The 230,686-nt window shown below is 60.1% G+C and carries 201 protein-coding genes, 8 pseudogenes and 1 riboswitch (1 of these 210 cut by a window edge); of the genes and pseudogenes, 78 read left to right on the forward strand and 131 right to left on the reverse strand.

The features are described 5' to 3' along the window. The 3 genes in view from PSUM_RS02110 to PSUM_RS02120 are tightly spaced (each overlapping or abutting the next) and all read left to right on the forward strand, a layout consistent with a single transcriptional unit that may run on beyond the window. On the forward strand, positions 1-849 hold the 3' portion of the coding sequence (locus tag PSUM_RS02110) for an acyl-CoA dehydrogenase family protein (protein ID WP_083348882.1). 180 nt of this gene lie to the left of the window's left edge; the window shows 849 of its 1,029 coding nt (coding positions 181-1,029); the start codon falls outside the window, past its left edge; its stop codon occupies positions 847-849. Then, on the forward strand, positions 846-1,616 hold the full coding sequence (locus tag PSUM_RS02115; protein WP_020800984.1) for a PIG-L deacetylase family protein: 771 nt from the start codon (positions 846-848) through the stop codon (positions 1,614-1,616). Before PSUM_RS02110 ends, PSUM_RS02115 begins: the two co-directional genes overlap by 4 nt. Further along, positions 1,613-2,227 carry an SAM-dependent methyltransferase gene (locus PSUM_RS02120; RefSeq protein WP_083348883.1) on the forward strand — a complete coding sequence of 205 codons (615 nt, stop codon included), beginning with the start codon at positions 1,613-1,615 and terminating at the stop codon, positions 2,225-2,227. The genes PSUM_RS02115 and PSUM_RS02120 overlap by 4 nt, the downstream gene beginning before the upstream one ends. Here PSUM_RS02120 and PSUM_RS02125 read toward each other — a convergent pair. Beyond that, positions 2,213-2,863, reverse strand: coding sequence for a glycosyltransferase family 2 protein (locus PSUM_RS02125; RefSeq protein ID WP_020800982.1), 651 nt, complete (start codon positions 2,861-2,863; stop codon positions 2,213-2,215). The two genes, PSUM_RS02120 and PSUM_RS02125, sit on opposite strands and share 15 nt — an antisense overlap. 192 nt (positions 2,864-3,055) lie before the next feature. Here PSUM_RS02125 and PSUM_RS02130 point away from each other — a divergent pair, with 192 nt between their 5' ends. After that, complete coding sequence (locus tag PSUM_RS02130) at positions 3,056-3,793, forward strand: DUF72 domain-containing protein (protein ID WP_042955906.1); 738 nt, start codon at positions 3,056-3,058, stop codon at positions 3,791-3,793. On the opposite strand, the gene PSUM_RS02135 is transcribed toward PSUM_RS02130, so the two are convergent. Next, positions 3,790-5,007 (reverse strand): MFS transporter, encoded by a 1,218-nt coding sequence (locus PSUM_RS02135; RefSeq protein ID WP_042955904.1) that lies wholly within the window; start codon positions 5,005-5,007, stop codon positions 3,790-3,792. The two genes, PSUM_RS02130 and PSUM_RS02135, sit on opposite strands and share 4 nt — an antisense overlap. A 96-nt stretch (positions 5,008-5,103) precedes the next feature. On the opposite strand from PSUM_RS02135, the gene PSUM_RS02140 reads away from it, so the two are divergent. Beyond that, positions 5,104-5,925, forward strand: coding sequence for an AraC family transcriptional regulator (locus PSUM_RS02140; RefSeq protein WP_083350149.1), 822 nt, complete (start codon positions 5,104-5,106; stop codon positions 5,923-5,925). Between the two features lie 75 nt (positions 5,926-6,000). On the opposite strand, the gene PSUM_RS02145 is transcribed toward PSUM_RS02140, so the two are convergent. The 7 genes from PSUM_RS02145 to purU form a co-directional block, all read right to left on the reverse strand. Beyond that, positions 6,001-7,245: an NHL repeat-containing protein gene (locus PSUM_RS02145; protein ID WP_020800978.1), complete on the reverse strand. Its 1,245-nt coding sequence runs from the start codon at positions 7,243-7,245 to the stop codon at positions 6,001-6,003. 82 nt (positions 7,246-7,327) lie between these two features. Next, complete coding sequence (locus PSUM_RS02150) at positions 7,328-7,957, reverse strand: sarcosine oxidase subunit gamma (RefSeq protein ID WP_020800977.1); 630 nt, start codon at positions 7,955-7,957, stop codon at positions 7,328-7,330. A gap of 3 nt (positions 7,958-7,960) precedes the next feature. Next, positions 7,961-10,858, reverse strand: coding sequence for a 2Fe-2S iron-sulfur cluster-binding protein (locus tag PSUM_RS02155; protein ID WP_020800976.1), 2,898 nt, complete (start codon positions 10,856-10,858; stop codon positions 7,961-7,963). Beyond that, complete coding sequence (locus tag PSUM_RS02160) at positions 10,855-11,154, reverse strand: sarcosine oxidase subunit delta (protein WP_033042852.1); 300 nt, start codon at positions 11,152-11,154, stop codon at positions 10,855-10,857. Before PSUM_RS02160 ends, PSUM_RS02155 begins: the two co-directional genes overlap by 4 nt. 13 nt (positions 11,155-11,167) lie before the next feature. After that, positions 11,168-12,409, reverse strand: coding sequence for an FAD-dependent oxidoreductase (locus PSUM_RS02165; protein WP_083348884.1), 1,242 nt, complete (start codon positions 12,407-12,409; stop codon positions 11,168-11,170). After that, positions 12,391-13,287, reverse strand: coding sequence for a bifunctional methylenetetrahydrofolate dehydrogenase/methenyltetrahydrofolate cyclohydrolase FolD (gene folD, locus PSUM_RS02170; protein ID WP_020800973.1), 897 nt, complete (start codon positions 13,285-13,287; stop codon positions 12,391-12,393). Before folD ends, PSUM_RS02165 begins: the two co-directional genes overlap by 19 nt. Continuing rightward, on the reverse strand, positions 13,284-14,150 hold the full coding sequence (gene purU, locus PSUM_RS02175; RefSeq protein ID WP_020800972.1) for a formyltetrahydrofolate deformylase: 867 nt from the start codon (positions 14,148-14,150) through the stop codon (positions 13,284-13,286). The genes folD and purU overlap by 4 nt, the downstream gene beginning before the upstream one ends. A 353-nt stretch (positions 14,151-14,503) precedes the next feature. On the opposite strand from purU, the gene PSUM_RS02180 reads away from it, so the two are divergent. The 3 genes from PSUM_RS02180 to PSUM_RS02190 are packed head-to-tail and all read left to right on the forward strand — an operon-like array spanning position 14,504 to position 17,743. Then, positions 14,504-15,793, forward strand: coding sequence for an NAD(P)/FAD-dependent oxidoreductase (locus PSUM_RS02180; protein ID WP_020800971.1), 1,290 nt, complete (start codon positions 14,504-14,506; stop codon positions 15,791-15,793). A 25-nt stretch (positions 15,794-15,818) separates the two neighbouring features. Beyond that, positions 15,819-16,373: a helix-turn-helix domain-containing protein gene (locus PSUM_RS02185; protein ID WP_020800970.1), complete on the forward strand. Its 555-nt coding sequence runs from the start codon at positions 15,819-15,821 to the stop codon at positions 16,371-16,373. Positions 16,374-16,396: 23 nt separating this feature from the next. Next, the gene (locus PSUM_RS02190; protein WP_020800969.1) at positions 16,397-17,743 is read left to right on the forward strand and encodes a glutamine synthetase family protein; all 1,347 of its coding nucleotides are present in this window, start codon (positions 16,397-16,399) and stop codon (positions 17,741-17,743) included. Positions 17,744-18,100: 357 nt separating this feature from the next. On the opposite strand, the gene PSUM_RS02195 is transcribed toward PSUM_RS02190, so the two are convergent. From PSUM_RS02195 to PSUM_RS02205, 3 genes are all read right to left on the reverse strand, one after another. Next, entirely contained in the window at positions 18,101-18,502 is a 402-nt protein-coding gene (locus PSUM_RS02195) for a hypothetical protein (protein ID WP_083348885.1), read from the reverse strand. 110 nt (positions 18,503-18,612) lie between these two features. After that, on the reverse strand, positions 18,613-19,245 hold the full coding sequence (locus tag PSUM_RS02200) for a response regulator (protein WP_033042578.1): 633 nt from the start codon (positions 19,243-19,245) through the stop codon (positions 18,613-18,615). Between the two features lie 28 nt (positions 19,246-19,273). Then, positions 19,274-20,641, reverse strand: a complete 1,368-nt coding sequence (locus tag PSUM_RS02205; protein WP_020801266.1) for a cache domain-containing protein — start codon at positions 20,639-20,641, stop codon at positions 19,274-19,276. Positions 20,642-21,027: 386 nt separating this feature from the next. Between PSUM_RS02205 and PSUM_RS02215 the strand changes: the two genes are divergently transcribed. Both PSUM_RS02215 and PSUM_RS02220 read left to right on the forward strand, forming a co-directional pair. Then, positions 21,028-23,097 carry a carbon starvation CstA family protein gene (locus PSUM_RS02215; protein ID WP_020801268.1) on the forward strand — a complete coding sequence of 690 codons (2,070 nt, stop codon included), beginning with the start codon at positions 21,028-21,030 and terminating at the stop codon, positions 23,095-23,097. Then, positions 23,087-23,284 carry a YbdD/YjiX family protein gene (locus PSUM_RS02220; RefSeq protein WP_020801269.1) on the forward strand — a complete coding sequence of 66 codons (198 nt, stop codon included), beginning with the start codon at positions 23,087-23,089 and terminating at the stop codon, positions 23,282-23,284. Before PSUM_RS02215 ends, PSUM_RS02220 begins: the two co-directional genes overlap by 11 nt. 999 nt (positions 23,285-24,283) lie before the next feature. Here PSUM_RS02220 and PSUM_RS02230 read toward each other — a convergent pair. Beyond that, the gene (locus PSUM_RS02230; RefSeq protein ID WP_020801236.1) at positions 24,284-25,909 is read right to left on the reverse strand and encodes a methyl-accepting chemotaxis protein; all 1,626 of its coding nucleotides are present in this window, start codon (positions 25,907-25,909) and stop codon (positions 24,284-24,286) included. 349 nt (positions 25,910-26,258) lie between these two features. Here PSUM_RS02230 and PSUM_RS02235 point away from each other — a divergent pair, with 349 nt between their 5' ends. After that, positions 26,259-27,326: a GGDEF domain-containing protein gene (locus PSUM_RS02235; RefSeq protein WP_141195471.1), complete on the forward strand. Its 1,068-nt coding sequence runs from the start codon at positions 26,259-26,261 to the stop codon at positions 27,324-27,326. A gap of 7 nt (positions 27,327-27,333) precedes the next feature. Here the strand turns inward: PSUM_RS02235 and PSUM_RS02240 are convergent, their stop codons facing one another. Both PSUM_RS02240 and PSUM_RS02245 read right to left on the reverse strand, forming a co-directional pair. Then, positions 27,334-28,899 carry an aldehyde dehydrogenase (NADP(+)) gene (locus PSUM_RS02240; RefSeq protein ID WP_083348887.1) on the reverse strand — a complete coding sequence of 522 codons (1,566 nt, stop codon included), beginning with the start codon at positions 28,897-28,899 and terminating at the stop codon, positions 27,334-27,336. 8 nt (positions 28,900-28,907) lie between these two features. Beyond that, positions 28,908-29,531 carry a cysteine hydrolase family protein gene (locus PSUM_RS02245; protein ID WP_083348888.1) on the reverse strand — a complete coding sequence of 208 codons (624 nt, stop codon included), beginning with the start codon at positions 29,529-29,531 and terminating at the stop codon, positions 28,908-28,910. Between the two features lie 99 nt (positions 29,532-29,630). Here PSUM_RS02245 and PSUM_RS02250 point away from each other — a divergent pair, with 99 nt between their 5' ends. Then, complete coding sequence (locus PSUM_RS02250) at positions 29,631-30,149, forward strand: winged helix-turn-helix transcriptional regulator (protein WP_083348889.1); 519 nt, start codon at positions 29,631-29,633, stop codon at positions 30,147-30,149. Between the two features lie 116 nt (positions 30,150-30,265). Further along, the gene (locus PSUM_RS02255; RefSeq protein ID WP_033040588.1) at positions 30,266-30,604 is read left to right on the forward strand and encodes a hypothetical protein; all 339 of its coding nucleotides are present in this window, start codon (positions 30,266-30,268) and stop codon (positions 30,602-30,604) included. A 98-nt stretch (positions 30,605-30,702) separates the two neighbouring features. Here PSUM_RS02255 and PSUM_RS02260 read toward each other — a convergent pair whose 3' ends face one another. From PSUM_RS02260 to PSUM_RS02295, 8 genes are all read right to left on the reverse strand, one after another. Then, on the reverse strand, positions 30,703-31,203 hold the full coding sequence (locus PSUM_RS02260; RefSeq protein ID WP_083348890.1) for a porin family protein: 501 nt from the start codon (positions 31,201-31,203) through the stop codon (positions 30,703-30,705). 216 nt (positions 31,204-31,419) lie between these two features. Beyond that, a complete protein-coding gene (locus tag PSUM_RS02265) occupies positions 31,420-32,310 on the reverse strand; it encodes a helix-turn-helix domain-containing protein (protein ID WP_083348891.1) in 891 nt (296 codons plus the stop codon). Further along, positions 32,310-32,645 carry a hypothetical protein gene (locus PSUM_RS02270; RefSeq protein ID WP_020801227.1) on the reverse strand — a complete coding sequence of 112 codons (336 nt, stop codon included), beginning with the start codon at positions 32,643-32,645 and terminating at the stop codon, positions 32,310-32,312. Before PSUM_RS02270 ends, PSUM_RS02265 begins: the two co-directional genes overlap by 1 nt. Before the next feature lie 123 nt (positions 32,646-32,768). Then, positions 32,769-33,029 carry a hypothetical protein gene (locus PSUM_RS02275; protein WP_020801226.1) on the reverse strand — a complete coding sequence of 87 codons (261 nt, stop codon included), beginning with the start codon at positions 33,027-33,029 and terminating at the stop codon, positions 32,769-32,771. Positions 33,030-33,138: 109 nt separating this feature from the next. Beyond that, positions 33,139-33,621: a hypothetical protein gene (locus PSUM_RS02280; protein WP_083348892.1), complete on the reverse strand. Its 483-nt coding sequence runs from the start codon at positions 33,619-33,621 to the stop codon at positions 33,139-33,141. Further along, positions 33,618-34,433, reverse strand: coding sequence for a winged helix-turn-helix domain-containing protein (locus PSUM_RS02285; protein ID WP_083348893.1), 816 nt, complete (start codon positions 34,431-34,433; stop codon positions 33,618-33,620). Before PSUM_RS02285 ends, PSUM_RS02280 begins: the two co-directional genes overlap by 4 nt. A 322-nt stretch (positions 34,434-34,755) precedes the next feature. Then, complete coding sequence (locus PSUM_RS02290; RefSeq protein ID WP_083348894.1) at positions 34,756-35,436, reverse strand: DUF3313 domain-containing protein; 681 nt, start codon at positions 35,434-35,436, stop codon at positions 34,756-34,758. Positions 35,437-35,559: 123 nt separating this feature from the next. Continuing rightward, positions 35,560-36,096 (reverse strand): glyoxalase superfamily protein, encoded by a 537-nt coding sequence (locus tag PSUM_RS02295; protein ID WP_083348895.1) that lies wholly within the window; start codon positions 36,094-36,096, stop codon positions 35,560-35,562. 380 nt (positions 36,097-36,476) lie between these two features. On the opposite strand from PSUM_RS02295, the gene PSUM_RS02300 reads away from it, so the two are divergent. Beyond that, entirely contained in the window at positions 36,477-36,953 is a 477-nt protein-coding gene (locus PSUM_RS02300; protein ID WP_020801220.1) for an HvfA family oxazolone/thioamide-modified RiPP metallophore, read from the forward strand. A 1,722-nt stretch (positions 36,954-38,675) separates the two neighbouring features. On the opposite strand, the gene PSUM_RS02320 is transcribed toward PSUM_RS02300, so the two are convergent. Beyond that, entirely contained in the window at positions 38,676-39,704 is a 1,029-nt protein-coding gene (locus PSUM_RS02320; RefSeq protein ID WP_083348896.1) for a D-cysteine desulfhydrase family protein, read from the reverse strand. Between the two features lie 218 nt (positions 39,705-39,922). On the opposite strand from PSUM_RS02320, the gene PSUM_RS02325 reads away from it, so the two are divergent. The 5 genes from PSUM_RS02325 to PSUM_RS02345 all read left to right on the forward strand — a co-directional run bounded on the left by PSUM_RS02325 (position 39,923) and on the right by PSUM_RS02345 (position 44,919). After that, positions 39,923-41,173: an MFS transporter gene (locus PSUM_RS02325; protein WP_083348897.1), complete on the forward strand. Its 1,251-nt coding sequence runs from the start codon at positions 39,923-39,925 to the stop codon at positions 41,171-41,173. A gap of 129 nt (positions 41,174-41,302) precedes the next feature. Then, the gene (locus tag PSUM_RS02330; RefSeq protein ID WP_020800728.1) at positions 41,303-41,617 is read left to right on the forward strand and encodes a DUF485 domain-containing protein; all 315 of its coding nucleotides are present in this window, start codon (positions 41,303-41,305) and stop codon (positions 41,615-41,617) included. Continuing rightward, positions 41,614-43,287: a cation acetate symporter gene (locus PSUM_RS02335; RefSeq protein WP_083348898.1), complete on the forward strand. Its 1,674-nt coding sequence runs from the start codon at positions 41,614-41,616 to the stop codon at positions 43,285-43,287. The genes PSUM_RS02330 and PSUM_RS02335 overlap by 4 nt, the downstream gene beginning before the upstream one ends. 54 nt (positions 43,288-43,341) lie before the next feature. Beyond that, entirely contained in the window at positions 43,342-43,896 is a 555-nt protein-coding gene (locus tag PSUM_RS02340) for a cytochrome b (protein ID WP_020800730.1), read from the forward strand. A gap of 3 nt (positions 43,897-43,899) precedes the next feature. Next, the gene (locus PSUM_RS02345; RefSeq protein ID WP_033045139.1) at positions 43,900-44,919 is read left to right on the forward strand and encodes an NAD(P)H-dependent flavin oxidoreductase; all 1,020 of its coding nucleotides are present in this window, start codon (positions 43,900-43,902) and stop codon (positions 44,917-44,919) included. A 111-nt stretch (positions 44,920-45,030) separates the two neighbouring features. Here PSUM_RS02345 and PSUM_RS02350 read toward each other — a convergent pair whose 3' ends face one another. Beyond that, positions 45,031-45,918, reverse strand: a complete 888-nt coding sequence (locus PSUM_RS02350; RefSeq protein WP_033043782.1) for a LysR family transcriptional regulator — start codon at positions 45,916-45,918, stop codon at positions 45,031-45,033. A gap of 115 nt (positions 45,919-46,033) precedes the next feature. Between PSUM_RS02350 and PSUM_RS02355 the strand changes: the two genes are divergently transcribed. The 5 genes from PSUM_RS02355 to PSUM_RS02375 all read left to right on the forward strand — a co-directional run bounded on the left by PSUM_RS02355 (position 46,034) and on the right by PSUM_RS02375 (position 50,574). Next, the gene (locus PSUM_RS02355; protein ID WP_083348899.1) at positions 46,034-46,699 is read left to right on the forward strand and encodes an MOSC domain-containing protein; all 666 of its coding nucleotides are present in this window, start codon (positions 46,034-46,036) and stop codon (positions 46,697-46,699) included. A gap of 132 nt (positions 46,700-46,831) precedes the next feature. Further along, entirely contained in the window at positions 46,832-48,349 is a 1,518-nt protein-coding gene (locus PSUM_RS02360; RefSeq protein WP_083348900.1) for a CoA-acylating methylmalonate-semialdehyde dehydrogenase, read from the forward strand. 128 nt (positions 48,350-48,477) lie between these two features. Then, on the forward strand, positions 48,478-48,867 hold the full coding sequence (locus PSUM_RS02365) for a tautomerase family protein (RefSeq protein WP_083348901.1): 390 nt from the start codon (positions 48,478-48,480) through the stop codon (positions 48,865-48,867). Between the two features lie 34 nt (positions 48,868-48,901). Further along, positions 48,902-49,951 (forward strand): NAD(P)H-dependent flavin oxidoreductase, encoded by a 1,050-nt coding sequence (locus PSUM_RS02370; protein ID WP_083348902.1) that lies wholly within the window; start codon positions 48,902-48,904, stop codon positions 49,949-49,951. A 68-nt stretch (positions 49,952-50,019) separates the two neighbouring features. After that, positions 50,020-50,574, forward strand: a complete 555-nt coding sequence (locus PSUM_RS02375) for a nucleotidyltransferase family protein (RefSeq protein WP_083348903.1) — start codon at positions 50,020-50,022, stop codon at positions 50,572-50,574. Between the two features lie 437 nt (positions 50,575-51,011). On the opposite strand, the gene PSUM_RS02380 is transcribed toward PSUM_RS02375, so the two are convergent. Next, entirely contained in the window at positions 51,012-51,218 is a 207-nt protein-coding gene (locus PSUM_RS02380; RefSeq protein ID WP_033044665.1) for a hypothetical protein, read from the reverse strand. Positions 51,219-51,399: 181 nt separating this feature from the next. Next, positions 51,400-52,146 carry a hypothetical protein gene (locus PSUM_RS02385; RefSeq protein WP_020801091.1) on the reverse strand — a complete coding sequence of 249 codons (747 nt, stop codon included), beginning with the start codon at positions 52,144-52,146 and terminating at the stop codon, positions 51,400-51,402. Positions 52,147-52,416: 270 nt separating this feature from the next. On the opposite strand from PSUM_RS02385, the gene PSUM_RS02390 reads away from it, so the two are divergent. Both PSUM_RS02390 and PSUM_RS02395 read left to right on the forward strand, forming a co-directional pair. Further along, a complete protein-coding gene (locus PSUM_RS02390) occupies positions 52,417-53,514 on the forward strand; it encodes a carboxynorspermidine decarboxylase (protein WP_020801090.1) in 1,098 nt (365 codons plus the stop codon). 27 nt (positions 53,515-53,541) lie between these two features. Then, positions 53,542-54,786, forward strand: coding sequence for a saccharopine dehydrogenase family protein (locus PSUM_RS02395; RefSeq protein ID WP_083348904.1), 1,245 nt, complete (start codon positions 53,542-53,544; stop codon positions 54,784-54,786). 135 nt (positions 54,787-54,921) lie between these two features. On the opposite strand, the gene PSUM_RS02400 is transcribed toward PSUM_RS02395, so the two are convergent. Next, the gene (locus PSUM_RS02400) at positions 54,922-56,313 is read right to left on the reverse strand and encodes an aldehyde dehydrogenase family protein (protein WP_020801088.1); all 1,392 of its coding nucleotides are present in this window, start codon (positions 56,311-56,313) and stop codon (positions 54,922-54,924) included. A gap of 100 nt (positions 56,314-56,413) precedes the next feature. On the opposite strand from PSUM_RS02400, the gene ptrR reads away from it, so the two are divergent. From ptrR to PSUM_RS02440, 8 genes are all read left to right on the forward strand, one after another. Next, positions 56,414-57,286 carry a putrescine utilization regulator PtrR gene (ptrR, locus tag PSUM_RS02405; RefSeq protein ID WP_020801087.1) on the forward strand — a complete coding sequence of 291 codons (873 nt, stop codon included), beginning with the start codon at positions 56,414-56,416 and terminating at the stop codon, positions 57,284-57,286. A gap of 362 nt (positions 57,287-57,648) precedes the next feature. Next, complete coding sequence (locus tag PSUM_RS02410) at positions 57,649-58,326, forward strand: thermostable hemolysin (protein WP_020801086.1); 678 nt, start codon at positions 57,649-57,651, stop codon at positions 58,324-58,326. Next, entirely contained in the window at positions 58,316-59,797 is a 1,482-nt protein-coding gene (locus PSUM_RS02415) for an AMP-binding protein (protein WP_020801085.1), read from the forward strand. Before PSUM_RS02410 ends, PSUM_RS02415 begins: the two co-directional genes overlap by 11 nt. Then, positions 59,794-60,468, forward strand: coding sequence for an iron-containing redox enzyme family protein (locus PSUM_RS02420; protein WP_020801084.1), 675 nt, complete (start codon positions 59,794-59,796; stop codon positions 60,466-60,468). Before PSUM_RS02415 ends, PSUM_RS02420 begins: the two co-directional genes overlap by 4 nt. Further along, positions 60,455-61,264, forward strand: coding sequence for an SDR family oxidoreductase (locus PSUM_RS02425; RefSeq protein ID WP_083348905.1), 810 nt, complete (start codon positions 60,455-60,457; stop codon positions 61,262-61,264). The genes PSUM_RS02420 and PSUM_RS02425 overlap by 14 nt, the downstream gene beginning before the upstream one ends. Then, complete coding sequence (locus PSUM_RS02430) at positions 61,261-61,905, forward strand: tetratricopeptide repeat protein (protein WP_020801082.1); 645 nt, start codon at positions 61,261-61,263, stop codon at positions 61,903-61,905. The genes PSUM_RS02425 and PSUM_RS02430 overlap by 4 nt, the downstream gene beginning before the upstream one ends. Positions 61,906-61,916: 11 nt before the next feature. Then, positions 61,917-62,579 (forward strand): response regulator, encoded by a 663-nt coding sequence (locus tag PSUM_RS02435; protein ID WP_020801081.1) that lies wholly within the window; start codon positions 61,917-61,919, stop codon positions 62,577-62,579. Then, positions 62,576-63,943, forward strand: coding sequence for a sensor histidine kinase (locus PSUM_RS02440; RefSeq protein ID WP_020801080.1), 1,368 nt, complete (start codon positions 62,576-62,578; stop codon positions 63,941-63,943). Before PSUM_RS02435 ends, PSUM_RS02440 begins: the two co-directional genes overlap by 4 nt. A gap of 453 nt (positions 63,944-64,396) precedes the next feature. Here the strand turns inward: PSUM_RS02440 and PSUM_RS02445 are convergent, their stop codons facing one another. Both PSUM_RS02445 and PSUM_RS02450 read right to left on the reverse strand, forming a co-directional pair. Next, positions 64,397-65,860: a sensor histidine kinase gene (locus PSUM_RS02445; RefSeq protein ID WP_083348906.1), complete on the reverse strand. Its 1,464-nt coding sequence runs from the start codon at positions 65,858-65,860 to the stop codon at positions 64,397-64,399. A 223-nt stretch (positions 65,861-66,083) separates the two neighbouring features. Next, positions 66,084-68,444 (reverse strand): ELM1/GtrOC1 family putative glycosyltransferase, encoded by a 2,361-nt coding sequence (locus PSUM_RS02450; protein ID WP_020801077.1) that lies wholly within the window; start codon positions 68,442-68,444, stop codon positions 66,084-66,086. A gap of 211 nt (positions 68,445-68,655) precedes the next feature. Here PSUM_RS02450 and PSUM_RS02455 point away from each other — a divergent pair, with 211 nt between their 5' ends. Beyond that, the gene (locus PSUM_RS02455) at positions 68,656-69,453 is read left to right on the forward strand and encodes a phosphocholine cytidylyltransferase family protein (RefSeq protein ID WP_020801076.1); all 798 of its coding nucleotides are present in this window, start codon (positions 68,656-68,658) and stop codon (positions 69,451-69,453) included. 32 nt (positions 69,454-69,485) lie between these two features. Here the strand turns inward: PSUM_RS02455 and PSUM_RS02460 are convergent, their stop codons facing one another. From PSUM_RS02460 to PSUM_RS02505, 8 genes are all read right to left on the reverse strand, one after another. Further along, complete coding sequence (locus PSUM_RS02460) at positions 69,486-70,304, reverse strand: metallophosphoesterase family protein (protein WP_020801075.1); 819 nt, start codon at positions 70,302-70,304, stop codon at positions 69,486-69,488. A 128-nt stretch (positions 70,305-70,432) separates the two neighbouring features. Beyond that, entirely contained in the window at positions 70,433-71,326 is an 894-nt protein-coding gene (locus tag PSUM_RS02465) for a hypothetical protein (RefSeq protein ID WP_249030808.1), read from the reverse strand. 61 nt (positions 71,327-71,387) lie between these two features. Further along, entirely contained in the window at positions 71,388-72,644 is a 1,257-nt protein-coding gene (locus PSUM_RS02470) for a CDP-alcohol phosphatidyltransferase family protein (protein WP_020801073.1), read from the reverse strand. A gap of 7 nt (positions 72,645-72,651) precedes the next feature. Beyond that, complete coding sequence (gene lptG / locus PSUM_RS02475; protein WP_083348907.1) at positions 72,652-73,734, reverse strand: LPS export ABC transporter permease LptG; 1,083 nt, start codon at positions 73,732-73,734, stop codon at positions 72,652-72,654. Next, entirely contained in the window at positions 73,731-74,858 is a 1,128-nt protein-coding gene (gene lptF / locus PSUM_RS02480; protein ID WP_225441920.1) for an LPS export ABC transporter permease LptF, read from the reverse strand. Before lptF ends, lptG begins: the two co-directional genes overlap by 4 nt. An 18-nt stretch (positions 74,859-74,876) precedes the next feature. Continuing rightward, positions 74,877-75,707, reverse strand: a complete 831-nt coding sequence (locus tag PSUM_RS02485; RefSeq protein ID WP_083348908.1) for a nucleotidyltransferase family protein — start codon at positions 75,705-75,707, stop codon at positions 74,877-74,879. Next, positions 75,691-76,833: a hypothetical protein gene (locus tag PSUM_RS02490; protein ID WP_020801069.1), complete on the reverse strand. Its 1,143-nt coding sequence runs from the start codon at positions 76,831-76,833 to the stop codon at positions 75,691-75,693. Before PSUM_RS02490 ends, PSUM_RS02485 begins: the two co-directional genes overlap by 17 nt. Before the next feature lie 1,663 nt (positions 76,834-78,496). After that, on the reverse strand, positions 78,497-79,675 hold the full coding sequence (locus PSUM_RS02505) for an integrase core domain-containing protein (protein WP_020800720.1): 1,179 nt from the start codon (positions 79,673-79,675) through the stop codon (positions 78,497-78,499). Between the two features lie 976 nt (positions 79,676-80,651). On the opposite strand from PSUM_RS02505, the gene PSUM_RS02515 reads away from it, so the two are divergent. The 5 genes from PSUM_RS02515 (at position 80,652) to PSUM_RS02535 (ending at position 86,567) form a co-directional block, all read left to right on the forward strand. After that, the gene (locus PSUM_RS02515) at positions 80,652-82,382 is read left to right on the forward strand and encodes a fatty acyl-AMP ligase (protein ID WP_173667169.1); all 1,731 of its coding nucleotides are present in this window, start codon (positions 80,652-80,654) and stop codon (positions 82,380-82,382) included. Then, positions 82,379-83,296, forward strand: coding sequence for an NAD-dependent epimerase/dehydratase family protein (locus PSUM_RS02520; RefSeq protein WP_033044596.1), 918 nt, complete (start codon positions 82,379-82,381; stop codon positions 83,294-83,296). Before PSUM_RS02515 ends, PSUM_RS02520 begins: the two co-directional genes overlap by 4 nt. Positions 83,297-83,331: 35 nt before the next feature. Further along, the gene (locus PSUM_RS02525; protein WP_033044595.1) at positions 83,332-83,592 is read left to right on the forward strand and encodes an acyl carrier protein; all 261 of its coding nucleotides are present in this window, start codon (positions 83,332-83,334) and stop codon (positions 83,590-83,592) included. Next, entirely contained in the window at positions 83,579-84,781 is a 1,203-nt protein-coding gene (gene spt / locus PSUM_RS02530) for a serine palmitoyltransferase (RefSeq protein ID WP_083348912.1), read from the forward strand. Before PSUM_RS02525 ends, spt begins: the two co-directional genes overlap by 14 nt. A 109-nt stretch (positions 84,782-84,890) precedes the next feature. Beyond that, positions 84,891-86,567, forward strand: coding sequence for an ABC transporter ATP-binding protein (locus tag PSUM_RS02535; protein WP_231989922.1), 1,677 nt, complete (start codon positions 84,891-84,893; stop codon positions 86,565-86,567). A 175-nt stretch (positions 86,568-86,742) separates the two neighbouring features. Here the strand turns inward: PSUM_RS02535 and PSUM_RS02540 are convergent, their stop codons facing one another. The 3 genes from PSUM_RS02540 to PSUM_RS02550 form a co-directional block, all read right to left on the reverse strand. Further along, positions 86,743-87,519: an SDR family NAD(P)-dependent oxidoreductase gene (locus tag PSUM_RS02540; protein WP_083348914.1), complete on the reverse strand. Its 777-nt coding sequence runs from the start codon at positions 87,517-87,519 to the stop codon at positions 86,743-86,745. A 53-nt stretch (positions 87,520-87,572) separates the two neighbouring features. Then, positions 87,573-89,684 carry a 3-hydroxyacyl-CoA dehydrogenase NAD-binding domain-containing protein gene (locus PSUM_RS02545; protein WP_083348915.1) on the reverse strand — a complete coding sequence of 704 codons (2,112 nt, stop codon included), beginning with the start codon at positions 89,682-89,684 and terminating at the stop codon, positions 87,573-87,575. 175 nt (positions 89,685-89,859) lie between these two features. Continuing rightward, positions 89,860-91,662, reverse strand: coding sequence for an acyl-CoA dehydrogenase (locus PSUM_RS02550; RefSeq protein WP_083348916.1), 1,803 nt, complete (start codon positions 91,660-91,662; stop codon positions 89,860-89,862). 263 nt (positions 91,663-91,925) lie between these two features. Here PSUM_RS02550 and PSUM_RS02555 point away from each other — a divergent pair, with 263 nt between their 5' ends. Beyond that, positions 91,926-92,771, forward strand: a complete 846-nt coding sequence (locus tag PSUM_RS02555; RefSeq protein WP_083348917.1) for an AraC family transcriptional regulator — start codon at positions 91,926-91,928, stop codon at positions 92,769-92,771. Positions 92,772-92,816: 45 nt separating this feature from the next. On the opposite strand, the gene PSUM_RS02560 is transcribed toward PSUM_RS02555, so the two are convergent. Both PSUM_RS02560 and PSUM_RS02565 read right to left on the reverse strand, forming a co-directional pair. Continuing rightward, positions 92,817-93,323, reverse strand: coding sequence for a YkgB family protein (locus PSUM_RS02560; RefSeq protein WP_020797738.1), 507 nt, complete (start codon positions 93,321-93,323; stop codon positions 92,817-92,819). A 119-nt stretch (positions 93,324-93,442) separates the two neighbouring features. Continuing rightward, the gene (locus tag PSUM_RS02565; protein ID WP_020797740.1) at positions 93,443-94,699 is read right to left on the reverse strand and encodes an MFS transporter; all 1,257 of its coding nucleotides are present in this window, start codon (positions 94,697-94,699) and stop codon (positions 93,443-93,445) included. A gap of 98 nt (positions 94,700-94,797) precedes the next feature. Between PSUM_RS02565 and PSUM_RS02570 the strand changes: the two genes are divergently transcribed. After that, a complete protein-coding gene (locus tag PSUM_RS02570; RefSeq protein ID WP_020797741.1) occupies positions 94,798-95,256 on the forward strand; it encodes a winged helix-turn-helix transcriptional regulator in 459 nt (152 codons plus the stop codon). Between the two features lie 48 nt (positions 95,257-95,304). Here the strand turns inward: PSUM_RS02570 and PSUM_RS02575 are convergent, their stop codons facing one another. The 10 genes from PSUM_RS02575 to PSUM_RS02620 form a co-directional block, all read right to left on the reverse strand. Beyond that, entirely contained in the window at positions 95,305-95,700 is a 396-nt protein-coding gene (locus PSUM_RS02575) for a GFA family protein (RefSeq protein WP_033043439.1), read from the reverse strand. 31 nt (positions 95,701-95,731) lie between these two features. Beyond that, positions 95,732-96,127, reverse strand: coding sequence for an avidin-fold protein (locus PSUM_RS02580; RefSeq protein ID WP_020797743.1), 396 nt, complete (start codon positions 96,125-96,127; stop codon positions 95,732-95,734). Positions 96,128-96,179: 52 nt separating this feature from the next. Further along, positions 96,180-96,785: a hypothetical protein gene (locus tag PSUM_RS02585; protein WP_083348918.1), complete on the reverse strand. Its 606-nt coding sequence runs from the start codon at positions 96,783-96,785 to the stop codon at positions 96,180-96,182. Between the two features lie 40 nt (positions 96,786-96,825). Next, complete coding sequence (locus PSUM_RS02590; RefSeq protein ID WP_083348919.1) at positions 96,826-98,160, reverse strand: OprD family porin; 1,335 nt, start codon at positions 98,158-98,160, stop codon at positions 96,826-96,828. Positions 98,161-98,181: 21 nt separating this feature from the next. Continuing rightward, entirely contained in the window at positions 98,182-98,973 is a 792-nt protein-coding gene (locus tag PSUM_RS02595; RefSeq protein WP_083348920.1) for an ABC transporter ATP-binding protein, read from the reverse strand. Continuing rightward, entirely contained in the window at positions 98,970-99,986 is a 1,017-nt protein-coding gene (locus tag PSUM_RS02600) for a FecCD family ABC transporter permease (protein WP_033043433.1), read from the reverse strand. The genes PSUM_RS02595 and PSUM_RS02600 overlap by 4 nt, the downstream gene beginning before the upstream one ends. Next, positions 99,983-100,996, reverse strand: a complete 1,014-nt coding sequence (locus PSUM_RS02605) for an ABC transporter substrate-binding protein (RefSeq protein WP_033043432.1) — start codon at positions 100,994-100,996, stop codon at positions 99,983-99,985. Before PSUM_RS02605 ends, PSUM_RS02600 begins: the two co-directional genes overlap by 4 nt. Positions 100,997-101,142: 146 nt before the next feature. Next, a riboswitch (cobalamin riboswitch) is annotated at positions 101,143-101,337 on the reverse strand. Positions 101,338-101,383: 46 nt separating this feature from the next. Beyond that, positions 101,384-102,550: an acetyltransferase domain-containing protein gene (locus PSUM_RS02610; protein WP_083348921.1), complete on the reverse strand. Its 1,167-nt coding sequence runs from the start codon at positions 102,548-102,550 to the stop codon at positions 101,384-101,386. Positions 102,551-102,630: 80 nt separating this feature from the next. Next, positions 102,631-103,191: a lipocalin family protein gene (locus PSUM_RS02615; protein WP_020797750.1), complete on the reverse strand. Its 561-nt coding sequence runs from the start codon at positions 103,189-103,191 to the stop codon at positions 102,631-102,633. A gap of 340 nt (positions 103,192-103,531) precedes the next feature. Next, positions 103,532-105,376, reverse strand: coding sequence for a glycoside hydrolase family 15 protein (locus PSUM_RS02620; protein WP_083348922.1), 1,845 nt, complete (start codon positions 105,374-105,376; stop codon positions 103,532-103,534). A 705-nt stretch (positions 105,377-106,081) separates the two neighbouring features. Here PSUM_RS02620 and PSUM_RS02625 point away from each other — a divergent pair. Together PSUM_RS02625 and aspT are read left to right on the forward strand one after the other, a co-directional pair. After that, positions 106,082-107,695 (forward strand): mechanosensitive ion channel family protein, encoded by a 1,614-nt coding sequence (locus PSUM_RS02625; protein WP_083348923.1) that lies wholly within the window; start codon positions 106,082-106,084, stop codon positions 107,693-107,695. Positions 107,696-107,719: 24 nt separating this feature from the next. Beyond that, entirely contained in the window at positions 107,720-109,417 is a 1,698-nt protein-coding gene (aspT, locus tag PSUM_RS02630) for an aspartate-alanine antiporter (protein WP_083348924.1), read from the forward strand. Positions 109,418-110,112: 695 nt separating this feature from the next. On the opposite strand, the gene ppa is transcribed toward aspT, so the two are convergent. The 8 genes and pseudogenes from ppa to PSUM_RS02675 all read right to left on the reverse strand — a co-directional run. Next, positions 110,113-110,658 carry an inorganic diphosphatase gene (ppa, locus tag PSUM_RS02635; protein ID WP_083348925.1) on the reverse strand — a complete coding sequence of 182 codons (546 nt, stop codon included), beginning with the start codon at positions 110,656-110,658 and terminating at the stop codon, positions 110,113-110,115. Between the two features lie 16 nt (positions 110,659-110,674). Further along, entirely contained in the window at positions 110,675-110,980 is a 306-nt protein-coding gene (locus PSUM_RS02640) for a DUF6388 family protein (protein WP_020797755.1), read from the reverse strand. A gap of 66 nt (positions 110,981-111,046) precedes the next feature. Further along, a complete protein-coding gene (locus PSUM_RS02645; RefSeq protein ID WP_487247562.1) occupies positions 111,047-112,219 on the reverse strand; it encodes a D-alanyl-D-alanine carboxypeptidase family protein in 1,173 nt (390 codons plus the stop codon). 148 nt (positions 112,220-112,367) lie between these two features. After that, positions 112,368-113,753, reverse strand: a complete 1,386-nt coding sequence (locus tag PSUM_RS02650) for a sensor histidine kinase (protein ID WP_020797757.1) — start codon at positions 113,751-113,753, stop codon at positions 112,368-112,370. Further along, the gene (locus tag PSUM_RS02655; RefSeq protein ID WP_020797758.1) at positions 113,731-114,411 is read right to left on the reverse strand and encodes a response regulator transcription factor; all 681 of its coding nucleotides are present in this window, start codon (positions 114,409-114,411) and stop codon (positions 113,731-113,733) included. Before PSUM_RS02655 ends, PSUM_RS02650 begins: the two co-directional genes overlap by 23 nt. A gap of 655 nt (positions 114,412-115,066) precedes the next feature. Then, a complete protein-coding gene (locus tag PSUM_RS02665) occupies positions 115,067-115,435 on the reverse strand; it encodes a DUF1850 domain-containing protein (protein WP_081648159.1) in 369 nt (122 codons plus the stop codon). Next, positions 115,432-116,180: pseudogene (locus PSUM_RS02670) on the reverse strand (TRAP transporter large permease subunit); the annotation flags it as partial. The pseudogene PSUM_RS02670 and the gene PSUM_RS02665, both read right to left, overlap by 4 nt. Then, positions 116,090-116,323, reverse strand: a pseudogene (locus tag PSUM_RS02675) (TAXI family TRAP transporter solute-binding subunit); the annotation flags it as partial. The pseudogenes PSUM_RS02670 and PSUM_RS02675, both read right to left, overlap by 91 nt. Positions 116,324-116,328: 5 nt before the next feature. Between PSUM_RS02675 and PSUM_RS02680 the strand changes: the two are divergent. Beyond that, positions 116,329-117,423: pseudogene (locus tag PSUM_RS02680) on the forward strand (chloride channel protein); the annotation flags it as partial. Here the strand turns inward: PSUM_RS02680 and PSUM_RS02685 are convergent. Next, on the reverse strand, positions 117,412-118,707 hold the full coding sequence (locus PSUM_RS02685; RefSeq protein ID WP_020797764.1) for a DUF2254 domain-containing protein: 1,296 nt from the start codon (positions 118,705-118,707) through the stop codon (positions 117,412-117,414). The pseudogene PSUM_RS02680 and the gene PSUM_RS02685 sit on opposite strands and share 12 nt — an antisense overlap. 229 nt (positions 118,708-118,936) lie before the next feature. On the opposite strand from PSUM_RS02685, the gene nhaA reads away from it, so the two are divergent. The 6 genes and pseudogenes from nhaA to PSUM_RS32005 form a co-directional block, all read left to right on the forward strand. Further along, entirely contained in the window at positions 118,937-120,274 is a 1,338-nt protein-coding gene (nhaA, locus tag PSUM_RS02690) for a Na+/H+ antiporter NhaA (RefSeq protein ID WP_020797765.1), read from the forward strand. A 758-nt stretch (positions 120,275-121,032) separates the two neighbouring features. Next, positions 121,033-122,325 carry a group II intron reverse transcriptase/maturase gene (gene ltrA, locus PSUM_RS02700; protein WP_083348927.1) on the forward strand — a complete coding sequence of 431 codons (1,293 nt, stop codon included), beginning with the start codon at positions 121,033-121,035 and terminating at the stop codon, positions 122,323-122,325. Positions 122,326-122,460: 135 nt separating this feature from the next. Next, positions 122,461-123,111: pseudogene (locus PSUM_RS02705) on the forward strand (potassium transporter TrkG); the annotation flags it as partial. Positions 123,112-123,476: 365 nt separating this feature from the next. Beyond that, positions 123,477-123,686, forward strand: a pseudogene (locus PSUM_RS32000) (histidine ABC transporter substrate-binding protein); the annotation flags it as partial. 115 nt (positions 123,687-123,801) lie between these two features. After that, a pseudogene (locus PSUM_RS32540) lies at positions 123,802-123,904 on the forward strand (hypothetical protein); the annotation flags it as partial. 12 nt (positions 123,905-123,916) lie between these two features. Continuing rightward, positions 123,917-124,012 (forward strand): annotated as a pseudogene (locus tag PSUM_RS32005) (VOC family protein); the annotation flags it as partial. A gap of 278 nt (positions 124,013-124,290) precedes the next feature. On the opposite strand, the pseudogene PSUM_RS02720 reads toward PSUM_RS32005, so the two are convergent. Continuing rightward, positions 124,291-124,410 (reverse strand): annotated as a pseudogene (locus PSUM_RS02720) (AzlC family ABC transporter permease); the annotation flags it as partial. Between PSUM_RS02720 and PSUM_RS02725 the strand changes: the two are divergent. Beyond that, positions 124,388-124,801 (forward strand): type 2 periplasmic-binding domain-containing protein, encoded by a 414-nt coding sequence (locus PSUM_RS02725; RefSeq protein WP_020797770.1) that lies wholly within the window; start codon positions 124,388-124,390, stop codon positions 124,799-124,801. The pseudogene PSUM_RS02720 and the gene PSUM_RS02725 overlap by 23 nt on opposite strands. Positions 124,802-124,881: 80 nt before the next feature. Here PSUM_RS02725 and PSUM_RS02730 read toward each other — a convergent pair whose 3' ends face one another. The 3 genes from PSUM_RS02730 to PSUM_RS02740 form a co-directional block, all read right to left on the reverse strand. Next, complete coding sequence (locus PSUM_RS02730) at positions 124,882-125,367, reverse strand: adenosine-specific kinase (protein WP_020797771.1); 486 nt, start codon at positions 125,365-125,367, stop codon at positions 124,882-124,884. A 39-nt stretch (positions 125,368-125,406) separates the two neighbouring features. Further along, positions 125,407-126,618 carry a patatin-like phospholipase family protein gene (locus PSUM_RS02735; RefSeq protein ID WP_020797772.1) on the reverse strand — a complete coding sequence of 404 codons (1,212 nt, stop codon included), beginning with the start codon at positions 126,616-126,618 and terminating at the stop codon, positions 125,407-125,409. Between the two features lie 168 nt (positions 126,619-126,786). Beyond that, positions 126,787-127,347, reverse strand: coding sequence for a lipid-binding SYLF domain-containing protein (locus PSUM_RS02740; RefSeq protein WP_033043418.1), 561 nt, complete (start codon positions 127,345-127,347; stop codon positions 126,787-126,789). A gap of 427 nt (positions 127,348-127,774) precedes the next feature. Between PSUM_RS02740 and PSUM_RS02745 the strand changes: the two genes are divergently transcribed. After that, complete coding sequence (locus PSUM_RS02745) at positions 127,775-128,782, forward strand: Ldh family oxidoreductase (protein WP_042955412.1); 1,008 nt, start codon at positions 127,775-127,777, stop codon at positions 128,780-128,782. A gap of 33 nt (positions 128,783-128,815) precedes the next feature. Here PSUM_RS02745 and PSUM_RS02750 read toward each other — a convergent pair whose 3' ends face one another. The 16 genes from PSUM_RS02750 to PSUM_RS02825 all read right to left on the reverse strand — a co-directional run bounded on the left by PSUM_RS02750 (position 128,816) and on the right by PSUM_RS02825 (position 144,988). After that, positions 128,816-130,396 carry an aldehyde dehydrogenase (NADP(+)) gene (locus PSUM_RS02750; RefSeq protein ID WP_083348928.1) on the reverse strand — a complete coding sequence of 527 codons (1,581 nt, stop codon included), beginning with the start codon at positions 130,394-130,396 and terminating at the stop codon, positions 128,816-128,818. A 144-nt stretch (positions 130,397-130,540) separates the two neighbouring features. Continuing rightward, positions 130,541-131,935: a fosfomycin efflux MFS transporter AbaF gene (gene abaF, locus PSUM_RS02755; RefSeq protein WP_033043156.1), complete on the reverse strand. Its 1,395-nt coding sequence runs from the start codon at positions 131,933-131,935 to the stop codon at positions 130,541-130,543. A 71-nt stretch (positions 131,936-132,006) separates the two neighbouring features. Continuing rightward, entirely contained in the window at positions 132,007-132,924 is a 918-nt protein-coding gene (locus tag PSUM_RS02760) for a dihydrodipicolinate synthase family protein (RefSeq protein ID WP_020797778.1), read from the reverse strand. A gap of 125 nt (positions 132,925-133,049) precedes the next feature. Beyond that, on the reverse strand, positions 133,050-134,078 hold the full coding sequence (locus PSUM_RS02765) for a trans-3-hydroxy-L-proline dehydratase (protein WP_083348929.1): 1,029 nt from the start codon (positions 134,076-134,078) through the stop codon (positions 133,050-133,052). 134 nt (positions 134,079-134,212) lie between these two features. Beyond that, positions 134,213-134,935, reverse strand: coding sequence for an amino acid ABC transporter ATP-binding protein (locus PSUM_RS02770; RefSeq protein WP_020797781.1), 723 nt, complete (start codon positions 134,933-134,935; stop codon positions 134,213-134,215). Beyond that, on the reverse strand, positions 134,928-135,578 hold the full coding sequence (locus PSUM_RS02775; RefSeq protein ID WP_020797782.1) for an amino acid ABC transporter permease: 651 nt from the start codon (positions 135,576-135,578) through the stop codon (positions 134,928-134,930). The genes PSUM_RS02770 and PSUM_RS02775 overlap by 8 nt, the downstream gene beginning before the upstream one ends. A 10-nt stretch (positions 135,579-135,588) precedes the next feature. Then, positions 135,589-136,254 carry an amino acid ABC transporter permease gene (locus PSUM_RS02780; RefSeq protein WP_020797783.1) on the reverse strand — a complete coding sequence of 222 codons (666 nt, stop codon included), beginning with the start codon at positions 136,252-136,254 and terminating at the stop codon, positions 135,589-135,591. After that, positions 136,247-138,025, reverse strand: a complete 1,779-nt coding sequence (gene lhpI, locus PSUM_RS02785; protein ID WP_033043155.1) for a cis-3-hydroxy-L-proline dehydratase — start codon at positions 138,023-138,025, stop codon at positions 136,247-136,249. Before lhpI ends, PSUM_RS02780 begins: the two co-directional genes overlap by 8 nt. Positions 138,026-138,035: 10 nt before the next feature. Next, positions 138,036-138,854, reverse strand: coding sequence for an ABC transporter substrate-binding protein (locus tag PSUM_RS02790; protein WP_020797785.1), 819 nt, complete (start codon positions 138,852-138,854; stop codon positions 138,036-138,038). Between the two features lie 228 nt (positions 138,855-139,082). Beyond that, positions 139,083-139,832 carry an AraC family transcriptional regulator gene (locus PSUM_RS02795; protein WP_083348930.1) on the reverse strand — a complete coding sequence of 250 codons (750 nt, stop codon included), beginning with the start codon at positions 139,830-139,832 and terminating at the stop codon, positions 139,083-139,085. Between the two features lie 74 nt (positions 139,833-139,906). After that, entirely contained in the window at positions 139,907-141,163 is a 1,257-nt protein-coding gene (locus tag PSUM_RS02800) for an NAD(P)/FAD-dependent oxidoreductase (protein WP_033043153.1), read from the reverse strand. Next, positions 141,160-141,396, reverse strand: coding sequence for a 2Fe-2S iron-sulfur cluster-binding protein (locus PSUM_RS02805; RefSeq protein ID WP_083348931.1), 237 nt, complete (start codon positions 141,394-141,396; stop codon positions 141,160-141,162). Before PSUM_RS02805 ends, PSUM_RS02800 begins: the two co-directional genes overlap by 4 nt. Continuing rightward, positions 141,389-142,504 (reverse strand): NAD(P)/FAD-dependent oxidoreductase, encoded by a 1,116-nt coding sequence (locus tag PSUM_RS02810; protein ID WP_083348932.1) that lies wholly within the window; start codon positions 142,502-142,504, stop codon positions 141,389-141,391. Before PSUM_RS02810 ends, PSUM_RS02805 begins: the two co-directional genes overlap by 8 nt. After that, positions 142,501-143,433, reverse strand: a complete 933-nt coding sequence (locus PSUM_RS02815; protein WP_083348933.1) for a 4-hydroxyproline epimerase — start codon at positions 143,431-143,433, stop codon at positions 142,501-142,503. Before PSUM_RS02815 ends, PSUM_RS02810 begins: the two co-directional genes overlap by 4 nt. A 114-nt stretch (positions 143,434-143,547) precedes the next feature. Next, positions 143,548-144,219, reverse strand: coding sequence for a GntR family transcriptional regulator (locus tag PSUM_RS02820; protein ID WP_020797791.1), 672 nt, complete (start codon positions 144,217-144,219; stop codon positions 143,548-143,550). 310 nt (positions 144,220-144,529) lie between these two features. Beyond that, positions 144,530-144,988, reverse strand: a complete 459-nt coding sequence (locus tag PSUM_RS02825; protein WP_083348934.1) for an REP-associated tyrosine transposase — start codon at positions 144,986-144,988, stop codon at positions 144,530-144,532. 156 nt (positions 144,989-145,144) lie between these two features. Between PSUM_RS02825 and PSUM_RS31695 the strand changes: the two genes are divergently transcribed. Beyond that, entirely contained in the window at positions 145,145-145,378 is a 234-nt protein-coding gene (locus tag PSUM_RS31695; protein ID WP_156703876.1) for a hypothetical protein, read from the forward strand. 22 nt (positions 145,379-145,400) lie between these two features. On the opposite strand, the gene PSUM_RS02835 is transcribed toward PSUM_RS31695, so the two are convergent. Beyond that, a complete protein-coding gene (locus PSUM_RS02835) occupies positions 145,401-147,140 on the reverse strand; it encodes a dipeptidase (RefSeq protein WP_083348936.1) in 1,740 nt (579 codons plus the stop codon). A 188-nt stretch (positions 147,141-147,328) separates the two neighbouring features. Then, complete coding sequence (locus PSUM_RS02840) at positions 147,329-149,272, reverse strand: DNA topoisomerase III (protein WP_083350152.1); 1,944 nt, start codon at positions 149,270-149,272, stop codon at positions 147,329-147,331. 256 nt (positions 149,273-149,528) lie between these two features. Here PSUM_RS02840 and PSUM_RS02845 point away from each other — a divergent pair, with 256 nt between their 5' ends. Continuing rightward, positions 149,529-149,897 (forward strand): DUF427 domain-containing protein, encoded by a 369-nt coding sequence (locus PSUM_RS02845; RefSeq protein WP_020798535.1) that lies wholly within the window; start codon positions 149,529-149,531, stop codon positions 149,895-149,897. Positions 149,898-149,997: 100 nt separating this feature from the next. Here PSUM_RS02845 and PSUM_RS02850 read toward each other — a convergent pair whose 3' ends face one another. Together PSUM_RS02850 and PSUM_RS02855 are read right to left on the reverse strand one after the other, a co-directional pair. Beyond that, a complete protein-coding gene (locus PSUM_RS02850; protein WP_020798534.1) occupies positions 149,998-151,620 on the reverse strand; it encodes an MFS transporter in 1,623 nt (540 codons plus the stop codon). Positions 151,621-151,836: 216 nt separating this feature from the next. Then, on the reverse strand, positions 151,837-153,483 hold the full coding sequence (locus tag PSUM_RS02855; protein ID WP_083348937.1) for a GMC family oxidoreductase: 1,647 nt from the start codon (positions 153,481-153,483) through the stop codon (positions 151,837-151,839). 120 nt (positions 153,484-153,603) lie between these two features. Here PSUM_RS02855 and PSUM_RS02860 point away from each other — a divergent pair, with 120 nt between their 5' ends. Then, positions 153,604-154,506: a LysR family transcriptional regulator gene (locus PSUM_RS02860; RefSeq protein WP_083348938.1), complete on the forward strand. Its 903-nt coding sequence runs from the start codon at positions 153,604-153,606 to the stop codon at positions 154,504-154,506. A gap of 107 nt (positions 154,507-154,613) precedes the next feature. On the opposite strand, the gene PSUM_RS02865 is transcribed toward PSUM_RS02860, so the two are convergent. The 4 genes from PSUM_RS02865 to PSUM_RS02880 form a co-directional block, all read right to left on the reverse strand. Further along, positions 154,614-155,705 carry a DNA alkylation repair protein gene (locus PSUM_RS02865; RefSeq protein ID WP_020798531.1) on the reverse strand — a complete coding sequence of 364 codons (1,092 nt, stop codon included), beginning with the start codon at positions 155,703-155,705 and terminating at the stop codon, positions 154,614-154,616. Between the two features lie 57 nt (positions 155,706-155,762). Beyond that, a complete protein-coding gene (locus PSUM_RS02870; RefSeq protein WP_020798530.1) occupies positions 155,763-157,571 on the reverse strand; it encodes a monovalent cation:proton antiporter-2 (CPA2) family protein in 1,809 nt (602 codons plus the stop codon). A gap of 105 nt (positions 157,572-157,676) precedes the next feature. After that, on the reverse strand, positions 157,677-158,000 hold the full coding sequence (locus PSUM_RS02875; protein ID WP_020798529.1) for a protealysin inhibitor emfourin: 324 nt from the start codon (positions 157,998-158,000) through the stop codon (positions 157,677-157,679). Further along, on the reverse strand, positions 157,997-159,052 hold the full coding sequence (locus PSUM_RS02880) for a M4 family metallopeptidase (protein ID WP_083348939.1): 1,056 nt from the start codon (positions 159,050-159,052) through the stop codon (positions 157,997-157,999). The genes PSUM_RS02875 and PSUM_RS02880 overlap by 4 nt, the downstream gene beginning before the upstream one ends. Positions 159,053-159,196: 144 nt before the next feature. Between PSUM_RS02880 and PSUM_RS02885 the strand changes: the two genes are divergently transcribed. Then, positions 159,197-159,535, forward strand: a complete 339-nt coding sequence (locus PSUM_RS02885) for an FKBP-type peptidyl-prolyl cis-trans isomerase (protein WP_083348940.1) — start codon at positions 159,197-159,199, stop codon at positions 159,533-159,535. 126 nt (positions 159,536-159,661) lie between these two features. Here PSUM_RS02885 and PSUM_RS02890 read toward each other — a convergent pair whose 3' ends face one another. The 5 genes from PSUM_RS02890 to PSUM_RS02910 all read right to left on the reverse strand — a co-directional run bounded on the left by PSUM_RS02890 (position 159,662) and on the right by PSUM_RS02910 (position 165,798). Further along, positions 159,662-160,681 carry a branched-chain amino acid aminotransferase gene (locus tag PSUM_RS02890; protein WP_020798526.1) on the reverse strand — a complete coding sequence of 340 codons (1,020 nt, stop codon included), beginning with the start codon at positions 160,679-160,681 and terminating at the stop codon, positions 159,662-159,664. Positions 160,682-160,829: 148 nt separating this feature from the next. Continuing rightward, on the reverse strand, positions 160,830-162,212 hold the full coding sequence (lpdA, locus tag PSUM_RS02895; protein ID WP_083348941.1) for a dihydrolipoyl dehydrogenase: 1,383 nt from the start codon (positions 162,210-162,212) through the stop codon (positions 160,830-160,832). A gap of 18 nt (positions 162,213-162,230) precedes the next feature. After that, positions 162,231-163,502: a dihydrolipoamide acetyltransferase family protein gene (locus tag PSUM_RS02900; RefSeq protein WP_083348942.1), complete on the reverse strand. Its 1,272-nt coding sequence runs from the start codon at positions 163,500-163,502 to the stop codon at positions 162,231-162,233. Beyond that, positions 163,503-164,561, reverse strand: coding sequence for an alpha-ketoacid dehydrogenase subunit beta (locus PSUM_RS02905; protein ID WP_020798523.1), 1,059 nt, complete (start codon positions 164,559-164,561; stop codon positions 163,503-163,505). A gap of 1 nt (position 164,562) precedes the next feature. Beyond that, positions 164,563-165,798, reverse strand: a complete 1,236-nt coding sequence (locus tag PSUM_RS02910; protein ID WP_083348943.1) for a 3-methyl-2-oxobutanoate dehydrogenase (2-methylpropanoyl-transferring) subunit alpha — start codon at positions 165,796-165,798, stop codon at positions 164,563-164,565. 185 nt (positions 165,799-165,983) lie between these two features. Here PSUM_RS02910 and bkdR point away from each other — a divergent pair, with 185 nt between their 5' ends. Further along, the gene (bkdR, locus tag PSUM_RS02915) at positions 165,984-166,472 is read left to right on the forward strand and encodes a Bkd operon transcriptional regulator BkdR (protein WP_008059350.1); all 489 of its coding nucleotides are present in this window, start codon (positions 165,984-165,986) and stop codon (positions 166,470-166,472) included. A 61-nt stretch (positions 166,473-166,533) separates the two neighbouring features. Here bkdR and PSUM_RS02920 read toward each other — a convergent pair whose 3' ends face one another. Both PSUM_RS02920 and PSUM_RS02925 read right to left on the reverse strand, forming a co-directional pair. Next, positions 166,534-167,703, reverse strand: coding sequence for an IS4 family transposase (locus PSUM_RS02920; RefSeq protein ID WP_083348390.1), 1,170 nt, complete (start codon positions 167,701-167,703; stop codon positions 166,534-166,536). Between the two features lie 207 nt (positions 167,704-167,910). Further along, positions 167,911-168,774 (reverse strand): MBL fold metallo-hydrolase, encoded by an 864-nt coding sequence (locus PSUM_RS02925; RefSeq protein ID WP_020798309.1) that lies wholly within the window; start codon positions 168,772-168,774, stop codon positions 167,911-167,913. A 162-nt stretch (positions 168,775-168,936) separates the two neighbouring features. Here PSUM_RS02925 and PSUM_RS02930 point away from each other — a divergent pair, with 162 nt between their 5' ends. Beyond that, positions 168,937-169,743 carry a sulfite exporter TauE/SafE family protein gene (locus PSUM_RS02930; RefSeq protein WP_020798310.1) on the forward strand — a complete coding sequence of 269 codons (807 nt, stop codon included), beginning with the start codon at positions 168,937-168,939 and terminating at the stop codon, positions 169,741-169,743. Positions 169,744-169,857: 114 nt separating this feature from the next. On the opposite strand, the gene PSUM_RS02935 is transcribed toward PSUM_RS02930, so the two are convergent. From PSUM_RS02935 to PSUM_RS02965, 7 genes are all read right to left on the reverse strand, one after another. Then, complete coding sequence (locus PSUM_RS02935; RefSeq protein ID WP_020798311.1) at positions 169,858-170,727, reverse strand: aldose 1-epimerase; 870 nt, start codon at positions 170,725-170,727, stop codon at positions 169,858-169,860. A 128-nt stretch (positions 170,728-170,855) separates the two neighbouring features. Then, positions 170,856-172,136 (reverse strand): TRAP transporter large permease, encoded by a 1,281-nt coding sequence (locus PSUM_RS02940; protein ID WP_020799403.1) that lies wholly within the window; start codon positions 172,134-172,136, stop codon positions 170,856-170,858. Beyond that, complete coding sequence (locus PSUM_RS02945) at positions 172,137-172,664, reverse strand: TRAP transporter small permease (RefSeq protein WP_020799404.1); 528 nt, start codon at positions 172,662-172,664, stop codon at positions 172,137-172,139. Positions 172,665-172,741: 77 nt separating this feature from the next. Continuing rightward, positions 172,742-173,713, reverse strand: coding sequence for a TRAP transporter substrate-binding protein (locus tag PSUM_RS02950; protein ID WP_083348944.1), 972 nt, complete (start codon positions 173,711-173,713; stop codon positions 172,742-172,744). A 67-nt stretch (positions 173,714-173,780) separates the two neighbouring features. Continuing rightward, positions 173,781-174,668: an SMP-30/gluconolactonase/LRE family protein gene (locus tag PSUM_RS02955; protein ID WP_083348945.1), complete on the reverse strand. Its 888-nt coding sequence runs from the start codon at positions 174,666-174,668 to the stop codon at positions 173,781-173,783. A 49-nt stretch (positions 174,669-174,717) separates the two neighbouring features. Then, positions 174,718-175,542: an NAD-dependent epimerase/dehydratase family protein gene (locus PSUM_RS02960; protein ID WP_083348946.1), complete on the reverse strand. Its 825-nt coding sequence runs from the start codon at positions 175,540-175,542 to the stop codon at positions 174,718-174,720. 247 nt (positions 175,543-175,789) lie between these two features. After that, a complete protein-coding gene (locus PSUM_RS02965) occupies positions 175,790-177,088 on the reverse strand; it encodes an OprD family porin (RefSeq protein WP_020799408.1) in 1,299 nt (432 codons plus the stop codon). Between the two features lie 293 nt (positions 177,089-177,381). On the opposite strand from PSUM_RS02965, the gene PSUM_RS02970 reads away from it, so the two are divergent. Then, positions 177,382-178,002: a TetR/AcrR family transcriptional regulator gene (locus tag PSUM_RS02970; protein WP_020799409.1), complete on the forward strand. Its 621-nt coding sequence runs from the start codon at positions 177,382-177,384 to the stop codon at positions 178,000-178,002. A 152-nt stretch (positions 178,003-178,154) separates the two neighbouring features. Here the strand turns inward: PSUM_RS02970 and preA are convergent, their stop codons facing one another. From preA to hydA, 3 genes are all read right to left on the reverse strand, one after another. Next, positions 178,155-179,429, reverse strand: coding sequence for an NAD-dependent dihydropyrimidine dehydrogenase subunit PreA (gene preA, locus PSUM_RS02975; protein ID WP_020799410.1), 1,275 nt, complete (start codon positions 179,427-179,429; stop codon positions 178,155-178,157). Beyond that, entirely contained in the window at positions 179,430-180,797 is a 1,368-nt protein-coding gene (locus PSUM_RS02980; RefSeq protein WP_020799411.1) for an NAD(P)-dependent oxidoreductase, read from the reverse strand. It abuts the gene before it with no gap. A 193-nt stretch (positions 180,798-180,990) separates the two neighbouring features. Further along, the gene (gene hydA, locus PSUM_RS02985) at positions 180,991-182,430 is read right to left on the reverse strand and encodes a dihydropyrimidinase (RefSeq protein ID WP_020799412.1); all 1,440 of its coding nucleotides are present in this window, start codon (positions 182,428-182,430) and stop codon (positions 180,991-180,993) included. Between the two features lie 549 nt (positions 182,431-182,979). On the opposite strand from hydA, the gene PSUM_RS02990 reads away from it, so the two are divergent. Both PSUM_RS02990 and PSUM_RS02995 read left to right on the forward strand, forming a co-directional pair. Then, a complete protein-coding gene (locus PSUM_RS02990) occupies positions 182,980-184,464 on the forward strand; it encodes an NCS1 family nucleobase:cation symporter-1 (RefSeq protein WP_020799413.1) in 1,485 nt (494 codons plus the stop codon). A gap of 135 nt (positions 184,465-184,599) precedes the next feature. Next, entirely contained in the window at positions 184,600-185,883 is a 1,284-nt protein-coding gene (locus PSUM_RS02995) for a Zn-dependent hydrolase (RefSeq protein WP_033043535.1), read from the forward strand. Positions 185,884-185,937: 54 nt separating this feature from the next. Here PSUM_RS02995 and PSUM_RS03000 read toward each other — a convergent pair whose 3' ends face one another. From PSUM_RS03000 to PSUM_RS03040, 9 genes are all read right to left on the reverse strand, one after another. Next, on the reverse strand, positions 185,938-187,083 hold the full coding sequence (locus tag PSUM_RS03000; protein WP_033043534.1) for an XdhC family protein: 1,146 nt from the start codon (positions 187,081-187,083) through the stop codon (positions 185,938-185,940). Positions 187,084-187,214: 131 nt separating this feature from the next. Further along, positions 187,215-188,603 (reverse strand): amidohydrolase family protein, encoded by a 1,389-nt coding sequence (locus PSUM_RS03005; RefSeq protein ID WP_033045655.1) that lies wholly within the window; start codon positions 188,601-188,603, stop codon positions 187,215-187,217. Positions 188,604-188,615: 12 nt separating this feature from the next. Next, positions 188,616-189,977: a nucleobase:cation symporter-2 family protein gene (locus tag PSUM_RS03010; RefSeq protein WP_020800994.1), complete on the reverse strand. Its 1,362-nt coding sequence runs from the start codon at positions 189,975-189,977 to the stop codon at positions 188,616-188,618. Positions 189,978-190,224: 247 nt separating this feature from the next. Next, on the reverse strand, positions 190,225-191,271 hold the full coding sequence (locus PSUM_RS03015; RefSeq protein ID WP_020800995.1) for a CobW family GTP-binding protein: 1,047 nt from the start codon (positions 191,269-191,271) through the stop codon (positions 190,225-190,227). A gap of 75 nt (positions 191,272-191,346) precedes the next feature. Then, positions 191,347-191,976, reverse strand: coding sequence for a UbiX family flavin prenyltransferase (locus PSUM_RS03020; RefSeq protein WP_083348947.1), 630 nt, complete (start codon positions 191,974-191,976; stop codon positions 191,347-191,349). Then, positions 191,973-193,358: a UbiD family decarboxylase gene (locus PSUM_RS03025; RefSeq protein ID WP_083348948.1), complete on the reverse strand. Its 1,386-nt coding sequence runs from the start codon at positions 193,356-193,358 to the stop codon at positions 191,973-191,975. The genes PSUM_RS03020 and PSUM_RS03025 overlap by 4 nt, the downstream gene beginning before the upstream one ends. 132 nt (positions 193,359-193,490) lie before the next feature. Then, positions 193,491-194,396 carry an amidohydrolase family protein gene (locus PSUM_RS03030; RefSeq protein ID WP_020800998.1) on the reverse strand — a complete coding sequence of 302 codons (906 nt, stop codon included), beginning with the start codon at positions 194,394-194,396 and terminating at the stop codon, positions 193,491-193,493. A gap of 4 nt (positions 194,397-194,400) precedes the next feature. Then, entirely contained in the window at positions 194,401-195,330 is a 930-nt protein-coding gene (locus PSUM_RS03035; RefSeq protein WP_083348949.1) for an amidohydrolase family protein, read from the reverse strand. A gap of 256 nt (positions 195,331-195,586) precedes the next feature. Further along, the gene (locus PSUM_RS03040; RefSeq protein ID WP_033045400.1) at positions 195,587-196,477 is read right to left on the reverse strand and encodes a LysR substrate-binding domain-containing protein; all 891 of its coding nucleotides are present in this window, start codon (positions 196,475-196,477) and stop codon (positions 195,587-195,589) included. A gap of 118 nt (positions 196,478-196,595) precedes the next feature. Between PSUM_RS03040 and PSUM_RS03045 the strand changes: the two genes are divergently transcribed. From PSUM_RS03045 to PSUM_RS03065, 5 genes are all read left to right on the forward strand, one after another. Further along, the gene (locus PSUM_RS03045; RefSeq protein WP_020801001.1) at positions 196,596-197,060 is read left to right on the forward strand and encodes a (2Fe-2S)-binding protein; all 465 of its coding nucleotides are present in this window, start codon (positions 196,596-196,598) and stop codon (positions 197,058-197,060) included. Further along, positions 197,060-199,264 carry a xanthine dehydrogenase family protein molybdopterin-binding subunit gene (locus tag PSUM_RS03050; protein WP_083348950.1) on the forward strand — a complete coding sequence of 735 codons (2,205 nt, stop codon included), beginning with the start codon at positions 197,060-197,062 and terminating at the stop codon, positions 199,262-199,264. Before PSUM_RS03045 ends, PSUM_RS03050 begins: the two co-directional genes overlap by 1 nt. Positions 199,265-199,269: 5 nt before the next feature. Beyond that, positions 199,270-200,163: a LysR family transcriptional regulator gene (locus PSUM_RS03055; protein ID WP_020801003.1), complete on the forward strand. Its 894-nt coding sequence runs from the start codon at positions 199,270-199,272 to the stop codon at positions 200,161-200,163. 168 nt (positions 200,164-200,331) lie between these two features. After that, positions 200,332-201,828: a helix-turn-helix transcriptional regulator gene (locus PSUM_RS03060; protein WP_083348951.1), complete on the forward strand. Its 1,497-nt coding sequence runs from the start codon at positions 200,332-200,334 to the stop codon at positions 201,826-201,828. Positions 201,829-202,009: 181 nt separating this feature from the next. Next, positions 202,010-202,261 (forward strand): DUF1652 domain-containing protein, encoded by a 252-nt coding sequence (locus PSUM_RS03065; protein WP_033045404.1) that lies wholly within the window; start codon positions 202,010-202,012, stop codon positions 202,259-202,261. A 487-nt stretch (positions 202,262-202,748) separates the two neighbouring features. Here the strand turns inward: PSUM_RS03065 and PSUM_RS03070 are convergent, their stop codons facing one another. The 5 genes from PSUM_RS03070 to PSUM_RS03090 form a co-directional block, all read right to left on the reverse strand. After that, positions 202,749-203,516 (reverse strand): SDR family oxidoreductase, encoded by a 768-nt coding sequence (locus PSUM_RS03070; protein ID WP_007976320.1) that lies wholly within the window; start codon positions 203,514-203,516, stop codon positions 202,749-202,751. Positions 203,517-203,631: 115 nt separating this feature from the next. Beyond that, positions 203,632-204,699: a phosphotransferase family protein gene (locus tag PSUM_RS03075; protein WP_020801249.1), complete on the reverse strand. Its 1,068-nt coding sequence runs from the start codon at positions 204,697-204,699 to the stop codon at positions 203,632-203,634. 143 nt (positions 204,700-204,842) lie between these two features. Next, a complete protein-coding gene (locus PSUM_RS03080; protein WP_083348952.1) occupies positions 204,843-205,811 on the reverse strand; it encodes a 2-hydroxyacid dehydrogenase in 969 nt (322 codons plus the stop codon). Between the two features lie 161 nt (positions 205,812-205,972). Continuing rightward, the gene (locus tag PSUM_RS03085) at positions 205,973-206,569 is read right to left on the reverse strand and encodes a TetR/AcrR family transcriptional regulator (protein ID WP_020801251.1); all 597 of its coding nucleotides are present in this window, start codon (positions 206,567-206,569) and stop codon (positions 205,973-205,975) included. Positions 206,570-206,598: 29 nt separating this feature from the next. After that, entirely contained in the window at positions 206,599-206,982 is a 384-nt protein-coding gene (locus tag PSUM_RS03090) for a tautomerase family protein (protein WP_042955961.1), read from the reverse strand. 264 nt (positions 206,983-207,246) lie between these two features. On the opposite strand from PSUM_RS03090, the gene PSUM_RS03095 reads away from it, so the two are divergent. After that, complete coding sequence (locus tag PSUM_RS03095; RefSeq protein WP_020801253.1) at positions 207,247-208,527, forward strand: serine/threonine transporter; 1,281 nt, start codon at positions 207,247-207,249, stop codon at positions 208,525-208,527. Between the two features lie 189 nt (positions 208,528-208,716). Here the strand turns inward: PSUM_RS03095 and acnB are convergent, their stop codons facing one another. Then, a complete protein-coding gene (acnB, locus tag PSUM_RS03105) occupies positions 208,717-211,317 on the reverse strand; it encodes a bifunctional aconitate hydratase 2/2-methylisocitrate dehydratase (protein WP_020796321.1) in 2,601 nt (866 codons plus the stop codon). A 408-nt stretch (positions 211,318-211,725) separates the two neighbouring features. Between acnB and PSUM_RS03110 the strand changes: the two genes are divergently transcribed. Then, positions 211,726-212,196 (forward strand): DUF1289 domain-containing protein, encoded by a 471-nt coding sequence (locus PSUM_RS03110; protein ID WP_033042326.1) that lies wholly within the window; start codon positions 211,726-211,728, stop codon positions 212,194-212,196. A 119-nt stretch (positions 212,197-212,315) separates the two neighbouring features. On the opposite strand, the gene PSUM_RS03115 is transcribed toward PSUM_RS03110, so the two are convergent. Beyond that, entirely contained in the window at positions 212,316-213,179 is an 864-nt protein-coding gene (locus PSUM_RS03115) for a universal stress protein (protein ID WP_020796319.1), read from the reverse strand. 168 nt (positions 213,180-213,347) lie between these two features. Between PSUM_RS03115 and PSUM_RS03120 the strand changes: the two genes are divergently transcribed. Continuing rightward, positions 213,348-213,956 (forward strand): MiaE family protein, encoded by a 609-nt coding sequence (locus PSUM_RS03120; RefSeq protein ID WP_008063957.1) that lies wholly within the window; start codon positions 213,348-213,350, stop codon positions 213,954-213,956. 19 nt (positions 213,957-213,975) lie between these two features. On the opposite strand, the gene PSUM_RS03125 is transcribed toward PSUM_RS03120, so the two are convergent. Next, complete coding sequence (locus PSUM_RS03125) at positions 213,976-214,464, reverse strand: GFA family protein (RefSeq protein ID WP_033042330.1); 489 nt, start codon at positions 214,462-214,464, stop codon at positions 213,976-213,978. Positions 214,465-214,681: 217 nt separating this feature from the next. On the opposite strand from PSUM_RS03125, the gene PSUM_RS03130 reads away from it, so the two are divergent. From PSUM_RS03130 to PSUM_RS03140, 3 genes are all read left to right on the forward strand, one after another. Further along, positions 214,682-215,566, forward strand: coding sequence for a LysR substrate-binding domain-containing protein (locus PSUM_RS03130; protein WP_042955253.1), 885 nt, complete (start codon positions 214,682-214,684; stop codon positions 215,564-215,566). A gap of 100 nt (positions 215,567-215,666) precedes the next feature. Further along, positions 215,667-216,791 (forward strand): agmatine deiminase, encoded by a 1,125-nt coding sequence (gene aguA / locus PSUM_RS03135; protein ID WP_083348953.1) that lies wholly within the window; start codon positions 215,667-215,669, stop codon positions 216,789-216,791. Positions 216,792-216,793: 2 nt separating this feature from the next. Next, positions 216,794-217,891, forward strand: coding sequence for an extracellular solute-binding protein (locus tag PSUM_RS03140; RefSeq protein WP_083348954.1), 1,098 nt, complete (start codon positions 216,794-216,796; stop codon positions 217,889-217,891). 116 nt (positions 217,892-218,007) lie between these two features. Here the strand turns inward: PSUM_RS03140 and PSUM_RS03145 are convergent, their stop codons facing one another. The 5 genes from PSUM_RS03145 to PSUM_RS03165 form a co-directional block, all read right to left on the reverse strand. Next, positions 218,008-218,625, reverse strand: coding sequence for a DNA-3-methyladenine glycosylase family protein (locus PSUM_RS03145; protein ID WP_083348955.1), 618 nt, complete (start codon positions 218,623-218,625; stop codon positions 218,008-218,010). A 38-nt stretch (positions 218,626-218,663) separates the two neighbouring features. Next, positions 218,664-219,746, reverse strand: a complete 1,083-nt coding sequence (locus tag PSUM_RS03150) for a bifunctional transcriptional activator/DNA repair enzyme AdaA (protein ID WP_083348956.1) — start codon at positions 219,744-219,746, stop codon at positions 218,664-218,666. Between the two features lie 64 nt (positions 219,747-219,810). Continuing rightward, entirely contained in the window at positions 219,811-220,773 is a 963-nt protein-coding gene (locus tag PSUM_RS03155; RefSeq protein WP_414896142.1) for a Dyp-type peroxidase, read from the reverse strand. A 30-nt stretch (positions 220,774-220,803) separates the two neighbouring features. Further along, positions 220,804-221,424 carry a LysE family translocator gene (locus PSUM_RS03160; protein ID WP_033045614.1) on the reverse strand — a complete coding sequence of 207 codons (621 nt, stop codon included), beginning with the start codon at positions 221,422-221,424 and terminating at the stop codon, positions 220,804-220,806. 90 nt (positions 221,425-221,514) lie between these two features. Then, on the reverse strand, positions 221,515-222,411 hold the full coding sequence (locus PSUM_RS03165) for a DMT family transporter (RefSeq protein ID WP_083348958.1): 897 nt from the start codon (positions 222,409-222,411) through the stop codon (positions 221,515-221,517). An 88-nt stretch (positions 222,412-222,499) separates the two neighbouring features. Between PSUM_RS03165 and PSUM_RS03170 the strand changes: the two genes are divergently transcribed. The 3 genes from PSUM_RS03170 to PSUM_RS03180 all read left to right on the forward strand — a co-directional run bounded on the left by PSUM_RS03170 (position 222,500) and on the right by PSUM_RS03180 (position 226,125). After that, positions 222,500-223,831 carry an aminotransferase-like domain-containing protein gene (locus tag PSUM_RS03170; protein ID WP_083348959.1) on the forward strand — a complete coding sequence of 444 codons (1,332 nt, stop codon included), beginning with the start codon at positions 222,500-222,502 and terminating at the stop codon, positions 223,829-223,831. 89 nt (positions 223,832-223,920) lie between these two features. Next, positions 223,921-224,517: a LysE family translocator gene (locus PSUM_RS03175; protein ID WP_020796307.1), complete on the forward strand. Its 597-nt coding sequence runs from the start codon at positions 223,921-223,923 to the stop codon at positions 224,515-224,517. Positions 224,518-224,811: 294 nt separating this feature from the next. Next, entirely contained in the window at positions 224,812-226,125 is a 1,314-nt protein-coding gene (locus PSUM_RS03180) for a gamma-glutamyl-gamma-aminobutyrate hydrolase family protein (protein ID WP_083348960.1), read from the forward strand. 90 nt (positions 226,126-226,215) lie between these two features. On the opposite strand, the gene PSUM_RS03185 is transcribed toward PSUM_RS03180, so the two are convergent. Together PSUM_RS03185 and PSUM_RS03190 are read right to left on the reverse strand one after the other, a co-directional pair. Beyond that, a complete protein-coding gene (locus PSUM_RS03185) occupies positions 226,216-227,049 on the reverse strand; it encodes an AraC family transcriptional regulator (protein WP_020796305.1) in 834 nt (277 codons plus the stop codon). A gap of 33 nt (positions 227,050-227,082) precedes the next feature. Then, the gene (locus tag PSUM_RS03190) at positions 227,083-227,586 is read right to left on the reverse strand and encodes a VOC family protein (protein WP_020796304.1); all 504 of its coding nucleotides are present in this window, start codon (positions 227,584-227,586) and stop codon (positions 227,083-227,085) included. Between the two features lie 264 nt (positions 227,587-227,850). On the opposite strand from PSUM_RS03190, the gene PSUM_RS03195 reads away from it, so the two are divergent. Then, entirely contained in the window at positions 227,851-228,099 is a 249-nt protein-coding gene (locus PSUM_RS03195) for a hypothetical protein (protein ID WP_020796303.1), read from the forward strand. Continuing rightward, the gene (locus tag PSUM_RS03200) at positions 228,099-229,253 is read left to right on the forward strand and encodes an NnrS family protein (RefSeq protein WP_083348961.1); all 1,155 of its coding nucleotides are present in this window, start codon (positions 228,099-228,101) and stop codon (positions 229,251-229,253) included. The genes PSUM_RS03195 and PSUM_RS03200 overlap by 1 nt, the downstream gene beginning before the upstream one ends. Positions 229,254-230,686: the final 1,433 nt, after the last annotated feature.

Below are 230,686 nucleotides of genomic sequence, written 5' to 3' on the forward strand. Positions count from 1 at the left end.
TCGGCCAGCGATCTGGCACTGGCCAAGCTGTTCGAAGGTCATACCGATGCGCTGGCAATCATGGCCGAGCTCGAACCCGACGCGCCGCCGGCCGCGGGCACTTGGGGCACTTGGGCGGCCGAGCCGGCCTTTGCCCGGCTTAATATTGTCGACCATCAGGCCGGGACCGTGTACTTGCAGGGCCGCAAGGCCTGGTGTTCCGGCGCGGCGATACTCGATCGGGCGCTGGTGACAGCGTGGGATGAGCAGATGCAACCGCAGTTGGTGGCGGTCACGTTGCAGCAGCCGGCGATCACGCTACTCGACGATGGCTGGCAAGCGGTTGGCATGGGCCGTACGGCCAGCGTCGACGTGCTGTTCGAGGGTGCGCTGGGCCGTTGTGTCGGTTTGCCCGGGCAATATGTCGACAGACCCGGCTTCTGGCACGGTGGGGCCGGGATTGCCGCGTGTTGGTACGGCGCCGCTCGTGCGCTTGCCGATTACCTTCGCCAACATTGTACGCAACCGTACTGCGACGCCCATGCCCAGGCGCATCTGGGAGCCGTCGATGCGGCGTTGTGCTGCGCTCGGGCAGCGCTTCGGGAAACCGCCCTCTGGATCGATGAAAACCCCCGGCGCTCGGCGCAACTTCCTGTCCGCCGACTGCGTGCCCAAGTAGAAGCGGCCGTCGACAGCGTGCTTGCACATGTCGCACGCGGGCTGGGTGCCACGCCATTGTGTCGTGACAGTCACTTCGCCAGGCTCGCCGCCGACTTGCCGGTATTCCTGCGACAGAGCCATGCCGAAAAGGACCTGGCGCAGCTTGGGCAGCAGGTCGCCGCGCAGCCGCTCGATGGGTGGGCGCTGTGATCGCCGGGCCGGCTTCTCAAGAAAACCTGATTCAGGGGAAGGGGACAACACTGGCCGAATGGCAGGCCAGTGACGGGTTGGCGCAGGTGCCAACCATCACTCATCGACAACTGGTGCCTGCGGGGCGGCGCCTGGTCGTCGTCGCCCCGCATCCTGACGATGAAGTCCTCGGGTGCGCCGGCATCCTCGCGGGAATGCAGGGCAACGAGGCCGACGTCCTGATGATTGCGGTCACTGATGGCGAAGCCAGCCACCCGCAATCGCGGCACTGGACGCCGACACGCCTGCGACGGCAGCGCCCGATGGAAAGTACCCTCGCGCTCGCCCGCATGGGGCTCGATGTCGATTTGCTGGACTGGCAACGCCTGGCGTTGCCCGACAGCGCTGTAGAAACGCAGGAGGCGTGGTTGGTCGAGCGGCTGGCGGCATTGATTCGCCCGGGCGATCGTGTGATCACCACCTGGCGCCGGGACGGACATTGCGATCACGAGGCGACCGGCCGCGCGACCGCCTGCGCGGTAGCCCGCCACCAGGCTTGCCTGATTGAAGTGCCGGTCTGGGCATGGCATTGGGCGCGCCCCAACGATGCCCGAGTCCCTTGGGCGCGAGCGCACAAATACCTGCTGGCCCCACACGTGTTGGCGCGCAAGCGCCAGGCCATCGCGGCCCATGCGTCGCAGGTCAGCCGCGACGGTCAGACACCCGCGGTGTTGAGCGGTGAAACCCTCGAACGATTGCTGCAGCCTTTTGAACTGGTGTTTTTATGAGCGTATCCCCCGACTACTTCGAACAACTGTTCGGGGCCAGCGATGACCCCTGGTCCTTCCGGACCCGCTGGTACGAAAAGCGCAAGCGCGAGCTGACGCTGGCCAGCCTGCCGCGCCAGCGCTATCAACGTGTGTTCGAGCCAGCCTGTGCCAACGGTGAACTCAGCGTACAGTTGGCCGGGCGCTGCGCCGCGTTGCTGTGCCAGGACCTGAACGCGAAGGCGGTCGACCTGGCGCGCCAGCGCTTGAGTGGACTGCATCATGTCCACGTCGAGCAGGCGGGTATTCCCCGGCAATGGCCGGACGGTGACTTTGACCTCATCGTGCTCAGCGAAGTGGGGTACTTCCTCGATGTGGACGAGTGGCACCAGGTCATCGAAAACACCTTGCGCAGCCTCGGCCCGGCGGGCGGCGTGCTGGCCTGTCACTGGTTGCATCCGATCGAAGGTTGTTCGCAGGACGGTCGCGATGTTCATGCGGCGCTTGGCGAACGCCTGCACCTGCATCGTCTGGTGCGCCATGAGGACGCGGATTTCCTGCTCGAATACTGGAGCCGAACAGCAACCTCGATCGACCTTGCCGAAACCTGCCAGTCGTTACCCGGCCAGTGACTTCAGGTAGTCGCCAAAGCCTTCCCGGCACCGGCAATGCTGGCGAGCGCTGGTGGTGACCGGGTTGCCGGCCGTCCACATGATGCGCGCGCCGCTGCGTTCCAAGTCGGCGACCAGTTGCACATCTTCGTGGGCGGGCAAGGCCTGGAATCCGCCCGCCTTGCGATACGCCGCAGAAGAGACGCCGAGGTTGGCCCCATGGATATGCCGATGGCCCTCAACGGGGCGGTAATTGGCGTGATAGCGCTCGCGCACTCGCTCCGAATGTTCGGACCAGTCGTTGACTTCGACCAGGCCACAGACCGCATCGGCGTTGAACCTGATCTGCTCAACCAGCCAAGAGTCGGGCACGACGCTGTCGGCATCGGTGAAGGCCAGCCAGCGAGCATCCGCCGCCAGCAAGTGTTCGGCGCCTTGCGCGCGGGTTTTTCCAACGTTGCGGTGGGTGCAGCTCAACGTCCACACGCCGTAGGCCTGGGCAATGTCCAGGGAAGTGTCCGTGCAGTCATCCAGGACGATCAGGATCCTGACTTCTTCACGGTCCAGGTCCTGGTGAAAAGCCGCCGCCAGCAGCGACTCGATGCATTCCTCAAGACGCTGTTCCTCGTTATGCACCGGGACAATCACTCCTATCATCTGCAGCTCTCCATGGGAGGTTCACCGTAACCTGGCTTTTCGATGTCGACCGGGATCAATGGCCATTGGTTGCAACTGTTTGTGCACAAAGGTAATCACCGATGGCGGGCAACCATCGATCAGGTGCCGTCGATGAAAAAATGAACCGCCGCATCTGCGCTGCGCCCTTAGTCATAAGCACTGGTAGAGGCAATGGGCGTGAACGAACGGACGATTTTCACCGGGTGTGCCGGCTGGAGCCTGGGCAGGGAACATTCAGCCGCCTTTACAGCTGAAGGCACCCACTTGCAGCGCTATGCGGCGCGACTGAACTGCGCCGAGATCAACAGCTCGTTCTATCGCCCGCATCGCCAGCAAACCTACCAGCGCTGGGCGGCCAGCGTGCCGGCCGGCTTTCGTTTCAGTGTCAAGGTGCCCAAGCTGATCAGCCATGTGCAGCGCCTGCAGGCCTGTGATCAGGCGCTCGATGAGTTCGTGCTGCAATGCTCCGGCCTGGGCGATCGCCTGGGCTGCCTGCTGGTGCAGCTACCGCCATCGCTGGTGTTTGACGAGTCGGTCGCCGAAGCGTTTTTCATCAGCATCAGGCGGTGTTTTCCAGGGCCTGTGGTGCTCGAGCCCCGGCACGAGTCCTGGGTCGGTGCCGAGGCACTGTTGGTGCACTATCACATCGCGCAGGTTGCGGTGGACCCTTCGCGTATCAGCACTGACTCGACACCACGGGGATGGCCGGGGCTCAAATACTGGCGCCTGCATGGGTCGCCGCGCATCTACTACAGCCCTTATGAATTGCCACGCCTGGAACGCCTGGCGGTCGAGCTGCAAACAGCCACTGCCGAAGGACAGTCAGCCTGGTGCATCTTCGACAACACCGCCAGCGGCGCGGCACTGGGCAATGCCTTGACGTTGGCGCAATACCTGGCCGCGCACTAAACCCCTTTGGTGGACGGCAACAGGATCGTCAGGATGCCCAGCAGCGGCAGGAACGAACACAGCGTGTACACGTACTCGATGCCGTGGATATCCGCCAGGTGCCCGAGCAGCGCGGCGCCGATGCCGCCAAAACCGAACATCAGGCCGAAGAAAACCCCGGCGATCATGCCGACGTTGCCGGGCACCAGTTCCTGGGCGAAGACCACGATGGCCGAGAAGGCCGAGGCGAGGATGAAGCCGATGACCATGCTCAGCACGCCCGTCCAGAACAGGTCGACATGGGGCAGGGCGAGGGTGAAGGGCGCCGCTCCGAGAATCGAGAACCAGATCACTTGCTTGCGCCCGATCCGGTCACCGATCGGCCCACCGAAGAAGGTGCCGGCTGCCACGGCGCCGAGAAACAGGAACAGGTACAGTTGCGAGCTGGCCACCGACAGGTCGAACTTCTCGATCAGGTAGAACGTGAAGTAGCTGGTGAAGCTGGCCATGTAGAAGTACTTGGAGAACACCAGCAATGCCAGGACCACCAGGGCAAAACTCACCCGTTGTCTCGACAAGCCATGGGTTGCCTTGGTGCCCTGCTTGAGCTTGAACAGGTTCAGATGGTTGCGGTACCAGCGGCTCAGGCCGTATTGCACGAGGATGGCGAATACTGCGAACAGCCCGAACCAGGCGACGTTGCCCTGGCCATAAGGGATGACGATGGCCGCTGCCAGCAGTGGACCAAAAGCACTGCCGGCATTACCCCCGACCTGGAAGGTCGACTGGGCCAGACCGTAGCGACCACCCGAGGCCAGGCGCGCAACCCGGGAAGTCTCCGGGTGGAAGGTCGACGAGCCAATGCCCACCAGCGCCGAGGCCATGAGAATCGCCCCGAAGCTGCCGACCATTGCCAGCATCAGGATGCCGACCAGGGTACAGACCATACCGGCCGGCAACAGCCACGGCTTGGGGTGGCGGTCGGTGTAGTAACCAACCCAGGGTTGCAGCAGCGAGGCGGTCAATTGAAAGGTCAGGGTGATCAGGCCGACCTGGGTGAAGGTCAGGCCGTACGTGGCCTTGAGCATCGGGTAGATCGACGGCAGCACGGCCTGGATCAGGTCATTGATCAGATGCGCCAGGGCACAGGCACCGATGACGCGCATCACCAGCGGGCTGGCTTGGCTGGCCACTGAAGCTGTCGCCGTGGGGGAAGTAGTGGTACTGATGGACATGGGATCCTTCCAGAAAAAACGTAAGACGGGGGCTCGGTGCCAGGCACAAAAGCGCTGCCCATTTCAGGGTTCGGCGTTATCCTAGGGACCGCCCGACTGCCTGTCTCACGCAATTCGGGAGTCGACTATCGCAAAAAGGGCATCATGATCAAGTCGCTGAAAGAATTCCTCAGAGAGATCGACGACCGATCCTGCGATGTGAGCAGCAGCGCTACCGACTACCCGGAAAACTGGGTGATCGAAGCGCATTCCCATCAGGCTCACCAATTGATCTACGCCATCGAAGGCGTGATGGTGGTGCACTCGGGATTGAGCCAGTGGACGGTACCGCCCAGCCGCGGGATATGGATGCCGAGCAGGCACATTCACTCGATTCGCTGCGTCGGCCCGTTGAAGATGCGCAGCCTGTTCGTGCGTCCCGAAGCGTTTGCGGACATGCCGACTGAACCCAGGGCGGTGAGTATTTCGGCGTTGCTCAGTGAGTTGATCAAGGTCTCGGTGGCTATCACCTCACCTTACGACGCGGATTCGCGCGAAGGCCGGGTCATGCGCCTGATCCTCGATGAACTGAGGATATTGCCCAGCTTGCCGCTGCATCTGCCTCAGCCCTCGGACCCACGGATCAAGGTGGTGTGTTCAGCGTTGCAACGCGATCCCGGCGATTGTTCGACCCTGGCGCACTGGAGCGCACGCCTGGACCTCGATGAGAAAACCATCCAGCGCCTGTTCCGCAAGGACACCGGGATGACCTTCGGCCAATGGCGCCAGCAGGCGCGGTTGCTACTGGCCCTGGAGCGCATCGCCGTGGGCGAGAAGATCATCGACATTGCCGGGGAACTGGGCTACGACAGCCCCAGTGCGTTCACCAGCATGTTCAAGAAACAGTTCGGCAAGACCCCCAGTCATTTCTTCAGGTGAGGTCTTGCCGGTTTTTTCAGCCGCCAATGCACTCAGATGCTTTTGGCGCCAACGTGCAGAATGAATGGCAAGACGTCAGCCGTGGTAACGACATACCGCGGCCATCGGGTTTTTGCTGCCGGCCACAACAATCCCGCCCGCTTCTTGAATGGCCATGCTGTTGGTGTAATTGAGGATGCCGTCGATGCCGGTATCGGAGAGTCCATCAATACCGAATGTGCGGTCCATTAAACCCTGGGGCGTTAACCTTCCCACCAGGCCCAGTGCGCGGGTGTTCAGTTCACCGGCCACGACGATGGCCTGTTCGGCGTCCAGTCGGGCGCTTTTGAGGTGCAGACTCTGGAACGGGCGTTCAATGGTCACGGGTAGGGCATTGTTGAACGTGTTGTCCGGCTTGCCGTCGGCCAAGGTGCGTGTGACATAGCCCTTGCGGGTAGACGCCACCGAGAACCAGCCGACCGCAACCGGCTTGTCGTCCGGTTGCAGGAGCAGTTGCGTGAGTGTCACCGGCCCGGCAGCTTGTGCAAGCACGGCAAAACCGTCGGTTCCAAACGACGAATCGATTTGCCCGGTCGGGGTGAACGCGGCGAGAAAGGCACGATTGGGGGCAGTGCCGACAACAATGAAATTTCCGTTTTGCCGGACGGCGAGCCCGATGGATGCGGTGTTTTGCGCATCGAACTGGAAGAACACATAGCCCTGTTCGTTGAAGCGTGTGTCCAACTGGCCGGCAGGCGTCAGTTGAATCAACAAGCCTTGATTGGCGTAGGGGCGAAATGTCCCGCTGTTGAAGGCAAAGAGAATTCGGTCGTCGTTGGCGTCGACGACATAGACGCTAGCCCCATCGCTGGTTTGCTGTGGGGTGATATCCGATGATGGTTGCGCGGTGGGCAGTGGTTCCTTGAAAACATATACCCCGTCATTGCCGAAAAGAAGATCAATGGAGCCGCCAGCGTTGAAGCGAGCTACCGCAGGGTAGTAGAGGGTTGCCGGGCTTCCTTCTTGAACGTAGCCCGTCACCAGCAATTTATCGCCGCTCAGCTCAGTGATGCCGGTAGGGGTGGACCGGACTGGGCTGCCTGCGAACCCCCAACGCAGATATCCGCCTGTACCGAATGAGGTGTCGAGCAGGCCGTTTTTTTCCAATCGGAACAGTTTGAAGTCGTTGCCGTCCGCCAACACGCCAATGATTTTCCCTTGGTGAGGGCCGGGGGCTTTCAGGACGGCGATGGCTTTTACGTCGGATCCTTCCAGGATTGTCGTGCCGTCAGTGCCGAAGCTGCGATCCAGATGACCGGCAGGGGAGGTAAGAGTCGACATGATGCTTCTCCAATAGTGAGGCTCAAGCACCCCCGATGGGTACTCAAGCCCCAGCCATTTAATCGGAGATGAATCGGAGGGCCTACTGACACAAATGACAGGTTTGCGATGTTTCGCAGCCTATTTCGCCAGCGCCAGGCGACCCTGAAAACTCCTCCATGGCATCCAGCAACGCCGCGTGGAAGTATGCCTTCGATGCCCGGTCGCAGAGTATGAACAAGCGCGGCTGTTGCGCCGACGTGGCATTGACCACGATCACGTTGATGCGCGCCGCCGAGGTTTGCGCCACGGCACCGGGGCCGAAGGCCTGGGCGCTCATGTCGACGCCGCAGAGTTTGGCCATGACTTCGGGCAATTGTTCACCGCTCAGCTGGAACCAGGCATGGCTGTCCTGGCGTGGCAGCAGGTAGTTGGCTTGATGGTCCAACTCCCAGCGGGCCTCTTCGTCGGCGATGCGTTGGCCCTGGTCTTGCGCACTGCCCAGCAGCAGGTATTCGGTCTGGGACAAACGCACGGCGTAGCTGCCGTCAACCTGGGTGACGGCGTGGTTGGGCGCGTCTGGCAGCACGAAGTCCCGACTCTTCAGATAGCGCGCACTGTCGGCGCCGCGAAATCCGACCCGGGGCAGGTCGGTCAGATCCGTCAGCGCACAGGTGGGCAGGAGGGCGAGGGCCGGCTGCCCGGCGCTGTGTTGTTGTCTCAGGCTGGTCATGGCTCAAAGCTCCTGGCGCAGGTTGGAAGGGTCGAAAAAGGGCAACGGCACCACATCGGCATGGACCACACGCCCACCTTCGACACGGATCGCAATCCGTTGCCCAGGTGTGCTTTGGTCGATGCCGGCGTACGCCAGGCCAATGATCTTGCCCAGGCTCGCCGAGTACTCGCAGGACGTGACGTTGCCGCTGATGTCCGGGCCGTTGAGCACCAGATGACCTTCCAGCGGTTGCGCGCTGCCCTTGGGCAAGGTGAAACCCACCAATTTGCGTGTTTGCGGCTGGGCTTCGAGGATGTCCACCGAGCGCCGCCCGACGAAGAACGGCTTGTTGCGATTGACGGCCCAGCCCATGTCGATTTCCATGGGATGGGTCATGCCATCGGTGTCCTGGCTGATGATCACATGGCCTTTTTCCAGGCGCAGCAAACGCTGGGTCTCCACGCCGAAAGGGCGAATGTCATGGGCCTTGCCGGCTTCCATCAGCGCGTCCCACAGCGCCAGGCCATGGCGCGCCGGCACGTGGATTTCATAACCCAGTTCGCCGACAAAACCGACTCGCAACAGCCGCGCCTTGATCCCGGCCACGGTGCCTTGACGCACGCCCAGGTAGGGAAACGCTTGAGCGCTAAGTTTGAGGTCGGTGCAGACCTTCTCCAGCACTTTGCGCGAGTCGGGACCGGCGACATTGACCGCGCAGATCGCCGCCGTGACGTTGGCGACATCCACGTCCAGGCGCCATTGCGCGTTCCACTTGAGCATCTGCTGGTAGATGCGATCCACGCCGCTGGTGGTGGCGGTGACGTAGAAGTGATTGTCGGCGAAACGTGCGCAGACGCCATCGTCGATCACCACTCCGTGTTCATTGGTCATCAGCGCATAGCGGGAGCGACCGATCGGCTGCTTGAGGAAGGCGAAGGTGTACATCCGGTTGAGCAGTTCGGCGGCGTCCGGGCCACGCACATCAAGCCCGCCCAAGGTCGAGACGTCGATGATCCCGACCTTGTTGCGCACATGCAGCGCTTCGGCCTGCATGCATGCCTCGCGGTCCCGGGCATTGCCGTAGTAGGCCGGACGCTGCCAGATGCCGGCCGGCATCATCTTCGCGCCGGCTTGCAGGTGCCGGGCATGCATGGGGGTTTGTCGATACGGATCGAACGCGCGACCGGCCACATGGGCCAGTTTTTCCGCGACAAAGGGCGGGCGCGCGGTGGTCACGCCGGTTTCGCTGATGTTGCGCTGGGTCGCCCAGGCCACCAGGCGCGCGGTCGGCAGGGCCGAGTGACGCCCTTGCGAGGGGCCCATGCCCACGGTGGAATAACGCTTGACCAGCTGCACGTCGCGATAACCGATGCGCGTGGCATTGACGATGTCCGCCACTTGCAGGTCCTCGTCGAAATCGACGAAGTCCTTGCCCTTGGGGTGGGGGAAGATCGGCCAGTTGAAGTTGACCCGTACCTCGCTGCCCAAGGGCGCCCGGTGCACACCGACTGCCAGCCCCAGCGCAGCGGCGGCGTCGGCACCGGCGTTGACGCCGTCGGCGATCACGTTGTCGAGGCGGTGACGGCCATTCACCGAGCCTGCGACCGCAAGGTTCTGCGGCAGTCCGCTGAGGGTGAACTCGGCGCGCTGATCGTCGTAGGCCAGCTTGCCGCCGGCCTGGCACAGCAGTTGATAGACCGGCATGTAGCCGGCGGACATGCACAACAGGTCGCAATCCAGGCGTTGCCCGCTCTCGGCGACCTGGCCCTGGGCGGTGATCTTGCGCACGTCGACGCCATTGACATGGCGCAGGCCTTTTTCGTGCAGCGCTTCATACACGGTACTGTTGAGCTGGCAGGCAATCTTGCGTTGCGCCAGCGCGCCCAGTAGGGCCACGTCGCCCGGGCCTTGGCGCATGTCCACCACCGCGGCGACTTCGACGCCCTGGTCAAACAAGTCCAGCGCGGCGAGGTAACCGTCATCGTTGCCGGTCAGCACCACCGCGCGTTTGCCCGGCTTGACCGCGTACAGCTTCATCAGGCGCTGCGCGGCGCTGGTCAGCATTACGCCGGGCAAGTCGTTGTTGCGAAACACCACCGGCTGGTCGAACGCCCCGCTGCACACCAGGCACTGTCGGGCGCGCACCTTGTACATGCGTTTTCCTTGAATCACCGGCAGGTAATTGTCGGTGAACCAGGCGTTGCAGGTCGCCTCGGTGAGGATGCGAATATTGGCGTGCTGTTGCACCGCCGCGAGCAATTCGCGGCGCAAGGCGTCGGCGCGAATGCCGGCGATGTCGAAGCGGGCATAGGTTAGCGAACCGCCGAGGACCGGCTGTTGCTCGATGAGCAATACCTTGGCCCCGGCATTGGCCGCGGTCAGGGCCGCGTGCAGTCCGGCGGGACCGGCGCCGATCACGGCCAGGTCGGTGAACAGGTAGGCCTTGTCGTAATATTCGGGCTTGAACATCAGGTCGAGTACGCCCAGGCCGGCCTTCTTGCGAATGATCGGTTCCCAGACTTTCCACATGCCCCTGGGCTTGTAGAACGAGCGGTAATAGAAGCCCACCGGCATGAATCTGGAGAACTTGCCCAGATAAGCATCCCGGTCGTTGTCCAGTGAGCCGTTGACGTTCTGCGCCGTCACCTGCAAGCCGGCAACCAGCGCATGGGCATCGGCCAGTACGTTGGGTTCCTGGGGCAATTGCACCAGGCTGTTGGCGTCCTGCCCGGCCATGGTCAACGGGCCACGTGGGCGGTGGTACTTGAACGAGCGGGAAATCAGGAAGCGTCCGTTGGCGAGCAGGGCGCTGGCGATGCTGTCGCCCTGCAAGCCCTGATAGGGTTGGCCGTCGAAACTGAAATCGAGCGGCTGGTTACGGTCGATCAGCAGGCCCATCGGGGCGGGTAGGCGGTTCATCCGGCGATCTCCTTGGCGGCGTTGAAGTCGACGCGGGCAGTGAAAAATTCTTTAGGGTCGAAAGTGCGCAGGATTTCGTCGGTGACGGTGTGGCGTTCGGCGAGAAACCAGTAGCTCGACGGCGTGTGCATCCACCATTCGCGCACCACGCCGGCGAGGTTGTCGGTGTTGAACACGTAGTCGGCCCACTCGGCATCGCTGCAGCGCAGTGCATCGGGCATCGGCTTGAATTCGCCGCCATAAGTGAATTCGCTGATATTGCGTGGCCCGTTGAGCGGGCAATTGATAATTTTCATGGTCCGCTCTGCCTCAGTGACTGGCCGCCGTGGCGCCCATTTCGTTGACTTGCCGGAAGGTCGAGAAGCGCTCCAGGCCGAAGGGCTTGATCAACTCCGGTACCTTGCCGCCGCTGGCCACCAGTTCAGCCATGGTCTTGCCGCAGACAGGCGTCGCCTTGAAGCCCCAGGTGCCCCAACCGGCGTCCAGGTAGTAATTCTTCACCGGCGACAGGCCCATGATCGGGCTGTAGTCCGGGGTCATGTCGGTGATCCCGGCCCACTGGCGCATCAGCTTGGCGTTGGCCAGGAACGGGAACATTTCGATGGCGTGGGCCAGCAGGCTTTCCTTCAGGTCCAGGGTCGATCGGGTGTTGAACAGCGGGTACGGATCGGAGCCACCGCCGAACACCACTTCGCCGCGGCTGGTCTGTTGCACGTAGCAGTGCAGCGCCGACGAGCTCACCAGCGGATCGAGGAAGGGTTTGAAGGGCTGGGTGACCATGGCTTGCAGCGGGAAGGTCTGGATCGGCGAGCGAATCCCGGCCTTGGCCATCAGCAGTGAGCTGTGCCCGGCAATCGCCTGCACTGCACAGCCACACTTGATGGTGCCGCGGTTGGTCTTCACGGCGGTGATGGCGTCGTTCTCGATGATCAGGTCCTGCACCTCGGTGAGCTGATGGATTTCCACCCCGCGCTTCGCCGCTTGCTTGGCGTAGCCCCAGGCCACCGCGTCGTGGCGCGCGGTGGCGCCGTCGATGTGCCAGAGACCGGCGATCACGGGCAGGTGGCCGGGGTCGAGGTTGAGGCTGGGCACCAGTTCGCGGATCTGCTGGCGGTCGATCATTTCGCTGCGACCGCCGAAGTGCTTGTTGACCTCGGCCCGCTGGCGGAACGAACGCACGGTGGCATCGGTGTGGGCCAGGGTCAGTTGGCCGCGTTCGGAGTACATGATGTTGAAGTCGAATTCGTTGGACAGGCCCTGGAACATTCGCACCGATTCGGCATAGAAACGCACGCCTTCGCTGGTCAGGTAGTTGGAGCGGATCACTGCGGTATTGCGCGCGGTGTTGCCACCGCCCAGGTAGGACTTTTCCAGCACGGCGATGTTGGTGATGCCGTGATACCTGGCGAGGTAATAAGCGGTGGCCAGGCCATGGCCACCGGCACCGATGATCACCACGTCATAGCTTGATTTCAATTCACGCGGCGGCGGCAAATCCACTTCCACCGGGTACTCGGAACTCAGCCCGTACTTCAAGAGATTGAATGGCATACGGCCTCCGATAGGCTGTGCTGTTGCATAAGGGCTGCGGTCACGGTGTTTTTCATCAGGAAGGCAATGGTCATCGGCCCGACACCACCGGGTACCGGGGTGATCGCCGCGACCTGGGGCAGGGCGCTGTCGAAGTCGACATCGCCGACCAGGCGGCTGCGACCGGCGTCGTCGATACGATTGATGCCGACATCGATCACCACTGCACCGGGCTTGAGCCAACTGGCATCGATCAATCGCGGACGACCCACGGCGGCAATCACGATGTCTGCCTGACGGCAGAGCGCCTGCGGATCGGGGCTGCGCGAATGCAAGACCGTCACCGAGCAGTCGGCCTTGAGCAATAGCGCCGCCATGGGTTTGCCGACGATGTTCGATCGGCCGATCACCACTGCATGCTTGCCGCGCAGATCGCCGCAGGTCTGCTCCAGCAGGTACAGGCAGCCACTGGGTGTGCAGGGCGCGAGCACGGTGCGTCCCTGGCTGAGGCCACCCACGTTTTCACTGTGGAAGCCATCGACGTCCTTGCCTGGGACGATCGCCTGCAGCGCCCGCAGTTCATCGACCTGGGCCGGTAGCGGCAATTGCAGGAGAATGCCGTGGATCGAGCCATCGGCATTCAGCCTGGCGATCAGGTCAAGCAGCTGTTCGGTGCTGGTGTCTGTGCCCAGCCGATGTTCCAGGGAGCGGATGCCGACCTCTTCTGCGCGCAGAATCTTGTTGCGCACATACACCTGGCTGGCCGGGTCGCTGCCGACCAGGATCACCGCCAGGGCCGGCTGGATGTCTTGCGCGCGCAGGCGCTCGACGTCCTTGCGAACCTCGATCAACACCCGCGCGGCGGCGGCTTTGCCGTCAATCAGTCGGGGTGTGTTCACCGGAAAATCACCGTTCTGTCCTGATTGAGGAAAACCCGGTGCTCCAGGTGGTACTTGACCGCCTTGGACAGGGCCACGGTCTCGGTGTCACGCCCGGTGGCCACGAGGTCATCCGGCAGGTAGACGTGATCGACGCGCTGCACCTCCTGTTCGATGATCGGCCCCTCATCGAGATCACTGGTGACATAGTGGGCGGTGGCGCCGATCAGCTTCACGCCGCGCTGGTACGCCTGGTGATACGGCTTGGCGCCCTTGAAACCGGGCAGGAACGAATGGTGGATGTTGATTGCCCGACCGGACAGTTGCCGGCACAGGTCGTCGGAGAGGATCTGCATGTAGCGCGCCAGTACCACCAGCTCGGTGCCAGTGTCGTCGACCACCTTCATCAGCTCGGCTTCCTGGCGGGTCTTGGTGTCCTTGGTGACTGGCAAGTAGATGAAGCGAATGCCCTCGCGCTCGGCCATGGGCCGCAGGTCGAGGTGGTTGGAGACGATGGCGGTGATGGTCATGTCCATCTCGCCCTTGTGGTAGCGGTAGAGCAGGTCGGTCAGGCAGTGGTCGAACTTGCTCACCATCAGCAGCACGCGCATCGGTTCGCGAGTGTCATGCAGTTCCCAGCGCATGTCGAAGGCCTGGGCGACATCGCTGAAACCGTCCTTGATCTGCTGGATATCCCCTGCGTGGCCATCGTTGAAACGGAACACCGCACGCATGAAAAAGCGCCCGCTGAAATCGTCGTCGAATTGCGCCATCTCCCCGATGTAGCAACTGTTGTCCGCCAGGTAGGTGGTGACGGCAGCGACAATGCCGGACACCGCGGGACAGGTGATCTTGATGATGAAATGGTTTTTTTCGTGTTGCATGACACGTCCTCGGGATGATGGCGGCAGCTCATCGCATAGCGAAAAAATGTCAGCGGACAGCGAGGCTCATTCCATGAGCGCGGTTTCTTGTCAGGAATAATATATTCCTGTTAGTGGCTTTATAGGGGAAATGCAGGGGGCACGTCCAGAGGTTTTGTGAAAGTTTTTTAACTGCTGGGAATTTTATTGGGCAACCCGACGTGCCCTGTAGGAGCGAGCATGCTCGCGAAAAACCCGAGAACACCGCGGGGCGTCAGGCTCCTCACAACCACCCTGGCCACACCGCTTGCGCGCATGAAATTAAACCTGTATTTTTTCATGAAATTAAAACTATAAAATTTCATGGAGCCGGTATGTTTCAGCAATCCACCCAGCATGTCGCCAGCTATTACGCCCATACGTGCGCCGATCGCCTGGTCAATCGAGCGGCGTTGGAGGGCGAGCAGGACACCGACGTGCTGATCATCGGTGCCGGCTTCAGCGGTTTGCACACGGCGTTGCGCCTGGCCCTGGCCGGCAAGCGCGTGACACTGCTGGAGGCCAGCCGGGTCGCCTGGGCCGCGTCGGGACGTAATGGCGGCCAGGCCATACTCGGTTGGTCCTGCGACATGCCGCCGCTGGAAGCCGCACTGGGCCATGAGCGCGCGCGGCGGTTGTGGGACGGCATGCGCTGGGCGGCAAAAGAGGTGCGCGAATTGCCCAGGCGCCATGGTTTCGATTGCGACTACCGGCCCGGGCACCTCTGGACTTCGGTGATGCCACGGCGGGTGGGGTTGTTGACCGAGTGGCAGCACGAGGCCAGCCACAAATGGGGGCATGACGGTTTGCGCTTCATCGAGCGCGCCCAGTTGCCCGAATGGGTGGCCAGCGAGCGTTACCAGGCCGGTTTGTACGACCCCGAAGGCGGGCATTTGAACCCGCTGAAACTGGCACTGGGACTGGCCGCCGCGATCGAGCAGGCCGGTGGTGTGATTCATGAACAAAGCATGGCGTTGAATTATCGGGAGGACTCGAACGGCTACGTGGTGACGACTGAACGCGGACACATTCGCGCCGATGTCCTGGTATTGGCCTGCAATGCCTATCTTGACCGGCTCGACCCACAGCTATCGAGTTGCGTACTACCCGTTGGTACCTATCAGGTGGCCACGGCGCCGATGTCCGAGGCCCAGGCAGCCGCTCTGCTACCCAGCAATGTCTGCGTCACCGACAACCAGTTCGTGCTCGACTATTTCCGCCGCACGCCAGACAACCGGCTGCTGTTCGGCGGCGGTTGCACCTATCTGGGGGGCATGCCCAAGGACATCGCCGGTGCCACACGGCCGTGCCTGGAAAGGGTGTTCCCCCAATTGAAAGGCATTGAATTGGAGTTTGCCTGGGGCGGTCACATCGACCTGACGCTCAAACGCACGCCCGACATCGGTCGGCGCGGTGACTTGTATTGGTTGCAGGGCTATTCCGGGCACGGCGTGCTGCCGACCCTGGCCGGGGCACGGGCGGTGTCTGACGCTATTCTCGGCCAGCCGGATGAGCTGGGGCTGTACCAGGGTTTGACCAACCCCAGTTTTCCCGGCGGCAAATACATGGCAGCACCGCTGGAAGCCATCGGCAAAGCCTGGTACAGGCTGCGCGACAGCATTTGAATCGGCCACTTCTGGAAGCCTTTAGATGGACATGCAAGAAGAGATTTCGGCGCTGGCGATCCTGATCCAGGACCTGCGCAAGCACAAGAAGTACACCTTGAAGGATCTGGCCGACAAGATCGGCCGCTCCGTGGGTTTTCTTTCCCAGGTCGAACGCGGCTTGTCCCGCCCGACGGTGGCGGACCTGACCGCCATCAGCGAGACCCTCGGCGTGCCGACCACCTATTTCTATAGCCTGCCCAAACCCATGGCCCTGCCGTGGGTGACCCGGCCGGATGAGCGCCGCACGTTGTATTACGCCGATGGCATCACCGACATCATGGTCTCGCCAAAGATGCGTGCGTCCTTTTCCATGCTCGAAAGCCAGCTGGAGCCCGGTGCCAGCAGCGGCGACCGGCACATGAAGGACAGCTCGGAGCAGGGCGGCTATGTGCTGGAAGGGGAACTGACCCTGTGGCTCGACCAGAACGAACCGGTGACCCTGCACGCTGGCGACAGTTTTCAACTGGCCAGTCATGCCCACTGCCGCTACGGCAACCTCTCAGACCAAATGACCCGCGTACTTTGGGTCTACACCTGATAAAAACAACAAGGAACAAAACGATGGATGCTGTGTGCTCTGATTTGTTGGCCGAAGTGCGTGGGTTTCGTCAGCGCTACCCCGATGTGCGCTTCGTCGACCTGATATCCCTGGACATTCCGGGGCATTTCTACGGCAAGCGCTACCCGATCGAAATGCTTGAAAAAGTCGCCGCCGGCAGCGCCCTCAAGTTGCCGCAAAACTGCGTGTTGCTCGGCACCCAGGGCGGGCTGTTCAAGATTGGCGACTACTGCTTCAACGATGGCGATCCGGACGCGCTGCGTCGCCTGGTACCGGGCACGCTCAAGTTGGTGAGTTGGGAGAAGCAACCGCTGGGGCAGATGTTGATTACTTCCGATGGCACGGAAAAACCGATCGTCTTCGAACCCCGTGAAGTCCTGGCGCAGGTGTTGGCGCGGCTTGGAAGCAAAGGCATTTTTCCGGTGGTGGCGTTCGAACTTGAGTTCTACCTGTTCGACAGTCAGTTGCGCGATGGCTTGCCGCAGTTTGCCCGCGACCCGCTGACCGGCGATGCGGACGATCAGCCGAACATGCACATTGAACGCCTCTCGCGATTTGCCCCGGTGCTCGACGAAATGGTCGAGACCGCGCGTGCGCAAGGCATCGATGCGACGGTGATCACCGCCGAATTGGGCCCCGGTCAGTTCGAGATCAATTTCGGTCATCTGGACGATGGTCTGCGCGCTGCCGACTGGGCTGCGTTGTTCTGCCGCAGCACGCGAGGCGTGGCACTCAAGCACAACTACCGCGCCAGTTTCATGGCCAAGCCTTACCTGCAGCACCCCGGCAGCGGCATGCATGTGCACGTGAGTCTTTACGACAAGGCCGGCAACAACCTGCTGGCGGCGAACGGGCAACGCGCGTTGCGCCATGCGGTGGCCGGTTGCCTGGATGTGTTGCCGCACTGCATGCCGATTTTCGCGCCAAACCACAACGCGTTGCGCCGCTTGAGCGCCACGGTCAACGTCGCCTCGCGCGCCAGTTGGGGTTTCGAGGATCGAGACGCATGCCTGCGGGTGCCGGAGTCTGACGCCAGGAACCTGCGGGTCGAACATCGCCTCGCTGGCGCCGATGCCAACCCGTATCTGGTGCTCGCCGCGATCCTGGTGGGCCTGGAACAAGGCCTTGAACAGGAGCGCGAGCCGATCGCCCCACTCAACGATGACCGCAACAGCGGCATCGACTTTCCGCTGGAAATGCTCGACGCCGTGCGAGCCATGCAAGGCCATCAAAAACTGCGTGAAGGTTTGGGCGCGGAATTCGTCGATGTGTATTGCGAGAACAAGCGGCAGGACCACTTGGCGTTCCTGAACGACATCAGTGCACGGGAATATCGCTGGTTCCTGTAGTTAAGGTTATTTCGAGGTTAACCGTAAAAAATATCTGGTTATTTAACAGGTTACAGATTTTAGTAACTGAACGGTTAATCAAAATATCTTGTTACAGGGCGAAACATTGCGTAATATCCGCCCCGCGTTCACCACCACGGTTTATGCATTTTTAAGTCCCGGGCGTCCATCAGCTGCCCGGGATTTTTTTTGCCTGAAATTCGGTGTCATTCAGTTGGTTTCTCTGTAGGAGCGAGCATGCTCCGGGCGGCGTTCCGACGATGGACGTCAACGATGACGCGGGATACCTGCGGCGCAGACGTAAAAAAGCCCGGCTGATCAGGCCGGGCTTTTTGTGGGTGCGGTGAAGCGATGGGTTCAGGCGACGGTGTTGCCTTGCAGGCGGTCCGAGCCATCGGCAGCGACGGTGTTGCCTTGCAGGCGGTCAGAGCCATCGGCGGCGACGGTGTTGCCTTGCAGGCGATCCGAGCCATCGGCGGCGACGGTGTTGCCTTGCAGGCGGTCAGAGCCATCGGCGGCGACAGTGTTGCCTTGCAGGCGATCCGAACCATCGGCAGCGACGCGATTCTCGATCAGGCGATCCGAACCGCCTTCAGCTACACGATTCTCGATCAAACGATCCGAACCACCTTCAGCCACTCGGCTTTCAATCAGACGATCCGAGCCACCTTCCGCCACGACAGGCTGAACAGAGGTTGCGGCAAAAGCGTTAATTGCGAAAACCGAGAAAGCGATGCTGAGGAGGGTTTGGCGTTTCATGATCGTGTGCTCCGGGGTGTTGTTGGTTGGTATGGAGCTGATGTTACGCCGTGGAATTTTTAAGAGAACTTCATTGAGTTAATGGTGACTATTGACGCAGTCAATGATCGCTAGCGCGAAATGAGCCCGTGATCGATCGCGTATTTGACCAGCGCTGCCGGCTTGTCGATGTTGAGCTTGCGCCGAATGCTCAAGCGGTGTGTCTCCACCGTGCGCACGCTGATATCCAGTTCCCGTGCCATTTCCTTGTTGTTCAGCCCTTGCGCCATCTTCGACAAAACCTGGCTTTCACGGGGGGTCAGTTCGTTGTCGGTGTTTTTGTCGGCGATCAGCCGCTGGGCGATGTCGGCGCTGTAGAAGGTCCCGCCGCTGGAGATGGCTTCGATGGCCGCGATGATTTCCCGTGAAGGGGCATTCTTCAACACGTAGCCACTGGCGCCCGAGCGCAGTGATTCACTCACGTACTCATAGTTATCGTACATGCTCAGCACCAATACCTTTAGCGACGGGTACTGGCTGCGCAGCACGCGGGTCAGTTCCAGGCCGTTGATGTCCGGCAGGCTGATGTCGACCAGCAGCAGGTCGGGCTGGCAGCGTCCGACCATCTCCATGGCTTCGGCGCCACTTTCGGCTTCGCCAACCACTTCCAGGGGGGCCATGACGGACAGCAGCGCCTTTATTCCGTCACGGACCAGGGCGTGATCGTCGACCAAGGCGACGCGGATCGGGGAGGGCAGGTTCATTGCAGGCTTCACTCTTGTTTTTGGGGCATCAGCGTTTGCTGGCAGGCAGCTTCATCGGTAGCAGAACATCCAGCTCACTGCGTCCGGGCGTCGAGATCAGTTCGAAGCGGCCACCAAAATGTTCGACGCGTTCACGAATATTACGCAAGCCAATGCCGACGTGGCGACGTTCGACCTGGGCGACGTTGAAACCGACTCCGTCGTCGACCACCGTCAGCCGCACCGATTGTTCGCAGCCGCGCAGCGTAATGGATACGTGCCTGGCCCGGGCGTGGCGCTCGATATTGGTCAGGCCTTCCTGGACGATGCGAAACAACGAGACCGCTGCGCCGTCGACCAGTTGGCAGTCGAACTCATTGTCGTCATAGGTCACGGTAAGGCCGCTGCGCTGTTCGAACTCAGCGGCCAGTTGACCGATTGCCGCCGACAGGCCGAGGGTATCGAGCAACGATGAGCGCAAGTCGTGGGAGAGGCTGCGCACTTCGCCAATCGCATCACCCAGGCGCGCGGTGGCATCCCTCAACGCGCCCAGGCCCTTGTCGTGGTTTTGCCCGCTTTCCAGCAAGTGGCTGGCGAGTTCGAACTGAAACTTGATCGAGACCAGCACCTGGCTGATGCCGTCGTGCAGCTCGCGGGACACCCTCGAGCGCTCTTCCTCCTGCAGGCTGACAATCCGCTGGGTCAGGCGCTGCAGTTTCTTGTCCGCCAGGCGATGTTCGCTGACATTGAGGGTCATGCCGGTGGCGAAGACAAACAGCACCGCCACCAGCGCCACCACGGCAATCGCCACCATGGTCTTGCGGATGCCCTGGGCCACTTCGGCTCGTGCTTGCTGGGTGGCGCGCTCGACATCTTCAAGGTAAATGCCGGTACCGAGCATCCAGCCCCAGCGATCGAGCATGACCACATAGGCCAGTTTGTCGGTCACCTGGCCGGAGGAGGGTTTGTTCCAGGCGTAGCGTTGGAAACCTTCGCCCGATTGCGCACTCTTGAGCAGCGCCTGGATCACCGGCAGGCCGTGCGGGTCTTTCATGTCCCACAGGTATTTGCCCACCAGCTCCGACTGGCGCGCGTGCATCAGGCTGCGGCCTTCATGGTCGTAGACGAAGAAATAGCCATTGATGCCAAAGCTGAGCTTGCGCAGTTCCTCGAGCACCTGTTGCTGGGCGCGCGCGTCACCCTGGCCGTTGTCGTACAGCGGCTCGATCAGGCTTTTCGCCATTTCGACGTAGTTTTTCAGCTCCGCGCGCTTGCTCATCAGGATGCTGTCTTCGATCAGCTGCGCCTGTTGATCACCCAGTTGGCGATTGAGGGAAATCACCAGGGCACAGATGACGGCAATGGCCAACACCAGCGGCAAAATGCCGAGGGCGACGATCTTGTGTTTGAGCTGCATGGTTGCTCCTGCCCGCGCGAGGGGCCGGCATCATATGCCAAAGATACGCCAGACCTGTAGCGTTGCTGGACGGAATGACTGATGGCGGGGATGCCCGCCCATTGAAACGCAATCCCCTGTGGGAGCGAGCCTGCTCGCGAAAACAATCGGTCATTCAACATCCATGTCGTCTGACGGATCGCTTTCGCGAGCAGGCTCGCTCCCACAAGGGGCCGAATTTTCAATAGCAGATCAGTGTGTTCTACGTAGAACTACGTAGATGCCGCGTACGTAGTAACGCGGATTTATTTGTGGACGACATGCGCGGATATTGGCCCAGCTCCGCACAGCGGACACAATTATAAAAATTACCGCCGCAGTCACGAGCTGTCGGCAGGAGACCCTCTATGCCCCGTCTGGCTAAACACCTCGCCTGGTTTGCCGTGGCTGTCCTGGGAGCGGTTGCGCTGAGTGTCGTGGCCCTGCGCCGCGGCGAAGCGATCAACGCCCTGTGGATCGTCGTCGCAGCCGTCGCCATCTACCTCGTTGCGTACCGCTACTACAGCCTGTTCATCGCCAACAAAGTGATGCAACTGGACCCCAATCGCGCCACGCCCGCTGTGCTCAACAACGATGGTCTGGACTTCGTGCCGACCAACAAGCACGTGCTCTTCGGTCACCACTTCGCGGCCATCGCCGGCGCGGGGCCGCTGGTCGGTCCGGTACTGGCGGCGCAGATGGGCTACCTGCCCGGCACGCTGTGGCTGATTGCCGGCGTGGTGCTGGCCGGTGCCGTGCAGGACTTCATGGTCCTGTTCATGTCCACCCGCCGTAATGGTCGTTCGCTGGGCGACATGGTCCGCGAAGAAATGGGCCGCATCCCCGGCACCATCGCGCTGTTCGGCTGCTTCCTGATCATGATCATCATCCTCGCGGTGCTGGCGCTGATCGTGGTCAAGGCCCTGGCCGAGAGTCCGTGGGGCATGTTCACGGTGATGGCGACCATCCCGATCGCGATGTTCATGGGCATCTACATGCGCTACATCCGTCCGGGCCGCATCGGTGAAATCTCGATCATCGGCGTGTTCCTGCTGCTGGGTTCGATCTGGCTGGGCGGGCAGATTGCCGCTGACCCGGTGTGGGCCAAGGCCTTTACCTTCACCGGCGTGCAGATTACCTGGATGCTGATCGGTTACGGTTTCGTGGCTGCCGTTCTGCCGGTCTGGCTGATCCTGGCACCCCGTGATTACCTCTCCACGTTCCTGAAAATCGGCACCATCGTCGCCTTGGCCATTGGTATCCTGGTGACCATGCCCGAGCTGAGAATGCCGGCACTGACCCAATTCGTCGATGGCACGGGACCGGTGTGGAAGGGCGGTATGTTCCCGTTCCTGTTCATCACCATCGCCTGTGGCGCGGTATCGGGGTTCCACTCGCTGATCGCTTCTGGCACTACGCCAAAATTGCTCGCCAGCGAAGGTCATGCCCGGTACATCGGTTACGGCGGCATGCTGATGGAATCGTTCGTGGCGATCATGGCCATGGTGGCTGCCTCGGTGATCGATCCGGGCGTGTACTTCGCCATGAACAGTCCTGCGGCCATTGTGGGTTCCGATGCTGTTTCGGTTGCTCAGACCGTCAGCAGCTGGGGCTTTGCGATTACTCCGGAGGCGCTGCAAGCAGTGGCCAAGGACATCGGTGAAACCACCATCCTGGCCCGTGCCGGCGGTGCGCCGACCCTGGCCGTGGGTATCGCGCAGATCCTGCACCACGTGCTGCCGGGTGAGAACACCATGGCGTTCTGGTACCACTTCGCGATCCTGTTCGAAGCACTGTTCATCCTGACCGCTGTGGACGCCGGTACTCGTGCCGGGCGTTTCATGCTCCAGGATTTGCTCGGCTCCTTCGTGCCGGCGCTCAAGCGCACCGAGTCCTGGACCGCCAACCTGATCGCCACCGCCGGCTGCGTGGCCATGTGGGGTTACCTGCTGTATCAGGGCGTGATCGATCCGCTGGGGGGTATCAACACCCTGTGGCCATTGTTCGGCATCTCCAACCAGATGCTGGCGGGTATTGCCCTGATGCTTGGCACCGTGGTGCTGATCAAAATGAAGCGTCAGCAGTATGTGTGGGTGACTCTGCTGCCAGCGGTATGGCTGCTGATCTGCACCACCACCGCCGGTTTCATCAAGCTGTTCGATGCCAACCCGGCCATTGGCTTCCTGGCCTTGGCGAAAAAATACAGCGATGCCCTGGCCAACGGTCAGGTGCTGGCGCCGGCCAAGAGCATTGACCAGATGCAGCACGTGATCTTCAACGCCTACACCAACGCCACGCTGACCGCGTTGTTCCTGTTCGTGGTGTTCAGCATCCTGTTCTTCGCACTCAAGGTCGGTATCGCCGCCTGGGGCACCAAGGAACGTACGGACAAGGAAGCACCGTTCCACGCGCTGCCGATGCCTGATCATGTTCAATGACCTGAGTCGCCTGGGCAAATACCTCGGTCAGGCCGCGCGCCTGATGGTGGGTATGCCCGATTACGACAACTACGTCGAGCATATGCAAAACAAGCACCCGGACAAGCCGGTGATGGATTACGAGGCGTTCTTTCGGGAACGCCAGGAAGCCCGTTACGGCAGCAAGTCCGGACCGAAGTGTTGTTGAATGAATGAATCAAGAAACCCGGCCGAAAAAGCCGGGTTTTTTGCTTGGGATTTCGCGTGTTCAGTTCAGATGTGGGTGCTTGCTCGCGAAGGTGGCCTGACAGCCGGACCTGTTATTTGAACTGTAGGAGCCAGGCTTGCCGGCGAAGGCGTCCTGGCAGGCGATAATTGTCTTTCAGGTGTACATATCCGTTGCTGCGGTAACGGCCACTTAGGGTTTCGCCCTTACGGCGAGTCACTTGGAAAAACGGAACGCCGCCCGGCCCCAAGTAACCAAGGGCTCTTGCCCCTGGCGTTCGGTGCCTCGCTAAGGCTCGGCATGCCCTCGCTCCGGTCCTGCTCCGTGGGTCGCCGCGATGGGCCATCCCTGGCCCAGCGCGGCTAAACCGGCATCCTTGCCGGTTTACCCACTGCGCAGAACCTCCACTCGGCCTCTCGAGGGGGCAAGAACATCAAAAGCCAGATCACAATCAAAAGCGAGGCGGCCGACCGGTCGGCCTGATTGGAAGCCATACGCGTACCTTCTGTAGGAGCGAGCATGCTCGCGATGAATCTGAGAGCACCGCGGGCTGACAGGTACACCGCGTCATCGTTGACGACCATCCTCGTAACGCCGCCCGGAGCATGCTCGCTCCAGGGGATCGAGGTACACCCGTCAAAGTCAGGTCGGCTGTCAGGCCGCCTCGCTTTTGTTTTTGATCTGGGCGCCCCGTTAACCACACTGGCCGAACGCAGGCATTGCGCAGTGGGGAAACCGGCAGGACGCCGGTTTAGCCGCGCTGGGCCAAGGATGGCCCATCGCGGCGACCCACGGAGCAATGCCGGAGAGAGGGCATGCCGAGCCCTAGCGAGGCACCGAGTGGTGGGGCAAAGCCTTTTGCTTCCTTTTTGGCGTTTGAAAAAGGGAGTCGCCGTAAGGGCGAAACCATAAGTGGCCGTTACCGCAGCAATGGATATGTACTCGGTCAACACAACACAACACAACTCAGGTCAGCGTCAGCTACAGACTGAACCGCTGCAACATAGCCCCCAGTCCTTCGGACATCGCCTTGAGCTCCTGGGTCGTTCGCACGATTGCGCTTTGGCCCGTTGCATTCTCTTCCACGCTTTGCGCGACCTTTTCCACATTGCTGGCGACATGATCACTCGCTGCGCGCTGTTCCTGCAATGACAGGGAAATGAAGCTCACGGCTGCAATGGATTCATCCAGCGCCCCCTTGATCCGCCCCATGGATTGCCCGGCGCTTGCGACCAGTTTCTGGCCTTGGGTCACACGCTCACAACCGGCAGCCATGCTGTCCTTCGCTTTGACCATGCCGTTTTGTATGGCATTGACCAAGGTCACGATTTCCGTGGTGGACTGGGCGGTGCGCGCGGCGAGGCTGCGCACCTCATCGGCGACCACGGCGAAGCCGCGACCCTGTTCACCGGCGCGCGCCGCTTCGATGGCGGCATTGAGGGCGAGGAGATTGGTCTGCTCGGCAATGCCGCGAATCACACCGACAATCAGGCTGATATTGTTCGACTGAATCGCCAGTTGATCGATGTCCACCGAACTCTGCGTCACCAGATCGGCAATCTGTTGCATTTCCTCGATGGACGCATGCATCACGGCCATGCCTTCGTCGGTGATTTCACCGGCTTTGTGCGCAGTGCTCTGGGCCTGGCAGGCATTGTCGGCGATGTGATTGATACTCACGGAAAGCTCTTCCACCGTGGCGGCCATCGATGAAGCAGCTTCACTCTGCAGGGCGGCACTGCTCAGACCTTGTTCCGAGGACGCGGACAGTTGTAGCGTGGCCACTTCGATCTGTTCGGAGGCCTGGCCGATCTTGCCGATCATGTCGCTCAAGCTATGACGCATCGCCTGGACGGAATGCAGGACACCGGTTGAAGGTTCCTGCCGATCATCCTGGGTGCGTGCCAGTTTTCCATGGGCGATGTTCGAGCTGATAGCGGCCAGCTCAGCAGGCTCGGCACCGAGCTGCAGGCCCAGCCGTCTGGAAAAGAACCATGAATAGGCCGCGCCAGCCAGCGTCGCCAACAGGAGAATCAACAAGCAGAGCCGGAGATTGGCGGTGTAGGCGATATGGTTCTGGTCAAACTGGTTCCTGGCTTCCAGCAGTTGAACCTCGATTAATTCGGCAAACTTATCCGACAAGGGGTCGAACAGCGGGTACAACTGCTCGATCGAGAAACGTGCCAGACCCACGTCGTCGTTCTGGCGCAGCATGCCCAGCAGACTTTGCAACGGACCGCGGGTGGCGGCCATCAGTGGATCAATCTGCGCGATCAGGCGGGTTTCTGCGGCAATCAGTTGCGTCGACTTGTAGGCTTGCCACGTTAGATCGATTTCCTTTTGTGCCTGATCGATCCGGCTCATCGAGTCCGCCCTGGTGAAGTTGCCATTGCGCGCCTTGTGGGTGGCATCGACGATGTTCACGGCATACAGGTCGGCGATTTTCTTCAGGTCCCGCAAGGGTACGACTCGATCGAGATAGACGGTTTCCAGGCTGTGCACGGCCGATTGCATGCCCAGGAGTCCTAGGCCGCCGACGCACAACAATCCCAGTAATAAAGCGGTAGTCAGCAGTAGAAGGTGAGTCCTGATTTTCCAGCTTTCCATAATCCGGTATTCCTAAGTCGACTTGTCCAGTCAGCAATTGAAGTTGAGCGTTATGCTCCATCCTGTGCGCAAGGCACATTGATATCGTGTGCTGGACCAGCCAGGAAAAGCACGGTGTTACCGGCCGGAATTGACGAATTAGAGCGGTCTGACAGAGCGCGCCGAAGGATTTTTCAGACAGGCAGCTTGCGGGTAACCGGGAACACTGGCCTGTGAGGGGCCGTGGTGTGCGGTTTCTGATCGGAACAAAAGCGGGATTGCAGGCAAACCGGGATAGCCGTTTTTCAGGCGTATCGGTATGCTCAGCGCACAGTCCGAAATGCCAATGATAAACGACCACAGTGACGACATGAGCTCATCAGAAACGCGTGCGAATATCCTAGCGCTGTATCCGGAAGACTCCCGCGAGGCGGCGGCCCTGCTCAAGCAGGCCGTGCCCCTGATGGTTCGCCATAACATCCCGCCCAATCCCGTGCACTACGCACTCTGGTACACCTACAGCAAGGGCCAGGACCCGGAACTCATTCGCCACCTGGACCGGGTGGTCAGAGACTTTGACGGTTGCCCGCCAGAGGCTGCGACCCGGCTGTTCCGCCAGTACATCATTCGTGACGAACTCGAGGATGCCCGCGCCGAGCAGCATCAGGTCATCAACCTGGTCGATGGCATGGAGCGCGACGTCTCGCGCAGCGTGCAGGGCAGTCTCACTTTCCAGAACCGCCTGGGGCAGTGCCTGGAAATGCTCGACGAACCGGCCAGCGACCGCCTGCCGGGCATCTTGAGCGAACTGCAGCAAAGCACCCGGTTGATGCAGAGCCAGCAAGAGCACTTCCTCGCGCAACTGCACTCGGCGCAGGATGAAATCAAGACCCTGCGCGACAAACTGCAACGCGCGCAACTGGCCGCGACCCTCGATGGCTTGACCGAACTGCTCAACCGCACGGCGTTCACCCGCCTGCTGGAGCAGGCGCTGGGCAAGGCTTCCCGCGGGGTGGCCCTGGTGATCCTGGATATCGACCACTTCAAGCAATTCAATGATCAGTACGGTCACCCGCTGGGCGACCGGGTGCTGCAGCATGTCGCCCAGGTGCTGCGCGGCGCGTTGCCAGCCACTGCTTTCGCCGCGCGCTACGGTGGCGAAGAGTTCTGCGTGGTCCTGCCCGATTGCGCCGACCTGGGCAGTGCCTGCGCCTTCGCCGAGCACCTGCGCCTGAAGGTCCAGTCCTTGCGCATCAAGGCGCGTGGCACCGACACCGTGCTGGACACCGTGACCGCATCCTTCGGTGTCGCCCTCGCACAGACCGGTGACAACCTGGAAACCCTGCTGACACGCGCCGATGACGGGTTGTACCAGGCCAAGCGTAATGGGCGTAACCAGGTGCATGCCCTGCGAGAAAGCGCGGTGTCGCAGCCCTAGAACTGGATTATCGACCCTCGACGCTACGCGGCACGCCGAGCGGGTTGCTGTCGCGCAGCGCCTCGGGCAGCAATGCATCGGGGAAGCCCTGATAGCACACCGGCCGCAGGAAGCGCTCGATGGAGGTCATGCCGACCGAGGTGAAACGGCTGTCCGACGAGGCCGGGAAGGGGCCGCCGTGCACGCTGGCGAAAGACACTTCCTGGGGATGGGCGAAGGCGTTGACGACGATCCGTCCGGTACGTCGCTCCAGTATCGGCAGCAAGCGACGCGCCAGTCCCAGGTCCTCCTCTTCAAGGTGCATGGCGGCACTGAGCTGACCGCGAAGTGCACGGGCGACCGCGAGCATTTGCGCCTCATCCTCGACCTTCACCAGCAGGGCTGCCGGACCGAATACCTCCTGGGCCAGGGCCGTTTCGCTAAGAAAACGCTGGCCGTCAACCTCAAGCAAGGTGGCCTGGCCATCAAGCGCCGCCGTGGCGGGCGAGCCTTCGGCGACGGGCGTGGCACCGGCGCCTTTCAGCTTGTCGAGACCGTTCAAGTAAGACCCGTGGATGCCCGGCGTCAGCATCGGACGTGCGGGTGCCATCCCCACACGATTGATCATGGCAGCGCGCAAGGGGTCGAATCCGGGCCCTGCGATGGCAATCAGGATCGCCGGTTTTAGACACGCTTGCCCGACATTGACCAGCATGCGCTCGACAAAACCGTCGCCGATCTGTGCACCACGCTCGGCCAGTGCCTGGGGCAGGATGAACGTGGGGTTGACGCTGGCCATTTCGGTGAACACCGGGATCGGCTCAGGGCGTTGCTGCGCCCGGCGATACAGCGCCATGCCGCCCTGTTCGGAGCCGGTGAAGGTTACCGCCTTGATCAATGGATGATCGACCAGGGCTTCGCCGATCGCGTTGCCGGCGCCGCGCACCATCGAGAACACGCCTTCAGGCAGGCCGCTGTCCTGCACCGCCTGGCGGATGGCCCGGGCCTGGATTTCCGAGGCGCCCGGGTGTGCGTTGTGGGCCTTGACGATCACCGTCGCGCCCGCCGCCAGCGCCGCTGCGGTGTCGCCTCCGGCTACTGAGTAGCTGATGGGGAAATTGCTCGCGCCGAACACTGCCACCGGGCCGAGGGCGATACTTTGCAGGCGGTGATCCATGCGCGGGCGCGGCTGGCGCTCGGGCTGGGCCGGATCAATGGCCACCTGGAGGAAGCGGCCCCTGCGCACCACTTCGGCGAATTGGCGGAACTGGGTGGCGGCCTTGGCCGCTTCACCCAGCAGCTGGGCTTCGAGCAGGCCGGTTTCCAGCGCGGCCCGTGCCGCAAGCGGCTGGGCGACCACATCAAGATTGTCGGCGATGCGCTCCAGCAATGCCGCACGCTCGGCGAGCGAGGTATGGCTGTAGTGGTCAAAGGCGGCGTCGGCAAGCTGTGCCGCCCTGTCCACTTCGACCGCGCCACCGAAGGCGAAATCCGGTTCGATCAATTGATGGGTGGCAGGGTTGAGCGCTTTCATTGTCCCTGCGCTGGCGGGGACTTCGTTGGCGCCGAGTAACAGGTTTCCAGTCAATTTCATGGGCGTGCTCACGGCTTGAGGGTGGCGATCAGTTGCTCGGTCGTCACAATCGAATGGGCGAAGGTCGGGCCGTTCAATTCGTGGGCGGCGTGCATCATTTCCGGTTTGAAAGCGGCGGTGGCGTCGCGCACCAGGGTGACGTGGTAGCCCAGTTCCTGGGCGTAACGGGCGGTGGCCTCGATACAGGTATTGGCCAGTAGACCGACGATGATAACGTGGGTGATGCCTTTCTGTTTCAGGCGAAAGTCCAGGTCAGTATTGGCAAAACCGCTCGACCCCCAATGCTCTTGGACGACGATGTCGCCTGGCTGGGGCGCGAAATCAGGATGCCATTCACCACCCCATTCGCCGCGTGCGAAATGGTGCATGTGCTGGATCTTGCATTGGGTGGGACTCGGGTGATCCCAGTTCTCGTAGTCGTCTTGTTCCCAGCGCCGGTGCGGTACGATGAACACCGGCAGGTCAAGTGCGCGGACCGTACGGTCGAGGGCGCGCAGGTTGTCGAGCAGCCCGACTTGCCGGGCGATCGGCTCAAGCAGCGGGAAGATCTTGCCGCCTTCCGACAAAAAATCGTTGTAGGGATCGACCAGCAGGTAGGCGGTTCGAGCCAGGGGGTAGGACGTGTTGGACATGATGGATGCTCCAGTGAAATGGGCTGAGCGATGCCATGGGCTTGCCTTGGCAGCGTGTAGATATGATAATCATAGTTACTTGGAATGAGGCAAGCCCGTATGGCGCTAAAAAAGACTAGTCCTGAAACCTTGTGTCCGATTGCCCGGGCCGAGGACGTCGTCGGCGATCGCTGGACCGTGCTGGTGTTGCGCGAGTTGTTCATGCGCAATCATCGCTACGATGAGATCCAGGCGCAGACGGGCGGTACCCCGCAGATGGTCGCGGCTCGCCTGAAGAGCCTGGAGGCTGACGAAATGGTCGAACGCCGCGCCTACAGCGAGCGGCCACCACGCTACGAGTACCATCTCACGGCGAAGGGGCAGGCGTTTTATTCCGTGGTCCTGGCTTTGCGTGCCTGGGGTGAGACCTGGTGCAAGACGCCGCAAGAGGGAATGGCCGTGCGCTACACCCACCAGCGTTGCGGGCAGCCTGCCGGGCTGGGGCCGCTGTGCGAACATTGCGGTGAATTGTTGCGGCGCGACGAACTGGTCAGCGAGCCGAGTGCAGCCTATGCCCTGGAGCGCCAGGAACGACGCGAGGCCTTCAAGCGCAAGCCGGTGGCCAAATCCGCAGAGTGAAGGCGACGTCTTTTACTATTCGTTGCACTGATAGTGATCATCATCCATCACAAGTTCTGTTGTGGCCGGCAAACAAGGAACATGGCGTGCATTGAAAACGCTTGTGGAACCCTGTGATGAAGATGTTGACTCGACTGGCGCTGATCGCCCCCTTGCTGCTGTCGGGGTGCGCCTCAGCCCCCAATGACCCGACGCTGACGCTGCAAACGAAAAAGGCGCCGGCGGATTACGCCCACTGTGTCTTGCCGAAACTGCAGAACAACGCGCTGAGCGCAACGATCTCGCAAACCCAGCGCAGCTATCGAATCGTCGTTTCGAGCAAAGTTGCCGCCGACGATGTGCTCGAGGCGTACAAGGCCTCGAACGGCGGGAAGGTGTTCCTGTACGAACGCACGTTGCTGGCCTCGACATTCGGGCCATCGCGACTCGAACGTGCGGCCCAGGAGTGCCTTTGAAAAGCCCCGTGGCGTGGGCACGGCCAGTACTGGGAAACCAATGCCTTCGATGACATCAAGGTTGAGCGACCCACATGGCCGCTCAATTGAAGTGGGTGTTAGAAGAGAACGAAAGCAGAGGCGGTTGTTTGATTCAAGTTGATGTTGCCGACTTCCAGTACTTCATATTCCGCGCGGATACCGATATTGCGAAATACATCGAATTCAACGCCGGCACCGTAGGTCAGGTCGACGCCCGTATCATCGTCGGCAGCATTGCCGTCCGCATCCCAGGCATGAGCACCGACACTGCCGAAGATACGCACCCGATCTCCCAGCGGAAAGCCGACATGGGCACTGGCCTGGACGGATTTACCGTCGAAATCAAGTTCCTTGTCCTCGAACTGGCCGAGATCCACGAAGGCGCCCTCAAAGGCCAGATAGCTGTTGAGACGATAACCTGCGAAGACCTTGTAGCTGGAGTCGTCATCACTCAAATGGGTTTTATCGGTTTCAATATTGCTGATGCCAGCGCCGAGGTATAAACCTTTGTCATCAGCGAGCGCCTGAAAAGACAGCAACGAAAGCAGCGATACGAAGCCAAGATTTCGAAGTAGCATGTGAGGTGGGTCCTTATACGGGTTGTGGGTGGTGATGCAGGGCGTTAATAAGCGTCAATAATCCAGGCCAACGCGACGCCACATAAATAAGCGGCAAGGCACAGGATGATTTTCTGTTTGAGTGGCAGCGTACTTAATCGATAGCGCATGCTTATCCCCTTGTGTAGACCTAAGCAATCCTGGCCATTCAGTGGGTAGGTTGAAAATCATTGATTGTTATTTTTCTGGCGTTGCCAGCATTGCACGGTTGCGCCTGGACGTTTCCGAGGGCGTCTCGCCATAAGCGTCCTGATACGCCTTGGAAAATCGGCTCAGATGATGAAAATTCCAATGCATTGCTGTTTCAGTGACTGTAGGCCAGGTGTTGCGGATCAAGTCTCGGCGGACATGGGCGAGTCTCAGGTTTCTGATGTAGGCGATCGGCGAAGTGCCGAATGTTTCAACGAAACCATGATGCAAGCTGCGAGTGGTGGTTTGCAGTTGTTTTACCAGCACCTTCATGTTCAATGGCTTGTTTGTGTTTTGATGAATGTACTCAATTGCCTCTGTCGCGATCTTCCTTCTGGTCGGGGGCCTCAGTGCGGAGCGGCCAACGGGTGTCAGGGCCCGTATCAGGGCAACCAGCAATGCATCTTCATTAAATGATTGTTCATGGCGGTTGCGCTGTTTCAACGGAGATACATGGGTGGAGGTCAAGTAAGAATTGAAGACGTCAATGGCGGATTGTACTAATTTGAAATTGGCAACCTGGAAGCGGTATGCCTGTCGATTTGCAAGGGCGTCGATCAATGAATGGTTTGCGACGCACTGTTGGTAATGTTCTACATTTGTCGTCAGGGTAAACAGGGTTTCATTCGGCTCGCAGGTGTAGCGTACAAACTCGCCGCTATACAACACGATTATTTCGTTAGGCCGCAATTCACGGTTGTTGACAGTAGGTCGACTAATCGTAGATTGGGATATGGCCAAGGTTACACAGTCATGAGGTACAAAGCCGATCAGCGTGACAGCTGAATCAAAGTGCAGTCGACTGCATTGGCGCCTGCAATCCTGCATGAGTTTATGCGCACTATTGCCTACTTCGTGCTTTGAGGGGTCGATGCTCATCACGTCGAGGACTCCCGCATGAGCTCCAGTGCCGCAGCAAAAACGTACGTGTCGCTCGTGGATAACTCCACCAGGCTCTGAAGTTTGCACGGCGCTATTTTCGAGCCAAAGATGGCTGACTGGTTTGACGGGCCGAGGTCTGAGGCATTAAAGGCAAAGAAATCATCCACGCGATAATCGGTACAAATTTTGTAACTTGATTGTTCTTCGATCAGCTTGTTTTCGTTGCTTTCAATGCGCGTCAGGTTGGCCTTGTAGTGTTCCTTGTCGTCGGCCCAGGCCTTGAGCGAAAGCAATACACCAAAGGATACGCTTGCGAGGTTTTTAAGCAGCATTGAGGTGCTTTCCTTGTTGATGATTTTTCAGGCAGAGCAGTGTGTCTGCCGTATCACTGTCACGGCTTTGCCTTCGGATAGTCCTGTGCTGACGATGTTTGTTGAAGTCAAAAATTCATATTTTCAAACGGGAGTCAGCGAAAGCTCATCGCTCTCGTTGTCAGTGTTTTGCGAGGGGGGCAATGGGTCATCAACCGCGCTGTCACCTTGATTACGTTCATTTTCAGAATGGATTTTCAGGTGTTTCAACTTTATTTTTTCGTTCGGGCTCAGTTCTATTTCGTAGAACTCGATTTCCGTGCTGCCGATGGCGTATTCATTGTACGCCATTGAATGAAAAGGTAAGGCGGCTAGAAATAGAACTGCCAGGATCTTGGTCATCATTGATTTGACGGCTCGCGAACACGATAAAGGCGGGATCTTGGTGGGGGGAGGGTGCTTGATTCAAATCACTAATTATTATTTTTGTTATGGTGTGATTTGCTGAGGTGCCTCAGTGATTCATGCAGCGCAGGCGGCCGACATCATGCACATAAAAACACACGCTGTTTTTGTCGGCGGTAGGGAGTAATTCGTAGTTCAGGATAGTGCCTTCCTGAAGAATGAATTGACGCCTGAAAAACAGATCCGGAGTTTTTTCGATGGCGAATAATTCGTTGTCCTGGCTCAGTTTGACGTTATTGATTTTTATCTGGACGTGATGATTGCTTTCCCGGATAACCTGCGCCGAAATAGTCGCGTTACGAATTTTTCCGTTCAAGCTTTCCAGGGTGGTTTGTGTCAGTCGACCATGGCCGATAGTCAGATACTCTTCAGTGTTGAGCTGATTCGAATCCTCCAGCCATTGTCGGGTTATGGTTTGATAACTGATATTTTCCATGTAGTAAGAGGGTGAGTACATCAAGGAAAAGATACAGGCGGCGTTGATGATCGCAAGCACTATCCAATGTGCGGTCGAAGGTGTCATTGACTTCATAGGGTGACTTCCAAGCATTGCCGAATCATCAGTGCAAGGTCTTTTTGCTCGCTATTCAATTGCAGGTTTGCAGTGCTGAGATCTGGGCGAATGCACGAAACGGAATAGTTGGATTTAAACAGGTTTAGCCAAACGTCGCCCTTTAAATTGAGCGAAAGTTGTTTGATCTGTGCGATCGAAAGATCCCTCAGTTCCTCTGCCTCCGCAATATTGTGGCCTACGGCATGGATGGACAACTCATTGTGTTTTACGCTGGAAACTTCAACTTTTGGTGTGTCGAAGCCGGAGTGGAAGCCGGTGTAGGCACACACTCCCAAGGTCAGGACATAGCCGATCAACTGGAATTTTGTAATGTAAGTTGATGCTCCGGTTTTCCCTGCAGGCACCGGCAGAGCATCTTTTTTCTGTGGCGCCAACGCTTCAAGGGCGGGCACGGGTTTCGCTTCATCTGAAGGTGTCGGCAACTCGGCCTGTGCAACCATTACATAGAGACGGTTGAAGCAATAACCTCTTCGCGGAACCGTCATCACTATTTCGTGATCACGACTGTCATTAAGCAGGTTTCTAAGAGAGAAAACGGCCTGGTTCAAACTGCCGGAGGCGACGACGCGGTCATTCCAGGTGTAATCGATGATTTCCTCACGGCTTTTGGTCTGGCCGGGGTCCATCAACAGCAGGTCCAGTAGACGCGATTCGGCTCTACCTATGGTAGAGCTTTGAACTTCTCCATGGGTTGTAGTGATGGTAAGCAAAGCGGTATCTGGATCGAAAAGGGCCATGGCACCGTTTTTCAATTTGAAGGCGTAGCGCATGGGTATCCTCCGTTCAGGTGGTTCGGGCTGAGTATAGAGACGGTTTTGACAGGCCGGATTTGACGCAGTGCGTTCTTGTCGGGGAGTGAACGGCAATGAGCGGGCAAGCGCGGGTAATCCACGGAGGCTCAATCGGGGGCGGTGATGATGCTCGAATCGCGCGATCTGCGCTATCCGAAAAATGCAAGGCAGGGGTATTGGAAGGTCTGTTGCCGCGAGTTAAACGGTATTGCGAAACCCCATGCTCGATTGCATCGCATTGCAATCCCGTGACACTGGATGGCAGGGCACTCAATGTTGCGATGGGGTTTCGAGCGAGTTGTTACTGGCCGGACAGCAGTGCTTGCATGTCGTTCGTCATATCTTTGAATGCAACCTTGAAATCGTTGGCGACAATTGGCTGGCTGGCATTTTTCACGGTTTCACCGAACACCTTGCGAACCACCTTGGCGACCGGCAAACCGGTTCTGGCATCTACCAGGTCGGCTTCCAGGTACAGTTCGGCGGTCTGATCGCGATGGCCGGTGGCCGCTTGTGTCGCCCCGACAATGGCGGCGATCGGTACGGCCTCATACCAATGCATGCCTTCGTTGTTGGCGCTGACGTGGGTGATTGCCGCTTGCAGGATCAGCGTCCGTGAATCGGCCGGTGCGCGCGGCACCTTTGAGACAATGGTGTAGTAGGGGCTCAAGGCAGATTTGACACTGTTGCTGGCCGCAGTCTGTACGTCCTGCAGGGTTTTCAGGTTGACGCGCTCGGACGGTTTCGGCGCCGGGTACAGCTCTACCTGCTCGAACATCACAGTGGAGTAGGCGTGTGGATCAAACCCTGGCGCCGTCCAGCGCAGTACCTTCTGTTCACTCGGTGTAGTCTGCTCTTGCAGCCCCTCGTAATTGGGGAGGAAGCCGGAGTATTGATTCGGCTGCGCCACTTTGGAGACACAACCGACCTGAAACACGCAGCTCAAGGCAATACCGGCAATCCATCCATTCGACATGCTCATGTGTTCTGTTCTCAAGTGATGAAAGTTATCGATCAGACTGCCTGCCGTGGCCGGATAATCCGAATCAATAACCGTCAACAACTCTCAAACCGGGGCGTCAATGTACATCAGGGATTGCGCCGATCAGCTCTGGCAGAACCGGATCCGGTTGCCGAACGGATCGTAGACTTCCAGGACTTGCCCCCAGCCCTGCTGGACAATATCCGGACGTCCATAGCCGTAGCGCTTGGCAAGTAACTCATCGCGAAGCAGTTCGATATTGTTCATCGGCACAAACACCGTCGAGCCCGGGCTGGCGTCGCCATGATGTTCGGAAAGGTGCAGTTGCAGGCCGTTGCGGCTGATGCCCAGATACAGTGGCAGGTCGGCTTCGAACCGGTGTTCGAATTCGATGCTGAAGCCCAGGAAATCGAGATAGAACTCACGGGCCTTGGCTTCGTCGAACATACGCAATATGGGAATGGGTCTGTCGAATGTAACTGTGGATACGGGCTGGGTGGCTGTGGGGGGAAGCATCGCAGACGCAGTGTTCCAGTCCTTGTAGCCCAGTTGCTGCGCGACCAGTTCCAACGCGGTGGAGTGAGACAGGCCCTGATTGCGTTCCTCCAGCGAGGCGCGCAACTGTTTGGCCATTTGTTTGGCTTGCTCGATTGAAAACATCATTGCTCCTGTAGCCGAGATGCCTTGGTGCTCGCGTTGCCAAACCTCGACCGTCAAGAGATACGACAGGGTTCGCACGAAAAAGCGATGCTTTCACCTTTCCCATCGGGAGCGAGCGGCGGGCAGCATTGGCCCGGTGCCGATGGTACATAGCCGCTCCTGTGACGGGAAGACCCGCGCCCGTGTATCGCTGTGTATCCAGCCCCCTCGAACGCAGACTGGCTTACAAATGCCCCTGCAACCGGATACATCCGGGATACACGGTTGCCGTCAAATAGCCCTGCCTTAGCGAGAAAGCAACCGCGCCTCGCACCACGGCTTATCGCCCTTTTGGCAATGACCCATGCGGCTCGACCGCCCACAGTATCCGGAGAATCACCATGTCCCGTATGTCAAACAAATCCCGTATTGGCCTGATCGCTGTTGCACTGGCCGGCAGCCTCAACCTCGCTTCGAACGCCTTTGCCGCAGACGCGCTGCCTCAGGGGTATCAACTGGCCTCGGCGGAAAAAACCAGTGAAGGCAAATGTGGCGAAGGCAAGTGTGGCGAAGGCAAGTGTGGCGCTGAAGAAGCCGGCGCCAAAGTGACCAAGGCCGGCGAAGGCAAGTGCGGTGAAGGCAAGTGCGGCGATGCTTCGTTCGCCCGTACCGACACCGACCACGACGGCCGCGTTTCGCTCAAGGAACTGCTGACCGTTGCCCCGCAGGGCGGCGAGGAGTTCAAGGCCATGGACACCAACAACGACGGTTTCCTCTCCGAAGGCGAAGTCTACAAATTCCGCACAAACCAGTTCACCTCCAATGGCAAGAAAGTGCCTACGGAGTTGTTTACCCAGATGAGCAAGGCCAAGAGCTGATTGGGAGTTGCATCGGTCAATAACCTCCCTGGGATTTTCCTGGGGAGGTTTCTGTGTACAGATCCATTGCTGCTGTAACGGCGGCTTGTGGTTTCGTCCATGCGGTGCGTCACTTGGACAAAGCCTGTATGAGTGAGGCTTGCCCGCGAAGGCGACCTGACAGCCGACCTGACTTTTACGGGGGCACCTGGATCCCCTGTGGGAGCCAGCCTGCTGGCGATTGATCGTTCCCACGAGCAGCAAAGGAATGCCGCCAGGGACGCTCCGCATTCCGCTGACGACGCATTAATTGAGTCGTGCGCAACGGTGATGCGAAGCGTCACAGCAAGTTATGTGTGCGATTTATTGTCGGAGTACATATCCATTGCTGCGGTAACGGCGGCTTATGGTTTCGCTTTTACAGCGACTCCCTTTTTCAAACGCCAAAAAGGAAGCAAAAGGCTTTGCCCCACCACTCGGTGCCTCGCTTGGGCTCGGCATGCCCTCACTCCGGCATTGCTCCGTGGGTCGCCGCGATGGGCCATCCATGGCCCAGCGCGGCTAAACCGGCGTCCTGCCGGTTTCCCCACTGCGCAATGCCTGCGTTCGGCCATCGTGGTTGACGGGGCGCTCGCGATCAACAGCAAAGCGAGGCGGCCTTAAAGCCGACCTGACTGTTACGGGTGAACCTGGATCCCCTGTAGAGCGAGCATGCTCCGGGCGGCGTTCCGTCGATTGATCGTTCCCACGCTCTGCGTGGGAATGCCGCCAGGGACGCTCCGCGTTCCGCTGACGACGCATTAATTGAGCCGTGCGCAACGGTGATGCGAAGCGTCACAGCAAGCTATGTGTGAGATTTATTGTCGGAGTACATATCCATTGCCGCGGTAACGGCGGCTTATGGTTTCGCTTTTACAGCGACTCCCTTTTTCAAACGCCGGAGTGCCGGCCCAGCAAAAAGGAAGCAAAAGGCTGTGCCCCACCACTCGGTGCCTCGCTTGGGCTCGGCATGCCCTCTCTCCGGCATTGCTCCATGGGTCGCCGCGATGGGCCGTCCCTGGCCCAGCGCGGCTAAACCGGCGTCCTGCCGGTTTCCCCACTGCGCAATGCCTGCGTTCGGCCATCGTGGTTAACGGGGCGCTCGCGATCAACAGCAAAGCGAGCCGGCCTTAAAGCCGACCTGACTTTGACAGGTGTACCTCGATCCCCTGTAGGAGCGAGCATGCTCCGGGCGGCGTTCCGTCGATTGATCGTTCCCACGCTCTGCGTGGGAATGCCGCCAGGGACGCTCCGCGTTCCGCTGACGACGCATTAATTGAGCCGTGCGCAACGGTGATGCGAAGCGTCACAGCAAGCTATGTGTGAGATTTATTGTCGGAGTACATATCCATTGCTGCGGTAACGGCGGCTTATGGTTTCGCTTTTACAGCGACTCCCTTTTTCAAACGCCGGAGTGCCGGCCCAGCAAAAAGGAAGCAAAAGGCTTTGCCCCACCACTCGGTGCCTCGCTTGGGCTCGGCATGCCAGAACGAAGGCATGGCTCCGTGGGTCGCCGCGATGGGCCATCCTTGGCCCAGCGCGGCTAAACCGGCGTCCTGCCGGTTTCCCCACTGCGCAATGCTGCTTCGGCCATCGTGGTTAACGGGGCGCTTGCGATCAACAGCAAAGCGAGGCGGCCTGACAGCCGACCTGACTTTTACGGTTGTACTTGAATGTCGAAACCCTATAGCTGCAGCGCGACCCTCACTCGAAGGCGCGCCGGTAGGCAAACAGACCAGGCATGCCGCCGGTCATCACAAACAGCAGATTGCTCCCCGCCCGGTAATCACCCCGGCGTACAGCCGCGAGCAGTCCGGCGAAAGCCTTGCCGCCGTAGACGGGATCGGTGAGCAAGCCTTCCTGGGACGCCAGCAGGCGTACCGCTTCGAGCATCGCTTCGGTCGGCGCGCCATAGGCATCGCCGCGTTGGCTGCCATCCACGCGAATCGAGTGGTCGGCCAGCGTCGTGGACCGGTCAAGCAGCTGCAGGACCTGTCGGGTTTTTTCCAGGGTCGTGGTCGCGGCCTGTTCCTCCGTCGCCAGCACCGAGTAGCCGAGGATTTGCGTCGAGGCACCAGCCAGGGTGACGCCGGCCAATAAACCTGAGTGCGTGCCAGCGCTGCCATTGGGCACGATGATTTGCTCGAAATGCATATCCAGCGCCTCCGCCTGGCGCAGGATCTCGCCTGCGCAGGCGGCATAACCCAGGCTGCCCCGAGGGCTGGACCCGCCGAGGGGCATCACGAAGGGCCTCTTGCCTTGGCCCTTGAGCGTGTCGACCAACTGCGTCGCGTAGGCATCGGGCAAGACACCCCGAGCCAGCCGATGGACCTTCGCGCCAAACAAGGCATCCAGCAGCACATTGCCGTTGTGGCAAAAGTCGTCATCGGTGCGCACGGCCGAGGGTGTCAGGATCAGCTCGCAGGCGAGGCCATGACGGGCCGCCACGGCCGCGGTCAGTCGTGCGTGATTGGATTGCAAACCGCCCCAGGTCACCAGTGTGTCGGCGCCTTCGGCCAAGGCTTCGCCGAGCAGGAACTCCAGTTTGCGCAGTTTGTTGCCACCGCCGCCAAGACCGGTCAGGTCGTCGCGCTTGACGTAGAGCTGACAGCCATTGAGTTCGGGCAAGTCGCTCAAGCGGGACAGCTTCTGGATCGGCGTCGGGCCTTCGAGCAGGGCCACCCGTGGGTAGGCGGCCAGCGCGGCATCAAGATGATTCAAGTCGTTGGGCATGAAGGTTCGCTCGTGGAGTGAAGGAATTTGAACGCCATCGACCACTGTAAAAAGCTCTGGTTCGAAGATATACCACCGGCAAGGAATTACAGTTGATACACCGTGTAATGAATGCGTGCATCTCTAATACAGATGTCATCGATCTTGATAAATCGTTTCACGAGATATATTGACGCGAGATAAGGTCTGCCGCATTCGCCTGCGGAGTACCTGGTCCCATGAATTATGCCGAGCGCAATCTTGCCTATTGGCGTCGCAACCTGGCTGTTTGTGTATTCGGCTCGTTCACCACATTGGTGAGCCTGAGCATGCTGTTGCCTTTCCTGCCGCTCTATGTGCAGCAACTGGGCGTCACTGAGCAGGCCGATGTGGTGCAGTGGTCCGCGGTAGCGTTCGGCGCGACATTCTTTGGCACGGCGATCACTGCACCGCTCTGGGGCCGCTTGGCTGATCGTTTTGGGCGTAAACCGATGCTGGTCCGCGCGGCCATCGGCATGGCGATCGTGATGTCGCTGATCGGGCTGGCGCGGGACGTTACCGATCTGGTGGCGCTGCGCCTGATCGCCGGGCTCATCGGCGGTTATGCCTCGGCTTCGATCGTGATGATCGGTTCCCAGGTGCCACGGGAAAAGGCCGGTTGGGCACTGGGCGTGCTGTCGACGGGGGCGTTGTCCGGCAACCTGATCGGGCCGCTGGTAGGTGGATTCCTCCCGCAGTGGGTAGGTATTCGTGGCACTTTTTTTGTTGGCGGCGCAATGATCGCCGTGGCGGCGATCACCACCATCGTACTGATTCGTGAGTCGTTCGATCGTAGTTCGGACGGGGCCCGACGCGCCAAAAAAATCCCGGTCGAAGGTGCCGGTTCTCGATGGCCGATCATTGGCGCACTGCTGATGACGGCAATGATGGTGCTGCTGGCCAACATGTCGATCGAACCGATCATCACTGTCTACATCGGTCATCTGGGCGTGGCCCTTGATGATCAGGCGCAGATTGCCGGCGTGGTAATGGCCTGTTCGGCGCTGGGCAGCATCCTGACTGCCGCCAGGCTGGGGGCACTGGCCGATCGAGTCGGCAGCTGGAATGTGATCATCGGATGCCTGGTGCTGACGGCCATCGTCATGGTGCCCCAGGCATTCGTTACGCAGTGGTGGCAACTGGCAGTGTTGCGCGCCCTGATGGGCATGACCATAGCCGGGCTGCTGCCGGCGATTGCCAAGCTGATCCGGCAATCGGTCGAGGACCACGACAGCGGAAGAATCCTCGGCTATCTGCAATCGGCACAGTTCTCCGGGCAGGTGATCGGGCCCCTGATCGGTGGCCAGATCGGCGCCCATTTCGGGTTGCACCACGTGTTCCTGGTGACTGCCGCGCTGCTGGTGTTGTGCGCCGGAATCAATGGCTGGGTGAGAAGTGAAGCGGGAATCCAAAGTAGTAAATTCACCAAAAGCGATCAGCCGGATCATTAATGATCATTTTACATGATCATCTGCCGGGCATAGGTTTAAGGGGCACAGATACCGCAGCCAGTGGCGGATCGAGTCTGAATCTGAGGCTGTGGAACAACAATAACGCTACCACTGCTACACGGAGTCAACGTGAACCATGCAACCGAATCAGCCAGAATCCGCAACCATCCCCGGTATAAGGAGCTGGTCTCGCGGCAGCGAACGTTCGTCGCCAGCCTGACCGCGGCAACCCTTGTCCCGTACTTCACGTTCATCCTCGTTGCCGCCTTCGCGCCCCAGTTGCTGGCGACGAAACTTTCCGCGACCAGCATCATCAGTATCGGTTGGCCTTTAGGTGCCGTGTTCATCGTCGGGGCCTGGTTGTTCACCGGGCTGTACATCCATCGCGCCAATGGTGAATTCGATGACCTGACCGCAGAAATCCGCGCGGGGGGCATCGTATGAAGCGCCTCCTCATGAACCTCATCCTTCCCGTCCTGCTCTGTGTATTTGCGGCTCGCGCCATGGCCGGTGACGTCATCCAGGGCGTCGAGAAACAGCCGATCAACATCACCGCCATCAGCATGTTCCTGGTCTTCGTCGTGACAACCCTCGGCATCACGTACTGGGCCGCCTCAAAAACCCGATCCATGGATGATTTCTACACCGCCGGCGGTGGCATCAGCGGCTTCCAGAACGGGTTGGCACTGGCCGGTGACTACATGTCGGCGGCGGCGTTGCTGGGGGTCACCAGCATGATCTTCTTCAACGGCTTCGATGGCGTGCTGTACTCGATCAGCTTCTTTGTTGCCTGGCCCTTGCTGTTGTTTCTGTTCGCCGAGCGCATCCGCAACCTGGGGCGTATCACCATCTCCGATATCGCTTCATTCCGCCTCGATCAAAACCGCATCCGCACGATGACGGCCTTCGGTTCGTTGACGGTGGTGTGCTTTTACCTGGTGGTCCAGATGGTGGGAGCAGGGCAGTTGATCCAGCTGCTGTTCGGTCTGCCGTACAACTATGCGGTGGTTGCCGTGGGGCTGTTGATGGCGGTCTACGTCACCTTCGGCGGCATGGTCGCCACCACCTGGGTGCAGATCATCAAGGCCGGGTTGCTGCTGGTGGGCGGGACGCTGCTGGCATTTCTGGCGCTGAGCAAGTTCGGCTTTTCCTTCGACCTGTTGTTTGAAAAAGCCGTGGCCGCGCACCGCGATGGCGAGCGGATCCTGCTGCCGAGCAAACTGGTGGCCGACCCGCTGTCGCTGATCTCATTGGCGCTGGGACTGGTATTTGGCACCGCAGGACTGCCGCATATCCTGATGCGCTTCTTCACCGTGCCGGACGCCAGGCAGGCGCGTAAATCGGTGTTCGTCGCCACGGGTTTCATCGGCTTTTTCTACCTGATCGTGGGCGTGCTGGGCCTGGCGGCCATCGTGATCGTCGGGCAAGACCCGGCCTTCTACGAGTCCGGCAATCTGGCGGGCAAGCTGATCGGCGGCAGTAACATGCCGGTGATGCACCTGGCCAAAGCCGTGGGTGGCGACCTGTTGCTGGGCTTTATTTCCGCCGTGGCGTTCGCGACGATCCTGGCGGTGGTGTCGGGGCTGACCATGGCCGGCACATCGGCGATCTCCCATGACTTGTACGTGATGGTGGTCAGGAAGGGTAAGGCCGAAGCCAAGGACGAACGCCGCGTTTCGCGCATTGCCTCGGTGGGCATCGGCATCGTCGCGGTGGTGCTGGGGATTCTGTTCAAGGATCAGAACATTGCCTTTCTGGTCGCGCTGACGTTCGGCGTGGCGGCCTCGGTCAACTTCCCGATCCTGGTGCTCTCGATGTACTGGAAAGGGCTGACCACCCGTGGCGCGCTGATCGGCGGTGTCGCCGGGCTGGTGAGTGCGGTGGGGCTGGTCATTCTTTCGCCGGCGGTGTGGGTCAAGGTGCTGGGCAATGCCGAGGCGATCTTTCCCTATGACTACCCGGCGATCATCTCGATGAACGTGGCATTCCTGTTCACCTGGCTGGGCTCGGTGACTGACCGCAGCCGTGGCGCGGTGCTCGAGCGCGAGCGTTTCGATGATCAGTTGATCCGCGCCCAGACCGGGCTCGGCGCCGCGCAGGCGGTCAACCACTAAGACCTTCGCGGTCCATCCTTTCCTGATTTGCGCATTCTGTAAAAGGAGTCAGCCATGCAACTACGCGACAATGGCCTGAGATTTTCACCCATCACCGTTGCCCTGCACTGGGTCGTGGCGATTTCGCTGCTGGCGATTTTCGGCCTGCAACTGTGGATCGGCCACGCCTCCAGCGAGGCGCAGCAACTGGCGCTTGGCCGGGTACAAAACCTGCTGGGGCTGATTCTGTTCCTCGTCTCGTCCTACCGGTTCTGGGCGCGGATCACCTCCTATCATCCGCTGCCGGTAGGCACGCCGAACCCGATCGAAGTGATCATCAGCCGTTCGGTGGCGGTGTCGCTGGCCTTGGCGATGGTGCTGTTGCCGATCGCGGTTTGGGCTTCGCGGGCCGCCGCCGGCGAGGTGCTGCAACTGCCCGGCGGATTATGGATTCCGTCGCTCCTGCCGGTTAACCCCACCTTGAAGCATGTGGTCGATGTGCTGTTCGCCATTGGCGCCTCCGCGTTCCTCGCAGGGCTCGCGCTGCATGTTTTCGGTGCCGCGAAAAATCACTTTCTCCTGAAGAACAACACGCTCAAGCGGATGCTTGGCAAACATGTGGAGCTGTGAGTCATGAAACAGGACAAAACCGTTTTTTCGGGTAATGTCGTCACCCGGCTCTGCGGCGTGAACTACCCGATCTTCCTCGGCGGCATGGCCGCCATTTCCGGCCCGCAACTGGTCGGGGCCGTGGCCAACGCCGGGGGCATGGGCGTGCTCGGCGGCTTGCGCCTGCCACCTTTGGCCTTGCGTCGCTGGATCGAGGAAACACGGGCACTGACCGACCAGCCCTTCGGGGTGAACCTGGTGCCGCAGTTCGGCGGGCCGGATGTGTTCGAAGCGCAGTTCCAGGTGATCCTCAAGCAAAAGCCCAGATTGCTGTCGCTGTTCTATGCCGAGAAATATGCCGCCGACATGATTCCCCGGGCGAAAGACGCCGGGCTGCTGGTGATGGTGCAAGCGGGGTCGGTGGAGCTGGCCCGAATCGCCATCGCCCAGGGCGCGGACATCATCATTGCCCAGGGCAGTGAAAGTGGTGGGCACCTCAATCGCGGCACGATCGGCATCATGCCGTTGTTGACGTCGATCCTGGCCGTCGCCGAGGGCAAGCCGGTGCTGGCGGCCGGCGGTATCGTCCACGGCGATGATGTGCGTGCACTGATGTCGCTCGGCGCGTCAGGGGTGGTGGTGGGCACGGCGTTCATTGCCACCGACGAGTCCAACGCCCATCCGCTGTACAAACAGAAGATTGTCGAGGCGACTACCGATGACACGGAGTACCGCACCGGCTATTCGTTCGGTTGGACCTACGGCACGCCGCACCGGGTGATTCCCAATCGGGACAAGTGGAACCTGCTGCGCTTTATCGGTGGCGGGGCCCGGGCGATTGACAAGCCACGGATGGCGCAGAAGCTGTCGCTGTATGCGGGGCAGGGGGTGGGCAAGATCCACAGTGTCGTGCCGGCGGCCGAGCGGGTGGCGGAGCTGGCGTGCGGGCTGGATCAGTTGTCTGTAACCGAGAGAAAGGTCACGGACTACGCTGCGACAGGACGGTTCCTGAACGAGCAGAGAAGGACACTCGGCTGGCAGTGAACCCTGTGGGAGCGAGCCTGCTCGCGAAGGCGACAGCACATCCAGAATGGATGTCGACTGAACCACCGCTTTCGCGAGCAGGCTCGCTCCCACAGTGGTTGCCGATGTAGTTCAAGCCACCGCCGGCCGGGCGATCTGTTGTTGCGCCAGGCCGATGAACGCGCTCATCGCCGAGGTGATCATCGTGTCGTTGCGGCGGATGAACACCGTGGAGACATTGGCGAATTCCGCTGGCAGGGTGTGGCAGCGGATGGCATGGCGCACGCTGCAGTTTTCTGCGATGGCCTTGGGCAACAGGGTCACGCCCATGCCCGCCGCCACGCACGACAGGATGCCGTCGAGCGTGCCCAGTTCCATGATCTGGTTGGGCACAAGACCCACCTGGTAGAACCAGTTCTCCAGGGTCGAGCGATAGAAGCAGCCGGTGCGGAACACCAGCACGGTCTGCTGGGGCATTTTCTCGATCAACGCCGGCAACGTTTCGAACTGGCTGCTGCTGACCAGCACCAACTCTTCGCAAAACACCTCTTCCTGGGCCAGCGCCGAGTTCTGGTGAAAGCCGCCGACGAAGGCACCGTCGAGGCGATGGGCTTCAATGGCCTTGATCAACTCGACCGTGGTGCCGGTGAGCAACGACAACTGCACGTCGGGATACTGCTCGCGGTAGCGGGTCAGCACTTGCGGCAAGCGAATGGCAGCGGTGGTCTCCATCGAGCCGAGCCTGAGCAGGCCGCTCGGGCTGCCGGTGTCCATCAGGGCGCTGCGGCTCTCGTCGGTGAGTTGCAGGATGCGCCGCGCATAACCGAGAAAGGTCTCGCCCGCCGAGGTGAGTACCACGCCTGATTTCTTGCGGATGAACAGTTCGCGATTGAGTTCGGCTTCCAGTTCCTTGACGCGCATGGTGACGTTGGACTGCACGGTATTCACCTGCAACGCGGCGGCGGTGAAGCTGCCCAGTTCGGCCACGGCGCAGAAAATCTTCAGTTGGCGCATTTCCATTTGTTGTCACCATCTATCAGTAGAAGTGATCGCAGACATGCTTAACGATCACTTTACGGCCATTTCTGGTGATTAGTAAAGTGACTAAAACCCCCTGATGAGTGAAGGTCGGCCCATGACACTGATTTCGACAATCGACCATGTCTTCGCTGGAGGCCTGGCGGTATTGCAGCCTGAAGGGCAGCGCACGGGCATCTTCAAGCAACGCCAGGCAGGCCCGGTGCGCGTGGAGTTACAGGGGATCGTCGGCGACCAGCACGGCGACACCCGGGTGCACGGCGGGCCGGAAAAAGCCGTGCATCAGTATGCGGCGCAAAACTACCAGCGTCTGGCGCAGGCCTTTGCGCCCAGTGCCGCGCATCTGGTCGCGGGGAGCCTGGGGGAGAACATTTGCGCATTCGGGCTTTCGGAGCTCAACGTGCACATCGGCGACGTGTTCCGCATCGGCAACAGCTTGCTGCAGGTCTCCCAGCCGCGCAGTCCCTGCTGGAAGATCAACCATCGTTTCGATGCCGAGCACATGTCGATGTTCGTCGCCCGGGAACGAATCACCGGCTGGTATTACCGGGTGCTCGAGCCGGGCTGGCTGCAAGCGGGGGACCGCATTGAATTGCTGGAACGGCATAACGAACGGTTTTCCATCGACCAGTTCTGGCAGGTGCAATTGGCGCACCGGCCGCTGATCGACGATTTGCTCGCGCTGGCGGACAGCGTCGGCCTGGCCGCGGACTGGAAGCGCCGCCTGGGCGAGCGGGCGAAATGGCTGCTTCATAAAATATGATCCATAAGATCATTAATCATCATTTTACATGATTTGTCGGCGGGCCTACCTTGGGCATGTCGGGTGCGCTCAACGCCCCGGCCTGACAACAACAAGAGATGGCTCTTATCCACCACCAGGGGACAACCCGCCATGAGTACCCAGCCTGCAGACATCGCACACTATATTCACGGTCGCCTGACACCCGGCACTTCCAGTCGCTCGCAGCACGTCACCAACCCCGCCACTGGTGTGGTGATCGGCAAGGTGGCCCTGGCCAGCGCCTCGGACGTCGACGCCGCGGTGGAGTCGGCCGCCGCCGCCTTTCCCGCCTGGTCGGCGACACCGCCGCTGCGCCGCGCGCGCATTCTGTTCAAGTTCCTCGCGCTGCTCAACGAGCACCGCGACACCCTGGCCCGGATGATCACCACCGAACATGGCAAGGTCTTCACCGATGCCCAGGGCGAAGTGACGCGCGGCATCGAGGTTGTCGAGTTCGCTTGCGGCATCCCGCAATTGCTCAAGGGCGACTACACCGAGCAAGTCTCGACCAACATCGATAACTGGACCCTGCGCCAGTCCCTGGGCGTGGTGGCCGGTATCACGCCCTTCAACTTCCCGGTGATGGTGCCGATGTGGATGTTTCCGGTGGCCATCGCCTGCGGCAACACCTTCGTGCTCAAGCCGAGCCCGATCGATCCTTCGCCCTCGCTGCTGATCGCCGAGTTGTTCAAGGAAGCCGGGTTGCCGGACGGTGTGTTCAACGTGGTGCAGGGCGATAAGGAAGCGGTGGATGCGCTGCTCGATCACCCTGAAGTCAAGGCCGTGAGCTTTGTCGGCTCCACGCCAATCGCCAACTACATCTACGAGACCGGTGCTCGCCACGGCAAGCGTGTGCAGGCGTTGGGCGGGGCGAAGAACCACATGGTGGTGATGCCTGATGCCGACGTCGAGCAGGTGGTCGATGCCCTGATCGGGGCGGCTTTCGGTTCTGCCGGCGAGCGCTGCATGGCGATCTCGGTAGCGGTGTTTGTCGGTGATGTGGCCGACAAGGTCATCCCCAAACTGGTGGAACGCACCCGCACGCTGAAGATCCTCGAGGGCATGAACCTGGCCGCCGAAATGGGCCCAATCGTTTCGCGCGTGGCGCACCAGCGCATCACCGGCTACATCGAGCAAGGCATCGCTGAAGGCGCCGAGATGCTGGTCGACGGCCGTGACTTCGATGGCTCGCAGGCCGGCGCCGATTGCGCTGGGGGCTTCTGGCTCGGTGGCACAATATTCGACCATGTCACCCCCGCGATGAAGATCTACCAGGAGGAAATCTTCGGTCCGGTGCTGGCGTGCATGCGGGTCAAGGATTTCGCCGAGGCGGTCGATCTGGTCAATGCCCACGAATTCGGCAACGGCACCGCGTGCTACACACGCGACGGTCATATCGCCCGTGAATTCGCGACCCGCATCCAGGTGGGCATGGTCGGCATCAACGTGCCGATTCCGGTGCCGATGGCGTGGCACGGCTTCGGTGGCTGGAAGCGCTCGCTGTTCGGTGACATGCACGCCTATGGCGAAGAGGGCGTGCGTTTCTACACCAAACAGAAATCGGTCATGCAGCGCTGGCCGAACAGCATTGCCAAGGGCGCCGAGTTTGCCATGCCGACCTCCAAGTAGACCTTCACGCGCTTTCGGGTTGGAGGGTGTGCAGGCGCGGGCTTGCACGCTGTCCATTGTCCCAGGGGGCGGCTGTGCCTTTTCTCAACGGCGGCTTGCTCCCATTTTCTTGCCCAAGGTAAACCGCGATGCCATTGCTCAAGTTCGACATCATTCAAGGCCGTAGCGACGAACAGCTGCGCACTTTGCTGGAGGTGGCGCATCAGGCCATGGTCCAGGCGTTCGAGGTGCCCGCCAGTGATCGCTACCAGAGCGTGACGCAACACCGGCCGGGGGAGTTGGTACTGCACGACACGGGGTTGGGTTACTCGCGATCGGACAATGTGGTGTTGCTGACGCTGATTTCGCGTCCGCGCCCCCAGCAGCAAAAAGTCGCGTTCTACCGCTTGCTGGCCAAGCAGCTGCACGCCGAGTGCGGCCTGTCGCCTGACGACCTGATCGTTTCACTGGTGGAGAACACCGACGCGGACTGGTCGTTCGGTCGTGGCCGCGCGCAATTTCTGACTGCAGAGCTCTAGCGTTCACTTTCATTCATCAGGCCCAGGTGCTGCCATGTCCAATCCACTGTTGTCCCTATTGAACATCCAATGGCCGATCATTCAGGCGCCGATGGTGGGCGTCTCCACACCCCGTCTTGCGGCGGCGGTGTCCAATGCTGGCGGGCTGGGTTCCATCGGCATTGGCGCGAGCAACGTCGAGCAGGCGCGGGCCCTGCTGCGCGAGACGGCGGCGCATACCGACAAACCCTTCAATGTGAATGTGTTCTGTCACCAGCCGGCTGTCCGGGACACCTTTCGAGAATCCCGGTGGTTACAATTTCTGGCAGGTTTTTTCGCCGAGTTTGGCGCCGAGCCACCGGTGTCGCTGCGGGAAATCTACACCTCGTTCGTCGAAGATGGCGACATGCTGCAGATGCTGCTGGAAGAAAAACCGGCAGTGGTCAGCTTCCATTTTGGCCTGCCGCCACAACCGGCCATCGATGCACTCAAGGCCGCTGGCATTCTGCTGCTGTGTTCCGTGACCAGCCTTGCCGAAGCGTTGGCGGCGCAGGACGCGGGTGTGCATGCCCTGGTGGCACAGGGTTACGAGGCGGGCGGGCATCGCGGGGTCTTCGATCCGCGGCAGGATTTGCAGATGGGCACCTGCGCTTTGGTGCGTGTACTGGTCGATGCCTGTCGTCTGCCAGTGATTGCCGCGGGCGGCATCATGGACGGCGCAGGCATTAACGCGGTCATGCGGTTGGGCGCCAGTGCCGCGCAGTTGGGCACGGCATTCATTCTCTGCCCGGAATCGTCGGCGAACGGTGCCTACCGCGAAGCGCTCAAAGGCCCGCGCGCGCATCAGACACACGTCACCAGCGTCATTTCCGGCCGCCCGGCCCGGGGCATGGTCAATCGCAACTTCACCAGCCTCGAAGGGGCAGGCATCGAATTGCCGGACTACCCACTCACCTATGACGCCAACAAGGCGCTCAACGCAGCGGCAGCGGCTCGGGCCAATAGCGATTTCGCCGTGCAATGGGCTGGGCAGGGGGCACCATTGGCTCGGGAACTGCCGGCCGCGGCGTTGGTGAAGCTGCTCGCGGCCGAGATGCAATCCTGAGTGCGGGCTTGTCATGGTTTTGTTGTAACTTGGGCGCCGGGACTGAATCGGTTTGCAACGGAAGAACCATGACATTGACGGCCGAAAAACTGGTTGGCATCGCAATGACCAACCCGATCAACGTGCAATTGACCTCACGCTTGCCAGCGCTTGGACTTGATCAATGCATGCTCACGGCAGGTTGCCTGTTCCAGGCGGTATGGAATCAAAAGGCACAACGAGATCCTGGCTGGGGCATCAAGGATTACGACGTTTTCTACTTTGACCCCGACCTGTCCTGGGAGGCCGAGAACGAGGTTATCCAGCGGGCTCAACGGCTCCTGCAGGATCTTGGGGTCAACGTCGAGTTCAAGAACCAGGCACGCGTGCACCTTTGGTACAGTCAGCGCTTTGGCGGGACTTACCCCAGGCTTGAATCGGCCAGGGACGGGATTGATCGCTACCTGGTGGCGGGTACTTGTATCGGCCTGGATGTTGTCACCGGCGAGGTCTATGCCCCCTATGGCCTGGAGGACTTGGACGATGGTGTGTTGCGCATCAATCCGGCAAACCCCAGGCCTGACTTGTTTGAGCAGAAGGCGAAGAGTTATCAGGTTCGCTGGCCTTGGTTGAGGGTTGTGTAAGGCGTGCCTGTCCGCGTTGTGATCGATGATGGTTCCCACGCTCTGCGTCACTGTTGCGCACTGCTCAGGTCATGCGTCGTCAGCGGAACGCGGAGCGTCCCTGGCGGCGTTCCCACGCAGAGCGTGGGAACGATCAACGTGTTCGCTTGAAATCAGGCCGCCTCGCTTTGCTTTTGATCGCGAGCGCCCCGTTAAACCACGATGGCCCATCGCGACGCCCCCTGTAGGAGCGAGCATGTCGAATCGTCGCACCGTCGCGATGGAGGTCAACGATGACGCGGGAAGCCTGACACCCCGGGGAGCTTTCAGGTTTTTCGCGAGCGAGCTCGCTCCTGCAGAAAGGGCGAAACCATAAGCAGCCGTTACCGTAGCAATGGATATGTACGCCAAAAGAATCCAGCAAAAATAGCCTGGGTGGTTTCTCCCATCGAGTGCCGTCAGGCTACAAAGGCCGATACCTGGACGAGGTTGTTGTCCTGGGCTGCCGCAACAAGGTGCAAAGGCACATGCGGTTGCTCGACGGGGGAGGAGATTTCAATGCTTCCCACAATATGCACTTGTCGCTCGCTCAGTCCGGTCGACTCTAGTTCCTTTGCCTTAGCCATTCTCGCGTGGTTCGCTGCGATTTCGTTGAGAGTTGACACGTTACATCTCCGGTGACTGACCAAGCGTTTTGCTGGAGTCCTTTAGCGTTGATTGGATGGCCATCGCGTCAGTTTTATGTCGTTCGCGATGGCTAACGCGGGCCGGTGCAATCCCCACGCCAGAGAAGGCCGGGATTACCCCTGGCGATTTCATTTGCGACGAAAGGTTATCGGCCTCGGGTTAAAACACGATGCCGAGCTTTACGCCGTACTCGTCCCGGGTCTGCTTATCGAAGTCGGTTAGCTGAAATTGACCGTCCAGGTCGTATTTGAAGCGGTTGTAGTAAAGGCTGGCAATCACCGGAATCGATCCCTCCTGGTTGAACAGCCAGCTCAGTTCGACAAATGGATTGGTGGTGTCCTTGAGGTCCTGTTCCTCGCTGTCCACGTTGTGGATTTCCAGCTGCGCATCTCCGTTGATGACCTTGCGAACGCCAGCTTCCAGGCGCAAGGTTGAGGTGCTGAAGGCGTGGTTGTAGCCGGCTGCGACTTTAGCGAAGGGAGTGCGATTGGTGAGATTGATGTCGTATTTGTGGAAATCCGGGTCATAACGGTTCCACTTATAGCCTGCTCCGATCAAAACGTCGAAAAAATTGTCGGCATCCAGGGCCATCCTCCAGCCCAGGTCCAGGTCGGCCTGGCCATCGGTGACGCGTTGATGCTTTTCTTCGGAGTACTGCCCGGTGATTTCTGCCTGATACACAAGGCCGCCCCGGCCCGTCATCTTGTTGCCGAAGTTGAGGAACAGTCCTGCTTCGGGAATATGCTCGGAACTGCTGGTCCTGCGGCCTGTAAACTCCAGCTCGCTGTAGCTTCCCAGCAGGCCGACGGAAAAAACAGGGTTTTCAGAAGGTGTTGCGCCAGCGAATGAGGGGGCGACGCCCGCCAGGAGGGAGGTGACAACAGCAGCAAGACTGGTTCTATTCATGAGAACTCCATCAGCGTACTAGGGTCCGAGACGGACCTGTCACTAACAACAATAGTCGGTTTTGGTACAACGTATGACCGGTCGTCGGTGAGTTCTCGAAAAAGATGGCAATTGGCCTTGGTGTCATCTTTTTGTCGTCCATGAGTGCGACTTTGCGGGGTTGCCGTGCGGATCCTTGTCCGACGAACTGCACTTCTGCTCTTTCGATATGTGGCCAGTGCGGGCACAATGCGCATCCTTTTTTTGGCTGGCCTTGCCGGAGGCCTCGAAATGATCAAAACGCCGTACTACCTCATCGATAAGCAAAAGCTGCTGGGCAACATGGAAAAGATTGCCTACGTGCGCGAGCAGTCCGGGGCCAAGGCCCTGCTGGCACTCAAGTGCTTCGCCACCTGGTCGGTGTTTGACCTGATGCAGCAATACATGGATGGCACCACGTCGTCGTCGCTCTACGAACTCAAGCTCGGTCGGCAGAAATTCGCTGGCGAGACTCACGCCTACAGCGTCGCCTGGGCCGATGACGAAATCGAGGAGATGCTCGACAACTGCGACAAGATCATCTTCAACTCCATCGGCCAGTTGCAGCGCTACACGCAAGCGTCTGAAGGCAAGGTCCGTGGCCTGCGGGTCAATCCGCAGGTGAGCAGCTCCGATTACCTGTTGGCCGACCCGGCACGGCCGTTCAGCCGCCTGGGCGAGTGGGACCCGGTGAAGATCGAGCAGGTCATCGAGCAGATTTCCGGCTTCATGTTCCACAACAACTGTGAGAACGGTGACTTCGGCCTGTTCGACGACATGCTGTGCACCATCGAAGAGCGTTTCGGTCATTTGCTGCACAAGGTCGAGTGGGTCAGCCTCGGTGGCGGTATTCACTTCACCGGCGAAGGCTACGCGCTGGATGAGTTCTGCGCACGCCTCAAGGCGTTTTCGCAACAGTACGGCGTGCAGGTCTACCTGGAACCGGGCGAAGCGGCGATCACCCAGAGTGCGTCGCTGGAAGTCACCGTGCTGGACACTCTCTACAACGGCAAGCACCTGGCGGTCGTGGACAGCTCTATCGAAGCCCACATGCTCGACCTGCTGATCTACCGCCTGAACGCCAAGCTGGCCCCGAGCGCGGGTGAGCACACCTACATGGTGTGCGGCAAATCCTGCCTGGCCGGCGATATTTTCGGTGAGTACCAGTTCGATCGTCCGCTGGCCATCGGCGACCGCCTGTCGTTCGTCGACGCCGCGGGCTACACCATGGTCAAGAAGAACTGGTTCAACGGCCTGAAGATGCCGTCCATCGTAGTGAAACAACTCGACGGTACTGTCGAGGTGGTTCGTGAGTTCGGTTACAACGACTATATGTCCAGCCTCTCGTAAGCTGGCTGAGAAGGAGAGAGAGAAAAATTGAAGAAGAACGTACTTATCATTGGTGCAGGAGGTGTCGCCAAGGTGGTGGCCCACAAGTGCGCGCAGCACAACGACGAGCTCGGTCGTATTGCTATCGCGTCGCGCAACATCTCCAAATGCCAGGCCATCATCGACAGCGTCAAGGCCAAGGGCAGCCTCAAACAGCCCGCTGAAATCAAGGCATTCACCCTCAATGCCCTGGACGTCGAGGCGACCAAGACGCTGATTCGTGAAACCGAATCGCAGATCGTCATCAACGTCGGCTCCGCTTTCCTCAACATGTCGGTGCTGCGTGCCTGCATCGATACCGGCGCGGCCTACCTGGACACCGCCATCCACGAAGAGCCGGGCAAGATCTGCGAGACGCCACCCTGGTATGGCAACTACGAGTGGAAGTACCTCGAGGAATGCCAGCAGAAGAACGTCACCGCCATCCTCGGCGTGGGCTTCGACCCGGGTGTGGTCAATGCCTATGCGGCACTGGCCCAACAACAGTATTTCGACAGCATTGATTCGATCGATATTCTCGACGTCAATGCCGGTTCCCATGGCAAATATTTCGCCACCAATTTCGATCCGGAAATCAATTTCCGCGAGTTCACCGGGCAGGTGTGGAGCTGGCAGGACAGCCAGTGGACCAGCAACACCATGTTCGAAGTCAAGCGCACCGACGACCTGCCGGTAGTCGGTTCGCAGAACCTGTACCTGACCGGTCACGATGAAGTGCACTCGCTGTCGAAGAACCTTGGCGTGCCTAACGTACGTTTCTGGATGAGCTTCGGCGAGCACTACATCAATGTGTTCACCGTGCTCAAGAACCTCGGCCTGCTTTCCGAGCAACCGGTCAAGACCGCCGAAGGCCTGGAAGTCGTGCCGCTCAAGGTGGTCAAGGCCGTGCTGCCTGATCCGAGCTCGCTGGCGCCTGGCTACACCGGCAAGACTTGCATCGGTGACCTGGTCAAGGGCACCAAGGACGGCCAGCCGCGCGAAGTGTTCATCTACAACGTTGCGGACCACGAGCAAGCTTTTGCCGAAACCGACAGCCAGGGCATTTCCTATACCGCCGGTGTACCACCGGTGGCTGCAGCCCTGCTGGTAGCCCGTGGTGAGTGGGACGTGCAGCGCATGGTCAACGTCGAGGAGCTGCCAGCCGAGGCGTTCCTCAAGGCTTTGGACGTGATGGGCCTGCCGACCCGTATCAAGGACGAGCACGGCGACCGTGCGTGGGACTGCAACGCCTGAGGATAGGGACTTTGTGGGAGCGAGCCTGCTCGCGATGGACTGACGAGCGCTGCGTTTATTCAGTAAACCAGCGTCATCGTTAACGACCATCGCGAGCAGGCTCGCTCCCACATTGGATCAACTGCGCAGATTCGATCAGTGGCGATCCAGCCACACCGTCTGTGCATTGCAGAATTCGCGCACGCCAAAGTGCGAAAGCTCACGGCCGAACCCGCTTTTCTTCACCCCGCCAAAGGTCACGCGCGGGTCACTGGCGCAGTAGCCATTGATGAAGACCCCACCGGTTTCCAGTTCGCTGGCCATCTGCTGGGCCTGCTCGACATTGCCGGTATAGACGGTTGCCGCCAGACCGAACTCACTGTCGTTTGCCAGTTCCAGCGCATGCGCTGCGTCACGAGCGGTGATGATCGAAGCGACCGGTCCAAACAGCTCCTGTTTGAATGAAGTCATCTGGTCAGTGACCCCCGCCAGCACCGTAGGCTCATAGAAGTTGCCCGGGCCTTGGGCTTTCTTGCCGCCCAGCAACAAGGTCGCGCCTTCCTCCAGGGTGTCGCGCACCTGTTGATCAAGTTCATCGCGCAGATCGAAGCGGGCCATCGGGCCGATGTACGTCTCGGCGGACAGTGGATCACCGACCACCAGTTTGCGCGTGGCGTCGACAAAGCGCCGGGTGAATTCCTCGACTATGCCTTGCTCGACAATCAGCCGCTTGGCCGCCGCACAGACTTGCCCGGTGTTCTGGTAGCGACCGATCACGGCCGCCTGGACGGCGTCGTCGAGGTTGGCATCATTGAGCACGATGAATGGATCGGAACCGCCCAGTTCCAGCACGCACTTCTTCAGTGCCGCACCCGCCTGGGCGCCGATGGCCATGCCGGCTCGCACACTGCCGGTCAGGGTGACGGCGGCGATGCGTGGGTCGGCGATCGCCTTGGAAACGCCGTCCGGCGTGACGTTGATGACCTCGAAGACACCCTCGGCAAAACCCGCTTGCTTGAAGGCGTCCAGCAGCAGGTAGGCACTGCCCATCACATTGGGCGCGTGCTTGAGCACGTAGGTATTGCCGGCCAGCAGGGTCGGGACCGCACCGCGCAGCACTTGCCAGATCGGGAAGTTCCACGGCATGACCGCGAGGATCGGGCCCAGCGGGCGATATTCGATGCGCGCCTTGTTGCCTTCGACCAGGGTGGGTTCAGCGCTGAGCATGGCCGGGCCGTGTTCGGCATACCAGTCGCAGAGCTGCGCACATTTTTCGATTTCACCGCGGGCCTGGGCGATCGGCTTGCCCATTTCCAGGGTAATCATGGTGGCCATGGCCTGGGCGTTGTCGCGCAATGCCTGGCCAAGGGCAATCAATCGTTGCACGCGTTGTGCAACCGGTTCGCGGCGCCAGGCGCGGAACCCGTTGGCGGAACGCGACAGGGCCGCGTCCATTGCCGCTGCGGATTCGAAAGGATAGTGGCCGATCTGTTCACCGGTCGCCGGGTTGATCGAAATGGCGTGGGTAAGGCTGGATATGTTGGTCATGGCACCGTCCTGCGGGGTAAGAATGGGCTCAGGTTACGGTGCTGTATGTTTTCTTGAAACTGAATAATAATGAGCGTCTTGTTCACGTTTGGAGAATGAATTGGACCTGGTTCAGCTCGAGATTTTCAAGGCTGTCGCCGAGCACGGCAGCATCAGCGTCGCCGCGCAGCACATTCATCGGGTGCCTTCGAACCTGACCACGCGGATCAAGCAACTGGAGCAGGATCTGGGTGTCGACCTGTTTATCCGCGAAAAAAGCCGCCTGCGCCTGTCGCCAGCCGGCTGGAGCTTCCTCGACTACGCCCGACGGATTCTCGACTTGGTCCAGGAGGCCCGCGCCACGGTGGCCGGCGAAGAACCCCAGGGTACATTTCCCCTGGGATCCCTGGAGAGCACCGCAGCAGTGCGGATTCCCGAACTGTTGGCGGCTTATAACCAGCAGTACGCCAAGGTCGAGCTGGACCTGTCCACCGGACCTTCCGGGACCATGATCGACGGGGTGCTGGCGGGCCGCCTGACCGCCGCGTTTGTCGATGGCCCGGTGCTGCACCCGGCGCTGGAAGGCGTACCGGCATTCGAAGAAGAAATGGTGCTGATTGCACCGCTCAACCACAGCCCGATCCATCGCGCTCAGAACGTGAACGGCGAAAATATCTACGCCTTCCGCTCCAACTGCTCCTACCGCCATCACTTCGAAAGCTGGTTCGCCAACGACGCTGCAGTGCCGGGCAAGATCTTCGAAATGGAGTCCTACCACGGCATGCTCGCCTGCGTCAGCGCCGGTGCCGGCCTGGCCCTGATGCCGCGCAGCATGCTGCAGAGCATGCCCGGCTGCAGCACGGTCAGCGTCTGGCCATTGTCGGAATCGTTCCGTTATTTGCGCACCTGGCTGGTTTGGCGCAGGGGCACGGTGTCGCAGAGCCTGACCATGTTCGTGCGCTTGCTGGAGGAGCGGTGTGAAGCGATGAGTTAGCGGTAAGCGGGGCTGGAATGCGGAGGGCGTGTTCAAAGAAAATTGGTTGGCGCCAGCGGGCGCCATTGCACTGGCCCGAAACGCCTCCACGCCTGCGCGCTCCTGACAAATGCTGGTAGCGGGGTTTGCTCCAGACCCCATAGGGTGACTCGTTCTGGCGGATGATAATGCAGTTGTGATTTGGCGCCCTCGTTAACCATCAACCCCCTGCGAGGGAATTTGCAGAAAACCACGAGGGCCTGAGGGGGGCAGGGCGCTGAAGGTCGAGGTTCAGCGCCCTGGCAGTTTTTTGTCATCTTCAGACTTCGTTAAGAAATCCCTTTGATACTTCTCCCAATTGATCCGGGGGAGGTGTTTTTTTCATGTCCGAATTCAACTGGAATGTGCAGTTGCCGCTGTATTTCGGCCAAGCCGAAACACCGCCAATGAGTCTCCTCAGGGCTTTGCCCGGCGACGAGCAGCGGACCGTCTTCGAAGGCTTCATCCAGCAACGTTTTCGCAAAGCCCACGGCGCCGACATCCGTCATTTCATGCCAGAGCTGTTTGGCATGAACGACGCGTACGGTGCCTTGTGCGCAGTGGCTGGCGTGCGACTGGCAGACACACAACCGCTGTTTCTGGAGGGCTATCTGGACGGGCCGATCGATCCGCTGATCAGTGCCACGGCGGACCGGACCGTGGAGCGATCCGCCATCGTCGAAGTCGGCAATCTGGCGGCCGCCGACACGGGCAGCGCGCGCATGAGCATCATTGCGATGACCTATGTGCTGGCCATGGGCGGCCTGGAGTGGGTGGCGTTCACCGGCAATATTGGCCTGGTGAACAGCTTCCATCGCCTGGGTTTGAAGCCGGTGACACTGTGTGCCGCCGATCCTGCGCGCTTGGGCGAGGACCGCCATGCCTGGGGCAGTTACTACGAAAGCAAGCCCTGGGTCCACGTTGGCAATATCCGCAGTGGGTTTATTCATTTACGCAATATAGGTCTGTTCAGTCGACTGGGTTTGCCTTCGTCCATCGAGGGGTGTTGCCATGTCGCCTGAAGTGGAGCGTTTCAAACGGACACTGCGCGATCATGCCGCTCGCAAGGGCGATGACATTGCCTTGTGGGGCGATCAGTTGAAACTGGACTACGCCACCCTGTACGCCGAAGTGATCGAGCGACAGCAGCGACTGCGCGATGAACACATCAAGGTGCTTGCCCTGGCGTTGGACAATGGTGTCGAGGCGATGCTCTGGGACCTGGCTGCGTTGTTCGAAGGCTTGACGTGTGTCGCGTTACCGCCTTTCTTCAGCCCGACGCAGCGCAGTCATTGCCTGGAACAGAGCCAGGCCGAAAGCGTGATCGCTGAACCGCAACAGACAGCCGAACTGCAAGCGGGCGGCTATGAAAAATCCGGCGAGTTCTGGCGCCGTACCTTCAGTGGCTCGAACCGGATGCCCGAAGGCACCGCCAAACTGACGTTTACCTCCGGCACCACGGGGACACCCAAAGGCGTGTGCTTGAGTGCCGACAGCATCCTGCGAGTCGCCCGCGAACTGGATCAGGCCAGTCGAAGCTGCCATCCGCAGCATCATCTGGCGCTGCTGCCGCTCGCCATTTTGCTGGAGAACATCGGTTGTTATGCCGCGTTGTATGCCGGCGCGACCTTGAGCCTGCCCAGCCAGAAAACCCTCGGGATCCAGGGGGCCAGTGGCGTGGATGTGCCGCAACTGCTGGCGTGCCTGGCGAAACGATCGCCCCAGAGCCTGATCCTGGTGCCGCAGTTGCTGCTGATGCTGGTCAGCGCGGCCGAGCAGAAAGCCTTCGACCCACAGCACCTGCGTTTTGCCGCCGTGGGTGGCGCACGGGTTTGCGAAGATCTGTTGCATCGAGCCCAACGTGCAGGCGTGCCGGCTTACGAGGGTTACGGATTGTCGGAATGTGCGTCGGTGGTGTGCCTCAATACACCGCAAGCCTGCCGTCCTGGCAGTGTCGGCCGCCCCTTGCCCCATGTGCAGGTTCGCCTGGCCGACGACGGCGAAGTGCTGATCAAGGGCTCGACCCTGCTGGGTTACCTGGGGGAGGCACCGCACGCTGATGAGTGGTGGCCCAGCGGTGACCTCGGTGAGTTCGACGAGGAGGGATTCCTCTACCTCAAGGGCCGCAAGAAACATCAGTTCGTCACCAGTTTCGGGCGCAACGTCAACCCCGAATGGGTCGAAGCCGAACTGACCCAGCGCCGTCATATCGCCCAGGCCTTCGTCCATGGCGAAGCCCTGCCGGGCAACCATGCATTGCTCTGGCCGCACCGTGCGGACTGCTCGGACGAGCAATTGGCCGCCGCCGTGGCCGAGGCAAACGAGGCCTTGCCCGATTACGCCCGGGTCCAGCACTGGACCCGTCTGGAACAACCCTTCACCTTTACAAATGGCCTGCTGACAGCCAACGGTCGACCACGCCGCGACGCCATCGTCGAGCGATACCGGGCGCAGCTGACTGAGTCGGTACTATTCGAGGAACCCGCATCATGAGCTTTTTCGACACCCTGCAAGAGGCCACCCACCAGGAGCGCAGTACGCTGTTCAATCTGCCGATCATCGTCGATGCCCTCGAAGGCAAGGTCAGCCTGGAGAGCTACCGGGCCTTTCTGGCCCAGGCTTACTACCACGTGCGCCATACCGTGCCGTTGATGATGGCCTGCGGTGCACGCCTGCCGTCACGCCTGGAGTGGCTGCGCGAAGCCGTGTGCGAGTACATCGAGGATGAATACGGCCACGAACAATGGGTACTCGATGACATTCAGGCCTGTGGCGGCGACAAGGAGGCGGTGCGCGGCGGCCAGCCGTCGTTGGCCATCGAACTGATGGTCAGCTTTCTCTACGACCTGATTGCCCGGGGCAACCCGGTGGGGCTGTTCGGCATGGTCAATGTGCTGGAAGGCACCAGCATCGCCCTGGCCACCCATGCCGCCGGCAGCATTCGCGAACGTCTGGCCCTGCCGCAAAGCGCCTTCAGCTACCTCGATTCCCATGGGTCGCTGGACATCGAGCATATGCAAACTTACCGCCGACTGATGAACAAACTGGACGACCCTGGCGATCAGGCCGCCGTCATTCACGCCTCCAAAGTGGTTTACCGGCTTTACGCCGACATGTTCCGTGGCCTGCCACACGACGGGGAGAACCCGCATGCGTCTGTCTGAGACTCGCGTGGTACTGACCGGTGCCAGCGGCGGCATTGGCCTGGCGATCACCACCGCCCTGTGCGCCAGTGGCGCCACGGTGCTGGCCGTGGCCCGACATCGGGAGGCGCTGGAGCACTTGCTCGAACGCTATCGGGACAGGCTGTTCTGGGTGGGCGCCGACCTGACATTGCAGGCCGACCGGCGCAAGGTGCTGGCCGCCGCCGAAGCCTTGGGCGGGATCAACCTGCTGATCAATGCGGCCGGGGTCAACCACTTCGCCATGCTCGAACAGCTCGAAGACAGCGAAATCAACGCGATGCTGGCGGTGAACATCAGCGCGCCAATTTGCCTGACCAAAACCTTGCTGCCACTGCTCAAGCAGGCGGACAGCGCCATGGTGGTGAATGTCGGCTCGACCTATGGCTCGATTGGCTATGCCGGTTACGCCAGTTATTGCGCGAGCAAATTCGCCCTGCGCGGGTTTTCCGAAGCCCTGCGCCGGGAATTGGCGGACACCCGGGTCGGTGTGTTGTACGTTGCACCGCGCGCCACCCATACAAGCATGAACAGCCCGGCGGCGCAGGCCTTGAATGACGCTCTCAAATCCAGCGTCGACGACCCGCAGACCGTCGCCTCGGCGGTCATCCACGCCATCGCCGGCGACCGCCGCGACCTGTACCTGGGCTGGCCGGAGCGCTTCTTCGTGCGCCTCAACAGCCTGTTGCCCAACCTGGTGGATCGGGGCCTGCGCAAGCAATTGCCGCTGATTCGCCGCCTGAGTCAAAAACCAGACAACGAGAACCTCGAGCCATGAAAAAATTTGCCGCGTATTTGCTGTTGGGAGCCTTGAGCCAGAGCGTCTGGGCCCTGGACGCCGCCGACCAGCAACGTCTTAATGGCATCCAGCAAAGCTGGGCGCATATTCAGTACGAGTTGCCAGAGGAGCAACGCACCGCCGCCTTCGAAAAGCTCGCCACCCAGGCGGCAGCGTTTACCCAGGAGCGCCAATCGGTGGCTGAGGCCTGGATCTGGTCCGGCATCGTCACCAGCAGTTGGGCCGGCGCCCAAGGGGGGCTCGGAGCCCTTGGCAAGGTCAAGGACGCGAAGCAATATCTGGAAAAAGCCCTGACCCTGGACCCCAAGGCCTTGCAAGGTTCGGCCTACACCAGCCTCGGCGCGTTGTATGATCGTGTGCCGGGATGGCCCATCGGTTTCGGTGACTCGGACAAAGCCGAGCAATTGCTCAAGGTCGCTTTGCAGATGAACCCCAATGGCATCGACAGCCTGTACTTTTGGGGTGATCACCTCTACCGTCAAAAGCGCTACGCTGAGGCCAGGGCAGCATTGCAAAAGGCCCTGTCGGCCGCCCCTCGGCCAGGGCGGGAAACCGCCGATGCCGGGCGTCGCAAAGAGATCGAAACACTGCTGGTGGATGTGAACAAGAAACTCGGCTGACAGGAGTCCGCGTGCGTTTACTACTGATTGAAGATGACGTGGCCCTCGGTGAAGGGATTCATCAAGCCCTGGAGCGCGAAGGTTATACCGTCGACTGGTTGCGCGATGGCAGCAGCGCCTTGCATGCATTGCTCAGCGAAACCTTTGACTTGGCATTGCTTGACCTTGGCCTGCCGCGCATGGACGGGCTCGAAGTGCTGCGGCGCCTGCGCGACAGCGGTTCGAACCTGCCGGTGCTGATTCTCACGGCCCGGGATGCCACCGAAGACCGCATAGCCGGGCTCGACGCCGGGGCTGACGATTACTTGATCAAGCCTTTCGATTTAGCCGAACTCAAGGCGCGCCTGCGGGCGCTGTTGCGGCGCAGTGCCGGCCGCGCACAGGCGTTGATCGAGCACGCTGGCATCCGGCTCAACCCTGGCACCCAGCAAGTCAGCTACCAGGGCGAACCGGTGGCGCTCACGCCCAAGGAGTATCAGCTGCTGCATGAACTCCTTTCGCCCCCGGGCCGGGTCATGACCCGCGACCATTTGATGCAGTTGCTCTACGGCTGGAACGAAGAGGCTGAAAGCAACACCCTGGAAGTGCACATCCATCACCTGCGCAAGAAATTCTCCACCGACCTGATCCGTACCGTTCGCGGCGTCGGTTATCTGGTGGAGGAGCGTCGGTGACGTCGATCCGCCGTCGTACCCTGACGCTGATCATCGGCCTGATGCTCGCGGGCCTGGGTGTGATCAGCGCCTTGAACCTGTACGACAGCCATCACGAAATTGCCGAAGTCTACGACGCCCAACTCGCGCAAAACGCGCGATTACTGCAAGGCGTGTTCCGCATGCCACTGGCCAGCAAGGAACACGCCGAGTTGTACCAGGCGTTCAACGAGGCCCTGGGCGAAGCGGTGCCCAGGGGTGACGGTCATCCCTATGAAAGAAAAATTGCCTTCCAGGTCTGGAATCCCCAGGGCGAAGTGCTGGTGCACACTGCCAGCGCTCCCTCTTTCACTGCTGCCCCCTCTACGCCCGGCTTTAGCGATGTAGTGGACCTGAATAACCGCCACTGGCGCGCGTTCCTGCTGGAGGACAAGCAGAATCACCTGCGAATCTGGGTCGGTGAGCGGGATGACGTACGGGCGGACCTGGTCGACCGGATCGTGCGTCATACCCTTTGGCCCAACGTGTTGGGCAGCCTGTTGCTCGCGGTGATGGTCTGGCTGGCCATCGGCTGGGGCCTCAAGCCGCTGGCAAATATGGCGGCGACCCTGCGCGCACGGCACAGCGGTTCATTGGAGCCTTTGCACCTGTCGCCACTGCCCAGCGAACTGGAGCCCATGCAAGCGGCGCTCAACCGCGTGCTCGCGCAGATCCAGGAAGTTCTGGGGCGTGAGCGACGGTTCATCGCTGACGCCGCCCACGAAATGCGCACGCCGCTGGCGGTGCTGAGGGTGCATGCCCAGAACTTGATGGAGGCGGAGAGCGAGGAGGAGCGCCGCGCATCACTGGAGCACCTGATCGCCGGCGTGGACCGTACCAGCCGACTGGTCAACCAATTGCTCACGATGGCGCGCATCGAACCCCAGGCAGCCATTCGACCACCGGAATACATTGACCTGGAGGCCACGGTTCGCGACAGCCTGATTCAGTTGACGCCCTGGCTGTTGGGTAAAAACCTGGAACTGGTGTTCGATGTCAGCGGCGACGTCAGCCAGGTCAGAATCGATCCCGCTGCCATCGACATTGCGTTGAACAATCTGGTGACCAATGCGGCGAACTTCTCGCCTGTGCACGGGGTGATCACCGTAAGGCTGGCCAAAACAGAACAGGGCTATGAATTGTCCGTGGAGGACGAGGGGCCGGGGATCAAGGAAGAGGACCGTGAGCGGCTGTTCGAACGATTCTACAGCCGGGCAAATGACGAGGGAGCAGGCTTGGGCCTGACCATCGTTCGGGCCATCGCGGATCGCCTGGGCGGGCAGGTCAAACTGGAGAATCGCTTAGAGGGGGGATTGCGCGCTTCGTTGGAAATTCGGCGCTTTTGACCTTGCCATGGACATGACGCAAAGTGCCCAGGTTACTCAGAAGAGCAACCACGCAAAAAAGCTTTGCCCCACCACTTGGTGCCTCGCTAAGGCTCGGCATGCGCCCAAATCTAACGCCAAAGCGAGGCGGCCTTAAAACCGACCTGACTTTTTCAGATATCCGCAATCCACTGTGGGAGCGAGCCTGCTCGCGAAAAATGTCCAGACAACGCGTTCATCCAGAAAGGGCGCGTTATCGTTGACGTCCATCGCGAGCAGGCTCGCTCCCACAGGGGATCGGCGACAGACCTGCACTCAGTTCGACTTTAAGGCCGCCTTGCTTTTGCTTTGGCTTTTGATTTTCTTGCCCTATATCAGTGGCTGGTTGGCTGACCATTTCGGCTCGCGCCTGGTCTTCAGTTCGGCGATCGTCCTGTTCATCCTGTTCGTATTGCAGCGTGCACCCGCCAAGGATTAGCGCGGTGCGTGGGTTCTCCTGTCCTGGACCCTGAAACTCAAGTGCACGCAGGTGCCCTGTTTTTCATCGATTATCAGGCTCGCATCGCCGCCAAAGCTTTCCATGATCTGCTTCACCATGATAAATCCGATACCCAGCCTACCTTGTCGGGTGGTGTAGAACGATTTGAAGGCCATCATTTGCTGTTGCCGGGAAGATCCACCTCCGGTGTCGCCAATGGTCAGGTGCAGCCATTGATGGACATCATCCAGGCGAGCCACGATGCTCAGTTTTCCTGCCGTCGGCATCGCTTCCATGGCATTGGCAATGACGCTGCCTAAAATCTGCGAGAGCAGCAGTGGATTGCTGATTACCCAGGGCGTGGGTTCATTTTTGAACTCGACCTGGATTTTCGATTGACTCAGTTGTGCGCTGAAACTGTTGAGTGTGAGTTGTATCATCTCCATCGGATCCACCCGTTGCGCCTCCCCGCGGATCGGACCCAGGCACAGGAGCAATTCCTGCACCCATCGCGACATCCGCTCCACCTGACTAATAATATCGTCGAGCTGCTTCTTTGCAGGCTGGCCCTGAATGTCATTTGCCAATTCCGCACTTGAGCGGATGCAGGCCAGAGGATTACGCAGGCTATGGGCGACGGCAGTGGACATTTCGCCCAAGCCAACGTAGGTCTTGTTGGCAACGACTTGAGCCTCTTGCGAGGCCAACTGGATCGATGTTCGTCGGGCAATCCAGTAAATCCCGAAGTAAACAAGCAGGCCACCCATGGTGGACAACCAGATGATCCAGTGACCGTGGTTCAGGCGTTCAATCAGGTCGATGGGCTCCCTGTAGATTTCAACCACCGCCAGAATATTTCCCCGGTCATCGACCAGAGGGATGTAGCTTTCGATGAAGAACTTTTTCGGGGGGTACAGGAATTTTTGTTCACTGCGGTCCGCAGCGACATTGCTGTATTTGGTGGATATCCGTTCTTTGGAACTGAATGCCTGTTCAAGCTCGTCATTCAAAAATGCTCGGCCAACCAGCTTCTGGTTGGTTGACCAGACCACTGTTCGATTTGGGGAATAGATATTGATCAAGAGCGAGTTCGGAAGATGCGCAAGATAGTCCAGGAACTCGAAGCTGGCGGGCTGTGCGCTTTGTTTCTTTTCTTCTGGTATCGCCTGGTGTCGAGCGTAGGTGAGCACCTCCCCGATCTGTCTACCCGCCAGCCCGTGGTGACGTATCTCACCTTTGGCAATGGTCTGGATGAACTGCGCTGTTATCAGCGCATCGCGTTCAAGGCTTTCGGCGACCAAAAATCTTGTCGACCACGAACCCACCCCGAAAGCGATCACGCTGATCAGTACGAAACTGACGATCGAAAACCAGCGCAGGAGATTGAATTGTTGAGTGGGTGCAATCGCGTCAACGGTTCCAGGGAGAAAGCGTTTATACAGCACGTCGATTGCAGGCATAGGGAGTACTCCTGGGTATGCTGCTTTTCAGCAGCTTCAACCTCTCAAGCAAGCCTTGGGTGAATAGCAGCATCCATGCCAATGCAACGCTGCGCTTGGGCGGTGCATCTTTCAGCCATTTCTCCAGGAAGAACGCCGGTGCGAAGCGGGTATTACCCCCCCCATATATGGGGGTAGGTTCCCCGGGGCGAGTAATAGCGGTTGCGCTATTGGCGGGGGCTGATCAATCACTTGACGGGCGTTCGCCGGATATCAACCCGCGAATGGCGTTAATGGCGCGTTCGCGTGCGCTGGCGAGCAATTGCGGGGAAACCAAAGGCGCTTGCAAAAGCCCTTGTGGCAGGGGCATGACGCCAAGCGCGATGTGCGCCTGTTCGAATTGTCGTTCGCGCCTGATCAATCCGCCCGACACGAGCTTGAAATAGAACCTGCTGAAGCCCTCCTGCTGCTTGGGCGTGCCACGTACCCCCGTTGTCCGGTCGATGACCCCCAGTCGTTGCTCCAGTGAGTGGCGAAGCCGGGCCTTGCCCTTGCGTTGGATGGGCAGCGGAAATACCGCTACCGGACGCCCGGTCATGCAAGCCTCTGTGAGCATTGAAAGGCTGTCGCCGGTGACGATAAATCCATCCGCCAGGGCGAGAAATGCAGGGTAGGGATTGTCTTGCGTCTCACCGAATCGATACGCCCAGCATGGAACGTCAATGGCAGACAGCAACGCGTCGGTGGTTGTCGCCGATGAGCGCGGGCTGGTCGATAACAGGATCGAGCCACCCAGGGCCTTGACCGCGGCATTGGCTTCACGGCCAAGTCGAACTTCTGATTCCGTGTCCATGCAATAAGGTGCGGCACTGGCTCCCACGAGGACGGCGATCCAGGGGCGAGGCAGCGAAGTGAAGCGCTGTCGCCATCGCTCCAGTTGCGCCTGATCCAGCGTACGCGGATTCATGTACGGGGCAGGGAGGTCCACTACGTTGTCTGCCAGGGCAAGCCCATATTGCGGGGTCGACAAGACCAGGTCGAAGCGCCACAACGGGAGCTGGGCACGTCCCACATGGGCCAGTTTTGCCGTGCCCTTGGAGCGATGCTTGATCCATTGGGCAACCTGGGCGCAGCGCCGTCCTGCGCTCAATACCAGGTCTGGCCAGGGCGCGCTCAGGCCCGGGACTGCCCGTATGGGCAACCGGGTGCCCAACAGGGCGTCGAGCAGATAAGGGCGTGGGGGTGTGGTGATCTGTTTGCATTCGTAGGGCCAACCCAGTGCGTCGGCCATGGCTATCAGCTGTGCATTGTCGCCGGCATGTTGACTCAGTAGCACCCAGACCTTGGGGTTTTCGGCCGCTTTGCGCCGTAATGCATAGTCCGCGACGAAGCGTTGCGTGTGGCCTTTTTCGTCCACGCAATCAAGCTGCCAGCAACGATCCGGATAGCGCCGCGCGATGCGCCGCAGCAGTCGTCGCCAGCCGCTGACAGAGCTGGTCATCGAACCATCACCGCTGAGCCTTGCGTGAATATAAAGCAATCGGGAAGCCTGGTTGAACAGGCGATCCATGACCCAGGGCAAGTCTTCCGGCGGCAGCTTTTCAAGACCCTGGGCCGCGATGAAATCCTGGGGAGGTAAATCGACCTGGCGAAGCTGCTCGATATCCAATTGCCTGACCGTTGGGCCGTGCGCCTCCGTGGGTTGCCAGCGCCCGATCAATCCGAGATTCGTACACTGCAGCTTGCGACTGAGCAGCCTGGCATCTTGCGGGATAAGCGCCGGTAGAGTGGTGGCTTCCCGACTGCAGTGGACGAATCGCGGACTGGGCTGTGCTGCCGTGTAGAGCTCATACCCACTGGCGTCCGCCGCTTCCTCAAGGCTGAGAAAAATTTCCGCGTAGGGATGAATCTGATAGCTGTATTGCGCCGGCAGAGGTCTCCAGGGCTGTAGATGCAGCGTCGTGTAATGCAGCAACCGGGACTCGCCGTGTTTGTATTCCAAGTCCCGAGCATGCCAGATGGCATCCAGAACGCCGAAGCAGCCCGGTATCTCGGAGGCGAGCGCATGCAGCTTTTTTTTGCTGGTCGTGGTGGCTGCTTGCATGTTCCAGCAGCAGCGCATCCGTTCGCAGTCGATGAGCATGACGGCCGTTTCCCTGGGCGCGAGCGCCAGATAGCCGTGCTCGCCCATCGGTTGGTCGAACAGCTCGGCCGGGTCGGCGGTGTAGAGTTGATCGACGTCGTTGTACAGCGCGCGACCGTGGCGCCCCGCCAGGTCCGGGATAGCGAAGCGGTAATTGGTAAAGCCGGTGCGCCAGCCCGCCTGGTTGAAGCCGGGCAGGCCCGTCATGCGGTAGACCTCATAACGGCGGTCCGGGTTGCGCACCTGTTCCAGCGCATAGACAAACATGCGCTCAGCGCGATATTGGGCAGGTTCGGTACCCAGGAATATGCGCACGGCAGGTGCCTGCGGTGCCCCGGCTCGGGCTGCCAAGACGATCGGCTCGATGCGCGGTATCGCGATGTGTTCCCCAATGTCCCCTGGGGTAGCGGGGTCATAGGTACCGATGCTTGAGGACGACTGTGCTGAACCCTCCAGGCGCATGGGCGTTTCCTCGGAACATTAATCTCCACAGCATAGAGCGAAATACGCAAGTCGAGGATAAAGTTTGCGTGCGGTGTTTTTTTGAATCGAGGCGATGGGCGGGTGTCGAAAGGTTTAACTCAGCGAATGGATTGTTCTAGTCTTCCAACCAAGTCTTTAAATGATCGCAGGGTCCTGCTCGTTCAAATCCTTAAATGGGAGCCCGGGAGAAATGGGTCTATTCGAACAACGCACCCGTACAGCTGCAATCTTGTTGAGCGCCGGCCAAGGACGACGGCTTCTTCCCTATACGACGAACACCCCCAAGTGCCTGATCGAGGTCGGTGGGCAGCGGGTCATAGAGTGGCAGATCGATGCTCTGATGGCCGCCGGGATAAGCCGGATCACCGCGGTCATCGGCTATGGAGCAGAGCAGGTCGAACGGGTGCTGAACGAACGTTACGGGCCTGGCGTCATTTCCACGATCTACAACCCGTTCTTTGAAGTTGCCGATAACCTGGCCAGTTGCTGGATGGCTCGCCAGATCATGCATGACGATTTCATCCTGCTCAATGGCGATACGTTATTCGACCACCCAGTCCTGGAGCGATTGCTTGATGCACCTGCCAGGGCGATTACGCTCGCGGTCGACAAGAAACTGGCGTACGACAGCGACGATATGAAAGTCCAACTGATCGGTGATCGAATCAGCGCCATCGGTAAACTGATTCCGCTCGATCATGTCGACGGGGAGTCTATCGGCATGATGCATTTTCAGGCCGGTGGAGGACCACTGTTTCGTAGTGCGCTGGAAGACAGCATGCGACGTCCTGAAGCCCTGCAAAGGTGGTACTTGAGCATCATCGATCACCTCGCAGGGACTACCGGGCAAGTGTTCGCGCAATCCATCGAAGGATTGGGCTGGGCTGAGCTGGACTTTCCTGCCGATCTCAGGGCTGCACAGGCACTGGTCAGGCCCTGGGTATGCCGCAAGCAAGGGACGGCAATTACCCTCGCGGAGGGAGAGTAGGGCTGCTCCTGAGGTTGGGGTTTCAAGCTCGTCTATCGACCAGGCGGGCAGTCACAATGAGACTCGATGCTGGGCTCAAAGGTGTCGCGCAAGGCAGAATATTCCCAGCGTTCGACGGTGACGCGCCTTGTTCGTTTGTCCAGATGGATTCGATTGAACGAATTGGGGGCATTGCCACGTAAACGTGACGAGAGGGTCGTTCCCGCCTGCACCCCCCAGATTTCCTTGGACAATGCGCCGTATTGCGTGCTGAGTGCCAGCACATAGGGAAGATGGATGTGCCCCCCCATCACCAAGTCGAGCCCGGACGAGGCCCAGCGTTCCAGTGCAGCCCTTGCACCGATCTGCAGATTGCGTTGGTCGCTGGCGACGATTGCGCCGAACGGCTGATGAGCGACGACGATGCGCAATTTTTGCGGATCGCATTTCTGTAGCCGTTCAGCCACTTCCTCGACTTGCCGGGCAGTGACCTTGCCATCTTTTCGGCGTGCCGGGTGGGTTGTGTTCAAGCAAATGATCAAGGCATCGTCATTCTCGAAAACGGGTGCGAGGTTGCTGTCGATGTACTTGTAATAATTCCCGTAGGGTGAAAACAGGCGCGCGAACAGGTTGAACATGGGGATATCGTGGTTGCCGGGGATCGTCAGGACTTGCGGTATTCCATAGCCCTTGATGCGGTTGATGAATGCTTGCGCCGAGGCGAACTGCCCGCGCCGGGCGCGCTGTGTGATGTCGCCGGAGAAAAGGACCAGGTCGGCGCCGTGGGCCTGGACGTGCGTTTCAAAGGCTTGCATGACGGGGAGCTGTTCGGTGCCGAAATGGGTATCGGAAATATGCAGGAGACGGGTCATCGTTGCTGGACATCCTCTATACCCGACAGGGCTTGGCGCTTGATTTGTCGTCCGTTGGTGCCACTGACCACGTTCTTTTCCACGTTCATGGGGCGCCTCCATCGTTCGCATTGCGAGCAGCAACTTCTTCAGCGAAGCCGGCGGCTTTTGAGCAGGCGCCAGAGCAATGGCCAGCCGAAGAGCAGTGGAAAACGACGCAAGCGATGGGTCACGACGACAGGCTCACCCAAGTGGCGTTCCAGCTTCCATATGAGGTAGTCGACACCGTTTTCGAAGGTGAAAAAGGATTTGACCAGCCGCGCCACGTTCAAGGTTCTTCCCTGGACCCGCCGCCATTTCCACAGACGTTCATTACCTCGACGCGTGGCCATCGGGCAAAGGTTGCGATAACTGTCTTCTGCGCCCGCACAGGCCGCCATTTGCGTCACCGCAGGCGCGGCTGCCCGGGTGATGCGCGAATAATAGTCCATGTCATGCCTGACGAGCTGCCTGGGGCGATCAGCTGACTCGGGACGCAGCTCGGTCCGGTAGGTCAGCGACAATGATCTCTCCCACAGGGTGAAACTGTCGAATCGATCCGGCAGAGTGGCGACACAGCGACCCATCAGGGTCATCACGGCTTGAGCCAGGGCGAAATGGATACGCTTGCGCGTTAACTCGTCCTTGCAATAAACCAGCCGGCAGGGCTGGGCGAAGCGGGCCCAGAGGTAGCTTTGAAACCACGAACCGGTACCCGCCTCGAAGTCCTGCAGCGACAGGATGGCGCATTTGGCATGGAGTATTTGCCCATCGGCCGCCACAGCCCTGACGAGGATCACCGTGGGTGGCAGCCAGGCATTGGCAAGCTGCTGCAAGCGCGTGTGATGAGCGTGAGCGTAACTATCGACCAGCGCATACACATCGACCATGCCATCGGTGAGATCGCCGTTGCGCAGGCATGAACCGTAGACCAGCAGCGCCACCAATGCATCGCCCAAGCGTGTGTGCAATGCCTGGACAATTGCCTGCACCTCTTCGGGCATCGGCTGCGTGCACTGCTCCCTGACCTGTTCAAGCAGCTTCGCAGGGGGCGGCGGGCAGGCTTCATGCATCATTGAGGCCCGAGCGGGGCGCGAACATCCGCACGATCAAGCGGTCGCGTTCAGCGCTCATGTCGATTCGACTGAGCCAGGGCTGCGGCGGCTGGCCTCGGTGCTTCAAGACAAGGGCGGACATCGTGCGCACCCCCAGGATCAGCGTCGAGACGCAGGTCCAGACGGCCACCCAGATCAACGCCGTGTCATGGGCATCGAACGCCCATAAGCTGGTCAGTATGAGCAAGTTGGGGTTGCGCCGCGCGGTGATCAGCCGGTTGAGTGAGTCGAAGGGGCGCCAGAGAAACAGCGAAAAAGGCGCGGCCAGCTTGAACGCACCTTCGCAAACCCTGCCTGCGATATAGCCCAGGCAAATGGCCCAGAGCACAGGCTCGAGGGGTATGGCCGAGTCCCAGGTCGCCTCGTAGCCCACTCCCCAGGCGATGTACCAGAGCGGCGGGTGAATCAGGTCCAGGCCATGGTCGAAAAGGTTTCCGAAGCGCGTGGAGGTCACGGTGACGCGTGCCAGCTTGCCATCCACCGTATCCAGGAACGTCATCAACCAGCCGGCCAGCAGGCCCGCGCCAAATAATCCATGCCAGAACAGAAAGCCTGCGGCGATGGCCAGGACATAGCTTGCTGCCGTGACCTGGTTGGGACTGAGCCCCAGCCGCACGCACCAGACGGTGGCCCAGCGAGCAGGGACAGGCCAGATCGCCCGGGTGATGAAATCGGTGACGCCCTTGTAGGAGCCGTTGAACAGAGACTTCTCAAGATGCGCCTGGTTGGCGGCGGTGATTTGCGCGACCCAGGGAGGATCGAATTTGCGCAGTTGCGTCTGCATCGCGGTGGCCACGGTGCCGGGAACCACTTTGCGTAATCCGGCGACGGCGTCAGTGTCCAGGCTGGGCAAGTGGGCGAGCCGCTCGACACTGGCGTGGGCGGCGACAATGGTGCCGGTGCGCGGGTCCTGTAGCGCGATCTCAGGCGTTGCCAGCAGCCCCTGGAGCACGCGGTCGTCGTAAAGGTAATCCTCGCGCAGCAGGACCACCTCGCCTTGTGCCGGCAACGGATCGTTCGCATTGCACAGATGGGCGTTGGGAAACTTTGCGAGCATACGGCCCACTCGCTCCCTGGAGGTCAGTCCCCACAGCCGCACCGGGCAGCTGCAGATCAGGTATACGGGAGTCTTCATGGTTGGTTGCGCCTGCGCCGAATCACATTGATTGAAGGAGCGGGCGCCAACGCCCTGTCCATTGAACAGCATGACGGTTTCAACGACTGCCCCGGTCCAGATACGCCACGATCACAATAGCCACTGCGAGCAAGACCAGGGCCGGCCCCAAAGTAGTGACCAGGATGTTCATTTTTAGCAGTAGACCGAGGTTTACGATGATCTGATTACTTACATAGACCATTAACCCGACTAGCGCACCCAAAGCCAGCCGTGCACCCAGGTTGGGCGAGCGCGGTTGTGCGAAGGCAAACGGGATGGCGAACAGGATCATCGCCAGGGTCAGGATCGGGCGCCCGAGCTTTTGCCACATCGCCATTTCATATTGTGCCGAGGGCTGGCCCGAGCCTTTGAGGTACGCGATGTAACGGTAGAGCTGGCGGGCAGACAGGCTTTCGGTCGGCAGCGTAATGTCGCCCAATCGCGCACTGCCAAAAATCGAACGCCAGGGCATTTGGTCGAGTTGTTGCGTCGATTCAGCGTCCTGGTCCCACTGTTTCACCTGGACATTGTTCAAACGCCACTGGCCTGCGTCCAATATGTCCGCCGTCTCGGCAAAGATGTAGGAAACCAGTGAGCGGTCGTTATCGAACCTGAAAATCTCAATATTGACCGGCAACCGTTTGTGCGCAAGATTGCCAATACGGACGATCTGATCGTCCTGTCGAGCCCAGACACTGCCTTGATCGTTGCTCGCCTGCGCACCGGCGGCGATGGCTTCGTTGCGCAGCTCCAGGCCATTTTGCTGCAGGGGAGAGGCCACCCACTCATCCAGCGCCGCCCATGACAGCGCTAGCGCGAGACCGGCCACTGTCGCCGTGAACCCGATCCGGGCAATCGACAGCCCGGTGGCGCGCATGACCGTCAGTTCCCGGGTGGCTGACAATTGCCCCAGCGCGGCAATGCCACCCAGCAGGGCGATAAAGGGGCCAAGCTCGACGACACGGCGCGGCAACGTCAGGAACACGACTTCAATGGCCTGGCTCAACCGATACCCGCCGGGCGCCACGTCGTCTAATTCACCCACCAGATCAAGGGTGGTGAACAACGGTAGCAGCAGCGCTGCCGCGGCCGCAAAACCGAAGAACACATGGCGAGTTATGTAGCGATCGAGGACTTTCATCGGTAGCCGAACCGAAAGTTTGCCAGGTCGCGCGCCAGGAAAACCAGCAGGGCCAGGCTCATCAGCAGCGGCACTGTCCACAAGCCCGGATACAAGGGCAGGGTACTGTTGCCCACCATCGTCTTGCAGATGTCCGCTGCGTAGTAGATCACCGCGAAGACGGCGGTCACGGGCAGCAGGGTCGCAAACCGTCCCTGCCTGGGCCGGGTACGGCTTAACGGAATGGCGAGCAATGCAAGGACCATGGCGCTTACACCCCGCGTCTGGCGCCATTGCAATTCAGCTTTGTCCGAGGGCGCGCTGGAAGCCTTCAGCACTTCGTTGGGGGCGGCCTTGCGCTTACCCTCGGCGGCCCGTTCGATGGGTAGCAAGTGCAGTCGCATATGCTCGAATTTTTCCGAAATGTCCCGAGAAGCACTGTGCTTGAGCAAATAGGAATGGCCTTGCGTCAACTCCACGATCGGATCGTCTGGGTTCGGATCCAGGATCCTCGCCTGCCTGGCGCGAAATACACGGGTTTTCGAGTCACCCGGGTCATAGATCAGCACATCGTGGAGCCGGCCATCAGTCCGGTCAATGCGTTCTGCCAGGATCATCCTGCCGTTTTCATTGTTCAGGTTGAACCGTTGTGCCTGCAGATGATTGACGTCCAGGTCTGTTCGCGATTGCTGTTCCAGCACATAGGCCTGCGTATAAGCCCAGGGGCGCCCGTAGAGCGAAAGCATGGCCACCGCCAGCGAGATCGGAATGGCCAGCAACAGGACGGCCCGATAGATCCGCAGCGGGCTTGCACCCGAAGCGGCTATCGCAATGATTTCAGAATCATGGCAAAGACGTCCCACCGCCAGGGTCACCGAGGCATACAACGCCACCGGCACTAGCATTTCGAGGGCAATCAGTACCTTGTAGAACACCATCTCCAGTACCGCTTGCAAGGCGAGAGTGCCCTCGACGGCGTCAGCGAGATACCGCTCTACCGAATAACTGGCAAAGATGAACACCAGGATGCTGACCATCACGATCACCGGCCGCCGGATCTCGGCGATCACGTAGCGTTCGATCAGGAACATGCCCTGGATCCCGGCCGGTCGCCTTGCCCATGCCGCGCTGGGGCGATTGAGCATTCCTGCCGCCAGGATCCATCAGGTATCGCTCGGTATCGATTGATTTCTCTGGGCATGAATTCTCTCCACCATTTGATAATCCAGCGGCGAATCGACATCGATAGCGGCCTCCGGGAAGGGCATGACCACCGCCCCGAGACTCACCCCCAACCGGTTGGAAAGCTGTTGCAGCGCTTGTTCCAGGGTCAATCGACCCAACAAATATCGCAGTACTCCCTCGACGCCCAGAGCGCCGGCGATCACCCGCCTGGGATGCTTGCGATCGTGTTCGACCCGTTGCCAGTAGCTGGCGAGACGTCGCGCGTCCTCGGTCATGAAGGCGAACAGGTTGCTGCCGCAATAAGGACCGCCGCGAAGCCGGATGCTGGTGCGCCGGGTTCCTGGAAAACCCGCCAGCACCGTGTCCAGCGGCGTTACCGCCACCACAAAGTCATGGTCGCCTGAAGTCGCCTGCGCAAGGAAATAGTCGACGATCTGCGGACTGAGCAGCGCATGATCCGCCGTGGTCACCAACACGGGACTGTCTGCGGGTTGACGCGCCAGCGCCAGCGCCGCGCTGGCGCTGGGGGAGTTGGCAGGTTCCAGCCAACTGACGCTGGCGCAGTCCAGCAGTTGCGCCAATGAGGCATCTTGCGCCATTAAATTTCGCGCAGGCCCCACGAGTACGATCCGGTCGATCCGGTCACTGGCCGCCAGCGCCTCGACGACTCGACGAACCATGGGAACCCCGGCCACCGGCGCCAATGCCTTGCAGCAAGTCCCGGCCACGGCAGCAACGGGGTCGGCCGGCCCCCGGTCAGCAGCCAGGACCAGCGCGGTGAACGGCCTGACCTCAAATGTGCTTTTCATAGATCCGGTAGCGCTTGTAGGCGGTGGCGCCGATTTGTTCGAGAATCTTGCGCATCACCGCATTCGATTCCAGGATCCACGACATTTCCAGGGCTTCTATGCCGCGCTTGACGAAGGGCGGCTTGAGCGCTTCGATCAACAGCAGGGCGAGTGCAGGCCCCAATCGGCTGAACTGGTAAGCCTGCTTGACGCCCATCAGGGGCACGCGTGCAGTCCGCGCGCCTTTGACGTAAAGCCGCCACAGCAGGCGTATCCAGCCAAAGGGCAGCAAGCGCCCGTCGAGCGAGGCGATCGCCTCGTTGATGTTAGGCATGGCCACGATAAACGCGCAGGGCTCGCCATCGACTTCGGCGATGTACAGCAAGTCCTTGGGGACCAGCAGCCTCAATTGGCTGCCAAGCTCGTAGAATTCGGATTCGGTGAAGGGGACGAAACCCCAGTTGCGGCTCCAGGCGTCATTGAAGATTTCCCGCAGGATGCGCATGTCCCGCCGGAACTGACGCGGGTCCAGCGGCCTGATCACCACGCGCTTTCGCTCGCGCGCCATCATCGCAGACAACGCTGGCGGGAAATGCAATTGATCGGTGCGCATCCAGTAGGCGAGCAAATCCTTGGCTTGCCGGTAGCCAAGGGCGGCGAGCCTTTGGTCATAAAAACGCTGTCCGTGGCCCATCATGGCGGAAGGGGGATGATCGAATCCCTCTACCAGCAAGCCGCTTTCCTGGTTGATGGTCAGGTTGAAGGGGCCCGTGATGCGTGCAGCGCCATGTTCGCGCAGCCAGGCTTCTGCCGCTGCGAACAGGCTGTCGAATACAGCGGGATCGTCCACGGCTTCCAGCATTCCGAAGTGCCCTGAATCATGGCCGTGTAATTGCCGGTGAAGGCTGTCGATCTGTGCGGTGATCCGCCCCACCACTTCAGTTCCCGACCAGGCCAGCCACGCCTGCCACGTCAGGTGAGGGGAGGCTGGATTCTTTTGCGAAAGGAGTTCATGGCGCTCGTAATGAATCGGTTCGATCCAGCAAGGATCGTTGCGATACAGGGTGCCGGGGAAACTGATGAATGTCTTGAGGTCCAGGCTTGTGAGGACGGGTCGCGTAATGATTGGCAACTTCTTATTGATCATCGTTGGCCACAAAAGTCCGAAGCAGTTGAACTCGTATCCCTTTCTTAGTACCTCAGAGAGCGTAGCTGAAGTATTGGCGTAGGGCGTACGTGCAGAAAACAAGGGTGCCAGTGATCCAGTAAAAGCTCGGTAATCCGTGTAATGCTGTTCACTTTAGGTTTGGGGGTTGCAGGTGCATGTTTGGATTGGGTGTATATCCGTTGTTGCGGTAACGCCTACTTAGGGTTTCGCTTTTACTGTTGGAGCCAGGCTTGCCGGCGAAGGCGTGCTGGCAGACGATAATTGTCTTTCAGGTGTACATATCCGTTGCTGCGGTAACGACCACCTAGGGTTTCGCTTTTACCTGTAGGAGCCAGGCTTGCCGGCGATGGCGTCCTGGCAGGCGATAATTGTCTTTCATGTGTACATATCCGTTCCTGCGGTAACGGCCACCTAGGGTTTCGCTTTTACAGCGAGTCACTTTGAGAAGCGGAACGCCGCCCGGCGCAAAGTAACCAAACGCTCTTGCCCCTGGCGTTCGGTGCCTCGCTAAGGCTCGGCATGCCCTCGCTCCGGTCCTGCTCCGTGGGCCCGCCGCGATGGGCCATCCATGGCCCAGCGCGGCTAAACCGGCATCCATGCCGGTTTACCCACTGCGCAGAACCTCCACTCGGCCTCTCGATGTGGCAAGAAAATCAAAAGCCAGATCACCATCAAAAGCGAGGCGGCCGACCGGCCGGCCTGATTGGAAGCCATACGCATACCTTCTGTAGGAGCGAGCATGCTCGCGAAAAACCTGAGAGCACCGCGGGCTGACAGTTGCCCAGCGTTATCGTTAACGACCATCGTCGGAACGCCGCCCGGAGCATGCTCGCTCCTACATGGGGATCCAGGTTCACCCGTAACAGTCAGGTCGGCTTTAAGGCCGCCTCGCTTTGCTTTTGATCGCGGGCGCCCCGTTAACCACGATGGCCGAACGCAGGCATTGCGCAGTGGGTAAACCGGCAGGACGCCGGTTTAGCCGCGCTGGGCCAGGGACGGCCCATCGCGGCGACCCACGGAGCAATGCCGGAGAGAGGGCATGCCGAGCCCTAGCGAGGCACCGAGTGGTGGGGCAAAGCCTTTTGCTTCCTTTTTGCTGGGCCGGCACTCCGGCGTTTGAAAAAGGGAGTCGCCGTAAGGGCGAAACCCTAGGTGGCCGTTACCGCAGCAATGGATATGCACGCAGGCAACCAATTTCACACAGGGCTTCTTGTAACGCCCCGCATCACCGTTGCGCACGACTCAATTAATGCGTTGTCAGTGGAACGCGGAGCGTCCCTGGCGGCATTCCTTTGCTGCGCGTGGGAACGATCAATCGTCGGAACGCCGCCCGGAGCATGCTCGCTCCTACAGGGGATCGAGGTACACCCGTCAAAGTCAGGTCGGCTTTTAGGCCGCCTCGCTTTTGTTTTTGATCTGGGCGCCCCATTAACCACGCTGGCCGAGCGCAGGCATTGCGCAGTGGGTAAACCGGCAGGACGCCGGTTTAGCCGCGCTGGGCCATGGATGGCCCTTCGCGGCGACCCACGGAGCAATGCCGGAGAGAGGGCATGCCGAGCCCCAGCGAGGCACCGAGTGGTGGGGCAAGAATGGAACAACCACATAGGTAACAGTAAAGTTCAGGCACATGGGTAACACCTGATCACTTATTTTTGATTACTTTGAGCGTCAGATAACCATCCTTAGCGTCTCGTTCATCAACCCGTCCCAGTAGAACAGGCCCAAAGATGATGTCCCAAGCCCCTTCGCTGATGTTCTCCAATCCGACTATCTGATGTTTCAGGACATAGCCGACATAGATTCTGAGCCTTCCTTTGTTCACCACGCCGTTGGAGTCCGTTCGGTATGCCTCAACATGGCTTGGGTACTTCATCTCCGGCAGCTTCCTCGGAAATGCCCGTGACGAGCTTGTATAGCAGGAGCCTGGTGTTTTCTGCCCCAAAGCCTCATGAAGACGTTCATGATTATAGTGCTGCATGAACAGGTCAAAATGCTTCTGCTGGGCTCCCCACTCAATTTCCGGCGGCCTTGGCAATGTGCTCTTAAGCGTGCGGTGCATGCGCTCATGCCGTCCATTCTGCTCGGGTCGACCCGGCTGAATCCTTTCGTGAATGATGCCCAGGCGGGCCCACCAGATAGACAACTGCGATAACCCGGCACGCCCACCGCTGGCGAAAGGGACTCCGTTGTCCGTACGGATCCGCTCAGGCATTCCATACATCTTGAATAACCGCTCGAAGGTGGCCTTGGCGTCCTTGAAAGTCGTGCTCGGCATGCTTTCACAAGCCAGTAAAAATCGACTGGCGTGATCCATTACCGTCAACGGGTAACACCAGACACCGTCTCCTGTCAGGTATTGGCCTTTGTAATCAGCGCTCCAGAGCTGGTTAGGAAGGTCGGCTTTCTGAAGTGGTTTGGGATAAACGGCGACACGTTGGCGCAACCGCCGAGACACCACCAATCCCGCTTTTTTAAGCACGTTGTAGATCGTGGTTTTGGAGGGTGGCGGCTGATCTGGAAACCGCTCTCTCAGGGCTGTCTGGATCTTTTTCGGGCCTGGCGTGGTTTGCCCTTGGCCGCGCAGCTCAAGAATGGCCTCTTTGACCGCAAACGGCACAGCCTGAGCTTGAGAGTGGCGCTTGCGACTGCACTCCGCCAATCCGTTGATGCTGTCCGCGTTGTAGCGGGCTACCCACTTGTAACCGGTCTTGCGACTGATGCTGTGAGCCGCACAAAGTTGGCTGAAATTAAGTCGACCGGACAGATAGTCGGCAATGAACATCACTTTCAGGTCCATAGGTTTGAGCTCTCGCCACGGCATGGTCAGATCCTCGGAATCGACCAGTGCCAGTTAAAAACTGTTACCTATGTGCTTGAACTGTTTTGTTACCTATGTGGGTGAGTCATACCGGCAAAGCCTTTTGCTTCCTTTTTGGCGTTTGAAAAAGGGAGTCGCTGTAAAAGCGAAACCATAAGCCGCCGTTACCGCGGCAATGGATATGCACTCCGACAACCAATTTCACACAGGGCTTCTTGTGACGCCCCCGCATCAACGTTGCGCACGGCTCAATTAATGCGTTGTCAGTGGAACGCGGAGCGTCCCTGGCGGCATTCACACGCAGAGCGTGGGAACGATCAATCGCCAGTAGGGGATCAAGGTACACCTGTCAAAGTCAGGTCGGCTTTAAGGCCGCCTCGCTTTGCTTTTGATCGCGGGCGCCCCGTTAACCACGATGGCCGAACGCCGGTTTAGCCGCGCTGGGCCAGGGACGGCCCATCGCGGCGACCCACGGAGCAATGCCGGAGAGAGGGCATGCCGAGCCCAAGCGAGGCACCGAGTGGTGGGGCAAAAGCCTTTTGCTTCCTTTTTGCTGGGCCGGCACTCCGGCGTTTGAAAAAGGGAGTCGCTGTAAAAGCGAAACCATAAGCCGCCGTTACCGCAGCAATGGATATACACCCCGTCCAATTCTTATCTACAACCCCACGCTTAAGTGAGCTGTATTACAGTAATCAGCGCACTTTGTGATAAACATCACGCTTGAGAACGAGAAGCTTTCATCGCGATTATTACTCGCCGGTCGTCGCTCATCCGGGAAAAAATTTGCGCTCATCCAGATGCCGATTAGTATTGCGTTAGGCTCTGTAAATAATTGAAAAGGCTGAGCCGGATATCCTTGGGGCCACGACTCCATGGAATCGGTTTTGAGGGCAGTAGAACGGCACGTGTTTTACTGGCGCAGGTGATAAATACGCTATTTGACTTGTCCTTACTTGGCTAAATGGATGGGCGTTTTCTTATGTCTGCGACCCTTTCAAACCAGGCACTCACCCAACGTCTAGCGGACTTTTCCACGCTGGTGGAAGCACTCGATTATGCCGCTTCAGGCCAGGGCGGCATGAACTTCTATGACAGACATTGCCGCTTGAATGCAGCGCTCGATTACTCAACGCTCAGAAGTAATGCTGTCTCGATTGCCCAGCGTCTACTTGGGCTCAAGTTGAACAAAGGCGATCGGGTTGCGCTCATCGCCGATACGCACCCAAGCTTTATCGAGTCGTTTTTCGCCTGCCAGTACGCTGGCTTGATCGCCGTTCCTCTGCTGGTTCCTGCCAGCCTGGGAAGCCATCGTTCCTATGTGGACAAGTTGAAAGGGTTGTTCGCCAATTGCACGCCGGCGGCCGTTTTGGGGGTGGAGGAATGGCTGCCCTATATCCGCGAAGCACTGGGGGACACCCGGCAGGTGTTCGTCGGGACGCTTGAGGCATTGGGCGAATTGCCCGCGTTGCAGACGTTACCCACGGTCGTGCCGGAGGACATCGCCTACCTGCAATACACGTCCGGCAGTACCCGCTTCCCGCGTGGCGTGATCATTACCCAGCGTGCGGTGATGGCCAACATCAGAGGCATCGTCGTGGACGGTGTTGGCGTTCGCGCAGGGGATCGGTGCGCCTCATGGTTGCCCTTTTATCATGACATGGGGCTGGTGGGTTTTGTCTTGGCGCCCATGGCGGCGCAATTGACTGTCGACTACTTGCACACCCGGGATTTCGCCACTCGGCCCGGGCAATGGCTCAAGCTTATCAGCCAGAATCGAGTCACTGTCTCGGTGGCGCCGCCCTTTGGCTATGACCTTTGTACCCGGCGAGTCCGGGACCTGGAAAAAACGCCGCTGGATCTCTCCTGCTGGCGCGTGGCGGGGATCGGGGCAGAACCGATTCGGGCATCGCTGTTAAGCCGTTTCGCCGAGTGTTTTCTCGACACCGGATTCGATCCAGCTGCCTTCACGCCTTGCTACGGTCTGGCGGAAAGCACGCTGGCCGTCAGCTTCGCCCGTCGCGGGGTGGGGGTGCAGGTGGACCATGTCGCGCGCTCGGTATTGGAGCATCAGCTCAGGGCGCAGGCGAGCGCCGCCGATGATCCGGCAAGCTGCGCTTTCACCAACTGTGGCGCCCCTTTGCCCGGCCATCGCGTGGAAATCCGCAACGCTGCGGGGCAGCAGGTTGCGGAGCGTGAGGTAGGGCAGATATTCGTCCAGGGACCCAGCGTAATGTCAGGTTATTTCAATGACCCACAGAGCACCCGGGCAGTCCTGGAAGATGGCTGGCTGAACACCGGTGACCTGGGCTACCTGTCCCAGGGTGAACTGCATATCACCGGTCGGAGCAAGGATTTGCTGATTGTGCGCGGTCGCAACATCTGGCCCCAGGATATTGAATACCTGGTGGAATCCGAACCTGAACTGAGGCCCGGCGATGCGATTGTATTCGTCGTTCCCGTCGATGATGAGACCCAGGTCGTAGTCCAGATTCAATGCCGCATCCGTGAGCCAGAAGGTCGTGAACGCCTGGTCCGTACCCTGGTGGCGAAGATCACCAGTGAGTTCGGTCTCACTGCTGACGTGCACCTTGTGCCTCCTCACTCGTTGCCGCGAACCTCCTCGGGCAAGCCTTCCCGTGCCGAAGCCCTTGAACGATTTTTGGCCCAGGCGAACACCGACCTTCCTTATCCAGCGCTGGAGGTGACGTGAGTGCTCGCGTTGTTTCGCTCACTGGCGCGACTGGCTTCATAGGCAGTGTCCTACGCGAACGGCTCATCACCCGTGGCGTGGAGGTCCGTGCCCTGGCTCGCTCCAGGAGCGCAATGACAGCGGATGGAACAAAGTGGATCAGCGGAACACTGGAAGATGAACAGGCCCTGGCCGAGCTCACCAGGGGGGCAGATACAGTCATTCATTGCGCAGGGAAGGTCAGGGGCAGGAATGCCCGAGACTTCGACGAGGTCAATGTGCAGGGCAGCAAGCGCTTGATGGAGGCGGCGCGGATGAGTGGGAGTTGCGAGCGTTTTTTGCTGATCTCGTCCCTTGCCGCTCGCTATCCGACATTGTCCTGGTACGCCGCTTCCAAATTCGAAGGGGAATGCCAGGTCAGGGAGGCGGCCGGGACGATACCCGTGTGCATTTTCAGGCCAACCGCCGTATATGGACCAGGCGACCGCGAGTTGCGCCCGGTGTTCGAGTGGCTCCTGCGGGGCTGGCTGGTCACGCCCGGTAAAGGCGATTCACTGCTTAGCTTTCTGCATGTCGACGATCTGGTCAGTGCCGTCATGCAGTGGTTGGATGCGCCTGTCATGCAATCGCAGACCTTTGAATTATGTGATGGCCAGGCGCAAGGGTACGACTGGGCAAGCCTGGCCAGCATCGCCACCGATATCCGCAATGCGCCGGTACGGCACGCGGTAGTGCCTGCCAAGGTGTTGAAGGGGATCGCACGAGCGAACCTGGTGCTGTCGCGCTTCACCCGCCAGGCGCCCATGCTGACCCCCGGTAAAGTCAATGAGCTGATGCACCCTGACTGGACTTGCAGCAATGCCCGCATCAGCGCGGTATTGGGTTGGGAGCCGCAGATTCTGTTAGGGCAAGCATTGCGCAATCATCTGTACTGAGCGGCGAAGAACGACTGAACCCCAGGAGATCCACGATGATCACAGAAGAAGCGATACTCGAAAAGGTCATGGAGATCATCGAGCCGTTTGCACCATCTGGAATGGTAATCAAACCGAATTCCGATCTGACCGGAGACTTGGGGATGGAGTCGATAAAGGTGATGGACATGCTGTGGGTATTGGAGGACGAGCTCAAAATGTCGATCCCTCTCAATATCCTGATGGACGTGCACACTCCCGACCAGTTGGCTCATGCCATTCTTACCCTGACGGAGCGTAAAAATGGGACTGTTTGACAAGTTCGGCAAGCTGGCAGCTGAGCGCGCCAGTCTCTGTGGCACACAGATCCATCCTTTTGGAATTCGCATCGATGAGATGTATTCCCCCACCGAGGGCTGTATTGAGGGGCAAAGGGTCATTCTCGCCGGCACCAATAATTATCTTGGACTCACCTTCGACCCCGCCAGCATCAAGGCGGCGCAGCGCTCACTGGCGCTAGAAGGCACCGGCACTACCGGTTCTCGCATGGCCAACGGCAGTTACGCCGGACACAGCGCGCTGGAAGAGGAACTGGTTGATTTCCTGGGGCGAAGTTCCGTCATCGTGTTCTCGACAGGCTATGTCGCCAACCTGGCTGTCATCGGGACGTTGGCAGGGTCGCGCGAGGTCGTGTTGCTTGACGCTGACTGCCACGCGAGCATCTACGACGCTTGCAAGCTGGGAGGCGCGGAGATCATCCGTTTTCGCCATAACGATGTCGCTGATCTGGAGCGGCGCATGGTCCGGCTCGGCGAACGCGCGCGGGAAGCGATTATCCTGGTGGAAGGGATCTACAGCATGCTGGGCGACCAGGCTCCGCTCAGAGAAATAGTCGAGGTCAAGCGCCGCCTTGGAGGTTACCTGTTGGTTGACGAGGCGCATTCCTTTGGCGTCCTGGGGGCCAACGGGCGAGGCCTGGCCGAGGAGCTGGGTGTGGACTCGGAGGTGGACATCCTGTTGGGAACGTTCAGCAAGAGTCTGGGCGCCGTCGGCGGATTCGCCGCCTGTCACGACGCGCAAATGGACCTGCTTCGCTACGCCAGCAGACCTTATATTTTTACCGCTTCACCAGCCCCCTCGGCGATTGCCTCGGTAAGGACGGCGCTGGCGGCCATCAAGGAGCGCCCGGAGCTGCGGCATCAGCTGTGGTCGAACGCCCGACGGCTGTATCAAGGTTTGGCAGAGTCAGGCTACCAGTTGGGACCGCAGGCCAGTCCAGTGATTGCCGTCATGCTGGAGTCGCCTCAAGAGGGCCTGACCGTTTGGCGGGCGCTGATAGAGAGGGGCGTCTATGTCAATCTGGTCCTTCCTCCCGCGACCCCCGGCGCCGTCACCCTGGTGCGTTGCAGCGTCAGTGCGGCCCATACACCTGAACAAATTGACCGGATCATCGAGGCCTTCGCTTCATTGCGTGGCGCGATGGGCCAGGTCACGGCGGGCGCTTGATGAGTGTCGTGAGCTGTCGGTGAGCTAATCTTTACCTACGTCATAGTGAACCACAGTCATGCGGATTATTTTTGCCTTTGGCCGCTCCTATCCGGCCCGCACCGTGCTGATGCTCCTGAGCCTGCTGCTGGCAGGGGTGGTTGAAAGCGTCAGTTTGAGCACGATGCTGCCCTTGATATCGGCCATGCTTGAAGACCAGCCTCATTCGAAGCTGGCGGTCTACGTCTTCGGGGCAATGAACTCGATCGGCCTGCAGCCGACGATCGCGAACATGCTGGTGGTCATTGTCGTGGGCATGACGCTGAGCAACCTGCTGATACTGTTGGGCAACCGTCAAGTGGGCTATACCGTGGCACACGTGGCAACCGACCTGCGTGTGAGCCTCATCAAGGCATTGCTGGGTAGCCGCTGGGAATATTACCTGCGCCAACCCTCCGGAGCACTGGCCAATGCCGTGGCAACCGAAGCCTTCCGGGCTTCAACAGCCTATGAGCATGCGGCCAATATGCTGGCGCTGGGTATCCAGGCGGCGGCCTATGCACTGATCGCGCTTTTTGTCTCGTGGCAGGCCGCGCTCCTGTCACTGGTGATCGGCTTCGTCCTGCTGGCTGCCGTGCGAGGTCTGGTCAAGACATCGCGACGTGTCGGGAAAAGCCAAACCCGCCTGATGCGTGAGTTGCTGGTGCACCTGACGGACACCCTTGGCTCGGTGAAACCGCTCAAGGCCATGGCACGCGATGACATCGCCGATTCCTTGCTGCGTCGTCACGCCGGCGAGCTCAATACCGCATTGGAGCGCGAAGTGATGAGCCGCGAAACGCTGCGGGCCTTGCAGGAGCCCATGCTGGCGATCCTTGCCGCCGCGGGCCTCTACGCGGGGCTGGTCATCGGCGGCATGCCGCTGTCTTCGGTGATGGTGTTGATCTTCGTGGTAGTGCGCATGCTGGGGTTGCTGCACAAGGCACAGCAGCGCTATCACCGGATGGCCGCGCAAGAGAGCGCCTATTGGGCCATTAACGAGTCGATCGACAACGCTATTGCCGATGCCGAGCCTGTCGGAGGGACTTGCACGCCTTCCTTGCAGCGGCATATCGCTTTTGAAAATATCAGTTTTGGCTACGGCGGGCGGCAGGTTCTTGACAACGTGTCGATGAATTTCCCGGTCGGTTCATTCACCACCATGATCGGTCCTTCCGGCTCCGGCAAGACCACCGTGCTCGACCTGATCTGTGCGCTGCTCGCGCCACAGTCCGGACGCATCAGGGTCGACGACTGTGACTTGCATGCCTTGGACAGGAAGGCCTGGCGCCGAATGATCGGCTACGTCACCCAGGAAACCCTACTGCTGCACGATAGCATCCTGGCGAACGTCACCTTGGGAGACAGGGCCTTGAACGCCACCGACGCAGAGCGCGCGCTGCGTCAAGCCGGTGCATGGCAGTTTGTGCAGGAATGCCCTGGCGGACTGCAATCGATCGTCGGCGAGCGCGGGGCCAAACTCTCAGGAGGGCAAAGGCAGCGTATCGTCATCGCGCGTGCCCTGGCCCATCGCCCCAGGCTGCTGATCCTGGACGAAGCCACCAGCGCCCTCGATCCCGAGTCGGAGGCCGAAATATGCCAGGTGCTGAAGAATCTCACGCCTGGCATCACGGTCATCGCAGTGTCGCACAGGCCTGCCGTGATCCGCATTGCGGATCAGATTCTCGAGGTCCGAGACGGCAAGGTACTGGCCACGCACCATGCCGTCGGTCCTGATGGCACTCGGGCTGACGAGGCGAAAGCCTGAGAAAAGCGCAGGGGTAGGGGGCGTCCGGTCTGTAGGAGCGAGCATGCTCGCGAAAAACCTGAGAGCACCGCGGCGTGTCAGGCTCCTCGCGACATCGTTGACCTCCATCGTCGGAACGCCGCCCGGAGCATGCTCGCTCCTACAGAGATATCCGTTCATTCGCGGGAGCTAGCGTTTACAGGCTGCCGACCAGATGGCCGCCGTCCACTGCCAGGACCGCGCCTGTCATGAAGGCGCCGGCCTCGCTCGCGAGCAGGAGAAACGGGCCTTCCAGTTCCTGCAGGCTTCCCAGTCGTCGCATCGGTACGGTGTCGCGTATATACGCCTGGCCCTTTTCGCTGTCGAAATACTCATCGTTCATTTCGGTCTTGAAGTAACCCGGCGCAATGGCATTCACGCGGATCTGGTAGCGCGCCAGTTCCAGCGCCAGGGATTTGCTCAGTTGCACCACGCCAGCCTTCGCCGCGCAGTAGTGGCTGTAGCCAGTGCCTACGCGCAGCCCGAGCATCGAGGCGATGTTGACGATGCTGCCAGGTCGCTGCGCCTTTGCGAGGCGTTGCGCCGCACACTGGGCAACGCGCCAGACGCCGTCGAGGTTGGTCGACAGTATCGCCCGCCAATCGGCTTCGCTGATCTCCAGCACGCGCTGGCCGTTGCCGATGCCGGCATTGTTGAGCACTACATCCACCACACCGAACGCAGCTTGGGCGGCGTCAAACGCTGCTTCGACGCTGTCGCGATCGGTAACGTCCAAGGCCACGGCCATAGCCTCACCGCCAGTCTGGCGAATTTCGTCTGCCAGTTGCTGCAAGCGCTCCACGCGCCGGGCGCCCAGTACTACGCGCGCACCCGCATCGCTGGCCACGCGCGCCAGATGCGCGCCAATGCCGCTGGAGGCACCGGTGACCAGTACCGTCTTGCCAATCAGGGAAAAACCGGGGTTTTCATTCATCGCATTGTTCCTGTCGGGGAGTGGATCGGCCGCCCATGGCGGCCGATCGGGACTCAGATTCGTTCGATGCGGGTCTTGCCGGCAGCCACCAGGTGTTCCAGCAACGGGGCAGGGTGGAACCACATCTCGCCGTATTCGCCGAGGGCCTTGCGGTAATGGCGGATACCGTCCAGCACCTTGTCCAGGCCGATCTGCTCGGCATAATGCATCGGCCCGCCGAGCCACGCCGGGAAGCCGTAACCGTTGATCCACACCAGGTCGATATCGCCACTGCGCTCGGCAATGCCTTCGTCGAGCAGCTGGATGCCCTCGTTGATCAGCATGAACAGGCAGCGGTCATGAATCTCCTGCGTGGCGATCGGCCGGCGGCGGATGTCCAGTTCGCCGGCGATGCGTTCGGCCAGGGTGATGACCTCGAAGTCCTCCTTGCGCTCGCGACCCTCATAGATATACGCACCGCGCCGGGTCTTCTGGCCGAAGCGGCCGAGGGCGTTCAGTTCGTCAGCCAGGCGGCAATAGCTCGGATCATGGGCAATCGCTTCACGACGCGACTCGCGCACCAGGAAGCTGACGTCGATCCCGGCCAGGTCGTGCATCGCCATCACCCCCATGGCCAGGCCGAGGTCAGTCAGCACCTGGTCGATTTGCGCTGGCGTAGCGCCCTCCAATACCAGGCGATGGGCTTCGCGGGAGTAGGGTTCGAGCATGCGATTGCCGATGAAGCCGAAGCACACGCCGGACACTACCGGGATTTTTCCAATCGTCTTGCCCAGTTTCAGTGTGGTCGCCAGCACCTCGGGCGCGGTGAGTTTGCCGCGAACCACTTCGAGCAGGCGCATCACATTGGCCGGACTGAAAAAGTGCAGGCCGATGACGTCTTGCGGGCGGCGCGTAACCGCGGCGATCTGGTCGACATCGAGGGTGGAGGTGTTGCTGGCCAGAATCGCGCCTGGCTTGCACACCTCATCCAGGGTGCGGAACACCTGTTGCTTGATCGGCAGGCTTTCGAACACCGCCTCGATCACCAGGTCGCACTCGGCAATGTCGGCATAGTCAAGGGTGCCGGTGAGCAAGGCCATGCGCTGGTCGAGCTGTTCCTGGGTCAGCTTGCCGCGTTGCCGGCTGATCTCATAGCTGCTGCGGATTTGCCCCAACCCACGCTCCAGCGCCTCGGGTTTGAGCTCCAGCAGCGTGACGGGGATGCCCACGTTGGCGAAGTTCATGGCGATGCCACCGCCCATGGTCCCGGCGCCGATCACCGCGACCCGGGCGACCGGACGCAAGGCAGTGTTAGCGGTGACACCGGCCACTTTGCCGGCCTCGCGCTCGGCGAAAAACACATGGCGCAAGGCCTGGGATTGCGTCGAGGCTTCGGCTTCCTTGAACAAGGCGACTTCGCGCTGCAGGCCGGCCTGCAACGGCAGCACGCAGGCCGACTCGACGGCCGCCAGCACCAGTCGGGGCGCCAGGCGGTTTTTCCAGCGCGGTTCGTGGCTGGCCCGATAGTCTGTGAAATACCCATCGGGCAGGGCGGCGGCCGGGTTGGCGTGACGTTCTGCGGGGCGCGCCGGTGCGCTTTCGCGGATCAACTCCTGGGCGAAGTGACGTGCGCCATCGAGCAGGCATTCGCCGTCCCCGGGCAAGCGGTCGATCAAGCCGAGCTCAAGGGCCCTGCCTGCGCTGACAGGCTGGCCGGAGATCATCATTTCCAGTGCCGGTTCGGCGCCGATCAGTCGCGGCAAACGCTGGGTCCCACCCGCACCGGGCAATAGGCCCAGGTTGATTTCCGGCAAGCCGAGACGGCTGTCGGCAGCGCTGATGCGATAACCGCAGGCCAGCGCCAGCTCCAGCCCACCACCGAGGGCGAAGCGATCGATGCTGGCAATCAGTGGTTTGTCGATTTGGGTCAGACGCAACAGCAAGTCGGGCAGCGAAGGGGCGGCGAAAGACCCGGGAAGGCCGAATTCGCTGATATCGGCACCGGCGCAGAACAAGCCGTTTGCACCGTGCACAATGATCGCCGAGACGGCAGGATCGCTGGCGGCGCGCTCGCAGGCGTCGAGAATGGCCGCACGCAGGGGTTGCCCCAGTGCGTTGACCGGCTTTGATGCCAGGCCGATCAGGGCGAGGTTGTCTTCGACGTGGTAGGTGACCAGGTTGCTCATGTTGATTTCCCGAAATTTATTGTTATCACGGCCCCCTGTAGGAGCGAGCATGCTCCGGGCGGCGTTCCGACGATGAACTTCCAAACACCGCGTGAATCCTGAAAGCACGCGTTATCGTTGACGACCATCGTCGGAACGCCGCCCGGAGCATGCTCGCTCCTACAGGGGAGGGGCATTAGAACCAGCGGTCCTGCATGTAGTAGGCGACATGGTTGGCTTCAGTGAGCAGCCGCCCCTGGGACTCCAGCGACGCCAGTTCCCAGGTCATGTAGTAATGCGCAGCCTGCAACTTGCCTTGATAGAAATCGGCGTCGCTGTCGCCGGCGCCCGAACCCAGGGCGCGGCTGGCCAGCAGGGCCTGGCGCAACCAGATCCACCCGACCACCACGCGTCCAAACAGGTCCAGATAGGGCGTGGCATTGGCCATGCCGAGGTTGGCATCGGCCGTCACCTGCGTTTGCAGGCTGGCGGTGACTTGCTCGAGTACGCGCAAGGCATCGGCCAGCAGTGCCGCGAGCGGCGCACAGTGTGGGTCGCTGTTGGCGGTGAGCAGGGTGGCAAGCACTTCGGCGGTGAACAGTCGATAGCCATCACCTCCGCGCGGCCCCAGTTTTCGACCCAGCAGGTCGATGGCCTGGATGCCTTCGGTGCCTTCATGAATCGGGTTCAGGCGATTGTCGCGGTAGTACTGTTCCAGCGGGTATTCGCGGGTATAACCGGCGCCGCCAAGCACCTGGACGCCAATCTCGGACGCGAGCAGGCCGTAGCGCGAGGGGTAGGTCTTGACCACCGGCGTCAGCAGGTCGAGCAATTCGCCGGCATTGTTGCGCGCCAGCGCAGTGGTCGCGGTGTGGGCATCTTCCACCAGGCTGCTGGCATACAAGCACAGCGCCAGGCTGCCCTCGGCGTAGACCTTCTGTTGCAGCAGCATCCGACGCACATCGGCGTGCTCGATGATGCGCACCTGGGGTGCCGCCGGGTTCTTGTTCCCGGGCAAGCGGCCCTGTGGCCGCTGGCGGGCGTAGTCCAGGGCGTGAATGTAGCTCTGGTAGGCGAGGCTGGCGGCCCCGAGGCCGACACCGATGCGGGCCTCGTTCATCATCTGGAACATGTAGCTCAGGCCCTGATGTTCCTCACCGACCAGGTAGCCCACGGCGCCGTCGTGCTCGCCGAAGCTGAGCACCGTGGACGTGGTGTTGCGATAGCCCATCTTGTGCAGCAGGCCGGCCAGCGCCACGTCGTTGCGCGCACCGACGCTGCCATCGGCATTGACCAGGAACTTGGGCACCAGGAACAGCGAAATGCCCTTGGTCCCGGCCGGCGCGCCTTCGATGCGGGCCAACACCATGTGCACGATGTTCTCGGTCAGTTCGTGGTCGCCACCGGAGATGAACATCTTCTGGCCGAAGATCCGGTAAGTGCCGTTTTCAGCCGGGCGTGCCAGGGTGCGCAGGTCGCCCAGCGCCGAGCCCTGGCCGGGTTCGGTGAGGGCCATCGTGCCGCTGAAGCGACCGTCGAGCATCGGCGCCAGGAAGCGTTCAAGCAACGGTGGACTGGCAAAGGCCCTGAGCAGATTGGTCGCGCCGATGCTCAGGAAGGAATAGGCAACCGTGGAAATATTCGCCGCGTTGAAGTAGGCCATGCAAGCTCGCAGGATCACTTCCGGCAATTGCAGGCCGCCATCGGCAAAGTCGTGGTGGGCGGCCAGGAACCCGGCCTGGGCAAAGGCGTCCCAGGCGACTTTGGTTTCGGCGATCATGTGAACCCGCTCGCCATCGAAGGTCGGTTCGTTGGCATCGCCCTTGTGATTGTGCGGGGCGAACAGCTCAGCGGCGATCTGGCGGGCGGTGGTGAGAGAAGCGTCGAACACGCCGCGGTCGTGCTCGGCGTAGCGCGGGCGTTGCAGCAACGCTTCGGTATCGAGCAGCTCGTAAAGCTGGAAGCGCAGTTCGCATTCGTTGAGCAGCAGGTCAGTCATGGCATCTCTCGTCAAACAGTGTCGAGTGTGGGCCATGGAAGCAATTCTCGGCCCGTTACAGGCGTCCACAATAGTGTGATGTGCCGGGCTTTTATCCCCCTCCTTTGGGGGAGGCCCGGACGTCGTCAGGTGACGGAAACAGTGTCCTCGCCCGCAACAGGCGCGAAGAGAGAGCCTCGAAGGTTCCAGGCACGGGGCTTGCGTCGAAGCACCCACCGCCGATGCTATGATCTGAGCGTCTAGGCCTGGCCAAGAGATCGTCCATGGATCGCCTGTCTACCTTGTTTTCGCAGTTCGGCGTACGCGCAAACCTGTTTTACAACGGCAGGTTATGCGGCCTCGCGTCCTACGATGGTGCGCAAGGGCGTGGTTATGTTCATCTGCTGCAGGCGGGCAGCGTCACGTTGCTGGGCGCCGATCGCAAGGACTTACTGCTGACCCGGCCCAGCCTGATTTTCATGCCACGCCCCAGCCGACATCAGTTGTTTGCCAACGAGTCCGAGGGCGCTCAACTGTTGTGTGCCTCAATGGAGTTCGAGGGCGGAATCGATAATCCGTTGGCGGCTTCGTTACCCGATTACCTGGTGTTGTCCCTGGATGAACTGCCCATGCTGGCCGATACGCTGAAGTGGATGTTCGGCGAGGCAGCGAGCGCGCATTGTGGCAGGGAGGCAGCTCTGGAGCGTTTATTTGAACTGCTGATCATCCTGTTGTTTCGGCATCTGCTTGATCACCAACAATTGCGCACCGGAATGATGGCCGGCCTGGCCGATCCGCGGTTGGCGCGCTCCCTGGTGCAAATTCACAACGCACCCGAGCGTGCCTGGTCAATTGCGCAACTTGCGAGCGAGTCGAATATGTCGCGCGCGGCCTACGCGGTGCATTTTCGCGACGTCATCGGGCAGACACCTGCCGAATATCTGTTGAGTTGGCGGATCAGCCTGGCGCAGAAGCGTCTGCGTGAAGGGCGGTCGATTACGCTGATCGCCGCCGAGGTCGGCTATGAAAGCCCTTCGGCACTGGCACGTGCGTTTCGACGCAAGACGGGCTGCAGCCCGCGGGACTGGGTGAAAGACCTGGCGGGAGACGATGATGGGGCAATGGCCTGAAAGCATCGAACTGCTTCAGGCCATCGCGCAGGGTCGATCATCGGTTCAACGGCTTTGCAGCTCAGTCAGCGAGTGGCCGGCGATAAATATCGAGGCGGCAAGCAAGCCGATGTCCTTGAGCAGAAACTGCCCCGGCGCCACCGAGATGCCTGGAAAACCGAGGCCGGGTTCAATCACGCCGGGGGTCGAGAACATGAAGCTCAAGGTGGTGAAGAACAGTCCGGCAGACAGGGCTGCGCCGATCAATGAAAGCTTGGGTGACAGCAAGCGACCTGCAATCAGGACCCCGATCGAGACCTCCAGTATGCCAAGCAGGCTGGAGAAGGTATCGACACTGAAAATGTCGTAGACCCAACCCAGCAAAGGGCTGTTACTCACCAGCGGCACCAGACCGGTGGCTTCGTAGTGGGTGAACTTCATCCCGCCAAACCAGAAGTAAATGACGGCGAGTGCAAAGTAGGCACCATAGGTGCCAAGCGCCATGGTTTTGATCCCGAGCGTGGAAGAGCTTTGTACGTTGGTGCTGCTGTTGTCGATGCTTAAGGTTTTCATGATCAAGGCTTCCAGGAGAGTGGTGAGGAACGCTAATCAACAACCCGGCGCGGTGTGCGTTGGGAGTGCGGACAGTGTTGCCTTGGATGCCATGCTCGTGGCGCCAGAACGTATTGCATTCAGTGCAGATCGTCTTGACTTGGCGACGAGAAAAACCACAAGACCAGAGCAGCAGCACTGATCGAGGCGCCCAGCAGGCTGACGGCCATCCAGCCCCAAAGCGCATAAACCTGGGTCGCTGCGGCGGCTCCCAGCGCGCTGCCGACCGAGTAGAAGCACATGTAGGCGCCGACCATGCGACTGTGCGCGTCGGGTCGTGCGGCGAAGATGATGCTCTGGTTGCTGACGTGTACTGCCTGCACCGCAAAGTCGAGCAGGACGACGCCGCAGACCAGGGCGACCAGGGACGTCTGGGCGAATGCAATGGGCAACCAGGACAGCGTCAGGAGCCCTAGCGAAATGCCGGTCACTCGTTGCCCCAGGCCTTGATCGGCCCAGCGACCGGCTCTTCTGGCCGCCAGGGCACCGGCGACGCCGGCCAGGCCAAACAGGCCGATAGCCGTGTGTGACAGCGACAGCGGCGGGGCGCTCAAGGGCAGCACCATGGACGTCCACAACACGGAAAAAGCGGCAAAGATCAGCATCGCCAACAGGCCTCTGGCGCGTAACGTGGGCTCGGTAATGAATAGGGTGAACAGCGAACGGATGAGCGTGAGGTAGCTGTCTTGATGCCTTGGCACTGCCGTTACGGGCACGCTTTTCCACAGCACCGCCGCGAGCGTGAGCATCAGCCCTGAAGACACAAAGTACACGGCGCGCCAGCCCGCGATGTCCGCAATCACGCCAGAGGTAAACCGCGCCAGAAGAATGCCCAGGACAATCCCGCTGGTTACCGTCCCGACGGCTTGCCCGCGTTGCGAGGGCGTTGCCAGCGCGGCGGCGTATGCCACAAGTACCTGTACGACCACGGCCAGCAGGCCCATCACGATCATGGCACTCAACAGGGCCAGCCATTGCTGGGCAGCACCGACCGCCGCCAGCGCCAACGCCGACAGCAGCACTTGCGCCAGAATCAGCCGCTTGTGATTGACCAGATCCCCCAGCGGGACGATGAACAGCAGCCCCAGCGCGTAACCCACCTGGGTGGCCGTCACCACAATCCCGATCATAGATGAGTCCACGCCCAGACTCTGGGCCATGGAATCGAGTAACGGTTGCGCGAAGTAAACGTTGCCGACTGCAAGTGCGCAGGTGATGGAAAACAATAACGTCAGCGATGGTGAAAGCCCTGGAGAGTGTTCGAACCCGGTGCATTCGCCGATTTGCCCAGGCCGCCTGACCAGGCATTGGGCCGCTGAATCGGTATCTGCTGTCATGTGCGCCTCCGTGGCGTTAAACTGGTTGCAAATTAAAACCTGAATCTATTGTTGGCATGACAGGTTTCAAATTGCAACCACATTCCCGGGAGTAAAAAATGCTCGACGACGCTACGCCACAAGGCAACGAATGCCCGGTCGCAAGAACACTGGAAGCCATTGGCGATCGCTGGTCGCTCATGATCATCCGCGATGCCTTTGACGACATTCGCCGGTTCAGCGAATTTCAGAAGAGCCTGGGCGTGGCCAAGAATATTCTGGCTTCGCGACTGAAGACTCTGGTCGAGATCGGGATATTCGACATCCGACCGGCGTCGGATGGCAGCGCCTACAAGGAGTACGTGCTGACAGAGAAAGGACGGGAGATCTTTCCGTTGGTGGTCTGCATGAGGCAGTGGGGCGAACGATTCCTGTTCGAGCCGCAGGAGACCCGTTCTGTGCTGTTGGACAATGCGTCCGGCAAGCCGTTGATGCCGATTGAGGTGCGCTCAGCGAGCGGGCAGACGCTGGGGCCCGCTGATTGCCACAGGGTTAGACTGGTTGATGGCGAGTCGTGAATCGGCTGTTGTCATTCCAGAAGTGGTGAGGGCCAAGCAAACTTTCCATCATCGCCCAGGCTGCCATTGTGAGTACCCTGGCAGACCCTCCCCATTCAGCCACGCCACGTCCTGCTCCGTCCAGATGTGATATTCGGGCCTGGAACCAGGATCCTCGTCCAGCGTCGCCACGCGCACGATCATCGCGCTTGAGCCGTTACGCTCTGCCGCAAGGTGCGATCCGCAGTGCGAGCAGAAGTGTCGGATCTTCCCGGGAGTTGACTCGAAAGGCCTCAACGCGTCCAGGCCTCGTGTCCACCTGAAATGCTCTTTCAACACGCCAGCCGTGGAGACATAAGCAGCGGCATGGGTCTTGCGGCAGGTGCTGCAGTGACAATGGCTGATCGGCATATCAATGCTGTCGATCTCATAGCCTACAGCCCCACAAGCGCAGCTTCCTTTCATTTTGTCCTCCGGTTTGGGCACTGTGTGAAGATCACGGCTTTTTGCAGTCTGACGGCGTTTGCCAAGCGACAAGCTCGACGTAGCTCGACTCCCCACCTCCAGTCGCACCCGACAACCAACCCCATACGAAGGACAGGGTGGTCCGCCCCTCGTGATCAACGCCTACCGTGCCACGAGACCAGCCGGACAGAATCTCACCCTCCGTGGTCAGGCAATGAAAAAGCAGCTCGATGGTCTCGGGGCCTGTCACGCGGCCGACCTGATGGCCCATGCGGATCTTGCCGCCCTGGTAGGTACTTGAAATGGCATCTCCCTCGACCTGGTAGTGAAACACCGTGCCTGCACCGGACAGCCCGTGGGTATTGCCTGCTACCGTGAATCGGCGATTGTTCAAACGTTCGGTGACTTGAGAAAAGGGGCTTTCCATGAATGTTGCTTCCTTGTAGTGGAGAGGGTCCATCTTAGCGTTGGAGTACTGATTACTTTCCGGGGAGCGATGCGATCATTTGATCAAATGCCGTTACCGAATATCTCCCATCAAGGTTGCCGACGGTGGGCATTTTTGAAGGAAACCCGAATCGCACTCTGCCGGGAAGCACTTCATCCATGGCTGAGTACCAAGTCAGCAGCGCTTGTTGGAGGCGCACGTGTAGCTCGAATTTGCTGCGTCGGCGGGTGGTGTCTGCTTTGGCACGCGCGCGCGCGAGCTGGGGATCGATGCGGCCAACAATATAACAGTCAGCAAAGCCAATACGTCCTTGTGCGATCGTTTCTCTTGTAGCGTCCAACTCTACCCGCCACTCGGGTTCGCTCGCCTCGCCGATTTGCCAAAGGCTCCAGATGTAGTGGAGCTTGAGAGGATCACTGTCACATAAGGCCCACGAAGAGGTGTTTTCCATGGCCAACGTTTGTTGCCAGCGATCCACGTTTCGCTCTGCCCAAAAGGTGGCTGCTCCGACTGGATTCTTTATCCGGTCCGGCTCGTTATCAAAACGGCCGTTTTCGGGAATGACATGCTGCTTTCCATGCTCGGCGCACCAAGTGGTTTTCCCACTGGCGCTGATACCTTCAACAACCAGGATCATTGTTATGACTGCTCCATTAATTGCGTCATTGCGGCACGCGTCAAAACCTTCCCGTCAGCGGATACTCCACAGCCAGGCGTATCTGGTCGGTGTCCAGTTCTGCCTGTGCGGTATTGCCCCGATGCACATTGTATTGCAACGACAGGGTGGTGCCTTTCGCCGTGCCACCTTGCACCACATGGCGCACCTGCAGGTCACGCTCCCAATGTTTGCCGCCTTCGCCATAACCCAGGTAGGCGTAGCCGCCTTGCGGGTCGACATGGCTTCCATCGATCCGGCTGCCGCGCACATAGGCGGCGCTCATGGACAGGCCCGGTAACCCCCAGGGGCTGGCATCGAGATCGTAGCGGGCTTGCCAGGACTGTTCATGGGGAGCGTTGAAGTCCGACAGCTGGACGGCGTTGCTGATGAAGATAGCGCCACGGGTGACGTAGTCAAACGGTGTGTTGGCGTCCACCTTCTGATAGCCGAGGCTGAAGCCATGGGGGCCTTGGGTGTAAGTGGACATCAGGCTCCAGGTCGTGCTGTCGATCCTGCCGGACAGCGACTTGCCCTCATCCGTGGTGCGGTACAGGTTCAGGTTGATCGACAACGCGCGGGTTTCATCCAGCGGCTGGATGAAGGAGCTACCCAGGTAATGCTGGTTCCAGGTGTCCTCATAGCGCGATGTATAGGCGCTGACGGTCAGCTTCTTTGCCGGTGTGAAGACCACGCCCGCGAGATCGAAGGCATTGCCTTTCACGGCGTTGGAGTAGTTGACCACAAAGCCCTGGTCATGGCTGCTGGCGTTCCGATCGGTACTTTCGCTGAAATGACCAGCTACCAGCGTCAGCGCCTCGAACTCGTTGCTTGTGAGAAACACCCCGGTGGCGGTCTCCGGGAGCAGACGGCTATCGGACGAACTGAATACCGGCGTTTTCACGCGCTGTTCGCCATAGCTCAGCACGGTCGATGACCGGCGCAGTTTGAGTGCCGCACCGCCGCGGCTGAACGCATCCTTGGGATGTCCCTGGTTGTCGAGACCGAGCAATCGCGCTTTCCCTGCGCGGCCACCGCCGCTGTCGAGTTGTGCCCCGAGGTAGGCATGGGCATCCATGCCCACCCCGATCAAGCCCTGGGTGAAGCCCGATTGCACCGTCGCCATCAGCCCGTAGGCCCATTCTTCGGCGTAGCCATTACGCTCATCACGCGGTTTGTAGGCATTACGCGCAGCGCCATTGCGGGCGCCATTGAGGTACTCGCGATGGTCGTAAACCGTGCGATTGAGCACGCTCCAGGCGCTGTCCTGGATAAATCCCTTGGCTTGCGATTGAACTGAATCGGCGAGTGCGAGAGGGCTTGCCAGGGCGAAGAGAATGGCTGATCGGGTATGCATTCCGGGGTGTCCACAAACAAATCAGGATGAGCGCAAGCGCAGGATGTGCGTGCCGTCGAAGGGGTCAATGAGGTAGTGCGCGTGCACCCCGAAAGTCTCCAGCAGGCGTCGCGGGGTCAACACCTCGAGCGGCTTGCCAAGGGCCACCAAGCGCCCTTTTTCCAGCACCGCCAGACGATCGCAGGTGAGTGCCTGGTTGAGGTCGTGCAGGGCAATCACGGTGGTCACGGGCAATGCGTGAACAACGTGCAGAATCGCCATCTGGTGCTGGATATCCAGGTGGTTGGTCGGTTCGTCCAGCAACAGGATCTGCGGGCGCTGGGCCAGGGCGCGAGCGATATGCACGCGCTGACGCTCGCCGCCAGAGAGGCTACGCCACGTGCGCCTGCAAAGATGCGTCGCATCGACGTCGCGCAAGGCTTGATGGACGATGTCTTCGTCCGCCTTCGACCATGGACTCAAGGCCGACAACCACGGCGTTCGGCCCAGGGCCACGGCATCGAACACACTGATCGCATCCAGGGTGTCGGCCTGCTGCTCAACCACCGCCAGGGTTTGGGCGATGGTTCGCCGGGACAGGGCCTTGAGGTCTTGGCCGTTGAGATGGACCGCTCCCCGGCTGGGCGCACGCACGCCGGCCAGCAGTTTGAGCAGGGTGGATTTTCCAGAGCCGTTGGGCCCGACAAGGCCCAGGGTTTCGCCACGACGAATGTCCAGGTGAATCTGGTGCAGAAGTTCAACTTCGCGGATATGCAATCCGAGGCTGGAACAACTCAGCACGGTTTCGTCGGTAACCGGCGCAAGCGCATTCATCGGGCATTCCTCCGACCGACCAGGATCAGCGCAAACACCGGCGCGCCGACCAATGCCGTAATCACGCCGACCGGAATTACCTGGCCCTTGATCAAGGTTCGCGACAGCACATCGGCGGCCACCAGAAACACCGCACCGCCCAGCGCACTCGCCGGCAACAGGCGGGTATGCCGAGTGCCCAGCAACAGCCTGGCGGCGTGGGGAATGACCAGTCCAACGAAACCGATAGAGCCGACAATCGACACCATCACCGCCGTCACCAGGGCGGCGCAACTGATCAACAGAAATTGCACGGGACGAACCGCAATGCCGAGTGAGGCCGCGGAGTCGGCGCCAAAGGTGAAGGCATCCAGTGCCCGCCGGTGCCACAGGCAAACCGCCAGGCCGGCCACCGCAACCGGTACAGCCAGCCACACGGAGGGCCAGCGCACGCCACTGAGATTGCCCAGTAGCCAGAACATGATGCCGCGAGCCTGTTCGGAACTGGCCGACTTGGTGATCAGGAACGCGGTGAGCGCATTGAACAGTTGTGAACCGGCAATGCCCGCCAGGATGATCTGGCCGGTACTGCCGGGCGAACCGCTGGCACGGCCCAGCAACACCACGACGGTGAAGGCGGCGACGGCGCCGGCAAACGCCCCGGCCGACATCGAAATTGCTCCGGCACCCAGGCCCAGCAACGCCACCAGCACCGCACCCGTCGAGGCCCCCGCGGAAATGCCAAGCAGGTAGGGATCGGCCAACGGGTTGCGCAGCAGCGATTGCAGGATCACCCCGCAGGTCGCCAGGCCCGCCCCGCAAGCCGCCGCCACCAACGCGCGAGTCAGGCGGTAGTTCCAGACGATGCCCTCATCGATAGGATCGAGGACATACCCGGCCATCCACAGTTTATTGGCCAACACCTGGAACACCACACCAGGTTCGATGCGGGTTTCACCGATGGCCACGCCGGCGATCACGGCCACGAGCAGCATCACCAGTGCCAGCAGCGTGCGAATCAGCGTCGCGGTCATTTTGGCAGGTCGTAGCGGTTGATGGCCGTTGCCAGCGATTCGAGACCGTCGAACATTCTCAAGCTGGCCTGCATGGCCATGGCGTCGAGGATAATGATGCGGTTGTTTTTCACCGCGTCCATGTTGCGGGTCACCGGATCGCTGCGCAGGAATTGCAGTTTCCGTTGATAGTCATCAGCCGGGAAACGCCGGCGATCCATGCGGGCGATGACCAGGAATGTCGGGTTGGCCTTGGCGATGGTTTCCCAGCCAACGGTTGGCCACTCTTCGTCGGACTGCACCACATTGCGCACGCCCAAGGTGCCCAGCATGAAGTCGGGGATGCCCTTGTGCCCGGCGACATAGGGATCGATGTCCAGGCTGGCACTGGAAAACCAGACCAGCGCGCTGGTGTGCGTGAGGTCTTTGCCTTGCACCGCGGCAATGGACTTGGCCAGGCTGGCCTGCAGTTGCGCGTTCAGTTGCTGCCCGCGCGCCTGGACATCAAAAATCTCGGCCAGTTGGGTAATGCTTTTGTAGAGACTGTCAATGCGAAACGGCTGCAGGCGGGTGCCGTCGGCCCCCACCAGGTTGTCCTTGGATTCGCAGTCCGAGGGCATGAGATAGGTTGGAATCTGCAGTTCGTGAAACTGCTCGCGGGTAGCGACTGCGCCTTGCGGGCCGACCATCCACTCAAGTTCGACAGCGACCAGTTCCGGGCGCTTGCCGATTACCGACTCGAAACTCGGCTCGTTATCGGCCAGGCGTTCGATCCTGTCGTTTTGCCCCTTGTATTTGCCCAGCACATCATTGAACCACAGCGAAGTGCCGACCAGTTTGTCACCGAGTCCCAGGGCGTAGAGCATTTCGGTGCCGGCCTGGCCGATAGTCACCGCCCGGACAGGGGCGTGCGTGAACGTCAGTGTGCTGCCGCAGTTCTCGATCGTCAGCGGGTAATGAGTAGGGGAGGCACAGGCGAGGGCAGAAAGTCCCAGGCCGGTGACGAGGGCGAAAAAGCGCGGCAACAGCATGATGCAATCTCCATTTGAACCGTACACGCAGCCAGGGTGCAAGGTCTGGAAAACACATCATCGAGCGCTGCCGAAAACAGCAGTGCAAGGCCCATCACCTGAGTGACGCGCGCATAGATGTCCTTCCCGGACACCCCGCCGGTTAGTGATTTGTTGCTTGGCCGGCAGGTCTCCTGACTGATGCGTCATGGCGTGCTCCAGCCTTCCCGGGAATCGATCCCAGTGGCAGTTCAGGAGCAGGCTCGGCACCTACAGTTGCGGGGGCAGTTCCGTTTGATGCGTTGGCAGCATCACGGATTCCCTATTAATCCCGTTTGGGAACCGGCGGCGGCATGGTAGTCGATCATGCCGCCCGAGGCGAACCCAAGTCCTGTTGAGCTGTGCCGATCAGAAGTATTTGAGCCAGCCGATATCGCGACGACGTGCCTTCAATGCCGCGAACCAGCGCACTGGCAGGTACAGCGTTGCAGCCAGGAGCACGGCCGCCAGCCACACGGCCCACATGCTCTGGAAGCCGAAGTAGTCGCCCTGGTTCAGACCGAACATCGCCACGCTCAGCAGATACAGGATTTTCAGCACATAAAGATGGAGCAAGTAGAAGAACATCGGTGCCGCGCCAAACACCGCCAGGGCACCGATCCACTGGCGTTGTCGGGCCCGCTCGAAACCAGACAGCAGCAGTAGCCCGACGCCTAGCGTCAGACACAGGAACAGCAGGGAAGGCGGATACTTGGTGATGTTGAAGAAACTCATGAGGGTGTGCGTGGTGCTTTCATGAACCACCCACTGCGCTTCGCCATAACCGTTGACCAGGCGCAGGGCGATGAAACCGATCAATGCGCAGGCACCTGTCAGCAACAGATAACGCTGACGCATGGCGGTCGAGGTAGAGCGTGCGAACCACGGACCGATGCAGTAACCCAGGGCGATGACGCCGATCCACGGCAGCACGGGGTAGGAGGTGCGCAGGCGCAAGTGGTCGGAGAATTCGATCCAGCCGCGATCATGCAAAATCGCCCAAGGCAGGTGCAGCGCCGATCCGGGCGGGAAGTGCAGGGGATCGAGCAGGTTGTGCAAACCGACTATGGCCAGGCCCAGGACACACAATATTGGCCGAGGTAGCCAGGCCAATACAGAGAGAGCAATCATGCTGACACCAATCGCCCAGATCACCTGCAGGTAGATCACAGCAGGCGGGAACTGAAAGGTCCAGGCGAAATTCACCAGGGTGAACTCCAGCACAACCAGGAACAGGCCACGCTTGAACAGGAACATCGACGGCGTGCCCTGGTGCTTCTCACCGTACAGGAATGCCGACAGTCCAGTGAGCAGAACGAACACCGGCGCACACAAATGTGCGAGGGTGCGGCTGAAAAACAACGTTGGCTCCGTGCTGTCGACGAGCATCGGGTCGGTGACCTGGCGGTGCAGGAAGAACGTCTCGCGCACATGGTCCAGCAGCATGAAAATAATCACCAGGCCCCTGAGGGCATCGATGGACGTCAGGCGTTGGCCCAGGCGGGTGATGGGCGGGATTTGAACAAGGTTTGTCATCGAAAGTCGCAGGCAGGGGGTGGGTCACGCTGTCGGTTAGCAATCGACAGTTTCTATGTTGTTATAACGTAACATACACCCTATTGCTGTGTCATCAGCAGCCGCTCTACCGTAAAACCTTTGTTTCTCAGTCGTTTCAATAGGGCTGCGTAAGCTTGAGGGGCTACGTGAGTTGTTCGAGACAAAATCCACAAATATTTGCGAGTCGGCTCACTGACGGCGGCCAGTTGATATTGGTTGTCAATATCTACAATCCAGTAGTCCCCCCACACTGCCGGAAGGAACGACAGCCATTCTGGCGCGAAACGCACTTTAAGCTTTGGAGAGTGGGTATCACCCACTTGATGACCAGTGGCGATAAAAAGATAGGGTTGGCCATTGCGCAATCGACAGCGGTAGAGCGCTTGCACGGTACCGTCGGCTTGCAGGTGAAAATCGGTGCGGGTGAAGCCCGCGCACTTTTTCTGAAACTGATTGGGGGTTCGGGCGATCTCGTACCAGATGCCCATGAACCGAGGAAGATCAATACTGACGACAGGTTGCAATGAGCGATTGGGGCTGTCTGCCTGATTACCAGAAACGGTAGAACTCAAACCGGCCAAAATCAGGCCAGTAAAAAAGTAGTCAAGTATTCTGCGCATAGCACTATCGCTCAAAACTGGCGACTCATACCCCTTTTGCCGTTGGAAAGTCTGGTGAACAACCTGGTTCTTAGGTTCAACGATAGACCTAAAGCCAGTTCAATCCATTGTATCGCTCCAATTTGGTACTGATGAACGGCGGCCGTGCTTGTTGAGCCAGGCGAGTTTGCTGCATAGATGTGAATGACCCCGGGTTTTATAAGTGCTCTCTAGGCTCGCGGTGCAATGTGTTTGAAACTCAATCGGTGACAGCTGAATGTCCAATAATTGCAAGTTAGACGGCTTTCAAATGCACGCTGGTGAACGGCCGACGCGACGATAGGAATTCTCGGTAACGCAGTCATTCGTGCGGGGGACATGGCCTGGCGTTCGTGGTTACCAGCCGCTCACCTGTGCGGCTCGATTCATCTAACTGCCCCGGCGCCAGTGAAAGCAATCGTGCGGTATTGATAAGCGCCATATGGCTTAAGGCCTGCGGGAAGTTTCCTAGCATGTGTCCGCTGCGAGGGTCGAACTCCTCGGCGAGCAGGCCAACGTCGTTGCGCAAAGCTAGCAGGCGCTCGAACAGCGCCTCGGCCTCAACTTGACGACCGGTCACGGCGAGGCAGTCGGCTAACCAAAAACTGCAAGGCAGAAAGGCACCTTCGCCTGGCGGTAGGCCGTCGACGGCCGTCGCAGTCTCAACGCGGTAGCGCAGCACCAGGCCGTCGACCACAAGTTCGCGTTCGATCGCAGCGATCGTGGATCGTACTCGAGAATCGTCCGGCGGCAGAAAGCCTACCAGTGGGATGAGTAGCAGGCTGGCATCAAGCGCCGTACTGCCGTAATGCTGAGTGAAGCACTTACGTTTCACATCGAAGCCAGCTTCGCAGACCTGCGCATGAATTTGTTCGCGGGTTCGACGCCAGGCCGCAACGGGGCCCTCTAAGCCATAGCGTTCGACCGCTTTTATACCTCGATCGAAGGCAACCCAAGCCATTACCTTCGAGTGCGTGAAATGCCGTCGAGGCCCACGGACTTCCCAGATACCCTCATCAGGCTCTTGCCAATGGCTGTCAAGATAGTTCAGCAAGGCACACTGGATGTTCCAAGCATGCGGCTGCAGCACCTGACCCGCCGCGCGCGCCAAATGCAGGGTGTCCATCACTTCTCCATAGACGTCGAGCTGGAACTGTTCCGCCGCTGCATTGCCTATGCGCACCGGTGCGGCCTGCATATAGCCAGGAAGCCACGGGATTTCGGTTTCTTTAAGCCGGCGTTCGCCTGTCACGCTGTACAGTATCTGCAGGTCGGCCGGGCTACCCGCCACAGCGCGCAACAGCCAGTCGCACCAAGCCAGAGCCTCGTCGGTATAACCAGCGAGTAGCAGAGCGTTTAGTGTGAAGGTCGCGTCGCGTAGCCAGCAGTAACGGTAGTCCCAGTTACGCACGCCACCCGGGTACTCGGGCAGCGAGGTGGTTGGTGCTGCGACGATGCCACCTGTGGGCTGGTAGATGAGTGCCTTTAGCGTGAGTAAGGAGCGCAGCACTGCATCCTGCCAGCGGCATTCAAAGCGACAGCGCCCAGACCAATTCTGCCAGTGGCGCTCGGTTTGCTCCAGCGTACTTTCGGCGTCAATGGCGTGCTGTGCCGGTTCATGCGACGGCCGGTAATTGAGCACGAAAGGCACGCGCTCACCGACTCCGACTTCAAAGTCGGCCCGTGAGGTCATCTGCTCGCCACGTATGTGTACAGGGGTATGCAGTTCGAGAGTGTCTGGCCCGGCAGTCGCGAACAGCGCGCCATTGTGCCGGGTTACCCAAGGGACAATGGAGCCGTAATCAAAACGGATAACGAGTTCCATTCCCATGGCGACGCGCCCCCGCAGGCCTACGACGATGCGTAACACATCCCAACGTTCGTTCGATAATGGCATGCAATCAATCAGGCGTACTGCACCAGAAGGGGTCTCGAAGTCTGTTTCCAGGATTAAAGTACCTTCGCGATATCGGCGACTTACCGAAGTGATTTTTTCGCGTGGGGCAATCGCCCAGCGCCCATTCTCTGAGCCACCTAGCAGGGCTGCGAAGCAGGCGCCCGAGTCGAAATAGGGCAAGCACAGCCAATCGATCGAACCATCACGGCCCACCAGTGCGGCGGTATGGCCGTCACCGATCATGGCGTATTGCTCTATAGGCATGGACATTGTTCAACTCGCCGAATCAGAATGCTGCCAGCCGTAATCGGTGTTATCGAGTGCGGTCAGTAACGGCTGATGTTTTGGCCTCAATGCGGATCTTGGCTAAAGCGTTCATGGGCGACCTCTACGATGAGGTCCCTAAGAAATCATAGCAGGGGGTTGCCTTGCGTGTAGCGGCTCAAGTGATGCAATAGGCCAAGGCCAAGGCCAAGACTGATGCGTGATGCCCGGAAAGTTTTACTACTCTGCACGGGGTGTGCATCATCGCGCAGCCCAAAACATATTCCACGCTCGTGCAAGCTTATTGGCCACCTTGGGAAAGAACCGGGCCTATCCTGCATCGCCGAAGATCACCTTGGCCATGGCATTAATGTGCGCGAAGCGGAACAACCGATGTGAGCGCCCGGCAGAGACATCTCTGTATTCCGCCCGCGATGTCCGGAGATGGTATGCCCAAGCTCTGCTGCCAAGGCTGGAGCATAAGAACAACCCAGCTTCTGGCATCAGATGGTGCAGCGCTAATCGTGGCTTCGTGTGAAGCTGTGGCTCATCACCAATTGCCGCATCCCCAGTTCGGGATTAGTAACCTCCTGCAATCTGACATCTTGCAGCTGCTGAACTACGCTTTGGTTCCAGGACTCATGGAAACGACATGCATTGAATGTCATCGTCAAACTCCGCGTAGGAACCTGTTAATCAAGGAGCAGGCAGATGCGGGACAGGTTTCTTCCAATACTGGTCGCCGTTTTAAGCATGTCCTGGTCTGTTTTGCTCTTCGCAGAAGACGCACTGCACCCTGTTGAACATCCTCCTGCAGATCTCAAAGTCGCCAATCGCAGCATCATGGTCTTCCGTGCAACTCTGCTGGGAGAGTCCCCGGACACTCGAGCGAAGCGCGCGAAAACGGTGATCAACGAAGCGCTGGATGATTCTGACGATCTCGCTGTTACCCTCGACCCCATTCAGAATAGCTACTTGATTCTGCTGGGAACCAAACGCGCTTTTATCGTCTCACCCAAAGATGTCGACAGTTTGGAATATGCCTCGGTGCGTGAGGCAGCCGAAGGCACGGCTGAGAAGCTTAGGCAGGTGGTGGCTGAAACTCAGGAGGCACGAAGTCTACGGTTGATTCTCAGAGCTCTTGGCACTGCGGCATTCGCCACAGCCATTTACTTTGTGCTGCTTTGGGGCATGGCCTATTTACGACGGAAACTGCTGGGGAAACTCCCCGAGTTGATGCATCGACACACCCGGACCTTAAGGGTCGGGCGAACCCAAGTGATCGACGCTAATTATCTATACCCACTGGTCAGTCGTTTGTTTGGGGCACTGCGTTGGGGCGTGATACTGCTGCTGACGTATGAGTGGTTGGGATTCGTCATGTCGCGCTTTCCATACACCCGACCATGGGGGGAAAGTCTCAACAAATACCTTCTGGAAGTCGCAGCTTATTTGCTGCAAGGCATAATGGATGCAATACCTGGAATGGGTGTTGCAGTGGCGATCTTTCTCATCGCGAAGGGTACAACCGCGTTCACTCGTCGAATAGTCCATCGCGTGGCCACCTCTGGGTCCTTCAGTTGGCTGAGCCATGAAACCCTCCGGCCGACCCAGCGCTTGACCTCGTTAGCAATCTGGTTGTTTGCCTTCGCCATGGCCTATCCCTATTTGCCGGGCGCCGGCACCGATGCCTTCAAAGGATTGTCGGTGTTGATCGGTTTAATGATCTCGCTCGGCGCGTCCAGCGTAGTGGGCCAAGCGGCTGCGGGTTTGATCCTGACCTACACTCGAACCTTGCGCCCGGGTGAGTTCGTGCGCATTGGCGAGTATGAAGGCACGGTCACAGAGCTGGGGACGTTCACAACAAGCATTCGTACTGGCCTTGGGGAAGTGCTGACTTTGCCCAACTCGATGATTACGGGCACCGTCACCAAAAACTATTCTCGAACCGTAAAAGGTGCTGGTTATGTAGTCGACACCGTTGTAACCATTGGCTACGACACACCATGGCGGCAGGTAGAGGGGATGCTACTGGAAGCCGCCAAGCGTACCCCGGGTGTTCAGGAGGACCCGCCACCTCAAGTGTTTCAAACGGCATTATCAGACTTCTACCCGGAATACCGGCTGGTTGCCCAGGCGATTCCCAGCCTGCCGCGACCCCGTGCGGTACTGCTCAGCATACTGCACGCCAACATCCAGGATGTATTCAACGAGTACGGCGTACAAATCATGTCACCGCACTATTTGGGTGATCCGCGCGAAGAGAAGAAAGTACCCAAAGAAAAGTGGTTCACGGCACCCGCACTTCAACGGAAGGACACTTGATCTTACTCAAAGGAAGTCTGTGACATGCTCGAATTTATGTTGCACGCCCTGCGTTCCAACCCGGAAATTGCGGTATTCCTCGCCATTGCGCTGGGCGTTTTTATCGGCCGTATTCGAATCGGCAGCTTTCATCTAGGTTCAGTGGCTGGTGCGCTGTTGATGGGGCTATTGATCGGTCAGATCGGCCTGGAGGTACCCGCCGGGATGAAGTCGGTATTTTTTGTGATGTTCATTTACGCCGTCGGTTTCAAGAGCGGACCGGAGTTTTTCGGCAGTCTTAATCGCGGCACCCTGAAATTGGTGGTGCTTTCTGTAGTCCTGTGTGCAACGGCGCTGGGATCAATTCTATTGATGTACGCCTTCTATGATTTCGACGCAGGTTTTACTGCCGGGCTCGGCGCCGGGGCGTTGACCGATACGGCAATCATGGGGACAGCGAGCAGCGCCATCAATCAATTGGCAATCGATGCTGCGGCCAAGGCCGAACTCAACAGCCACATGGCAATCGCCTATGCGATTACTTATTTGTTCGGCACCATTGGCCTAATTGTCTTCGTGGGCAGTGTTGCTCCGAAGTTGCTAGGTGTCGACCTCAAGGTATCTGCTCGCGAACTGGAACTGGAACTGGAATTGGGCATTGCCAATGATGAAGACGCAATCACTGTGCCTTACACGCGCATCGTGGTGCGCGCGCACCAAGTGATTACCAACGGTTCTGCAGATGGCCAGCGCGTTGCCGATTTAGAAGGGCAGCACCAGTCGCTGACAATCGAACGTGTAGTGCGCGTCGGCGTGGTGATAGAGCGTGATGAGGAGTTCGTCCTCAAGGCAGGGGACATTGTTGGGGTTTATGCCCCGCGAGAAGAAGTCGGTACGCTCACCGAATGGATAGGGCCGGAAATGGACCATCCCGAATCCTTGTCATTCCCGACTCGTCAGGTGGACATTGTGCTGACCTCGCCGGAGTTTGCTGGCAAAACTATCCATGAGGCTCGAGTCAGGCTGGCCAGTACTCAACGCCTCGGTTGTTTCGTCAACACCATTACCCGTCAGGGCTACGACTTGCCTTTGTTGCCCAATACCGTATTGCGTCGAGGCGACGTGATTACTCTTACGGGCCGCACCACCAGTGTCGAAGCGTTAGCCGATCGATTGGGAAGGATTCGAGAGAACAACTACAAAAGTGATATCGCAATGCATACGTTGGGTATGGTGGTAGGGTCATTACTTGGCCTGCTAACTACCCATGTCGGAATGATTCCCGTGGAGCTAGGCGTTGGAGGTGGAGTATTGGTCACTGCCCTGGTGATTGGATGGTTCAACTCACGGCATCCTGAAATCGGCGCGTTGCCACCGGCTGCACAATGGGCATTTTCAGAGTTCGGATTGACCGCGTTCGGTGCGGTGGTGGGCTTGCTGGCCGGACCGGCTGCGTTTGCGGCGATGAAAGAGCACGGGATATCGTTGCTGCTGTCCGGCGCTGTGGTAACGATCCTGCCGCCGCTGGTGGCACTGTACTTCGGTCGCTATGTACTGCGCTTGCATCCGATGATTCTATTTGGAGCCCTGGCCGGAGCGCAGACCGAAGCAGCATCGATGAACAAAATCATCGAGCAATCCGGGAGCAACACTCCAGTAATTGGTTTTACCGTTTGCTACGCGATTTCCAATGTGTTGTTGGCAGTGTGCGGTCCGATCATCATCTTTGTAGTAGCCGGTTAAGCAATAGGCTAGAAACCTTTAGAGTACTTTACGGAAAGGATTTGTCAGAAGGGGCGGGTGGAGTCGCGATAAAGCGGCATCCACCACCCCTACGAAATCGCACGAGCGAAAACACCATATCTGTCCTGCCAGGTTATTTACCTGGACTCGCAAAGCCAAGTACGGTGATCACTGGATTTTGAGTGAACGGGGTGTTGTCAGCGTAAGCGTCCGGCGAAGTCATCTATTTTTATGCCGGCTGTGCAGCGATATATGTTCGGCGACGATCATGAACTTGTTCCAGGCCGCCCGGCACAGTCATTGAATTTATCCGGATACGGTGAGTCATTGGCGTTAGACGAACCTGCATGGAGAATCTAAAGATGACCGCCCCCCAACAAACGCGCCAAGCTCTACCGCATGGTCATGCCCGAACACGTATGTCCTTTTCGGGCTTAAGTCCCGTGACCTGCTCAAGCGCGAGGGTTATAACGTCGATGACCATTGGCTGCGCACATGCGAACAAACCGATGATTTCAAGCGTGGGGTAGGCGTGGACACCCCCCCGAAGTCACTCAATACCGCCCGATGTTTACGGTATTTGCCGTGGCCCTGTTGATGGAACTGGCCAGTGTGTATGCCGCCTTCGGCACGCTGTTTAGCGGGCGGGTAATCGAATGATTCCCAGCCATGAGCATGACCCTGTTAAGTATGACTCAGGGCGTGCACCCATATCTTTTGACATAAGTGGCGACCGACTTGCGAATCTCCACCCTTGCGTCATCTGCGCTCCCCCAACGCCCCATCTTCAGCCATTTGCCTGGTTCCAGCGCCTTGGAGTATTCGAAGTAATGCTGGATCTGGGCGATCAACAGTACAGGAAAGTCTTCCCATTCCTTCACGTTAGCGTACATAGGGCTGAGCTTCTCGTGAGGTACCGCGACGATGATGGCTCCGGTGCCAGTTCTACCTGTAGTGTAGATCACGCCTACTGGCCGGCTGCGAATTACAACACCAGGCGATACTGGGTAAGGGCAAATCACCAGTACGTCGAGAAGGTCGCCATCATCACTCAGCGTATTTGGAATAAATCCGTAGTAGGCCGGATAGAGCGGCGATGTACTGATGAAGTGGTCGACGAAAATCTGCCCACTTAATTTGTCCACCTCGTAATTAACTGGAGAATGGTTTGCGGGAATGTCGACAACTGTAAAAAAATCATCGGGAATCTCGTTGCCTGCTCTAATATCCTCATAACTCATTTTGCACCTCAATGATTTAATAAGGTCGCCCGTTAATTCCATTCAGCTTGCAATACTCCTCCCATTCCATTTCTACCATTTCTGCCACCTCTCGATGAAATTCTATGGTCATGCATTTCAGCTCTTCGGGTGACTCTGAAATCAGGGTAAGAGTTAATTCCCACACCTCGATCCCCAGACGCGTGGCCTCTTCTTCGAAGGCTGACTCGATGCACTGTTGTTTTTCATCCTCACTCAGTCCCTTAACGGCGTCATTAAGTGCTGAATCGCCCTTGAAGAACTTCGACAGTGCTAGATCTCTTCGCAAGTCATCGGAGTTCATCGGATGCTCCAGCTTCGTGAGTCGCCCGAGGATTTCCACCTCGATGCGAGGTAGCGTCGGCCCCGGTCATGCAATCGCAGGTTCATCAAACCAACCGAGGACTGTTCTATAAAAAAATAGATGCATTGAGTCCCACCAACGTATCCACCAAACACCTGGTTCACCGTCTTCCAATGCTATCAATGGCAGGCTCCCAAGTTTCTGCTCAGCATCGTACAAATCCAGTTTTCCAACGATGGTGCCAGCAGAAATAGGCGCTTCGAGTGGGCCGTCAATCTTCAGCCGTGTCTCTACTTCACGGTTTTCATTCTTGGGCAAGGTGAGGGTCAGATCGTCCAGCAATCCCACGGCGATCAATCGTTCTTTGCCTTTCCAGAGCGCAGACCACGTGAGTATCTCCCCTGCTTTTTTGTAGGTTTGGGTATCAAAGAAGCGAAAGCCATAACCCATGAGTTTTTCCGTCTCTGCCGTGCGTTTATGTGCGCTGCTAGCGCCAAAAATCACACTGATCAAGCGTCGCCCGGCTCGGTGCGACGAAGCCACCATGCAATAACCGGCGGCCTCGGTATGGCCAGTTTTCAATCCGTCAAAGCTTGCATCGCGCCATAAAAGTAGATTGCGATTGGCTTGCCGAATACCGTTCCAGGAAAAGTGTTTCTTGGAGTAAAGGGCGTAGGAGTTAGCCCCTTGGCTGATGATTGCGCGGGCCAACAAAGCCATATCGCGAGCAGATGAATAATGCTCTGGATCAGGCAGCCCGGTGGAGTTCATAAAGTGTGTGTTACCCATGCCTAATACGGATGCGGTGGAATTCATCATCCCGACGAAGGCTGCTTCGCTTCCGGCTACATGTTCGGCGAGTGCAACGCTTGCGTCATTGCCAGAGTCGATGATCACACCGCTCAGCAAGTCGTGAACTGAAACCGAACTGCCCGGGTCAAGAAACATTCGTGAACCACCCGTACGCCAGGCATTTTCGCTAACGGTGCTGCTGTCATCAGCCTTCAGGTTCCCGGCCTTGATTTCACCTGTGGTGACATACGCGGTCATCATTTTTGTCAGGCTTGCGGGGGGTAATCGCATTTCGCTGTTGTGACTGGTAATCACGCTACCCGTAGCCGCGTCGATCAGTATCCAGGCTTTAGCCCCGAGCTTTGGAGGGGCTGGGATCATTGTCCCAGGTGAGTGGGTTTCAGCCAGCGCAGGGTTAGCCAAAACTACAGGCATTAGGCAGAACATGGTTAACACAAGCAGGGACAGCAGGTATTTCACAAGGAAGACGCCTTGGATCAGCAGAATGTGCTGCAAAGCTAGCTCTCAGGGCTGGGGGCCTCAAATTAAGTTGGATTAAGTTAAATTTAATGTGCAGATGTCGATGAATCCGCAATCAACTGGAAATTGTCGGGCAGATAATCAAGACACGGGTACCGCTATGCATGGCGGTAGGCTGAATATCCAGCGTGTAGCCATGTAATTTTACGATGGCCGCGACCAGGGATAACCCGAGGCCATGGCCGGGTTGCATTCTGCTGGCGTCCCCTCGATAGAGCCTGCGAATGACGTGGGTGCGGTCTGTCTCGGGTATGCCAGTCCCATCGTCAGCGACTTCAATGACGACCGCTGAATCCTTGATACTACCCCGCAATTTTATGTGGCCTCCCTCTGGAGTAAATTTGATGGCGTTATCGAGCAAGTTGACCAAGGCTTCAAACATCAACGAAGAGTCGCCATACAACTGAGGCAGGTCATTGGTAATTTCCAGGGATAGCGTCTGGGAGCGATCGAGCGCCAAAGGCTCATAGAATTCATACGCTTGCTGTAACAGCGCCATGATTTGGAATGGTGCAAAAGCCGAGCGGCGACGAATGTCGTCGAGTTCAGCAACCCGAAGCAACCCTTGAAATCGAACCATGATCGATTCGCTTTCCTCAAGGGCTTGATTCAATGTTTGCTCGTGATCACTGTCCATAGGCAGTTGCTGGAGCTGATAGAGTCTTGCACGCAGCCGTGTGAGTGGCGTACGCAGATCGTGGGCGACACCATCACAGACGCTTTTGACCTCATGCATCAGTTGCTCGATATGATCAAGCATCGTATTCACTGCGCTTGCCAGCATATCCAATTCATCGCGGCGGGTGGATAAGGGTAAGCGCTCCGACAAGTTGCCTGAAACGATACTCTCGGTACAAAGTTGTAGGCGTTTGACACGGCGTAGCGGCAGACGCCTCAACAAATACCAACCAATCAATCCGGGGATGAGTGTTAACGAAAATCCCCACAGTAGTGCCTGCTCGATAATCCCGCCAACGGCTAAAATCGAGCCGCCGTCACGCGCCAGGATAAGAATATGCCCGTCGGGGCGACGTGCTAACAGGGCATAACTGCTTCTGGTTTCCTTGTCAGGCAACGCAATGCTCAGTCCGCGCTCAAGATAATGAACCTTGCCATCATCGGGCAAACTGGAGCGCAATTTGAGCAGGTCTCCAGCAATGTGTGTGCCGTCGGAAGTGAACAATCCATACGCATCGATTCCGGGCGTTGAATAGGCTTCACTGGCAGCCAGTTCTTTCACCAGTTTTTTGTCATCGATTTTTTGATAGTAGTGGGCACGCTGCAATAATGTCCGCTCTGCGACGGTTCCCAGGTAGTGGGAGATTTCCCAGTACAACACCCCGGTGAAAAGAGCGCTCCAAACCACAAAAAATACGGCGTAGAACCCGATCAATCGACTACCGGATGAGCGCCATTCCTCAGTCTTTGGTAGCAAGGACATAGCCGGCACCGCGTATCGTATGAATGACGGGAGTACCTTCATCGCCTTCAAGCTTTTTGCGCAGACGACCAATGTGAACATCGATGATGTTCGTCCCAGGGTCGAAGTGATAACCCCAGACCTCTTCAAACAGCATGGTTCGGGTGACCAACTGACCGGCATTGCGCATCAGGTAATTTAGCAGCTTGAACTCGGTCGGTAGTAGCAGGATGTGTTCGTCATTGCGAGTCAGTTTGTGCTCAACCAGATCCAGTCGCAGGTTTCCGCAGCTAAGTTGCGGATGGCTTGTGCCTGCACTGGTGCGTCGAAGCAACGCGTCAAGACGTGCAACCATCTCGATAGCAGAAAAGGGTTTTGTCAGATAGTCATCGCCGCCAGCCCGCAGGCCCTGAACGCGCTCATCGACGTCTGAAAGTGCGCTGATCATCAGGACCGGTGTTTGAATCCCTAGACTACGCAACGTACTGACAATGGTCAGGCCATCAAAATCGGGAAGCATACGATCCAGGGTAATGGCGTCGTAACCTCCTGCAATCGCCAGTGCCAGCCCGTCGCGCCCAGTTGCAGCCCATTTCGAACTGAAACCGTGGCGTTGGAGTTCCGCGATGATGACTTCCGCCGTTACCTTGTCGTCCTCTATAACCAGTGCGCAACTCATACCATCCTCCGATTCAGCCTGCCTCTAAGGCTTGCGACTCAATGCCGAGAGCCTAGGGAGGTCTACCTTAGTGACCAGCGTTGCGGTCGAAGATTAAATTTTCTTAACACACCTTAACCTTGTTGCCTGCCAAAGCACGGATATATTCACGACAGATGTGCCCCACACCGGAAGGAGGGAAAGCATGACCCCTTATTTGGCGTTCTTTTTGTTGGCCTTTGGTTTGGTGTGTACCTACGCAAGTCGGGTCACTGCGTGAAACAATCGGTGTGACTGATGTGGAGCTGGGGCTATCAACGAGTCTCTTGCAACCAATGAATTCTTACCGATGTCAATTGTGTATGGATGCAAATCAATGCTCGGTTTCCGCCGTTGGAGCCCCTATGACTCGGCAAGAAGAGTTTTTAGCAAAAGCGTTGGAAATACACCATGAGTACGAACAGGCGACAGCTGTCATCCTCGACATGATGAGTAAAAACATGGCCCGGGGCCCTGAGTGGGACGCTGCTGTCGCCAGGCAGCTCGCAACGCTTGACACTTGGATGGAGTTGCCGAGAGGTTATGGAGACTTCCGGGCTGACCACTGATCGCCCACATTTTGCATAGGCCAGATCATGGGCGTTCACACACAGGTGTGGAGTTCTCGGGTGAGTGGTCACACGGTTTCAGCGTCTCGTGTGATATACGCCTCGTTCACCTTATTCCATAGAGAATTGTAATTCTCCTGCGTGAGGTATTTTGCTACACGCCAGGCTGTCGAATCGTCCGCGCGATAGGATTTAGTGGCTTTCACGACCGGTCGGTAGTGCCAACTACCGTTTTCCAACCGGACGTTTTCAGGAACTTCCATTCCCGCAACATTGCCCTGGATACTGGCTCCCTCCATTACCAGTCCTTGCTTAGTGACGCGGTAGTCCTCCTCCCAACGGACCTTCTCGATGGTGTGGTTCCACGCCAATGTGAACTTCGAAATGGGTAACTGGGCCCAGACGACACCGGCCAGGCCCAGGCACAATCCAATCATGCGTTAGCCGTACCGATCTGCTTCGACCGCCCCAGGTGTTGAAGGACTACCAGCAGCCCAAGTGCGAAGCCAACTTCATCGGTCAGCGGCAAAGCAACTATCAACAGCGCACCTGCGCCAACACTCAAGAAGCGTTCCCATAGCGCCATCTTCTGCTGCAAGTAACCCGTTGACGCCATTCTCCACAGACCGACCGCCAACGTGGTCTTGATCAGCATGTAGGCAGTCATCCATAGACTGTCACCTTGCAACATGAGCGCCGGGTTTTAGACGGCCATGAACGGAGTGATGAATCCAGCGAGCGCAACACGGACTGCCCATAGGCTGATCTTGAATCCGGTCTCCTTCGCAATCGGTGCAGCGGCAAAGCAGGCGAGGGCCACCGGTGGCGTCAGGTCGGCGAGGATGCCGAAATAGAACACGAACATGTGTGACACGATCAGGGTACACCCAGTTCCATTCCCAGCTGGAAGAATCCAGTGCAAAGAATGCCCAGGGCGATCCAGAATGCACAGCGCAGCCCAAAACCATGCACTCTGAGAATGATCGCCGAGCCAAGAATCCCGATCGCCGTCAGTGCCAGCCCGACCCCGCCGGCAAAAGCCGCCCGGTAACCAAAGCGCTTCATCAGCGGGATCGTGAATTGTCCTGTCGTCACGACGTTGGCAATCCCCGACCCAGTAATGGGGCGCCCGGGTGCATTGCTATCGGCAGGTTTTTGGCTGCATTTTCCAGCTTGATGTCCTTGGCCGCCGAATGAGAGTTGCCCAGTCGGGTCAGGTTTTCGAACAACAGCTTGGTCATTTCATAAGCCACTTCATCGGACAAGTCGGCACGCGTTACCAGAATATTAGTGATCGCCACCGTCGGTACCGCTTCAGGTTGCCCACCCGTTTTTTGTAGGCTCCCATGGCAGCGGCATTCCCCAAGTGATCGCTGCTACGCGCCAGGCGCATCAAGGCAAACGCGTCGACAAACTGGTGTCGCTGCATATTGCCTTTGCCAAGATAGGCCTCGGTACGCTGGCGCTGACGGGTGACTTTTCCGCTGGACGTGAAGAGCCGCCAGTGCAAGTCGCCGCCTCGATCATGCATTTTTTCCACCGTTATCTGCCTAATGCGCGAATCATCCGCAGCGAAGATCTCATTCTGGCTGGAGGGGCGGCAGGTATCGCAGCAGCCTTCAATACACCGCTAGCCGTTGTAGCCTTTGCCGTCGAGGAGTTGGGGCGCAAGCTGGAGACTCGCACTAGCGGGGTTTTGCTTAGCACGATCATTCTGTCGGGGATGGTCGCCATCGCCTTGCAGGGTAACTACAATTATTTCGGTCACTTCGATATTCACGAAATCGGTCTGGATATCATCGTCCCGGTCGTGGTGACCGGCATTGGTTGCGGGTTGCTGGGCGGATTGTTCAGCCGGATGCTGCTGTGGCCTCAACGTCATCATCGATTCGTCCTCTGGGAATGGCGGCGCGTGCATCCCGTCTGGTTTGCCGGCGCTTGTGGGATGATAGTGGCGATTCTGGGTTGGTTGAGTGGCGGCATGTCATTTGGCAGTGGCTACGGGATCACGTCGCAGATCATCGTGTCCGATGTCGGCCTGCCGTGGCGCGCGCCGATCACCCGTTTTCTTGCGACGGTAGTGACATACTTCTCCGGTATTCCGGGCGACATTTTTGCCCCGTCCCTGGCCGTTGGCGCCGCGGTAGGTGAGAACGTCGCGGACTTCTTTGGTTTGGCGGCGCAGCCGATTATTGCGCTGTGCATGGTCGGTTTTCTCACCGCTGTAACACAGTCTCCGATCACTTCCGCGATCATTGTGATGGAGATGATCGACAGCCATGGGATGGTCATCAGTCTCTTGGCAGTGGCATTGATTGCCAAAGCAGTCAGTGCGCGGATGGGGCCCGAGTTGTACCAGCAACTGGCTCGCGGCTTTCTGCAATCACCGGATAATGACTCCGCAACACGAAAATCAAATCGATAGGTTGTTTTTGTGAACCAGGGTTCGATCCAGTGCACTGAGCTTCGCTTTGTCTTCGGACATTGTGAGCGCATGCTCTGCCCGCTTGAGTAAAAGGGTCATATGTCTGGCACAGGGATTCTTGAAAATATCCGGATTGATCTGGGCCAGACTGATCAGTGCCTTCATCATTCGAAGGTCCACTTCAATCAAGCTCGCGCCATCTCTGGCGATGGGGGCAAAAAAGTCATCGAACAGATCATCGACGTCCAGTCCGCGCAGGAAGACTCGCTCGCACCCGGAATCTACATGCTCGATCTCCCCTGGTGGCTTACCCCAACAGGTGAGACTCCTGACACCGCGACCGAGTACGTCAATTGCAGTTCCGGGGTCATTGACCGCAGGTGACAAGGCGCGTGAGGCAATCTCCGACAGCACCGAAAGCCCGAACCGGGGATCGTGCTCAAAGGTTCGTCGTACGCCAATGGTCAACGCGCCAAGGATCTTTTCAGTGCAGGCTTCCAGTTCTTCGACGCGCTCATTGCTTAAAATCGCGACGCGGGCTAAGCGCATGTCTTCATGTACAAAGGTGCCAGGAAGAATATCGAGATAAATCTGCGTCTCGTGCTCTTCAGCAATTGCCCCTAAGGCATGTACATCGATGTGTTGGACATACCCGGTCTGAAGGCTGGTGATGGCTCTCGTTGAGTATGGAACAATTCCGTCGGTAGGGTAGGCGACTCCCCCCAGATAAGGCCATTTGACCCGATTGTTGATCGCATTGATGGTGGCCTCTTCGACGCGATCAATGGTTTCACCCACCCGTCCCAGTCTCGATAGGTGATCGATCCAACGCAGAAGTGTGTACACGATCAAAATCACTACGGCGATGGTCACCGCAAAAAGCAAAACCCTTCCCTGCGCGCCATAGACACCAGTGCTTAATGCAATGATCCCAACCAAGCTGAATAGAAATGAACCGATAAAGGTAGCGAGCGCATTTTGGGTCGTGCTGTCTTCCATCACCAATGTGGTGGCGCGGGGTGTGACACCACTACTTGCGGCACCATAGGCGGCCACCATGGTGCTTAGCGAAAAGGTGGTAACGGCGAGCATGCTGGAGGCGATGATGCCCAGAATCTTGTCAACGGCGTCGGCGCCGATACGCGCGGGCAGTGAGGCGGGAATGTAGTCCTTGAAGACAACGGCGAGCAATGCGGTCGCCACCCCCAGGACAGAAAACAAGCTGGCTCTGACCCAAAGCCGTTTAGTCATCTGATGCAGTAGCCAGCGCCAACGAGCAATCATCGTCAATACCCTCTCTAGCGACGTCATTGAGCCAGGACGCATATTCGGGTCTGCCGATGCAGCAACCCAATTACCTTTGATGGAGTGCCATTGTCGGCGGAAGGTTCATTGCCGGAGTCATTTGCTTCCCATCGGCAAGCTACTTATCATCGAGCTGGGTGCGTTGCTGCATACGGCACATCGCAGGTTAATGCTCAAACGCTGGTCGGGCCGCTAGCGGAGAGTCAATGTGCCTGATCAAAACTCGGCGTCCCCCTCTATTCCGCGTCCCCAGCTGTTGACCGCTCGCGCGCTGACTGCGATTGAGCAGTTTTCTCATATCGAAGCCGTCAGTGGTGTGGTGCTTTTACTCGCGGCATTGGTTGCGCTGATTTGGGCGAACAGCCCGATTGCCGATTCTTACGAGCATTTCTGGAATACCCAGCTCACATTGGGACTAGGTGACTTCAAGGTCGCGTGCTCATTGCACTTTTTGGTTAATGACGGGTTGATGGCGATATTCTTCCTCGTGGTTGGCGCGGAGATACGCCAGGAAATTCATGACGGCGCGCTCGCGAATTTAAAGTTGGCGACCCTGCCTCTAGGCGCCGCATTGGGCGGAGTCTTGGTGCCGGCGATCATCTACATGCTGTTCAATCATGGAACCGAGGCCAGTGCAGGTTGGGCCGTACCGACGGCCACCGATATTGCATTCGCAGTAGGTGTACTCGCACTCCTGGGGAAGTCTATTCCGGGGGGGATTCGTGTGTTGCTGTTGGCGCTGGCCATTATCGACGACATTGTCGCCATCCTCATCATCGCCGTGTTCTATACCTCGACCCTCAATTATCTCGGTTTGGGGGTGGCGTTGAGCGGTCTGGCACTGGTGTTGGCTTTTCAGCGAATGGGGATCAGCAAGGCCTACGTGTACATACTGCCTGGTGCAATTGTTTGGTTGGGTCTCTTGAAAACCGGTGTGCACCCAACGCTCGCGGGGGTGATTCTCGGGCTGATGACGCCGGTCATCTCCAAACCTGCCACGGAACGCCCGCTGGACACCATAGGGCGCACGTTTCATGAACTGATGGATCGACTTGCCCAATCCGGGAGTAGTGCGCAGGCAGTGGCGACACCGCTCAAACAACTCCGACACGCTGAGCGGGAAATATTGCCTCCTGTGCAGCGAGTGCAGGCGGGATTGCATTCATGGGTCGCGTTTGGGGTCATGCCACTTTTTGCATTGGCTAACGCTGGGGTGAGTCTGGAGGGCAATAACCTGGGCGATGCGGTTTCCCTGAATGTGTTCATTGGGGTGGTACTGGCGCTGGTGCTGGGTAAGCCTATGGGAATCATTTTGGCCAGCGTAACCCTCGTCAAATTCAACATTTGTGAGCTACCCCAGGGGGTGACTTGGGTGGGTGTTGGCCTGGTGGGACTGTTGGCTGGCATCGGATTCACCATGTCCATTTTCATTGCGTCGTTAGCGTTTCCTGATCCGGCGTTACTCTCGGCAGCGAAACTCAGTGTTCTGGCGGCTTCTGCCTTGGCCGCACTCTTTGGATTGATCTGGGGGAAACTGAAGTACTGAGACTTTTAGCTATGTGCTAGTTTCATCGGTGCGATCACCACTGGGCGACGGCAGCCCGGCCATTGCTCGATTGAGTTTACATCCTGCCGGTGGTGTAGCTGATGAGGAGTCGTGGCGTTGAATCAATGATCACTGTGCGGAAAGTCGAAGCAGCCTATCGTCGCAACCTCTTTTCACGAGTCGAGTGCTTTACAAAATGGCCTTTGGCACTATCCGCGGTCTGTGCTTTGTTGTCAGTTCTCCATCCCTCTCAGTTGGGGGCCGTTGAGGAGCATGGGTAAACCCGGCCTAGTGCCGGGTTTTTTGTGTGCGCCCAGCATGGGCGCAATCTTGTGGGTGAAAGTCCCGCCGTAAGCTGACCACAGCGAACGAAGTGAAGCGCAACTGCATGAGGGCGACCGAGTGTGGGGAGGAAGCGTGAATCGAAGCCATGAGCCGATGTACAAGAACCGGATAAAAGGCAAAGCCGATCAGGGCGAGCGGGCACAAAACCGCGAAGCTTTTGTGGTCAAGGATCAGGCTGTGTAAATCCGGCGGTTGTGTGGTGAAGGATTGCGTTCTTACCTGGGGAGATCTCGCCTTGTGCCTGAAAGGGCGACGGCGCCAGCCGGAGCGAGAAGTCAGCAGAGGCCGTAGTAGTCTTTTTTTTTGACGAAGGGCCGAACGAGAGAAAGCGTCATAGGCCATGTTGATGCGAAAGACCGGAAGTCAGATGCCTGCCAAACGCGGGGCGGACGGAGATAACGAGCGGTGAAACCGTGAGATATCCCATCAGCGACGAGGTCAATCGCCCGCAAGATGAACCCTATAACGCAGGGCAAGGGCTGCTGGAGCGGGCCTTTGCGAGAGAAAACCTGAAGCAGGCGTGGAAGCGGGTCAAGGCCAACAAAGGTGCAGCGGGAGTCGACGGTCTGAACATAGATCAGACGGCCGAGCATCTGCTGACCCAATGGGTCGTGATTCGTGAACAGCTTATGTCTGGTGTCTACCGGCCCAGTCCGGTACGCCGAGTGGTCATTCCCAAGCCCGACGGCGGTCAGCGCGAGTTGGGCATTCCCACGGTCACCGACCGCCTGATCCAACAGGCGTTGCTGCAAGTCTTGCAACCACTACTCGATCCGACTTTCAGTGAACACAGCTACGGTTTTCGCCCGGGGCGCAGTGCGCAGGACGCCGTTTTGGCGGCCCAGCGCCAGGTGTCCTCGGGACGCAAAGTGGTGGTGGATGTTGACCTGGAAAAGTTCTTCGACCGGGTCGATCACGACATTTTGATGGGGCGCTTACGCAAACGGATCACGGATCGGGCGGTTATCCGGCTGATTCGTGCCTATCTGGATGCAGGAACGCTGATCAATGGCGTGGTCGAGAAAAGCCGCTGCGGGGCGCCGCAAGGCGGCCCGCTGTCGCCGTTGCTGGCGAATGTGCTGCTGGACGAAGTGGATCGGGAGCTTGAGCGTCGAGGTCATTGCTTCGTGCGTTATGCCGACGATGCGAATGTGTATGTTCGCAGTCATAAGGCGGGGGAGCGGGTAATGGCTCTGCTGAAGCGTCTGTATGACAAGCTGCACTTGAGTGTCAACGCGAGCAAGAGTGCAGTGGCGAGTGCGTTTGGTCGCAAGTTCTTGGGCTATGAGATGTGGTCAGCCCGCGGCGAAGTCAAGCGTGCTGCATCCTATAAAGCGCAGAAGCAGTTCAAGCAGCGAATACGCTGGTACACCCGACGCTCGTGTGGCCGTAGCTTGCAGCAGATTGCTGATGAGCTGCGACCTTACATTTTGGGCTGGAAGGCTTACTTCGGTTTGTCGCAAACCCCAGCCGTCTGGCGTGAGTTGGACGAATGGATGCGACACCGATTGCGAGCTATCCAGCTTAAACAATGGGGGCGTGGAACGACGACGTATCGTGAGCTACGAGCACTTGGTGCAAACATCCAGGTGGCACAGAAGGTGGCGGGAAATACCTGCCGCTGGTGGCGTAACAGTCGTCTTGATCTGAATCGCGTGCTTAATATTGCGTGGTTCGACAGGCTGGGATTAGTGCGTCTCTCATAACCTCAATCTCTCGAACCGCCCGGTGCGGACCCGCATGCCGGGTGGTGTGGCAGGGGAACGGCCTGTGAAGGCCGTCCCCTATGCCGATACGCTGGATAAGTTTCGACAACTGACAGCGCGGGTCTTGGCTAGCTGTTTCTGATCGTTACCTGGCTGATAATAGGGACGTGGCTGTGTTTACACAGCGATTACGGCTGGTGGGATGCCTTTCGCATCGTAGCCGTCAACGTGACTTCGGTCGTCACGACAACGGGCATCGCAGTAGGTGACTACACACTGTGGGGCAGTTTTTCTGTGTTGTTGTTTTTCTACCTGACCTTCGTTGGTGGATGCTCAGGATCTACCGCTGGTGGCCTAAAAACTTTCCGCTTTCAGGTTGCTGCCGCGTTGCTCCTGAGTGGCTTGAAGCAACTGATCCATCCTCGCGCAGTGATCCAGAAAAAATACAACGGTCACCCGATTGATGAGGAAGTCCTGCGCTCGCTGTTGACGTTCTCATTTTTCTTCACCATCACCATCACCATCACCATCACCATCACCATCACCATTGCCGTGATCGCATTGGGATTGGCGTTGATCGGATTGGATTGGACGACGGCCTTGAGTGGGGCCGCCACTGCAGTATGCAATGTTGGGCCGGAGCTTGGCACGATCATTGGGCCTGCGGGCAATTCTGCTTCGTTGCCAGACACTGCAAAGTGGTTGCAGACCGTTGGCATGCTACTTGGGCGCTTGGAGATTCTGACGGTGCTGGTGATTTTGACGCCTGTGTTCTGGAGATATTGATCACTTTGCCTTGGATCCGCCAGCAGATCGTTTACCAGGTCGTAATGTCCGAGTGCGCAATAGCGGTCCTCTGCTCAAAATAAGAAACGGTCGTATTCCCAGCCACTGGCGCGATCGGCTGAATAGTTCACCAGATTGTAGGTCTTGAAGTCCTGAGCGTAGTTATTTTGCTGTCCGCCAGTGGATGGTCGGTGGCCATGGGGTCAGCCAAAACAGGAAGAGTTTGCTGGCTTCGTTACTCACCTTTGGCTTGCTCGTTGGCAGTGCTTCAAGCCAGGCCTCGGGTTGGTGCGATTCGGTCAAGGTGCTGAAGTTTGCCGGCCTGAACTGGGAGAGCGGGATGCTCCTGACCGACATCATGATGGGAGCAAGCACCTGGCGGTGTTCAAGGATCCGGAGGAACCGCCCAAAAGGCCGTTTCTACAGCCGATTTGTTGAACCAGAACCTGGCGCGGATGACCCAGGAGCGCATCGAATCGCTAAAGCTGGCAAGGATAATCCTCAAGGAGCACCCGGAAGCCTGGCACGCCTGGATCGATGAAGCCGCGGCAAAAAAAATCAAGGCAGCGCTCTAACCGGTCTCGAGGGCACGGATGCCCGCCGCTTATGTAACGTCGCGACACTCTCTCACTACTGATTTTTACCGCTTCTGCACAGAGGCGACTCCTTTGGGCGCTCAGGAAAAAGTCCATGATCAAATCACGAACTGCTGTCGCCTTCGCGTCGAACCAGCCTCTGCAAATTGTCGAAATCGATGCTGGTGCTAATCATCGTCACCGGCATCTGCCATACACGACGAAGGGGACCGGGTCCGCGAGTCTGGGCACCTAACGCCTATGCGGCTTACGCGCGAGACCTGGACGGTAACAAGCTGGCGGCGTACTCCTTCAAGGCTGCGTAAGCTGCATATTGCCGCGCCTGAACGACGCGGCCTCCTGAAATCAGCGGGCGTCCACGGAATCCGGGTTAGCTATCAAGCGACCAAACATCAAAACCCCACATCCAGCACCACACTGTCCAGATAACTCCCCGCTGGCGGTGTCGCCTGATCGGTGTAGATCTTCGCGTTGTAATTGAAGACCTGGCTCCCCGTCCCCAGTCCATTTCCGGGATTGACCTCGGCGTCAGAACTGGCCCGACGTGCAACAGGAAAGGTCCCACTGGGAAAGCTCGCTCGACCTGGTCGGCGAGCAAATAGGACATGGGCCAGGTCTTGCTTCGGGGCAAGTGGTGCAGGTGGGGCGCCAACGATGCGCTGTACATCAGGAAGCGAAGATTGATCACCAATGCGGTGACCACCGTGCTCGCCGTCGAAGAGATAATGCGGGCCTGTACGCCAGCCCTGGCTGCCCAGATCAAGCATCCTGAAGATCTCGCCAACGTGCGCTGTATCCCGGATGTGAGTGACTGGGAGGTATGGGCCCGCTCGGTCATGCCGACTCAGAAGTTCGTCGCCCGCGGCCCCGGTTTTTCCCTGTACTCCATCGCCGTGCAGCAAGCCCTGATGGCCGCGGGTGTGCTCATTGGTCGCCGCAGCCTCATCCAGCGGTATCTGGACAGCGGCGAACTGGTCGCACCGCTAGATCAATCGGTTGCACTTGGCATGGTCATCGCTTCCTGGAAGCTTCCAGGGGGCAAGGGCAACCGCATGGTGGCTGCGGTGGAGGATGCGCTGATGCAGTTGGCATAGATACGAATCGCTCCCCTCAGGTACACAAGTCTTGCGGTCGACACTTACTTCGCGAATTAAGATACAAGGCCCAGTGCAATTCACTGCTTGTAGCCAATCTGCCGCAACAGGTTCTTGCGCCACAGGATGTCGGCGTCGCCTTCAATGTCGTTGGCGCAGAAGCCATCCACTACGCCCAGGATTGCTCGCCCTTGATCCGTCTCGGCGAGAATCACTTCAGTCGGATTGGCTGTCGCACAAAAAATGCGGCATACCTCTGGCACCGTTTTTACGCTGTTCAATACGTTCAGCGGATAAAAACCGTCACCCAGGAAGATGATGAAACTATGGCCTGCGCCGATGGCCTTGGCATTTTTCTGTGCAAGTTCAATCATGGCGGTATCGGTGCCGGACCATCGCACCAGACATTTTCCCGAGGCCTCGCAAAAGGCCACGCCAAAACGGATACCCGGCACGGCATTGACCAATGCTTCGTGGATATCCTCGACCGACTTGATGAAGTGCGTCTGACCCAGGATGAAGTTCGTATCTTCCGGCTTTTCGATTTTCAACGTGATGAGTTGCATCTCAAACGCCTCCTTTCACGAAGTTGCTGGCAGAGCTTTTCAGCGATGGGTTCGTAGCCTGGGGTTTTGCGAGGGCGGTGATTTATGCCACGCATAGCCCTTCGCGCTGAGTTGAAAGGCGTAATCGAACAACCGCTTCATGTACTCTCCATCGAATTTTTGAGTGCGCGCAACGTTAAAGTCAGAGCCGATGTACGCCAGGTTGAAATGCGCTCCATCCTGCTGCGCCATGCGGTAGATTCGCTCCAGGTCGCTGATCCCCTGGGTTTGAATCAATGCACTGATGGCTCGGCCGCCGATGCTCAATGTACGGCGCTTGGTCCCGGACCATTGCGGCTCCAGCGTCCCGTTGCGAATGACATAGAAATGACGTTCGAGACGCAAGGGTACGCCAGCGGCCCTGTTGAGCCCCACGAGCGTGCCAGGTGGGTAAAGAAACACTTGAGTGATGACCCCGCCGTCCACGTGCATTTCATGAAACTGCTTGCCATCGACCTCCACATCGATCATCACGGGTGAGACAGCACCCGGAATGCTCATCGACGCGATCATGATGTTACGAAACAGGTCGAGCGCTCCCGGTGCCTGGCTTGCGGCAATGGCGCCCATGTTCCAGGTGACGGGTCGGCCTGCATCAAGGTCAGTGGTGCCGATCAGCAGGATCCTGCCCTTGGCGTATTGTGCGGCGATCGCCGCCACAATCTGCTCGGTGACGTATTTTGTAATGAGCCGCGACAGTGGCTTGCTGTCCGCTATGCCGTCGCTGGCAAGACGGGTCAGCACGTTTCGCGAATGAAAAATGTCTTTTGGACCGATTTCATTGCAGACGTGCCGGATCACGCTGTCGTATTCCGGCCCCAGGTAAGCGAACGGGGCGACCAGGGCACCCGCACTAATGCCCGTGACGACCTTGAAGATTGGCCGTGTGCCATGGGTGGTCCATCCAGCAATCAGTCCCGCTGCAAATGCGCCTGCATCGCCGCCACCAGAAACGGCCAGCATGCTGGCCGGCGGCAGGATATCGCTCGGCTTACCGGCCTTGGCGAGCACCTCGCTCTCACGTTTGTTGGATTGAATCGCATCCTGGATGAACGGCGTCAGGTCATGGTCCAGCCTGTAGCGAGCATCGGGAATGCCCGGGATGACCGCTTTTTCCGTCAAGGTGGGCGGAACAGCGTCACGGCGGGGCAGGCACGCTTGAAGAAATACGTCCAGGGTCGAGGTGCCGGGTTTGAGCGGGAATGGTTTCAAAACGCCTCCTCCAGTCCCCAAAGTCGACAGCAAACGAGTTCATCGTCCCCTTGGCCATGGCGCCCGATATGACTGGCACGCCCACTGGGCGAGACACGTCATTCGAACGCCAGGTAGCTCATTCTGCGCTCCTTTAAATGATAAGAAAACTCATTGGGCGCGCACCCTTCAGCGTTTGATCAGGGAAATCTTCGTGCCTTCGATACTGATGCCGGCCATCAGACCCTGTTGGTCGAAGATGAACGCGTACGCGTCGTCTTTCAGCGTCGAGCTGGACAGGTTCTTGGCAACCCCTTCATCCACCACGACCACGGTTGGCCCTACGCCGATTTCCCAGCCTTTGGTTTCAGTGATGTATTTCACCGCTTTGTCGGTCATCAGGAAAACCACATAGCCATATGACTGGGCGCCTGCCTGCAGTCCCCAGGAGCCGCTGACGGAGTTGTAGTAATCCACGACCTTCGAGCTCTTCATCAACACGCCTTCGCCGTAGCTGCCGCCGAATACCAGGCCGGCCTTGATGATTTTCGGAAAGACCAGAACGGCCTTGGCTTTGTGCGAGATGGTTTCGGAAAAGGGATTGGTCTTGTAGAGCGTCTGCAACGCTTGCCGGGAGTCGGTATTGAGATCCTCGGCGGTGGCGGCACCTGCAGTGTTCAGGAAACTGGCCGATGCCAATGCTGCAACCGCGAGCACGGTTGTCAGGAATAACCGTATTGATTGAGTCATGTGCGTACTCCGATCAGGGAGCATTGGATGGCAGCAGCAGTCAGCGCCTGTGTCGAAAGGACTGAACTCACTGAAGGTTATCCGGCGCGCCCAGGAATGTGTGAATTGTAAGCGCCGCGGCTGAAGGAAGCAGGCTTGAGGCCACATCAGTTGCGATGCCATCAATTGTTGTGACCACTGAGCGATGGCGGCGTTCAGCGTCAGCATTTTGCTGGGGGGGGCGCTCCTACAGTGCTCGCCGCCGTGAGCCGTGCGATCGCGCCTGCACATGAAACGCGTCTCGGACCTCCAGACGTGCACGATACCCTTCCGTTCTCAGGGTATGCGTGCCTTGGCTATGCCGATTTCGTCACCTCCTGCATCAAAAGGCATCAAGCCTCGTTGCTTCGAGCGGATCACCCTGACAGGTCTTTCCCAGGAGATGACCATGATTCGACTGACCCTGATCGAAGCCCGTGAACTGGCCGAATCGATCCTGTTGCACAACGGTTTTAATCTGGCCCATGCGCAAGCGGTGGCGGCGACGGTAATGGCCGGTGAGCGTGATGGCTGCGCCTCTCACGGGTTGTACCGGATTCTTGGATGTGTCAATTCCCTGCGAGCGGGCAAGGTGTCGGCCGATGCCGAGCCGAGGGTCATCGACCAGGCGCCGTCGATTGTGCGGGTGGATGCCGGTGGCGGGTTTTCGCAGTTGGCGTTTCAGGCGGGGCTCCCCCTGTTGACCGAGAAAACCCGTGCCAACGGGATTGCCGCGTTGGCGATCAACCACTGTGTGCATTTTTCCGCGTTATGGGTGGAGATCGAGCAACTGACGGGGACCGGCCTGGTCGCGCTGGCGTGTAACCCTAGTCATGCCTGGGTGGCGCCGGCCGGGGGGCACTTGCCACTGTTCGGCACTAATCCCATTGCCTTTGGCTGGCCGCGCGGCGGGCAAGAGCCTTTTGTATTCGACTTTGCCACCAGCGCCATCGCTCGCGGCGATATCGAACTGCATCGACGAGCCGGCAAGGCGATCCCCGAAGGGTGGGGAGTGGATGGGCAAGGCCATCCGAGCAACGATGCGAGCGTGGTGCTCGACAGTGGCGCGATGCTGACGTTCGGCGGGCACAAGGGATCGGCACTGGCGGCGATGGTGGAGTTGATCGCCGGGCCGTTGATTGGTGACCTGACAAGCGCTGAATCACTGGCTTACGACGCGGGCAGCAAGTCATCGCCTTATCATGGCGAACTGATCATCGCTCTGGATCCCCGGCGCTTTTTGGGCGATGCAACCCAGGAACACCTGGCCAGGGCAGAAGCGTTGTTTCAGGGAATTGAAGGGCAGGGCGCGCGCTTGCCCTCGCAACGACGCTATGAGTCGCGGGCGCGCAGCCTGGTGGAGGGGGTGCAGGTTCCCGAGGCGTTGTACAGGGATTTGCAGGCACTGCTGGATTGAAAAGGAAACGGGCGCCCATGGCGCCCGTTCGGTTTACAGCGACTGGCGCTGGAGGATGCCATCGACCAGGCGATTGAGGCCCAGTGGGTTGGCGTTCTGAAGCGCTTCGGGCAGCAAGGTGTCGGGGCAGTTCTGGTAGCACACCGGGCGCAGGAATCGCTCGATGGCCAGGGTGCCGACTGAGGTGCCACGGGCATCGGAAGTGGCCGGGTAGGGGCCGCCATGTACCATCGCATCGCAGACTTCGACGCCGGTAGGGTAGCCATTGAAGAGCACACGACCGACTTTCTGCTCCAGCAGCGGCAAGACGCCTGTGCAGATTTGCAGGTCGAGGGTTTCTGCTATCAACGTGGCGGTCAGTTGACCGTGCAAGCTTTGCAACACTTGCTGCAGTTCCCCCGCATTGGCGACTTCAACCAGCACGGTCGTCGGGCCGAATACCTCTTCCTGCAGCAGCGCATCACTCTTGAGCAGCAGGCTGGCGTCGGCCTTGAACAGTTGTGGTCGGGCCTGGTTGCCCAGCTGTTCTTGACCGGCCAGGTGGGTCACCCCTGGATGACTGAGCAGTGCCTGTAGCGCTTTTTTATAGCTGGCAAGGGTTCCGGCGTTGAGCATGGTCTGGGGCGGTTGCTCGCTCATCAGACCACTGAGCAGCGCTGTGAAAGCGTCGAATCGCGGTGACGAGATGCCGATGACCAGGCCGGGATTGGTACAGAACTGACCGCAGCCCTGGACCACCGATGCCACCAGCTCACTGGCGATTTTTTCGCCACGAACCTGCAAGGCTTGAGGCAACACCACGACCGGGTTGATGCTGCTCATTTCAGCGAACACCGGAATCGGTTGTGATCTTGCAGCGGCCATATCGCACAGGGCACGGCCGCCCTTGAGTGAGCCGGTGAAACCAACAGCCTGGATCGCCGGATGCTTGACCAGGATTTCGCCCACGCCGGAGCCGTAGATCATGTTGAACACGCCCTTGGGCATGTCCGTCTGCTCGGCGGCGCGAATGATCGCATCAGCCACCCGTTCGGCAGTTGCCATATGTCCACTGTGGGCCTTGAACACCACCGGGCAACCGGCGGCCAGGGCGGCAGCGGTATCGCCACCGGCGGTGGAGAACGCCAGGGGGAAATTGCTCGCGCCGAAAACGGCGACCGGGCCGACACCGATTCGATACTGACGCAGGTCTACCCGTGGCAGTGGTTGGCGTTCGGGCAAGGCGCGGTCGATGCGCGCTCCGTAGAAATCACCACGACGCAGGACTTGGGCGAACAGGCGCATCTGGCCGCTGGTGCGAGCACGCTCACCCTGTATGCGAGCGGTTGGCAGTGCCGTCTCGCGAGTGACCAGGGCGACAAACTCATCGTCAAGCGCGTCCAGTTGCGTGGCGATGGCCTCGAGAAACTCCGCACGGCGGCTGGCCGGCAGGTTGCGAAAGGCCGGGTAGGCGGCTGCGGCGGCCTGGGCGGCGGCGTACACTTCTTCTGCGGTGGCTTGCATGAACGAGAAGGGCAGGGCTTCGCCAGTACTTGCATCATGGCTTCGCAGCGTGATGCTGCCGACGGCGCTGCGTGTACCGCCGATGTAGTTGTGACCGAGGATCTCAGGCATCTAAAAGGCTCCTGTCAAAAAAGGGGTAATTCAACTCCTCTGTAGGAGCGAGCATGCTCGCGAGGCACTCAAGGGCACCGCGTGAATCCAGAATGCACGCGTCATCGTTGACGTCCATCGCGAGCATGCTCGCTCCTACAGGGTTTACGCCAGTGAGTCGGCGCGACGTGGGGTCGTCGCAGGCGAGGCCAGCGCCGCAATCCGCGCAGCAGACTCGGCATCCACCGTGTGCAACGATTTGCCACGGGTTTCCCGGGTCAGCCCGACGGCCACGATGGAGATCAGCGAAGCGCCGACCAGATAGAGCGCGATCGGTGTCGAGCTGTGGTACTTGTTGAGCAGGGTGATCGCGATCAGTGGCGCCAGCGAGCCCGCGAAGATCGGCGCCACCTGGTAGCACAGCGAGAGTGCGGTGTAGCGCACGTGGGTCGGAAACATCTCGGCCATCAGCGCCGAGTAGGGCGCGTAGGTCATCGATTCGATGGCCAGGCCCAGGGTGATGGCCGCCATGATCAGCCAATTGTTGCCGGTGTCCATCATCGGGAAGCCGACGAATCCCCAAAACGCGGTGAGTACTGCACCCACCAGGTAAACCGGTTTGCGCCCGACCAGATCCGACAGATAACCCATCAACGGAATCAGGAAGAAGTGCAGCAAGTGAGCGCCGAACATCAGCAACAGAATCTCTGACGTGTCCTTGTGCACCACCAGTTTCAGATAAGTGATCGAGAAGGTCACGACGGTGTAGTAGAGGATGTTCTCGGCAAACCGCGCGCCGATACCGACCAGCACCGAACGCCAGTGGTGGCGCAGCACTTCGACCACGCCCAGTTGCTGATGCCTGGTCTGCGCCTGACGAGCCTGGGCCTCCTTGAAAATCGGTGCGTCATCGACACTGGTGCGAATCCAGTAGCCGATCAGTACCACCACGGCCGAGAACCAGAATGCTACGCGCCAGCCCCAGGCGAGGAATTGCTCCTCGGACAGGTTCGACGACAACAGCAGCAGGGCAACCGTCGCCACCAGGTTGCCGGCTGGAACACCGGCTTGTGGCCAACTGGCCCAGAAGCCTCGACGGTTGTCCGGGCAGTGCTCGGACACCAGCAAGATCGCACCGCCCCATTCGCCGCCAAAGGCGAAGCCCTGGATCAACCGCAACAGCACCAGCAACACCGGCGCGGCATAGCCGATCTGGTTGAAGCCGGGCAGGCAGCCCATCAGGAAGGTGGTGATGCCAACCACCACCAGGCTTAATTGCAGCAGGCGTTTGCGGCCGTACTTGTCACCGTAGTGACCGAACACCAGCCCGCCCAGCGGACGGGCGAGAAAGCCCACGGCATACAGGGCGAAGGCAGCGATGATGCCATCGATGGGGCTGTCGGTCTGGCGGAAGAACAACTGGCCGAAGACCAGTGCCGAAGCGGTGCCATAAAGGAAGAATTCATACCATTCGGCAACGGTGCCGGCCATGGCGGCGGCCACGACACGTTTGAGTCCCGAGGGTGTGGTTGCGCTAGACGGGTGTTGAGCGTTGGACATGCTGGCGTTTCCTGTAGATGCGCAAAAACAGGCAGCCGGGACGGGTCCGCGAAGACCCACCCGGCAATCACTCAGAGACCGACGTCCGGCAAGTGCGGACGGTTGGCCAGGGCCTTGGCCATGATCTGCTCGACAAAGACGCGATCGGCTTCCGGCAGGGCCAGGCGTGGCGGACGGGTCAGGGCGCTGCCGCGACCGGCGATGGCTTCGCACAGCTTGATGCACTGCACCAGGTCGGCACGGGCGTCGAGGTGCAGGATCGGCATCAGCCATTCGTAGATCGGCATGGCTTCGGCATAGCGTCCGGCCTTGGCCAGGCGGAAGATGGTTTCGCCCTCTTTGGGGAATACGTTGGACATGCCCGACACCCAGCCTTCAGCGCCCACGGCGAGGCTTTCCAGCACCACGTCGTCGAGGCCGGCGAACAACACGAAACGGTCTCCCACTTCATTGCGAATGTCGATGAAGCGGCGAGTGTCGCCCGAGGAATCCTTGAAGCACACCACGTTGTCGCAGTCGGCGAGGGCTATGAGGATGTCCGGGGTCACGTCGTTTTTGTAGATTGGCGGGTTGTTGTAGACCATCAGCGGCACGTCGGCGTTTTTCGCCACGTAACGGTAATGCTCGGCGGTTTCGAACGGCTTGGAACCGTAGACCAGCGCCGGCATTAGCATCACGCCATCGACGCCGACCCTGCGTACCGCGTTAGCGACCTTGGCCGCTTCCACGCTGGTGAACTCGGCTACGCCGCAAATCACCGGTACACGGCCGCCCGAGGCCGCGACCGCGACTTCGGTCACGGCAATTTTTTCGGCGGCACTCAGCGAGGTGTTTTCGCCTACCGAGCCGCAAACCACCAGTCCTGATACGCCGTCGCGGATCACGTTGGAAATGACTTCATGGGTTTTTTCCAGGTTGATGGAGAAGTCATCGTTGAATTGAGTGGTCACCGCTGGGAACACGCCACTCCAGTTAACACGCTTGCTCATTGTTGCCTCCAGATTGTTTATTGTATTTCGTATACGATATTGAAAGTGAAAGAAATCAGCCAGTGGTTTGTTTACGTTTTCGGGTGTTTTTTCGGGCCGTTGGTCGGGGATCAGCGATTGAGCATTCAGGCACCCGGCCAGGTGTCTGACAGTCGATAGCCTTGTGGCCACGGATCGCTTGGGTCGAGCAGTAATTGATGGGTACCGGTAATCCAGGCCCGCCCGGAAATGCACGGGTAGATGGCGGGGCGCCCGGCCACTTCGGTCAGCGAGTCAATACGGCAGTGGAACGCTGAGCCGATGATCGAGCGACCGATAAATCTGTCCCCAACGCCCATCAAGCCTTTGGCCTGCAACACGGCCATCCGCGCGGAGCAGCCAGTGCCGGTAGGCGAGCGGTCGATCTTGCCCGGTTGAATCACCACCGCATTGGCACCCGTGGCAATGCCCTGCTCACGAACGATGGGCGCGGCGATCTGGCAAAAGGAAATGTGCGACCAATCGGGGTTCAGCGGATGGACAAAGCCCAATTGCTCATTGGCGGCCCGGGTGATTTTCAACCCAACCGCCACCAGGTCGGCCGCTTCATCGGGGCTGATTGAAAACCCCAGGTCCTGGGCATCGGCGATCACAAAGCTGTCGCCGCCGTAGGCGGTATCGACCTTGAGCGTGCCGACACCTTGCACTTCGATCCACGCATCGAGCCGATCGGCGAAGGACGGCACGTTTTTGATTTCCACCCGTTCGACCTTGCCATCACGGCAATCGGCGACGGCTTCGATCAGGCCGCCGGGTGCTTCGAGCACCAGCCGGGTTTGCGGTTCGGTCATTGGCACGATACCGGTGTCGAGCAACACGGTGGCCACGCACAATGAGTTGGAGCCTGACATCGGCGGCGTGTCCGCTGGCTCCATGATGATCCAGGCCATCTGCGCCCGCGGGTCCTTGGCCGGCACCAACAGATTGACGTGTCGGAACACTCCGCCCCGGGGTTCGTTGAGTACGAAGTTGCGCAGGGTTTCGTCTTTGGCAATCCAGCGCGATTGTTCCCACACCGTGGCGCCGGGCGGTGGTGCGACTCCGCCGACAATGACGTCGCCGACTTCACCTTCGGCGTGGCAACTGACTACATGAATCACTTTCGATGAACGCATTCTCTGCTCCTTGTGTTGACTGTTCGGGCCTCTTCGCGGGCAAGCCCGCTCCCACAGGTTTATGGATTGGCTCGTGATTGTGTGTACACCACCAAATCCTGTGGGAGCGAGCCTGCTCGCGAAGGGGCCACCGGTTATTTCACCGATTTGAGAAACGCCGCCGTCTCGGCATGCACCGGATTGCCGATCACCTGATCCGGCGAGCCGATCTCATGCACCAGACCGTTGCGAAAGAACGCCACGCGGTCGGACACGTCCCGCGCGAAGCGGATCTCGTGAGTCACCAGCACCATGGTCATGCCGTCCTCGGCGAGCATGCGCATCGTATCCAGCACTTCGCCGACCAACTGTGGGTCCAGAGCCGAGGTGGCTTCGTCGAACAGCATGTAGTCCGGTGACATGGCCAGGGCGCGGGCGATGGCCATGCGTTGTTGCTGACCGCCAGACAGCTTGCCGGGGAAGGTCTTGAGTTTGTCGCCCAGGCCCACGTGGGTCAGCTGCCGTACCGCCAGTTCCTCGGCGCAGGCCTTGCTTTTACCCAGCACTTTGCGCGGCGCCAGCATGACGTTTTCCAGCACAGTCAAATGCGGAAAAGCGTTCCATTGCTGGAACACGATGCCGATCTTCTGCCGCAGGCGGTTCAGGTCGGTGGCGTTGTGATGGACCTCGACGCCGTCGACCCGGATGTTGCCTTTCTGGATTGGCTCCAGGCCGTTGATGCACATCAACAAGGTCGATTTGCCAGAACCGGAGCCACCGATGATTGACACCACCTCGCCCTTGCTCACCGTGAGGTTCACTCCCTTGACCACTTCGAGATTGCCGAAGGATTTGTGTACGTTCTCGATCTCAATCATTTTCTTGCCACCTTCTTTCCAGACGAGCGCCCAGGCGTGCGACCACCAGGCTCATGACGTAGTAGATAAGGCCCGCGATGCACAGCACCACCAACGGTTCCTGGATGCGGGTCACGATGGTTTGCGAGGCGCGCAGCAGTTCGACGATGCCGATCCACATCACCAGCGCGGTGTCCTTCATCACGCCCAGCACCAGGTTCAGCCAGCCGGGAAAGGCCACGCGAGTGGCCATCGGCAGGACGATCCAGCGCAGGTCCTGCAGGAAGCTCAGGCCCAACGAACGACTGGCGCGGCGCACCGTGAACGGCACCGACAGCACGCCGCCGCGCACGATTTCGGTAAAGTACGCCGCGGTGTAGACCCCCAGCACAATGCAACCGACGCTGAAGGCGCTGATGTTCAGGCCGACGATGCTTTTGAGCGAGTTGAACAGGACGAACTGGATCAGCAACGGCACGCTGCGAAACACGTCCAGCACCCAGGCCAGCGGCAGGCTGAGCCGTGGGAACAGGGCGCGCAGCAACCCGAACAACAGCCCTGCAATGGAACCGAGAATGATCGCCCAGAACGTCAATTGCAGCGTGACCCAGGCGCCGTCGAGCAGGAACAACAGGTCATTGGAGGAAAACTCGGTGGAAAACATGGACAGCTCCTCAGTAACGGAACAACCGCCAGGCCATCAGCCGGGCTGCCGCGACGATCGCCTTGGCAATCAGGTAATACAGCACTGCTGCGATGGCGAAGTATTCGAAGGTGCGGAAGGTCTTGACGTTGTATTCCTGAGTCACTCCGGTCAGGTCATTGTTAAGGCCGACGATGACCCCCAGCGATGTCATCAGCACCGCCCACACCATTTGATTGGTGAGCGGATAGAAGACGATTCGTAGCAGTTGCGGGACGATGATCATGCGGTAGGTCTGGAAGGCACTCATGCCGAGTGAGCGCGCGGCACGTACCTGGGTGTGGGGCACCGCCTTGAGCCCGCCACGGAAGTTTTCCGCGAGATAACCGGCGTTGTTGAAAGTGATCCCGGCCAGTAGCGCGAGCCAGGAGCTGACATGCAGGCCCAGTGAGCCGAGGCCGAAGTACAGGATGTAAATCTGGAACAGCGACGGAGTGTTGCGGGCAATCGATACCCAGCCGTTGCCGATGCCACGCAGCAGCGGGTGCCTGGCTTCGCGCATGACCGTCAGGACCAGAGCAATCAGTACACCGAAAATCATCGACAGCGCAGCGGTCTCGAACGTAACCCACGCGCCGGTGAGCATGTCCGGCAAGGCGCGCAGCGCGGTGCGCCATTGGAAGGTGTAGTCAAACATGCGAGCGGTTCTCCATCGGCAAGGCAGGTTGCAACCAGCTCGGCAGACGCCCGCTGGCGGTGGCGGTGCAGGCGGCATCGACACATTCGGCCAGGCTGGCGAAGTGCACGTTGCGCCCCACCAGGCCGGGTGCGTAATGGGCGTACTTGCCCGAGTTGGTCATTAAGGTGGTGGCGGCCCGCGGGATCACCGGTTCGCCGAGCATGCACCAGCAGGTATCGGTCACCAGCGTGGCGCCGAAGGTTTCAATGACATCGATGTACCCGGCGTCACGGGCCTGCTCCAACACCGCACGACCGCAAGTGATGGCGAGCACCACCTCGGGGTGCTTGACCCGGTCGCGACACAGCTGTGCCAAGCGGGCAAACTCGCTGAGCGAGAAGTGCGGGTTACCCAGCGAGACCACATCCACGCGGTTGTCCCTGGCGCTGTTGAGCTCACGCCAACTGACCAGCAGGTCCTCCAGGCGAATGGTTGCCACGGGCAGCGGAGTATCCGGCTCCAGTACCTGCGCCGGGTCGAGTGCTTCGGGGGTGACCCCGGCGATGTGGAACAGCGGCGCGGCGGACGTGGTGGCGAACGCCGCGCCGAAGGCTTTCAAGTCGTCCAGGTCTGGCTGGCGTTGTTCCAGGCCGAATATCAGCGGGATCCGGCTGCCCGCGAGTGCGCCGATGTGGTAACCGAGCAAGGGGTAGAACGCATCGTCGAGTTCAGCCAATTTCGGCAATTCAACGCGCAAGCGGGCTTTGCGTGGCGCGTCCAGATGGCAGCCGATCAGGGGCGCGCGGCCGGTCAGGGCGATGCAGATATCCAGGTAGTCGGGGTACTTCAGGGTGCGTGCGCCGAGCACGCTGTTGGCGTAGACCACCGCGTTGGATTCGGCCCAGACGATCTGGTCGCCGGCCTTCGGTGCGCTGTCGAGCAAATAGGGCGCACAGGTGAAACTGAGCTGTGCACCCATGGCCATGTAGGCGTCGCCCACGGCGCTGGCCGGCTCGCCGAGCAGTGGGTCGATGCCCAGCTCGCGCCAACGACGCTGGTCAACGGATATTGAATTGAGGGTAGTGGGGACCCGAACCTTGGCGCCCCACTGCACCAGTTGTTGAGCAAAGCGCAGGCTCGCAGGTCCGGTGTAAATGCAACCGTCGATGTGCGCCTGGGTAACATCTATAAGACGCTGGGCACCTTGCAGTTCGGCCAGGCGCAGGACGATTTGCATGGCCATCTGCGCCGCTTTGCCATGCGCGCCGTTGAGCAACGCGTGGTCGAACTCGCTGAGTTCGATTGCTGTGCTGGTATCGCGAGCCTGCGTCGGCGTTTCGGATGGCTGCCAGTTGTCGACGGGGATGTGATCGAACACGGCCAGACTGGCACCGTCGATTCGGGCAAAGGCCTTGCCGCGCAAGGCGGCGAAGGCCTCGCTGCCGATGCAGAGCACCGGCAGCGAACGCTCGAAAATCATTTGTGCCACCAGCACGCCCAAGGTCAGGATCTCATCGGCTTCGGCCAGTACCAGCGCGGCTGGCGCATGACCGTTGCTGATCAGTTCCATCAGCACACTGCTGCCGGTACACGAACCGCGGCCACTGGGGATGGCGAGCACTCGACCGGTCAGGTATTCGCCGCTGAGGGGATGGTGACGGTCGATGATTTCACCCCGCAAGGGGTCGACTCCGCCCCAGAAGCTCAACCCGACATCGGCAAACAGCAGGGCACCCTGGGCAGCGCCCGGGACCAGGCTGCGAACGGTCAGAGAAGTGGGCCTAGGCATGCCGGGCACCTCAGTAGTAGACCTTTGGCACGGTCAGGTCGCTCGGCGAAATTTCGGTGCCGACCCATTTGGTGAACAACTCCTTGTAGCGACCGTTGCGTACCTGCTGGTTGACGAACAGGTTGAGGTAATTGAGCAGGCCGTACTCGTTGCGCTTGGTACCCAGGGATACATAGTCGATGGTGTAGGGCGCGTTGCCGGCGATCTTCAGGTTCTTGTATTTACCCGACTTGATCGTTGCGGCGGCGACGGTATTGGTGACCACCGTGGCGTCGATATGACCCTGGGCCACCGCCAGCAGCGTGTCGTTTTGTGACTGGTAGGCACGGAAGGTACCGGTACCCCATTTCTTCACATCGTTCTCCAGGGCAATGGCTTCATAGGTGCCACTGGTGTTGCCCAGTGCCTTGCCCTTGATGTCGTCGAAACTGTTGATGCCGGTGTTATCGCGGGTCAGGACGACCATCTGGAAGGCGAAGTACGGCACGGTCAGGCCGACGGTCTTGGCCCGCTCAAGGGTGTCGGAGGTCGAGGCGACAATCACGTCGGCCCGCCCGGATATCAGTGCTGGAATGCGGTCCGGGAAGGGTGTTTCGACCACTTCGGCCTCGACCCCGAGGACCTTTGCCAGGTCGGTGCAATAGTCCACGTCAAAACCCGCCGGGGCGTTACTGGCATCTCGAAAACCCATGGGCGGGAAGTCCAGCGTCACGGCACAGCGCAGCTTGCCGGAACCGATGATGTCGTCGAGTTTGTCAGCCTGTGCGGTGGCGATGAAGGTGGTACTGAGAACAGCGCTGAGGGCTACGGCAAATGCGGGGTTTTTCATAGAGGCCTCGTTGTCGGAAGTGCTGTTAGATATCGTATTGGGGATTTCGTATACGATATTAACAATAGCAACGGTTGTGCCGATTTGCCTTTTTACCGGCAAATATTTTCCAGCCCTTGAGTCAGGGCGGTTTACAAGTCGGGAGCAGGGCAGCGGCGTCGTGTCGCCGGGCAGGCAGGTGTTACAGAAGGGAGCACCCTGTGTGCGGGGCGCCCCTTAAAGGAACATTTAACGACCGCGATCGCGGAACTGGCTGGGCGAAAGGCTGGTGAGGGCACGGAACTGGCGGCTGAAAGCACTGTGGTCGGTGTAGCCGCAGCGCAGGGCGATTTCGGTGATGGGCAGGTCGCTCTCCAGCAACAACCGCGTACCTTCTTCGAGCCGGGACTTGTGGATCATCTGCCGTGGGGTGAGCTGGAACACCCGTTTGCAATGGCGTTCGAGTTGCGCAACCGAAAAGCCCGCGATTGCCGTCAGTTCGGCAAGGCTGATAGGTCGAGCAAAATGACGACGGATGTGCGCGTCCACCGCTGCCAGTTTCTGGAACGCCGGGTGGTTGGACTGGGGCAACTGCAGGTCACGGGAAATGCCGGCCAGGCCGACGATCTGCCCATGTTCATCGCGCAGCGCGAGTTTATGGGTCAGGCACCAGACTGGCTGGTTACCGAAATACAGGTGCAGTTCGAGTTGGTCGGCCAATTCGCGTCCGGTGGCCAACACCCGTCGATCCTGTTCGGTGTAAATCGGGCCAAAGCGCTCCGGGAAGACACGGTCTGCTGTCAGCCCCAGCAGTTGGTCACTGTGCTTGAAGCTACAGCGTCGGACCAGGGTCTGGTTGACGAAAGCGTAGCGGGCCTCGCAGTCCTTGATGAAAAACACCACGTCCGTCAGGGTATCGAGCAGCGTCGCGATGGCCTGCAAACTGTTCAGCAGCGTCGGCAGGTCGCAGGGTTTGAAATGATTGAGTGAGGGGAACATATCAAGAGGGGCCTGGTGGCGACTACCGGGACTATAAAGACTCGGCAGCGCCCCCGAAACCCCGAAGCGAGCGTTTACACCGGTGGCGTGTCATCCAGGCACATCAGGGTTTCGATGCGCGCCGGGTTGAACGGCGGCCGGGGCGCCGTGGGTTGCCAGTCGAACAGATACTGCAAGGCACCGCCACACACCCGGCCCTGGCAGGCGCCCATGCCGCAGCGACTGGCCAGTTTGGCCTCGCGCCAGCCAACGTGCCCGGACAGTGCCGAGTAGGGTACGTCTTCGCAACGACAGACCAGCGTGTCGGGTTGCGCCAGCGACTTGAGCTGCGGGTCGAGGCCGAAGGCGCTGTTCAACGCCTTGGCGAAACCCTGCCAACGCGCGCGACGTGGCCACAAATTCCGTGCCGCCGCGGTGTTACCCACCGCCACATGCCCGGCGATTGCCCCTTCAACCAGTGCCAGCTCACTGCCGCCGAAACCGGTGCATTCGCCAGCGGCGTAGTGGTCGGTGTGGCTCGTGGTTTGCCAGGCATCCACGGCAAGCGCCGAGCCATCGAGCGCGCAGCCCAAGGCCTGACCGAGTTGGGTGTTGGGAATCAGGCCGAAACCACAGGCCAGGCGATCACACGCCAATTCGACGATTTTGCCCCGATGCCGCAATCGCACAGCTTCCAGCCGATCGTTGCCCAAGGCCGCCACGACATGGCTGCCGGTGCGGTAATGACGGTCGAACAGACTGAAAGATTGCACCAGCTTGCCCGGCCAGCGCGGCAGTTGCAGGGCGAATCCTGCGACCGCGACCGCAGAGGCCTGCTCGGCGATGCGCAGCACCTGGGCACCGTTGTGTTTCGCAGTGGCCGCGCTGGCCAGTAGCAACGGACCGCTGCCGGCGATCACCACACGCTCGTCCTGCACGGGCAGGCCACCCTTGATCAGCGCCTGAAGTCCGCCCGCGCCGGTCACTCCTGGCAGCGTCCAGCCGGGGAAGGGCAGCAGCAATTCACGGGCACCGGTACATAGAATCAGTTTGTCATAGCCGATCAACCAGCCTCGGTCGGCGTCTTCCACCAGCAATTGCTTGGCACCAGCGAGGGCAATTACACGGGTGCCGGCATGGTGGCGGATATTGCTGTTGGCCTGCAGGCGCTCGCGCATCTGCCGGGCCTGATCCGGCAGGCTGGCCTGTGGCCCGTCGCGCCAGATCTGGCCGCCCGGCAGCGGGTTGTCGTCGAGCACCACAATGCGCGCGCCACTGGACGCTGCGGCGAGGGCGGCACTCATGCCGGCGGGGCCAGCGCCGATGATCAGCAGGTCGGCGTATTCGTTCATGCTCGGGTCTGCACTTGCATGCCTTGCTGGCATAGCGTTTGGCAGGCCAGTCGGCGGCGACCGTCGATGGTCACCCGGCATTCCTGGCAGATGCCCATGCCGCACAGCGGTGCGCGGCGCTGACCGCTGACGGCAGTGCGACTGCAACCGTCGCCGGCCAGTGCCAGTGCAGCAGCCACCGTCGTGCCCGCGGCCACCTTCAGCGCGCGGCCATCCATGATCAAATCAAGCATAGGCGGCCTCTTCGAGAAAACGTTGCGGCAGATAGGGTTGTACCGCCAGAGGCGGCGTCTCATTGAACAATTGCGCGACCAGTAAATCGGCAGTCCCGGGCGCCGTGGTGACCCCCATTCCTTCGTGCCCGACCGCCAGCCACAGGCCTTTGCGTTTGGGGTGCTGGCCAATCAGCGGCAGGCCGTCCGGGCTGGCGGCGCGAAAACCGGTCCAGGCGCGGATACCGTTGAGTTGAGCCAGGCCCGGCATGTATTCGGTGGCGCGCTTGAGCATTTTCGCGAGCATCCAACCTTCGACCTGCGGGTCGGTGGTGCCGAATTGTCGCGAAGCACCAATGAACAATTGCCCGGTGGGGCGGGGCTGAATGTTGCAGGCGGTCGACGGTCCCGTCGCATTGTGGGCGCTGGTGACGTAACCCAGTTCCACCAGCGTGTGGGTGACCTTGCGGGGGTAGCGGTCGGTGATCAGCAGGTGGCCCTTCTTCGGTTCGATCGGCAACTCGGGGCACAAGTCATTGGCCTGGATGCCGTTGGCCAAAATGACCGCTTCAGCGTTCAACCACTGGCCATCATCGAGTCGCACGCGGTTGCCATCGAGCTCGCTGACCCGTGCCCGCCGTTGTTCGATGCCCGGAGTGTCGAGCATCCAGTTGGCGGTCGCCGGGGCATAGAGAATGCCGTCGCCGTTGATCAACAAACCACCCTCCAGGCCATCGCGCAATTCCGGCTCACGGGCATGCAAGGCGTTGCCGGTGATCAGCTCGCAGGTAACGCCCCGGGCTTGAAGGTTCATGTGTTTGCTTTGGGCCACCGCCATTTCCTCGGCATTGGCCGCCAGCCACAATGTGCCATTGCTGCGATAAGCGCAGCTCTCGGGCAGTTGCGGGGCCTGTTCGCGCCAGCGTTGCACTGAGTATTGGCTCAGGGCCAGTTCGGCAGGGTTGTCATCGAGCACCAGCAAATGGCCCATGCCAGCGGCTGTCGCGCCGTGCAGGCCAGCGTCCAGTACCAGCACGCGCAAGCCGCGCCGGGCCAGCGCCTGGGCACAAGCGGCGCCGATGATACCTGCACCGATCACGATCACATCGGCCACCAGGCCTTGGTTCATGGGCGAATGCCCCAGGCGAACGGGTCGGCCTGTTCAATGATCAGGCTGGCTTCGGCACTGATAAAAGCGCGGCCGCGAATGGTCGGTACGATGCGCTCGCCATGACGTTCGTAGGAGCCCTCGAACTCGCTGCCGATCACGCTTGCCTGACGCCAGATCTGTCCCGGTTGCAATTTGCCGTCGGCCGCCAGGCACGCCAACTTGGCACTGGTACCGGTGCCGCAGGGCGAACGGTCGTAGGCCTTGCCGGGACAGAGCACAAAGTTGCGGCTGTCGGCCTGGGCGTCATCGGCGAACAGTTCGACGTGGTCGATCAACCCGCCGTCTTCACCGCGTATCCCCTGAATGTCCAGTGCTTGCTGCACGGCGTAGGTGTAAGCGGTCAACGCCTCCAGGTTGTCACTGTCGACCCGCAGGCCATGTTCGGCGATCAGGAAAAACCAGTTGCCCCCCCAGGCGATATCGCCGACCACCTGGCCGATCCCCGGCACCTGCAAGGCTACGGCTTTGCGATAACGATAGGCCGGCACGTTGCGCACGCTGACGGAGTAGTCGTCGTGCAAGGTGGCCTGTACCGTACCGACCGGTGTTTCGATGCTGTGCACGCCCGGACCGATCTTGCCCAAGTGTGCCAGCGACGCCACCAAGCCAATGGTGCCGTGGCCGCACATGCCAAGGTAGCCGGTATTGTTGAAGAAAATCACTCCGGCGCAGGCAGCGAGGTCGACCGGTTCGCACAACAATGCGCCGACCAGCACGTCGCTGCCCCGTGGTTCGAGCACGCAGGCGGCGCGCCATTGATCATGGTGTTCAGCCAGTCGCCGAAGCCGTTCGGCCATGCTGCCGGTACCCAGGTCGGGAAAACCGCCGGTCACCAGGCGGGTGGGTTCGCCGCCAGTGTGGGAGTCGATCACGGTGATGCGTTTCATGACAGGGCCACGTCCGTTCAGATGAGTGAACGCAAGAGTGGCCCGTGCGAGGGTTTGGCGGCTTGATGGTTTTATCCTGCGCCGATGACGAAATCAGCACAATCAAGCAGACGGTCAAGGGTGGTGGGGCAGGTGCTCGAACAACGTTTTGCAGACCCCGGCGATGTGTTCGTCGAGCAGCTTCACTGCCCGGTCGACGTCACCGGCGCGACAGGCTTCGACGATCTCCCGGTGCTCGTGGTCGGCCCGTTCCTTCCCGGAGGAGAGGCTCATCTGCATCCGCAGATAACGTTCCAGTTTGTCGTTGACCGAACGGATCAGGCTCACCAGAAACGGACGTTGCGCCGGTTCGTAGAGACAGGCGTGGAGTTCCCAGTTGAGCTCAGCCCAGCGTCCCACGTCATCTTCGCCGATGAACTCCTGGCAGATGCGTTCGGCGCGGGCGAATGTGTCTTCGGTCATGTTGGGAATGGCCAGGCGCAGCACCTTGTCTTCGAGCAACATGCGCACTTCGAACATCTGTGCCAGTTCGGCATCGGACACCCGAGTGACCATTGCCCCGCGATTGCGCTGGAACATCACCAGGCCTTCGGCTTCCAGTCGCTTGAGGGCCTCGCGGACCGGGATCTTGCTGACGTTGAACTGCCGGGCGATGTCGTCCTGGCGAATAGGCTCGTCTTCGGCGAAATGCCCCGCGACGATGGCGTCACGCAGATGGCGAGTGATGATTTCCGATGTCGAAGGCGCATTGCCCAAGTCGGGAGCGTTGAATTTGGGTGAGTTCACGGCGGCGGTCGTTCGGATTGAGTTAGAGATATGGTATACGAATTTTGCGCCGAAACTCACTGGCCTGTGCCTTGACGCTGTTCGCATGACTTACCTGTACACACATTTCACGGGGCCGAACGCCGGGGCGCGGATATCAGTGCTGATCTACAACGATGTACGTTTGCTACCGCAGACCGGTGAGGGTGGGGAATTAACGTTTTGGCAGGTACATCGGGAGCGCGTGCAAAGTCCTATAGGCGTCAGCGGTGCGGCGATCCGATTGCCCGCGAAGAACGCGTTCGAGCAGGCACACCGCAGCAGTTAGCGCCTACAGCCACACGGCATCCCACAACGGATAGTCCCCAATTTTCTCGACCAATCCCGCTCGCAGCGGATTGGCCACGATATAGCGCGCCACCGCCGGCAGGTCTTCATCCCTGCGGATCGCTCGGTCATGAAAGCCATGTTGCCAGAGTGAACCATCGCGCTCGAGCGAACGATTCAATGCAAGTGTAATGCGTGATTTTGTCCTCGCCATTATGCAAGTAAGCGTGTTGTTTTTGAGCTCGAACAGCCAATGGAGATGGTCCGGCATGACAACCCAGGCCAGCGAAAGCACCAGCTCTTCTTCCTGCGCCTTCTTCAATGCATCGACCACGAGCCGGCCTTGCATGAAGTCCCTGAATACGGGGTCCCGGTTCTGAACGACGGTTGTGACCAGATAGATCTGCCCCGGCGCTGAAAAGCGCCCGGTGCGCAATCGATGCGCCTGGTGAATGGTTGGCATGGTGCATCTTCCTTGATCATGGCGTTGTCAGTTCAGGCTAGAACGTTGGGGAAATAGTGTTGGTGAACAGTTATTCCTGATGTGTCTGTGGGAGTGAACGGGCAGCGACTGGTTCGCCTGTAGGAGCGAGGCTTGCCCGCGAAGAACGATGACGCGGTGCAACAGGTACACCGCGGCGCCCGGTTCGCCGGCAAGCCTGGCTCCTACAGCGCGAAGAACGATGACGCGGTGCAACAGGTACACCGCGGCGCCCGGTTCGCCGGCAAGCCTGGCTCCTACAGCGCGAAGAACGATGACGCGGTGCAACAGGTACACCGCGGCGTCTGGTTCGCCGGCAAATCGGATCGCCGCAAAGCGGGCCTATACATGGGGAAGGTGGGGGCGCCGTGACGTAGCGACCCCGCCAGGTGAATCAAAGCTTCGGCAACTGCCCGATGCGGCTCATCATCTCGGTCACGATTTGCAGGTCAAGCAGGAACTGCTCGGTGGTCTTGAACTCGTTGTCGTTGTGACCGGTGTATTTGACGTCCGGCATGGCCAGGCCGAATTGCACGCCGTTGGGCAGTTCGTGCACCGAGGTGGCGCCGGCGGAGGTGCCGAACTTGTGCTCCATGCCGAGGTTTTCGCTGGCCACGGCGAGCAGGGCCTTGACCCATTCACCCTCGGGATTGCGGTACATCGGCTCGGCGATGGAGAAGTCGAAGGCCGGTATAATGTTGCTGTTCTTGCTCCAGGCATCCAGTTTCGTGGCGATTTCGGATTTCAGTACTTGCGGGGATTTGCCCTTCGGTACTCGCAGGTTGACTGCAAGCTTGAAGGTTTTGTCATCCATCCCGACATAAGTCAGGGAGGTGGTGAGCGGGCCCATGAACTCATCGGCGAAACCCACTGCCAATTTACCCCCCAGGTAATCCAGCCCCCAGTTGTCGGCGGCGTAGCGGGCGGCGTCGGTGATGTGGTTGTGCTTGAGCGCGACCTTGCCGTCGAGGCTGTTGATGAAGTCCAGCATCCTCGCCACCGGGTTGATGCCGGACTCGGGTTCGGAGGAGTGGGCGGACACACCAGTGACGGTCAGCATGACGTCATTGCCGACCACCTTGGCGGCGACGTCGAAGTTGCCACCATTGCGCATGGCGTACTCTGTACCGGCCTTCTGCAGGCTGGCCGCCAGTTCTGCGGGATTGTCCGCCACCAGGGTGGCGACCGAGGTCGACGGAATCTGGTTGGTCGCCAGGCCGCCTGTCATCGCAGTGATTTCAGCGCCCTTGCCTTGAGCCTTGCGCTTGGCGAAGCTGGCCATGACCGTGCCGTAGCCTTTCTCGGCAATCACCACCGGGTAGCCGCCATCCAGCGCCAGGTTGTAGTTGGGCGTCGGGTTGCGTTCGAAATAATAGGGGATGGCGTCGCCCGTGGTTTCTTCGGTGGTGTCTACCAGCAGCTTGAAGTTCCTGGCCAGCGGCAGCTTCTCTTCCTTGATGACCTTCATGGCGTAGAGCGTGACCACGATGCCGTTCTTGTCATCTTCCGTACCCCGGCCATACATGCGATCGCCCACCAGGGTGACCTTGAATGGATCGAGACGGGTGCCATCCTGCAGCACCCAATTCTCTGGCGTCACCGGCACCACGTCGGCATGGGCGTGAATGCCGACGACTTCATCACCAGCGCCTTCCAGGGAAATTTCATAAACGCGGTTGTCGATGTTGCGAAAGCTCAGGTTGAACCCCTGGGCCAGGCCCTTGATCTTCTCGGCGATCTTGATGAACTCGGGATTGTCGTGTTGGGCAACGCCGTCCACGCGCACGGTCGGGATGGCTACCAGTTCACGCAGGGTTTGCGTAGCCGCGCTGCCGTATTTCACCCGTGTGTAGAGGCCAAGCAGGCGATAGATCTGGTTTTGCTGCTCAGGGGACAGTGTCTTGTTATCGAGGAAGGCACTGATGGCCGTGCCAAGATCGTCAGTCTTGGCGATATCGCGCTTGGCCAGGCTTTTCAGGAACTGGCGGAAATCCTTTACCGAGGTATCGCTGAACGTCTTGAGGATGATCGCATTCTGTTGCGGGGTGATGTTGGCCTGTGCAGCGTTGGTGAACGAGGACAGGCTGGCGACCACCAGGGTAGCTGCGGCCAGGTGCTTGAGTGAAAAGTCCATTGCTGGGGGCATTCCTTTGCAGGTGTCTTGTAGGAAATATCTGATCGTTAGATCAGAAACATCCGCAAGCTAACACTGCGAGGGAGAGGTGGGGAGCCCCTGAAGTGGGATCTGTCGCACAGAAATGCAAAAGCGGCGCAGATATGAAAACCGCGCATGACGAACCACCATCGCCCGCGAGACGGTTCCTACAGGGCCGTTTTTGTCCCACGTTTGCTGGTGCCTGCAGGCTTGCGCTTGGCCGGCTTGCGTTTGTTTTTCCAAGGCGTTGCACCGCGCCCGGCAGGGCTGGCGGGGCCGCTGATGGTGAGGCTCAGGCCGGCGCAGCGACTGACTTGCTTGCTCATCCAGGCAGCCTGTTTGGTGACGAACTCGTCCAGGCTCATTTCCCCGCTCTGCACCATGTCCAGGGCCTGTTCCCAGATGGCGGTGGTGCCCGGGTCGGCAATGGCCCGCGGTACCGCATCGATCAGGCTGAAAGCGGCCGGGGTCGCGGCAAGCGCCTTGCCGTTCTTGATCAGGTAACCACGGTCGAGCAGCCCCTGGATGATCGAGGCTCGAGTCGCTTCGGTGCCGATGCCGGTGGTGTCCTTGAGTTTTTGCTTGAGCAATGGATCTTCCACCAGTTTGGCGACGTTCTTCATGGCCTTGATCAGGTCGCCTTCGGTGAAGGGTTTGGGCGGTTGTGTCCAGAGGTCCTTGAGTTGCACGTCAGCCACCGCGCAATCAATGCCTTCCCTGAGGTTGGGCAGGGTTTGCGGCGCGGGTGCTTCGCGGCCCTTGGCGGGTGCAAGGGCTTCGGGCAAGGCGCGTTTCCAGCCAGGTTCGACGATTTGCTTGCCGACTGCACGCAAGGCCTCGCCAGCGCAATCGAAGTCGGCCTGGGTGCGGTCGAACTCGTGGTTGGGCAGGAACTGCGCCAGGTAACGGGCGCGGATCAAGGTGTAGACCGCGCGTTGCTTGCCTGCCAGGCGTTCGAGGTTTTTTGCCGCGGCGGTGGGAATGATGCCGTGGTGCGCGCTGACCTTGGCATCGTTCCAGGCCCGTGAACGACGCTGGGGTTCCAAATAATCGTGCAAGGCATTCAGTGCCGGGTCGGCCTGGCGTAGCGCCGCCAGGATGCCCGGTGCTTCGCTGTGCTGGCTGAGTGGCAAGTAGCCGCAGTCGCTACGCGGGTAGGTGATGACCTTGTGGGTTTCGTAGAGCGCCTGGGCGATGTCGAGGGTTTCCTGGGCACCGAGCCCGAGCTTTTTCGAGCAGACTTCCTGCAAGGTGCCGAGGTCGAATGGCAGCGGCGCCACTTCGCGCATCCGTTCGGTGCGCAGCTTGATGACCCTGGCGCTTGCGGCGGCAAGCATGGCCGCTGCCGCTCGTTGCGCCAGCGCCTGATTCAGGCAGCGATCCTGGTCGTCGCACACCTCGGAGGCGGCCCGCCATTGTGCCGTGAAGGCGGTGCCGTCGTGCAGCAACTGCACCTCGACAGCCCAGTAGGGCACGGGCACGAAGGCAGCGATGCTGCGGTCGCGATCCACGACCAGGCGCAAGGTAGGCGTCTGCACCCGGCCGACCGGCAGGACACCCTGGTACCCGGACTGGCGTCCCAACAAGGTGAATAGCCGACTCATATTCATGCCGATCAGCCAGTCGGCCCGGGAGCGCCCCAGCGCCGAATGGTAAAGACTGAAGGTCTGCGCACCGGGCTTGAGGGCGGCGAGGGCCTTGCGGATCGAGGCATCGTCCAGCGCCGACAGCCACAATCGCTGGATCGGGCCGCGATAGCGGCAATGCTCCACCAGTTCCCTGGCGATCATTTCGCCCTCGCGGTCGGCGTCGGTGGCAATGACCAGTTCGCGTGCTTCGCCGAGCAGGCGCTTGACCACCTTGTATTGGCTGGCCGTGCGCGGCTTTACGGTCATCTTCCATTGGTCGGGAATGATCGGCAGGTCTGCCAGTACCCAGCGCTTGTAGCGCGCGTCATAGGCATCCGGGGGCGCGGTTTCCAAAAGGTGGCCGATGCACCAGGTCACTGTGACGTCCGTTCCCAGCCAGCAGCCGTCGCCACGTCGCCGCGCGCCGAGGACGGCCGCAATGTCTTTGGCCTGGGAAGGTTTTTCACAGAGGTAAAGCCGCATAACCACCATCGTCGATCAATGTGAGCAAGTGCACAGGATGGCGTGAGAGGAGCGCGAGAGCAATCTTTATCTGTATGGATGTACAGTTTTTACGTTGCGTTTGATTGCGCAGGCCGTTTAGCTGTGAGGCCATCGTTATCGGGGAATCTGAGTTATACCTGATACGTCGTAGTCTCAGGTTTTGGGGTCGCTGCGCGGCCCATCGCGGGCAAGCCACGCTCCTGCAGGTCAATTTCTGTCATGAGGATTGTTTTCCATGAAAAGCTCCGGTCCCAGCCCTGTCATCACCATCGCCGAGCAGCCAGGCTGCCTGTTGGTGAAGTTCCACGGTATCCAGGTGGCTGCATCTTCACGTGCGTTGGTGCTATTGGAAGCCAATTACCCTCCGGTGTACTACGTCCCGCGAGAAGACATCGACGAGAAATATTTCGCCCGCACCGACCACACCAGCTATTGCCCGTACAAGGGCGATGCCAGCTATTTCAGTTTGCAGGTGCCGGGACATGAAGGGGCTAATGCGGTGTGGAGTTACGAGAATCCGAAAGTCTCGGTTGCACAGATACGCGAATACATGGCGTTTTATCCAGATCAGGTGAAATTTGAGCTCGTTGAACTCGACGAGTGAGTCGCCATTGCCATTAAAAGATCGCAGCCTGCGGCAGCTCCTACAGGGGAACGCATTCCAGGGTAGGAGTTGCCGAAGGCTGCGATCTTTTGATTTTCAATCAGTTCTTATCCAGATCGACGTTACGTGTCTCTCGCAGGCACAACATCCCCACCACCAGGCTCACCCCGGTGATCAGCACCGGATACCACAGCCCATAGAAGATGTCGCCGGTGTACACCACCAGGGCAAATGACACGGTCGGCAGGAAACCGCCGAACCAGCCATTACCGATGTGGTAGGGCAGGGACATCGAGGTGTAGCGGATACGGGTGGGGAACAGTTCGACCATCAGCGCCGCCAGCGGGCCGTAGCACATGGCGGAGATGATGATCAGCGCGACGATCAGGGCCACGATCATTGGTTTGTTGATCTGCTGCATGTCGGCCTGTTGTGGATAACCCGCCAGGGTCACCGCGCCACGCAGGGCGGCTTCGTCGAAACCGTCGATCTTCATGTCACCGACGCTGACCTGCACATCGCTGCCGGCCGGGGCTGCTGCGCTCTGGTACGGCAGGCCTTGCTTGACCAGGAAGGTCTTGACCTTGTCGCATGGGCTGTCGAATTTCGCCTTGCCTACCGGGTCGAACTGGAAGGTGCAGGTGGCCGGGTCCGCGAGCACGGTAATCGGCGCCTGGCGGCTGGCCTGGTCGATGGCCGGGTTGGCGTAGTGGGCCAGGGTCTTGAAGATCGGGAAGTACAACACGGTGGCGAGCAGCAGGCCCAGCATGAGTACCGGTTTGCGCCCGACCTTGTCCGATAGCCAGCCAAAGAAAATGAAGAAGGGTGCACCGATGGTCACACTGACGATCAGCAAACCGTTGGCCACTGCGGGGTCCATTTTCAGGAACTGGGTGAGGAAGAACAGCACATAGAACTGCGCAGCATAGAAGGTCACCGCTTGCCCGGCGTTGATGCTGAACAGGGCGATCAATACCACCTTGAGGTTTTCCCACTTGCCGAAGGAATCGCGGATCGGCGACTTGCAGAGTTTGCCTTCCTCTTTCATTTTCACGAACGCAGGCGACTCGTGCAGGCTCAGGCGAATCCAGGTCGAGATGCCCAGCAGGATGATCGAAAACAGAAACGGAATGCGCCAGCCCCAAACTTCGAACTGATCGCCCGTGAAATAGCGGCAACCCAGTACCACCAGCAGCGACAGCAACAGGCCCAGGGTGGCGGTGGACTGGATCCAGCTGGTGTGGAAGCCACGTTTGCCCATCGGCGCGTGCTCTGCCACGTAGGTCGCGGCGCCGCCATATTCACCACCCAGTGCCAGGCCCTGGAGCATGCGCAGCACCACGAGGATGATCGGCGCGGCGATGCCGATGCTCGCGTAATTGGGCAGCAGGCCGACGCAGAAGGTTGCCAGGCCCATCAGCACGATGGTGGCGAGGAAGGTGTATTTGCGCCCGATCATGTCGCCCAACCGGCCGAACACCAGGGCGCCGAATGGCCTGACAATGAAGCCGGCGGCGAACGCCATCAAGGCAAAGATGAACGCGGTGGTGTCGTTGACCCCGGCGAAGAACTGTTTGCTGATCACCGCCGCGAGGGCGCCGTAGAGGAAAAAGTCATACCACTCGAAAACCGTCCCGAGCGACGAGGCGAAGATGACTTTCTGGGTTTCCTGGCTGGTGCCCGCGCTACGCACGGCTTCCAGGGGCTGAACGTGTTCTGACATATCGGTATCCCTCACAGTGATTGTTTTTGTTGTTCCACTGTCGGCGCTTTCCTTGTGGGCGGGCGCCGCGTTTATCCATAAATCGGGGAGTACCCGTTACCCGTAGGAGCGAGCATGCTCGCGATGCACCTGAGAGCACCGCGGGGTGTCAGGTTTCCAGCGTCATCGTTGACGGCCATCGCGAGCATGCTCGCTCCTACAGTGTCCGTGCAGGGTTCACGGGTGTGTGGCCAGTTCCTTTTCCGGGGTGAGGCTCCTTGTGTCGGGGTTGAGGATCAGTTGTGCAGCCTTCTCCGCGATCATCAGCGTAGGCGAGCAGGTGTTGCCCGAGGTGATGCGCGGCATGATCGAGGCATCGGCGATGCGCAGGCCGGGAATGCCGTGCACGCGCAGTTCTGCATCGACCACCGCGTCCGCGTCGTTGCCCATGCGGCAGGTGCCGACCGGATGGAAAATCGTCGTGCCGATCCGCGCGGCGGCTTCATGCAGCTGTTCTTCGCTCTGCAGGCTGTCGCCGGGCAGGTACTCGACCGGTTTGAACGCCCTCAGGGCCGGCGCGGCAACGATGCGCCGGGTCAGGCGGATGGCATCGGCGGCGACCCGCAAGTCTTCCGGGTGGCTCAGGTAATTGGGCTGGATCAGCGGCGCTTGTTGTGGATCGGCAGAGCGGATCTGCACCGTGCCCCGGCTTTGCGGACGCAGATCGCAAACCGATGCGGTGAAGGCCGGGAAGGCGTGCAACGGCTCACCAAAGCGCTCCAGCGACAGCGGCTGCACGTGGTACTCGAGGTTGGCCGAGGTTTGCTCGGGCCCTGAACGCGCAAAGGCCCCCAACTGACTCGGCGCCATCGACAACGGACCGCTGCGGTCATACAGATAACGCAGGCCCATGCCCATCTTGCCCCACAGGCTGCCGGCGATTTGATTGAGCGTTCGGGCATTCTCCAGCTTGTAGATCAGCCGCAGTTGCAGGTGGTCCTGCAAGTTGCCGCCAACGCCGGACAGTTCATGGACTACACCGATGCCCAGGCGCTGCAGCAGTGGGCGAGGGCCGATGCCGGAACGCTGCAGGATGCTCGGTGAACCGACGGAACCGGCGCACAGGACGATTTCCTTGCGCGCCTTGAAAGTCTTGGCCTGGCCCTGCCAGCGGGCGCTGACCGCCGAAGCACGAGCGTTTTCCAGCATTACGCGGTCGACCTCGACACCGGTCAGCACCGTCAGGTTGGGGCGCTGGCGGATCGGTTTGAGAAAGGCCTTGGCTGCATTCCAGCGGATGCCCGCCTTCTGGTTGACCTGGAAATAGCCGCAACCTTCGTTATCGCCCTGGTTGAAGTCGTCGATGCTGGCGATGCCGCTTTGTTCGGCGGCGCTGCGAAAAGCATCCAGAATCGGCCAGGACAGGCGCTGGCGTTCAACCCGCCAGTCGCCGCTGCCGCCGTGAAACGTTGATTCGCCGGCAAAATGGTTTTCGCTCTTCTTGAACAACGGCAGCACGTCTTGCCAACGCCAGCCAGGGTTGCCGTCAGCCGCCCAGCCATCGTAGTCGCCGGCCTGGCCGCGCATGTAGATCATGCCGTTGATCGACGAACATCCGCCCAGTACCTTGCCGCGTGGGTAACTCAGGGTACGACCTTGCAAGCCCGGTTGCGCCTCGGTCTTGAAGCACCAGTCGGTTCGCGGATTACCGATGCAGAACAGGTAGCCCACCGGGATGTGGATCCAGGCGTAATTGTCGCGACCGCCGGCTTCGAGCAGCAGCACGCGGTGTTGCGGGTTGGTCGACAGGCGATTGGCCAGTAAACAGCCGGCCGGCCCGGCCCCGACCACGATGTAGTCGTATTCATCAAGGGAAGCGTGCATCCCTGACCTCGCTTGTTGTTCTTGTTGGGGACCATCCTAGTTGTTAGCTTTCGTTAAAAGAATGTTAGTTTTTACCCAGCTACTGTTCGTTTTTAAACAACGCTGACCAAGGGATGGACGATGTTCGACTGGAATGACCTGCGGTTCTTTCTCGAGCTACAGCGAAGCGGGCGTTTGCTCACTGCTGCGCGCCGTTTGAACACCACCCATGCCACCGTGGCGCGGCACATCGAGGCCGTTGAAAAGAACCTGGGCACCGCACTGTTCGTGCAGCATGCCCAGGGGTATGAGCTGACCCCGGCGGGCGAAGCATTGCTCAAGCACGCCGAGGCGATGGAGAACGTCGCGCTGCTGGCGCAGGAAGAAATCACCCAATCCACGGCGCCGCTGGGCAAGATCCGGGTGGGGGTGACGGAAGGGCTGGGCATCATGTTCCTTGCCAGCCGCATGAACGGACTGTTCGAGCGCTACCCCGGACTGGAAGTGGAGCTGGTGGCGGTGCCGCGCTTTGTCAGCATCCTCAACCGCGAGGCGGAAATCAGCATCCACCTGGAACGCCCGGCCGCCGACATGCTGGTCACGCGCAAATTGGCGGACTATCGCCTGGCGCTCTACGCCAGCCAGGACTACCTCGACCGCTCCCCGGCGCTGCGCAATCGTGAAGACCTGGGGCGCCATGCCTGGATCGGCTACGTCGACGATTTGCTGTTCAGCCAGGAATTGATGTTCCTCAACAGCTTCTGCCGCAACCCGCAGGTGGTGTTCCACAGCACCAGCGTCATCGCCCAGCAACAGGCCGCGCGCGCAGGTCTTGGGATCGCCGTGCTGCCGTGCTACATGGCCAGTGCCGATCCTGGCCTTGTGCCGTTGCTCCCCCAGGAGAGCATCCTGCGTAGTTACTGGATCAGTACCCGTCGCGAGTTGCACAAGTCGGTGCGGTTGCGAGTGATGTGGGATTACGTGGTGGAGTTGTGCGAGAGTGAGCAGGATTTGTTGCTGGGCCCCAACCCTCCCGTGATTTAACGGTGCCTCGGATACCACTGTAGGAGCTGCCGCAGTCTGCGATCTTTTGATTTTTCAAGATCAAAAGATCGCAGACTGCGGCAGCTCCTACAGAGGGAGACCGTGTTTCAGGCGAGGATTTCGAAGGCCGTACTGGCCAGCCGCTCGCCATTCACCAACACATGTACCGCATGCTTGCCCGCGTAATGCCGGCGGGTGGTCAGTTCCTTGATGTGTTGGCCGCGGGTGATCGGTTGTGTGGCGTTGCCTGGTAGCGTCAAGGCCTTGAGCTTGAAGACCTTGGCCGAGGTGCTGCCGTTGGCCTTGACGTAGTCGATGGCGTAATCGATCACCAGGCGCTGGCTGTTGTGTACCGTGGACTTGACCGCAAAGGACAGGGTGATTTTTTCGCCGAGCCCGATCACCGGCGGATTGACCTGCACATCGATGATCTGGACTTCAGGTTTGCCGCCCGCGCCAATGATAGCCAGGGCGCGCAGGTTGCCCTGTTTGATCAGGCTGCGCAGGGCATGCCTGGCGATCCATGCGGTGTGCGGGTTGTCCAGCGACCAGCCCTCGATCAGGTCCAGTACCCACTCGGGCTGGTCCTTGGTGATGTCATTGAGGTGATTGGCCACGGACTTGCGCACGTAAAGGCTGGGGTCGGCCTTGAGGTTGTCGAGGATCCCGGCGGCCAGTCGCGGGTCGGCCTGGACCGGCTCCAGGCGAAACGACCAGGGCAGGCGCGGCCGGCAACCTTCGCTGGCGAGGCGCCGGACATGTTCGTTGGCGTCCAGCGACCAGTCATGCATCAATTGCAGCGAGCGTTGCAAATCGTCGCGCAGGAAATGGCGGATGGCGAACTCCGAGGAACCGAATGCGGTGAAGTACTTGAGCGCCTCCATCGACAGTTCGAAACGCTCCGCGCCATAGGTCGCCACGTAATGCGGCAGGCACATGCTGACAAAGCCGCTGTTGAGGCGAGGGGCGAGGGCGCGCAGTACTTCCAGCGATGCTTCATAACCCAGCGGCAATACCGCGTGCAAGCATTCGCTGACGCGGGCCAGGCGCTGCATCACCGACAATTCAGCCAGGCCATGGTTGGCCAGTTTCAGGAAACCCTTGGCGTCGAAGTCGGGATACACCGCCGTCATCTCGGCGGCGATGTGCCGCAGGCGCTCGGCGTTGAAGATTTCCTTGAGAGCGGTGTCGCCAGCCATGTTGGAGTCCGTGTGTGATAGGGGCGGGGTGCCGGCCAGGAGGCCGGCACATTCATCTCAACCGTTCTTCGCCTGCTCTTCCAACTGGTCCGATTCGAATAACCGTGCCAGTTCCGCCCGCGCTTCCTGCGCCGTCTGCTTGACCTTCACCGCGTCGTCGTAGATCGCGTGCTGGGCTTCGAGCACCTGTTCGTCGTGATGCTTGAAACGCTTGATCCGTGCATCGGCCTGTTCGGGCGTCAGTCCCAGGCCGATCAATGTCTGCCGGCTCATTTCCAGACTGGAGTAAAAGGTTTCGCGCACGGCGTGGGCGCCCAGGTCCACCAGGCGATGCACATGCTGGCGGTTGCGGGCGCGGGCAATGATCTTGATGTGCGGATAGAGCTTGTGCACCAGTTCGGCGGTCTTGATGTTGGTGTCCGGGTCGTCGGTGGCGATGACGAAGAACTCGGCATCCGCAACCTTGGCCGCGCTGAGGATTTCCGGACGCATCGGGTCGCCGTAATACACCGGTACGCCGCCGAAGCTGCGCGACAGCTCGATGGTTTCCACCGAGGTGTCGAGGGCCACGAACTTGATGTTCTGAGCCCGCAGGATACGCGCGACGATCTGCCCCATACGGCCCATGCCGGCGATCACCACACGGGGCTCATCGGCGTCGATTGCGCGAAATTGCTCCGGAACCACCACCGGTTGCACCTTCGGGCTAACCAGTCGGGCGCACAACAACATCAACAGGGGCGTCAACGCCATCGACAGGGTGATCGCCAGCACCAGCAAGTCGTACAGGCGTGGATCGAACAGACCATGATCACGGCCGATCTTGAACACCACAAAGGCAAATTCACCACCAGCCGCCAGTACAATACCCAGGCGAATGGCGCTGATCTTGTTCAAACCGCCGGCCAGTCGGCCGACGACAAACAGCAACGGCAGTTTGACGGCGATCAGCAGCAGGGTCAGCCCCAGCACCACGATAGGCTCGCGCAGCAGCAGGCCGAGGTTGGCGCCCATGCCGACACTCATGAAGAACAGCCCCAACAGCAGGCCCTTGAAGGGTTCGATCTGTGCTTCCAGCTCGTGCCGGTATTCGGAGTCTGCCAGCAGCAGGCCGGCAAGAAATGCACCGAGGGCCATGGAAATACCGGCCAGGTCCATCAGCCAGGCGGTGCCCATCACCACCAGCAACGCGGTCGCGGTGGACACTTCCGGCAAGCCGGTCTTGGCGACCACGCGAAACACCGGACGCAGCAAGTACCGTCCGCCGATCACCACAATGGCAATACTGACCAGCACGCGCAGGCCCTGGTTGACATCGTCGACCGCGCTGACGTTTGCGCTACTGCCTGCCAGCAGCGGCACCATGGCGATCAGCGGGATCGCGGCGATGTCCTGGAACAGCAGGATCGCGAACGCCAGGCGGCCGTGGGGGCTGGTCAGCTCCTTGCGCTCGGCCAGGCTTTGCAGGCCGAAGGCGGTGGACGACAGGGCCAGGCCCAGGCCCAGCACGATCGAGGTGTTCAGCGGTTGCCCGAAGACATACAGCGCCAATACACCCAGCAGCGCACCTGTCAGCAGTACTTGCGCCAGACCGACGCCGAACACCGCCTTGCGCATCACCCACAAGCGCCGTGGCGACAACTCCAGGCCGATAATGAACAGCAGCAACACCACGCCGAGTTCAGAGATGTGCGCGACACTTTCCGTATTGCCGATCAGGCCCAGCCCCGAGGGGCCGATGATCACGCCGGCAAACAGATAACCCAGCACCGCGCCCAATTGCAGGCGCTTGGCCAGGGGAACGGTGAGCACGGCGGCGAGCAGAAATACGACTGCGGCTTGCAACAGACTGCCTTCATGGGGCATTAGAAAAACTCCATCAACTCGGTACGGCGGGTCGACAAGGATAAAGGCTGGCCTGGGTTCAAGGCTATCGCGCAAAACAGTTGTCGAGCGGACATCGCCGTCGCACTACAGCAATTCCCCCAGGTCCCAGAGCCGTACAAGCTCAGCGGGGGCCTGGTTTTCCGGCACTTTCAACACCATCTGGTCGTCCTGTTCGCCTGCGTGGTAGCGCAGCTCGATCTGGTAAAAGCGCTGATCTCCCCCGCCCGAGGCCGAGCTGGCCAGCGGCAGGCACCCTTCGAGCAGGCCACGGATGCGCGAACGCTGCTCGAGATCGCATTGCGCGAATTCGATTTCCCGGGGGCGCGTCAGGGCCTGGATTGCGGCAAAGCCACCTTGGCGAGACAGGCGCACAACGGCCCGGTCGTCCAGTGTCGGCAGGGTTTTCATGGTGCCTCCTGCGTCGTCTCGACGCCTACTTGTGACCAGCCGCGCTGCACCACCCGCGCTTCATTGGCGCTGAAGCGCCGACGCGCATGCTCCACGGTGAGTTTTGCAAAGGCACTGAATGACGTCTCATGACTCAAGCGCTTGTCACACAGTGCGTCGTACCAGATGAGCCCGGCTGTTTCCCAGGCGAATCCACCCAAGGCCTTGGCGGCCAGGTAAAACGCCCGATTGGGAATGCCGGAATTGATGTGCACGCCGCCATTGTCCTCCTGGGTGATCACGAATTTGCGCATGTGGTCCGGTTGCGGGTCCTTGCCCAGCAGCGGGTCGTCATAGGCGGTGCCCGGGTGGGCCATCGAGCGCAAACCGACGCCCTTGATCCGCGGGGTCAGTAAATCCGCGCCGATCAGCCAGTCCGCCTGGTCGGCGGTGTGCCCCAGCAGGTATTGCTTGGTCAGCACGCCAAACACATCCGACAGCGATTCATTCATCGCCCCGGACTGGTCGGCATACACCAGGCCCGCTTCGCTCTCGACCACGCCATGGGTCAGCTCGTGCCCGACCACGTCCAGCGAACGGGTGAAGCGTTGGAAGATTTCCCCATCGCCGTCACCGAAGACCATCTGCGAACCGTTCCAGAAGGCGTTCTCATAGTCCTGGCCATAATGCACGCTGCCGATCAGCGCGAAACCCTTATCGTCGATGGAGTCGCGGCCCAACACTGTCCAAAAGAAATCGTAGCTGGCCCCCAGCGCGTCGTAGGCCTCATCGACCGCCGGATCACCGCTCGGCGCCTGGCCTTCGAGGCGCACCGGCATGCCGGGCAGGAGCATCTTGCCCTGGGCATCATGCACGCTGCGCTGTACCTGGCCACGTTTGGAGGTTGCCGGCAGGATCGCGGCGGCAGCTGGACGCACCGGTGGGCCAGGCGTATGCCGAAGGGTACGCACATGGGCCAGTGTGCTCATTGCGCTGGAACGCTGGTGTTCAGATCCATGCGCGACGATACGGTGCAGAATGTAGGGCGGAATGAAACTGCGCAGGTCAGTCATCAGAGCATCCTTTCTGAGCGCGAAGTCGATACTTATGTGAGCGGCGCAGGGGTATTCGGTTCCGCCGGTTGCCATTGGCAGCAGTTTCTGCGAAAACCTGCGTCCGCGCCCGCAAGTCCAGGGCACTGTAGATGAGTTAAGAACATGAACGACGAACTGCAAATCATTGATCTTGAACCGGGTGACGGCAAGGCCGTCGTCAAAGGCGCACTGATCACCACCCAATACCGCGGCTGGCTGGAGGACGGTAGCGAATTCGACTCTTCCTACAGTCGAGGCAATCCGTTCCAGTGCGTGATCGGCACCGGTCGAGTGATCAAGGGTTGGGACCAGGGCCTGATGGGCATGCAGGTCGGTGGCAAGCGCAAATTGCTGGTCCCGGCGCACCTGGCCTATGGCGAGCGTACGATGGGCAAGATCCCGCCGAATTCGAACCTGATATTCGAGATTGAATTGCTGGAAGTGCTGACGCGGGACGATTGAGTGCGGAACATGGAAACACGAACGCCGATCCGTTGAGACCGTTTGTATCCCTGTAGGGGAAAGAGCCAAAAAAAACGCCGCCCTCGAATTCGGGGGCGGCGCTTTTTTATTGCAGTGGACGTCAGGTCAAACCTTGACGATCCAGCCCGCTGGCGCTTCGACGTCGCCAGTTTGCACGCCGGTCAGCTCTTTGTAGAGCTTCTGGGTGATCGGGCCGACTTCGGTTTCGCTATGGAACACGTGCAGGTGGTCGTTGTAGCTGATGCCGCCGATTGGCGTGATCACGGCGGCGGTACCGCAAGCGCCGGCTTCCTTGAAGTCCGACAGCTTGTCGATGAACACGTCACCTTCGATCACTTCCAGGCCAAGGCGCGTTTTAGCCAGCTCAATCAGCGACAGGCGGGTGATGCCCGGCAACACCGACGGCGAGTTCGGGGTCACGAACTTGTTGTCGTGGGTGATCCCGAAGAAGTTGGCCGAACCGACTTCTTCGATTTTGGTGTGGGTCATCGGGTCCAGGTAGATGGCGTCGGCGAAGTGCGCCTTCTTGGCCTGGGAGCCTGGCATCAGGCTGGCGGCGTAGTTGCCACCGACCTTGGCTGCGCCCGTGCCTTGCGGGGCCGCGCGGTCGTAGCTGGAGATCAGGAAGTTGTGCGGGGTCAGGCCGCCCTTGAAGTAGGCGCCGACCGGGATGCAGAAAATCGAGAAGATGAACTCGGGTGCGGTACGCACGCCGATGTTGTCACCCACGCCGATCACGAACGGACGCAGGTACAGCGCGCCGCCAGTGCCGTAAGGCGGGATGAAACGCTCGTTGGCCCGCACCACATCCTTGCATGCTTCGATGAACTGCTCGGTGGACACCTGTGGCATCAGCAGGCGCGCGCAGCTGCGTTGCATGCGCGCGGCGTTCTGGTCCGGGCGGAACAGGTTGATCGAACCGTCCTTGCAGCGGTAGGCCTTCAGGCCCTCGAAGCATTGCTGGCCATAGTGAAGGGCCGTGGAGCCTTCGCTGATGTGCAGCACATTGTCTTCGGTCAGGGTGCCTGCGTCCCACTCGCCATTACGCCAGTGCGACAGATAGCGCTTGTCGGTCTTGATGTAGTCAAAACCCAGCTTGTCCCAATTGATGCTTTCGTTACCCATGACACCCTCTATCACTTAACAACCGCCGAAACGGTTCAATGTTTCTGACGTTTTCTGGATGGGGACAACAATACTTCATTCCGGACCCATTTCGCAGCCCGGATTTGATCGTTCCCACGCAGAACGTGGGAACGATCATGCGTGGGGGTCACAGATGCAGTGCGTGGCCAAGCGCCCGCAACGCCGCTTCCTGCACCGCCTCGCCCAGCGTTGGATGCGCATGAATAGTGCCGCCTATGTCTTCCAGCCGCGCACCCATTTCCAGGCTTTGCGCGAATGCCGTGGACAATTCGGAGACGCCGACGCCCACCGCCTGCCAGCCAACGATCAGATGATTGTCCCGACGAGCGACCACGCGCACGAAGCCGCTCTTGGACTCCAGCGTCATTGCCCGGCCATTGGCGGCGAACGGGAAGTTCGACACGATGCAGTCAAGACCTGCCGCCTTGGCCTCGTCCGGGGTCTTGCCGACCACCACCAGTTCCGGGTCGGTAAAGCAGACGGCGGCGATAGCGGCGGGGTTGAACTCGCGGTGCTTGCCGCTGATCAGTTCGGCCACCATCTCGCCCTGGGCCATGGCCCGGTGGGCGAGCATCGGCTCGCCACTGAGGTCGCCGATGGCGTAGACGTTGCGCATGCTGGTCTGGCAGCGGTGATCGATCTTGATCGACGCGCCGTTCATCGCAAGGTCCAGCGCTTCGAGGTTCCAGCCCTCGGTGTTTGGCTTGCGACCCACGGCCACCAGTACCTGATCGGTCTCCAGGTTCAGGATGCCGCCATCCGGGTCGCGTACTTGTAAGGTATTTTCTGATGAATCAAAGCATTGCACGCTATGCTTCAAGTAAAGTTTCACGCCAAGTTTCTTCAATTCGTCGTGCACGGGCTGGGTCAGTTCGCCGTCGTAGGCCGGCAGGATGCGTTCCTGGGCCTCGACCACGCTGACGTCGGCACCGAGCTTGCGATAGGCAATCCCCAGTTCCAGGCCGATGTAGCCGCCACCCACCACGACCAGGCGTTTGGGCACGGATCTCGGTGCCAGCGCTTCGGTGGAGGAGATGATCGGCCCGCCAATCGGCAGCATCGGCAAGTTCACGCTTTTGGAGCCAGTGGCCAGCACCAGGTGCTCGCACTGGATGCGCGTGTCGCCGACGTCGACGGTTTTGCCGTCGACGACCTTGGCCCAGCCTTGAACGACCTGGACCTTGTTCTTTTTCAGCAGGGCGGCGACACCGGTGGTCAGGCGGTCGACGATACCGTCCTTCCATTCCACGCTTTTGCCGATATCCAGGGTCGGCGCCGAAACGCTGATACCCAGGGCCGAGTGCTGGTTGTGCTGTTGCGTCTGGTGGAACTGTTCAGCCACGTGAATCAGTGCCTTGGACGGAATGCAGCCGATGTTCAGGCAAGTGCCGCCCAGGGATTGGCCTTCCACCAGGATGGTCGGAATGCCCAGTTGGCCAGCACGGATCGCGGTCACATAGCCGCCAGGGCCGCCGCCGATGATCAGCAGCGTAGTGTGCAAAGTTTGCATGGTGCTCTCCGGCAAAAATCAGTCCACAAACAGGGTGGCGGGTTGTTCGAGCAGGCCACGGACGGCCTGGATGAATTGTGCCGCGTCCATGCCGTCGACCACCCGGTGATCGAAGGAGCTGGAGAGGTTCATCATCTTGCGGATCACGATCTGGCCTTTGATCACCATGGGCCTCTCGACGATTTTGTTCACGCCGACGATCGCCACTTCCGGCAGGTTCAGCACCGGGGTGCTGACGATGCCGCCCAGCGCGCCGAGGCTGGTCAGGGTGATGGACGAGCCGGACAGTTCGTCGCGGCTGGCCTTGCCGTTACGGGCGGCCGTGGCCAATCGGGCGATTTCAGCGGCACTGTCCCACAGGCTGCGAGCCTCGGCATGGCGAACCACGGGCACCATCAAGCCAATATCGGCTTGGGTGGCGATACCGACATGCACCGCGCCCAAGCGGGTGATGACCTGGGTTTCGTCATCGTAGCGCGCGTTGATCTGCGGGAAATCACGCAGGGCGACGACCAGGGCGCGCACCAGGAATGGCAGCAAGGTCAACTTGCCGCGGCTGGCACCGTGTTTTTCGTTGAGGTGCGCACGCAGTTCTTCCACGGCAGTGACGTCGATTTCCTCGACATAGCTGAAATGGGCCGCGCGTTGCGTGGCGTCCTGCATGCGCTGGGCGATCTTGCGCCGCATGCCGATCACCGGGATCTGTTCTTCGTCGTTGCGCTGGGCGTAAGCGCTGCTGACGGTTGAGGCATTCGACTGACCCTGGGCCAGATAGGCCTCGAGGTCTTCGTGCAACACACGACCCGCCGGGCCAGTGCCACGAACCAGGCGCAACTGGATACCGAGGTCCAGCGCATGCTTGCGCACCGCCGGGGAGGCCAGGGGACGCTCATCGGCTTCGCGGGCGACCATTGGCCCCTGGCAGGCGGCGGCTTTCGGTGCAGCGGCAGCGACCGGTTTGGTCTCCACCGTGGTTTCGACTTTCGGCGCAGCGACCGTTGCTTCTTTTACCGGTGCCGGTTGCGCAGACTCCCTGACGTTGCCCGCGCCTTCGACTTCGATGCTGATCAGCACGCTGCCGACCGCCATCACTTCACCTGGCTGACCGCCAAGGGCAATCACCTTGCCATGCACCGGCGACGGAATATCCACCATTGCCTTGTCGGTCATGACATCGGCCAGCACCTGATCTTCGACGACCATGTCGCCGACCTTGACGTGCCACTGTGACAACTCAACTTCTGCAATGCCTTCGCCAATGTCCGGCATCTTGATAACGTGCGTGCCCATTCAGACCTCCATGACCCGTTTCAACGCCGCGCCCACACGGGACGGCCCTGGGAAATACGCCCACTCTTGCGCGTGCGGGTAGGGGGTGTCCCAACCGGTGACGCGTTCGATCGGCGCTTCCAGGTGGTGGAAGCAGTGCTCTTGCACCAGCGCCGTCAGTTCGGCACCGAAACCGCAAGTACGAGTCGCTTCGTGGACGATCACGCAGCGCCCGGTTTTCTTCACGGACTTGACGATGGTTTCCAGGTCCAGCGGCCAGAGGCTGCGCAGGTCGATGACCTCGGCATCCACGCCGCTTTCCTCGGCGGCCACTTGCGACACGTACACGGTGGTGCCGTAGGTCAGTACCGTGACGTCCTTGCCCGGACGGGCAATGGCGGCGACATCGAGCGGCACGGTGTAATAGCCGTCTGGAACCTGGGCGGCGGGGTGTTTCGACCAAGGGGTTACCGGACGGTCGTGGTGGCCGTCGAACGGACCGTTGTACAGGCGCTTGGGCTCGAGGAAGATCACCGGATCATCGTTTTCGATCGAGGCGATCAGCAGGCCCTTGGCGTCGTAGGGGTTGGACGGCATGACGGTGCGCAGGCCGCACACCTGGGTGAACAGCGCCTCGATACTCTGGCTGTGGGTCTGGCCGCCGTAGATACCGCCACCGCAAGGCATGCGCAAGGTCAACGGCGCGGTGAATTCGCCAGCCGAGCGATAACGCAGGCGCGCGGCTTCGGAAATGATCTGGTCGTAGGCCGGGTAGACGTAGTCGGCGAACTGGATCTCCACCACCGGGCGCAGGCCGTAGGCGCCCATGCCTACTGCAGTGCCGACGATGCCGCTTTCGGAGATCGGCGCGTCGAACACCCGGGAGGTGCCGTACTTGGCCTGCAGGCCTTCGGTGCAGCGGAACACGCCGCCGAAGTAACCGACGTCCTGGCCGAACACCACGACGTTGTCGTCGCGCTCAAGCATCACATCCATGGCCGAGCGCAGGGCCTGGATCATGGTCATGGTGGTCGTGGTCATGGCGGTATCCAGCTGGATATTGTTGTTGTGATCGTTCATGTCAGATCCCCAGCTCTTGACGCTGGCGCTTCAAATGCTCCGGCATCTCTTTATAGACATCTTCGAACATGGTCGCGGCGCTTGGAATCTGGCCGCCGGCAAGGGTGCCGTACTGTTCGGCTTCTTTCTGCGCGGCGATCACCTCGGCTTCCAGTTCGGCGCTGACGGCGGTGTGTTCTTCTTCGGACCAGTGGCCAACCTTGATCAGGTGCTGCTTGAGGCGCGCGATCGGATCGCCCAACGGGAAGTGGCTCCAGTCGTCGGCAGGACGGTACTTGGATGGATCGTCCGAGGTGGAATGCGGGCCGGCGCGGTAGGTGACCCATTCGATCATGGTCGGGCCGAGGTTGCGGCGCGCGCGTTCGGCGGCCCAGGCAGAGGCGGCGTAGACCGCGTAGAAATCGTTGCCGTCGACCCGCAGCGAGGCGATGCCGCAACCGACGCCACGCCCGGCGAAGGTGGTGGCTTCACCACCGGCAATCGCCTGGAAGGTGGAGATGGCCCACTGGTTGTTGACCACGTTGAGGATCACCGGCGCGCGATACACGTGAGCGAAAGTGAGAGCGGTGTGGAAGTCCGACTCGGCGGTGGCACCGTCGCCGATCCAGGCCGAGGCGATTTTGGTGTCGCCCTTGATCGCCGAGGCCATGGCCCAGCCTACGGCCTGGACGAATTGGGTGGCGAGGTTGCCAGAGATGGTAAAGAAACCGGCATCTTTGACCGAGTACATGATCGGCAACTGACGTCCCTTGAGCGGATCGCGCTCGTTGGACAGCAGTTGGCAAATCAGGTCCACCAGCGGTACGTCGCGGGCCATCAGGATGCTTTGCTGGCGGTAGGTCGGGAAGCACATGTCGTCGATGTTCAAGGCCAGGGCCTGGGCGCTGCCGATGGCTTCTTCGCCGAGGCTCTGCATGTAGAACGACATTTTTTTCTGGCGCTGGGCGACCACCATGCGGTTGTCGTAGATCCGCGTCTTGAGCATGGCACGCATGCCTTTGCGCAGGATGTCCACCGGTACGCCTTCGGCCCACGGGCCCAAGGCATTGCCCTGGTCGTCGAGCACACGAATCAGGCCACGGGCCAGGTCTGCCGTGTCAGCCGGTTCAACGTCGATAGGGGGTTTGCGCACTGTGCCGGCGTCGGTCAGGTGCAGGTAGGAGAAGTCGGTTTTGCAGCCGGGGCGACCCGAGGGTTCGGGGACGTGCAGGCGCAGCGGTTCGTACGCTTGGTTCATGGCTTCTACGCTCGATCTTGTGAATTTCTTGTAGTGAGCTGACAGATTTCATTCGGTGGAAGAAATCTTGTCCTACAACAATCATAGGCCCGGCCAAGAAGAATATTTTTCTGTGTTTCGTTGCGTTCAAGGTCATTTCCAGATAAAAAATCTGCATAAACATAAAAAACAGGTGTTTTTGTCTCATGCGCAAACTGGACCGTACCGATATCGGCATTCTCAACAGTCTCCAGGAGAACGCACGCATCACCAACGCCGACCTGGCACGCTCGGTCAACCTGTCACCGACGCCATGCTTCAACCGGGTCAAGGCGATGGAGGAGTTGGGCTTGATTCGTGAGCAGGTGACCCTGCTGGACGCCGATCTGCTGGGGCTGCACGTCAATGTGTTCATCCACGTCAGCCTGGAAAAGCAGGTGGAGGAGGCGTTGCAGCATTTCGAAGAGGCGATCTCCGATCGGCCCGAGGTGATGGAGTGCTACCTGATGGCCGGCGATCCGGATTACCTGATTCGGGTGCTGGTGCCGACCATTCAGTCGCTGGAACGCTTCATGATGGATTTCCTCACCAAAGTCCCCGGCGTTGCCAATATCCGTTCGAGCTTTGCGCTCAAGCAGGTGCGCTACAAGACGGCGCTGCCGTTGCCTGCCAATGGCTTGACCTTAGGCACCTGATACGGTGCTCCTGCCTTGATCGTTCCCACGCTCCGCGTCACTAGTGTCCGGTAAACATGTTTCATAGCTGAAGGCTGCCTTGGGCAGCCTTCAGCTTTTCTCGCTCCTGCCTTCGTCGATCCCTCAGTTCTGGAGTAGCGGGCCGTTCGTGCAGGACGTGAGATATGCGAACCGTCAGCTCGAACAACGAACCGGTAAATCCTGAGCGACGATGGAAAAGGTGCAGTAACAAGTAGCTGATCAAGGCACTGTAAATCTGCAGGCGCACGGCGTTTTCAGAGAAGGCATAGAAGCGTTTGAGTTTCAGATGTTGCTTGATCCACTTGAAAAACAGCTCGATCTTCCAGCGATCTTTGTACAAGCCCGCGATTTCTTCAGCTGTTCTTGCGAAGTCGTTGGTCACCAGGATTAACGGCGTGGCATGTCCCTCGCGCTCAACCACCACGCGTCTTACCGGCGTTTCTCGGTAGTCATTCAGACGCTTACCGCCCAGATGCTTTTTGCCGAATAGAATGACTTCATCGGTCATGACCGGGCTTTGCTCGGCTACGGTCGAGTGCTTGTGCAGCACTTTGATATTGGCGTTTTTCTTCAGGCGGGTGACGAAAAAAGCGCCTTTGGTCTGCAACTGGTGCCACCAGTTGTAATCGCAATAGCCCTTGTCAAAGACATACGTCATGCCGGCCTGAATCGGCATTTCCAGTGCATCGCTCAGGTCGTTGACGTTGGCAGGAGTGATGTTGACGTACACCGGGGCCAACTTCGCCAAATCTAGCCCGACATGTACTTTCAAGCCCTGCGTAATGCGGGTTTTCGTGGCGGCTGTCCAGCCATCGAAGTGAGGTCCGCGCAAAGTGATCGACGTGGAATCAAGCAGGCTAACCATGGCACCGACTTCTTTGCGCTGCTGGCGGCTGATGCCGCGCAACAGCAACTCGCAAAGGTCCTGGAATGGCCGGTAGTCACGCTTGTTCAAGGCATCCGACAGGGTCGAGCGGGCGACCGGACCCGCTTTAAGATGGTAGCTATGCGGGCTTAGAGTTTCGGAGAAAGTCGCCAAGGACCGCAGGCTTAAGGCTTGGGTTACATGACCGCTAACCAGTGTCACCAGCAATTGCCAGGACGTGCAGCGTTTGACGTAGCGATCAGCCTGGTGCCTTTCGGTGGATTGCCGAAAGAACTGGCGCGGGATCGCACTGAGCAGGTGGGCTAAACGGGTGCTGGTAAACATGAGCCAAAATCGAGTCTGAAAAATCCGATTATGACTGACGGCCGCCAACAGCAAGGGGGAGCAAGCTCCCCCTTCGGTTTTTACCGGACGCTAGTGACGCTCCGCGTGAGAATGCATCCCGTGACGCTCTGCGTCACATCCGGAGCGGAACGCGGAGCGTCCCTGGCGGCATTCCCACGCGGAGCGTGGGAACGATCGAGGGGGGGGTCAGAACTTGTTCAGGGGGATTTTCAGGTAGACCACGCCATTGTCCTCCGCCGGCGGCAGGTTCCCCGCCCGCACATTGACCTGAATCGCTGGCAGCAGCAGCGTCGGCATGCCCAACCCGGCATCGCGTCGGGTGCGCATGTCGACGAACGCGGTTTCGTCGATGCCGTCGCGCACGTGGATGTTGCTCTTGCGTTGTTCGCCAACGGTGCTCATGCAGTGCGGTTCACGGCCCTCGGGCGGGTAGTCGTGGCAGACGAAGAGGCGCACGCTGGCAGGGAAGGCCAGCAGCTTGTGGATCGAGGCAAACATCTGATGGGCGTCGCCGCCAGGAAAGTCGCAGCGGGCGGTTCCGACGTCGGGCATGAACAGGGTGTCCCCAACCAGGATCGCGTCGCCGTCGACCAGGTAAGCCATGTCCGCCGGGGTATGGCCAGGTACATGCAAGGCGGTGGCCTTGAGGTTGCCGATGCGAAATGACTCGTTCGGGGCGAACAGGTGATCGAACTGCGAGCCGTCAATGCAAAACTCCGGCTCAAGGTTGAACAGGGTCTTGAACACGCCCTGCACCTTGCAGATCGACTGGCCGATGGCGATCTTGCCGCCCAGTTCCCGGCGCAGGTAAGGCGCGGCGGACAGGTGATCGGCGTGGGCGTGGGTTTCCAGCAGCCATTGCACCTGCAAGCGGTGCTCGCGCACGAAGGCGATGATCCGGTCGGCCTGCAGGGTGCCGGTCCGTCCGGCAGCCGGGTTGTAGTCGAGTACCGGATCGACGATCGCGCATTGTCCGCCATCGGTTTCGTAGATGACGTAACTGTAGGTTGACGAGGCGTCGTCATAAAAAGCTTCAATGAGGGCGGGCATGTGGGTTTTTTCTTCAGGGGCAAGTCATGAGGTTAGATTCATTTTCCCTGCGCTGACCAGCCCACGACACATTCAGTTGATGAAAAAAACGCTGCGGGCTCTATCCTGTCACTCTATCGATACCGGGCGTTCCCGGCCTTTGTCATGGATTACGAGCGTTCTATGTTGCTGGCGAGTTTTTTTGGTGTGGTCATGGGGTTGGTGCTCGGTTTGACCGGGGCCGGGGGCGGTATTCTTGCAGTGCCGGCGCTGGTGTTGGGACTCGGCTGGAGCATGACCACGGCGGCGCCCGTCGCGCTGTTCGCCGTAGGCAGCGCAGCGGCGGTCGGTGCCATCGATGGCTTGCGCCATGGCCTGGTACGCTATCGCGCGGCGCTGTTGATTGCCTTGCTGGGCGCGATGTTTTCCCCGCTGGGCATCTACTTCGCCCATCGACTGCCGGAAAAAGTCCTGATGATCCTGTTCAGTCTGCTGATGGTCATGGTGGCTGCACGGATGTTGCGTCGCGAGCGCAAGGACCAGGGGCCCAGCGATCATGGTCACGCCAACTGGGGCCAGAAGAACTGCATGCTCGATCAGCAGACCGGGCGCTTTTCCTGGACCGCCAAATGCACCGCGACCCTCGCGGCCCTCGGTGCGGTGACCGGTGTAGTCTCTGGCTTGCTGGGTGTGGGCGGCGGGTTTCTGATCGTGCCGGCCTTCAAGCAGCTGACCGACGTGCAGATGCGCGGCATCATTGCCACGTCCCTGATGGTCATCAGCCTGATCTCGGCCATCGGCGTGATCGGCGCATTGCATGCCGGGGTGCGCATCGACGGGTCTGGCATGGCCTTTATCGCCGCCAGCATCGTGGGCATGATCATCGGCCGAAAGCTTTGCGCGCGAGTGCCGGCGCGGGCGCTGCAGGTGGGATTTGCGAGCATCTGCCTGGCAGTCTCCGCCTACATGCTATTGCGGGCAGGTCTCTGAATTCTTGTAGGAGCGAGCATGCTCCGGGCGGCGTACCGACGATGGAGGTCAACGATAACGCGGGAAGCCTGACACCCCGCGGCGTTCTTGGGTTCATCGCGAGCATGCTCGCTCCTACAAAGGGCGGTAATGCAGTGTGAAGGACAATTCTGCCGATTGGCCCTGCTCCAGCAAACGCAACCCGGGCCGACTTGGCAAGTGGTGCGCGTTGACCGGGTGGCTGACCGGTTCGATGCAGAAAAAACCCAGTCCTGGCGGACAATAGAGCAGGTAGTAATCGCTGCCGGTGGCCTGGCATTCCAGCTCGTAACCAAGGTCGGGTTGCTGAATCAGGCAGTGGCCATCCCAGTTGCAGAAACCGTTGTCGACCAGTGTCTGGGGCAGGGCCTTGGGCTGCTGGAAATCCCATTCGGCAGGTAATGCACTCAGCCCGGTTGGTAGTCTGGTGGTGTCGCACAGCCACACTTGCCCGGCCTTTGCCTGTAATCGCGTGCCAGCGCTTCGGGGTAGATAAGGGTGCAGGCCCAAGCCATGCCAGGCCGCGTGTTCGGCCAGATGGGTAACGCTCAACTCGATACTCAGCTTGCCTTTATCGAGATGGAAACGTTGGCGGGCGCAATAGGCAAAGGGCTCGGTGCTATCGAGTTGCAGCACCACATCGTTAGGCGTTTTGGAGACTACCTGCCACGGCTGCTGCCAGGCGCTGCCATGAATCGGCAGAGGATCGGTGAGGCTATTGGGCACCAGGGGCAGCCAGCCATCCGGGCAATCGAATCCCCCTTCGGCAATGCGGTTGGACCACGGCACCAAGGGGAAGCAGCCCAGTTTGCCGGGAAGGCCTGCGTTCAATGCGTGCTCATCGGCGTGTCGTAACAACGGCTGGCCGGTGTGGCGCACGGACCAGTTGACGATGCTGCCGCCAAGTTCGGGGGCGAGGGTGAGGCGGGTGAGTTCGTCTTCGAGTTCGAGCAATGTGGGTTTCATATTCACCAGCGGTAAAGGGAATGCACGGATTGCCTTTGTAGGAGCCGGCTTGCTGGCGATGGCGCCCTTGAGAACGCCATCGCCAGCAAGCCGGCTCCTACAGTTCAGCGGTTGCAGGATCAGCCGGATTACAACACCAGATGCGGCAACCACAGCGACAGCGCAGGAATGTAGGTCACGCCCAACAGCACCAGGAACAGCACGGCGTAGAACGGCAGCAGGGCCTTGACGGTTGATTCGATGCTGACCTTGCCCACCGCCGACCCGACAAAGAGTACCGCGCCTACCGGCGGTGTGATCAAGCCGATCCCCAGGTTCACCAGCATGATCATGCCGAACTGCACCGGGTCCACGCCAATGCCGAGAATCACTGGCATCAGGATCGGCGTAAGGATCAGGATCAAGGGTGCCATGTCCATCACGGTGCCGAGCAAGAGCAGCATGACGTTGATGCACATCAGGATCACGTAACGGTTGTCCGACAGGGTCAGGAACATCGTGGTGATCTTCGCCGGGATCTGCATCAGCGTCATGATGTAGCCGAAGCTGGCGGCGAAGCCGATCAGGATCATCACGATCGAAATCGTGCGCACCGTGCGGTGCATCAGTTTCGGCAGCTCGCTCCACTTGTAGTCGCGGTAGATGAACATGGTCACGAAGAACGACCACAGTACCGCGATGGCCGCCGACTCGGTCGCCGTGAATATGCCCGACAGAATGCCACCGAGGATGATCACCATGGCCATCAGGCCCCAAAGTGCTTCGCCGCAGATTTTCAAGGCTTCGCGCATCGGGATGACTTCGCCCTTGGGGTAGTCACGCTTCTTGGCGAAGATCAGGCACAGCACCATCAGGCACGCGCTCATCAACAGGCCCGGCACCACGCCGGCCATGAACAGCGAGGCGATCGACACCGTTCCACCTGCCGCCAGCGAGTAGAGCACCGAGTTGTGGCTTGGCGGCGTCAACAGGGCTTGCACCGAGCCGCTGACGGTCACGGCGGTGGCGAACTCACGGGGATAGCCGCGGCGTTCCATTTCCGGGATCAGCACCGAACCGACCGAGGCGGTATCCGCCACCGACGAACCGGAAATAGCGCCAAAGAAGGTCGAGGCCATGATGTTGACCAGTGACAGTCCTCCGCGCACGAACCCGACCAGCACACCGGCAAATGCCACAAGGCGCCGAGACATGCCGCCCTCGGCCATGATCGCACCGGCGAGGACGAAGAACGGAATCGCCAGCAGGGAAAATTTGTTGACGCCACCGGCCACCTGAATCATCAGCGCCTGGAACGGAATGTCGATCCAGAACGCGCCGATCAGCGCAGAGAGCCCGAGCGCGTAGGCGACCGGCATGCCGATCAGGATCAATGCTATGAAGCTACCCAACAGAATCACAGCGTCCATTCAGGCAGCCCCTTCGTTTTCTTCAACGATGTCGAAACGCACGACGCGACGATTGCTCTGGTCGCCGAGCAAGAGTTTTTCCAGGACAAAGATCAGCGTCAGCAGGCCGCCAATCGGAATCGGCATGTAGGTAATGCCTACGCGCAGGGTGGGCAGGGCGCTCATGAACTGGTTCCAGGTCGACAGGCACAGCTTGCTGCCCCAGATGGTCATGAACAACGCGATGGTTGCCATCAACAGTTGCGAGACCACGCCTACAGCCTTGCGCAGTTCGGGGGGCATGCGGTCGGTGAGCATGGCCACGGCCATGTGTGCGCCAGCGCGGTAGCTGGCGGCGGCGCCGATGAAGGTGAAGACCATCATCAGCAGAATCGCCGTGGGCTCAGGCCAGCTTGAGCCAGTGCCGAGGACGTAGCGGGCGAAGACGCCCCAGGGAATGATCAGGGCAATTGCCAGGACCGACAGGCCCGCGACCCAGATGCAGGTCATGTAGATCCTGTCGTTGATGCGCAGCAATAGATTCTTCATCGGGTTTCACCGTAACCGGGCGCGCACGGGCGTCTACCAACGAACGTCGCGCCGGGCCTTTCAAGGGAGCGGGAGAGTTACTGGACGGCTTCGATGCGCTTGATCAGGTCGGCGTAGGGTGCGCCGTATTTCTCGCGGATCGAGGCGGTCGCTTCATAGAAAGGTTTCTTGTCGACGGTGATGAACTCGACGCCGGCAGCCTTGAGTTTTTCTTCGCTGCTGGCCGATTTGGCATCCCACAGGGTGCGCTCCTGCGCCTGCGCCGCCTTGGCGGTCTTCTTCACCAGCACCTGCTGCTCGGGGGTGAGTTTGTTCCAGGTGATCTTCGACATCACGATCGGCTCGGGCAGGATCAGGTGCCCGGTCAGGCTATAGAACTTGGCGTTCTGGTAGTGATTGTGTTCGAGCAGGGTCGGCGGGTTGTTCTCCGCACCGTCGATCACACCGGTCTGCAGGGCACTGAAGATTTCACCGGTGTCCATGGCAATGCCGTTGCCGCCCATGGCGTTGATGGTTTCGATGAACATCGGGTTGCCTTGCACGCGAATCTTCATGCCCTTGAGATCCTCCAGGCTGCGCACCGGTTTCTTGGTGTAGATGTTGCGCGTGCCGCCATCCATCCAGGCGAGGGCGACGAGGTTGAATTCGGAGTTGGTGATCTTGTCGAGGATCTCGTCGCCGACTTCACCGTCGATGACCTTGCGCATGTGCGCCTGGTCGCGGAACACGAACGGCATGTTGAATACGTTCACGTCCGGCACCACCGGGCCGACGATGCCGAGGCTGACCCGAGCCATCTGGATCGCGCCAACCTGGGCCTGCTCGACAACTTCTTTTTCCGAGCCGAGCACACCGCTGGCGAACATCTTGAAGGTCAGCTTGCCGTCGCTGTCGGCCACCAGTGTCTTGCCCAATTGCTCTTCAGCGACCACGGTGGGGTAGCCCGCGGGGTGGATGTCGGCAAACTTGATTTCCAGCGCATGGGCGGCGCTGCTGAGGGTGAAGGCCAGAGGGAGTGCTGCGGCGAGCAAGGTGCGTTTGAAGTCCATCGGGGGTGTCTCCAGTCTTGTTGTTTTTGTTATTCAGGGCACAGCGGTGTAGCGCCAACAATTGCATTCATTGCTTGAAGTGCGGCTCGGGCAATCCCTTGACGCCGGGGTCCAGGGCGAACACGCCACCGGCCAGCGAATGCTCGTCAAGGTCGTCTCCCGGGCGAATCGAGGTCACGAACAAGGTGTCCAGGCGACTGCCACCGAAGGCGCACATGCTCGGTTTTTTCACCGGTACGGCAAGGGAGCGGTCCAGTCGACCGTCGGGGGTGAAGCGGTGGACCAACCCGGCATCGTTGCCGCAGATCCAGTAACAACCCTCGGCATCGACCGCCGCGCCATCAGGGCGGCCGGCATATTGATTCATGTCGATGAACACGCGGCGGTTGGAAGGAGTGCCGCTGTCGATGTCGTAATCGAATGCCCAGACCTGCTGCACCAGCGGATGGGAGTCGGACAGGTACATCGTCCGGCCGTCCGGGCTGAAGGCCAGGCCGTTGGGCACGATCAGGCCGTTCAGTTGTGCCTGGAGCGGGCCTTGTTGCCCGGCGCCATAGCGATAGAGCGTGCCCACGGCGGCATTGGCGCCCATGTCCAGTACCATGCTCCCGGCCCAGAAGCGGCCCTGGCGGTCGCAGCGACCATCGTTGAGGCGCATGTCCGGGCGGGGGTGATCGACGTGGGCCAGGGGGGCGCTGTCGAGGCTGCCGTCGGCATGTGCATGCAGATGGTAGAACCCGCTCTCCATGCCGGCGACCCAGCCGCCATCGGAGTGACGGGCGATGCAGGCGAGCATTTGCGGGGCTTTCCAGGCGTGCACATGACCGGTTTGCGCGCTCCAGCATTGCAGGCCCCCGGCGGGAATATCGACCCAGTACAGGGCGTTTTCCTCGGGGACCCAGACCGGGCTTTCACCCACCGTATTGCGCGCATCGACAATCAGTTCGGCTTGCATGGCAACTCATTCCCTTGGCTGTTGGTGGTTGGGCTCATGGCTGGGGCGATCAGTCGCCGAACGGGCCGGCAACGCAAAAGGCACCGCCCTGGTAGATCCGCACCGGGTCATCGGCGGCCGGCAGCGGCTGGGCTTCGACCTTTTCACGGAACACTTCGGAGCTGTCCTGCGGGGCATAACCCAGGACCGTGGCGTAACGGTTGTCCCACCAGACGTCCTTGTTGTCGGAGGCGCCGTAGACCACCGTGTGTCCAACGTTGGGGGTGTAGAGCGCGCGTTCGAGCAATTGGGTGAGGTCACCGAAGCTCAGCCAGGTGCTCATCATCCTGCGGTTCTGCGGCTCGGGGAACGAAGAGCCGATGCGCACGCTGACGGTCTCGATGCCGTAGCGATCGAAGTAGAACGTGGCCATGTCTTCGCCATAGGACTTGGACAAGCCGTAGTAGCTGTCCGGGCGGCGAGGGGAATGGGCGTCGATGACTTCATCCTGCTTGTAGAAGCCGATGACGTGGTTGGAACTGGCGAAGATCACACGCTTGACGCCGTGACGGCGTGCCGCCTCATAGATGTGGAATACGCCGCAGATGTTGGCGCCGAGGATTTCTTCGAACGAGCGCTCAACCGACACCCCGCCAAAATGCAGGATCGCATCCACGCCTTCGACCAACTGATGCACCGCGTGCTTGTCGGCGAGGTCGCACGGCACGACTTCTTCGCGATCATCGATGGCGGGGGCGATGTCGGCGATGTCGGACAGGCGAATGACGTTGGCGTACGGGCGCAGGCTCTCGCGCAGGACTTTGCCCAGGCCACCGGCAGCACCGGTCAGCAACAGGCGATTGAAGGGCGTTTGGGCGGTTGCAGTGGTCGTCATGGGAATTCCTGGACAAGCAGTTATTGTTATTGGGTCGTTGTAGGTTGTCGTACGACTTTGCTGAAGTATCGGTAGGCTTTCCGGTTTTTGTCAACGCGACATTGGTGGAAATTGACGGAGGGTCACCCCGATCAATGCTCTGGTAAATCTCGATCCCTGTAGGAGTTGGCTTGCCAGCGATGGCGATCTGGCGGACGCCATCGCTGGCAAGCCAGCTCCTACAGGGGCATTTGTTGATCCTCTGCTCTTACAACAACGAAATCGGGTAGCTGATGAAAATCCGGTTTTCGTCGAACTCGTTGGTGCTGAAATCCTTGCGGATGCTCGCATTGCGCCATTTGACGTTGAGGTTTTTCAACGCGCCGCTCTGCACCGTGTAGGCCAGTTCCGATTCGCGGCCCCATTCCTTGCCGTCGGTGATGGTGCCGGTGTGCACGTTGTCGCCGCTGATGTAGCGGTTCATCAGTGTCAGGCCGGGAATGCCCAGGGCCACGAAGTTGTAGTCGTGACGCACCTGCCAGGACTTCTCCCTGGCGTTGTCGTAGCTGGAGTTGTAGCTGTCGTTGGCCAGGGTCCCGCCGCTGGTGCCGTTGACCCGCATCCACACGTCGTCGCCGCTGAGTTTTTGCAGGCCGACATAAAAGGTGTTGCCACCGTATTTGGCCGAGAGCAGGGCGAAGGCGGTCTTGTTGTCCAGGTCACCGGCCAGGGCACTGCCGTCTTCCTTGCCGATGAAGTAGCCGAGGTTGGCGCCCAGGGTCCAGTCGCCGATTGGCTGACTGTGACTGAGGTTGAAGTACTGCTGCTGGTAGATGTCGCTGAGTTCGGCGTACCAGACGCCGACCTGGGTGCGTTTTTCGTTGAAGGCGTATTCGCCGCCGCCGAAGTTGAAACGGTCCGAGCTAAAGGCCGCCGACTTGCCGTTCATGAACATGTCTTCCATGCTCGCATCGTTGCGCGGGCTGTTCTGGCGGAACTGCCCGCCGTAGAGCGTCAGGCCGCTGATCTCGGTGGACGTCACCTGGCCACCGCGGAAGGTTTGCGGCAGCGAGCGGCCGTCGTCGGAACGCAGGATCGGCAACACCGGCATCCATTCGCCGACCTTCAGTTCGGTTCTCGAGATCTTGCCTTTGAGTGCCACGCCCAGGCGCCCGAAGTTGTCGGCCGGGCGGCCGTCACCATGGACCGGCAGCAACTGCGTTCCCGTGGTGCCCTTGCCGCCGTCGAGCTTTTGCGAGTACAGCCCCAGCACATCCACACCGAAGCCCACCGGGCCCTGGGTATAGCCGGATTTGGCGTCGAGGATGAAGTTCTGTGTCCACTCCTCAGCCTTGCCCTGAGGGTAGGCCGGGTTGGTGTAGTTGCGATTGAAGTAGGCGTTGCGCAGGTTCAGCGTGGCTTTGGCGTCATCGGTGAAGCCTTCGGCCTGGCTGGTGAGGGGCAGGCTCAGGGCCAGGCTGGCGCAACCGTACAGGCTCAGTGTCTGCAAGCGGGTGATGGTTGGGCGTGGAGTACGGACGGACGAATCGAGGACGAGCTTGCTCACTGTGACGCTCCCTTGCTGCTTTTTTGTTTTTATTTTTGTCATACGTCGTCGTACAACATTGGCGAAGATATTTGCGGGATTTTTGGGGGTTGTCAATCGGAAGTTATACGATGACTTGAGGTAATTCGTTCCCCCGGGGTTAAGGGGTTATATGGGTAGAGACCGCAGGCATGGTTTGAAGGTATGAAATGCGGTCAAGAGGTGCCCTGACCATGCGCCGGAATCGACGGTCCCCTGTCGCCGCGCCGTAGAGCGGTGCTAGTCTTGTTTAATGTTGTTGTCAGGGAGCCCTCATGGGCAATCACAAGATCGAGATTCGTCGCAGTAACGTCGAGAAAATTCTGCTGGGGGCCGAGAAGGTCTTCGCCGAAAAAGGCTTTGGTAGCACCGCCATGGCCGACATCGCCGCCGAGGTGCAACTGCCGCGCTCCAACCTGCATTACTACTTCAGCACCAAGACCGAACTGTACAGCGCCGTGCTGTTGGACCTGCTGGAAGTGTGGAAGCAGGACGCGCTGTGCTTCGAGATGTTCGACGACCCCCGCGTGGTGCTCAGCAGCTACATCCGCGCCAAGATGAACCACTCGCGCAGCCGGCCCTACGGTTCAAAGGTCTGGGCCAACGAAATCATCCACGGCGCGCCGACCCTGGGCGCGAAGCTGGACGCGAGCCTGTATGACTGGGCCAAGATGAAAGAAGCGAAGATCCGCCAGTGGGTGGACGACGGGCGCATCCTGCCGGTGGAGCCTTCAAGCCTGTTGTACATGATCTGGGCTTCGACACAGCACTATGCCGACTTTGATCATCAGGTGAATATTTTGAATGATCATCAACCGTTGTCCGATATGCAGTTCGAGCGGGCGGTGCAGACGGTGACGAGTGTGATTTTGCGGGGGATCGGGTTGGAGCCCTGAGGCCTTCGGTGTTGCTGATGGCCTCATCGCGGGCAAGTCGGATCGCCGCACCGCCGCTCCCACAGGTTTTGGGAACGCCAGAAAAACCTGTGGGAGCGGCGGTGCGGCGATCCGACTTGCCCGCGAAGGAGTGAGTTCAGACGCCGCTGAACTCAAACCGCGACGTGATACGGATTCCTCGGATCATGATTCCAGTCGAGAAATGGCTTGCCGTTCTCCATCGGCACCATCTCGATACAGTCCTGCACCGGGCAGGTGATCTGGCACAGGTTGCAGCCCACGCACTCATCATCGATCACTTCATACTTGTGGGTACCGTCCGCCTGCTTGACGCTGGCGACCGCCTGGTGCGAGGTGTCTTCGCAGGCAATATGGCAGCGCCCACACCCAATACACGCCTCCTGATCGATCTTCGCGATCACCTGATAGTTGATATCCAGGTACTTCCAGTCGGTGGTATTGCCCACCGCACGCCCGGAAAACTCGGCGATGTTGGCGTAACCTTGACTGTCCATCCAGCGGGACAGGCCGTCCTTCATCTCCTCGACAATCCGGAAGCCATGCAGCATTGCCGCCGTGCACACTTGCACCGAGCCGCTGCCCAGCGCAATGAATTCGGCGGCATCGCGCCAGTTGCCAATGCCGCCAATGCCGCTGATCGGCAGGCCCTGGGTCTGAGGGTCGCGGGCGATTTCGGCGACCATGTTCAAGGCGATCGGCTTGACTGCCGAGCCACAATAGCCGCCATGGGTACTTTGGCTGCCGACAATGGGATTGGCGACCATGCGCTCCAGGTTGACGCTGGTGATCGAGTTGATCGTATTGATCAACGACACCGCATCCGCACCGCCACGATGCGCCGCGCGGGCAGCGACACGGATGTCGGTGATGTTCGGCGTGAGCTTGACGATCACCGGCAATGAGCAATAGGTCTTGCACCAGCGGGTGACCTGCTCGACGTATTCCGGGACTTGGCCAACCGCTGCGCCCATGCCGCGCTCAGGCATACCGTGAGGGCAACCGAAGTTCAGCTCGATGCCGTCGGCACCCGTGGCTTCCACCAGCGGCAGGATGTGTTTCCACGATTCTTCGACGCAAGGCACCATCAGCGACACGATAAGCGCGCGGTCCGGCCAGTCCTTCTTGACCTGGGTGATTTCCCGCAGGTTGATCTCCAGCGAGCGATCGGTGATCAGTTCGATATTGTTAAAACCCAGTACCTCCCGATTAGCCCCGAAGTGCGCCGAATAGCGCGAAGAAACGTTGACCGCCGCCGGGTCTTCCCCCAGGGTTTTCCAGACCACGCCACCCCAGCCAGCCTCGAAGGCGCGGACCACGTTGTAGGCCTTGTCGGTCGGCGGTGCAGAGGCCAGCCAGAACGGGTTGGGGGACTTGATGCCAGCAAAGACAATCGACAGATCGGCCATTTATGCAGCCTCCACATTGAGCATCAGTTGAGCGTTGATCGCCTCGGCGGCGCGCTTGCCGTGCTGTACTGCCTGAACGGTGAGATCCTGGTCGAGGCTGGTGCAGTCGCCGCCGGCATACACGCCAGGAATGCTGGTGCGCAGATGCTCGTCCACCTGGATGCGATCACCGTCGCGCTTGAGTTCCCGGGCCAGCGGATCGCTGAGTGCGCTGCTGTCGAAGGCCTGGCCGATGGCCTTGAATATCGCGTCGGCAGCCAGCTCAAAAGTTTCGCCAGTGGTTTGCAGGCGGCCTTCAACCAGGTGGGTGCGAGCGAATCGCATGCCGCGCACCTGGCCCTGGTCATTGAGCAAGACTTCCTCCGGTTGGGCCCAGGTCAACAGGCGTACCTGATTGGCCTTGGCAATCTCCTGTTCATGGTGGGTGGCCCCCATGTCCTCGACACCACGGCGATACACCAGGTTGACGTCGTGGGCGCCGAGCCGGGCCATCTGCACCGCCATGTCGATGGCGGTGTTGCCGGCGCCGAGCACGATGCAGTGGTCAGCCAGCGGCAGCTGGGTCAAGTCGTCGGCCTGGCGCAGCTCGCGGATATAGTCGGTGGCGGCTACCAGGCCGGGCGCGTCTTCATGCTGTAGGCCAAGCTGTTTGCTGGCCGCCAGGCCGAGGCCGAGGAACACCGCGTCGAATTGTTGATGCAGGTCGCTGAGGCTGAGGTTTTCCCCGAGCCTGTGCCCATGGCGGATTTCGATGCCACCGATTTCCAACAGGAAGTCCAGCTCCTTTTGTGCGTAATCGTCCACCAGTTTGTATTTCGCGATCCCGTATTCGTTCAGGCCACCGGCCTTTTCCCTGGCCTCGAAAATCACCACGTCATGGCCGTGCATCGCACTGCGGTGGGCGCAGGACAACCCGGCGGGGCCGGCCCCGACCACGGCGATGCGCTTGCCGGTGGCGGCCGCGCGGGAGAATGGATGCTGGCTGAAATGCGCGTTGTCCACGGCATAACGTTGCAACAGGCCGATCAAGACCGGCGCGCACTCATGGGCGTTGTTGCGCACGCAGGCTTGCTGACAAAGAATTTCTGTCGGACAGACCCGGGCGCAACTGCCACCGAGGATGTTGGCGGAGAGGATTTTCTGCGCCGCGCCCTGCACGTTGTCCTGGTGGATGTTACGGATGAACGAGGGAATATCGATTTCACTCGGGCAGGCATTCACGCAGGGTGCGTCGTAGCAATACAGGCAGCGCGAGGCCTCCAGATGGGCCTGGCGATCATTGAGTGGCGGCGCCAGGTCGGTGAAATGGCCGGCGAGGGCGGCCGCATTCTCAACGGGATGCGGGAGGTGGGTCAGGGTCTTGATCACGGTATTTGGCCTCACGGTAATTGAGGTGCTGCCTCTGTTGGGCATTACTCAGTGCTACGCCATCCCCTGTAGGAGCTGCCGCAGGCTGCGATCTTTTGATCTTGATCTTGGAAGCAAAATCAAAAGATCGCAGCCTGCGGCAGCTCCTACAGGGTTCGCATTCCAGATGTGGGAGCGATTGAAGGCCTTGATTTCAGCGTTTGACCGCCACCGGCTGGTTCAACTCGGCCCGTTTGCTCAGCAAATCGAACACCGCCGGATAAGCCGGCCGCTCGATGTAGCGCCCGGCACCGCGCTCAGCCCGTAGATCGCCATCGGCCCAGACCACGCGCCCCTGGCTGATGGTGTGGCTCGGTACACCGCGCACGGTCTTGCCTTCGAAAATATTGAAGTCGACCTGCTGGTGATGGGTCTTGGCGGAAATTGTCCGCGTACCTTGCGGATCCCACAGCACCAGGTCGGCATCGGCACCGACGCGGATCGCGCCTTTGCGTGGGTAGAGGTTGAAGATTTTCGCGGTGTTGGTGGAGGTCAGCGCCACAAATTGCTGCATCGAAAAACGCCCGGTGTTCACGCCTTCATCCCACAACACCGCCATGCGGTCTTCGATGCCGGCGGTGCCGTTGGGGATCTTGCTGAAGTCGTCCTTGCCGGCGGCTTTTTGCTCCGCGCAGAAGCAGCAGTGATCGGTGGCGGTGGTGTGCAGGTTACCTGCCTGCAAACCGTGCCAAAGGGCCTCTTGATGACCCCGCGGGCGGAACGGCGGGCTCATCACGTAGCCGGCGGCGGTTTGCCAGTCCGGGTGCCGGTAGACGCTGTCGTCCAGCAGCAGATGCCCGGCCAGCACTTCGCCGTAGACCGGTTGGCCCTTGGCGCGGGCGTAGGTGATTTCGTCCAGCGCCTCTTTGGTCGATACATGCACCAGGTACAACGGCGTGCCGAGGGTTTCGGCAATGCGGATGGCACGGCTCGCGGCTTCGCCTTCCACCTGCGAGGGACGCGACAGTGGATGCGCCTCCGGCCCGGTCATGCCCTGGGCCATGAGTTTGCGTTGCAGGTGATACACCAGCTCACCGTTTTCCGCATGCACGGTCGGCACCGCGCCCAGTTCCAGGCAGCGCTCAAAACTCGCTACCAGGGTGTCGTCTGCCGCCATGATCGCGTTCTTATAGGCCATGAAATGCTTGAAACTGTTGATCCCGTGATGAATCACCAGCTCGGCCATTTCTTCGCGGACCTGTTCGCTCCACCAGGTGATGGCGACGTGGAAGCCGTAGTCGGACGCCGACTTCTCGGCCCAGCCACGCCACTGGTGGAAGGCCTCCATCAATGACTGCTGCGGATTGGGGATCACGAAGTCGATGATCGACGTGGTGCCACCGGCCAGACCCGCCGCCGTGCCACTGAAAAAGTCTTCGCTGGCCACGGTGCCCATGAAGGGCAGTTGCATGTGGGTGTGGGGGTCGATGCCGCCGGGCATCAGGTACTGACCACTGCCGTCGAGTATCTCGGCACCTGCTGGAACGTCGAGGTCTTCGCCGATGGCCTTGATTACGCCGTCTGCGCAATACACATCGGCGCGATAACTTTCATCATGGGTAATAACGGTAGCGCCACGGATCAACAGAGACATTCCGGGTTCCTCGCAGGCATGACCGACTGATGCCGGTTCTAGATGTTTTGTATGACGCCAGCGTTAACCGGACTATTCCTGTCAGCGCTGTCAGGATTAAAAGCTAGTCTGAGTTATGGGAATGAGCAAGAATATTTTTTATAAGCTTATTACTGTTTTAACTAACTGATAAATAACGATAAAACGCTGTTTTCACCAAAATGGTGAGGCCACTCACCATTTTGACGCACTTGACAGGATCTAAATATGGTCAAGATTTCTTATGTGAAATCAGCCGTTTGAGGATGGTCTATGGTTGATGCGCGACCGTGAGAAAAATATCGATGCACCAGATTGAGTCCTGACTGTTCGGACAACTTGGCGCAGATCGTTTCCAGTGGCGTGACAAGTCACCGAGGGTTACCTGGTTGATCCAGTAAAACTGATAAACATCAGTTGTTTACAGAGTGTTTATGGAACTGCCCGATGCGCAAGCGGGGCAACCGGCACGTTTATTGAAGCCGCCAGCCCCTGATGAGCAAAAATAATTCAAAGATCAGTGGAGCGGCCATGCAACAGATCAGATCGCAAGTGAACGAGCGCGACGGCTTGTTCGAGCTGGAAGCCGGTAGCGATGTCCTCGACAGTCCCCGTTACAACCACGACATAGCACCGACCAAGGTGCACGAACGAACCTGGAACAAATGGCACATCACGGCATTGTGGGTGGGCATGGCGATATGCGTGCCCACCTATACCCTGGGCGGAGTGCTGACGGCGTACTTCGGCCTGAGCGTCGGTGAAGCGCTGCTGGCGATTCTGTTCGCCAACATCATCGTATTGATCCCGCTGACGCTCAACGCGTTTCCCGGCACCAAATACGGCATCCCGTTTCCGGTGTTGCTGCGTTCGTCCTTCGGCATCTTCGGCTCCAACATCCCGTGTCTGATCCGCGCCTTGGTGGCGTGTGGCTGGTTCGGCATCCAGACGATGTTCGGTGGCCTGGCAATTCACCTGTTCCTGGGCTCGGTGTTCGAGGGCTGGAAATCCCTGGGCGGCACCGGCGAGGTCATCGGCTTCATGGTGTTCTGGGCGCTGAACCTGTGGGTGGTGATTCGCGGCGCCGAGTCGATCAAATGGCTGGAAACCCTCTCGGCACCACTGCTGGTACTGGTGGGGGTGGGGTTGTTGGTGTGGGCCATGCCCAATGTATCGATGTCCGAGCTGCTGGCGATCCCGGCCAAGCGTCCCGAAGGCGCGGGGGTGGCCAGTTACTTTGCGGCGGGGTTGACCGCGATGGTCGGGTTCTGGGCCACGCTGTCGCTGAACATACCTGACTTCAGCCGCTACGCGAAAAGCCAGAAAGACCAGATTGTCGGGCAGATCATTGGCCTGCCACTGACCATGTTCCTGTTTGCCTCCCTGGGCGTGGTGATGACCGCCGCCTCGGTGAAGCTGGTGGGTGTGACGGTGTCCGACCCGGTGACCCTGATCGGCCATATCCAGAGCCCGGTGTGGGTGGCGCTGGCCATGGCGCTGATCATCATCGCGACGCTGTCGACCAACACCGCAGCCAACATCGTGTCGCCCACCAACGATTTCCAGAACATCGCCCCCAAGGCGATCAACCGGACCAAGGCGGTGATGCTCACCGGGCTGGTCGGGCTGGCGCTGATGGCCCATGAACTGCTGAAAAAGCTCGGCCTGATCGTTTCCGACCTGAGCCTGGAAACGGTCTATTCCAACTGGCTGCTCGGCTACTCCAGCTTGCTGGGGCCGATTGCCGGGATCATGGTGGTGGACTATTTCCTGATCAAGAAACAGCAGCTGGATTTGGCTGGGCTGTACCGCGACGACGTGTATCCGGCGTGGAACTGGAACGGTTTCATCGCCTTCGGGGTGCCGGTGGTGTTGACGCTGCTGTCGCTCGGCAGTGATGCCTTCAGCTGGTTCTACAGCTATGGCTGGTTTACCGGCTCGGCCCTGGGGGGGTTGATTTATTACGGGCTATGCGCGATGCGCCCGAGCCCCGTGGTTGCCAAGTCAACCCTGTAATGATCGTTCCCGCGCTCTGCGTGGGAATGCAGCCCGGGACGCTCTGCGTCCCAAGCCTGGACGCAGAGCGTCCATGGATGAATTCCCACGCGGAGCGTGGGAACTATCAGATCCAAACAGCCTCAGGAGATCCCCATGAACGCAGCCGTAGACGTTCTGCAATCGACCCATCAGCACATCAACCGCGACCGTCTGTGGCAGTCGCTCATGGAACTGGCCAAGCTCGGCGCCACGGTCAAGGGCGGTGTCTGTCGCCTGGCCCTGACCGATCTCGACCGCCAGGCCCGCGATACGTTCGTGAGGTGGTGTGAGGAAGCCGGTTGCACCGTCAGTATCGACGCCGTCGGCAATATTTTCGCCCGTCGCCCGGGGCGCAACCCGGACCTGCCACCGGTCATGACCGGCAGTCACATCGACACCCAGCCCACGGGGGGCAAGTTCGATGGTTGCTTCGGCGTGCTCGCCGGCGTGGAAGTGCTGCGTACCCTCAATGACCTGGGCATCGAGACCGAAGCGCCGCTCGAAGTGGTGGTGTGGACCAACGAAGAAGGCTCGCGTTTCGCCCCATGCATGATGGGTTCCGGCGTATTCGCCGAGAAATTCACCCTGGAAGAGACCCTGGCCAAGGTTGACGCCGAGGGCGTGACGGTGGACGAAGCGCTCAACGCTATCGGCTATGCCGGGTCACGCGCGGTTAGCGGCCACGCGGTGGGCGCCTATTTCGAGGCGCACATCGAACAAGGTCCGATTCTCGAAGACGAACGCAAAACCATCGGCGTGGTCATGGGCGCCCTCGGACAGAAATGGTTCGACCTGAAACTGCGTGGCGTCGAGGCCCACGCCGGCCCAACGCCGATGCACCTGCGCAAGGACGCCCTGGTCGGCGCGGCAGTGATCGTCGGTGCGGTCAACCGCGCGGCCCTCGGTCATCAGCCCCATGCCTGTGGCACTGTCGGTTGCCTGCAAGCCTACCCCGGCTCGCGCAACGTCATTCCGGGCGAGGTGCGCATGACCCTGGACTTCCGTCACCTGGAGCCGTCGCGACTGGACTCGATGATCGCTGAAGTGCGCGAAGTCATCGAGACCACCTGCGAAGAACATGGCCTGACCTATGAACTGACACCCACCGCCGACTTCCCGCCGCTGTACTTCGACAAGGGCTGCGTCGAAGCGGTACGTAACGCGGCGCAAGGGCTGGGCCTGTCGCACATGGACATCGTCAGCGGCGCCGGACACGACGCGATCTTCCTTGCCGAGCTGGGTCCGGCCGGGATGATCTTCGTGCCGTGCGAAGGCGGCATCAGCCACAACGAAATCGAAAATGCCGCCCCGGATGACCTGGCGGCCGGGTGTGCGGTGCTGTTGCGGGCGATGCTGGCGGCTTCGGCGGCGGTGGCAAAGGGGGCTCCGGCTGCCTGAAATGCAATAAATCGCAGCCTGGGGGAGGTCCCGCAGGCTGCAATTGTTCGATCTTCAAACCGTTGCCGTCATTTCAAGCTTTTCACTGACAACAAGATCCGCATGATGAATCGGTTTGCCTCGATGCCTGAGCATCCCGCCTTGGCGCTGGTTCATCACCGCCGTCATTTCGGCGAGTATTGCCAGCGCCACGCTCTGCGGCGTATCGCCACCCAGGTCGAGGCCCATCGGGTAGTGCAGAGCAGACGTGCTGGTGCCGATTTGCGCCAGCAGGCGTTCGGTGCGTTCTTTGGGACCGAGTTGGCCGATGTAGGCGGGCGCGGCTTGCAGCGCCAGCCCGAGCCAATGGCGGTCCTGGCGGTAGCTGTGGGTCATTACCGCGACGGCGGCGCCGTCGATCAGCGGGGCCAGGTCGAACGGGTTGTCGAGGCTGGCGAGGATAACGGCGTCGGCTTGCGGGAAACGTTCGGCGCGGGCGAAGTGGCTGCGGCTGTCGATCACACTGACGTGCCAGTCCAGCAACTTGGCCATGCGCACCAGCGGCTGTGCGTCGTGGCCGGCGCCGATAATCACCAGGCGAGGCGGCGGGGCGATGTACTCGAAAAATACTTCGACTTCACCACGGGCGTTGCTGTAGAGGCGTATCGAGGACTTCTTCTGCATCAGGGTCTTGTGCAGACCACGGCGCATAGCACTGTTCAGTTGCAGGTTGCGCAGGCTGCCTTCGGTATTCGACAACAAACGGTCACCGACTCTGGCAGATGCATCGCGAGAGCTTGCAATCACCGTGGCCATGGCGGCAGGTTGTTGACTGTCGCGCACCCGTCGCAGCAGATCGATGGCCGGGGCAGGCGACTTTGCCCGCAGGCGTTCGAGCATGACGAATACCGTGCCGTTGCAACCCAGGCCAAAGGTCAGGGCGCTTTGCTCGTCGTCCTCGTCCTCGGTGGCGCCCGTGCTGTAGCGACGTACTACCGGTTCACTGGAATCGGTGAGCCACCAGGCTTTTTTCGCCAGGTCCTGCTCCAGGCAGCCGCCGCTGACGGTGCCAACGGTGCGGCCGTGTATGGGGATGAGCATCCGCGCACCGGGACGGCGGTAGGCCGAGCCTTCAACCTTGACCACGGTGGCGAGGATGGTTTCTTCGCCCTGGCGGGCGGCGGTGTCGATGGCTTGTAGAAGATCATTGAGGCCGGACATGGAATCAGTTCCTGAATACGAAGGAGACCCTGTAGGAGCTGCCGCAGGCTGCGATCTTTTGACTTTGCTTTAAGATCTAGATCAAAAGATCGCAGCCTGCGGCAGCTCCTACAGGAATGCGGGGTGGTGGATCAGTCGTCGATGTTCATCAACTGCCGGACCCCATCCCACGCCTCGGCCCGCATCCGCTGCACATCCAGCCCCGGAATCACGCCGTTATCGACCACCACCCGACCACCGACCAGGCTGTACTTCACTGCGATCGGCTCACCCGCCACCACCGGCGCGACGGCGCTGTCGTGGAAACCGAAGAACCGCGGATGGTCAAGACCGTAGGCCACCAGGTCCGCCGCCTGGCCGATTTCCAGGGTGCCGACCGCCCCCAGCCCCAGCACCTGCGCGCCCCCGGACGTGCCCCAGTGAATGACATCTTCGACGGTGGTGGCCGAGGCGCCTTGCTGCGCCCGGTGAATCAACCATGCGGTGTTCGCTTCGCCGACCATGCTGCCGGATTCGTTGGAGGCCACACCATCCACCCCAAGGGAAATCGGCACCCCGGCCTCGAACATCTGCGGCACCGGCGCGACGCCGCTACCGAGGCGTGCATTGCTCACCGGGCAATGGGAAATGCCGGTGCCGGTTTGCGCGAGCATGCGGATTTCACCGGGCTGCATGTGTACCGCATGGGCGAACCACACGTCCGGGCCGAGCCACTCGTGTTCGGCGACGAATTCCACCGGCAGGCAGTTGTATTTTTCACGGCAGAAATTCACGTAGTTCTGCGTTTCAGACAAGTGCGTGTGCAGGCGCAAACCGAGGCCGCGCGCGGTATGGGCCAGTTCACGCAGCAGTGTCGGCGGCAATGAAAAAGTCGGGGTGGTCGGCGCGACCACCACCCGGCGCATGGCGTCCGGGGTGTCCTGGTGATAGCGGGATTTCAGTCGTTCGATGTCACCGACCATCTGGTCGAGGGTTTCCGGTTGCAGCGCGGTTTTAGAGAACCCCGGATGGGCGCTGGCCGACTCCAGCGCGCCGCCCCGGCACAAAACGAAACGCAGGCCGAACTGATCGGCCATATCGAACAGCAGGTCACCGGTCTCGGTGGTGCCGTTGGCATGGTAGAGGTAATGGTGATCGGCGCAGGTCGTCACGCCCGACAGCAGCAATTCGGCCATGCCCAGTTGTGCGGCGATCCGCGCCAGTTGCGGCGTGAAGCGGTTCAGACGCGGGTAAGGCACACTGGCCAGCCAGCCTTGCAGGTCCTGGTTCAATCCTTCGGGCACGGCCTTGAGCAGGTTCTGGAACAGGTGGTGGTGGGTGTTGATCCAGCCCGGATACACCACCGCGTGGCGCGCATCGATCAGCCGTTCACCGGGTTGCACTTGAAGGCCTGCGGCCATTTCGGCGATGCGCCCGTTGACGACGCGGATGTCCACGGCGCCGGCCCGGGCGCGCGGGCCACGCAGGCCGGTCATTACTGCCTGCGGGTTCTTGATCAGGATGTTTTGCAGTTGAGTCATGGTCGGCTCCAGTCAGAGGCTGTGGGTGGCGGATTTGCTGGCGGCGGCGTCAGGCACGCTGACGCCGTTGAGGGTGGCGTTGAGCAACACCGACACCAGGCAGGCGATCACCACGCTGCTGTGCAGGAAAGGCTGCGACCACTCGGGCAATTGCTTGAACAGGGCCGGGGCCAGCACCGGCACGAGGGCGGCGGCGAGGGTGAAGCCGACGATCAGCACGTTGTAGCGATTACGCTCGTAGTCGACCTTGGCCAGGGTCTGGATCCCTGCTGCCGCGACCACGCCGAACATGGCGATCCCGGCACCGCCCAGCGCCGCAGTCGGCATCGAGGCGATGATCGCCCCGGCCTTGGGCACCAGCGCCACCGAGCACATCAGCAGGCCGCTGATGGCGACCACCCAGCGACTGCGCACACCGGTGAGGATCACCAGCCCGACGTTTTCCATGAAGGCAATGAATGGGAACGCCGCGAACATCCCGGCGATGGTGCTCGCCAGGCCGTTAGCGCGCAGGCCGTTGATCACCTGTTTTTCTTCCACCGGTTTATCGACGATGTCGCCGATGGCCACGAACAGCCCCATCGATTCGACCATCTGCACGATCATCACCACCACCATGGTGGCGATGGGGATCAGGCTGAAGGTCGGCAGGCCGAAGTAGAACGGGTAGGGAACGGTGAGCCACGGCGAGTCCTGCACGCTGTGAAAACTGCCCATGCCCAGCCCGTAAGCCAGCGCCGCGCCCACCAGCATGCCCACCAGCACCGCCATGTTGCGCAGCATCGGGCTGCCGTACCGGTTGACCAGCAGGATGCTGAGCAACACCACCGCCGCGACGGCCAGGTACGCCGGCGCCCCGAAGTCGGTGGCATGCCGTCCGCCGCCAACCCACTCATAGGCGATCGGAAACAGCTGAAGGCCGATTACGGTGACGATGCAACCGGTGACCACCGGTGGAAAAAAGCGCCGTAGTCGACCCACGAACGGTGCGATCAGCATGGTGAAAATCCCCGCGCCGATCACCGCTCCGCAGACCCCGGCGAACCCGACATCCGGGTTGGTGCCGATGGCGATCACCGGCCCGACGCTGCTGAACGCCACGCCTTGGAGAATTGGCAGGCGCACGCCGAATTTCCAGAAACCGACGGTTTGCAGCAGGGTGGCGATGCCCGAGCAGAACAGCGTGGTGCTGATCAGCACCACCGTGTCGGCCTGGGACATTTTCAGGGCGCTGGCGACAATCAACGGCACGGCGATGGCGCCGATGTACGAGACGGCCATGTGTTGCAGGCCGAGGGTGAGCATTTGCCGCACCGGCAGAACCCGGTCGACGGGGTGGATGGCGGGTGTTGCGGGGGTATTGGCTGACGACATGGGGAATCACCTCTAGCTGTTGTTATTCGGTACAGAGGGGTATTCGTTCTGATGTCCGTTCAACGGCACCTAATTCCTTGTAGGAGCTGGCTTGCCAGCGATAGCGGATTGTCAGTCGACAAATCGGGTGACTGTTAAGCCGTCATCGCTGGCAAGCCAGCTCCTACAGGGTTTGGGTCGTTCTGAAAAATGGGCACCAGTCATTCATGTGCCCGGAACCGCCATCCACCGGCTCCGATGCCTTTTTTCAGCCTGCCAGGCAGGCGGCAAAGCCCTGGTTCAGGGCCGCGCGGTCCAGGTCGCGGCCGATGAACACAATCTTGCTGGAGCGCGGTTCGGCGCCCCATGCGGTGGAGGCACGGAACTCGACGAGGCTGTGCACCCCTTGCAGCACGTAGCGTTGGTCCTGATCAGCCACCGCCAGTACGCCCTTCATGCGATACAGGTTGTCGGCCTGCTCGTTGCGCAACTGTGTGATCCAGCGATGGAAGTCGCCCAGGTTGACCGCCCCGTCCACGGTGATGCCCACCGACGACACGCTCGGATCATGGTCATGGTCGAGATCGTCATGATCGTGGTGATGGTCATCGGCGTGGTCATCGTGCTCGGCACCGATTTCCATGAGTTTCTGCGTGGACTCGAAGGCGCCGATGCCAAGGATTTTCGACAGGTCGATTTCGGCGTAGCTGGAGGTCATCAGGTCCGCCGTAGCATTGAGGCCCCGAATCTTGCCGCTCAGGGATGCCACTTCATCCTCGCTGACCAGATCGACCTTGTTGATCACGATGCGGTCGGCACAGACGATCTGGTCCACGGCCTGGTTGTCCACACCATCGAGTTGCAGGTCTTCCAGGTGCTGGGCTATGTGCCTGGCATCGACCATCGTGACAATGGCGTCGAGTTCCACCTCATCGGCGATCGGGTCATTGATGAAAAAGCTCTGGGCCACCGGGTAGGGATCGGCCAGGCCGCTGGTCTCGATCAGGATGTGATCGAGGCGCACCGGGCGCGCTACCAGTTCACGGACGATGCGCACCAGGTCTTCGCGAACCTCGGCGGTGCAGCACACGCAGCCGTTGACCATCTCGTAGATTTCTTCGGTTTCGGAACTGAGCACCAGGTCGCCGTCGATGCCGACCTCACCGAACTCGTTCTCGATCACGGCGATCTTGCGGCCGTGGTTCTCCTTGAGGATGTAGTTGAGCAGGGTGGTTTTGCCGGCGCCGAGGAAGCCGGTGAGGATGGTCACCGGGATTTTGGTGTTGGGGGTTGGGGCGTTGAAGGGGGTGTTCATGTGAGGCTCCTTGAATAACTGAAGGGTCTGAGTGCTATCAACTGTGGGAGCGAGCCTGCTCGCGAATGCGGCGTGTCAATCAGCGAAGTTGGCGACTGATTCACCCCTTTCGCGAGCAGGCTCGCTCCCACAGGGGGTTGTGGGTTCTCGCCAGCGCGTTGCCGTGCCGGCATCGAGGCCGAACAGGTCGAGGACGCGACCGAGGCTGTGGTCGACCATCTGTGCCAGGTCTTGCGGGCGGGCGTAGAAGGCCGGAACGGGCGGCGCGATGATTCCGCCCATCTCCGTGACAGCCGTCATGTTGCGCAGGTGGGCGAGGGTCAGCGGGGTTTCCCGGGCCATCAGCACCAGCGTGCGGCGTTCCTTGAGCGTGACGTCGGCGGCCCGCCCGATCAGCCCTGAAGAGGTGCCGGTGGCGATTTCCGCCAGGGTGCGCATGGAACAGGGCGCGACCACCATGCCCAGGCAGCGGAACGAACCGCTGGCGATACCGGCCGCTACGTCATCGGCGCGGTGATAATGGCTGGCCAGCGCCGTGACGTCGGCCAGTTTGTAATCGGTTTCGTGGGCCATGGTCAGCAGCGCGGCGCGGCTGATGACCAGGTGGCTTTCAATGTCCAGTTCGGCGAGCAATTGCAGCAGGCGTACGCCGTAGATAAAACCCGACGCACCGCTGATGCCGACCACCATGCGCTGGCGGTTCATGATTGCAGGCCAGCGAGCAGTTGGCGGGCGCGGTCGACCGCATCCCGTTCAAGTTGCGCCTTGATCCCGTCGAAGCCTGAGCCGCGGGTAGCGTCCAGGCCCATTCGCGAGGTAGTGCCGTTGACGGACGATGACGGGTCCAGCGGGCTGCCAGGCAAGCCATCGATGACGAAGATGTCCTGGTGCGGCTGGAAGTGCGTGGCCAGCGCCCACAGCACTTGACTGTCGTCGCTGATATCGATGTCGCTGTCCACCGCGATCACGGTCTTCAGGTACGGGTCCCAGCCGAGCAGGGCCAGCATGATCTGTCGCGCTTCGCCGTCGCGGCTTTGCTCCAGCGCGACGTAGCAATGAAAATGGGTGCCCGAATTCGGGTAGTGCACGGCGGTGACGGCGGGGAAGCGTGCCTTGAGCTTTTCGCTCATCTCCGCTTCCCGGGGCAGTCGCGCCAGGGTCAGGTGTTCGGCGTAGCGACCGCCGACCACGTCCACCAGCCAGGCGTCCTTGCGCCGCATCAGGGTATCGACCCGCAGTACATTGTTGGTCGAGCGATCCGAGGAGTAGCCGCTGAATTCACCGAACGGACCTTCTTCGGCATAGGCCGTGGGATCGATCGCACCTTCGAGGACAAATTCTGCGCTGGCCGGGACGCCGATCCCGTAGCGCGGGGTCTTCACCAGCTCCAGCGGCGCGCCGAACAATCCGCCCGCCACGGCGCGCTCATCGCTGCCGAACGGCAAGCGTGCGGCCGCCGCGAGCATGAACAAAGGGTGCGCGCCGACCACCATGGCCACGCGCAATTCTTCGCCACGCTCGCGGGCGGTTTGCAGCATGCGCCACAGATGGCCCCGTGAGTGCAGGCTGGTGGCGAGGGTCTGCCGGGCGTGGCGCATCGAGCGGTGGTAGCTCATATTGGCGATGCCGCTGACCGGGTCCTCGGCAATGATGATCGCGTTGGTGATGTAGGGACCGCGATCACTGGCGAAATGCTTGAGCATCGGCAACAGCGCCAGGTCCACGGCTTCGCCTTCGTAGATCTCGTCCAGCACCGGGCCGCTTTCCACGTAGCGCGGGGCGATGGGGTTGTTGGCGCGTTGCTGGAACGTCTCGTGCAGTTGCGCCGGGGCAACGCCGAACATTCGTGCGATACGGGTACGGGAGGCAAACAGGTTGGTGGCCACTGGCACGCCGAAGGTGCCGACTTTTTCGCAGATCAGCAGCGGGTCGCGGCCCAGTGTGGCCAGGGCATCGACCAGGGCGGTGACGTCCTGGTCGGCTGAAAGGGATTGCCGGACCGTCAGCACATCGTCCGGGTATTGCCGGCGATAGGCGTCTAGAAAAACATGAAAATCCTGGGTATCGCCGAGCGTCGAGAGGGTCATGGTTTCACCTCGTGAAAAAGGGACAGCGAGGTCCCTGTGGGAGCGAGCCTGCTCGCGAAGAGGCCGTGTCAGGCGACATCTGTACCGCCTGACACTCCGCTTTCGCGAGCAGGCTCGCTCCCACATGGGGTACTACGGGTACGTCGTGGTCAGGCGAATATCCGCCTCGGCCAGGTCCTTGGGTGGCGGCGTCGGTTCGATGCCGCACAACCGGGCGATGTTGTTGCCCAGGTAATCCTCAAGGTGGTCCTCGTCGATGCCCAGGCCTTGTGGTGCGGGCGAGCACAGCACCTCAAGCTCGCGCAGCCACATGCCCGGCTCGTTCGGCGGCGAGTCGGTGCCGAACACGATCTTGTTGCGTGGCAGGTCCTTGGCGAACTCGACAATCCGTGACTGGAAGCACCAGCCCGATTCGCAGAACACGTTCGGCGTGTCCATGGCCATCCAGAACGCTTCGAACGAGTAGTTGCCGCCGGTCTGGATACCGAAGTGGCCGATGATGAAATTGACCATCGGGAACTCACGGATGATCGGGTAGAACATGGTTGGAATGGTGTACGGGCCGTCGCCCGTGTGGATCAGCACCACGATGTTGTACTTGGCACACACCTTCATTGCCGGACGCAGCCAGTCCAGCGCCCGGTCCGGACGATAACCGTGCATGTTGGCGTGCAGCTTGAGCATCTTGAAACCGTATTCCTTGATGTGGAACTCCAGCTCCGCCGCACCGTTTTCCGGCCCCCAGCGCGGGTTGAAGTTGAAATTGCCGATGAAACGGTCGGGGTATTTCACGCACAGTTCGGCGACGTAGGACATGTAGTCCCGCACACCCTCACGGCCACGGCGGTTGCCGTCGCGGTAACCGGTGTTGCCCGGCGGTGGCTGGATGAAACCCATGTCGATGCGGCGCGGCTTGCCGTTGATCATGTACGGGCCGTCCATCAGCTTGAGCATGCGCTCGCCGGTGAAGGGTTCGCCGGTGTGGCGCCAGGCCTCGTCGACCAGGTTGGTGGGGTGCAGATGGGTATCGATGATCATCGGTTCAGCTCCTGGCCAGTTGCGTGGTGACGGGACGCTTGAGTTGCGCCTCTGCTTCGGAAACGGAACGGGGTGGCGGCGTGGGTTCGAGGCCGATCATCCGTGCGGTGTTGTTGCCCAGGTACTCTTCAAGGGTGTCTTCGTCGAGGTTCAGGCCTTGCGGCGGTTCGTGGCACAGCACTTCCAGCAGGCGCAGCCACATGCCCGGTTCGTTCGGCGGCGTATCGGTACCGAAGAGAATCTTGTGGGTGGGCAAGACCTTGGCGAACTCGACGATCCGCGATTGCAGGCACCAACCCGATTCGCAGTAGACGTTGGGCAACTCCATCGCCCATTGCATCGGTTCGAACACGTAGACGCCGCCGGTCTGCACGCCGAAGTGAGCCATGATGAAATCGACGTTGGGAAACTCCTTGATCATCGGCACCCATTCCGACGGGATGCTGTACGGCCCATCGCCGGTGTGCAGCTTGACCGGGATGCCCAGTTCGGCGCACTTCTCGAAGGCCGGGCGCACCCAGTCCAGGGCGCGGTCAGGACGGTAGGCGTGCATGTTGGCCTGCATCTGGACCATCTTGAAGCCGTGTTCCTTGACGTAGCGCTCGATGGCCTCGACGCCGTTTTCCACGCCGCAGCGCGGGTTGTAGACGAAGCAACCGATGAAGCGATCCGGGTAGGCCTGGACCATTTTCAGCGTGTAGGCCATGTAGGCGTCGATGGATTCGCGCCCGCTGAGTTCACCGTCGGTCCAGGTGTAGATGGTGTTGCCCTGCGGGGGCTGGATGAAGGCTTTGTCGATGCGGCGAGGTTTGCCGTTGACCATGTACGGGCCATCCATCATCTGCAGTAGACGCTCGCCGGTGAACGGGTCGCCGTCATGCCTCCAGGCGAGGTCCACCAGATCGGTGGGATAGCAACTGATATCGATGATCATTGAAGTCGATCTCCTGATAGCGGGGAAAGGAACCTTGCGGTTCGCTAGCAGCCACGTCCGGGCAATCGGCCATTTCTATGCGCAAAGACTCACGCATTCCCTCGCCTGGTCGCATCCGGCTCGGGACGCTGGCTGCTTGGGGAGGAGTATTGGAAGGGGGGGTGAGGTTCGTACAATATTAATTGGGTAGGGGTTTGATATGCGTTCGATATGGAGCATGAGTGGTGGGTTTTTCCGGCCTCTTCGCGAGCAGGCGTCAGTGTTGTGTACGCAAAGCCAACTGCTTGACCGCCTCGACCACCGGCGCCACGCGCTCACCATGTCCCGGCGGCCACACCGCATACAGGTTGTAATGCGCCGCAATCTGCGCCTCGTTCAACATCACCAGCCGACCGCTACGCAACGCATCTGCCGCCAGCAAACCGCGCACCAGTCCCGCGCCAACACCGGCCTCGGCCGCCGCAATCAGGTTGGCCGCGTTATCGAACACCACCCTTGCCGCAGGCTCGACGGGAGGCATTCCCGCCGCATCCAGCCAAGGAATCCACGACCGTCGCGTATACCCCAGCAACGGCAGTTCGAGGATCTGCGCCGGGCTCAGCGGTAACTGCAAACCGTGCCGCTCAAGCAATCGGGGCGACGCCACCGCCATCACCCGATCCCCGCAAATCTGCGTCATCTCGCAGTCGTCCCAATCGCCATAGCCGTAGCGCAGGGCCAGGTCCACGCGTTCAAACGTGCTGCGGTCCGAGCGCGGCATCGACAGCAACACCACCTCATGCTCGGGCAACAGGTCCAAAAGCTGTGGCAAGCGCGGATTGAGCCAGCTCTGGGCCAGTTCGCTGTCTACGTCGATCGTCAGCCTCTGCGCCACACTGCGGTTCTTTACCGAAGACAGCGCCCGGTCGATTTGCGCCAGGCCGTCGGACAGCACGCTGGCAAACAACTGCCCGGCGTCAGTCAGGTTGCTGCCACCCCCTTCGCGCACGAACAGCGGCTGACCGATGAAGTCTTCCAGGGAACGGATCTGCTGGCTGATGGCGCTGTGGGTCAGGTCCAGTTTGCGCGCGGCGCTGGAGAAACTGCCGCTGCGGGCGGCCTGGATGAAGGCACTCATGGACTGCACCGACGGGTATCGCTTGTACATGCTGTTAGTCCTACTTACACAGGATGGCAGAAATCGTCGCTGGCCCGATTTTCACCAGGCTTCCAATAATCGAGCACCAGGCCTGCACAAAGACGGGCCGCTCTCTTGGAGCCTGACAATGATCGAATTCACGGTAAACGGCGAACGACGCGAGCTGGTAGAGACGTCCCCCTCCATGCCCTTGTTATGGGTGCTGCGCGACCATTTGAAACTCACCGGCACCAAGTTCGGTTGCGGCATGGGCCTGTGCGGCGCCTGCACTGTGCATCTGGACGGTGTCGCGGTGCGGTCCTGCCAATTGCCGGTGGCCGCCGTGGCGGGGCATCGGATCACCACCATCGAAGGCCTGTCGCCCACTGGGCAGCATCCGCTGCAACTGGCCTGGGTTGCCGAAGATGTGCCGCAATGCGGTTACTGTCAATCCGGTCAGATCATGTCCGCCGCCGCGTTGCTCAGCTCCGGTGCAGAAGTGAGCGACGACTCGATCCGCAATGCCATGTCCGGCAACCTGTGCCGCTGCGGCACCTACGGGCGGATCAACAAGGCGATCAAACGCGCGGCCAACGCGCCGAAGGAGGCGTGATGTCGATTTCACGGATGGATCTCTCGCGACGTACGTTTCTCAAGCAAACCGCGACCGCTGCCAGCGGCCTGGCCATCGCGTTTTACCTGCCCTGCGGCCTGTCTGCGACAGACCCCAAGGCCCCGACGCCGGCCAGTGACTTCGAACCCAATGCCTGGGTGCGCATCCTGCCCGACGGCACGGTGAAACTGGTGGTGCACAAGCACGATTCCGGCACCGGCACGCACACCGCGCTGGCCGCGTGCGTAGCCGAGGAGCTGGACGTCAACCCGATGTCTGTGCAGGTGATCTCGCCGGAAAATCCGTTCTTCGAAACCTACATTCACCCGATCTGGAAGGTCTTCTCCACCGGCGGCAGTACCAGCGTGTCGCTGGAGTACGAGCGCCTGCGCATGGCCGGGGCGACGGCGCGCACGTTGTTGCTCACCGCCGCCGCCAGGCAGTGGAAAGTCAGCGCCGACACCTGTACCACCGAGGAGGGGCGCGTCGTGCATGCGGCGACCCAGCGCAGCCTTGGTTACGGTGAACTGGCCGTGGTTGCCGCGCATCTGCCGGCACCGACCAAGGTCACGCTCAAGGACCCGGCGCAGTTCAAGTACATCGGCAAGCTGCGGCACAAGCGCGACGCCCAGGCCAAGGTCTGCGGGCGCTTCACCTACAGTATCGACGTGGTGCTGCCGGACATGCTGGTGGCGGTGATTCAGCGCGCGCCCGTGGTCGGGGCGAGCGTCGTATCGGTGGACAGCACGGCGGCGCTGCAGGTGCCGGGCGTGCGCAAGGTGATCAAGGTGCCGGGCCGTCCCGACGTACTCGGCGGTAACGTCGCGGGCGTGGCGGTGTTGGCGGACCATTACTGGGCCGCGCATCAGGGCCGCGCGTTGCTCGAGGTGCAATGGAGCGACTCACCGCTGGCCGGTTTCGACAGCGATGAACTACACAAGGCCCAGGCAGCTGCGCTGGCAGACGAGGGCGCACAACGGGTCCGTGCAATGGCTGCCGGGGACGTGAGCGGACAATGGCCGAACGCCGCGAAACTGCTCGAAGCCGAGTACCGCATGCCCTACAAGGTGCAGAATCCGCTCGAGCCGATTTGCATCACCGCACAGGTCAAGGATAACGCCATCATCTATTGGGGCGGCGTGCAGGTGCCTTCCTCGGCCCTGGAAGCGGCGAAAACGGTGTGCAAGATCGTCCAGGACAAGGTCACCATCCATGAGTTGGTGTCCGGCGGCAGTTTCGGCGCGCGCGAAGCCAAGTACTGGTTGTTCGAAGTGGCGTACCTGGCGCAGCAAACCAGGGTGCCGGTAAAACTGATGAACAGCCGTGAAGACGAAATGCGTTCATTGTTCATGCACCCGGCCACGCTCCATCGGGCCAAGGGGGCGCTGGACGCCCAGGGACACTTGACGGCGTTGCAGCTGGAGGCCGTGTCACCCGCCTCGCCAGAGCAGTGGGAACCGGGCTACTTCGAACGTCCCGATAAAATGGACTACAGCACCACCGAGGCCATCACCGCGTGGGATTTCGCCTATCGCCCGGCAAACCTCGACCTTGCATGGGTCAGGCACGAAACCCGGGTGCCCAGCGGCTGGTATCGCTCGGTGAGCTTCATCCCCAACGTGTTCGCCGTGGAGAGCTTCATGGATGAGCTGGCCCATGGCGCAGGGCAAGACCCGTTGGCCATGCGCCTGGCCAACATGCAGGATCGGCCACGGCACGTTGCGGTGCTCAAAAGCGCTGCCGAGCGCGCCGGTTGGGGCCAGCCCCTGCCTGAAGGGACGGCGTTGGGGATCGCCACCAACCAGGGCTACAGCAGTTTCATCGCGGTGGTTGCACGGGTGTCGAAACAGGATGGCGTAGTCAAGGTCGAGAAGCTCACCTGCGTTGTCGATTGCGGTCTGGCCGTTTCGCCTGGCGGCGTCGAAGAACAGATCTACGGCGGCCTGATGTGGGGCCTGGGGCACGCCTTGTTCGATCGCCTGGACATCAGGCAAGGCAGGGTGGTGCAAAGCAACTTCCACGATTACCGGGTAACGCGCATGTCGGACATGCCGGCGCTGGACATCCTGCTGGTCGAGGGTGATCCGGGCAAGCCCGGTGGTGTAGGCGAGCTGGGCAGCCCATCGGTGGCCCCGGCCATCGCCAATGCCCTGTTCAGCCTGACCGGCGTGCGCCAGCGCTCGACCCCCTTGAACCTGGGGTAGTTGTCATGGACTTGCGTCTGTTGCGCTACTTCATGGCGCTGGCCGAAGAGCTGCATTTCGGCCGGGCCGCCACCCGCTTGCACATATGCCAGCCTCCGCTGAGCCAGCAGATTCGGCTGCTGGAGGAGGAACTCGGGACGCCGCTGTTCGAGCGCAGTCATCACCGGGTCGAGCTGACCGCCGCCGGGCAGATGCTCAAGGAACAGGCACCGCTGGTGTTCGAACAGCTCAACCGTGCGCTCGACCTGACACGGCAAACCGGTCGCGGCCAGTTGGGCGAGCTGGAAATCGGCATGATCAGTTCGGTGATGGTCGGTGTGCTGCCTCGGGCCTTGCACCTGTTTCGCGAACGTTATCCGCAGGTGAGCTGGCGCCTGCATGAGATGACGCCGGCGGCGCAGGTCAAGGCGCTCAAGGAAAAACGCATCGATGCCTGCGTGTTCCGGGTCGGCTATGACGATCCGCAGTTGCGCAATGAACTGCTGATCTACGAGCCGATCCGGGTGGTCATGCCGGTCGATCACCCGCTGGCCGCAAAACAGCTTCTGGCACCCGCGGACTTGGCGCCCGAGCCGTTCGTGGCGCTGGAGCTCAAGCAATCGCGTTTTGCCGATTTTCTCTACCAGTGCTGTATCCAGGCCGGATTCACGCCGCAGATTCGCCAGCAGGTGATCGAGGTGCAAACCTTGCTCAGCCTGGTCCGCGCCGGTTTCGGCGTGGCCTTGTTGCCGGCCTCCATCGAACAGCTGGCGCCTGCAGGCCTGGTGTTCCGGCGCCTGACCCCGGCGTTGCCGGAGGTGCCGTTGTACGCTACCTACCGAGCGGACGACGATTCGCCGGTACTCAAGCTGTTTCTCGATACGTTGCGTGAGCTGGTCCTGCAAGACCGGCCGGCTTAACGCACAACCTTGTGGGAGCGGGCTTGCTCGTGAAGGCGGTGGATCAGTCCCTGAATCTGTTGAATGACACACCGCTTCGCGAGCAAGCCCGCTCCCACAGGTTCTTTGCACTATCCGAAAAACAGGCGGTCGGAGACTTCACAGAGTCACCCAACTTGTGGAGTCGCAATGAGCCAGGACGTCCTGACCACCGAAACCAATCGCCGCCAGTTGCAGCAGATCATCGCAGGGCTGACCGACGGGGTTATTCTGCTCGACCCCGATCAGTGCATTCTCTGGGCCAATGACGCCGCGCTGGCGATGCACGGCGTCGAGCGCATCGGCGATCTGGGGGCCAATGCCAAGGAATATGCCAAGCGCTTCGCATTGCGGTATCGCAATAACCATCCGGTCCCGGCGCACAGCTACCCGATCAACCGCGTGGCTCGCGGCGAGACCTTCAGCGATGTGCTGGTAGAGGTGACGCCAGCGGCGGATGAAGAGACCATGTGGGTCCATCGCGTGCGCAGCCTGGTGCTGGCCGACAACCGTGGCGAGCCGGAATCGCTGGTATTGATCATGGACGATGTCACCGACTGGGCGAGCGCCGAGCAGCGTTTCGAAAAAACCTTTGCCGCCAACCCGGCGCCCGCGGTGATTTGCCGTCTCAGCGATTTGCGTTATATCAAGGTCAATCCGGGTTTCCTCGAGATGACCGGTTACGCCCGTGACCAGGTGATCGGCACGTCGACCTACGAGCTGGATGTGCTGGCACAGGCTGAAAACAGGGATCTGGCGAAACAATGCTTGCGCGACGGCACCACCATTCCCCAGATGCAGGCCGAACTGCAGTTGCCCGCAGGCGGTACCAAGCAGGTGATCGTCGCCGGGCAGCCCCTTGAGCTGCATGACGAAGCCTGCATGCTGTTTTCCTTCGTCGACATGGAGCCCCGGCGCAAGGTCGAAGTGGCCCTGCGCCAGAGCGAGGAGCGGTTTGCCAAGGCCTTTCGCCTGACGCCGGTGCCAACCTTGGTGTGCAGCGCCAGCGACCAGGTGGTGATCGATGTCAATGATGCGTTCCTCGATACCCTCGCGTACTCCAGCGAAGAGGTGTCCGGTAAAACCATCGCCGAGATCGAGGTTTTCCATGACAAAGGGGCACGCACGCGGTTCTTTACCACCCTGGAGAAAACCGCAAGGCTGGATCGCGTTGACGTGCGTGTGCGCAGGAAAGACAACGAACTGATCGATTGCGCCGTTTCCGCCGACACCGTGAACATCCAGGGTAGCCCTTGCTACCTGTTGGTGTTGATGGACATCACCGAGCGCAAACGCACCGAGCTGGAATTGGTGGCGGCCATTGAAGAGGTGATGAAAGATGCCTCCTGGTTCAGTCGCACGCTGATCGAAAAACTCGCCAACGTGAAGAACGTCAACGCACCGCAGTTGCCCAGCGTGTCGTTTACCGACCTGACAGCTCGGGAGCGCGACGTGCTGGAACTGATCTGTGCAGGCCTGGCGGACAAGGAAATCGCTGCGCGCCTGAAACTGGCGACGAATACCGTGCGCAACCACGTTGCGACCGTGTATTCCAAGTTAGACGTGCACAGCCGCAGCGAGGCGATTGTCTGGGCGCGCGAACGCGGACTGTTTTCCAGTGCATGGCGTCCAAAGACTCAAGGGTAAGGTGCAAATGCACTAATCGAGGGGGTGCAAACTCAGGTTCTGGCAGGTAGGTGGCAAGCCTTAGGCTAAGAGCGGGCGAATGACGTTTACCGATCATTCATCCTCCCTGGGTCGTAAAAGGAACAGCCATGCTCGACGAATGCATTACCCACGCACTGGATGGCCGCGGTGGGCTGTCGCAATGATTTACATAGCGCAGCTGCGCACGCAGCTTGAACAGACCTTTTCGCCGCTGGCCTGTGAGTGCAATATCACTGGCGATCATACCTTGACTATCAAGCTCTATCACCCGGTGTCGGGACAAGTCGATCTGGTCGTCAGCGGATTGAACGTAACGATGCTGCAGACACCCGAATCGGTGGCGGCGCTTATCGAAGAATTGAGGTATGAACTGGAATGCAACAGCCTGCAGCGCCCGGATCCGGTAGTGTAGGAATTGCCAGGTTTGTCATGCCCGGACGAGTGAATACGCGATAAGAAAGTACAAAAGTGATTTTTCTGCAGCCGCACCGTGAACTTTCCAGCGGTGTTCTGTTGTCACACAAACGTGTACATCCTTTTTCGCGGGTCAGCCTATGAAAAGTCTTGGGAAACGCGTTTTTGCTCCTGTGGCACTGTGTGCCGTGATTATCGGTGGCTGCTCCAGTCCGCCGCCACCTCCACCTGCTGCACCACCACCGCCGCCTGAAACGACCTGCCAGACCTCGGATAGCACCCAGGTAATGGGCGATATGCGGGCGGAAGGGGAGGTAAAACGCGAAACAACCGTGACGCGGTGCGTCACCCAGTAAAAACGTAAGCCCCCTGTAGGAGCGAGCATGCTCGCGATGGTCGTTAACGATAACGCTGAGAACCTGACACCCCTTGTCGTTCTCAGGTCCATCGCGAGCATGCTCGCTCCTACATAGGGGTGTATCAGATCAGGACAGGAACCCACCGTCGACGTTCAGCGAAACGCCCGTGGTGTAGCTCGATGCGTCGCTCGCCAGGTACAGCACGGCGCCGGCCATCTCGCTTGGGTCTGCCACGCGCTTGAGCGGGATCTGTTGCAGCGCAGTGTTCAAGATCGCCTCGTTTTTCACCAGCGCCGACGCAAACTTGGTATCCGTCAGGCCCGGCAGCAGGGCGTTGCAGCGGATGCCAAACTGCGCGCATTCCTTGGCAAACACCTTGGTCATGTTGATCACGGCTGCCTTGGTCACCGAGTAGATACCCTGGAAGATCCCGGGAGAGACGCCGTTGATCGATGCGACGTTGATGATGCTGCCGCCGCCGTTTTCGCGCATCAGTTTGCCGGCTTCCACTGACATGAAGAAGTAACCGCGGATATTGACGTCGACGGTCTTCTGGAAGGCGCTGAGGTCGGTGTCCAGCACGTTGCAGAATTGCGGATTGGTCGCGGCGTTGTTGACCAGGATGTCCAGGCGCCCGAACTGTTCCTTGATGCCGGCGAAGACCTGGCTGATCTGTTCCATCTCGCCGATGTGGCAGGCGATGGCGGTGGCTTTGCCCCCGGCGGCGATGATCGCGTCCGCCACGTGCTGGCAGCCCTCGAGTTTACGGCTCGAGACGATCACGTGGGCGCCTTGCTGGGCCAGCAGTTTGGCGATGGCTTCACCGATGCCGCGGCTGGCGCCGGAGACGAATGCGATCTTGCCGTCGAGGTCGAACAACTGAGTCTTGGACATGATTTTTCCTTTTTATGGAGCCGAAATCGCCTTCTGTAAGAGCCCGGCTTGCCGGCGAAGGCGTACCTGAGGCCGCCTTCGCCGGCAAGCCGGGCTCCTACAAGTGGGAGTGGTATCAGAGGCTGGATTTGTGGATGACCTGCAAGCTCATCTGCTCCAGGAGTTTGTTCATGTGAATGAACTGCGCGAAGCGTTTGTCCTGGGTCTGGCCATGGTAGAAGCGGTAGTAGATCTGCTGCACGATACCGGCCAGGCGGAACAGGCCGTAGGTGTAGTAGAAGTCGAAATTGTCGATTTCGATGCCTGAACGCTGGGCGTAATAGTCGACGAATTCGCGACGGGTCAGCATGCCCGGTGCGTGGCTGGGCTGACGGCGCATCAATTGTACCGGCGCCGGATCCCCGGCTTCGATCCAGTAGGCGAGGGTGTTGCCCAGGTCCATCAACGGGTCGCCCAGGGTGGTCAGTTCCCAGTCGAGCACGCCGATAATCTGCATCGGGTTGTTCGGGTCGAGGATGACGTTGTCGAAGCGGTAGTCGTTGTGCACGATGCTGGAGGTCGGATGATCGGCAGGCATCTTGTCGTTGAGCCAGGCTTTCACGGCTTCCCACTGCGGCGCATCGGGGGTCAGGGCTTTCTCGTAACGATCGCTCCAGCCTTTGATCTGCCGCGCCACGTAGCCTTCGGGCTTGCCGAGGTCGCCGAGGCCATAGGCGTTGTAGTCGACACGGTGCAGTTCGACGAACTTGTCGATGAAGCTCTTGCACAGCGCTTCGGTCTTTGCCGAGTCCAGCCCCAGTTCCGGCGGCAGTTCGGAGCGCAGGATGATGCCGTTGACCCGCTCCATCACATAGAACTCGGCGCCGATCACCGCTTCATCAGTACAGTGCACATAGGCCTTCGGGCAATACGGAAAACCGTCGCGCAGTTGATTGAGGATGCGGAATTCGCGCCCCATGTCATGGGCGGACTTGGCTTTGTGACCGAAGGGCGGGCGACGCAGGACGAACTCCTGTTCGGGGTACTCCAGCAAGTAGGTGAGGTTGGACGCACCGCCCGGGAACTGGCTGATCCGTGGCAGGCCGCTCAATCCCGGAATGTGGGCCTTGAGATAGGGATCGATCAGGCTGGCATCGAGTTCTTCGCCGGCGCGGGTGCGGGTGGATTGGTCAGTAAGCGTCATGCTTATCCCTTCTGCTTATTCTGGAGGCCTGAAACTATTGGCTAATCTAATGCGCGCACCCGGCACCCACAACCTCGAACAGCCCTTATAGGTGAGCGTGTTGCCGGGCAATCATTGCTTTTGATACACCTGTTTGAATTGCCTTACTGGACGGCTTGGGTAACCACACCCTTGGGCAATTCGATGGGGGTCAGCACGGGCTGGCCGGAAAAATACGCCACGAGGTTGCGCCCCACCAGTTCCACGGTGCCTTGGGTGGCCTCGGGGGAAAGCCCGGCCACATGCGGGCTGAGGATTACGTTCGCCAGGGCCTTGAGGGCATCCGGCACCTTGGGCTCGGCATCGAAGACATCCAGCGCGGCACCGGCGATCCGCCGCTGCTCAAGCGCGGTAATCAGGTCGGCGGTGACCACTACGCTGGCGCGGGCGATGTTGACGAAAAATCCGTTCGGCCCCAGGGCCTCGAGCACCTGCCTATTGATCAGGTGCTTGGTGCCCAGCCCTCCCGGGGTGGCGGCGATCAAAAAGTCAGAGGCACGGGCCAGTTCGGTGGGTGTCGAGCAGAACTTGTAGGGCACATCGCTGCGGTGCTGGCGGTTGTGGTAACTCACCGTCATGTCGAAGCCCGCGGCGGCACGTTTGGCGATGGCCATGCCGACCGCGCCGAGGCCGAGAATGCCCAGGCGCTTGCCGGCCAGGGAAGGGCGCATGATTTTTGGCCATTCACCCCGACGTACCGCGGCATCGCAGCGGGGGATATCGCGCACCAGCGACAGCAGCAATGACATGGCATGGTCTGCCACCGAAGAGGCGTTGACCCCGGCGCCATTGGTGACGGTGATGCCCCGGTCGGCGGCGGCTTGCAGGTCGACTTGTTCGTATCCCGCGCCAATCACGCAGATGATCTTGAGGTTGGGCAGGGCGGCGATTTCATCGGCGTAGAGACCGAGAGGGCCCCGGGTCAGGACGGCGTCGATCTGGCCGCTGTGTCGGGTGACGGCCTCGGCGCGCTCGGCAGGCGTGGGCGCCAGGATCAGGTGAAAGCCCTGATGTTCGAGGATGGGCAAGTAATCATTGATGGTTTCAACCAGTACCAGAACGGTTGCAGGCATGCTTTGCTCCTGTGGGCAGCGGGCAGTCGGGCGCGAACGTCGGTCGAGAGTGCTGGTTGCGAACCATTTTGGCAATCTCACTGGCGTCGCTCCTCAGTGTAGGAGCTGGCGAAGCCTGCGATCTTTTTAAGGCAGCGAATATTTTTGATGACGCCGAATATTCAGTCCGGGGCAGGGGACTCTGTCAGAAAATTCTGGGCCGCCTCGAGGATTTCCTCCGACAGGGCGTCACCCCGGGTGGCCCGCGCCAGTGTCAGCGCGCCGACCATCAGTGAATACTGCACCAGCGCTTGCTGCCGCTTTTCGGCGGCATCGTCCGAATCCATCAGTTCGCCCAGGGCATCGAGCAGTCGGTTCAGGCCGGCCATGAACGGCTCGCGCAGGCTGCTGTCGGCGTGCTCGTGGCACATGTCGCCGGCAAAGGCCACCACCGGGCAGCTTTCACCAGGGTTATCGCGGCTGTAGACCGACAGGTAAGGCTTGATCAGTGCCTGGCGCGCCGCCGCCTTGTCGTCGCCCTGGGTGATTCGTTCGCGCCATCGCGTACCCACTTCTTTGAATGCCCGCTCGCTGGCCTCCCTGGCCAGCGCTTCCTTGGACTGGAAGTGACCATAGAAGCCGCCATGGGTCAGCCCCGCCGCCGCCATCACGTCGACGACGCTGATCCCGTGCAGGCCGCGTTCGCGAAACAACCGTGTGGCGGCCTCGACGATGATTTCACGGTTGAGGTCGGCTTGTTTGCGGGAAACGCGGGGCATGGGCGGCTCACAGGTCAATAAGTTGGCGATCAGAGTGCGTATTGGGCAATGCCATTGCCGAACGACCAGTTCTCTTTCTTCACTTCCACCAGATTAATGAAAACATCCTCCAGGCGCACGGCCAGTTGCGTATTGAGGCTTTCGACGATGGTTTTGTAGAGCAGTTTTTTCTGCTCCAGGGTTCGGCCTTCGCTCAGGGTGATCTGGATGACCACCAGGTTATCGGTGCGCTGGATGCCCAGGTACTGGGGATCGAAGATGAAATGCTGGTCGTCGTGCTCGGCAAGAATCTGGAAGTTATCGTTTTCCGGCACGCCAATCGCACTGCGCAAGGCAGCGTAGATCAGTTGTCCGACGCGTTTGGCGTAGGTGGGGTCCTGCTGTTTCTTGAGGTCGACGCGAACCAGGGGCATGGGGTGACTCCAGAGGGTTGACAGGTTCTTTAAAAATACATGATGAATAACCTTTATCAAGCGCACATCGTCGTCTGCCATTGATTGCGAGTCCTTGCAGGGGGGCAAAGGTGCAACCTGGTACCACCGTTCCTCACCTAAGTCTTTGCTTCTGTTCACTAATCCTCCAGAATCGCGCCCCTGTTTCGGCCAGGCGCTGCCTGTCGGGTATTCCGACGCGTCCTGGCCGGGTGGCAAGTGACCGGAATGTGGAGATCCCACCGGATGAATGATCAGGCCAATAGCGTTAACGAACGCTTTGTAGCAGCGACACCCGCAACTCTTACGAGCTGGAATCGCCAGGACACCACCTGGATGCTGGGCTTGTTTGGTACGGCGATTGGCGCGGGAACCCTGTTTTTACCGATCAATGCGGGCCTGGGCGGATTCTGGCCGCTTTTGGTCCTGGCATTGCTGGCGTTTCCGATGACGTTCTACGCACACCGAGGCCTGACCCGCTTTGTGCTGTCTGGCCGCGAAGGCGCGGACATCACCGAAGTGGTGGAAGAGCATTTCGGGCTCAAGGCCGGTGCGTTGATCACCTTGCTGTACTTCTTCGCGATCTTCCCGATCCTGTTGATCTACAGCGTGGCCCTGACCAACACCGTGGGCAGCTTCCTCGAACATCAACTGCACATCATGCCGCCACCGCGTGCGGTCCTGTCGTTCGTGCTGATCCTCGGCCTGCTGGCCGTGGTGCGCTGCGGCGAGCAGGTGATCGTCAAGGCCATGAGCCTGATGGTCTACCCGTTCATCGTCGCGCTGCTGTTCCTGGCGGTGTTCCTGATTCCACACTGGAATGGCGGCATCCTGACCACGGCCAGCACGCTGCCTGAGCCATCGGCGTTGCTGCGCACCTTGTGGCTGGCGATTCCGGTAATGGTGTTCTCGTTCAACCATTCGCCGATCATCTCGGCATTCGCCGTGGACCAGAAGCGCCGATACGGCGAGCACGCCGAAGAGCGCAGCTCGCAGATCCTGTCCCGGGCCCACGCGTTGATGGTGGTGATGGTGCTGTTCTTCGTGTTCAGCTGCGTGTTGACCCTGTCGCCGGCGCAACTGGCCGAGGCAAAGGCACAGAACCTGTCGATCCTGTCGTACCTGGCCAACCACTTCAGCAATCCGACCATTGCCTTCGCGGCACCGTTGATTGCCTTCGTGGCCATCTCCAAGTCGTTTCTGGGGCACTACATCGGCGCCAGCGAAGGTCTCAAGGGCCTGATCGTCAAGAGCGGCAAACGTCCAGCAGCCAAGACCCTGGACCGCATCGTCGCGGCGTTCATGCTGGTGGTGTGCTGGATCGTCGCCACGCTAAACCCGAGCATCCTCGGCATGATCGAAACCCTGGGCGGTCCGGTGATCGCGGCAATCCTGTTCCTGATGCCGATGTACGCCATCCGCAAGATACCGGCGATGGCACGTTATCGTGGCCAGGCGTCGAACGTGTTTGTAGTGGCAGTTGGGCTGGTGGCGATCTCGGCGTTGATCTATTCGCTGAGTGCCTGATCCCGTCACCTTGATCGTTCCCACGCTCTGCGTGGGAATGCAGCCCGGGACGCTCCGCGTTCCTTTCCAGAGCTGGAACGCGGAGCGTCCCTTGAGGCATTCCCACGCGGAGCGTGGGAACGATCGGTACAGGCATAAAAAAACGCCGCTCATCTCACGATGGGCGGCGTTTTTCATTGCGTTGAAACGTTAGGCTTGAACGACCGGGATGTTGGCGTTCGCAGCAGCTTCACGGAACTCGGCAATCTGGTCGAAGGACAGGTAGCGGTAGACATCGGCCGCCATGCTGTCGATCTTGCCAGCGTATTCCATGTACTCCTCGACGGTCGGCAGGCGACCCAGGATGGAAGCCACGGACGCCAGTTCAGCCGAAGCCAGGTAGACGTTCGCGCCGTCACCCAGACGGTTCGGGAAGTTACGGGTCGAAGTCGACACTACAGTCGAGTTCGGCTCTACACGTGCCTGGTTACCCATGCACAGCGAGCAGCCTGGCATTTCCATGCGGGCGCCAGCCTTGCCGTAGATGCCGTAGTAGCCTTCTTCGGTCAGTTGGTGAGCGTCCATCTTGGTCGGCGGCGACAGCCACAGACGGGTTGGCAGCTGACCCTTGACCTGTTCCAGCAACTTGCCGGCAGCGCGGAAGTGACCGATGTTGGTCATGCACGAACCGATGAACACTTCGTCGATCTTCTCGCCAGCAACGCTGGAGAGCAGGCGAGCGTCGTCCGGGTCGTTCGGCGCGCAGAGCACAGGCTCCTTGATGTCGGCCAGGTCGATCTCGATGATCTCGGCGTATTCCGCGTCTTTGTCCGCTTGCAGCAGCTCAGGGTTGGCCAGCCAGGCTTCCATCGCTTGAGCGCGACGTTCCAGAGTGCGTGCATCGCCGTAGCCTTCGCCGATCATCCAGCGCAGCAGGGTGATGTTGGACTGCAGGTATTCGGCAATCGACTCTTTGGACAGCTGGATGGTGCAACCGGCAGCCGAACGTTCGGCCGAGGCGTCAGACAGTTCGAACGCTTGCTCTACGGTCAGCTTAGGCAGGCCTTCGATCTCCAGGATGCGGCCGGAGAAGGCGTTCTTCTTGCCTTTCTTCTCTACGGTCAGCAGGCCTTTCTGGATCGCGTAGTAAGGAATGGCGTGAACCAGGTCACGCAGGGTGACGCCTGGCTGCAGTTCGCCTTTGAAGCGAACCAGGATCGACTCAGGCATGTCCAGCGGCATGACGCCGGTGGCCGCGGCGAATGCTACCAGGCCGGAACCGGCCGGGAACGAGATGCCGATCGGGAAACGGGTGTGCGAGTCACCACCGGTGCCGACGGTGTCTGGCAGCAGCATGCGGTTCAGCCACGAGTGGATGATGCCGTCGCCCGGACGCAGGGAAACGCCGCCGCGGGTCATGATGAAGTCAGGCAGGGTGTGGTGGGTGGTCACGTCGATCGGCTTGGGGTAAGCCGCGGTGTGGCAGAAGGACTGCATCACCAGGTCGGTCGAGAAGCCCAGGCACGCCAGGTCTTTCAGTTCGTCACGGGTCATTGGACCGGTGGTGTCCTGGGAACCCACGGTGGTCATCTTCGGTTCGCAGTAGGTGCCCGGGCGAACGCCGGTCACGCCGCAAGCCCTGCCGACCATTTTCTGCGCCAGGGTGAAGCCCTTGGTGCTTTCAGCTGGAGCTTCAGGCTTCTTGAACAGCGTCGAAGGTGGCAGACCCAGCTCGGTACGAGCTTTCTCGGTCAGGCCACGGCCGATGATCAGCGGGATACGGCCGCCGGCGCGCACTTCGTCCAACAGGACCGGGGTCTTCATTTCGAAGGTGGTCAGGACTTCGTCGGTGCCGTGCTTGCAGACTTTGCCAGCATGCGGGTACAGGTCGATCACGTCGCCCATGTGCATGTTGGATACGTCGAATTCGATTGGCAGTGCGCCAGCATCTTCCATGGTGTTGTAGAAGATCGGAGCGATCTTGCTGCCGAAGCAGAAACCGCCGGCACGCTTGTTCGGCACGTAGGGAACGTCGTCGCCGAAGAACCACAGTACCGAGTTGGTGGCCGATTTACGCGAAGAACCGGTACCGACCACGTCGCCAACGTAGGCGATCGGGAAGCCGGCGTTGCGCATTTCTTCGATCTGCTTCATCGGGCCGGTGACGCCTTGTGCGTCAGGCACGATGCCGTCGCGAGCCATTTTCAGCATGGCCAGGGCGTGCAGCGGGATGTCCGGGCGGGACCAGGCATCAGGTGCAGGAGACAGGTCGTCGGTGTTGGTCTCGCCAGTTACCTTGAACACACGCAGGCTGATCTTGTCGGCCAGCACAGGGCGTTTCACGAACCACTCGCCGTCAGCCCAGGACTGCAGCACGCCTTTGGCGTGTACGTTACCGTTCTTGGCTTTTTCAGCGACGTCGTGGAAGGCATCGAACATCAGCAGGGTGTGCTTGAGTTCTTCGGCCGCTACTGGTGCCAGCTCGGCGTCGTCCAGCAGGTTGACCAGGGTCACGATGTTGTAGCCACCCTGCATGGTGCCGAGCAGTTCAACAGCGCGCTTCTTGTCGATCAGGGGGGATTTGGCTTCGCCTTTGGCGATGGCGGACAGGAAGCCGGCCTTGACATAGGCTGCTTCGTCCACTCCAGGCGGAACGCGATTGGTGATCAGGTCAACGAGAAATGCTTCTTCGCCAGCCGGGGGGTTCTTCAGCAGCTCGACCAGGCCTGCAGTTTGTTCGGCGTTAAGCGGCTGGGGAACGATACCCAGTGCTGCACGCTCTTCGATATGTTTGCGGTAGGCTTCAAGCACAGTTATTACCCTCATCAGTGGTCCCAAATGGGTGTCCGGGACGCTCATCCCGAAATTGCCGTACTCATGCGCTGCGTGGCGTTGTGAGCCACTTAGCCAGAATTACCGACAATTCCTTACAGAAGCTGCTTTCAAAGTTTTACGCCTGCAGAACGGGAGCTGATGAGGGTTGGCGTTGGGCTTTTCCCCGCTGGAAAAACCCCTCGCCAACACCGCTCTGAAGGAACGACTGTGCTCGTGACGCTTTGAAAACAGCTTCTAACGGACATTGGCGCCTAAAAAGGCAGGCTGATTCTACGGCAAAAAAAAATTAAAGGTAAGTTGGCACCTGAAACTTTGAGGGGTGATCAATGTTAGACAAAGGGCTAACATGCCGTCCTGTTTTGCTTTTTCGCGTTTTGCCTACCTATGCCCAATCAGACCATCAAGACCCCCTGCGTCGGCCTTTGCTCCACTGTTTACGGTGATTTGGTGTGCCGTGGCTGCAAGCGTTTCCACCACGAAGTGATTCACTGGAACGGCTACAACGAGGAAGAAAAGCGCGCAGTATGGCTGCGTCTCGAGCAGTTGTTGTCCCAGGTGATGGCCGCCAAGGTGGAGATTTTCGATCCGGCTTTGCTGCGAACGCAGCTGGAACAGCGCAAGATCCGCTTTGTGCCGCATCAGTCCCAGTATTGCTGGGCCTACCAGTTGATCGCCCGGGGCGCGCGGGTCATCAACAACCTGCAAGCCTATGGGATGGTGTTGTTGCCGGAGTTTCGCGACTGGAACCTGCCGGAACTGCGCGACGCCATCGATCGGGAATTTTTCCTGCTGTCCGAGGCGCATTACCAGCGGTACATCGCGCCGGGGTTCCTCAAGGACGCGTTTGGCGGCTAGACCCTGAAAGCTTCGCGAGCAAGCCCGCTCCCACATTCAACCGCGTTCCTCCAGTTGATATGCGGTTGAGTGTGGGAGCGGGCTTGCTCGCGAAGACGGCCTGACAGGCGCTACGAATCTCAATGCTTGACCGCCAACTCCTCCAGGTGATCCTCGACTTCCTGGGGCTTGAGCACCAGCACATCGCTCTCTACCGCATCGAGCACCACTTCCGCCGTATTGCCGATCAACGTCCCCGATAAACCACTGCGCGCCACGGTGCCGATCACTGTCACGGCCGCCTGCAGCTTGTGCACCATGAACGGAATCAACACATCCGCCGGGCCCTCGGCAATGTGCAGGTGTTCGTTGTCGATGTCGAACTCGGCCTGGAACGCCTTGCATTGTTCGCGATAGCGCGCCTCGATGGTTTCGCTTAGCTGCAACGTTGGGTCAGCTGCCGACAGCATGGGCGACGGATGAGCACTGACCACATGCAGATGCGCCTTGGCCAGGCTGGCGATGTCGTAGCCGTAATCGATGATGGTGTTGTGCAGATGACGGTGTTCACTTTCCATATTGCCAACGTCGACGGCCGCCAGGATCACCTTGTCCTTCCACGAACCGGCGGTTTTCACCAGCAGCACCGGGGTAGGGCAGTGGCGCAGCAGTTTCCAGTCCACTGGGGTCAGCAGGGCCTTTTTCAGCGAGCTGTCAGGGAAATGCTGTTTGATGACCAGCCCGCAGCCTTCGGCCTGCTGCACGTCGACGATGGTTTCGTGCAGGCTTTCATTCCAGGCCTGCTCGGTCGTGACGCTGTACCCGTCTTGCAGCAGGGCAGCCTTGAGCACGCCCAGCATGGCGCTGTGATCGTGCTTGCGGTCACACACCAGCAAATGCAGGTGCGCCTGGGTTACACCGGCGATCAGTTTGGCTCGTTTGAGTGCCAGGCTTTCCGAATGCTCGGGGTCGATGACCACCAGGATGCTGCGAATGGCTTGCATGATCGGGATCTCCTGAAAATGAAAAAGCATGGCGTTGCACAACTATAGTTGCTGTGCGGCAATCGGTGACTTGATGCATATCAACGGTGTGACTGGTGGTCTTCGGGCAGGCCGGTATAATCGGCGCCCTTCGTTTTATACCTTTTCTACCCTTTTTCCGTGAGCCCCATGATCCTTCCCGAAATTCACGAGTTCCTCGGCTGCCGCACCCCGGATGGCTGGGTTCAGGCCGCTTTGGCCGATCAGGACACCTTGCTGATCGACCACAAGAATTGCGAGTTCAAGGCGGCCAGCACGGCGCTTAGCCTGATTGCCAAGTACCATTCCCACGTCGACCTGATCAACATGATGTCGCGTCTGGCCCGGGAAGAACTGGTGCACCACGAGCAGGTCATGCGCCTGATGAAAAAACGCAAGATCGGGTTGCGCCAACTGTCCGCCGGGCGCTACGCCTCGGGACTGCGCAAGGTGGTACGCAGTCACGAACCGGTGAAGCTGGTCGATACGCTGGTGGTCGGTGCTTTCATCGAGGCCCGCAGCTGCGAGCGTTTCGAGGCGTTGGTACCACACCTGGACGAGGAGCTGGGCAAGTTCTACTTCGGCCTGCTCAAAAGCGAGGCCCGGCACTTCCAGGGCTACCTGAAACTGGCGTACCAGTACGGGGACGCCAAGGACATCGCCCAAGTGATAGACAAGGTACGGGCCGCCGAGCAGGAACTGATCGAATCGCCGGATGTGGAGTTTCGCTTCCACAGTGGTGTGCCAGTGGCGGCGTAAAGATCAACCAGTCGCGGGCTTAACGGCTCAAGCCCAAGCGCTCATGCCACTCGGCGATCGATTCTTCGGGATAACCCTCGAACTGTTTATCGCCGGGTTTCACCTCGACCTCCACCCAGGAGGCCTTGGAGTCCAGCAACAAATGTGTGTGCTGCGGCGCCAAGGGCAGCGGCGTGTCGATCGCCGAGGCGAATGGGTGGATCAATTCCGGCCATTCAGGGCTGAATAGCCACAAGCCCGAGCCGCACAGCGAGCAGAAATGCCGCTCGGCACTGCTGCGGTGGGCGCGCTGCTCGCCTTCGCCCTTGAGCAGCGCATGGTAGATCGCGATGTTCTTGCGCCCGCGCACCTTGAGGCTATGGGCGTCACCGGCAATATTGATCGCATAACCGCCACCGCCCTGGGTCTTGCGGCAGATCGAGCAGTAGCAGCGTTGATAGGGGTAGGGATGGGCGCTGGTCAGGTTGAACGACACCGCGCCGCAATGGCATGAGCCTTCGAGTTGCATGGGAATCTCCAGTGGCCGAATTGACTCGGTTCAGCCTAGAAGATATGCGGCGCGATTGCCGACGCCTTCGCGAGCAGGCTCGCTCCCACAATGATCCGCAAAGCCCACAAAACCTTTGTGGGAGCGAGCCTGCTCGCGAAGAACGATAACGCGGTCCCACTGGACGCCTACCTTCCACCGGGTCAGCATGGGCGCCTCGAAACCCGGACTCGACCCGATGCGCCGATTACCCTCCCTCGCAGCCCTCAGAACCTTCGAATGCGCCGCCCGTCACGCTCATTTTGGCCGGGCGGCGGCGGAGTTGTGCGTGACTGACAGCGCCGTCAGTCATCAGATCCGCCAGTTGGAAGAACAGCTCGGCGTTTCGCTGTTCGTGCGCGAAGGCCGGCAGATTCGTCCGACCGTGGCCGCCGGGCGCCTGATGCAAAGCTTGCAGCAGGCCTTTGAATTGATCGGTGATGCCTGCGACGAGCTTCGCGACCCTTCGTCCCTGGCGGTGTTGCGCCTGGCGGTCACTGCCGAGCTGGCGCAGAAGTGGCTGATGAGTCGCCTTTCGGATTTCTATGCGCGTTATCCGCACATCACCTTGCACCTCTACGAACAGCCGATCGATGCCACGGCGCCGGGAGAAGACATCGACCTGGCGATCACCTACGGCACGGGCCCGGTGGACAGCAGTGCGTATTTCGTCCGGCCATTGCCGGCGCTGCAGTTTTTTCCGGTGTGCAGTCCTGGCCTATTCAACCAGGGCACCCTGAAAACCCCCAGGGACCTGGCCCGCCATTGCTTGCTGCATGACGATCAGGATGGCAAGACCTGGACCGCCTGGCTCACCAGCCATGCCGGCGACCAGCGCCCCGAACGGCAACTGTATTTCGCCCATGCCGGGTTGGCCCTGGAAGCCGCGGCCCAGGGGCAGGGCGTCGCCATGGGCGATAACCTGACGGCCCAGGATGATTTGCTCAGCGGTCGCCTGGTCCGGCCATTCACCTCAAGCATAACGGCATTGGGGCAATACGCGCTGGTGTGCGAGCGGGTTCGCCTGGAGCGGCCTGCCGTGACGCAGATGCTCGAATGGTTCAACGATCAACTGATCGATTGATGAGTTGAATTCAAGTGTTCCGAAATAATCATCGTTGGCGAGGAGGGCGCTCGCGACCTTAGCCTGTGGTCATTCCAATCCCCGCTGATGAGGTTTGCCCATGGCACGTTTGCTCGACTCCACGCCCAAACTTGACGGTTTCCGGTTGCCCGGTGAATTCGAAACCAAGTCCGGCTGCTGGCTCGGTTGGCCTGAACGCACCGACGTCTGGCGCAATGGCGCCAAGCCTGCGCAGAAAGTCTGGGTGCAGATCGTCACCGCGATCTCCCAGAGCGAGCCGGTTACCGTCTGCGCTTCGGCCGCGCAATTCGCCACCGCTCGCCGCCAGTTGCCGCCGCAAGTACGCGTAGTGGAAATGACCTGCAACGACACCTGGTTCCGCGACAGCGGTCCGTGCTTCGTGGTCAACGACCAGAGCGGTGAAGTGCGCGGCGTGGATTTCGAGTTCAACGCCTACGGCGGCCTCGACGGCGGCTTGTACTACCCGTGGGACAAGGACGATCAGATCGCCAGCAAAATCCTCGAAATCGAACGCTTCGACCGCTATCGGGCACCGTTGATTGCAGAGCTGGGCGGTATCCAGAGCGACGGCCAGGGTAGCCTCCTCACCACCGAACAATGCTTGCTCAACCGTAACCGCAACCAGCATCTGGGCAAGGACGAAGTCACCAGGCGCTTGACCGATTACCTCGGCGCCGAGCAGGTCATCTGGCTGCCACGGGGCTGCAAGTTCGACGAAACCGACGGCCACGTCGACGATCTGGCGTGCTTCGTGCGCCCTGGTGAAGTGGTGTTGCAATGGACCGACAATCGCGACGACCCGCAGTGGGAAATCTACCAGGAGGCCTACGACATCCTGCGCAGCACCCGCGACAGCCGTGGTCGCGAGCTGATCGTGCACAAGCTGCCACAACCGGATGTGCTGGAGTGGACCGCCGAGGAGGCCGAGGGCCTGGATCAACAGGACAGCACGCATGCTCGCCAGGCTGGCACGAAAATCTGCGCGTCCTATATCAATTACTACGCCGGTAACACCTCGATCGTGGTGCCGCTGTTTGGCGACCGTAATGATCAGATGGCGTTGGCGACCCTGGCCGAACTGTTCCCGCGGCACAAGATCGTCGGCATCGAAAACTCCCGGGAAATTCTCCTCGGTGGCGGTAATGTCGCGTGCATTACCATGCCGCAGTACGCCGGTACTGCCTGCAACGAACAGGGAGTTTGATCATGGGCCTGCACAAACTGACCCAAGCGTTACTGCTGGTGCTTGCACCCCTGTGTGTGCAGGCCGCCGACACCGCCAAACCGGTGGTGAACCTGTACATCTGGGGCGAGTACCTGGCCCCGGACACCTTGACCAACTTCGAGAAGAAAACCGGTATCCATGTGGTCGCCGATCACTTCGATTCCCTGGAAACCGTCGAGACCAAATTGCTCACTGGTCGTAGCGGTTACGACCTGGTGCTGACGGCGGGGCAGCATCTGTCGCGAGCCATCCAGAGTGGTGCGATCCAGACCGTGGATAAACAGCAGATACCGCACTTTGCCGGCGTCGGCGAAGAGTTCCGTCAGCACATGGCCGTGTTCGATCCGGGTAACCGTTACGCCGGGATCTACGCCTGGGGCACCACTGGCGTGGGTTATCAGGAGGAGGCGGTCAAGCAGCGCCTGCCCGATGCACCGACGGACAGCTGGGCAATGCTGTTCGACCCGACGGTGGTTTCGAAATTCGCCGATTGCGGGGTCAGCCTGCTCAACGATCCGAACGAAGTGTTCGCGGCGGTCATGAAGTACCTGGGCCTGGACATCAACCGCCAGAACCTCGATGACCTGAAACTGGCTGAACAGCAGCTGGCGAAGATTCGCCCCTACATTCGCTACTTCGACAACGACCTGAACATCAGCGACCTGGCCAACGGCAATACCTGCGTGGCGATGTCGTGGAACGGGAACGTGGCCATTGCGGCGGGCCAGGCAAAAGCGGCAGGAAAGCCGTTTTCATTGAAGTACCGGATACCGAAAGAGGGCACGCTGATCTGGTTCGATGCCATGGTCATTCCCAAGGACGCGCCGCATCCCGAGGCGGGACTGGCATTGATGGACTACCTGATGACACCTGAAGTGATCGCGCCGATTACCGACACCATCCACTATGCCAATGCCATCACGGCGGCGGATAGCTTGATCGATCCGGCGATTCGCAATGATCCGGGGACTTATCCGCCGCAGGCGGTGCGAGCGTCGTTGTACAGCAAGAATGACAATGGCAAGGCGTTCAACCGCGCTTTGATTCGGGCGTTCAGTCGGTTGAAATCGGGGTTGTGATGGGCTTGGGCAGTCAAGCTCCAAGCAAACCTGTGGCGAGCTGGGCTGCGCAGCAGTCCCATTTTTTGGGGCCGCTTCGCAGCCCAGCGGGGATGAATCCCCTCGCCACAGTCCGTTTAACGGCTGGGCACCCGCCACAAATACCACGCTGCCACCGTCCGATACGGGCTCCAGGCCAACCCGATCTCGATCATCTGCTTGCGCGTCGGTTGCACCTGGAGCCCCTTGAGCCGTCGATAACCCTCGCGTACGCCAAAGTCATCGGCCGGCAAGATGTCCGGCCGCTCCAGGCTGTAGATCAATAGCATCTCGACCGTCCAGCGCCCCACGCCGCGCAGGGTCACCAGGCGTTCGATCAGTGCTTCATCGTCCATGGCCAGCGCCGTGGCGTAATCCGGCACCACGCCGTCCAGTGCAGCCTGGGCGATGCCTTGAATGGTTGCGATCTTGCTGGCGGAAAAGCCGCAACTGCGCAGTCGCTCAAAATCAGTCGCGACAATCTGCCCAGGCTGCGGAAACGCCACCGATGGGTACAGCGCCAGCAACCGGCCGATAATCGCATCCCCGGCCTTGGCGTGCAGTTGCTGGTAGGCGATCGCCCGCACCAGTGACTCATAGGGATCGCGGGCTGTGTGAGGTTGATGCAGGCACGGGCCGATGGCGTCGATGTGGCGACGCCAGTCGTCATCCAGGTTCGCCAGCCATTGGGTGGCCAGTGGGTAGGGGACAGGCATAGAGCATCCTTGGAGCGGCTGACGAACGCAGCCTGTGATCAAAAGGCCAGTTGCTCGGTAATCTGTACCGCCGCCTTCTCCAGCCTGAGCAGGAACGCCTTGCGCGGCTGGCCTCCAGCGTAGCCGGTCAGCGAGCCGTCGGCGCCGATCACCCGATGGCAGGGTACGACAATCGAGAGGCGGTTATGACCGTTGGCCAACCCCACGGCCCGACTGGCGCCGGGTTTGCCCAGGGTGGATGCGATCGCTCCGTAGGTGGTGGTCTGGCCGTAGGGGATGTGTGCCAGTTCGGCCCATACCTGGCGGGAAAATTCGCTACCGGGCATGTGCAGGGCAACGCTGAATTCAGTCCGGTTTCCGGCGAAATATTCGCTCAGTTGTTCTTCGATTTGCTGCAAATGCCCGTTATGCCCTGGCGCCACGACGTAACCGAAGCGGTTTTGCAGCGCTTGCACTTCCCGGCTCAGGCTGGGCTGGTCGAGGAACTCCAGTAACACCAGTCCGCGACTTTCGGCCATTGCGATCATCGGCCCAAGCGGTGTGATCAGGCGCGTGAACAGCAACGGCTCACTGTTGGCGGCGCGGCCCGGTGTGATGTGGAACGACTTCTGGAATGCATCGCGAAAACCGCTGAGGGATTCGTAACCGGAGTCGTACGCGGCGCTGTCGATGGAGTGGCCCTGCTTGATCCCGCCCAAGGCCATGCCAAGGCGTCGGGTGCGTAGCCAGGCATGAAAGGTCATGCCCAAATGCTGCTTGAACCAGCGACGCAGTTTCAGCGGCTCGATGCCTTCAGCGATTAACTGGGCATCGGTCCAGCGCTGCTCGGGATCGGCGTCCACTGAGTTGAGCAACTGCTGGACCCAGTGCGGCGCTATCGCCGCGGCGTCCATGGGTTTGCAGCGCAGGCAAGCGCGGTAGCCCGCCGCCAGGCATTCATCGGCGTGGGCGAAGAACTCGACATTTTCAGGTTTCGGGCTGCGCGCGGTGCAGCCAGGACGGCAGAAAATACCGGTCGTCTTGACCGCGGTAAAAAACACCCCCTCGTAGGCGGTGTCTCGTTCGAGCATGGCGCGGACCATCTCGGCGTGGGGCGGCAGTAGCGTGTTTTGTAGGTTCATGGGTTGAGCTTAAGCGGCGGGGCAGAACCCCTCCACCGGAAAATCGACAGGGAATTGCCCGCGTTCACCGGCAGGTGCCCAAGGGCGCGCGATCCGCCAGTTCTTCCAGTAGATCAGCCGAGGGAGCGAAAAACAGGCCACCGGTAACTGCCGTGCTGAAATCCAGCAAACGGTCGTAATTACCGGCGGGCTTGCCGACAAACATGTTCTCGAGCATCTGCTCCAGAGGTTCGGGCGAGCGCGCATAGCCGATGAAGTAGGTGCCGAATTCGCCAGCGCCTGGCCGGCCAAAGGGCATGTTGTCGCGCAGGATCTTTACTTCTTCGCCGTCCTTGGTGATGGTCGTCAAGGCACTGTGCGAATTGCTCGGCTTGACCGAATCGTCGAGTTCGATATCGGATAACTTCGTCCGCCCGATAATCCGCTCCTGCGCCTCGACGGATAACGCGTTCCAGGCATCCATCTTGTGCAGGTACTTCTGCACCAGCACATAGCTGCCTGCGCTGAAAGAGGGGTCTTCATCGCCCACCATCGTGAAGCTGCCAGCCTTGCGACCGACGGGATTTTCGGTGCCATCGACAAAGCCGATGATGCTGCGCATGTCGAAATAGCGGAAGCCCTGGACTTCATCGACCACCGACACCGCATTGCCCAGCGCTGAGAGCAATTGCGTCGCCAGTTCAAAGCAGAGGTCCATCTGCTCAGCCCGAATGTGCAGCAACAGATCGCCTGGGGTGGAGATGGCGCGTCGTTCCTCGGGTCCGAATTCACGGAAGTTGTGCAGCGAGGCGGGACGCGGATGGCCAAACAAGGTGTCCCACGCCGCAGAGCCAAAGCCACAGATGCACGACAGGTTGCCGGAGGGCACCCGTTTGCCTACCGAGCGTGTGAGGGCTGCGATGTCTGCGCACCAGCCCCGCACTTTGCTGGCGGCGTCACTGCCGGGAACCAGGGTTGCCACGATAAAAATCGCGCTGCGGGTAATGGGGCTGCAGATGGACTGTGCGTCCGGCGTTGATTGATCCATCGGCATGTGTCCCCATGAGCGGTAGTTTGGTCAGGCCCGACGCGCCATTAGCAACACTGAAGCCGCCGCCGACAATAACCCTGCGCAGCAGCGATTGAACATCCGCTTGCCCGAAGGTTTGGCAAACCAGCGGCGCATGTGCAGGCCCATGTAAGCGTAGGCGCCGATAGCGATCCATTCCAGCATCAGGAACAACGCGCCCAACAGCGCAAATTGCGGTGCGATGGCATGGGTCGAGTCGACGAATTGCGGCAGGAACGCGGTGAAGATCAAGATTGCCTTCGGGTTGCCGGCCGCCACCAGGAACTCTTGCCGAGCCAACGCCAGCATCCCCACCGGCGGGGCGCTCACCGCGGTTTCTGCGCCGGGGTGGGCACGCCACAATTGCCAGGCGAGATAAAACAGGTACGCGGCACCGAGAATCTTGATTGCGTAGAACAGCAATTCCGAGGTTTGCAGCACCACCGCCAGACCGGCCGAGGCGAGGGCGATCATGCCGGCGAAAGCGAGCAGGCGACCCATGCCCGCCAGGCAAGCGGTGCGATAGCCGTAGCGTGTCGAATTGCTGACCGACAGCAGGTTGTTCGGGCCTGGCGCCATGTTCAGGGCGAAGCAGGCTGGAAGGAAGAGGGTAAGGGTGGTGAGGTCCATGTTCGGCTCCAGCAGCAGAAGCCGTATTTTTATCACAGCTGCCCAGGGACTTGACCCGTACAGTCAGGGACACAGGCAGCGTACCAGTGGCTAGCGCGCGAATTTTTTCGCCCCTGCCACACACAGGATCACCGCCACGGTCACGCCCAGCATGGACAGGCTGACGTGTTCATGCAGCAAGGTGGCGGCCAGTGCCAGGCCGAAAAAGGGTTGCAGCAATTGCAGTTGCCCGACGACGGCGATGCCCCCTTGCGCCAGTCCGCGATACCAGAACACGAAGCCTATCAGCATGCTGAACAGCGACACGTACCCCAGGCTGAACCAGGCCGGCGTACTGATGTTGGCGAACGAGCCAGGCAACCGCCACAAGGTCAATGCAGCCATGGCTGGCAACGCAAGTACCAGCGCCCAGGAAATCACCTGCCAGCCGCCGAGTGTGCGCGATAGCTTTGCACCTTCGGCATAACCCAGGCCGCAAGCCAGGATCGCCAACAACATCAGGATGTCGCCTAGGGGTGAGGCCGTCAGGCCCTGGGCTACGGCGAACCCGACCACCAGCAGGCTGCCCAGCACCGAGAAGACCCAGAACACTGGCCGGGGGCGTTCGCCTGCGCGCAAGACGCCGAACACCGCAGTTGCCAGCGGCAGCAGGCCGACAAATACGATGGAGTGTGCGGATGTGATGTACTGCAGCGCCAGCGCAGTCAGTAGCGGAAACCCCACCACCACGCCCAATGCCACGATGGTCAGGGGCACAAGCTGATGTCGGCCGGGGCGTTTTTCCCTGAACAGCAACAGCAGGCACAGCGCCAGAATTGCGGCGAGGGTAGCGCGGGCTACCGTGAGGAACAGCGGATCGAATTCGAGTACCGCCACCCGCGTCGCGGGCAGCGAGCCGCTGAAGATCACCACGCCAATCAGGCCGTTGATCCAGCCGCTGGAATTTTTTTGCAGCGTCGGGTTTTGCAGGTTAGAAGTCCGTTCCATGTGACTCACGCTCATTGTTTGATTGCACGAAACCATCCTATGGCTGACTATCGATACAATCAAAAAATTGTCATGGATACATTTGCACATGCCTCGATCCCGCTACAAAACGCTGGTTGACGCCTTTGCCGCTGACATCCGCTCGGGGCGTTTGCCTCCGGGTACACGCTTGCCGACCCACCGGCAATTGGCCACTGAGCACGGTTTGGCGTTGGTCACCGCGAGCCGGGTGTATGCCGAGCTTGAGAGCATGGGCCTGGTCAGTGGTGAAACCGGACGTGGGACTTTTGTCCGGGAGACTTCACTGCCGCCGGGCCAGGGCATTTCGCAATCGGTGGTCGCGGCGGGGATGATCGACCTCAACTTCAACTATCCGTCTTTGCCGGGTCAGGCTGACCTGTTGCGCAACGCCCTGCGTCAGCTCGCGTTGTCCGGTGACCTGGAGTCCCTCCTGCGTTACCAGCCTCACGCCGGGCGTCTGCATGAGCGGGCTGCGTTCGCCCGACATCTGGGCGAGCGTGGCCTGAACGTGCCAGCCGAACAGGTGCTCATCGTCAGTGGCGCCCAGCACGGCCTGGCAGTGGTATTGATGAGCCTGCTCAAGCCTGGCGATGTGATTGTTGCGGATGCCTTGACCTATCCGGGCTTCAAGACGCTGGCGGAAACACTGCATCTCGAAGTCCTGCCCATTCCCGTAACGGACAACGGACCTGATCTGCCGGCCCTGGATAAACTTTGCCGCACTCGATCAGTGCGAGCCGTGTATTCGATGCCGACCCTGCACAATCCGCTGGGTTGGGTAATGGACGCCGATCAGCGCCAGCATCTGGTGGCTATTGCACGCCGGTATGACCTGACGATCATTGAGGATGCGGCCTACGCTTTCCTGGCCGAAAGCGCACCGCCACCGCTGGCGGAAATGGCACCGGAAAGAACCGTGTATGTCAGTGGCTTATCCAAGAATGTCGCCACAGGCTTGCGCGTGGGTATTGTCGCCGCGCCGGCGCAATGGGTTGCCGGGTTTGAACGCACCATCATGGCGACCACCTGGAACACCCCTGGGGTGATGACCGCCATTGCCACGGCCTGGCTAGAGGACGGCACTGTCAGCCGGCTCGAGGCGCAAAAACGCGCGGACGCACAGGCCCGCCAAGCCTTGGCTCGTGAGGTGCTGACGGGACTGCGGAGCATCAGCCATCCGTCCTCGTATTTCATCTGGTTGCCCTTGGCCGAAGACGCCAGGGCCGATCAGATTGCCATGGCGCTGATGCGCGAGCAGGTGTCGGTGTCGCCCGCCGAACCCTTTGCGATTACCCAGCATGTTCCGCACGCGATACGCCTGGCGCTGGGCTCGGTGGACATGGACGCGCTAAGCCAGGCATTGGTGACGGTGAAGAGGGTGGTCGGCTATTACTCATGACGGGCACATCCTTGGGCAGTTTTGTTCAATACGCGCACCATCAGGCTCTCTATCTTGACGCCTGGTTCAATTGACTGAGCAGGTGTGCGATGAGTTTGATCATGTCCATGGCGGCGTTTGCATTGGCCGCTTCAATAACGCCGGGGCCGGTGAATATCGTGGCGCTGGGTTCGGGCGCGCGCTTCGGTTTTCGCGCCAGTCAGCGGCATGTGGCCGGAGCGACGCTGGGGTTTGTGCTGCTGCTGGTCCTGATGGGGTTGGGTTTGCATGAGCTACTGCAATGGTGGCCGGCAATGACGCAAGTGGTGCAATGGGCCGGGGTAGCGTTCCTTCTGTACATGGCGTTCAGACTGGCCGCCGACAACGGCCAGCTGGAGGCCAAGGACAGTGGCCGCGCGCCATCGATGCTCTATGGCGCGGTCATGCAATGGCTCAACCCGAAAGCCTGGCTGGCCTGCGTGGCCGGCATGGGCGCGTTCGTCGCCGATGGCGAGGCCCACCTGGTGTGGCAGTTTGCTGCGGTGTACCTGGTGATTTGCTACGTGTCGGTCGGATGCTGGGCCTACGCCGGGACGTTCTTGCGTGGCTACCTGGACAACCCGACGGGCATGCGCGTGTTCAATCGGTTGATGGCGTTGTTGTTGGCGGTGAGTGCGGTGTACTTGGTGTTGCCAGAGATGCACTGACACGCCATTTTGTGGTGTGCAGGGTTACTCCGTGAGAGCTGCCCGACCCATTTCAAGGTGGTGCACAGAAACGTGACTTCAGGAAAGCTTCAGGCCCTGAGGGCCCCCGCTTCGGTATTTCGTGACAACGACTCATGATGAGCGAAATTTGCAATCATCAGCCAAGGGCTGTTTGGCATCCTGCGCCGGTCGAATTTTTTGTGGCGATTGTGGCGCGGTCGACCGTCGTCGTTCATGCGACCGGAGCCACTTCTCAATGCCTCGGGAAATGTCCAATCATAAAAGGAAAAATGAATGACGTTAATTACCCCGCGGCAAATCTCAGCAAGTATTTCGAACACCGGCGATAGGATTGAAAGTTCATCAGCGAGCCTCCCGCAACATTCTCAGCCAATAGACAGGCTCGCTGCACAAGTCATTAAAGCTTCAAATTCTTCAGTGCAGTTTTCAAAGGGATCTGCAAGTGGTGACGTCCATATCGGTATCATTTACCGGCCAGATAACTTTGGTGCTGGGCATGCTTTGTACGATAAACCTCCGGTCCGTACGATGAGTCAGTTGAATCCCATGATCGGTGAACCGATCACCTTGCCCAAGAGCCTTTCCAACATCAATTTTACTCGAAACAATAAAGACGATGCGCAGAAAAGTAAGGAGGTCATTCAACGCCGACAGGAGGCTTTTCAACAGCCAGCGCATGAACACAATAGCGGACTAAGTGAAGTGCATGGGCTGTTCATCCCGGGCGCCCCATCGGCAGTGCATAGTCAGCAGGGGGAAGCCATTAACATACCGAGCAAAAATAGCAAACATAAATCGAAGCGCAACGAACTGGATAGTCGTGCGCAGTTCGAGCACCGAAGTATTGCAGAGGCGCGGTTGCATGGGAAACCGGTATTGGCTATCTGCGCCGGAGCGTGGCGTTTGGCCGAAGCATATGGGGGCTGCACAGAGACATTTGGTGGCAGCGAGCTTAAAAAACACTACAGCCCAGGTGCTGATACCATGAATGTGGGTCACGACGTCGACATAACGCTTTCGCATACAAACCTAAGCGGTACGATGCCGAAAAAAGACGAGCATGGATATAACGGGCAGCCTTCTGCTATGCGAGATGACAAATTGGGGTGGGTGAACACTACCCACTGGGCTAGCGTGAAGGCGAACGAGGATGGCACCTTGGCCAGCGCACTCGAGACTCCAACCCCAACCCCAACCCCAACCCCAACCCCAACCCCAGCGCCAGGTTTACGCGAACTGCAGAATCAATCAAAGTTGCCGACAACCCCAAGTGAATTGATTATAACTGCAACTTCGGAAGGTAAAGTCGAAGCATTCGAAACCCGCCATGGCGCGCCAGTAATGGGTGTGCAGTGGCATCCAGAGGCGTATCTTCCTGGAATGAGTGGTCGAGATCCGATTTCTCAAGAAGTGATGGGGCTTCAATCTCCGAAAGAGTACGATGCCTATTTACGCAATCATGAAAGAACTGTCGCGCAATCGGATAATCTATTCAAGGCATTTGGACAAAGTGCAGCGGCATATCGAGGGCGTCAGGAAGTTAATCAAGAGATTAAAGAGCGCCAGCTGAAGTATGATCGCGATTAAACGGTGCGGATTGGCTGGGAATATCGAGTGTATTCACCAATATGCCATCAGGTGATCGGAGCAGGCGGCTCGTTGTGCAACTGCTCGTGTTCACCCCCGATACTGCCCCGGTGTCGCCGCCAGATGCTGCTTGAACGCCCGCTGGAAATGCGCTTGGTCGGCAAACCCCGCTTCCAGCGCCACGTCGGCGATCAGCTTGCCATTGCGCAGTTGATCCTGGGCAAACTGGATACGCCGGTTGACCAGGAAGGCGTGGGGCGTCATGCCGTAATGCTGCTTGAACGCGCGGATCAGGTAGGAGGGCGACAACTGCGCCGCTTCGCAGATATCTTCGAGCTTGAGCATTTGCGTGCAGTGCTCGCGGATGAAGTCGGCGGCGCGTTCGAGCTTGAAATTGGGTTCGTGCAGCGGTTGTTCGGCCGGGTTCAGGCGTAGTTGCACCTCGGTGAAAAATTCCACGGCCGCGCTGTGTTTACCCAACACGTCTTGCTGGGCATCGACCAGCACCTGATGCAACGCCTGCAAGCCAACGAACAAAGCACGGTCCGCGGTGTGGGTGGCCGCGAACCGGCGAAACGCCAGATCGTTGCCGAACCCGAGCTGATGCTGCAAATCGGTGAGCCACGGGGTGTCGACGTACAGCATCAGGTACGACCAGGGCTGGTCATCGATTGGATTGCAGGCATGGACATCACCGGGGTTCATCAGCACGACGGTCCCGGCGCAGACCTCGAAGTTCGATTGCTCATGGACATAGGTACTGCGCCCGGCGGTGATCGCACCGATGGAAAAGTGCTCGTGGGCATGCCGGGTGTAACAGACCTCGCGTCCGTCGGCGATGGAGCGGGCTTCGATGAAGGGCAGGGCATCATCGCGCCAAAAGCGCGGTGCCTTGTCGGTGTCCCTGGTCTTTGCGGGCTTCATGATCAATCCTTGGCAGATCAGCGCCTGAGTGTATTAGCTCTCGCCTTCAAAGGCTCGTTTCAGTTCGGCGATATCGAGTTTTTTCATGTGCATCATGGCCAGCATCGCACGCTGGGATTTTACCGTGTCGGGATCCTTGATCATTTCCATCATCGCGACCGGCACGATCTGCCAGGACACGCCGAATTTGTCCTTGAGCCAGCCGCATTGCTGTGCTTCGACCGGCCCACCGGCAGACAGGCGTCCCCAGAAGTGGTCGACTTCTTCCTGGGTCTGGCAGTTGACCTGGAACGAGATCGCTTCGTTGAAAGTGAAGTTCGGGCCACCGTTGAGACCGGTGAAGGTTTGCCCGTCGAGTTCGAAGCTGACCGTCATGACCGAACCGACTTCCCGGCCGTGGAACTCTTTTCCAGCCTCGCCGTAGTGAGTGATGGCGGTTATTTTCGAATGATCGAAGATCGCACAGTAGAACTTGGCGGCCTCTTCGGCCTGACCATCGAACCACAGGCAAGGGGTGAGTTTTTGCACATGTAGCATGGCGGGTCTCCTTGGCAGGTTTTTGCAGGCTGGATTATCAGCGTAGCTAGCCTGGGGCGGCCTGGTCGTGCCGTAGATCGCCGAGTGTGTAAGGATTTTCTACAGAATGTTGTCAATATGACTGCGACCTGAGTCATGCTGACTACGCCTTTAGCGAGTCGTTGTGACCAGTACGTTCTCAGGGCCCTGATTTTCATGGGTTAATTGGGTGGCACGCGACTTGATAAGTCCAACGTACAACTGAACTGCTACAGGAGTACGGAAATGTTCCATGTCTTCAGCAATGCTCAGAATGTCCTGCACCTATCCAGCCGTGTGTTGGGCGTTGGCCTGGCGATGTTACTGGCCGGCATCTACGGCGCTTACCTCCATGCTGGCCATCTGTCGATCGTTGCACTGGTGTCGTTGCATGCCATGACCATCGTCGGACCGACCCTGCTGAAAATCGGCTACGTCATGCGCCTGCTGGCCCAACACCGGTTGAGCAAACCTCAGTTCGTGGCGCTGGCCTGATGCGTAAACTGTCCGCAGCTACCGTCTTCAGCCTTGGTTTTAGACCGTTTTTTCTCGCGGGTGCCGCGTTTGCCGCAGTGGCGGTGGCCATCTGGGCCCTGTGGCTGTACGGGCGTTTGCCCGAAGCGCAACCGGTAGGAGGCATGCTCGCCTGGCATCGGCACGAGATGCCGTTCGGGTTCGCCGTGGCGATCATTGCCGGTTTTCTGCTGACGGCGGTGCCGAACTGGACCGGCCGCCCCGGGCTCAACGGTTGGCCACTGATCGGGCTGGTGCTGATCTGGTTGCTGGGGCGACTGGCCTGGTTACTGCCGATTTCTCCTGCAGGGGTGCTGCTTTCGCAACTGTCTTTCTTGCCGTTGTTGGCCTGGGTGCTGGGACGAGACCTGGTGGCTGCTGGCAAGCGTGAGAACTATCCGATTCTGCTGCTGATCACCTTGCTGGCCGGTTGTCAGCTCATGACACTGTGGGGGCTCTGGACTGATGACACAGGTTTGCAGCGGCGTGGTGTATTAGCGGCCTTATGGCTGGTAGGCGCACTGATGAGCGTGATTGGCGGGCGGGTAATTCCGTTCTTCATTCAACGCGGCTTGAACCGTCCGGCGACGCCTGCAGCCAATCCATTACCCACCAAGGTGCTGCTGGTGAGCGGGTTGTTGGCGGCGGTGACGTTTGCCATCGGTTTGAATGACGTGCCCAGGTTTTGGCTGGCGGCGTTGTTTTTATTGATGGGCAGTCTGCATCTGTTGCGCCTGTGGCGTTGGCATGACCGGGGTATGTGGCGTGTGCCGCTATTGTGGTCGCTGTACCTGTCTTATGCCTGGCTGGTAGTGGCGGTGTTTGCCATGGCGCTGTGGCATCTCGGCCTGATGCCGCAACAGAGTCTGGCCACGCATTCGTTGGCGGTGGGCGGTATTGGCGGGTTGATTCTGGCGATGATTGCGCGGGTTAGCCTGGGGCATACCGGTCGGCCGCTGCTACCCTCGAAAGCAATCGTTGCGGGGTTTGCCCTGGTGCTGTTGGCGGCTTTGTCACGGGTGTTGCTGGTGCCGTTCGCCGGGTGGGGATTGGGGGTGTCGGCGTTGCTTTGGTGTGTGGCGTTTGTGCTGTTTCTGTGGCGTTACACAGGTATTTTGTTCAGCCCGAGGGCGTAGGAGTCAGGCTTGCTGGTGAAGGCGTCCTGGCAGACGATAATTGTCTTTCAGGTGTACATATCCGTTCCTGCGGTAACGGCCACCTAGGGTTTCGCTTTTACAGCGAGTCACTTGGAAGAGCGGAACGCCGCCCGGCCCCAAGTAACCAAGGGCTCTTGCCCCTGGCGTTCGGTGCCTCGCTAATGCTCGGCATGCCCTCGCTCCGGTCCTGCTCCGTGGGCTCGCCGCGATGGGCCATCCTTGGCCCAGCGCGGCTAAACCGGCATCCATGCCGGTTTACTCACTGCGCAGAACCTCCACTCGGCCTCTCGATGTGGCAAGAACATCAAAAGCCAGATCACAATCAAAAGCGAGGCGGCCTTAAAGCCGACCTGATTGGAAGCCATACGCATACCTCCTGTAGGAGCGAGCACGCTCGCGATGAACCTGAGAGCACCGCGGGCTGACAGGTGCCCCGCGTTATCGTTAACGACCATCGTCGTAACGCCGCCCGGAGCATGCTCGCTCCTACAGGGGATCCAGGGGTATCCGGAAAAACCAGGTCGGCTTTAAGGCCGCCTCGCTTTGCTGTTGATCGCGAGCGCCCCGTTAACCACGATGGCCGAACGCAGGCATTGCGCAGTGGGTAAATCGGCAGGACGCCGGTTTAGCCGCGCTGGGCCAGGGACGGCCCATCGCGGCGACCCACGGAGCAATGCCGGAGAGAGGGCATGCCGAGCCCAAGCGAGGCACCGAGTGGTGGGGCAAAGCCTTTTGCTTCCTTTTTGGCGTTTGAAAAAGGGAGTCGCTGTAAAAGCGAAACCATAGGTGGCCGTTACCGCAGCAATGGATATGTACGCAGGCAACCAATTTCACACAGGGCTTCCTGTGACGCCCCCGCATCAACGTTGCGCACGGCTCAATTAATGCGTCGTCAGTGGAACGCGGAGCGTCCCTGGCGGCATTCCCACGCAGAGCGTGGGAACGATCAACGATGAATCGCGAGCAGGCTCGCTCCTACAGGGGATCGAGGTGCACCTGCAAAAGTCAGGTCGGCTTTAAGGCCGCCTCGCTTTGCTTTTGATCGCGGGCGCCCCGTTAACCACGATGGCCGAACGCAGGCATTGCGCAGTGGGGAAACCGGCAGGACGCCGGTTTAGCCGCGCTGGGCCATGGATGGCCCATCGCGGCGCCCCACGGAGCAATGCCGGAGATAGGGCATGCCGAGCCCCAGCGAGGCACCAAGTGGTGGGGCAAAGCCTTTTGCTTCCTTTTTGGCGTTTGAAAAAGGGAGTCGCTGTAAAAGCGAAACCATAAGTGGCCGTTATCGCAGGAATGGATATGCACTCCGACAATAAATCTCACATATAGCTTCCTGTGACGCTTCGCATCACCGTTGCGCACGGCTCAATTAATGCGTCGTCAGTGGAACGCGGAGCGTCCCTGGCGGCATT

This window comes from Pseudomonas umsongensis (assembly GCF_002236105.1).
GTDB classification, from domain to species: Bacteria; Pseudomonadota; Gammaproteobacteria; order Pseudomonadales; family Pseudomonadaceae; genus Aquipseudomonas; species Aquipseudomonas umsongensis.

Excerpts from the sequence above, each read along its gene's own strand:
- PSUM_RS02120 (WP_083348883.1), top strand. The coding sequence starts at position 1,613 with ATGAGCGTATCCCCCGACTACTTCGAACAACTGTTCGGGGCCAGCGAT.
- PSUM_RS02125 (WP_020800982.1), bottom strand. The coding sequence starts at position 2,863 with ATGATAGGAGTGATTGTCCCGGTGCATAACGAGGAACAGCGTCTTGAG.
- PSUM_RS02130 (WP_042955906.1), top strand. The coding sequence starts at position 3,056 with ATGGGCGTGAACGAACGGACGATTTTCACCGGGTGTGCCGGCTGGAGC.
- PSUM_RS02135 (WP_042955904.1), bottom strand. The coding sequence starts at position 5,007 with ATGTCCATCAGTACCACTACTTCCCCCACGGCGACAGCTTCAGTGGCC.
- PSUM_RS02145 (WP_020800978.1), bottom strand. The coding sequence starts at position 7,245 with ATGTCGACTCTTACCTCCCCTGCCGGTCATCTGGATCGCAGCTTCGGC.
- PSUM_RS02150 (WP_020800977.1), bottom strand. The coding sequence starts at position 7,957 with ATGACCAGCCTGAGACAACAACACAGCGCCGGGCAGCCGGCCCTCGCC.
- PSUM_RS02155 (WP_020800976.1), bottom strand. The coding sequence starts at position 10,858 with ATGAACCGCCTACCCGCCCCGATGGGCCTGCTGATCGACCGTAACCAG.
- PSUM_RS02160 (WP_033042852.1), bottom strand. The coding sequence starts at position 11,154 with ATGAAAATTATCAATTGCCCGCTCAACGGGCCACGCAATATCAGCGAA.
- PSUM_RS02165 (WP_083348884.1), bottom strand. The coding sequence starts at position 12,409 with ATGCCATTCAATCTCTTGAAGTACGGGCTGAGTTCCGAGTACCCGGTG.
- purU (WP_020800972.1), bottom strand. The coding sequence starts at position 14,150 with ATGCAACACGAAAAAAACCATTTCATCATCAAGATCACCTGTCCCGCG.
- PSUM_RS02180 (WP_020800971.1), top strand. The coding sequence starts at position 14,504 with ATGTTTCAGCAATCCACCCAGCATGTCGCCAGCTATTACGCCCATACG.
- PSUM_RS02185 (WP_020800970.1), top strand. The coding sequence starts at position 15,819 with ATGGACATGCAAGAAGAGATTTCGGCGCTGGCGATCCTGATCCAGGAC.
- PSUM_RS02190 (WP_020800969.1), top strand. The coding sequence starts at position 16,397 with ATGGATGCTGTGTGCTCTGATTTGTTGGCCGAAGTGCGTGGGTTTCGT.
- PSUM_RS02195 (WP_083348885.1), bottom strand. The coding sequence starts at position 18,502 with ATGAAACGCCAAACCCTCCTCAGCATCGCTTTCTCGGTTTTCGCAATT.
- PSUM_RS02200 (WP_033042578.1), bottom strand. The coding sequence starts at position 19,245 with ATGAACCTGCCCTCCCCGATCCGCGTCGCCTTGGTCGACGATCACGCC.
- PSUM_RS02205 (WP_020801266.1), bottom strand. The coding sequence starts at position 20,641 with ATGCAGCTCAAACACAAGATCGTCGCCCTCGGCATTTTGCCGCTGGTG.
- PSUM_RS02215 (WP_020801268.1), top strand. The coding sequence starts at position 21,028 with ATGCCCCGTCTGGCTAAACACCTCGCCTGGTTTGCCGTGGCTGTCCTG.
- PSUM_RS02220 (WP_020801269.1), top strand. The coding sequence starts at position 23,087 with ATGTTCAATGACCTGAGTCGCCTGGGCAAATACCTCGGTCAGGCCGCG.
- PSUM_RS02230 (WP_020801236.1), bottom strand. The coding sequence starts at position 25,909 with ATGGAAAGCTGGAAAATCAGGACTCACCTTCTACTGCTGACTACCGCT.
- PSUM_RS02235 (WP_141195471.1), top strand. The coding sequence starts at position 26,259 with ATGAGCTCATCAGAAACGCGTGCGAATATCCTAGCGCTGTATCCGGAA.
- PSUM_RS02240 (WP_083348887.1), bottom strand. The coding sequence starts at position 28,899 with ATGAAATTGACTGGAAACCTGTTACTCGGCGCCAACGAAGTCCCCGCC.
- PSUM_RS02245 (WP_083348888.1), bottom strand. The coding sequence starts at position 29,531 with ATGTCCAACACGTCCTACCCCCTGGCTCGAACCGCCTACCTGCTGGTC.
- PSUM_RS02250 (WP_083348889.1), top strand. The coding sequence starts at position 29,631 with ATGGCGCTAAAAAAGACTAGTCCTGAAACCTTGTGTCCGATTGCCCGG.
- PSUM_RS02255 (WP_033040588.1), top strand. The coding sequence starts at position 30,266 with ATGAAGATGTTGACTCGACTGGCGCTGATCGCCCCCTTGCTGCTGTCG.
- PSUM_RS02260 (WP_083348890.1), bottom strand. The coding sequence starts at position 31,203 with ATGCTACTTCGAAATCTTGGCTTCGTATCGCTGCTTTCGTTGCTGTCT.
- PSUM_RS02265 (WP_083348891.1), bottom strand. The coding sequence starts at position 32,310 with ATGAGCATCGACCCCTCAAAGCACGAAGTAGGCAATAGTGCGCATAAA.
- PSUM_RS02270 (WP_020801227.1), bottom strand. The coding sequence starts at position 32,645 with ATGCTGCTTAAAAACCTCGCAAGCGTATCCTTTGGTGTATTGCTTTCG.
- PSUM_RS02275 (WP_020801226.1), bottom strand. The coding sequence starts at position 33,029 with ATGATGACCAAGATCCTGGCAGTTCTATTTCTAGCCGCCTTACCTTTT.
- PSUM_RS02280 (WP_083348892.1), bottom strand. The coding sequence starts at position 33,621 with ATGAAGTCAATGACACCTTCGACCGCACATTGGATAGTGCTTGCGATC.
- PSUM_RS02285 (WP_083348893.1), bottom strand. The coding sequence starts at position 34,433 with ATGCGCTACGCCTTCAAATTGAAAAACGGTGCCATGGCCCTTTTCGAT.
- PSUM_RS02290 (WP_083348894.1), bottom strand. The coding sequence starts at position 35,436 with ATGAGCATGTCGAATGGATGGATTGCCGGTATTGCCTTGAGCTGCGTG.
- PSUM_RS02295 (WP_083348895.1), bottom strand. The coding sequence starts at position 36,096 with ATGTTTTCAATCGAGCAAGCCAAACAAATGGCCAAACAGTTGCGCGCC.
- PSUM_RS02300 (WP_020801220.1), top strand. The coding sequence starts at position 36,477 with ATGTCCCGTATGTCAAACAAATCCCGTATTGGCCTGATCGCTGTTGCA.
- PSUM_RS02320 (WP_083348896.1), bottom strand. The coding sequence starts at position 39,704 with ATGCCCAACGACTTGAATCATCTTGATGCCGCGCTGGCCGCCTACCCA.
- PSUM_RS02325 (WP_083348897.1), top strand. The coding sequence starts at position 39,923 with ATGAATTATGCCGAGCGCAATCTTGCCTATTGGCGTCGCAACCTGGCT.
- PSUM_RS02335 (WP_083348898.1), top strand. The coding sequence starts at position 41,614 with ATGAAGCGCCTCCTCATGAACCTCATCCTTCCCGTCCTGCTCTGTGTA.
- PSUM_RS02340 (WP_020800730.1), top strand. The coding sequence starts at position 43,342 with ATGCAACTACGCGACAATGGCCTGAGATTTTCACCCATCACCGTTGCC.
- PSUM_RS02345 (WP_033045139.1), top strand. The coding sequence starts at position 43,900 with ATGAAACAGGACAAAACCGTTTTTTCGGGTAATGTCGTCACCCGGCTC.
- PSUM_RS02350 (WP_033043782.1), bottom strand. The coding sequence starts at position 45,918 with ATGGAAATGCGCCAACTGAAGATTTTCTGCGCCGTGGCCGAACTGGGC.
- PSUM_RS02355 (WP_083348899.1), top strand. The coding sequence starts at position 46,034 with ATGACACTGATTTCGACAATCGACCATGTCTTCGCTGGAGGCCTGGCG.
- PSUM_RS02360 (WP_083348900.1), top strand. The coding sequence starts at position 46,832 with ATGAGTACCCAGCCTGCAGACATCGCACACTATATTCACGGTCGCCTG.
- PSUM_RS02365 (WP_083348901.1), top strand. The coding sequence starts at position 48,478 with ATGCCATTGCTCAAGTTCGACATCATTCAAGGCCGTAGCGACGAACAG.
- PSUM_RS02370 (WP_083348902.1), top strand. The coding sequence starts at position 48,902 with ATGTCCAATCCACTGTTGTCCCTATTGAACATCCAATGGCCGATCATT.
- PSUM_RS02375 (WP_083348903.1), top strand. The coding sequence starts at position 50,020 with ATGACATTGACGGCCGAAAAACTGGTTGGCATCGCAATGACCAACCCG.
- PSUM_RS02385 (WP_020801091.1), bottom strand. The coding sequence starts at position 52,146 with ATGAATAGAACCAGTCTTGCTGCTGTTGTCACCTCCCTCCTGGCGGGC.
- PSUM_RS02390 (WP_020801090.1), top strand. The coding sequence starts at position 52,417 with ATGATCAAAACGCCGTACTACCTCATCGATAAGCAAAAGCTGCTGGGC.
- PSUM_RS02400 (WP_020801088.1), bottom strand. The coding sequence starts at position 56,313 with ATGACCAACATATCCAGCCTTACCCACGCCATTTCGATCAACCCGGCG.
- PSUM_RS02410 (WP_020801086.1), top strand. The coding sequence starts at position 57,649 with ATGTCCGAATTCAACTGGAATGTGCAGTTGCCGCTGTATTTCGGCCAA.
- PSUM_RS02415 (WP_020801085.1), top strand. The coding sequence starts at position 58,316 with ATGTCGCCTGAAGTGGAGCGTTTCAAACGGACACTGCGCGATCATGCC.
- PSUM_RS02420 (WP_020801084.1), top strand. The coding sequence starts at position 59,794 with ATGAGCTTTTTCGACACCCTGCAAGAGGCCACCCACCAGGAGCGCAGT.
- PSUM_RS02425 (WP_083348905.1), top strand. The coding sequence starts at position 60,455 with ATGCGTCTGTCTGAGACTCGCGTGGTACTGACCGGTGCCAGCGGCGGC.
- PSUM_RS02430 (WP_020801082.1), top strand. The coding sequence starts at position 61,261 with ATGAAAAAATTTGCCGCGTATTTGCTGTTGGGAGCCTTGAGCCAGAGC.
- PSUM_RS02445 (WP_083348906.1), bottom strand. The coding sequence starts at position 65,860 with ATGCCTGCAATCGACGTGCTGTATAAACGCTTTCTCCCTGGAACCGTT.
- PSUM_RS02450 (WP_020801077.1), bottom strand. The coding sequence starts at position 68,444 with ATGCGCCTGGAGGGTTCAGCACAGTCGTCCTCAAGCATCGGTACCTAT.
- PSUM_RS02455 (WP_020801076.1), top strand. The coding sequence starts at position 68,656 with ATGGGTCTATTCGAACAACGCACCCGTACAGCTGCAATCTTGTTGAGC.
- PSUM_RS02460 (WP_020801075.1), bottom strand. The coding sequence starts at position 70,304 with ATGACCCGTCTCCTGCATATTTCCGATACCCATTTCGGCACCGAACAG.
- PSUM_RS02465 (WP_249030808.1), bottom strand. The coding sequence starts at position 71,326 with ATGCCCGAAGAGGTGCAGGCAATTGTCCAGGCATTGCACACACGCTTG.
- PSUM_RS02470 (WP_020801073.1), bottom strand. The coding sequence starts at position 72,644 with ATGCTGTTCAATGGACAGGGCGTTGGCGCCCGCTCCTTCAATCAATGT.
- lptG (WP_083348907.1), bottom strand. The coding sequence starts at position 73,734 with ATGAAAGTCCTCGATCGCTACATAACTCGCCATGTGTTCTTCGGTTTT.
- lptF (WP_225441920.1), bottom strand. The coding sequence starts at position 74,858 with ATGCTCAATCGCCCCAGCGCGGCATGGGCAAGGCGACCGGCCGGGATC.
- PSUM_RS02485 (WP_083348908.1), bottom strand. The coding sequence starts at position 75,707 with ATGAAAAGCACATTTGAGGTCAGGCCGTTCACCGCGCTGGTCCTGGCT.
- PSUM_RS02490 (WP_020801069.1), bottom strand. The coding sequence starts at position 76,833 with ATGATCAATAAGAAGTTGCCAATCATTACGCGACCCGTCCTCACAAGC.
- PSUM_RS02505 (WP_020800720.1), bottom strand. The coding sequence starts at position 79,675 with ATGCCGTGGCGAGAGCTCAAACCTATGGACCTGAAAGTGATGTTCATT.
- PSUM_RS02515 (WP_173667169.1), top strand. The coding sequence starts at position 80,652 with ATGTCTGCGACCCTTTCAAACCAGGCACTCACCCAACGTCTAGCGGAC.
- PSUM_RS02525 (WP_033044595.1), top strand. The coding sequence starts at position 83,332 with ATGATCACAGAAGAAGCGATACTCGAAAAGGTCATGGAGATCATCGAG.
- spt (WP_083348912.1), top strand. The coding sequence starts at position 83,579 with ATGGGACTGTTTGACAAGTTCGGCAAGCTGGCAGCTGAGCGCGCCAGT.
- PSUM_RS02535 (WP_231989922.1), top strand. The coding sequence starts at position 84,891 with ATGCTCCTGAGCCTGCTGCTGGCAGGGGTGGTTGAAAGCGTCAGTTTG.
- PSUM_RS02540 (WP_083348914.1), bottom strand. The coding sequence starts at position 87,519 with ATGAATGAAAACCCCGGTTTTTCCCTGATTGGCAAGACGGTACTGGTC.
- PSUM_RS02545 (WP_083348915.1), bottom strand. The coding sequence starts at position 89,684 with ATGAGCAACCTGGTCACCTACCACGTCGAAGACAACCTCGCCCTGATC.
- PSUM_RS02550 (WP_083348916.1), bottom strand. The coding sequence starts at position 91,662 with ATGACTGACCTGCTGCTCAACGAATGCGAACTGCGCTTCCAGCTTTAC.
- PSUM_RS02555 (WP_083348917.1), top strand. The coding sequence starts at position 91,926 with ATGGATCGCCTGTCTACCTTGTTTTCGCAGTTCGGCGTACGCGCAAAC.
- PSUM_RS02560 (WP_020797738.1), bottom strand. The coding sequence starts at position 93,323 with ATGAAAACCTTAAGCATCGACAACAGCAGCACCAACGTACAAAGCTCT.
- PSUM_RS02565 (WP_020797740.1), bottom strand. The coding sequence starts at position 94,699 with ATGACAGCAGATACCGATTCAGCGGCCCAATGCCTGGTCAGGCGGCCT.
- PSUM_RS02570 (WP_020797741.1), top strand. The coding sequence starts at position 94,798 with ATGCTCGACGACGCTACGCCACAAGGCAACGAATGCCCGGTCGCAAGA.
- PSUM_RS02575 (WP_033043439.1), bottom strand. The coding sequence starts at position 95,700 with ATGAAAGGAAGCTGCGCTTGTGGGGCTGTAGGCTATGAGATCGACAGC.
- PSUM_RS02580 (WP_020797743.1), bottom strand. The coding sequence starts at position 96,127 with ATGGAAAGCCCCTTTTCTCAAGTCACCGAACGTTTGAACAATCGCCGA.
- PSUM_RS02585 (WP_083348918.1), bottom strand. The coding sequence starts at position 96,785 with ATGATCCTGGTTGTTGAAGGTATCAGCGCCAGTGGGAAAACCACTTGG.
- PSUM_RS02590 (WP_083348919.1), bottom strand. The coding sequence starts at position 98,160 with ATGCATACCCGATCAGCCATTCTCTTCGCCCTGGCAAGCCCTCTCGCA.
- PSUM_RS02595 (WP_083348920.1), bottom strand. The coding sequence starts at position 98,973 with ATGAATGCGCTTGCGCCGGTTACCGACGAAACCGTGCTGAGTTGTTCC.
- PSUM_RS02600 (WP_033043433.1), bottom strand. The coding sequence starts at position 99,986 with ATGACCGCGACGCTGATTCGCACGCTGCTGGCACTGGTGATGCTGCTC.
- PSUM_RS02605 (WP_033043432.1), bottom strand. The coding sequence starts at position 100,996 with ATGCTGTTGCCGCGCTTTTTCGCCCTCGTCACCGGCCTGGGACTTTCT.
- PSUM_RS02610 (WP_083348921.1), bottom strand. The coding sequence starts at position 102,550 with ATGACAAACCTTGTTCAAATCCCGCCCATCACCCGCCTGGGCCAACGC.
- PSUM_RS02615 (WP_020797750.1), bottom strand. The coding sequence starts at position 103,191 with ATGCGCAGAATACTTGACTACTTTTTTACTGGCCTGATTTTGGCCGGT.
- PSUM_RS02620 (WP_083348922.1), bottom strand. The coding sequence starts at position 105,376 with ATGTCCATGCCTATAGAGCAATACGCCATGATCGGTGACGGCCATACC.
- PSUM_RS02625 (WP_083348923.1), top strand. The coding sequence starts at position 106,082 with ATGCGGGACAGGTTTCTTCCAATACTGGTCGCCGTTTTAAGCATGTCC.
- aspT (WP_083348924.1), top strand. The coding sequence starts at position 107,720 with ATGCTCGAATTTATGTTGCACGCCCTGCGTTCCAACCCGGAAATTGCG.
- ppa (WP_083348925.1), bottom strand. The coding sequence starts at position 110,658 with ATGAGTTATGAGGATATTAGAGCAGGCAACGAGATTCCCGATGATTTT.
- PSUM_RS02640 (WP_020797755.1), bottom strand. The coding sequence starts at position 110,980 with ATGAACTCCGATGACTTGCGAAGAGATCTAGCACTGTCGAAGTTCTTC.
- PSUM_RS02645 (WP_487247562.1), bottom strand. The coding sequence starts at position 112,219 with ATGTTCTGCCTAATGCCTGTAGTTTTGGCTAACCCTGCGCTGGCTGAA.
- PSUM_RS02650 (WP_020797757.1), bottom strand. The coding sequence starts at position 113,753 with ATGTCCTTGCTACCAAAGACTGAGGAATGGCGCTCATCCGGTAGTCGA.
- PSUM_RS02655 (WP_020797758.1), bottom strand. The coding sequence starts at position 114,411 with ATGAGTTGCGCACTGGTTATAGAGGACGACAAGGTAACGGCGGAAGTC.
- PSUM_RS02665 (WP_081648159.1), bottom strand. The coding sequence starts at position 115,435 with ATGATTGGATTGTGCCTGGGCCTGGCCGGTGTCGTCTGGGCCCAGTTA.
- PSUM_RS02685 (WP_020797764.1), bottom strand. The coding sequence starts at position 118,707 with ATGATTGCTCGTTGGCGCTGGCTACTGCATCAGATGACTAAACGGCTT.
- PSUM_RS02730 (WP_020797771.1), bottom strand. The coding sequence starts at position 125,367 with ATGCAACTCATCACGTTGAAAATCGAAAAGCCGGAAGATACGAACTTC.
- PSUM_RS02740 (WP_033043418.1), bottom strand. The coding sequence starts at position 127,347 with ATGACTCAATCAATACGGTTATTCCTGACAACCGTGCTCGCGGTTGCA.
- PSUM_RS02745 (WP_042955412.1), top strand. The coding sequence starts at position 127,775 with ATGATTCGACTGACCCTGATCGAAGCCCGTGAACTGGCCGAATCGATC.
- PSUM_RS02750 (WP_083348928.1), bottom strand. The coding sequence starts at position 130,396 with ATGCCTGAGATCCTCGGTCACAACTACATCGGCGGTACACGCAGCGCC.
- abaF (WP_033043156.1), bottom strand. The coding sequence starts at position 131,935 with ATGTCCAACGCTCAACACCCGTCTAGCGCAACCACACCCTCGGGACTC.
- PSUM_RS02760 (WP_020797778.1), bottom strand. The coding sequence starts at position 132,924 with ATGAGCAAGCGTGTTAACTGGAGTGGCGTGTTCCCAGCGGTGACCACT.
- PSUM_RS02765 (WP_083348929.1), bottom strand. The coding sequence starts at position 134,078 with ATGCGTTCATCGAAAGTGATTCATGTAGTCAGTTGCCACGCCGAAGGT.
- PSUM_RS02770 (WP_020797781.1), bottom strand. The coding sequence starts at position 134,935 with ATGATTGAGATCGAGAACGTACACAAATCCTTCGGCAATCTCGAAGTG.
- PSUM_RS02775 (WP_020797782.1), bottom strand. The coding sequence starts at position 135,578 with ATGTTTTCCACCGAGTTTTCCTCCAATGACCTGTTGTTCCTGCTCGAC.
- PSUM_RS02780 (WP_020797783.1), bottom strand. The coding sequence starts at position 136,254 with ATGTTTGACTACACCTTCCAATGGCGCACCGCGCTGCGCGCCTTGCCG.
- lhpI (WP_033043155.1), bottom strand. The coding sequence starts at position 138,025 with ATGCCTAGGCCCACTTCTCTGACCGTTCGCAGCCTGGTCCCGGGCGCT.
- PSUM_RS02790 (WP_020797785.1), bottom strand. The coding sequence starts at position 138,854 with ATGAAAAACCCCGCATTTGCCGTAGCCCTCAGCGCTGTTCTCAGTACC.
- PSUM_RS02795 (WP_083348930.1), bottom strand. The coding sequence starts at position 139,832 with ATGTTCCCCTCACTCAATCATTTCAAACCCTGCGACCTGCCGACGCTG.
- PSUM_RS02800 (WP_033043153.1), bottom strand. The coding sequence starts at position 141,163 with ATGAACGAATACGCCGACCTGCTGATCATCGGCGCTGGCCCCGCCGGC.
- PSUM_RS02805 (WP_083348931.1), bottom strand. The coding sequence starts at position 141,396 with ATGCTTGATTTGATCATGGATGGCCGCGCGCTGAAGGTGGCCGCGGGC.
- PSUM_RS02810 (WP_083348932.1), bottom strand. The coding sequence starts at position 142,504 with ATGAACCAAGGCCTGGTGGCCGATGTGATCGTGATCGGTGCAGGTATC.
- PSUM_RS02815 (WP_083348933.1), bottom strand. The coding sequence starts at position 143,433 with ATGAAACGCATCACCGTGATCGACTCCCACACTGGCGGCGAACCCACC.
- PSUM_RS02825 (WP_083348934.1), bottom strand. The coding sequence starts at position 144,988 with ATGCCAACCATTCACCAGGCGCATCGATTGCGCACCGGGCGCTTTTCA.
- PSUM_RS02835 (WP_083348936.1), bottom strand. The coding sequence starts at position 147,140 with ATGGACTTTTCACTCAAGCACCTGGCCGCAGCTACCCTGGTGGTCGCC.
- PSUM_RS02840 (WP_083350152.1), bottom strand. The coding sequence starts at position 149,272 with ATGCGGCTTTACCTCTGTGAAAAACCTTCCCAGGCCAAAGACATTGCG.
- PSUM_RS02845 (WP_020798535.1), top strand. The coding sequence starts at position 149,529 with ATGAAAAGCTCCGGTCCCAGCCCTGTCATCACCATCGCCGAGCAGCCA.
- PSUM_RS02850 (WP_020798534.1), bottom strand. The coding sequence starts at position 151,620 with ATGTCAGAACACGTTCAGCCCCTGGAAGCCGTGCGTAGCGCGGGCACC.
- PSUM_RS02855 (WP_083348937.1), bottom strand. The coding sequence starts at position 153,483 with ATGCACGCTTCCCTTGATGAATACGACTACATCGTGGTCGGGGCCGGG.
- PSUM_RS02860 (WP_083348938.1), top strand. The coding sequence starts at position 153,604 with ATGTTCGACTGGAATGACCTGCGGTTCTTTCTCGAGCTACAGCGAAGC.
- PSUM_RS02865 (WP_020798531.1), bottom strand. The coding sequence starts at position 155,705 with ATGGCTGGCGACACCGCTCTCAAGGAAATCTTCAACGCCGAGCGCCTG.
- PSUM_RS02870 (WP_020798530.1), bottom strand. The coding sequence starts at position 157,571 with ATGCCCCATGAAGGCAGTCTGTTGCAAGCCGCAGTCGTATTTCTGCTC.
- PSUM_RS02875 (WP_020798529.1), bottom strand. The coding sequence starts at position 158,000 with ATGAAAACCCTGCCGACACTGGACGACCGGGCCGTTGTGCGCCTGTCT.
- PSUM_RS02880 (WP_083348939.1), bottom strand. The coding sequence starts at position 159,052 with ATGACTGACCTGCGCAGTTTCATTCCGCCCTACATTCTGCACCGTATC.
- PSUM_RS02885 (WP_083348940.1), top strand. The coding sequence starts at position 159,197 with ATGAACGACGAACTGCAAATCATTGATCTTGAACCGGGTGACGGCAAG.
- PSUM_RS02890 (WP_020798526.1), bottom strand. The coding sequence starts at position 160,681 with ATGGGTAACGAAAGCATCAATTGGGACAAGCTGGGTTTTGACTACATC.
- lpdA (WP_083348941.1), bottom strand. The coding sequence starts at position 162,212 with ATGCAAACTTTGCACACTACGCTGCTGATCATCGGCGGCGGCCCTGGC.
- PSUM_RS02900 (WP_083348942.1), bottom strand. The coding sequence starts at position 163,502 with ATGGGCACGCACGTTATCAAGATGCCGGACATTGGCGAAGGCATTGCA.
- PSUM_RS02905 (WP_020798523.1), bottom strand. The coding sequence starts at position 164,561 with ATGAACGATCACAACAACAATATCCAGCTGGATACCGCCATGACCACG.
- PSUM_RS02910 (WP_083348943.1), bottom strand. The coding sequence starts at position 165,798 with ATGAACCAAGCGTACGAACCGCTGCGCCTGCACGTCCCCGAACCCTCG.
- bkdR (WP_008059350.1), top strand. The coding sequence starts at position 165,984 with ATGCGCAAACTGGACCGTACCGATATCGGCATTCTCAACAGTCTCCAG.
- PSUM_RS02920 (WP_083348390.1), bottom strand. The coding sequence starts at position 167,703 with ATGTTTACCAGCACCCGTTTAGCCCACCTGCTCAGTGCGATCCCGCGC.
- PSUM_RS02925 (WP_020798309.1), bottom strand. The coding sequence starts at position 168,774 with ATGCCCGCCCTCATTGAAGCTTTTTATGACGACGCCTCGTCAACCTAC.
- PSUM_RS02930 (WP_020798310.1), top strand. The coding sequence starts at position 168,937 with ATGTTGCTGGCGAGTTTTTTTGGTGTGGTCATGGGGTTGGTGCTCGGT.
- PSUM_RS02935 (WP_020798311.1), bottom strand. The coding sequence starts at position 170,727 with ATGAAACCCACATTGCTCGAACTCGAAGACGAACTCACCCGCCTCACC.
- PSUM_RS02940 (WP_020799403.1), bottom strand. The coding sequence starts at position 172,136 with ATGGACGCTGTGATTCTGTTGGGTAGCTTCATAGCATTGATCCTGATC.
- PSUM_RS02945 (WP_020799404.1), bottom strand. The coding sequence starts at position 172,664 with ATGAAGAATCTATTGCTGCGCATCAACGACAGGATCTACATGACCTGC.
- PSUM_RS02950 (WP_083348944.1), bottom strand. The coding sequence starts at position 173,713 with ATGGACTTCAAACGCACCTTGCTCGCCGCAGCACTCCCTCTGGCCTTC.
- PSUM_RS02955 (WP_083348945.1), bottom strand. The coding sequence starts at position 174,668 with ATGCAAGCCGAACTGATTGTCGATGCGCGCAATACGGTGGGTGAAAGC.
- PSUM_RS02960 (WP_083348946.1), bottom strand. The coding sequence starts at position 175,542 with ATGACGACCACTGCAACCGCCCAAACGCCCTTCAATCGCCTGTTGCTG.
- PSUM_RS02970 (WP_020799409.1), top strand. The coding sequence starts at position 177,382 with ATGGGCAATCACAAGATCGAGATTCGTCGCAGTAACGTCGAGAAAATT.
- preA (WP_020799410.1), bottom strand. The coding sequence starts at position 179,429 with ATGGCCGATCTGTCGATTGTCTTTGCTGGCATCAAGTCCCCCAACCCG.
- hydA (WP_020799412.1), bottom strand. The coding sequence starts at position 182,430 with ATGTCTCTGTTGATCCGTGGCGCTACCGTTATTACCCATGATGAAAGT.
- PSUM_RS02990 (WP_020799413.1), top strand. The coding sequence starts at position 182,980 with ATGCAACAGATCAGATCGCAAGTGAACGAGCGCGACGGCTTGTTCGAG.
- PSUM_RS02995 (WP_033043535.1), top strand. The coding sequence starts at position 184,600 with ATGAACGCAGCCGTAGACGTTCTGCAATCGACCCATCAGCACATCAAC.
- PSUM_RS03000 (WP_033043534.1), bottom strand. The coding sequence starts at position 187,083 with ATGTCCGGCCTCAATGATCTTCTACAAGCCATCGACACCGCCGCCCGC.
- PSUM_RS03005 (WP_033045655.1), bottom strand. The coding sequence starts at position 188,603 with ATGACTCAACTGCAAAACATCCTGATCAAGAACCCGCAGGCAGTAATG.
- PSUM_RS03010 (WP_020800994.1), bottom strand. The coding sequence starts at position 189,977 with ATGTCGTCAGCCAATACCCCCGCAACACCCGCCATCCACCCCGTCGAC.
- PSUM_RS03015 (WP_020800995.1), bottom strand. The coding sequence starts at position 191,271 with ATGAACACCCCCTTCAACGCCCCAACCCCCAACACCAAAATCCCGGTG.
- PSUM_RS03020 (WP_083348947.1), bottom strand. The coding sequence starts at position 191,976 with ATGAACCGCCAGCGCATGGTGGTCGGCATCAGCGGTGCGTCGGGTTTT.
- PSUM_RS03025 (WP_083348948.1), bottom strand. The coding sequence starts at position 193,358 with ATGACCCTCTCGACGCTCGGCGATACCCAGGATTTTCATGTTTTTCTA.
- PSUM_RS03030 (WP_020800998.1), bottom strand. The coding sequence starts at position 194,396 with ATGATCATCGATACCCATCTGCACCCCACCAACCTGGTCGACGAGGCC.
- PSUM_RS03035 (WP_083348949.1), bottom strand. The coding sequence starts at position 195,330 with ATGATCATCGATATCAGTTGCTATCCCACCGATCTGGTGGACCTCGCC.
- PSUM_RS03040 (WP_033045400.1), bottom strand. The coding sequence starts at position 196,477 with ATGTACAAGCGATACCCGTCGGTGCAGTCCATGAGTGCCTTCATCCAG.
- PSUM_RS03045 (WP_020801001.1), top strand. The coding sequence starts at position 196,596 with ATGATCGAATTCACGGTAAACGGCGAACGACGCGAGCTGGTAGAGACG.
- PSUM_RS03050 (WP_083348950.1), top strand. The coding sequence starts at position 197,060 with ATGTCGATTTCACGGATGGATCTCTCGCGACGTACGTTTCTCAAGCAA.
- PSUM_RS03055 (WP_020801003.1), top strand. The coding sequence starts at position 199,270 with ATGGACTTGCGTCTGTTGCGCTACTTCATGGCGCTGGCCGAAGAGCTG.
- PSUM_RS03060 (WP_083348951.1), top strand. The coding sequence starts at position 200,332 with ATGAGCCAGGACGTCCTGACCACCGAAACCAATCGCCGCCAGTTGCAG.
- PSUM_RS03065 (WP_033045404.1), top strand. The coding sequence starts at position 202,010 with ATGATTTACATAGCGCAGCTGCGCACGCAGCTTGAACAGACCTTTTCG.
- PSUM_RS03070 (WP_007976320.1), bottom strand. The coding sequence starts at position 203,516 with ATGTCCAAGACTCAGTTGTTCGACCTCGACGGCAAGATCGCATTCGTC.
- PSUM_RS03075 (WP_020801249.1), bottom strand. The coding sequence starts at position 204,699 with ATGACGCTTACTGACCAATCCACCCGCACCCGCGCCGGCGAAGAACTC.
- PSUM_RS03080 (WP_083348952.1), bottom strand. The coding sequence starts at position 205,811 with ATGCCTGCAACCGTTCTGGTACTGGTTGAAACCATCAATGATTACTTG.
- PSUM_RS03085 (WP_020801251.1), bottom strand. The coding sequence starts at position 206,569 with ATGCCCCGCGTTTCCCGCAAACAAGCCGACCTCAACCGTGAAATCATC.
- PSUM_RS03090 (WP_042955961.1), bottom strand. The coding sequence starts at position 206,982 with ATGCCCCTGGTTCGCGTCGACCTCAAGAAACAGCAGGACCCCACCTAC.
- PSUM_RS03095 (WP_020801253.1), top strand. The coding sequence starts at position 207,247 with ATGAATGATCAGGCCAATAGCGTTAACGAACGCTTTGTAGCAGCGACA.
- PSUM_RS03110 (WP_033042326.1), top strand. The coding sequence starts at position 211,726 with ATGCCCAATCAGACCATCAAGACCCCCTGCGTCGGCCTTTGCTCCACT.
- PSUM_RS03115 (WP_020796319.1), bottom strand. The coding sequence starts at position 213,179 with ATGCAAGCCATTCGCAGCATCCTGGTGGTCATCGACCCCGAGCATTCG.
- PSUM_RS03120 (WP_008063957.1), top strand. The coding sequence starts at position 213,348 with ATGATCCTTCCCGAAATTCACGAGTTCCTCGGCTGCCGCACCCCGGAT.
- PSUM_RS03125 (WP_033042330.1), bottom strand. The coding sequence starts at position 214,464 with ATGCAACTCGAAGGCTCATGCCATTGCGGCGCGGTGTCGTTCAACCTG.
- PSUM_RS03130 (WP_042955253.1), top strand. The coding sequence starts at position 214,682 with ATGCGCCGATTACCCTCCCTCGCAGCCCTCAGAACCTTCGAATGCGCC.
- aguA (WP_083348953.1), top strand. The coding sequence starts at position 215,667 with ATGGCACGTTTGCTCGACTCCACGCCCAAACTTGACGGTTTCCGGTTG.
- PSUM_RS03140 (WP_083348954.1), top strand. The coding sequence starts at position 216,794 with ATGGGCCTGCACAAACTGACCCAAGCGTTACTGCTGGTGCTTGCACCC.
- PSUM_RS03145 (WP_083348955.1), bottom strand. The coding sequence starts at position 218,625 with ATGCCTGTCCCCTACCCACTGGCCACCCAATGGCTGGCGAACCTGGAT.
- PSUM_RS03150 (WP_083348956.1), bottom strand. The coding sequence starts at position 219,746 with ATGAACCTACAAAACACGCTACTGCCGCCCCACGCCGAGATGGTCCGC.
- PSUM_RS03155 (WP_414896142.1), bottom strand. The coding sequence starts at position 220,773 with ATGGATCAATCAACGCCGGACGCACAGTCCATCTGCAGCCCCATTACC.
- PSUM_RS03160 (WP_033045614.1), bottom strand. The coding sequence starts at position 221,424 with ATGGACCTCACCACCCTTACCCTCTTCCTTCCAGCCTGCTTCGCCCTG.
- PSUM_RS03165 (WP_083348958.1), bottom strand. The coding sequence starts at position 222,411 with ATGGAACGGACTTCTAACCTGCAAAACCCGACGCTGCAAAAAAATTCC.
- PSUM_RS03170 (WP_083348959.1), top strand. The coding sequence starts at position 222,500 with ATGCCTCGATCCCGCTACAAAACGCTGGTTGACGCCTTTGCCGCTGAC.
- PSUM_RS03175 (WP_020796307.1), top strand. The coding sequence starts at position 223,921 with ATGAGTTTGATCATGTCCATGGCGGCGTTTGCATTGGCCGCTTCAATA.
- PSUM_RS03180 (WP_083348960.1), top strand. The coding sequence starts at position 224,812 with ATGACGTTAATTACCCCGCGGCAAATCTCAGCAAGTATTTCGAACACC.
- PSUM_RS03185 (WP_020796305.1), bottom strand. The coding sequence starts at position 227,049 with ATGAAGCCCGCAAAGACCAGGGACACCGACAAGGCACCGCGCTTTTGG.
- PSUM_RS03190 (WP_020796304.1), bottom strand. The coding sequence starts at position 227,586 with ATGCTACATGTGCAAAAACTCACCCCTTGCCTGTGGTTCGATGGTCAG.
- PSUM_RS03195 (WP_020796303.1), top strand. The coding sequence starts at position 227,851 with ATGTTCCATGTCTTCAGCAATGCTCAGAATGTCCTGCACCTATCCAGC.
- PSUM_RS03200 (WP_083348961.1), top strand. The coding sequence starts at position 228,099 with ATGCGTAAACTGTCCGCAGCTACCGTCTTCAGCCTTGGTTTTAGACCG.